This is a genomic window from Rhizobium sp. M10 (assembly GCF_002531955.1).
GTDB classification, from domain to species: domain Bacteria; phylum Pseudomonadota; class Alphaproteobacteria; order Rhizobiales; family Rhizobiaceae; genus Rhizobium; species Rhizobium etli_C.
Map to the genome: position 1 here is coordinate 227,310 of NZ_NWTA01000002.1, position 225,293 is coordinate 452,602.

General features: G+C 61.4%; 209 protein-coding genes, 1 tRNA gene and 5 pseudogenes (2 of these 215 cut by a window edge). 99 read left to right on the top strand and 116 right to left on the bottom strand.

Annotated elements, in window-relative coordinates:
• Positions 1-627: the 3' end of an HlyD family type I secretion periplasmic adaptor subunit gene (locus tag CO671_RS02840; protein ID WP_097605050.1), read on the top strand. It extends 714 nt beyond the left edge of the window; the window shows 627 of its 1,341 coding nt (coding positions 715-1,341); its start codon lies beyond the left edge, outside the window; the stop codon is at positions 625-627.
• Between the two features lie 133 nt (positions 628-760).
• On the top strand, positions 761-1,456 hold the full coding sequence (locus tag CO671_RS02845; protein WP_097604239.1) for an SGNH/GDSL hydrolase family protein: 696 nt from the start codon (positions 761-763) through the stop codon (positions 1,454-1,456).
• A 39-nt stretch (positions 1,457-1,495) separates the two neighbouring features.
• Here CO671_RS02845 and CO671_RS02850 read toward each other — a convergent pair whose 3' ends face one another.
• The gene (locus CO671_RS02850) at positions 1,496-1,972 is read right to left on the bottom strand and encodes a glycosyltransferase (protein ID WP_010030047.1); all 477 of its coding nucleotides are present in this window, start codon (positions 1,970-1,972) and stop codon (positions 1,496-1,498) included.
• Positions 1,969-2,430 (bottom strand): glucuronosyltransferase, encoded by a 462-nt coding sequence (locus tag CO671_RS02855; protein WP_097604240.1) that lies wholly within the window; start codon positions 2,428-2,430, stop codon positions 1,969-1,971. Before CO671_RS02855 ends, CO671_RS02850 begins: the two co-directional genes overlap by 4 nt.
• Positions 2,431-2,641: 211 nt before the next feature.
• Here CO671_RS02855 and CO671_RS02860 point away from each other — a divergent pair, with 211 nt between their 5' ends.
• A complete protein-coding gene (locus tag CO671_RS02860; protein WP_170964916.1) occupies positions 2,642-4,738 on the top strand; it encodes an acyltransferase family protein in 2,097 nt (698 codons plus the stop codon).
• 429 nt (positions 4,739-5,167) lie between these two features.
• Here the strand turns inward: CO671_RS02860 and CO671_RS02865 are convergent, their stop codons facing one another.
• The 11 genes from CO671_RS02865 to CO671_RS02915 all read right to left on the bottom strand — a co-directional run bounded on the left by CO671_RS02865 (position 5,168) and on the right by CO671_RS02915 (position 16,762).
• Complete coding sequence (locus CO671_RS02865) at positions 5,168-6,508, bottom strand: O-antigen ligase family protein (RefSeq protein WP_097604242.1); 1,341 nt, start codon at positions 6,506-6,508, stop codon at positions 5,168-5,170.
• Positions 6,509-6,532: 24 nt separating this feature from the next.
• A complete protein-coding gene (locus tag CO671_RS02870) occupies positions 6,533-7,516 on the bottom strand; it encodes a glycosyltransferase (protein WP_097604243.1) in 984 nt (327 codons plus the stop codon).
• Positions 7,513-8,397, bottom strand: coding sequence for a glycosyltransferase family 2 protein (locus CO671_RS02875; RefSeq protein WP_097604244.1), 885 nt, complete (start codon positions 8,395-8,397; stop codon positions 7,513-7,515). The genes CO671_RS02870 and CO671_RS02875 overlap by 4 nt, the downstream gene beginning before the upstream one ends.
• A gap of 126 nt (positions 8,398-8,523) precedes the next feature.
• The gene (locus CO671_RS02880) at positions 8,524-9,468 is read right to left on the bottom strand and encodes a glycosyltransferase family A protein (RefSeq protein WP_097604245.1); all 945 of its coding nucleotides are present in this window, start codon (positions 9,466-9,468) and stop codon (positions 8,524-8,526) included.
• Positions 9,469-9,549: 81 nt separating this feature from the next.
• Positions 9,550-10,371, bottom strand: coding sequence for a galactosyl transferase (locus tag CO671_RS02885; protein WP_097604246.1), 822 nt, complete (start codon positions 10,369-10,371; stop codon positions 9,550-9,552).
• A 12-nt stretch (positions 10,372-10,383) separates the two neighbouring features.
• A complete protein-coding gene (locus tag CO671_RS02890) occupies positions 10,384-11,415 on the bottom strand; it encodes a polysaccharide pyruvyl transferase family protein (RefSeq protein WP_097604247.1) in 1,032 nt (343 codons plus the stop codon).
• Between the two features lie 31 nt (positions 11,416-11,446).
• Positions 11,447-12,949, bottom strand: a complete 1,503-nt coding sequence (locus CO671_RS02895; protein WP_097604248.1) for a lipopolysaccharide biosynthesis protein — start codon at positions 12,947-12,949, stop codon at positions 11,447-11,449.
• Positions 12,950-13,100: 151 nt separating this feature from the next.
• Positions 13,101-14,003 carry an exopolysaccharide glucosyl ketal-pyruvate-transferase gene (pssM, locus tag CO671_RS02900; RefSeq protein WP_097604249.1) on the bottom strand — a complete coding sequence of 301 codons (903 nt, stop codon included), beginning with the start codon at positions 14,001-14,003 and terminating at the stop codon, positions 13,101-13,103.
• A complete protein-coding gene (locus CO671_RS02905) occupies positions 14,000-14,506 on the bottom strand; it encodes an acyltransferase (RefSeq protein ID WP_097604250.1) in 507 nt (168 codons plus the stop codon). Before CO671_RS02905 ends, pssM begins: the two co-directional genes overlap by 4 nt.
• Positions 14,506-15,657 (bottom strand): glycosyltransferase, encoded by a 1,152-nt coding sequence (locus CO671_RS02910; protein ID WP_097604251.1) that lies wholly within the window; start codon positions 15,655-15,657, stop codon positions 14,506-14,508. Before CO671_RS02910 ends, CO671_RS02905 begins: the two co-directional genes overlap by 1 nt.
• Before the next feature lie 31 nt (positions 15,658-15,688).
• Complete coding sequence (locus CO671_RS02915; RefSeq protein WP_097604252.1) at positions 15,689-16,762, bottom strand: endo-1,4-beta-xylanase; 1,074 nt, start codon at positions 16,760-16,762, stop codon at positions 15,689-15,691.
• Between the two features lie 204 nt (positions 16,763-16,966).
• Here CO671_RS02915 and CO671_RS02920 point away from each other — a divergent pair, with 204 nt between their 5' ends.
• Entirely contained in the window at positions 16,967-17,341 is a 375-nt protein-coding gene (locus CO671_RS02920) for a hypothetical protein (RefSeq protein WP_010033696.1), read from the top strand.
• Positions 17,342-17,388: 47 nt separating this feature from the next.
• Here the strand turns inward: CO671_RS02920 and CO671_RS02925 are convergent, their stop codons facing one another.
• A complete protein-coding gene (locus tag CO671_RS02925) occupies positions 17,389-18,237 on the bottom strand; it encodes a DUF6030 family protein (RefSeq protein WP_097605051.1) in 849 nt (282 codons plus the stop codon).
• A gap of 520 nt (positions 18,238-18,757) precedes the next feature.
• On the opposite strand from CO671_RS02925, the gene CO671_RS02930 reads away from it, so the two are divergent.
• From CO671_RS02930 to CO671_RS02975, 8 genes are all read left to right on the top strand, one after another.
• Positions 18,758-19,390, top strand: coding sequence for a class I SAM-dependent methyltransferase (locus CO671_RS02930; RefSeq protein WP_097604253.1), 633 nt, complete (start codon positions 18,758-18,760; stop codon positions 19,388-19,390).
• 230 nt (positions 19,391-19,620) lie between these two features.
• Positions 19,621-20,046 carry a helix-turn-helix transcriptional regulator gene (locus CO671_RS02935; protein WP_010029858.1) on the top strand — a complete coding sequence of 142 codons (426 nt, stop codon included), beginning with the start codon at positions 19,621-19,623 and terminating at the stop codon, positions 20,044-20,046.
• A gap of 9 nt (positions 20,047-20,055) precedes the next feature.
• Entirely contained in the window at positions 20,056-21,900 is a 1,845-nt protein-coding gene (locus CO671_RS02940) for a peptide antibiotic resistance protein (protein WP_097604254.1), read from the top strand.
• 21 nt (positions 21,901-21,921) lie between these two features.
• Positions 21,922-22,134, top strand: coding sequence for a hypothetical protein (locus CO671_RS02945; RefSeq protein WP_010030628.1), 213 nt, complete (start codon positions 21,922-21,924; stop codon positions 22,132-22,134).
• A 42-nt stretch (positions 22,135-22,176) separates the two neighbouring features.
• Positions 22,177-23,352 carry a YcaO-like family protein gene (locus CO671_RS02950; protein WP_097604255.1) on the top strand — a complete coding sequence of 392 codons (1,176 nt, stop codon included), beginning with the start codon at positions 22,177-22,179 and terminating at the stop codon, positions 23,350-23,352.
• On the top strand, positions 23,349-24,056 hold the full coding sequence (locus tag CO671_RS02955) for a TfuA-like protein (protein WP_097604256.1): 708 nt from the start codon (positions 23,349-23,351) through the stop codon (positions 24,054-24,056). The genes CO671_RS02950 and CO671_RS02955 overlap by 4 nt, the downstream gene beginning before the upstream one ends.
• A 102-nt stretch (positions 24,057-24,158) precedes the next feature.
• Entirely contained in the window at positions 24,159-24,407 is a 249-nt protein-coding gene (locus CO671_RS02960; RefSeq protein WP_097604257.1) for a hypothetical protein, read from the top strand.
• Positions 24,408-24,927: 520 nt separating this feature from the next.
• Complete coding sequence (locus CO671_RS02975) at positions 24,928-25,416, top strand: hypothetical protein (protein ID WP_245424941.1); 489 nt, start codon at positions 24,928-24,930, stop codon at positions 25,414-25,416.
• 357 nt (positions 25,417-25,773) lie between these two features.
• On the opposite strand, the gene CO671_RS02980 is transcribed toward CO671_RS02975, so the two are convergent.
• From CO671_RS02980 to ampC, 8 genes are all read right to left on the bottom strand, one after another.
• Entirely contained in the window at positions 25,774-25,980 is a 207-nt protein-coding gene (locus tag CO671_RS02980) for a hypothetical protein (RefSeq protein WP_003542083.1), read from the bottom strand.
• Positions 25,981-27,169: 1,189 nt separating this feature from the next.
• Positions 27,170-28,288, bottom strand: coding sequence for a glycosyltransferase family A protein (locus CO671_RS02985; protein WP_097604259.1), 1,119 nt, complete (start codon positions 28,286-28,288; stop codon positions 27,170-27,172).
• Positions 28,285-30,036 carry an ABC transporter ATP-binding protein gene (locus tag CO671_RS02990; RefSeq protein ID WP_097604260.1) on the bottom strand — a complete coding sequence of 584 codons (1,752 nt, stop codon included), beginning with the start codon at positions 30,034-30,036 and terminating at the stop codon, positions 28,285-28,287. The genes CO671_RS02985 and CO671_RS02990 overlap by 4 nt, the downstream gene beginning before the upstream one ends.
• Positions 30,029-31,111: a glycosyltransferase family 2 protein gene (locus CO671_RS02995; protein WP_097604261.1), complete on the bottom strand. Its 1,083-nt coding sequence runs from the start codon at positions 31,109-31,111 to the stop codon at positions 30,029-30,031. The genes CO671_RS02990 and CO671_RS02995 overlap by 8 nt, the downstream gene beginning before the upstream one ends.
• Complete coding sequence (locus tag CO671_RS03000; RefSeq protein WP_097604262.1) at positions 31,108-34,107, bottom strand: trifunctional glycosyltransferase/class I SAM-dependent methyltransferase/polysaccharide deacetylase; 3,000 nt, start codon at positions 34,105-34,107, stop codon at positions 31,108-31,110. The genes CO671_RS02995 and CO671_RS03000 overlap by 4 nt, the downstream gene beginning before the upstream one ends.
• Entirely contained in the window at positions 34,101-35,279 is a 1,179-nt protein-coding gene (locus CO671_RS03005) for a glycosyltransferase (protein WP_097604263.1), read from the bottom strand. Before CO671_RS03005 ends, CO671_RS03000 begins: the two co-directional genes overlap by 7 nt.
• Before the next feature lie 85 nt (positions 35,280-35,364).
• Complete coding sequence (locus CO671_RS03010) at positions 35,365-36,318, bottom strand: NAD-dependent epimerase/dehydratase family protein (RefSeq protein WP_097604264.1); 954 nt, start codon at positions 36,316-36,318, stop codon at positions 35,365-35,367.
• A gap of 384 nt (positions 36,319-36,702) precedes the next feature.
• Positions 36,703-37,863, bottom strand: coding sequence for a class C beta-lactamase (ampC, locus tag CO671_RS03015; RefSeq protein WP_170964917.1), 1,161 nt, complete (start codon positions 37,861-37,863; stop codon positions 36,703-36,705).
• A gap of 123 nt (positions 37,864-37,986) precedes the next feature.
• Between ampC and CO671_RS03020 the strand changes: the two genes are divergently transcribed.
• Complete coding sequence (locus CO671_RS03020) at positions 37,987-38,856, top strand: LysR family transcriptional regulator (RefSeq protein ID WP_097604265.1); 870 nt, start codon at positions 37,987-37,989, stop codon at positions 38,854-38,856.
• A 39-nt stretch (positions 38,857-38,895) separates the two neighbouring features.
• On the opposite strand, the gene CO671_RS03025 is transcribed toward CO671_RS03020, so the two are convergent.
• Together CO671_RS03025 and CO671_RS03030 are read right to left on the bottom strand one after the other, a co-directional pair.
• On the bottom strand, positions 38,896-39,888 hold the full coding sequence (locus CO671_RS03025) for a sugar-binding protein (protein ID WP_097604266.1): 993 nt from the start codon (positions 39,886-39,888) through the stop codon (positions 38,896-38,898).
• Positions 39,889-39,932: 44 nt separating this feature from the next.
• On the bottom strand, positions 39,933-40,913 hold the full coding sequence (locus CO671_RS03030) for an NAD(P)-dependent oxidoreductase (RefSeq protein ID WP_097604267.1): 981 nt from the start codon (positions 40,911-40,913) through the stop codon (positions 39,933-39,935).
• Positions 40,914-40,992: 79 nt separating this feature from the next.
• Here CO671_RS03030 and CO671_RS03035 point away from each other — a divergent pair, with 79 nt between their 5' ends.
• The 4 genes from CO671_RS03035 (at position 40,993) to CO671_RS03050 (ending at position 44,296) form a co-directional block, all read left to right on the top strand.
• Entirely contained in the window at positions 40,993-41,913 is a 921-nt protein-coding gene (locus CO671_RS03035) for an ATP-binding cassette domain-containing protein (RefSeq protein ID WP_097604268.1), read from the top strand.
• A 41-nt stretch (positions 41,914-41,954) separates the two neighbouring features.
• The gene (locus tag CO671_RS03040) at positions 41,955-42,953 is read left to right on the top strand and encodes an ABC transporter permease (protein WP_097604269.1); all 999 of its coding nucleotides are present in this window, start codon (positions 41,955-41,957) and stop codon (positions 42,951-42,953) included.
• 172 nt (positions 42,954-43,125) lie between these two features.
• On the top strand, positions 43,126-43,575 hold the full coding sequence (locus tag CO671_RS03045; protein ID WP_245424942.1) for a hypothetical protein: 450 nt from the start codon (positions 43,126-43,128) through the stop codon (positions 43,573-43,575).
• A 178-nt stretch (positions 43,576-43,753) separates the two neighbouring features.
• Positions 43,754-44,296 (top strand): GNAT family N-acetyltransferase, encoded by a 543-nt coding sequence (locus CO671_RS03050; RefSeq protein ID WP_097604271.1) that lies wholly within the window; start codon positions 43,754-43,756, stop codon positions 44,294-44,296.
• Positions 44,297-44,358: 62 nt separating this feature from the next.
• On the opposite strand, the gene CO671_RS03055 is transcribed toward CO671_RS03050, so the two are convergent.
• From CO671_RS03055 to CO671_RS03070, 4 genes are all read right to left on the bottom strand, one after another.
• Positions 44,359-44,685, bottom strand: a complete 327-nt coding sequence (locus CO671_RS03055; protein WP_097604272.1) for a GYD domain-containing protein — start codon at positions 44,683-44,685, stop codon at positions 44,359-44,361.
• A gap of 193 nt (positions 44,686-44,878) precedes the next feature.
• Positions 44,879-45,466: a TlpA disulfide reductase family protein gene (locus CO671_RS03060; RefSeq protein WP_097604273.1), complete on the bottom strand. Its 588-nt coding sequence runs from the start codon at positions 45,464-45,466 to the stop codon at positions 44,879-44,881.
• Entirely contained in the window at positions 45,459-45,878 is a 420-nt protein-coding gene (locus CO671_RS03065) for a hypothetical protein (RefSeq protein WP_141514445.1), read from the bottom strand. The genes CO671_RS03060 and CO671_RS03065 overlap by 8 nt, the downstream gene beginning before the upstream one ends.
• Before the next feature lie 56 nt (positions 45,879-45,934).
• Positions 45,935-46,348 carry a DoxX family protein gene (locus tag CO671_RS03070; RefSeq protein WP_245423805.1) on the bottom strand — a complete coding sequence of 138 codons (414 nt, stop codon included), beginning with the start codon at positions 46,346-46,348 and terminating at the stop codon, positions 45,935-45,937.
• Positions 46,349-46,438: 90 nt separating this feature from the next.
• Between CO671_RS03070 and CO671_RS03075 the strand changes: the two genes are divergently transcribed.
• From CO671_RS03075 to CO671_RS03085, 3 genes are all read left to right on the top strand, one after another.
• Entirely contained in the window at positions 46,439-47,338 is a 900-nt protein-coding gene (locus CO671_RS03075; RefSeq protein ID WP_097604276.1) for a LysR family transcriptional regulator, read from the top strand.
• Positions 47,339-47,566: 228 nt separating this feature from the next.
• The gene (locus CO671_RS03080; RefSeq protein WP_170964918.1) at positions 47,567-48,100 is read left to right on the top strand and encodes a DUF2314 domain-containing protein; all 534 of its coding nucleotides are present in this window, start codon (positions 47,567-47,569) and stop codon (positions 48,098-48,100) included.
• A gap of 134 nt (positions 48,101-48,234) precedes the next feature.
• Positions 48,235-48,441: a hypothetical protein gene (locus tag CO671_RS03085; RefSeq protein ID WP_097604277.1), complete on the top strand. Its 207-nt coding sequence runs from the start codon at positions 48,235-48,237 to the stop codon at positions 48,439-48,441.
• Here the strand turns inward: CO671_RS03085 and CO671_RS03090 are convergent.
• Positions 48,419-49,774 carry a DUF882 domain-containing protein gene (locus tag CO671_RS03090; RefSeq protein ID WP_097605054.1) on the bottom strand — a complete coding sequence of 452 codons (1,356 nt, stop codon included), beginning with the start codon at positions 49,772-49,774 and terminating at the stop codon, positions 48,419-48,421. The two genes, CO671_RS03085 and CO671_RS03090, sit on opposite strands and share 23 nt — an antisense overlap.
• 540 nt (positions 49,775-50,314) lie before the next feature.
• Between CO671_RS03090 and CO671_RS03095 the strand changes: the two genes are divergently transcribed.
• Positions 50,315-50,842 (top strand): YHS domain-containing (seleno)protein, encoded by a 528-nt coding sequence (locus CO671_RS03095; RefSeq protein WP_245424943.1) that lies wholly within the window; start codon positions 50,315-50,317, stop codon positions 50,840-50,842.
• Here CO671_RS03095 and CO671_RS03100 read toward each other — a convergent pair.
• Positions 50,839-52,752, bottom strand: coding sequence for an adenylate/guanylate cyclase domain-containing protein (locus CO671_RS03100; RefSeq protein WP_097604278.1), 1,914 nt, complete (start codon positions 52,750-52,752; stop codon positions 50,839-50,841). The two genes, CO671_RS03095 and CO671_RS03100, sit on opposite strands and share 4 nt — an antisense overlap.
• An 868-nt stretch (positions 52,753-53,620) precedes the next feature.
• On the opposite strand from CO671_RS03100, the gene CO671_RS03110 reads away from it, so the two are divergent.
• Together CO671_RS03110 and CO671_RS34100 are read left to right on the top strand one after the other, a co-directional pair.
• Entirely contained in the window at positions 53,621-54,979 is a 1,359-nt protein-coding gene (locus tag CO671_RS03110; protein WP_245424944.1) for a phosphatase PAP2 family protein, read from the top strand.
• A 1,524-nt stretch (positions 54,980-56,503) separates the two neighbouring features.
• Positions 56,504-56,593 (top strand): annotated as a pseudogene (locus CO671_RS34100) (SAM domain-containing protein); the annotation flags it as partial.
• A 190-nt stretch (positions 56,594-56,783) separates the two neighbouring features.
• On the opposite strand, the gene CO671_RS03130 reads toward CO671_RS34100, so the two are convergent.
• From CO671_RS03130 to xylF, 4 genes are all read right to left on the bottom strand, one after another.
• Positions 56,784-56,860 (bottom strand) — tRNA-Arg (locus tag CO671_RS03130).
• A 200-nt stretch (positions 56,861-57,060) separates the two neighbouring features.
• On the bottom strand, positions 57,061-57,843 hold the full coding sequence (locus tag CO671_RS03135) for an ATP-binding cassette domain-containing protein (RefSeq protein WP_097604281.1): 783 nt from the start codon (positions 57,841-57,843) through the stop codon (positions 57,061-57,063).
• A gap of 14 nt (positions 57,844-57,857) precedes the next feature.
• A complete protein-coding gene (locus CO671_RS03140) occupies positions 57,858-59,171 on the bottom strand; it encodes a sugar ABC transporter permease (RefSeq protein ID WP_097604282.1) in 1,314 nt (437 codons plus the stop codon).
• A 260-nt stretch (positions 59,172-59,431) separates the two neighbouring features.
• Positions 59,432-60,472, bottom strand: a complete 1,041-nt coding sequence (gene xylF / locus CO671_RS03145) for a D-xylose ABC transporter substrate-binding protein (protein ID WP_097604284.1) — start codon at positions 60,470-60,472, stop codon at positions 59,432-59,434.
• Between the two features lie 228 nt (positions 60,473-60,700).
• Here xylF and CO671_RS03150 point away from each other — a divergent pair, with 228 nt between their 5' ends.
• Entirely contained in the window at positions 60,701-61,924 is a 1,224-nt protein-coding gene (locus CO671_RS03150) for an ROK family protein (protein WP_097604287.1), read from the top strand.
• A 331-nt stretch (positions 61,925-62,255) separates the two neighbouring features.
• Here CO671_RS03150 and iolG read toward each other — a convergent pair whose 3' ends face one another.
• Positions 62,256-63,248, bottom strand: a complete 993-nt coding sequence (iolG, locus tag CO671_RS03155; protein ID WP_097604290.1) for an inositol 2-dehydrogenase — start codon at positions 63,246-63,248, stop codon at positions 62,256-62,258.
• Positions 63,249-63,447: 199 nt separating this feature from the next.
• On the opposite strand from iolG, the gene CO671_RS03160 reads away from it, so the two are divergent.
• Positions 63,448-63,732, top strand: a complete 285-nt coding sequence (locus CO671_RS03160) for a hypothetical protein (protein ID WP_097604293.1) — start codon at positions 63,448-63,450, stop codon at positions 63,730-63,732.
• Here CO671_RS03160 and CO671_RS03165 read toward each other — a convergent pair whose 3' ends face one another.
• Both CO671_RS03165 and CO671_RS03170 read right to left on the bottom strand, forming a co-directional pair.
• On the bottom strand, positions 63,733-64,203 hold the full coding sequence (locus tag CO671_RS03165) for a hypothetical protein (RefSeq protein ID WP_097604295.1): 471 nt from the start codon (positions 64,201-64,203) through the stop codon (positions 63,733-63,735).
• A 151-nt stretch (positions 64,204-64,354) separates the two neighbouring features.
• Positions 64,355-65,359, bottom strand: a complete 1,005-nt coding sequence (locus CO671_RS03170; protein WP_097604298.1) for a LysR family transcriptional regulator — start codon at positions 65,357-65,359, stop codon at positions 64,355-64,357.
• A 270-nt stretch (positions 65,360-65,629) separates the two neighbouring features.
• On the opposite strand from CO671_RS03170, the gene chvE reads away from it, so the two are divergent.
• The 6 genes from chvE (at position 65,630) to araD (ending at position 73,951) form a co-directional block, all read left to right on the top strand.
• Positions 65,630-66,694 (top strand): multiple monosaccharide ABC transporter substrate-binding protein, encoded by a 1,065-nt coding sequence (chvE, locus tag CO671_RS03175; protein WP_097604301.1) that lies wholly within the window; start codon positions 65,630-65,632, stop codon positions 66,692-66,694.
• Positions 66,695-66,792: 98 nt separating this feature from the next.
• Positions 66,793-68,331: a multiple monosaccharide ABC transporter ATP-binding protein gene (gene mmsA, locus CO671_RS03180; protein WP_038690642.1), complete on the top strand. Its 1,539-nt coding sequence runs from the start codon at positions 66,793-66,795 to the stop codon at positions 68,329-68,331.
• The gene (gene mmsB, locus CO671_RS03185; RefSeq protein ID WP_097604303.1) at positions 68,328-69,533 is read left to right on the top strand and encodes a multiple monosaccharide ABC transporter permease; all 1,206 of its coding nucleotides are present in this window, start codon (positions 68,328-68,330) and stop codon (positions 69,531-69,533) included. The genes mmsA and mmsB overlap by 4 nt, the downstream gene beginning before the upstream one ends.
• A 117-nt stretch (positions 69,534-69,650) precedes the next feature.
• Positions 69,651-70,646: an AraD1 family protein gene (gene araD1 / locus CO671_RS03190; RefSeq protein ID WP_097605057.1), complete on the top strand. Its 996-nt coding sequence runs from the start codon at positions 69,651-69,653 to the stop codon at positions 70,644-70,646.
• Positions 70,647-70,715: 69 nt separating this feature from the next.
• Positions 70,716-72,149, top strand: coding sequence for an aldehyde dehydrogenase family protein (locus CO671_RS03195; protein ID WP_038690636.1), 1,434 nt, complete (start codon positions 70,716-70,718; stop codon positions 72,147-72,149).
• Positions 72,150-72,211: 62 nt separating this feature from the next.
• Positions 72,212-73,951 carry an L-arabinonate dehydratase gene (gene araD / locus CO671_RS03200; protein ID WP_097604306.1) on the top strand — a complete coding sequence of 580 codons (1,740 nt, stop codon included), beginning with the start codon at positions 72,212-72,214 and terminating at the stop codon, positions 73,949-73,951.
• Positions 73,952-74,353: 402 nt separating this feature from the next.
• On the opposite strand, the gene CO671_RS03205 is transcribed toward araD, so the two are convergent.
• The 3 genes from CO671_RS03205 to CO671_RS03215 are packed head-to-tail and all read right to left on the bottom strand — an operon-like array spanning position 74,354 to position 77,541.
• A complete protein-coding gene (locus CO671_RS03205; RefSeq protein WP_097604308.1) occupies positions 74,354-75,178 on the bottom strand; it encodes a transglutaminase family protein in 825 nt (274 codons plus the stop codon).
• Positions 75,179-75,190: 12 nt separating this feature from the next.
• Positions 75,191-76,132: an alpha-E domain-containing protein gene (locus tag CO671_RS03210; RefSeq protein WP_097604311.1), complete on the bottom strand. Its 942-nt coding sequence runs from the start codon at positions 76,130-76,132 to the stop codon at positions 75,191-75,193.
• Entirely contained in the window at positions 76,132-77,541 is a 1,410-nt protein-coding gene (locus tag CO671_RS03215; RefSeq protein ID WP_097604314.1) for a circularly permuted type 2 ATP-grasp protein, read from the bottom strand. The genes CO671_RS03210 and CO671_RS03215 overlap by 1 nt, the downstream gene beginning before the upstream one ends.
• Positions 77,542-78,076: 535 nt before the next feature.
• Between CO671_RS03215 and CO671_RS03225 the strand changes: the two genes are divergently transcribed.
• Positions 78,077-78,979 carry a DMT family transporter gene (locus CO671_RS03225; protein ID WP_097604320.1) on the top strand — a complete coding sequence of 301 codons (903 nt, stop codon included), beginning with the start codon at positions 78,077-78,079 and terminating at the stop codon, positions 78,977-78,979.
• 52 nt (positions 78,980-79,031) lie between these two features.
• Here CO671_RS03225 and CO671_RS03230 read toward each other — a convergent pair whose 3' ends face one another.
• The 3 genes and pseudogenes from CO671_RS03230 to CO671_RS03240 all read right to left on the bottom strand — a co-directional run bounded on the left by CO671_RS03230 (position 79,032) and on the right by CO671_RS03240 (position 82,462).
• Entirely contained in the window at positions 79,032-80,720 is a 1,689-nt protein-coding gene (locus CO671_RS03230) for a DEAD/DEAH box helicase (RefSeq protein ID WP_097604323.1), read from the bottom strand.
• A 246-nt stretch (positions 80,721-80,966) separates the two neighbouring features.
• Positions 80,967-82,081 (bottom strand): annotated as a pseudogene (locus tag CO671_RS03235) (DNA alkylation repair protein).
• 72 nt (positions 82,082-82,153) lie between these two features.
• Entirely contained in the window at positions 82,154-82,462 is a 309-nt protein-coding gene (locus CO671_RS03240; protein WP_096762280.1) for a hypothetical protein, read from the bottom strand.
• 336 nt (positions 82,463-82,798) lie between these two features.
• Between CO671_RS03240 and CO671_RS03245 the strand changes: the two genes are divergently transcribed.
• Positions 82,799-86,206 carry a response regulator gene (locus CO671_RS03245; RefSeq protein ID WP_097604326.1) on the top strand — a complete coding sequence of 1,136 codons (3,408 nt, stop codon included), beginning with the start codon at positions 82,799-82,801 and terminating at the stop codon, positions 86,204-86,206.
• Positions 86,207-86,232: 26 nt separating this feature from the next.
• Here CO671_RS03245 and mnmD read toward each other — a convergent pair whose 3' ends face one another.
• A complete protein-coding gene (mnmD, locus tag CO671_RS03250; RefSeq protein WP_097604329.1) occupies positions 86,233-86,961 on the bottom strand; it encodes a tRNA (5-methylaminomethyl-2-thiouridine)(34)-methyltransferase MnmD in 729 nt (242 codons plus the stop codon).
• On the opposite strand from mnmD, the gene CO671_RS03255 reads away from it, so the two are divergent.
• The 8 genes from CO671_RS03255 to CO671_RS03290 all read left to right on the top strand — a co-directional run bounded on the left by CO671_RS03255 (position 86,960) and on the right by CO671_RS03290 (position 92,455).
• Positions 86,960-88,138, top strand: coding sequence for an FAD-binding oxidoreductase (locus CO671_RS03255; RefSeq protein ID WP_097604331.1), 1,179 nt, complete (start codon positions 86,960-86,962; stop codon positions 88,136-88,138). The genes mnmD and CO671_RS03255 overlap by 2 nt on opposite strands.
• A 114-nt stretch (positions 88,139-88,252) precedes the next feature.
• Positions 88,253-88,960 carry a DUF1045 domain-containing protein gene (locus tag CO671_RS03260; protein WP_097604333.1) on the top strand — a complete coding sequence of 236 codons (708 nt, stop codon included), beginning with the start codon at positions 88,253-88,255 and terminating at the stop codon, positions 88,958-88,960.
• A 112-nt stretch (positions 88,961-89,072) separates the two neighbouring features.
• A complete protein-coding gene (gene puuE / locus CO671_RS03265) occupies positions 89,073-89,996 on the top strand; it encodes an allantoinase PuuE (protein WP_097604336.1) in 924 nt (307 codons plus the stop codon).
• On the top strand, positions 89,996-90,496 hold the full coding sequence (uraD, locus tag CO671_RS03270; RefSeq protein ID WP_097604338.1) for a 2-oxo-4-hydroxy-4-carboxy-5-ureidoimidazoline decarboxylase: 501 nt from the start codon (positions 89,996-89,998) through the stop codon (positions 90,494-90,496). Before puuE ends, uraD begins: the two co-directional genes overlap by 1 nt.
• Complete coding sequence (locus CO671_RS03275; RefSeq protein ID WP_010027740.1) at positions 90,493-90,855, top strand: HepT-like ribonuclease domain-containing protein; 363 nt, start codon at positions 90,493-90,495, stop codon at positions 90,853-90,855. Before uraD ends, CO671_RS03275 begins: the two co-directional genes overlap by 4 nt.
• Positions 90,856-90,860: 5 nt before the next feature.
• Entirely contained in the window at positions 90,861-91,361 is a 501-nt protein-coding gene (locus CO671_RS03280; RefSeq protein WP_097605058.1) for an ureidoglycolate lyase, read from the top strand.
• Positions 91,358-91,714: a hydroxyisourate hydrolase gene (uraH, locus tag CO671_RS03285; RefSeq protein ID WP_097604341.1), complete on the top strand. Its 357-nt coding sequence runs from the start codon at positions 91,358-91,360 to the stop codon at positions 91,712-91,714. Before CO671_RS03280 ends, uraH begins: the two co-directional genes overlap by 4 nt.
• Positions 91,715-92,455, top strand: coding sequence for a metallophosphoesterase family protein (locus tag CO671_RS03290; RefSeq protein ID WP_097604344.1), 741 nt, complete (start codon positions 91,715-91,717; stop codon positions 92,453-92,455).
• A 25-nt stretch (positions 92,456-92,480) separates the two neighbouring features.
• On the opposite strand, the gene CO671_RS03295 is transcribed toward CO671_RS03290, so the two are convergent.
• From CO671_RS03295 to CO671_RS03310, 4 genes are all read right to left on the bottom strand, one after another.
• Complete coding sequence (locus tag CO671_RS03295; RefSeq protein ID WP_097604346.1) at positions 92,481-94,202, bottom strand: flotillin domain-containing protein; 1,722 nt, start codon at positions 94,200-94,202, stop codon at positions 92,481-92,483.
• Positions 94,199-94,846, bottom strand: coding sequence for an OB-fold-containig protein (locus tag CO671_RS03300; protein WP_097604348.1), 648 nt, complete (start codon positions 94,844-94,846; stop codon positions 94,199-94,201). The genes CO671_RS03295 and CO671_RS03300 overlap by 4 nt, the downstream gene beginning before the upstream one ends.
• Positions 94,847-94,851: 5 nt before the next feature.
• Positions 94,852-95,991: a PspA/IM30 family protein gene (locus CO671_RS03305; RefSeq protein WP_170964919.1), complete on the bottom strand. Its 1,140-nt coding sequence runs from the start codon at positions 95,989-95,991 to the stop codon at positions 94,852-94,854.
• Positions 95,992-96,173: 182 nt separating this feature from the next.
• A complete protein-coding gene (locus CO671_RS03310) occupies positions 96,174-96,785 on the bottom strand; it encodes a CDP-alcohol phosphatidyltransferase family protein (RefSeq protein ID WP_097604354.1) in 612 nt (203 codons plus the stop codon).
• A gap of 199 nt (positions 96,786-96,984) precedes the next feature.
• Between CO671_RS03310 and CO671_RS03315 the strand changes: the two genes are divergently transcribed.
• Genes CO671_RS03315 through CO671_RS03325 form a run of 3 tightly spaced genes read left to right on the top strand, consistent with a single transcriptional unit; the run spans position 96,985 to position 100,546 of the window.
• Complete coding sequence (locus tag CO671_RS03315) at positions 96,985-98,769, top strand: bifunctional alpha/beta hydrolase/class I SAM-dependent methyltransferase (RefSeq protein ID WP_097604356.1); 1,785 nt, start codon at positions 96,985-96,987, stop codon at positions 98,767-98,769.
• Positions 98,770-98,780: 11 nt separating this feature from the next.
• Positions 98,781-100,109 carry a phosphatase PAP2/dual specificity phosphatase family protein gene (locus CO671_RS03320; RefSeq protein WP_097604360.1) on the top strand — a complete coding sequence of 443 codons (1,329 nt, stop codon included), beginning with the start codon at positions 98,781-98,783 and terminating at the stop codon, positions 100,107-100,109.
• Positions 100,106-100,546 (top strand): hypothetical protein, encoded by a 441-nt coding sequence (locus tag CO671_RS03325; RefSeq protein WP_097604362.1) that lies wholly within the window; start codon positions 100,106-100,108, stop codon positions 100,544-100,546. The genes CO671_RS03320 and CO671_RS03325 overlap by 4 nt, the downstream gene beginning before the upstream one ends.
• Positions 100,547-100,595: 49 nt before the next feature.
• Here the strand turns inward: CO671_RS03325 and CO671_RS03330 are convergent, their stop codons facing one another.
• The 5 genes from CO671_RS03330 to CO671_RS03350 all read right to left on the bottom strand — a co-directional run bounded on the left by CO671_RS03330 (position 100,596) and on the right by CO671_RS03350 (position 105,120).
• Positions 100,596-101,762 carry an alpha-hydroxy acid oxidase gene (locus CO671_RS03330; protein ID WP_097604366.1) on the bottom strand — a complete coding sequence of 389 codons (1,167 nt, stop codon included), beginning with the start codon at positions 101,760-101,762 and terminating at the stop codon, positions 100,596-100,598.
• Between the two features lie 78 nt (positions 101,763-101,840).
• Entirely contained in the window at positions 101,841-102,218 is a 378-nt protein-coding gene (locus CO671_RS03335; RefSeq protein ID WP_097604369.1) for a helix-turn-helix domain-containing protein, read from the bottom strand.
• Positions 102,211-102,531 (bottom strand): type II toxin-antitoxin system HigB family toxin, encoded by a 321-nt coding sequence (locus CO671_RS03340; RefSeq protein ID WP_097604372.1) that lies wholly within the window; start codon positions 102,529-102,531, stop codon positions 102,211-102,213. Before CO671_RS03340 ends, CO671_RS03335 begins: the two co-directional genes overlap by 8 nt.
• Before the next feature lie 43 nt (positions 102,532-102,574).
• Positions 102,575-103,885 carry a guanine deaminase gene (gene guaD / locus CO671_RS03345; RefSeq protein WP_097604375.1) on the bottom strand — a complete coding sequence of 437 codons (1,311 nt, stop codon included), beginning with the start codon at positions 103,883-103,885 and terminating at the stop codon, positions 102,575-102,577.
• Positions 103,882-105,120, bottom strand: a complete 1,239-nt coding sequence (locus CO671_RS03350) for a urate hydroxylase PuuD (protein ID WP_097604377.1) — start codon at positions 105,118-105,120, stop codon at positions 103,882-103,884. The genes guaD and CO671_RS03350 overlap by 4 nt, the downstream gene beginning before the upstream one ends.
• 125 nt (positions 105,121-105,245) lie before the next feature.
• Between CO671_RS03350 and CO671_RS03355 the strand changes: the two genes are divergently transcribed.
• Positions 105,246-105,932 carry a Type 1 glutamine amidotransferase-like domain-containing protein gene (locus tag CO671_RS03355; RefSeq protein ID WP_097604379.1) on the top strand — a complete coding sequence of 229 codons (687 nt, stop codon included), beginning with the start codon at positions 105,246-105,248 and terminating at the stop codon, positions 105,930-105,932.
• A 161-nt stretch (positions 105,933-106,093) separates the two neighbouring features.
• The gene (locus CO671_RS03360) at positions 106,094-106,426 is read left to right on the top strand and encodes a hypothetical protein (RefSeq protein WP_097578447.1); all 333 of its coding nucleotides are present in this window, start codon (positions 106,094-106,096) and stop codon (positions 106,424-106,426) included.
• A gap of 20 nt (positions 106,427-106,446) precedes the next feature.
• Here the strand turns inward: CO671_RS03360 and CO671_RS03365 are convergent, their stop codons facing one another.
• Positions 106,447-107,343 carry a LysR substrate-binding domain-containing protein gene (locus CO671_RS03365; protein ID WP_010031130.1) on the bottom strand — a complete coding sequence of 299 codons (897 nt, stop codon included), beginning with the start codon at positions 107,341-107,343 and terminating at the stop codon, positions 106,447-106,449.
• Between the two features lie 101 nt (positions 107,344-107,444).
• Between CO671_RS03365 and CO671_RS03370 the strand changes: the two genes are divergently transcribed.
• Positions 107,445-107,639, top strand: coding sequence for a hypothetical protein (locus tag CO671_RS03370; protein ID WP_010031132.1), 195 nt, complete (start codon positions 107,445-107,447; stop codon positions 107,637-107,639).
• On the opposite strand, the gene xdhC is transcribed toward CO671_RS03370, so the two are convergent.
• From xdhC to CO671_RS03390, 4 genes are all read right to left on the bottom strand, one after another.
• Positions 107,615-108,427, bottom strand: a complete 813-nt coding sequence (gene xdhC / locus CO671_RS03375) for a xanthine dehydrogenase accessory protein XdhC (protein WP_097604380.1) — start codon at positions 108,425-108,427, stop codon at positions 107,615-107,617. The two genes, CO671_RS03370 and xdhC, sit on opposite strands and share 25 nt — an antisense overlap.
• A gap of 279 nt (positions 108,428-108,706) precedes the next feature.
• Positions 108,707-111,046 (bottom strand): xanthine dehydrogenase molybdopterin binding subunit, encoded by a 2,340-nt coding sequence (gene xdhB, locus CO671_RS03380; protein WP_097604384.1) that lies wholly within the window; start codon positions 111,044-111,046, stop codon positions 108,707-108,709.
• A 214-nt stretch (positions 111,047-111,260) separates the two neighbouring features.
• Positions 111,261-112,727 carry a xanthine dehydrogenase small subunit gene (xdhA, locus tag CO671_RS03385; RefSeq protein WP_097604388.1) on the bottom strand — a complete coding sequence of 489 codons (1,467 nt, stop codon included), beginning with the start codon at positions 112,725-112,727 and terminating at the stop codon, positions 111,261-111,263.
• Positions 112,728-112,755: 28 nt separating this feature from the next.
• Complete coding sequence (locus CO671_RS03390) at positions 112,756-113,532, bottom strand: 3-hydroxybutyrate dehydrogenase (protein ID WP_097604391.1); 777 nt, start codon at positions 113,530-113,532, stop codon at positions 112,756-112,758.
• A 156-nt stretch (positions 113,533-113,688) separates the two neighbouring features.
• Here CO671_RS03390 and glpK point away from each other — a divergent pair, with 156 nt between their 5' ends.
• The 7 genes from glpK to map all read left to right on the top strand — a co-directional run bounded on the left by glpK (position 113,689) and on the right by map (position 120,227).
• Positions 113,689-115,182, top strand: a complete 1,494-nt coding sequence (glpK, locus tag CO671_RS03395; protein ID WP_097604395.1) for a glycerol kinase GlpK — start codon at positions 113,689-113,691, stop codon at positions 115,180-115,182.
• 141 nt (positions 115,183-115,323) lie between these two features.
• Positions 115,324-115,698, top strand: coding sequence for a YciI family protein (locus tag CO671_RS03400; RefSeq protein ID WP_064684422.1), 375 nt, complete (start codon positions 115,324-115,326; stop codon positions 115,696-115,698).
• A complete protein-coding gene (locus CO671_RS03405) occupies positions 115,695-116,954 on the top strand; it encodes an RNA polymerase sigma factor (protein ID WP_097604399.1) in 1,260 nt (419 codons plus the stop codon). Before CO671_RS03400 ends, CO671_RS03405 begins: the two co-directional genes overlap by 4 nt.
• A gap of 95 nt (positions 116,955-117,049) precedes the next feature.
• Positions 117,050-117,517 (top strand): SRPBCC family protein, encoded by a 468-nt coding sequence (locus CO671_RS03410; protein WP_097604404.1) that lies wholly within the window; start codon positions 117,050-117,052, stop codon positions 117,515-117,517.
• 197 nt (positions 117,518-117,714) lie between these two features.
• Entirely contained in the window at positions 117,715-117,987 is a 273-nt protein-coding gene (locus tag CO671_RS03415; protein ID WP_245424947.1) for a GIY-YIG nuclease family protein, read from the top strand.
• Positions 117,988-118,367: 380 nt separating this feature from the next.
• Positions 118,368-119,429: an LLM class flavin-dependent oxidoreductase gene (locus CO671_RS03420; protein ID WP_097605059.1), complete on the top strand. Its 1,062-nt coding sequence runs from the start codon at positions 118,368-118,370 to the stop codon at positions 119,427-119,429.
• 39 nt (positions 119,430-119,468) lie between these two features.
• The gene (map, locus tag CO671_RS03425) at positions 119,469-120,227 is read left to right on the top strand and encodes a type I methionyl aminopeptidase (RefSeq protein ID WP_010030330.1); all 759 of its coding nucleotides are present in this window, start codon (positions 119,469-119,471) and stop codon (positions 120,225-120,227) included.
• Between the two features lie 211 nt (positions 120,228-120,438).
• Here the strand turns inward: map and CO671_RS03435 are convergent, their stop codons facing one another.
• Positions 120,439-121,011, bottom strand: coding sequence for a PadR family transcriptional regulator (locus tag CO671_RS03435; RefSeq protein ID WP_097604410.1), 573 nt, complete (start codon positions 121,009-121,011; stop codon positions 120,439-120,441).
• Positions 121,012-121,145: 134 nt separating this feature from the next.
• On the opposite strand from CO671_RS03435, the gene CO671_RS03440 reads away from it, so the two are divergent.
• Together CO671_RS03440 and sbmA are read left to right on the top strand one after the other, a co-directional pair.
• Positions 121,146-122,360: an MFS transporter gene (locus tag CO671_RS03440; RefSeq protein WP_097604415.1), complete on the top strand. Its 1,215-nt coding sequence runs from the start codon at positions 121,146-121,148 to the stop codon at positions 122,358-122,360.
• Positions 122,361-122,485: 125 nt separating this feature from the next.
• Positions 122,486-123,751: a peptide antibiotic transporter SbmA gene (sbmA, locus tag CO671_RS03445; protein ID WP_097604417.1), complete on the top strand. Its 1,266-nt coding sequence runs from the start codon at positions 122,486-122,488 to the stop codon at positions 123,749-123,751.
• A 199-nt stretch (positions 123,752-123,950) separates the two neighbouring features.
• Here sbmA and CO671_RS03450 read toward each other — a convergent pair whose 3' ends face one another.
• Positions 123,951-124,940: a polysaccharide deacetylase gene (locus CO671_RS03450; protein WP_097604420.1), complete on the bottom strand. Its 990-nt coding sequence runs from the start codon at positions 124,938-124,940 to the stop codon at positions 123,951-123,953.
• Between the two features lie 121 nt (positions 124,941-125,061).
• Here CO671_RS03450 and CO671_RS03455 point away from each other — a divergent pair, with 121 nt between their 5' ends.
• The 3 genes from CO671_RS03455 to der all read left to right on the top strand — a co-directional run bounded on the left by CO671_RS03455 (position 125,062) and on the right by der (position 127,871).
• Positions 125,062-125,646 (top strand): NnrU family protein, encoded by a 585-nt coding sequence (locus tag CO671_RS03455; protein ID WP_097604425.1) that lies wholly within the window; start codon positions 125,062-125,064, stop codon positions 125,644-125,646.
• A gap of 103 nt (positions 125,647-125,749) precedes the next feature.
• On the top strand, positions 125,750-126,433 hold the full coding sequence (locus CO671_RS03460) for a tetratricopeptide repeat protein (protein WP_097604429.1): 684 nt from the start codon (positions 125,750-125,752) through the stop codon (positions 126,431-126,433).
• A 16-nt stretch (positions 126,434-126,449) separates the two neighbouring features.
• Complete coding sequence (der, locus tag CO671_RS03465; protein ID WP_097604433.1) at positions 126,450-127,871, top strand: ribosome biogenesis GTPase Der; 1,422 nt, start codon at positions 126,450-126,452, stop codon at positions 127,869-127,871.
• A 240-nt stretch (positions 127,872-128,111) separates the two neighbouring features.
• Here the strand turns inward: der and CO671_RS03475 are convergent, their stop codons facing one another.
• Positions 128,112-128,549, bottom strand: a complete 438-nt coding sequence (locus tag CO671_RS03475; RefSeq protein ID WP_097604437.1) for a MarR family transcriptional regulator — start codon at positions 128,547-128,549, stop codon at positions 128,112-128,114.
• Positions 128,550-128,710: 161 nt separating this feature from the next.
• Here CO671_RS03475 and CO671_RS03485 point away from each other — a divergent pair, with 161 nt between their 5' ends.
• Complete coding sequence (locus tag CO671_RS03485) at positions 128,711-129,724, top strand: alpha/beta hydrolase (RefSeq protein WP_097604441.1); 1,014 nt, start codon at positions 128,711-128,713, stop codon at positions 129,722-129,724.
• A gap of 94 nt (positions 129,725-129,818) precedes the next feature.
• Here CO671_RS03485 and CO671_RS03490 read toward each other — a convergent pair whose 3' ends face one another.
• Positions 129,819-131,000, bottom strand: a complete 1,182-nt coding sequence (locus CO671_RS03490) for a glycosyltransferase family 1 protein (RefSeq protein ID WP_097604444.1) — start codon at positions 130,998-131,000, stop codon at positions 129,819-129,821.
• 239 nt (positions 131,001-131,239) lie between these two features.
• The gene (locus CO671_RS03495; protein WP_064684407.1) at positions 131,240-132,280 is read right to left on the bottom strand and encodes a glutamine synthetase beta-grasp domain-containing protein; all 1,041 of its coding nucleotides are present in this window, start codon (positions 132,278-132,280) and stop codon (positions 131,240-131,242) included.
• 406 nt (positions 132,281-132,686) lie between these two features.
• Here CO671_RS03495 and gstI point away from each other — a divergent pair, with 406 nt between their 5' ends.
• Positions 132,687-132,878: a glutamine synthetase translation inhibitor GstI gene (gstI, locus tag CO671_RS03500; RefSeq protein WP_097604448.1), complete on the top strand. Its 192-nt coding sequence runs from the start codon at positions 132,687-132,689 to the stop codon at positions 132,876-132,878.
• An 84-nt stretch (positions 132,879-132,962) separates the two neighbouring features.
• Here gstI and CO671_RS03505 read toward each other — a convergent pair whose 3' ends face one another.
• The 7 genes from CO671_RS03505 to CO671_RS03535 form a co-directional block, all read right to left on the bottom strand.
• On the bottom strand, positions 132,963-133,886 hold the full coding sequence (locus tag CO671_RS03505; RefSeq protein WP_097604452.1) for a sugar kinase: 924 nt from the start codon (positions 133,884-133,886) through the stop codon (positions 132,963-132,965).
• A 185-nt stretch (positions 133,887-134,071) separates the two neighbouring features.
• Positions 134,072-134,413, bottom strand: a complete 342-nt coding sequence (locus CO671_RS03510; RefSeq protein WP_097604455.1) for a hypothetical protein — start codon at positions 134,411-134,413, stop codon at positions 134,072-134,074.
• 159 nt (positions 134,414-134,572) lie between these two features.
• Positions 134,573-135,559: an oligopeptide/dipeptide ABC transporter ATP-binding protein gene (locus tag CO671_RS03515; protein WP_097604457.1), complete on the bottom strand. Its 987-nt coding sequence runs from the start codon at positions 135,557-135,559 to the stop codon at positions 134,573-134,575.
• Entirely contained in the window at positions 135,552-136,559 is a 1,008-nt protein-coding gene (locus CO671_RS03520) for an ABC transporter ATP-binding protein (RefSeq protein ID WP_097604461.1), read from the bottom strand. Before CO671_RS03520 ends, CO671_RS03515 begins: the two co-directional genes overlap by 8 nt.
• Before the next feature lie 2 nt (positions 136,560-136,561).
• On the bottom strand, positions 136,562-137,479 hold the full coding sequence (locus CO671_RS03525) for an ABC transporter permease subunit (RefSeq protein ID WP_097604465.1): 918 nt from the start codon (positions 137,477-137,479) through the stop codon (positions 136,562-136,564).
• Positions 137,476-138,399 (bottom strand): ABC transporter permease subunit, encoded by a 924-nt coding sequence (locus tag CO671_RS03530; protein WP_097604469.1) that lies wholly within the window; start codon positions 138,397-138,399, stop codon positions 137,476-137,478. The genes CO671_RS03525 and CO671_RS03530 overlap by 4 nt, the downstream gene beginning before the upstream one ends.
• Before the next feature lie 48 nt (positions 138,400-138,447).
• Positions 138,448-140,028, bottom strand: coding sequence for a peptide ABC transporter substrate-binding protein (locus CO671_RS03535; protein ID WP_097604472.1), 1,581 nt, complete (start codon positions 140,026-140,028; stop codon positions 138,448-138,450).
• A 285-nt stretch (positions 140,029-140,313) separates the two neighbouring features.
• On the opposite strand from CO671_RS03535, the gene CO671_RS03540 reads away from it, so the two are divergent.
• Positions 140,314-141,960 (top strand): alpha-glucosidase family protein, encoded by a 1,647-nt coding sequence (locus CO671_RS03540; protein ID WP_097604475.1) that lies wholly within the window; start codon positions 140,314-140,316, stop codon positions 141,958-141,960.
• 4 nt (positions 141,961-141,964) lie between these two features.
• Here the strand turns inward: CO671_RS03540 and CO671_RS03545 are convergent, their stop codons facing one another.
• Genes CO671_RS03545 through ade form a run of 3 tightly spaced genes read right to left on the bottom strand, consistent with a single transcriptional unit; the run spans position 141,965 to position 144,172 of the window.
• Complete coding sequence (locus CO671_RS03545) at positions 141,965-142,219, bottom strand: hypothetical protein (protein WP_097604478.1); 255 nt, start codon at positions 142,217-142,219, stop codon at positions 141,965-141,967.
• On the bottom strand, positions 142,216-142,416 hold the full coding sequence (locus CO671_RS03550) for a hypothetical protein (protein ID WP_097604481.1): 201 nt from the start codon (positions 142,414-142,416) through the stop codon (positions 142,216-142,218). The genes CO671_RS03545 and CO671_RS03550 overlap by 4 nt, the downstream gene beginning before the upstream one ends.
• 58 nt (positions 142,417-142,474) lie before the next feature.
• Positions 142,475-144,172 (bottom strand): adenine deaminase, encoded by a 1,698-nt coding sequence (gene ade / locus CO671_RS03555; protein ID WP_097604484.1) that lies wholly within the window; start codon positions 144,170-144,172, stop codon positions 142,475-142,477.
• Between the two features lie 148 nt (positions 144,173-144,320).
• On the opposite strand from ade, the gene CO671_RS33235 reads away from it, so the two are divergent.
• Positions 144,321-144,605: a hypothetical protein gene (locus tag CO671_RS33235; protein ID WP_141514332.1), complete on the top strand. Its 285-nt coding sequence runs from the start codon at positions 144,321-144,323 to the stop codon at positions 144,603-144,605.
• 73 nt (positions 144,606-144,678) lie between these two features.
• Here the strand turns inward: CO671_RS33235 and CO671_RS03560 are convergent, their stop codons facing one another.
• Positions 144,679-145,782 (bottom strand): branched-chain amino acid ABC transporter substrate-binding protein, encoded by a 1,104-nt coding sequence (locus tag CO671_RS03560; protein ID WP_097604486.1) that lies wholly within the window; start codon positions 145,780-145,782, stop codon positions 144,679-144,681.
• A gap of 465 nt (positions 145,783-146,247) precedes the next feature.
• Here CO671_RS03560 and CO671_RS03565 point away from each other — a divergent pair, with 465 nt between their 5' ends.
• Positions 146,248-147,162, top strand: a complete 915-nt coding sequence (locus CO671_RS03565) for an HD-GYP domain-containing protein (protein ID WP_097604489.1) — start codon at positions 146,248-146,250, stop codon at positions 147,160-147,162.
• A gap of 75 nt (positions 147,163-147,237) precedes the next feature.
• Here the strand turns inward: CO671_RS03565 and CO671_RS03570 are convergent, their stop codons facing one another.
• From CO671_RS03570 to CO671_RS03595, 6 genes are all read right to left on the bottom strand, one after another.
• Positions 147,238-148,563, bottom strand: coding sequence for an aspartate aminotransferase family protein (locus CO671_RS03570; RefSeq protein WP_097604492.1), 1,326 nt, complete (start codon positions 148,561-148,563; stop codon positions 147,238-147,240).
• A 270-nt stretch (positions 148,564-148,833) separates the two neighbouring features.
• Complete coding sequence (locus tag CO671_RS03575) at positions 148,834-149,151, bottom strand: metalloregulator ArsR/SmtB family transcription factor (protein ID WP_064684394.1); 318 nt, start codon at positions 149,149-149,151, stop codon at positions 148,834-148,836.
• A gap of 106 nt (positions 149,152-149,257) precedes the next feature.
• Positions 149,258-150,007: a pyridoxamine 5'-phosphate oxidase family protein gene (locus CO671_RS03580; protein WP_097604495.1), complete on the bottom strand. Its 750-nt coding sequence runs from the start codon at positions 150,005-150,007 to the stop codon at positions 149,258-149,260.
• Between the two features lie 31 nt (positions 150,008-150,038).
• Positions 150,039-151,091: a choline ABC transporter ATP-binding protein gene (gene choV / locus CO671_RS03585; RefSeq protein ID WP_097604497.1), complete on the bottom strand. Its 1,053-nt coding sequence runs from the start codon at positions 151,089-151,091 to the stop codon at positions 150,039-150,041.
• Entirely contained in the window at positions 151,088-151,933 is an 846-nt protein-coding gene (gene choW, locus CO671_RS03590; protein WP_064684391.1) for a choline ABC transporter permease subunit, read from the bottom strand. Before choW ends, choV begins: the two co-directional genes overlap by 4 nt.
• 75 nt (positions 151,934-152,008) lie before the next feature.
• Positions 152,009-152,965 carry a choline ABC transporter substrate-binding protein gene (locus tag CO671_RS03595; RefSeq protein WP_097604499.1) on the bottom strand — a complete coding sequence of 319 codons (957 nt, stop codon included), beginning with the start codon at positions 152,963-152,965 and terminating at the stop codon, positions 152,009-152,011.
• Positions 152,966-153,201: 236 nt separating this feature from the next.
• Between CO671_RS03595 and CO671_RS03600 the strand changes: the two genes are divergently transcribed.
• From CO671_RS03600 to CO671_RS03615, 4 genes are all read left to right on the top strand, one after another.
• Positions 153,202-153,804 (top strand): thymidine kinase, encoded by a 603-nt coding sequence (locus tag CO671_RS03600; protein WP_010030170.1) that lies wholly within the window; start codon positions 153,202-153,204, stop codon positions 153,802-153,804.
• Positions 153,805-153,875: 71 nt separating this feature from the next.
• A complete protein-coding gene (locus CO671_RS03605; protein WP_097604502.1) occupies positions 153,876-154,949 on the top strand; it encodes a hypothetical protein in 1,074 nt (357 codons plus the stop codon).
• Between the two features lie 232 nt (positions 154,950-155,181).
• Complete coding sequence (locus tag CO671_RS03610; protein ID WP_097604504.1) at positions 155,182-156,312, top strand: DUF2333 family protein; 1,131 nt, start codon at positions 155,182-155,184, stop codon at positions 156,310-156,312.
• A gap of 223 nt (positions 156,313-156,535) precedes the next feature.
• Entirely contained in the window at positions 156,536-157,828 is a 1,293-nt protein-coding gene (locus CO671_RS03615; RefSeq protein WP_097604507.1) for a DUF4010 domain-containing protein, read from the top strand.
• A gap of 207 nt (positions 157,829-158,035) precedes the next feature.
• On the opposite strand, the gene CO671_RS03620 is transcribed toward CO671_RS03615, so the two are convergent.
• The gene (locus tag CO671_RS03620; RefSeq protein WP_097604510.1) at positions 158,036-158,497 is read right to left on the bottom strand and encodes a PAS domain-containing protein; all 462 of its coding nucleotides are present in this window, start codon (positions 158,495-158,497) and stop codon (positions 158,036-158,038) included.
• Positions 158,498-158,543: 46 nt separating this feature from the next.
• Entirely contained in the window at positions 158,544-159,269 is a 726-nt protein-coding gene (locus tag CO671_RS03625) for a LuxR family transcriptional regulator (protein ID WP_097604513.1), read from the bottom strand.
• Between the two features lie 333 nt (positions 159,270-159,602).
• Here CO671_RS03625 and CO671_RS03630 point away from each other — a divergent pair, with 333 nt between their 5' ends.
• Positions 159,603-161,270, top strand: a complete 1,668-nt coding sequence (locus CO671_RS03630; protein ID WP_097604516.1) for a hypothetical protein — start codon at positions 159,603-159,605, stop codon at positions 161,268-161,270.
• A 166-nt stretch (positions 161,271-161,436) separates the two neighbouring features.
• Positions 161,437-163,116: a formate--tetrahydrofolate ligase gene (locus CO671_RS03635; protein WP_097604519.1), complete on the top strand. Its 1,680-nt coding sequence runs from the start codon at positions 161,437-161,439 to the stop codon at positions 163,114-163,116.
• Here CO671_RS03635 and CO671_RS03640 read toward each other — a convergent pair.
• Both CO671_RS03640 and CO671_RS03645 read right to left on the bottom strand, forming a co-directional pair.
• Positions 163,095-163,358 carry a hypothetical protein gene (locus CO671_RS03640; protein ID WP_097604521.1) on the bottom strand — a complete coding sequence of 88 codons (264 nt, stop codon included), beginning with the start codon at positions 163,356-163,358 and terminating at the stop codon, positions 163,095-163,097. The genes CO671_RS03635 and CO671_RS03640 overlap by 22 nt on opposite strands.
• Positions 163,359-163,556: 198 nt before the next feature.
• A complete protein-coding gene (locus CO671_RS03645; protein ID WP_348627713.1) occupies positions 163,557-164,570 on the bottom strand; it encodes an extensin family protein in 1,014 nt (337 codons plus the stop codon).
• Positions 164,571-164,578: 8 nt separating this feature from the next.
• Between CO671_RS03645 and CO671_RS33630 the strand changes: the two genes are divergently transcribed.
• The 7 genes from CO671_RS33630 to queF all read left to right on the top strand — a co-directional run bounded on the left by CO671_RS33630 (position 164,579) and on the right by queF (position 172,103).
• Positions 164,579-164,734 carry a hypothetical protein gene (locus CO671_RS33630; RefSeq protein WP_170964921.1) on the top strand — a complete coding sequence of 52 codons (156 nt, stop codon included), beginning with the start codon at positions 164,579-164,581 and terminating at the stop codon, positions 164,732-164,734.
• A 101-nt stretch (positions 164,735-164,835) separates the two neighbouring features.
• Positions 164,836-167,061: a TonB-dependent hemoglobin/transferrin/lactoferrin family receptor gene (locus CO671_RS03650; protein WP_245423848.1), complete on the top strand. Its 2,226-nt coding sequence runs from the start codon at positions 164,836-164,838 to the stop codon at positions 167,059-167,061.
• Positions 167,062-167,329: 268 nt separating this feature from the next.
• Positions 167,330-169,519 (top strand): anthranilate synthase, encoded by a 2,190-nt coding sequence (locus CO671_RS03655; RefSeq protein ID WP_097604528.1) that lies wholly within the window; start codon positions 167,330-167,332, stop codon positions 169,517-169,519.
• A 99-nt stretch (positions 169,520-169,618) separates the two neighbouring features.
• On the top strand, positions 169,619-169,858 hold the full coding sequence (locus tag CO671_RS03660; protein ID WP_097605060.1) for a hypothetical protein: 240 nt from the start codon (positions 169,619-169,621) through the stop codon (positions 169,856-169,858).
• A 14-nt stretch (positions 169,859-169,872) separates the two neighbouring features.
• Complete coding sequence (locus CO671_RS03665; RefSeq protein ID WP_097604530.1) at positions 169,873-170,541, top strand: DUF2161 family putative PD-(D/E)XK-type phosphodiesterase; 669 nt, start codon at positions 169,873-169,875, stop codon at positions 170,539-170,541.
• Positions 170,542-170,724: 183 nt separating this feature from the next.
• Positions 170,725-171,639, top strand: coding sequence for a CDF family cation efflux transporter EmfA (gene emfA / locus CO671_RS03670; RefSeq protein ID WP_097604533.1), 915 nt, complete (start codon positions 170,725-170,727; stop codon positions 171,637-171,639).
• The gene (gene queF, locus CO671_RS03675; protein ID WP_064684379.1) at positions 171,639-172,103 is read left to right on the top strand and encodes a preQ(1) synthase; all 465 of its coding nucleotides are present in this window, start codon (positions 171,639-171,641) and stop codon (positions 172,101-172,103) included. Before emfA ends, queF begins: the two co-directional genes overlap by 1 nt.
• A 124-nt stretch (positions 172,104-172,227) precedes the next feature.
• Here queF and CO671_RS03680 read toward each other — a convergent pair whose 3' ends face one another.
• Positions 172,228-173,010: a DUF2076 domain-containing protein gene (locus tag CO671_RS03680; RefSeq protein WP_097604535.1), complete on the bottom strand. Its 783-nt coding sequence runs from the start codon at positions 173,008-173,010 to the stop codon at positions 172,228-172,230.
• A gap of 229 nt (positions 173,011-173,239) precedes the next feature.
• Between CO671_RS03680 and CO671_RS03685 the strand changes: the two genes are divergently transcribed.
• From CO671_RS03685 to leuA, 3 genes and pseudogenes are all read left to right on the top strand, one after another.
• On the top strand, positions 173,240-173,824 hold the full coding sequence (locus tag CO671_RS03685; RefSeq protein ID WP_010029790.1) for an ATP-dependent Clp protease proteolytic subunit: 585 nt from the start codon (positions 173,240-173,242) through the stop codon (positions 173,822-173,824).
• A 138-nt stretch (positions 173,825-173,962) separates the two neighbouring features.
• Positions 173,963-175,184, top strand: a pseudogene (locus tag CO671_RS03690) (benzoate/H(+) symporter BenE family transporter).
• A gap of 394 nt (positions 175,185-175,578) precedes the next feature.
• Entirely contained in the window at positions 175,579-177,303 is a 1,725-nt protein-coding gene (gene leuA / locus CO671_RS03695) for a 2-isopropylmalate synthase (protein ID WP_097604541.1), read from the top strand.
• Between the two features lie 356 nt (positions 177,304-177,659).
• Here leuA and CO671_RS03700 read toward each other — a convergent pair whose 3' ends face one another.
• The 4 genes from CO671_RS03700 to CO671_RS03715 all read right to left on the bottom strand — a co-directional run bounded on the left by CO671_RS03700 (position 177,660) and on the right by CO671_RS03715 (position 180,828).
• Positions 177,660-178,502, bottom strand: coding sequence for an anti-sigma factor (locus CO671_RS03700; RefSeq protein ID WP_097604544.1), 843 nt, complete (start codon positions 178,500-178,502; stop codon positions 177,660-177,662).
• Between the two features lies 1 nt (position 178,503).
• Positions 178,504-179,013, bottom strand: coding sequence for an RNA polymerase sigma factor (locus CO671_RS03705; protein WP_097578546.1), 510 nt, complete (start codon positions 179,011-179,013; stop codon positions 178,504-178,506).
• Positions 179,014-179,199: 186 nt separating this feature from the next.
• Positions 179,200-179,760 carry a hypothetical protein gene (locus CO671_RS03710; protein WP_097604546.1) on the bottom strand — a complete coding sequence of 187 codons (561 nt, stop codon included), beginning with the start codon at positions 179,758-179,760 and terminating at the stop codon, positions 179,200-179,202.
• Between the two features lie 159 nt (positions 179,761-179,919).
• Positions 179,920-180,828 (bottom strand): metallophosphoesterase, encoded by a 909-nt coding sequence (locus CO671_RS03715; protein WP_097604548.1) that lies wholly within the window; start codon positions 180,826-180,828, stop codon positions 179,920-179,922.
• A gap of 70 nt (positions 180,829-180,898) precedes the next feature.
• Between CO671_RS03715 and CO671_RS03720 the strand changes: the two genes are divergently transcribed.
• Complete coding sequence (locus CO671_RS03720; RefSeq protein WP_010030560.1) at positions 180,899-181,378, top strand: NUDIX domain-containing protein; 480 nt, start codon at positions 180,899-180,901, stop codon at positions 181,376-181,378.
• A 42-nt stretch (positions 181,379-181,420) separates the two neighbouring features.
• Here CO671_RS03720 and CO671_RS03725 read toward each other — a convergent pair whose 3' ends face one another.
• Positions 181,421-182,428 (bottom strand): glutathione S-transferase family protein, encoded by a 1,008-nt coding sequence (locus CO671_RS03725; protein ID WP_097605061.1) that lies wholly within the window; start codon positions 182,426-182,428, stop codon positions 181,421-181,423.
• 264 nt (positions 182,429-182,692) lie between these two features.
• Here CO671_RS03725 and CO671_RS03730 point away from each other — a divergent pair, with 264 nt between their 5' ends.
• Positions 182,693-183,256 (top strand): N-acetyltransferase, encoded by a 564-nt coding sequence (locus tag CO671_RS03730; protein WP_097605062.1) that lies wholly within the window; start codon positions 182,693-182,695, stop codon positions 183,254-183,256.
• Between the two features lies 1 nt (position 183,257).
• Here the strand turns inward: CO671_RS03730 and CO671_RS34105 are convergent.
• The 5 genes and pseudogenes from CO671_RS34105 to CO671_RS03755 form a co-directional block, all read right to left on the bottom strand.
• A pseudogene (locus CO671_RS34105) lies at positions 183,258-183,350 on the bottom strand (GNAT family N-acetyltransferase); the annotation flags it as partial.
• Positions 183,344-185,416, bottom strand: a complete 2,073-nt coding sequence (locus tag CO671_RS03740; RefSeq protein WP_097604550.1) for a hypothetical protein — start codon at positions 185,414-185,416, stop codon at positions 183,344-183,346. The gene CO671_RS03740 and the pseudogene CO671_RS34105, both read right to left, overlap by 7 nt.
• Position 185,417: 1 nt before the next feature.
• On the bottom strand, positions 185,418-188,234 hold the full coding sequence (locus tag CO671_RS03745; protein WP_097604553.1) for a DUF4159 domain-containing protein: 2,817 nt from the start codon (positions 188,232-188,234) through the stop codon (positions 185,418-185,420).
• A complete protein-coding gene (locus tag CO671_RS03750; protein WP_097604556.1) occupies positions 188,231-189,151 on the bottom strand; it encodes a DUF58 domain-containing protein in 921 nt (306 codons plus the stop codon). Before CO671_RS03750 ends, CO671_RS03745 begins: the two co-directional genes overlap by 4 nt.
• 13 nt (positions 189,152-189,164) lie before the next feature.
• Positions 189,165-190,175 carry a MoxR family ATPase gene (locus tag CO671_RS03755; protein WP_097604558.1) on the bottom strand — a complete coding sequence of 337 codons (1,011 nt, stop codon included), beginning with the start codon at positions 190,173-190,175 and terminating at the stop codon, positions 189,165-189,167.
• Positions 190,176-190,333: 158 nt separating this feature from the next.
• Between CO671_RS03755 and CO671_RS03760 the strand changes: the two genes are divergently transcribed.
• The 3 genes from CO671_RS03760 to CO671_RS03770 are packed head-to-tail and all read left to right on the top strand — an operon-like array spanning position 190,334 to position 192,878.
• Positions 190,334-190,957: a DUF1285 domain-containing protein gene (locus CO671_RS03760; RefSeq protein ID WP_010029293.1), complete on the top strand. Its 624-nt coding sequence runs from the start codon at positions 190,334-190,336 to the stop codon at positions 190,955-190,957.
• Positions 190,954-191,604: a CoA pyrophosphatase gene (locus CO671_RS03765; protein ID WP_010029294.1), complete on the top strand. Its 651-nt coding sequence runs from the start codon at positions 190,954-190,956 to the stop codon at positions 191,602-191,604. Before CO671_RS03760 ends, CO671_RS03765 begins: the two co-directional genes overlap by 4 nt.
• Positions 191,601-192,878, top strand: a complete 1,278-nt coding sequence (locus CO671_RS03770) for a CCA tRNA nucleotidyltransferase (protein ID WP_097604561.1) — start codon at positions 191,601-191,603, stop codon at positions 192,876-192,878. The genes CO671_RS03765 and CO671_RS03770 overlap by 4 nt, the downstream gene beginning before the upstream one ends.
• A 71-nt stretch (positions 192,879-192,949) precedes the next feature.
• On the opposite strand, the gene CO671_RS03775 is transcribed toward CO671_RS03770, so the two are convergent.
• The 3 genes from CO671_RS03775 to hemF all read right to left on the bottom strand — a co-directional run bounded on the left by CO671_RS03775 (position 192,950) and on the right by hemF (position 194,527).
• Complete coding sequence (locus tag CO671_RS03775) at positions 192,950-193,135, bottom strand: DUF1059 domain-containing protein (RefSeq protein ID WP_010029983.1); 186 nt, start codon at positions 193,133-193,135, stop codon at positions 192,950-192,952.
• Positions 193,136-193,248: 113 nt separating this feature from the next.
• Entirely contained in the window at positions 193,249-193,512 is a 264-nt protein-coding gene (locus CO671_RS03780) for a hypothetical protein (RefSeq protein WP_097604564.1), read from the bottom strand.
• 103 nt (positions 193,513-193,615) lie between these two features.
• Entirely contained in the window at positions 193,616-194,527 is a 912-nt protein-coding gene (gene hemF, locus CO671_RS03785) for an oxygen-dependent coproporphyrinogen oxidase (RefSeq protein ID WP_097604566.1), read from the bottom strand.
• Positions 194,528-194,703: 176 nt separating this feature from the next.
• Between hemF and CO671_RS03790 the strand changes: the two genes are divergently transcribed.
• A complete protein-coding gene (locus CO671_RS03790) occupies positions 194,704-194,964 on the top strand; it encodes a hypothetical protein (protein WP_010029910.1) in 261 nt (86 codons plus the stop codon).
• Between the two features lie 3 nt (positions 194,965-194,967).
• Here the strand turns inward: CO671_RS03790 and CO671_RS03795 are convergent, their stop codons facing one another.
• Both CO671_RS03795 and CO671_RS03800 read right to left on the bottom strand, forming a co-directional pair.
• A complete protein-coding gene (locus tag CO671_RS03795; protein WP_097604569.1) occupies positions 194,968-196,614 on the bottom strand; it encodes a Na/Pi cotransporter family protein in 1,647 nt (548 codons plus the stop codon).
• A 196-nt stretch (positions 196,615-196,810) separates the two neighbouring features.
• Entirely contained in the window at positions 196,811-197,272 is a 462-nt protein-coding gene (locus CO671_RS03800; RefSeq protein ID WP_097605063.1) for a tRNA (cytidine(34)-2'-O)-methyltransferase, read from the bottom strand.
• A gap of 387 nt (positions 197,273-197,659) precedes the next feature.
• On the opposite strand from CO671_RS03800, the gene CO671_RS03805 reads away from it, so the two are divergent.
• From CO671_RS03805 to CO671_RS03815, 3 genes are all read left to right on the top strand, one after another.
• Positions 197,660-199,516, top strand: coding sequence for an ABC transporter ATP-binding protein (locus CO671_RS03805; protein WP_097604571.1), 1,857 nt, complete (start codon positions 197,660-197,662; stop codon positions 199,514-199,516).
• 99 nt (positions 199,517-199,615) lie between these two features.
• Positions 199,616-199,885: a type II toxin-antitoxin system ParD family antitoxin gene (locus tag CO671_RS03810; protein ID WP_097604574.1), complete on the top strand. Its 270-nt coding sequence runs from the start codon at positions 199,616-199,618 to the stop codon at positions 199,883-199,885.
• Positions 199,882-200,196, top strand: coding sequence for a type II toxin-antitoxin system RelE/ParE family toxin (locus CO671_RS03815; RefSeq protein ID WP_097604576.1), 315 nt, complete (start codon positions 199,882-199,884; stop codon positions 200,194-200,196). The genes CO671_RS03810 and CO671_RS03815 overlap by 4 nt, the downstream gene beginning before the upstream one ends.
• Before the next feature lie 36 nt (positions 200,197-200,232).
• Here the strand turns inward: CO671_RS03815 and CO671_RS03820 are convergent, their stop codons facing one another.
• Positions 200,233-200,463: a CopG family transcriptional regulator gene (locus tag CO671_RS03820; RefSeq protein ID WP_097578977.1), complete on the bottom strand. Its 231-nt coding sequence runs from the start codon at positions 200,461-200,463 to the stop codon at positions 200,233-200,235.
• A 161-nt stretch (positions 200,464-200,624) separates the two neighbouring features.
• Between CO671_RS03820 and CO671_RS03825 the strand changes: the two genes are divergently transcribed.
• Entirely contained in the window at positions 200,625-202,538 is a 1,914-nt protein-coding gene (locus tag CO671_RS03825; RefSeq protein WP_097604579.1) for an ABC transporter ATP-binding protein, read from the top strand.
• Here the strand turns inward: CO671_RS03825 and CO671_RS03830 are convergent.
• Positions 202,494-203,426, bottom strand: a complete 933-nt coding sequence (locus CO671_RS03830; protein WP_097604582.1) for an endonuclease/exonuclease/phosphatase family protein — start codon at positions 203,424-203,426, stop codon at positions 202,494-202,496. The genes CO671_RS03825 and CO671_RS03830 overlap by 45 nt on opposite strands.
• Positions 203,427-203,712: 286 nt before the next feature.
• Between CO671_RS03830 and petA the strand changes: the two genes are divergently transcribed.
• The 4 genes from petA (at position 203,713) to CO671_RS03850 (ending at position 207,299) form a co-directional block, all read left to right on the top strand.
• Positions 203,713-204,291, top strand: a complete 579-nt coding sequence (petA, locus tag CO671_RS03835) for a ubiquinol-cytochrome c reductase iron-sulfur subunit (protein ID WP_010030308.1) — start codon at positions 203,713-203,715, stop codon at positions 204,289-204,291.
• A 14-nt stretch (positions 204,292-204,305) separates the two neighbouring features.
• On the top strand, positions 204,306-205,586 hold the full coding sequence (locus CO671_RS03840) for a cytochrome b N-terminal domain-containing protein (protein ID WP_097578575.1): 1,281 nt from the start codon (positions 204,306-204,308) through the stop codon (positions 205,584-205,586).
• 25 nt (positions 205,587-205,611) lie between these two features.
• On the top strand, positions 205,612-206,493 hold the full coding sequence (locus tag CO671_RS03845) for a cytochrome c1 (RefSeq protein WP_097604585.1): 882 nt from the start codon (positions 205,612-205,614) through the stop codon (positions 206,491-206,493).
• 263 nt (positions 206,494-206,756) lie between these two features.
• Positions 206,757-207,299 carry an adenine phosphoribosyltransferase gene (locus CO671_RS03850; RefSeq protein WP_097578578.1) on the top strand — a complete coding sequence of 181 codons (543 nt, stop codon included), beginning with the start codon at positions 206,757-206,759 and terminating at the stop codon, positions 207,297-207,299.
• A 23-nt stretch (positions 207,300-207,322) separates the two neighbouring features.
• Here CO671_RS03850 and CO671_RS03855 read toward each other — a convergent pair whose 3' ends face one another.
• Complete coding sequence (locus tag CO671_RS03855; protein ID WP_097604587.1) at positions 207,323-207,790, bottom strand: MaoC family dehydratase; 468 nt, start codon at positions 207,788-207,790, stop codon at positions 207,323-207,325.
• Positions 207,787-208,275 carry a MaoC family dehydratase gene (locus tag CO671_RS03860; RefSeq protein WP_097604589.1) on the bottom strand — a complete coding sequence of 163 codons (489 nt, stop codon included), beginning with the start codon at positions 208,273-208,275 and terminating at the stop codon, positions 207,787-207,789. Before CO671_RS03860 ends, CO671_RS03855 begins: the two co-directional genes overlap by 4 nt.
• A gap of 194 nt (positions 208,276-208,469) precedes the next feature.
• Here CO671_RS03860 and CO671_RS03865 point away from each other — a divergent pair, with 194 nt between their 5' ends.
• Positions 208,470-209,549 carry a hypothetical protein gene (locus CO671_RS03865; RefSeq protein ID WP_097604592.1) on the top strand — a complete coding sequence of 360 codons (1,080 nt, stop codon included), beginning with the start codon at positions 208,470-208,472 and terminating at the stop codon, positions 209,547-209,549.
• 19 nt (positions 209,550-209,568) lie between these two features.
• Here CO671_RS03865 and ychF read toward each other — a convergent pair whose 3' ends face one another.
• Positions 209,569-210,672: a redox-regulated ATPase YchF gene (gene ychF, locus CO671_RS03870; protein WP_010031314.1), complete on the bottom strand. Its 1,104-nt coding sequence runs from the start codon at positions 210,670-210,672 to the stop codon at positions 209,569-209,571.
• 153 nt (positions 210,673-210,825) lie between these two features.
• On the opposite strand from ychF, the gene CO671_RS03875 reads away from it, so the two are divergent.
• The 3 genes from CO671_RS03875 to clpS all read left to right on the top strand — a co-directional run bounded on the left by CO671_RS03875 (position 210,826) and on the right by clpS (position 211,894).
• Entirely contained in the window at positions 210,826-211,104 is a 279-nt protein-coding gene (locus tag CO671_RS03875; RefSeq protein ID WP_097605064.1) for an AbrB/MazE/SpoVT family DNA-binding domain-containing protein, read from the top strand.
• Complete coding sequence (locus tag CO671_RS03880; RefSeq protein WP_097604594.1) at positions 211,094-211,492, top strand: type II toxin-antitoxin system VapC family toxin; 399 nt, start codon at positions 211,094-211,096, stop codon at positions 211,490-211,492. The genes CO671_RS03875 and CO671_RS03880 overlap by 11 nt, the downstream gene beginning before the upstream one ends.
• 90 nt (positions 211,493-211,582) lie before the next feature.
• Entirely contained in the window at positions 211,583-211,894 is a 312-nt protein-coding gene (gene clpS, locus CO671_RS03885; protein ID WP_004680128.1) for an ATP-dependent Clp protease adapter ClpS, read from the top strand.
• A gap of 6 nt (positions 211,895-211,900) precedes the next feature.
• On the opposite strand, the gene CO671_RS03890 is transcribed toward clpS, so the two are convergent.
• The 5 genes and pseudogenes from CO671_RS03890 to CO671_RS03910 form a co-directional block, all read right to left on the bottom strand.
• Positions 211,901-212,362, bottom strand: a complete 462-nt coding sequence (locus tag CO671_RS03890) for a GNAT family N-acetyltransferase (RefSeq protein WP_097604597.1) — start codon at positions 212,360-212,362, stop codon at positions 211,901-211,903.
• Entirely contained in the window at positions 212,359-213,090 is a 732-nt protein-coding gene (gene pth, locus CO671_RS03895) for an aminoacyl-tRNA hydrolase (protein ID WP_097604600.1), read from the bottom strand. Before pth ends, CO671_RS03890 begins: the two co-directional genes overlap by 4 nt.
• 77 nt (positions 213,091-213,167) lie before the next feature.
• On the bottom strand, positions 213,168-213,881 hold the full coding sequence (locus CO671_RS03900) for a transporter substrate-binding domain-containing protein (RefSeq protein ID WP_097604603.1): 714 nt from the start codon (positions 213,879-213,881) through the stop codon (positions 213,168-213,170).
• Positions 213,882-213,905: 24 nt separating this feature from the next.
• Positions 213,906-216,258 (bottom strand): annotated as a pseudogene (locus CO671_RS03905) (EAL domain-containing protein).
• A gap of 235 nt (positions 216,259-216,493) precedes the next feature.
• Positions 216,494-217,102, bottom strand: coding sequence for a 50S ribosomal protein L25/general stress protein Ctc (locus CO671_RS03910; protein ID WP_097604606.1), 609 nt, complete (start codon positions 217,100-217,102; stop codon positions 216,494-216,496).
• 407 nt (positions 217,103-217,509) lie between these two features.
• Between CO671_RS03910 and CO671_RS03915 the strand changes: the two genes are divergently transcribed.
• Positions 217,510-219,060, top strand: coding sequence for a hypothetical protein (locus tag CO671_RS03915; RefSeq protein WP_097604609.1), 1,551 nt, complete (start codon positions 217,510-217,512; stop codon positions 219,058-219,060).
• Between the two features lie 375 nt (positions 219,061-219,435).
• On the opposite strand, the gene CO671_RS03925 is transcribed toward CO671_RS03915, so the two are convergent.
• The 6 genes from CO671_RS03925 to lgt form a co-directional block, all read right to left on the bottom strand.
• Positions 219,436-220,368, bottom strand: a complete 933-nt coding sequence (locus tag CO671_RS03925) for a ribose-phosphate pyrophosphokinase (RefSeq protein ID WP_010035373.1) — start codon at positions 220,366-220,368, stop codon at positions 219,436-219,438.
• A 105-nt stretch (positions 220,369-220,473) separates the two neighbouring features.
• The gene (locus CO671_RS03930; RefSeq protein WP_097604614.1) at positions 220,474-221,292 is read right to left on the bottom strand and encodes a hypothetical protein; all 819 of its coding nucleotides are present in this window, start codon (positions 221,290-221,292) and stop codon (positions 220,474-220,476) included.
• 102 nt (positions 221,293-221,394) lie between these two features.
• Entirely contained in the window at positions 221,395-222,546 is a 1,152-nt protein-coding gene (locus CO671_RS03935; RefSeq protein ID WP_010035367.1) for a Xaa-Pro peptidase family protein, read from the bottom strand.
• A gap of 5 nt (positions 222,547-222,551) precedes the next feature.
• Positions 222,552-223,346, bottom strand: a complete 795-nt coding sequence (pgeF, locus tag CO671_RS03940; RefSeq protein ID WP_097604617.1) for a peptidoglycan editing factor PgeF — start codon at positions 223,344-223,346, stop codon at positions 222,552-222,554.
• Positions 223,347-223,456: 110 nt separating this feature from the next.
• The gene (locus tag CO671_RS03945; protein ID WP_097604619.1) at positions 223,457-224,557 is read right to left on the bottom strand and encodes a class I SAM-dependent methyltransferase; all 1,101 of its coding nucleotides are present in this window, start codon (positions 224,555-224,557) and stop codon (positions 223,457-223,459) included.
• Between the two features lie 17 nt (positions 224,558-224,574).
• Positions 224,575-225,293, bottom strand: the 3' portion of a protein-coding gene (lgt, locus tag CO671_RS03950) for a prolipoprotein diacylglyceryl transferase (RefSeq protein ID WP_097604621.1). It continues 130 nt past the right edge of the window; 719 of the gene's 849 nt are visible here — the last part of the coding sequence; its start codon lies beyond the right edge, outside the window; its stop codon occupies positions 224,575-224,577.

Consider the following 225,293-nt stretch of genomic DNA (forward strand, 5'->3'; position numbering starts at 1 on the left):
GAAATCGCCGCAAAGGCGGAGGCCGAGGGCAAGGCGATCGAAATCGATCGCCAGTCGATCCAGCTGGACGAGGATCGTCGTTCGGAGATTGCCAAGGAACTGACCGATGTCGAGGCGAAGATAGCCGAAAATGAAGAGCGCCGTGAAACCGCGCTCGATCAGCTCCGCCGCCTCGATATCACCGCGCCATTGAGCGGCAGGGTCCACGAACTTGCCGTTCATACGGTCAACGGCGTCATTGAGCCGGGCCAGACGCTGATGCTCGTCGTTCCCGAAAACGACGATCTGACCGTCCAGGCGAAGGTCGCCACCCGCGATATCGACCAGCTCCATGTCGGGCAATCCGTCGATGTGCGTTTCAGCGCCTTTGATCAGCGTACGACGCCCGACGTGCGGGCGGTGATCACCTCGATTGCACCTGATATCGTCAAGGATGAGCGCACGGGGATCAGCTACTATCCGCTGCGCGTCAAGCCGGAGGCGCAAAGCATCGCGAAGCTGAAGTCGATCAAGCTCTATCCCGGCATGCCGGCCGAGGTCTTTATCAAGATTGCCGACCGTACCGTCATCTCCTATCTCACCAAGCCGCTGACCGATCAGATGCAGCACGTCTTTCGTGAGGAATGATCGGCGGCTTCTGCGCGCCGCTGCTGCATATCGCAGCCTCTGAGGTCAGCTTTGCCCATCCGGCTGGGGGCAAAGCTTGCCTTGCGCCATGCTGGCGGGTGACGGATAGCGCCCGCCGCGATATGGTCCCTTCATGATATGTTTGCGGCTTTGGCAAGGGGTGCCGGTGGAGAGACGACTGGCATGGGCGCTGGTTCTGTTTTTGGCCGGCCTCGTCATGGTTTCAACGACGGGGAAGAGTAATGCCGACAACCTTCCGCCTGTGAAAATCGTGGCTTTCGGAACATCGCTGACAGCGCGCGGGGGATGGCAGGCCGGACTTGAGGCAAAGCTTGCCGCCTGCCTGCAGAGACCCGTCAGGGTCGAGAGCGTCGCCAAGAGCGGCGAGACGTCGGCCTGGGCCTTGACCCAGCTGGACCGCGTCGTTGCCGAGAAGCCGGATATCATCCTGATCGAGCTCTACGCCAATGACGCAACCGTGCACCGGTTCGTGTCGCTGGCGCAAAGCCGAAGGAATATCGGCGAGATCCTCGAACAGTTGCATCGGCGCCTGCCGCGGGCACGGATCATCCTCATGGCAATGAATCCGTTTTCGGGACTGCGGGGGCTGATCCGTCCCTTCGTCGGCAGTTATATCTCGGCCCATCAGGCGGAGGCACGGAAGCGCGGTGTGGAGTTCGTCGATCACCGGCCCGGCTGGGAGCGCCTGAACCCGGATGAACTGGCGGCCGCAATTCCCGACGGCGCGCATCCGCGGCCCGAAATTGCCGCCAGGATTATCGTGCCCGAACTCGTCGGACACATCGCCGGCCGCGATTGCGGAGACTGAATCTCCGCCTTCTCGAGAGGGTTGCGGCCGGTCGCGGGCTCAGCCGGCCGCGAGATAGCCCTTCAAATAGTTGACCAGCGACGCCCGGCCCGCATCGGACGGATCGTCATGAGAGGGACTGCTGAGGTCCTGAAGGAGATAATCCTTGAGCTCGTCATCGTCATGCGCGACATAGATGCCCGGCCGGTCGATGAGCTGGCTGACGGTCGCAAGCTGATGATCGTTTCGGTGCTCGCCAAGGGCTGCCTTGCGGGGAACGAGAATGATCGGTTTGCCGAAACGTTTCGCCGTGAGCACGGTGCCGATGCCCGCGTGAGAAACGATCACGCTCGCTTCGCGAAAGACCCTGTCGAAGTCGGCAGGTTCGATATTCTTGATCCATTTCATGTTTTCAGGCGTGTAGGTGCCCTTGCCGATCTGCGCCAGAACCGGCCGGGTCAATTCTTTGGCGAAGGCGTCGACCGCCTTGACGAGGCGATCGAACGGCAGCTGCGTTCCGACGGTGACCAGGATCAAAGGACAGCTCCTGCGTAATGCGGGCCGTCCGGCCGCGACAGATGTTGCCATTGCGTCAGCCAGAGCGTCGCGATATGGCCGGCCAGTTTTCCCGAAAGGGACAGCTTCTCGACATTGGCGACGCTATCGATCCAGATCGTGCGCTTGCCCATGAGCCTGCCGGCCAATAGGCAGAACAAGCCCGGGGCTGCTCCCGTGGACAGGACGACGTCGGGTTTCAGCTTGAATACAATGTAGAATGCGCTGAAAAAGCACTTGATCGACATAATGATCGAGTCGCGGCTGCAGTCAGGCAAAACCAAGCCATTGCTGATCTCGTATTTTTTCAAGAGACCGGGAATGGTGGTGGCAAAAAAAACCTCGCTGCCTTCGAAGGCGGCTCGCATCGCCATCATCTGTTCCCAGTGCCCACCTCCGGACGAAGCGGCAAGAATTTTCCGTCGTTTTCCGTCAGTCATATCAGTCCATCCTCGCAATATTTTACGGTACGCGCTGCTATGGGGATCTCAGCATAGTTAGATGTCACGCCGTTGCGAATCGTTCACATTTTGTGAACCATGCACTAGAGAAAATTTGCTATTGCAATGCATCATTTTTGAATGCAATGCAATGTGGCTCGACCAACACGTCCCCGCGAGTGACAGTGTATCGCCTCGAAAGGACAAACAGATGCACAACAATCCCGTACGTGCTTACCGTCCCGATATAGATGGTCTTCGCTCGGTCGCCGTCGTTTCCGTTGTGCTATTCCATGCCGGTCTGAGCTCATTTACGGGCGGATTCGTTGGCGTCGATATTTTCTTCGTCATTTCGGGATATCTCATTACAGGGCATATTTATGGCGACATTCTAAAATCGGAATTCAAATTCACAAGATTCTACGCCCGACGAGCCCGGCGGATATTGCCGGCCTTGTTCTTCGTATTGGGCGTCTCTTTTTTGATCGGTTTTTTGCTTCTGTCTCCTGGCGAATTCAGGAAATTTTCGCACAGTGCCATTGCGGCCATGTTGGGCGCCTCCAACATCTATTATTGGCTTTCCAGCAATTACTTCTCGCCGGCATCCGATCAGCTGCCGATGCTGATGACCTGGAGCCTCGGCGTGGAAGAACAGTTTTACATGGTTTTTCCGTGGATCATTTTGTTCCTGAACCGCTACGTCAAGCGGGTCATCCTTCCGGCAATCGCAACGCTTGTCGTACTTTCCTTCATATTTTCTGTCGTAGCTCTAAAGATCAATCCGGCTTTCACCTTCTACCTGCTTCCGACCCGCGCATGGGAACTGGGAATTGGTGGCATCCTCGCTGTCATGGAGACAAAGGGGATGCGTCTCGATCGAGGGAGAAGCGCGGTCGTCAATGCCATTGCTTTGATCGGCGCGATGTTGATTGTCGTGCCGATCTGCGTCTACAACGATTCCACACCTTTTCCCGGTGCTGCGGCGCTTTTGCCGGTTCTCGGGTCGGCGCTGCTGATTGCGACCCCAAGCTCGATCGTTGCTTTTGCGCTCGGTTCGCGGCCACTCGTTTTTATCGGCCTTGTCTCATACTCCTGGTATCTTTGGCATTGGCCGCTTTTGAGCTTCGCTAGCGTCGCGTCTGTCTGGCCGTTGCAGCAATCGAATGCTTTAGTCATCGTTGGGATCTCATTTATCCTGGCGGTTCTGACGTATTATCTCGTGGAGAAGCCGTTTCGACGCCCGGGTGTTTCCGATGACCGGACACTTTGGCGCTATGCAACCGCCCTGGCAGTTTTCGCTCTTCCTTTCGCGCTGAGCGCGCTGCTGGCCGGTATCCCGCAGAGATTTAACCCCCAGGTCGCGAAGATTGAAGAGATCGCCGGCGATCGTGAAGCGTGCCTGGTATCCTATGGCGCAACCTCCCCACTCATGGGTCGCAACTGCGAACGTTCAGGCAACGGCGAGCCTGCGATAGCCTTGATTGGCGACAGCCATGCGGCCGCACTTGCGCCCGGATTGAGAGCCGTCGCGCAAGAGCGGGGCTACCAGCTTTACGTCTTTACCAAATCATCCTGCCCGCCATTGACCGACGCCACGCGCTATATGCCCAACCACCCGCGCCATGCGGCGGAATGCTCGACCTATAATGCCAAGGTGATGGATTTGCTGCGTGAAAACGACGCGATCAAGAAAGTTATCCTGGCCGGATACTGGTCTGCTCCGATGCGTGAAGCAGAGAGCGGCTCCCGCTACATTCTGCCAGGCGCCGATGGCGCGGAGCAGGCCGAAAATAAAAATGGGCCGACCTTAGAGTCGGCACTTGCGTCGCAGGTCGCGCAATTGCGGGCAATGAATAAGGATGTCGTCCTTCTGCAAGACGTTCCATTGTTCAACTTTAACCCTGTTCGTGCGGTGCTGCAGCGTGCGATACCCTTCAGGTCGGCGTTTGGAGGATGGCTCGACGGTGATCGCGATTTGACACCGTACGATGCCCCGATGAATGCCGTCGCAAATTTCAAGGATCCAGTCAGGGATATCATCACCCGCGTCGCGGAGAAATCACCGCCTGGCGTCGTCCTGATCGACCCTTTCGACGCGCTTTGCCCGCGAGCTCGATGCAGTTTTTCCACTGTCGACGGAGCGCCGTTGTTCATAGACAATCAGCATCTATCGACTCTCGGTTCGGAAGTTGCTGCCCGGGCGGTCCTTCCGGTGGAGGATGAGGAGAAGATGAGGACGACGTCTTTTTCCGATAAGCAGTCTCGGCTGACTGGTGTTGTGAAAGACACTGATACGCCGGTGCGTTGAGCGGAATAATGCCGATCGCGCGTTTGAATGTACCCATTTTTCCGGAATTTGGGCCGCTGAGTTCGCCTACGCTTCCCGCATGAACAATGGGCGGCACTCACGTCGTCACATCCCGCAACGGATCCTTCCAGGGGCGATTCGATAGGTGTCCCTGTCATCGATGACCTCCGAAAAATTGGAGGCCATGGATTGAAGGTCGAAGAACAGCGAGCTTATGGTGCGCGAGAGCATGATGCCGAAGAGTGTGCACGACGGGCGACTCCGAAAGATCGCGGCGCGCTTTAAGCAGCAACAACCTTAGCTTTGAGCCTGGTCGATTTCAGGTGGCGCCCCACAGGCTTTTCGACGGACAGGTAAATCAGAGAGCTCTAACTTTAATTTGAAACAGAATGATTTTAGGCTGCCTCGTCTATCATTCGTTCTAGACTTCTATCCGCTGGGTGCGTTCGTCGATGAACCACCGCTCTTCAATCTGCTTATCGGAAGGGAGACAACGAGGTAAGGCCAAAGAATAACCGGTGCCAGCATCATTCCCGCCTCCGTCATTGAGCCAACCACGATCAGAAGAATGATTGCAACTTCTTTGGAGTGCGTGGCGCGAAGTTCCGTGGAACGTTGAATCGTCACGAGACGGCCAACCAGACGCTGAAGAACAAAAGCTGTCCAGGCAATCATTCCCGGAACCCCGATGTTGAGGGCAAGTTCCAAGTATGTGTTATGGGTGGAGCGCGCATCGAAGGTCAACTCGACATATTGCTCCATAACTTCCGGTTGACGGAAAACAGCGAAACCGTACCCAAGAAGAGGGCGGTCATATACCAGCGGCATCAGCTGTTCCCAAATATTGGTGCGCCCGGAAAAGGTAAGATCTTTTCCGAACGCGTCTGCAATCATCTGGGCAACGCCAAGATAGGCAAATGATGCTGCAGCCCCAATGAAGAGGCAGAAGAAGAAAACAATGAAAGAGCGCGCCAGCGAGTTTCTCACGGTTTGCATCATACGCGAGCCCATCAACGTGGCCACGCCGATGGCAACCATAACCACTGCCGTCGAAGATTTGGAAACAACGATGAGGAGGAGGGTAAACAGCAACGCCGCCCAGCGCAGGAGTTGGCTATAGCGCAGTGGTCCCTTCGGCATTCCTACCGAGAGCATGGTTATGAAACTGACGGCACAAAACTGACCGAGGCCGTTCTTGTGGTAGAACAGGCCCTTTACCATGCCGGCGTAGGATCCTGCCATGACAGCATATCTTGGAAGGGCAATGGTATACAGAACGTTCGCAAAGGCGGCGAAAATGCCAAAAGTCGCCAGAAGCCGGAAGGTTTCAACGCTGCCGTATCGATGTCTGTAAAGCAATGGCGGGATTGTCAGAACGGCCACAGCGGCAATGCCGCGTATGGATGCGCCAAAGCTAATCGAGACCGCAAGAGAAAGAAATGAAATTACAGCAACGGCGACAACCAGAATCGGTACCCTGCGAAAATAAGAAAGGAAACGATTTGGCTCCAGCACGAAGTAAAGACCGATCAGCGGAATGAGGCTGTACAGCATCATTTTCTGCGGAAACGGATCAACGGCTGCATCTTCATTGAAGTTTGTGGGATAGCCGTACCACATTCCGGTTGTCCGCAAGAGTGTCAGATAGAACATTCCCGTGAGGAGCACGCGGACGAGCGTTTCTTTTCTGATGCCGCGACGTGGCCGCGGGCGGACGGCTGGCCGAACGCTGATATCCTTGTCCGAAACGTAAGAATGGCCGAAACTCATCGGAGGGCACTCCCGCAAGCAGTATCAGAGGGCGGCATCGGGCCTGTATTCCTGGTATGCATGTCCTAGGATCCCGTTGACCATGCCGGCGCCGCGCAGAACATGGGTGAGCGCGCGCATGCCCCAATAGGGTGAAACCAGGATTGCCGGCAGCATGGCCAGTCCGAGTATCACTCTCGTCGCACCATAGGCCGCGCGATAGAGCCGGCGCTTGAGGTTGCCATGCAGGACTTCGCTGACAGCGAAGGTATTGCCGAGCCGGTATTGCCGCTGCAGCACCCACTTCCAGGTCATGCGGCTGGCCGGAACGATATCATAGACGAGTGCCTTGTCAGCCCAGAAAACCTTCATGCCGCGGCGAATAGCCTGATTGAAGAAGAGATAGTCCGTGCCGCCGGTGAAGCGCATCTTCTCTTCGAAGCGCAGGTTCCATGAGCGGATGAGTTGATAATCGAACATGACATTGTTCGAGGCCGCATAAGAAATACGCTGGCCATCCTTGTTCTTCTTGCGCTCGAAAACCCTAGCTTTGATGAAATATTCCGGCGGACTGTCGGGATAGACCGGCTGGACGGGACCGTAGACACAATCAGCGCCGTTTCTCTCCCGTGTCTCCAGCATCGCGTCCAGCCAACCATCGATCGGCCATTCGTCATCGTCGAGAAAGCAGAAGAGCTCGGTGCCGGCAGGGGCTGAATCCAAGGCACGGTTGCGCGCGAAGGGTATGCCCTGGTTCGGTTCGACGACATAAATCAGATCGTAGGCGTCTGTCCCGCCGAAGCCCTCGACCATTGTTCTTGCACTGCCGGCGGCATCATTGTCGACGATCACCATGGTGAGATGATAGGGGCGAGCCGGATGCTTTGTCTGGCGTGTCATCACGTCGAGCAGTTTGGCAATCCCGTCCAGACGCCGATAGGTCAGTACGCCGACGGCAATGCGCAACGGCGACGCGTTCGGTTGATCGGCGCCGGCAGATGAATGCTGAGAAATGTTTTGCTGGTTCATGACTGTCCTCTGCGCAGCATATTTCCCAAACGCTTGCGCGCTGCCATCAAAGCCACTTCGGTTGCGGCATCATCGCCGAACGGACCGCCGGCCAGGATGTTGCGAGCTTCGCTCCTCAGTTTCAAGAGCGATGTCGCTTCGGCAATGCCACCGGCTACGAGGCTCTTGCCGAGCGCATGCAGCCCGTCATAGCGGCGCGCCAGTTCCAATCCGGTCGCGATCATGATCCGCGGGCGCAGTGTTTTTGCCCTGCTCGTTCCCGTATAGCGGTTCGACGCATGGATGCGCTGAAAGGTCAGCGGTGTTTCGACGATGGCGCCGCGGCCGAGATAGGCGGCGGCAAACTTGATATAATTGTCGCTGAGGACGACATCTTTCGCGACAGACATTGGCAGGATCTGGGACAACAGGTTGCGGCGGAAGCTCAAGCCTGATGTCGGGACGGGAAGCGATGGAAAGCCGCCTTTGCGCAACGTTTCTCGCTTGTCGAACAGCGTCACTCGCAGTTGGGCGGGAGGCGGATCGCCTTCAGTGGTCGTCACGCGGTCGAAGCACCAATCGATCTCGTTGCGGTCATAGATCTCGGCGATGCGCGAAAGTTTGCCGGGCAGAAACGCATCATCGGCATCGAGGAGAAAGAGGATATCACCACTTGCGGCCGCAAAACCCGCGTTGAAGCTCGAAGCCTGGCCGCCGTTTTCCTTCAAGACGGTCAGGATTCGCTCGCCATAGGAGCTGAGAATCTCTCTGGAATCATCGGTGGAACCATCGTCGACCACAATTACCTCGAAATCGGGATAGGCCTGCGACAGAACGCTGTCGATGCATGCGCACAGGAACTGACCATAATTGAAATTGTTGATGAGCACCGAGAGTTTCAAACTACCGTCTCCTACAGCGCCGCGCGTCTTTTCAGATGCGCAAAAGGTGCCGTAACACTTTGAGTTGCTGCACAGTTTTATTCCCAATCGGTTCCGATTTAAGGAATTATGCAGTAGGCTAATCGATCATCTTGCCAGCGTCTGAGGCGCATATCGACGAATTCCGGCGCGATAGCCACGCATGTAGTAATATTTCCAGATTGCCCAGAAACGTTTCTTCGATTGCGGCAGGAGATAAAGCATCGCGGCCCGGAAGGCCCATTGCGCGCTTTCGATCCAGGTCGGAAGCGGAACTCCGCTTAACCTTACCCCTCCAGGAACCTCATCGGGAAAGAGCGCCGGCATGCCGTAGCCAAGCCGCTCGCCTCTCTTCTGGACCCAATCCTCCGTGACGCTCGATGCCGGAATCCAATGGTGAACCACGGCCTCGGCGCATCGATAGGATTTGGCGCCATTTGCCGCCAGGCGAATGATGATTTCCGCATCTTCACCCATGGCGAATATTTTTCCGGGAAGAGGACCGATATCTTCGCGATAGCGCACGCTTGTTCCAAGCAGTTCTCGCCGAATGATCGTATTCGGGCCCCAGACTTTTGTCGGGTCGCACGGCCCGCTTTGCGTTTCATCGACGATCGCAAAGGTGGAACCCATGGGAATCCACTCGATAAAAGGGTCTTTTGGCTCCTTTTCCCAATCGGGGACGATTCTGCCGCCGAAGACGCCATAACCCGGATGGGCAGCGGCGCAATCGACGATCGCTTTCAGCCAGTTGGGTTCGGCGCGAACATCGTCATCCGTAAAGACGACGAGATCTCCCTTCACCCGATCCAAAGCCAAGTTCAGCGCGCCCGACTTTCCCGGCTTGCGCTGCTGCAGGATGGTGATGGGAAGCTTGTCGCTATAGGATTTCAAAAGATCAAACGTGCCGTCATTGCTGTTGTTGTCGACGGCAATCAATTCCCACCGATCACGGGGCAGCTCTTGGCACACCAAGGAATCCAAAGTGTGGCGCAGACGGCGGCTGGCGCCATTGTAGGATGAAAAGAGCACGCTGACGAAGAGATCCGACATCATTTGCCAACCCTTTTGGTGAAGTCGAAAGAGAAAAGCATCATGTTTTGGCTGCCTATGCGATATTGGACGGATCGGTCTCTATGCGGGATTCGACCGCGTCCGGCCGAAGAATTCGCGTCGATAACCGTTGCCGAGAACCCTCAGCTTGCGAAAATTGCGCAACAACCGGCGCGGCTTAAGGAGTACGCCGCGATTGAGGAAATATTGCCGCATCAGGCTCGGCGCCCGGCTATGCGATCCGCCATGGGCGACACGGTAGACCGCGCCCCGGAAAGGAAGCTTGGTCAGCGGCGCGCCGCGTTGGGCAAGAATATCCGCAATGCGGACATGGCTGCCCAGCATCGCCTTGATCCAGTCGAGCGACGCGTCTTCAAACCGCTGCGGCAGTTCATAGAGATCGGCGCGAATGATCAGGGAGGTGCCGCAGAGATGGCTGAAATCGTCATGGCCGAGCAGAAAATTGCCGCCGTCATCCCAGATGTAGCCGTTGTCGATTGTCCATCCGTTGGCGTTCCGGTTTTCCGATACGTATTGAACGATCCGGGAACTGACGAAATCGTCGTCATCGACAATCATGAAAAAGCGGCTGTCTGCGGCATTCAGCATACCGCTCAGCACGCGCCGACCCTTGTCGGCACGGAAGGCATCGAGGAAGTCCTCCTTGCTGCCCTTTCCGAGTTCGTGCATGTCGTTTGGCGGAAACGTCACGCGGACGGCGGAGAATTTCTCCGGCAGATCAGGCAGGTCGGCCCCCTCGTTTGCGACGATGATGCCGCGCCAGTCTCCATTGGTCTGGTTGGAGATGGAGGCCACGGTCTGGCTGAGATTGGCCTTCAGCTTGCTCCAATCGCGGGAATTGTCCTGATGTCGGACCGGGATGATGAAGGTAACGAGTGGCATCGAATAACCCCCTTAAGCCCGCAAGCTCACAGCTTCTTTTTCGTCGACACGCCCCTTGGCCGCCTGTTGACGCGCCCACTCGATCCCGTCTTCGAGCGAGGTTGCCTTGTATGAAAGATCCGTTCCGCCGGAGAAAGCATTCATAAAGCGGCGAATCTTTCCATAACTATTGTCCAGCACCGCATGCGGGCGGCCGAGCAGCAGCGAGCAGATATGGACGTGCAGACGGTCGGTGACGATTGCGCGGGCACGCGAAATCTGACTGATGCCGCGTTCGAATCGGTTGTGGGCAGCCGCGTCCAGCCTGCGCAATGCAACTTCGCTGGGCTTCAATGCGAGATAGGCGGAAGCTACGCCAAGCTTCTTGGAGATATTCACCTTCCGCTTGGACTCCGTGATCCAGTCTTCCACAGGAATATCGGAAGGTATCTTGCGATCGGTGCCGCCAACCCGTTCCGCATCTTCCCTCAGCATGGCGAGGACGGGAATTTGCGTCGCCCTTTCCGGAAGCGCGCCGATGGCGAAAGCCATATCGGGGCATAGCCGCACCGTGCAGTCGAAATGTTTCTCGGAAAATTCCTTCGATTCTTCGTCGCGCACGAGCAGTACGAAATTCTTGTGGCGCCCGATTGCCCGTTTGGACTGTTCGATACGCTCAGGCGAGCTGTAGTGGATCGACTGCGGGAACTGGACGATCTGCCGATCGGGGAAGCGCTCCATAATCGCTTCACGGAAATCCTGATGGGCAACCCAGATATCGCCGAAATTGCCGCCGCCGTGTATGAAGATCGGGCCCGTGGGCACGCGCCTTTTCAGTTCGTCGGCGGAGAAGTCGTACAGCCTGGAAACATAGTCCGGGCGCTTGCCGAAGCGATTTTTGAGATAGGCCATCTCACCCAGCCAGATCGCCGAGTCGCCACAATTGCGGATGTCGGGGAAGTCGAGAATCGCGAGCGGCTCGTCGCGCGAGACATAGTCCTTCAGGCAATCATGGATCATGCCATTGAGTTTTGCGATCAGCTCAGATCTGGATAGGCTGGTCATTCTGCCTCACTTGTTAAGGTTCGTTTTAGCTTTAAGCCGACTTGGGAACGGCAATACGTTTGGCTTTTGACAGGAACTTGACGACGATACGCTGAACTTCGGTTTCCGGGCCATTTGGCTTCTTCATCGCGAGCCAAAGGACAAAGCTGGAACCGATATAGATGATGCCGCCCGTGATGACGAGGATGGCGAGATATAGGGCCAAGTGCAGCTTCTCGGTGGGCATGCTGAATATATGCGACAATCCCCAGACGCCCGCGGCCATCAAGGCGACGCTGGCAAGCGCGCGGAAATTAGCCCCCAGTTGCTGGAAGAACGGCAGGTTGATCAGGCGCTTGACGAGAAGCATGTTGACCACGGTGGAAATCAGGCCCGTCAGCACGCGCGCATAAACCACGCCTGTAAGTCCGCCAATCATGAGACCGGCGATGATGATGGGAACGCGAACCACCAGCATCTGCGTGTCGCGGATGAACAGCATCTTGGTATGGCCCTTGGCCATTCCGAGCGGCTGGACGAGCGAACCGAGGGTCTGCAAGGCGAAGACGGATGCGAGCGCCTGAACGATGAAGATCGCGGGCACCCACTTCTCTCCGAGGGCAAGCCGCATCATCGGATCGGCGACGACAGCCATGCCGATACCGGCTGGAAGCGCCACGGCCGCCAACAGCGCCTGCGCACGCTGATAGGCCGCGACAAGCCGGACCGGATCGTTGCGGACCTTGGAAAAGCCCGGATAGATCGTCTGGTTCAGCGGCGCCGTCGCCTCGCGCGTCGGCAGCGTCGAAAGCGTGTTGCCGACCGTGTAATGGCCGAGCTGTGTGGCGCCGAGCATCTTGCCGATCAGCAGATATTCGATCCGCCAGTTCAGCGTGTTGACGATCTGTCCGGCCGTCAGCCACACCGAGAAGGAGAACAATTCCCGTGCATGCCGGAAGGTTATGCGCGGCCAGAAGGGCAGGACCGTATAGGATACGATGATGTTGGTCACCTGATAGGCGAGGGTGCCGATCACGAGAGCCCAATAGCTCTGATAGATGGCGGCAATCGCCACCGTCACGACGAAGCCGACCAGCTTTTGCGAGACGTTGAGGACGAATTCCTGCCAGAAGATCAGATCGCGCTGGAGCATGACGCGGCGCGGATTAGCAAGACCGCTCAAGAGCAGGCTGAAGCTCAGGGCAAGCATGACGCTCGTCAGGCGCGGTTCGTTATAAAACTCGGCGATCGGGTAGGACGAGGCGGCAAACAACAGCGCGAGAATCGCGCTTCTCGTCACGCTCAACGTCCAGACCGCGCTGAAGTGCGTTTCGCTCGGTGACTCGTGGCGGATAAGCGCCTGGTTGAGCGAGAGTTCGGTGACCGAACTCAAGATGACCTGGATCGTCGTGGCGATGGCGACGAGACCAAAATCTGCCGGCACGAGATACCAGGCGAGCACGAAGGTGCTGAGTGCCGAAAGCCCGTTGACGATGGCGCGGGACAGACTGAGCCACATGCTGCCTTGAATCAATCGGTCGGTAACGCTGCTCATGGGCGAACGGCTCCTGAGGTCTGGGATATTGACCATCTAAGCGGACTGCACGCCCATCCGGAGTGCTGCTCTCCCTTGCGGGAGCAGAGGGTGTTGATGGTGTCGGAAAGCATCATGCCTTCTTGCCTCGTCAGGAACCGGGTTTGCGACATCATAGGGCGCTTGCCGTTTTCTTCGAAAAATCGTGCTTCAGCCGGTCCAGCTCGACCAGCATTTTCTCGTGCGCTCTTACGATCGCCTCATCGGAGCTGAGCTGCCCCGGCTTTTCTGCTACCCGCTGCAGCGTCTTGACGGTCGAGCCGAAGACATAGTTGCCGGTCAGCTGCCGGATGCGGCGATGACGGAACGTGATGTTCTTCAACAGAGATGTGTTCTTCCGGACCAGCGACGCGCCTGCTTCGACGAGGTTCGACGGGCCGATCGGATCGAAGTCGATCTCCAGGTCGAGCGCACTCGCCCAGTCATACCATTTGGCGCGATTGCCCGGTGCGATCGGCCGGATCGCCCGCCAGGGAACGCGCAACGCATCGGATATGATGCAGCCATGCATCGCCTCGGAGACGACTTTATGCGAGGCACTGATTTCGGTCAGAACCTTTTCCACAGACCAGCGCGGATCGATATAATGGATGCCCGCAAGATCGCAGACCTTGTCCCAGCTGCCATACATAGCGCTTTCGTAATGCGGCATGAAGGAGACCGGATAGCGCTTCTCGATGCTTTTCGCATCCCAGCAGCTGCGCGTCAGAATGCCTGAATCGCCCATGGCATAGCTCGGATCGATGCCGAGGACCTCGGCGGTCTTCTTTCCGCGCACGAAATAGAACGTCCAGTTGCCGTCGACTTTCGGCGGGTTGGTATAGCCGCCATAGCCCGAACCGAAGACGATCTTCTGCATGTTCGGATCGAAATTGTCGTAGAGGATCGAACCGATCCCGAGAAAGAGCTGGCCTTCGTCGTCGTCGAAGAATCCGGGCAGCAGACGCTCCCAGAGCCAATGGTTCAGTTCGTCGCCAAAATTCTCGTGTTTCCCGCGGTAGGCAAACATCTTCATCGTGCTTCTCCAGTCGGCAAGTGCGTGACGATCTGCGAAACCGTCTCGTCTTCGCGCTCCATGCGTCCGTAACGCGAAATGATTTTGATGTCGCTGCGGATTATCTTGGCCGGGTTGCCGGCGACGAGCGAGCGCGGCGGCACGCTCTTGGTCACCACCGAGCCGGAGCCGATGACGCATTCATCGCCGATCTCGACGCCGGGCAGGATGATGCTGCGGGCGCCGATGAAGCAGCGTTTGCCGATCCTCGTGTGCAGATAGAGACCCCGCGTCAGATCGTGGGTCAGGATCGCGGCTTCGAAGGCGACATAGGTTTCCGCGCCGATATGCAATCCTTTCGGGTTGGTCTTATCGAACCGCACGCTGAGCGAAAAGCTTGCCGTCGGATCGATGTCCATTCCCCAGAATTTCGTATAATAGAGCCACTTGGCCCTGACGATTCCGTTCCGCAGCGGCCGAAATACGTTCAGTCCCCACTTCGGCTTCTTTCCTGTCTGCACCATCAAGTCCGACCCCGGCTGGAAAATTCGTCTAGCACGGAACTGTAATAGTCCTCGAGCATCCCCGTTTGGCGACGTATGTCGAAGCGCTCGGCCACCAGAAGCGGTGCCCGCGCGCTGAAGGCTGTCCACAGGGCCTGATCGTTGAGCAGCCTTCCGACCGCTTCCGCCATTCCCGCGACATCCCGCTCCTCCACGAGATAGCCAGTTTTCCCCTCCTCGATCGCTTCGCCTACGCCTCCCGAGCGGAATGCGACGACCGGAGTGCCGACGGCCTCGGCCTCGAGATTGGCGAGGCCGAACGCTTCTGCGTGACCATTGTCGAGGGTCACGCTGCCGTGGAGATAAAGCTCTGCACTGGCCAGCAGATCCCTTATCTCAGTCTGCGACAGATTTTCATGGATCGTGACGCTTGGCAAGGAACGACGCGCCAGCGCCTCGATTTCCTCTTTCAGCGGTCCCTGACCCACCATGACGAATTCGACCGGTGTGCCGGTCGCCGCCACGCGCGACAGCGCGTCGATCATGAAGCGGTGGCCCTTATAGTCGACGAAACGGGCGATGGAAACCACCAGTCCCTTTTTTCGGGGGCGGGGCTCCATTTTGAAGAGATCGAGATCGATGCCGATGTGGTGGCGATAGACGCGGTCGGCACGGAAGCCGAGCGCCAGCAGCCGGTCGCGAATGAAATCGGAAACGGCGATGTTCCAGCTGTTCCAGCCGGCCATTTCGCTGCGGCCCTTGGCGAAGAAGCGCACCTGATTGAAGCCGCCCGGTTTTTTCGGATCGCCGCGATAGGTGGCGTCGAATCCGTGAAACGTCGTCACGAGCGGCTTGCCGGCGGCCCGCGCTAAGGGCCCGATGACATAGCCGTTCTTGCCGAAATGCGCGTGAACGAGGTCGGCCTGGCCGATCGCGGGAAAGAGGAAAGGCAGGCCGATCTGCGGAATTTTCAACAGAAGTTCACCGGCCCGCGCGATCGGCGACCGGCGGATGTCGTGAACCGGAACAGTGGATTTTTTGGTGTGGGCCGAGGAAATTCGCGTGCCGGCAAGAATTTCAGCCTCGAACGAACGAAACGCTATCGCCTGATTGAGAACAAATGCCTGGCTGGCAGGCAGAAATTTTTCCACATAAATAACTGCCTTTTTCATGAATCTGTCGATGTCTCCGTTGTCTTGTGCATCACATCGCCTCTATTGCCTGCCTGATGCCATCAGCTGAACTGCGCGGCGCGTTGTTTTCATCGTAAAGATTAATGCGCTTCGTGCAGGCTCCATCGGCATCGGTCCCCGTTTCATCGGGCTCGCCGTATTTTTCCGACATGCCCCATACGGTGACGCCTTGCAAGTCGCCGCGTTCGGCCGCCACGGTGATCACGTCGCGGAAAATATCGGCGTACGCGGCCTGCGTGAAGCCTTGGTCGTGCTTCAGGAAGTGGCAGGACGCATCGAGTTCGGTGATATAGACACCAATACCCATCTCCTTCAGAGCCGCGCAGAATCGCCCCATTCCCTCCGGATCTATCCGGTCGAGGCCCGGGCGGATATGCGCCTGCAGCCCCACCGCGTTGATCGGCGTCTTCCTGGCGACGAGATCCTCGACGATTTTGAGAATGTGCACGCGCTTCTGTTCGAAGATGGCGGATTTTTTCTCAAGATGCGTTTCGTTGAGAACCAGCGTCGCACCCGGATCGGCCTCATGCGCCATATCGAAGCTCATGCGAATATAATCGTCGCCGAGAAGGCGTCGGAAAACACAATTCCGCAGGTCGGGCGCATCATATTCCAACGGCTCGTTCACCACATCCCAGGCATCGATCGACCCCTTATAGCGAGCGACAACCTGTTTTATATGACGGTTCATGACCGTCCGAAGCGCTTGCGCGTCGGTGATCTCAGATACCCAGTCCGGGACGCGATACCAAATCAGCGTATGCCCATAAACCCTCATGTTGTTTTTTTGCGCGAATGCAACCATCTTGTCGGCGCCCGCGAAGGAGAAGATGCCGGGGCTCTTTTCCGTCGCTTTCCACTTCAATTCGTTGCGCGGCGTTATCGAATTGACGTTCTCGACATAGAGTTCGCGGGCGCCCGGATCGCCGATATTTTTCAGGTCGATTGCCGATCCGAACCGGAACGATTTGCTGTCGGCAAGCGCGCGCAGCCCGGCTTCCGCCGGCACCCTGGCCAGGACCGCGCCCGCCTGGACACAAGACAGCGCGAGCGGAAGCGAAGCGAGGAACCCTCTTCTGTTCATTCGATCCCTCGCTGTGGGCTTTTCTCATGTCCGCGACCGAACTTGCGGCTGCCGGGTCGGCTTGCGGCGGTTCCGTCCCGAGTTGCGTTTGCTTTGGTGGAGTAATGCAACCTCAAATATACTTTCCCAGGAGCGAATACTGTGAGTATCCGCTAGACTTTTCAGCCTGTGCCAAGATATAGATCTTCCCGGAGGACGCTCGTGATGGAAGATTGGTTCAGCTACGTGATGAGCGTTTTCCATATGGCATTTCAAAATGCCGTTTTTTTTATGGCGACCCTTCGAAACGCTCTCGCTGTTCTCGATGACCTGTGGTTCGCAGCCGTCGTTTCCGGGGTCTTCGGCGTGTTCGTCATCCTCCTGGCAGCGCTCGTGGGGATGTCCCGGCGGCTGGGTCGATCGGCGGATGCCATTCGCCTGCTGAACAACGACCTTGCCCAGGTCACGCAGGATCTGCATGTCGAGCGTGTGTGGCGCCTGGCCGGCGGTGACGGCAGCGAACGACCGAGCGGGGACAGTTTGAAAGAGCTATACAAAATTCTGGCCCGGCATCACGACGATGCAAGCCGCATGGCCTGATAGGCCGGTTCATGGCGTGCCGCGTCCGCGGCTGCTCATTCCCGATTTTATTGCCTTGATGCCGGCGCCGGTTGCGCGGGGTCGGTCCCGATCATCGGCTCCGGCGATGGAAGCCAGGTTCTGTCGGAAAAGTAGTTTCTCGTTCTCTTCTGGGGTCCCGAGGCCGCATCCAGCGAGAGCGTAAAATTGTAACGATCCGGATTAAGCACCTCGCGGCTGAAGGTGATGCTGGCGCCGAAGCCGTCTTCCTTGATGTCCCGCAGATTCTTGATTGCGTTCAACGCCTCATGAAAGTCCAGCCATTGCGGTTGGCTCAGCATGACCTCGAAAATCCGCAGGATGTTCGGGTCGAGCTGGCCATATTGGTCAGTCTCGGGATTGACGATCTTCACGCGCATGTTGTTGATCGTGCCGGCAGCGTCGCCGCGAACAATGACGAAGATGGAACTGGGAAGCTGATCCTTTTCACGTTTGCCGCTGTGTTCGAAAAAGCATTCGAAGGTATTGGCGTTGAAGCTCGCTGCCGCCCATTCGCTGGTTTCAATGCCGGCGTTGCGCAGGGCCGCGCACATTGCGGCTCCTGAAACGCGCCACGTCCGGAGAAAGGTTGATGCGGTCTGCGCCACAGGCGGTTCGGTGGCATGCAAGGGCAGCGTGACGGAGACCGGGGGCGCCGGGCGGGGAAGCGCCTTTGGCGGCGGCGGCTTGACCTCATATGAAAAGAGACCGAAGCCGAAATAGCGATCGATCGTTCTCAAGTGCTTCATGTCGTTGGAAAGAAGCACAGTTCCCATGATGAGCGAGAGGGAAACCGTCAGCAGCAACCAGAAGACCACGGGAATCCGCGGTTTTCCCACTGGCCGTTTCACATATGCGGGCGACGAATTCTCGGGCAAGCTCATCTTCTCCGATACGCGAGAAGGGTTTCGATCGGGTAGTCTTGATCCAGCAGTATACATCCATCCGTTAAATATCTTTGGCTTGCGTTCGGCATTCTGACCCGTTGGGCGTGTCATCGGCAGGAAGCGCGCGCTTCCTATTTTGGCAGAAGCGTTTTGAGCTCCCTGGACTTGATACTCTCCTATGCGCCGACCCTGCGGCAACGGCGAAGATCGCGGATGATCCATGGCCGTGACTGGCAAGCGGGTCGCCGCAGTCTGGTTTGCTCCTCAGCCTCTGCGGGTTCTTCTTGCTGTTGTTGGCGGCATTTTAGAATCGCCGGATCCGATTCAATTTCAGTGCGTACAGTCATCTGTTGATGCTGCCATCTTTGTCTTATCTTCGCGCAAAGGTTAAATTTCTTATTACAAAACTACAGGTTATATTCTTGGTCTACATCCTGTTTTGCCGGGTTTTACCCAATTTTCGACGTATTTTTCTATAGGGTCTGCCGCGCACTTGCAGAAGGAGAAGGATATGTCCGTCGAACTGGACGCGACCACCTATATCCACGCCAAACCGACAACCGCGCATTCCTACATCCTGCCAGCTGTACTTGGAGTGCTGGAGGGCCATTTTGCCGGTACGGCGAAGGCCGATGTCTTCGATCTGGGCTGCGGCACGGGCGGGGCGGCCGCAGCTCTTGCGAAAAAGGGATATCGCGTCGTCGGCGTCGATCCTTCAAGCGATGGCATCGCCAAGGCCAATGTCAATTACCCCGGGCTGCCGCTGAGTGTCGGTTCGGCCTATGACGAGCTTTCCGGGGAATACGGCACCTTCGACGCTGTGATCAGCCTGGAGGTGGTCGAGCATGTCTATGATCCCAAGGCATTCACCTCGACGATGTATGATCTGGTCAAGCCTGGCGGCATCGCCGTGGTATCGACGCCCTATCACGGCTATCTGAAGAATGTCGCCCTGGCGGCGCTTGGGAAGATGGATGATCACTTCATGCCGCTGAGGGATCATGGACATATCAAGTTCTGGTCGAGAAACACCCTGAGCACGCTGCTGCTCGATGCCGGTTTCCGCAGTATTCGTTTCGAATATGTCGGAAGGATACCTGCTCTTGCCAAGTCGATGATCGCCGTGGCTGAAAAGCCTCTTTAGGGAGACAGGGCTGCGGGGCCGATTTCGACAATCCGTCCCCGCTCTGACTTTCTTGATAAGGAACTCCTTATATATATGTGTCATGGTACGCGCCTGCGGTAATCCACAGGTTGTTTCCACTGTGCGCGGCGCTGAAAAAAATCCTTACAAAATATTTACTTTTAGTTGCATTTTTGCTCAAATTCTCCATTATACAGCGGGCGTGCTGATAAAGCGGGAGACTTATTCACATGAAGGCCAAATCGCCGAATTCCATCGACGTCTATGTTGGCAACCGCGTGAGAGTTCGGCGAAAGACGCTCGGGATGACCCAGCATGGTTTGGCTGAACTTCTGGGCATTACCTTTCAACAGATTCAGAAATACGAAAAAGGTACGAATCGCATCGGCGCCAGCCGTCTTCAGCGCATTTCCGAGATTCTTCGCGTGCCTGTCGGCTTTTTCTTCGAGAACGGCGGTTCCGGACCGATCGAAGGTGAGACGAGCGAGTTGAACAAATTCCTGTCGTCGAAGGAAGGACTGGCGCTCAACAAGGCGTTTATCGCCATTGAGGATCCGAATATCAGGCAAAAACTGGTGGCGCTGGCCAGAAGCCTGGCGGTTTCGGGCTTGCCCGACATCGACAGCGAGCTGCAGGACCCGGTCGTGCACAACTGAGGATGGATCGTGCTTCATCTGCAGACATTTGGCGATCTGCGGTTGACCGAGACGAATGGCGAGCTGGTTCGCTATCCGATCAAAGGTCTGTTGATGATGGCCCATATCTATGCCGGGGCGAGCCCTGAGCTCAGCCGCTATGAACTGGCACAGTTTCTATGGAGCGACGTCGAGCCGGAATTGGCGCGGCTCAACCTGCGCAAAATGCTGTCCCGCATCCGCGAGATGGACAGCGGGCGCGCCGAGATAGCCTTCGATTTCACGGCCACGACGGTTCGGCTCAACATGCAGGCGGTTTCCAGCGATCTGGATGTCTTTCGGGCAGGCGGTGCACCGCTGGATCGGCTGCAGGCGATCGCGGAATTGGCCCAGCGCGGTTTCATCGGAAATATCAAGCCGGCGACAAAGCCGATAGATGCGTGGATCAGGGCGCAGCGGGACGCCCAGGCGCTGCAATTACGCCAGGCATTGCTGGAGGCGCTGCCCGAGGTGCAGAAGCCCGGCGCGGCGCGCATCATTTCGAGCGCCGCCCTGCAAATCCTCGAGCGGGATCCGAATGACGAGCAGGTGAGGGCGCTGCTGCACCAGATATCCCGCGGCTCGTCGCTTTCCGAGAGATTGGCAAATGGCGACGGCCATCCAAGAGTGGAGTTGAAGCGCTCCGAGCCTGGCGGCCAGCCGGCCGACATCGAAAGCATATCGGCGCCGCCGCTGATCCTGCCTCGTCTGGTGTTGCTTCCCCCGACAGCCAAGCATGCCGATGCCGGACTTGCCCTTGCCACCGCCCTGATCGAAGACGTCACCATAGAACTGTGCGCACTTCGAAACATTTCCATCGTCGCGCCGCATACGGCCGGCCAGATCCGCCGCGACTCCGAGAAGGCGGCGGTAGTCGCACGGCACTCGATCGCCTATCTTCTGGACACTCGACTCTCGGAAGAGGGGTTGTTCGCGCAGCTGATCTACTTTCCTACGGATGAGATCATCTGGGCCAACCGCTTTGCGATGACGCGCGCTACATTGCCGCGCCACAGGCGGGTGATCGCCCAGCAGTTGACCGAGTCGGTGGCCCGCGAGCTGGCTGAAAACGAGGAGGAGCGGTTACGTTTCGAAGCCAATCCTGGGGCCTATCACGCTTACCTCGTCGGCTCGAGCTTGATGAGCAAGCTGACCTTGCCGCATATCCGCCGGGCACGGAAGGCGTTCAAGCAGTCGCTGTCGCATAAGGCGGATTTCTCCGCCTCATTTACCGGACTGGCGAGAACCTTCACCAGTGAATGGCTCGTGACGGCGCAGGGAAACAACGAGCTGCTGCATCTGGCAGAGCAGAATGCGCTTCGGGCGATCGAGCGGGATCCGGCGTCGGCGGCGGGCCATCGCGAGCTTGGCGTCACCAAACTCTATCTCGGCGATGTCGATGCCAGTGTCGCCTCACTTCATCTGGCGGAGGAGCTCAGCCCGCATTTTGCCGACGTCATCTACAGCCATGCCGACACGCTCGTGCATGCATCCCGCCCCAGCGATGCGCTCGCCAAGATCAGAAAAGCGATTTCGCTCAATCCGATCGCGCCTGACGCCTATCTCTGGTGTGCCGCGGGAGCGAGCTTCTTTCTGGAACAGTATGAGGAGGCCATCGCCTATGTCGAGGCGATGAAAGACAAAGCGCCGGCCCATCGCATCGCCGCGGCCAGTTGCGCAATGATCGGCGATCGAAAACGGGCGCTCTTCCATCGTCAGCGTGCTGAAAGCATCAACCCGGTTTTCGACGTCGAGAAGTGGCTCGCCATCGTTCCGTTCAAGGAGCATTGGCAAAAAGAGCTGTATCGGGAGGGCCTGTTGAAGGCCGGTTTTTAACAATAACTTAGGGGCATTTACATGGCGAAAGTTGTCATTATAGGAATACCGGGCGAGGCTGGTCTTTGGCTCGCCGATCTCAACGCGGGCACGGTTACGCCGCTCAATCCGACGGGGGATTTGGCGACTGCGAGCAGCCTTCGCAAAGCCGGTGGTACATTCGTGAAGGGCGTCGATTTGGCTGTCGCCGTTTCGTCGGCGCAGGTCGCTCTTTCCGGTCACGTCGACGGCTGAGCCGGCATTCTGACGGACCAGTCCATATATTCCGATAGGATCATTTCGCCGCGGGAAACCCTTTCCCGCGTCGAGCCCTTGTTGGCCAGATTCGGGGTTACCAGGGTGGCGCGACATACCGGGCTCGACGACATCGGGGTCCCCGTCTGGTGTGCATATACCCCGAATTCGCGATCAATCGTGATTGCTCAGGGGAAAGGCCTGACCGATGTCGATGCCAAAGTGTCCACGGTCATGGAAGCCCTGGAACGGGCCGTTGCCGGCGAACCGTTCGTCGATCGGCTCCGCAGCAGCGCGTCCGGCCTGCGGGCGATGGGGCACAAGATCGACACGCTGGACTGCCTGATCGCCATCCATAAACCCGACCTCGGGCCGGACGAGGAGACGGATTGGGTGGCCGGCATCGATATTCTCACCGGCAGGAAGATTTATATCCCCTTTGAAGCGGTGGTGCTCGACCGTACGCGCGATGCCCGATACTGGATGTCATCAGACGGCCTGGCCTCGGGAAACAACCTCGAGGAGGCGATTTTTCACGGTGTGCTCGAGCGGATCGAGCGGGACGCGCATGTGCTGTGGCAAGTCAGCGCGGAAGCGGATCGTTATGCCGGCTGCGTCGATCCCCGCGGTTTCCAGGATGGCGCCTTGGGCCGGTTGATCGACAAGATCGAAGCGTCGCGATTGACGCTCAGGCTCTTCGATATCACCAGCGACCTCGCCATTCCCTGCTTCACCGCCATGCTGGGCCCTGGGGACTGCGTTCCGGATCCGCGGCATCGCCGCGGCGGCAGGGACATCCGCCTTGTCGAGGTGACAGGCGGCACGGGGGCCCATCCGTCTCCCGTGCGCGCGGCCATTCGGGCGGTAACGGAAGCCGTGCAATCGCGGCTCACCTATATCAGCGGAGCCAGGGACGACATTTCTCCGGCCACGTTTACAAGATCCTTGCCGCCGCTGATGCGGCGAGCCTTCGACGCGGTTCCCGGATCGCCGGGCCCAGCGCCGCAACATCGGCCACGGAATCTCACGCAGATGCTGCAGCATGTTCTGGAGGCTTTGCGGACAAAAGGGATCGGCTCGGTCATCGCCGTGCGCCTCAGCGAGGACACGCTTCCCTTCAGCGTCGTCAAGGTCGTTATTCCCGCGCTCGAAAATCCGGAAGGGGAGCGTGCCCGGCGGTTGGGAACACGGGCGCTGGCGAGGGCGATCGGCTTTTGAAGATCATTTTCGCAGGTCCCAGTCTTCCCGACGCAGCCGCGCTTGCCGGCGAGGCGATACGTGTCCTGCCGCCTGCGACGCAGGGGGATGTTCTGGCTGTGGCGGAACAGGGTGCCAATGTCATCGGCCTGATCGACGGTGGCTTCGAATATGCCGCGCCGGTCTGGCATAAGGAAATTCTCCGCGCGCTCTCGCTTGGCGTGACGGTGCTGGGGGCGGCAAGCATGGGCGCGCTGCGGGCTGCAGAATGCCATCCGTTCGGCATGATCGGGATCGGCCGCATTTTCGAAGACTACCGGTCGGGCCGGCTGGTCGATGATGCCGCCGTCGCGCTCGTGCACGCGCCGAGCGCGCTCGGCAGCAAACCGTTGACGGTGCCGCTGGTCAATGTCAGCGCCACGCTCGATGCCATGGAACGGAATGAATTGCTTCCAGGAGGCGTGCGCCGGGAGCTTGAAAATGCCGCCAGCGCGATCTTTTTCAAGAGGCGGACGTGGCGGGCGATCATCGAGCAATGCGCGGGCATAGCCGCGCGGGACCGTCCGAAACTATTTTCGGCCCTTGTCGCGCATTCCGTCGATCAAAAACGCATCGATGCGCTGGAGTTATTGAAAGCCGTGCAGGCAGCCGCAGATATCCGCGTGAATGCCGATTTGTCCTGGAAACTGCACGAGGCCGCATTTCCTACACGGCCTGCATTGTGAATCGAATGCAGCAATCGTCACCGGGAGTTGTGTCACGCTTTTTTCACGGGCTTGGCCACGCCAGCCCGCGTATTGTTCCTTCAATTCGTTGGAGAAATGGGCATGGGCGTGACATCGGCTGCTAAGATAGATGCTGACCTCAGGGCGGAAGAGGCTCTGGACGAACTGGTCGCACTGGCGCGAATGATCGCCTATGCGCGACAGGTCGCTCAGGATGTCAAACTGCCCTTCGCGACGAATTGCCTCGATCTTGCTCTCGAGGCGGTGAAGCAGGAAGTCGGGGAGGGGCTGACCAGGGATCTGGCTGAATTGAGCTCCCCGGTCCCGCAAGTGAGCGTACAGAGGCATTAGTCTGGCTTTCGGAGCTCTCGAAGGGCTAGAGCCTTTCCTGGTCAAATTGAAGCATTCTGCCGGAGCAGGTTTTCGTCAGGGCAGAGGCGATTGGCGAAGGGCATACCTCATGGTACGTCCGAGCCGATCGCCTCTGATCCTGGCTAGAGATGCCCGGCCCACCGGCCGCACCGCTTCGCTATGGCGAAGCGATCAGTGCGTCCGGCGATTTTCAGTCTTGCAGATTTGCCTGGCAAATCTGCGGGAGGGTTGGCTGAAACGGGCCGGCTGCTCGACCGGCCGGCTTGGCCGTAGAGCTGGGCTACGACGCGCGCCGGCCGGTCGACCATCCGACTCCGTTTGAGCCAACAGAATGATTCAATCTAATCAGGAAAGGCTCTAGGTCGGCCGCCAACCCACCGCGACCGAAGTTGCGCAAATCGCAGGGGATTGACTCATCTCCGAGCAAGGCTACGGTCTTCTCTTCCGGGGGAGAGGGTGCCGCGTGAAATTCAGCTGCTTTGTGCGAGGCGGGAAAAACATGCCACGATCTCTTCCTGCGATCGCCGCTCTTCTCGCTCTGATCCCGGCCGCCGGCCATGCCAGCGAGGCGCGGGGAAAATCGACGCCTCCTGCTGCGAAGGGCTGTGTGGAAGTCAGTGGAACGGCCTTGAGCGGAATGACCGGAGGCCCAGCCTATTCGGCAGCCGAGCTCAAATGCGGCGCAAGGCTCTTGCTGGTGCTGCAGCGCCAGACCGGCAGGGATGGAAACCTTCCCGTCTGGAGCACGGTCGATCAGGTGACGATTGTCAAGCCCAGCCCCCGCCACGAACTTCTGCAACCGGTCTATTGCTCGTCGAGCCGGTTTCCTCAGGACTTCGTCTTCGCGCTCGGCAGGATGGTGGAGCAGCCGGATGGCTCCCATCGATCGGAGAACGTCGTCAAAGCCTGGAGGGTCGATATCAAGCGCGAAAGACTGCCCGCGATTCCCGTCGATGGTCTGCATTGCGCGCTGGACCCGGCCGATTGATGGGACGACAACACCGTTGGCGAAAAATCGCCCCTACTCTCCGCCCACATCCTTAGGCGCCCTGGAGGGGCTTCGGAGGGTTGAGGCCGGCCACTGGTGTCTCTGCGACAATGGATGAGTGCTGCCGGGATAGGAGCAGCGCAAGCGATCTGTTCGGAAATCGATTTGATTGTAGCTTGGGAGAAGGAGTGGGGCTTGGGCTGCCGCTTGTTCGGGCTGTATTCGATACCCGGGCACAATAGACACTCAAAACGTACGGTAAACGGTTTCGTTGACGTTGTCTCCGGGCGGGGAGACGGCGGCGAGTTTGGTCTCAGTGGTCGTCTGATGATCGGCCGGGCCGGCCGATCCCTGATCTCAATGGGTCAAATTGCGCTTCTGGGCCAGCAGTAAAATGTAATCGTCGGCAATGTCCGCGATGGCCATTGCGACTTCCGCCGGATCGCACCCCTCGACCTTCGTGTTTGCAATGAACTGATAAACCGCCTTCTCGATCTGCTTCCGGCAGATCATCACGCGTTCATCGTAACCAAATTCCGGAATCTGCGATGCTATATCACTCATCAGGTCGGCTCCTCACTACTTGCAGTGACCATGACACAAATTATAAGTTGAGCAAGCAAATGCTTTATGAACGGTTAATTCAATGACGCGGTGCGACCATTTCGACACAGATTTGGTCAGTCAAAAGCCATTTCGGTGTGTTGAATTGAGTGAAGTCTTTCGCGCAGGCGGATTGACCGTTCATGCCGGGAGTCGCTCGACGACAGTGGGTGCCTCTGAGCCTGCGGCTCTTTGGTCTCGGGCCGCCTGGCGGATTTGAAGTGACCGGTCGAAGGCATTGCCAATGCCGGTCTATCCGCAGCGGGATGACCTGCCATAATCCTTTGATTTGTCAAGATGTTAAACCTCCGTTCGCCTTCACGATCGTCATTCTCCGAAGTTGAATTGTGTTGCGCATTGTCGATGCCGGCTCATGCCGGGATTGTCGGATTTGGTCCTAGCTGCTCCTTCCCAAGTGTTGCCTGGCCGCGCCTTTGCCACGAAGGAAGGAGGGAAAGAATGTGAGGATGTCTTATGTTTTTTCGACAAGAATGTAAGGCGGCGCCGTTGAGCGGCATGTGCAATAACTTTGGATAATAAATAAGATAAAATTAAAATTTTATCAAAAGGTAAAAATATATATTTCAGATAATGGTTGTATTTAAGGGTTGATTTTGTGATGACTGAACTGTTTATGGTTAATATCGGCAAGATGTGCTTATTTCAATAATAAAGATGAGCTCGTCTATCACTTTATAATAATGACATTATCTCTATGGGGCGAATTTGCTATCCGGTAATTTCGTCGCCAAGCCGAAGCACTTGGCGTTGAGCGCGAGCCGGGTCATTGCTTGTGGATATACAGATTTTTGAGCAAGGCCATCGCAACAGGGAATATCGCTGTCGGCGCAGCGCTTCTTTATCCGATGCAGCGATCATAACGGCTGCCCCGCGGCAACCTGTTCCTCGAAAAGTTGAGGACCCGCCGGGGTGGTTGACGGGTCCTCTGGTAGGATTTCTTGCACAGTGCGTAGCTATGATTGCGCTTAAGCTTGATATTGTCACAGCTTATTATCGGAAGATTATAGTTTACCACAGCTTTGTCATTTTCGCGACGATAAATATTCTGCGCCGTGTTCGATTTGTACTGAATAATTAAGAAATAGTTGACAACGGAGCGGAGGTGCCGGCCTTCAGAACCGGAAATGCTCTATCTCTTCGAGGTCGCAGCGCAATCTCCGTCGCAACGGTCGATCTCCGACAAGCGCCGGAACAAGGCCTTCGTTCGGAAACGTGACCATCCGCCAACCAGGGGGATAACAGGGTCTATTTCCTCGAATTTTTTGAATTTCTTCTGCTTGTGCCGCCAGAGCGGCCGGGCTTTCGACAACGCCCTGTTTGCGGCTCTGGCGGCTTTTGAAAAGATCAGCTTGATGATGACGCTGGCAGCAAGCAATGGACTATGACGATAGACGTGCTTGAGCGAGGCTGCGGCGCTGTACCAATCTTTCAAAGCCGCAAATTTTGAGAATGCATAGAGGTGGGCCGAGGCGCGGGCGCAGCTGACGACGAAAGCGGGAAGCTGCGGATTGCGGGCGACGCATCGCTCATAGACGGCCAGAAGCGATCGCGCCATTCGGGATCTGTCGGCAGACATGGCCGCGGCATGAACGCGATAGCCCACCAGGCCGAGTGGCACCGCCTCGATCTTGAAATGCTCGGCCGTACGGAGTTCGAAATCGAAGTCTTCGCATCCTCCGATTCCCTGATTGGCATAGCTCGGATCGTAGCCGCCGATCTTGTCTATGACGGCACGGCGCACCATGAAGCCGCTGCCATTGCCGACGAAGCGGAAGACGAGATGGCGGATGAGAATGGACTCCCGGGCGCTGAGCGACGAGCCGGACCGCGTGCAATATCCCTCGGAATCGACCATACGGTGAAGGGCATAGACCGCACCCCAGGCCTCGGGCAGGGGATGGAGCGCCGACAGCATTCTTTCGACATATGTCGGATGCCAGAGGTCGTCCGCATCCAGGAAGGCGAGATAACCGGCCCTCGATGCTGCGATCCCGGTATTGCGCGCCGCGGCGACGCCGCGGTTTTCCGTCGACAGAAGCCGGATCCTCGGATCGGCGGCGGCGAAGCGGCGGCAGATGGAGGCCGTCTCGTCGGTCGAGCCGTCGTCGACGACAATGATCTCCAGCGCCTTGTGGGTCTGATCGATGACGGACTGAAGCGTCTCGGCGATATAGTCTCTGGCATTGTAGGCGGGGATCACGACTGCCACCAAAATTTCCGACGTGGTCGACATCTCCATCGCCGTCACCCGAGTTTGGATGCGAGTGTTGGCGGGCGTAGATCGATCTGGTTCTTCATCATCCTGGCGACCGCAGGGCGATGGCTGACGACGATCAGCGTTCGACCGGCATCCTCCTTGATTGCCGAAAACACCCGCATTTCGGTATTTTCGTCGAGCGCGCTCGTGGCTTCGTCCAGGAGCAGGATCTGCGGCCGGCCGGCCAGCGCGCGCGCCAGGCCGATGCGCTGGCGCTGTCCGCCTGAAAGCCGCACCGCCTCGTCGCCCAGCCATTCGTCGAAACCTTCCGGCAGATTTTCGATGAATTCCGTGGCGCAGACGACATCGGCGGCCCACCTGACGTCCTCATCGGAGATATCGCGACGGAAGCGGATGTTGTCGAAAACCGTGCCCTCCATCAGTTCGACATCCTGGCCCGAGACCGAGAGCAGGTGCAGCCAGCTCGCGCGGTCGACATCGGCGAGGTCCCTGCCGTCGATCGTGATCCGGCCTCGCGTCGGCCGGGTGAGATCGAGGATCATGTTCAGGATTGTCGTTTTGCCGGAGCCGCTTGGTCCGGTCAGAGCCGTCGTTTCGCCTGCCTTGATCGAAAAGTTGAGGTTTTGAACGGCCGGGGCATTCGCCTGCTCATAGGTGAAGGAGACGTCGTGGAAGACGATGGCTTCCGCCAGGCGGGGGACCGGCACGCCTTGCGCCGCCTGCTTGGCGTCGTCCTTTTCGGAAAGCAGCGCCAGGACGTTCTGCAGCGACGCTTCCATCTCGTAAAGGCGCAGGATCTGGGAGTCGAATCCCTTGATGTGCGGCTGGAGTCTGTAAAGAAGGATGGTGGCCGAAAGCGCTGCCTTGAAATCCACCGGCAGGAATTCCGAGGACAGGATGATCGTCAGGATGACCCCGAAGGTCAGGATTTCGCTCAACAGCGAGGTCGCCGCCCCCATCCAGTCCGAGTGGCGCCAGGTCCGGCCGACTTCGCTGGATAGTGTCGCGAAGAGCTGCTGGTGGCGCTGCTCGAGGCCGAAGCTTTTGACCGCCTTCAACGTCTGCAGCGTGGTCCAGCTCAGCTGCGTCAAGGCTTCGACGGCGGCCAGCGCCGAAGCGCCGAGACGCCGATAGGCGCCGGCAAAGAACCCCAAGGCGAAGTTATGGACGAAGCCGAAGACAAGCCCGAGCAAGGCGATCGGCCAGGCCATGACAAGCATGCCGATGCCGAAGATGACGATCGTGCCGAAATTGACTCCGAGACGCACCAGGCTCGCATGGGCCGAGGATACCGCATAGGCTTCGGTGGCGATCACATTGATCAGATCGCTGCGCTCATAGTGCTGAAAGCGCTGGAACGGGATGGTCAGGATCTTGGCGTAGAGACGGTCGCGCATGCGATCGCTGATCTTGTGGTTGATCGCGCTGGTGATCAGCGAGTTGATGAATCCGAGAAGAATGCGCAGCAGGATGGAGGCGATGAGGATACCGATCAGCACCGGTTTGGAAAGACTGAGGTCGACGCCGCCGAAAATCGCCGGAAGCCCGGCAACGGCGGAGCCGGAACCTGTGCCCTGCTGGCCGAGAATAAAGACCAGGCTCACCAGAAAAGTGATGCCGACCATCTCCGAAAATCCGGTGAGAATGCCGAGGATGATCATCACCGTCATCTTCAGCCGCAACGCCGGCACGAGCTGCAGAAGCTCGCGGTAGCGGGCCGCGATGACCATGTTGTAGGCGCCGGCCGGCCGGGAGGCGGATGTGCGAAATCTATTCATTGTCGGCCATCCGCGACGATGTCGGGCTGAGCACGCCGCCGAGCGGTATGAAACGATCGCTGAACAGCGTGCCCGCCTGCGGAACGGCCGCACCGGCAAAGCCGGTCTTCGATCGGGCCGAAGGCTTTCGCAGGAGCTGTTTTGCAATGCGCACGCCATGGCGTTTTGCCAGGCGAAAGCTCTGCCGCAGGCTATGGACGATCAACTGCGGGCCATATTGTCCCGCCATCATCGGCGCCAGCTTCCTGAGCTGGGCGTAATCGCGGTTTGCAAGGGCCTTGTTGAAATACCAGTGCGTCGTGTTGAATTTGGCGGTCTCGATATCACGCCGCAGATGCGGGTAGCGGTCGATCATCGGTGCCATCACCAGGGCGTGGGATTTCAGCATCCGATGCGCGTTGCTCGACATGTTTCCCCGGGTAAAGCGATAACCGGTGAGGAAATCGGGAACCAGCGCAAAGGGCAGGCTCTCGGCCAAGGCCAGATAGAGCTTTAGATCCTCGCAGCCCTCGGCGCCGCTGTCGCGCAGCCCGGCGTCGTAACCGCCGCAGCGCAGAACCTCGGCGCGCGGCATCAGCGGCGTGCTGCCATTGCCGATGAAGTTTTCCCGCAGCAGCGGTTCGAAGATGTTGCCTTCATGCAGGACCGGGCGTGAATGGCCGAAAATGACGCCGTTTTCGTCGATCGCCGCATACCAGTTGTAGGCGATGCCATGGCCGCCGGGAAATTTTCGCAGCGACTGCAGCTGGCGCTCGATCTTCTCGGGATGCCATATGTCGTCGGCATCGATAGGCGCCACATAGGCGCCCCGCGCCTCGCCGATGCCGTGGTTGCGGGCGCGGGCAACGCCGCCATTGGCCTGCCGGAGGATCCGGACACGCCGATCGATAAGGCTATAGTCGCCCGCAAGCGCGAAGGTGCCGTCCCGCGATCCGTCGTCGACCACAAGGATTTCGAGCTTGTCGTAGGATTGGTTCGAGACGCTTTGCAGCGTTTCGAGAAGCGTCTTTTCGGCGTTGTAGGCCGGGATGACGACGGTGATCAGAGGGGTCGCTGCGGTGGTGATGATTGTCATCCGATAAAGGCTCCGGGCAGGCCCATCAATGCGGGGAAGGCTTCAAGCGGCCGGTCGCCGCGGACTTCGAGGCGCGGCAGGCCGAAGACATTGTCGGAAAAGGCGGCTGTCGCGGCGCGTGTGGTGAAGCCGATCGTATAGCCGGCAAGGGAAAGAATGTCCGGCACCCTGAAGTCGGTGGCGCCGTAGGGCAGCGCGATCGAGACCACGGAGCCGCCGAGCCGGCTTTCCAGCGCATGGCGCGACCCCAGGGCTTCGGCGAGCAAGGCATCATTTTCCATCGCGCTCGCCGGTGTGTGAGAGGCGAGATGGGAGCCGAAGCTGATGCCTTTCTGCTGCAGTTCCAGAATATCCGGCCACGCCATCAGCGCCGCCGGCTCGCCATGGGCACAATCCCAGTCCGAGCGGCCGCCGACCTTGTCGGTGACGACGAAGACGTCGGCGCTGAAATCATTCTCGGCCAGGATCGGGAAGGCGTTGGCACGGAAATCCAGATAGGCGTCGTCGAAGGTCAGCATGACGGGCCGGCCCTGGATCGGCTTGCCGCTGCGCAAAAGATTGGCGAGGGTTGGCGCCGTGACGGCGTAATAGCCATGCCGGCGCAGGAATTGCATCTGCTTGCGGAACATCTCCGGCGGCGTGCGGAAGCGCCGCAGCGCGGCGGGGCCATCCTCGGCGATCCGGTGATACATCAGGATGGGGACCGAGGTCGTCACCTCGGTTGCCCATGCCGCCTCGCGCGCGACGCCCGCCGGTCCTGAGATGATGTGCTTTGCCACATCGACGTCCATCGGCGTTCCATGCGTCTCGACCCGCAGGACGGGATCGGCCACGGCCGCTTTGCGGAAGCGGTGGATGGCGTAAAGCGCGGTGTCGATCGTCTCTTCGAGGGCAAGCCCGGCCTGTTCGGCCAGAACCCGTCTGATCGTCCCGACCCCGAAAGGATGGCCCCAATCGAAACCGGTTCGGCCGGGCTCGTCCTGGCGCAGATGCGCATGGGCGGTGATCAGACAGCCCCCCGGCTTCAGCGCCGCCGCCATCTTGCTGCAGACGCCCGCAAGCGTCTCCTCGTCCTTCAGGTAATAAAGCACTTCCGAGCAGAGGATGAGATCCTGATCGGGGGGAAGCTCTTGTCTGACGAAGTCGAGAACCCGGAGCTCGACATTGGAGAAGTCGCGGCAGCGTTTGGCCGCCCGGTCGATCGCCCGCTGCGAAATATCGGTGGCCGTCACCCGGCGGACCTCTCGCGCCAGCTTCTCGGTGAAGATCCCCTCGGCGCAGGCAAGTTCCAGGACCGTTTCGGTCCCTTGCGGGATCAGGCTCAATGTCTGCGCATATTTGACCTGCTCGTAGACCGAGAGGTAATTCCACGGATCCGGGCGTTCGAAAATCTGCTCCCAATAGTCTTCTGCCGACTGAGCTTGGGGAGCCCGCTTTTCCTTCTGTGGCGCCGCGGCGGCTGCACGTCGTGCCGGCGGCCGGCCGCCTTCGAGATCGCGCAGGATGTCGGACAGGCGGGCGTCATTATCCTGCCTGTCGCCTGGCGCCCGGGCAAGGACGGCATTGTGGCCGGTCCGCGCCAGAAGCCTGTCGAGCCGTCCGCGCCGCCGTCCGCTGCGGAGGATGAGGCCGCCGAAGGTGCGGTAGCCGCGCAGTGCCTCCCTTGTCCAGGCAGCCGCATAGGCGAGGGTGGGCTGCCGCTCGAGATGTTCTCCCGCCTGCATCTCCTGCAGGATCAGCCGGATCTGCGCCCGGATCGACAGATCACCCCAGAGCGGCCCGACGAAGGTGCCGACATGCTCGTCGCCGGAAAAGCCGTGCATGATCAGCGTATCGGCCTGCTCGGCCCGGGCGATCCTGGAAAGGGTGCCGAGCTCGACGCTCACCACCTGGATCGTGCCGAGGGTGAAGGATCGCCGAAGGTTGCCGGCGGAGAGCTGCCAGGCGGCGGCTTCGAGGATCTTGCGGCCGGTGCCGGGCAGGGAATGCCGCTGGATCAGCTGGACGAGCAGACGGAAAGTCGGCCACCATTGTTCCGGCGCATCGATGAGATCGTCGGCCCGGTCGGGCAGGAGGCCGGTCTGCAGGCCATGCAGGATCACGCCGGCGAAGAAGCTCTCATAGCCTGCGGCATCCGGCATGTCCGGCAGCAGGGCGGCGAGGGTCGCTATATCCAGGCTCGGATCGTGTTTGGCCGCGATGACCCAGACGAGCATGCGCAGCCGACTGACGGCGGGCGTGATCCAGCCGGTCTCCGGACCCTCGGCCGGCAAGCCGTGCTGCCGGCGCAGCGCCTCGGCCTTCGTCGTCACGCAAATGGCGTCACGCACCAATTTCGTCGGATCACCGGAAAGCGAGCCCGGCTTCATGCGATAGAAGGCCAGGCAGGCGTCGACACGGCGAAATTCTGCGCCTGCAAAGGCCATGCGCAGCCAGAGATCCCACTCCTCGCAGGTCTGCAGGCTCTCATCCATGCCGACGACCCGCTCGAAAAGGCTTTTGGGAAAGACCACTGTATGAATGGCGAGCGCACAGAAGGACGAGAATTCGCGCCTGGCGGCATCGCCGGCGAGCAGGGGCGCCTGTTCCACCGGCATCGGCCGGCCGTCCGGGGCGACCCGGCGGTAGGAGCAATAGGCAATGGCGGGCGGCGAGCTATCTTCGGCCATCGGCAGCATGGTTTCGATGAAGGTCGGGTCCAGCCAGTCGTCGGCATCGAGCATGCAAAGCAGGGGGGCGGCGGCGAGCCGGGCGGCATGGTTTCTGGCCGCCGCAGCGCCGGCATTGGCCTGGCGGGCGGTGACGATGCGGCTGTCGGCTGCGGCAATCGCCTCAAGCAGCTCCCAGGTGCGATCGCTCGAACCGTCGTCGACCACCACCGCCTGCCAGTTCGATTTCGTCTGCCGCTGCAGGCTGGCAAGCGCTTCGGCAAGCGTGTCCTCGGCGTTATAAGCAGGAATGAGGAAGGAAATGTCCGGCGCCACAGCTGTCACCATGCGCGCATCTTCCAGCGGCGCAGAACGTAGAGCGCGCCGTTGACGCTGCCGAGCATCTCTTGCTTCAGGAAGAAATCGTGCGAGGTGGCGCCCTTGCGCAGGCGTTTGCGCAGCCTGCCGGCAAAATATTTCGGGAAAGAGATGAGGATGCGCCGGAGGTTGCCGCCGTTGCCGGTGTTCTGATACTGCACCAGCAGGGCGGCGATATGGCCGCTCATATATTGCTGGATCTGCCTGGCGAGCCCCTGCATATCCTTGCGATGAAAGTGCCAGGAAACCGCGGTCGGCTCGTAGCGGCAGACATGGCCGTGATGCAGCAGCCGGTTCCAATATTCGGAGTCGCCCGAGCAGCCGGCCGCGCCCATATCGAGGCGGACGTCGAACAGGCCGATCTCGTCGAACACCTTGCGGCGGAAGGCCTGGCTTGCGCCGGCGCCGATCGTCCAGACCGGCGCGCCGTAGCGCTTGTGGCTGTCGTAGAAATCCCGGCCGAAATCCTGCCTGATGTAACCGCGGCCGAAACCCCAGTGCTTTTCGAAGATGAACTGCGCCGGCGTTGCGAGTTCTCCGGGCAGGATCAGCCCGGTGACGCAGCCGATCTCCGGCCGGTCGAACGCCTTCATCAGGTTCTCCAGCCATTGCTGGTGGAGAACGACGTCGTCATCGGTAAAGGCGACGAATTCGGTTTTCGCCGCGCCGATGGCGGCATTGCGGGCAAAATCCAGCCCGACCCGGTCTTCGCGGACATAGGTGGCGCCCGCGTCTTCGACGACGCGGCGGGTTGCATCGCCTGAAGACGCATTGTCGACCACGATGATCTCGGCCGGCTTCAGCGACTGTTCGGGGATCGAGGCCAGGCACCGGCGCAGCTCTTCCGGCCGGTCCTTGGTGCAGATCAGAATGCTGACGTCGCGATTTTGCAGCGCTGTCTGCGCCACCTGGCGCGCATGCGCGAGCGTCTCCGGCCGCACGACACGTCCGGCAAGCTCGGCCGCGGCCTCGGCCCCATCGACATAGGCCTGTCCGACGGGCAGGCCGTCGGCGAGAAAAATCACGAGCCCGGGCGATATCGGCGCCGCGCCGGCATCCGGCTGATGCGAGGCGAGATCGAGATAGTGAATCGGTACGGGAAAATTGACAGTCGCCAGATCGGACGGAATGATTTCCTGCATCGTTACTCTCTCAACGCACAACGAGCACAGGCAGGCACAAAGCCGGGCCCGGAATGCGGGAAGGGCCTTGAAACCCGCGCGGCTATTACGCCGCGCCCACCTTTATCTTTTCTCTGAACCAGTCGAGCGTCATCGCCACGCCCTGTTCGTAGCTGACCTTGCACGACCACTCGGGCATGACGGCGTAGGCTCTCGTCAGGTCCGGCCGCCTGTTGGTGGGATCCTGCGGCGGCGATGGCTCGAAGACGATCGGCACGCCGCCGACCAGCTTGGAAACATATTTCGCGACTTCGAGAACGGTGATCTCGCGGTCGTTGCCGATATTCAGAGGCCCCTTGTAGTCGGTCTCGTTGATCCAGAAATAGCGCGCGAAACCGTCGACGATGTCATCGACATAGCCCCAGCTGCGCGACTGCTTGCCGTCGCCGAACACGGTGATCGGGCGGCCCGCAAGCGCCTGGGTGACGAAGTTGGAGACGGCGCGGCCGTCGTCGGGCCGGGTGCGGGGACCATAAATATTGAAGGGGCGGATGACTTTGACGTTCAGCCCCTTGGTGCGCTGCATCTCGAACAACAGCGCTTCGGTGCATCTCTTGCTCTCGTCATAGGACGAGCGCGGCCCGGTACAGTCGACCTGGCCCTTGTAGGATTCCGGCTGCGGCGACACCAGCGGGTCTCCGTAGATTTCCGAGGAGGAGGTGTAACCGAAACGCCCGCCCTTCTTCAACAGGTCGAGAAGCCGGAAGGCGCCGAGCAGGTTGGCCGAGATCGTCCTCTTCGGTTCCTTCATGTACCAGGGCGGTGATGCCGGCGAGGCGAGATGGTAGATCTCGTCGAATTTTTCCGATGTCTGCAGGGTCTCGACGTCCGATTTCACGAAGTGAAAACGCGGATCCCTGATGTGCGAAATATTCTCGAAAAGTCCTGTCCAGAGATTATCAACAACGACGAGCTTCTGAACGTCATTCCTAAGCAAAAGCCGATCGCATAGATGCGAACCGATGAACCCTGCTCCGCCAGATATCAATACGCTTTTCACTGGATTGCGCCCTCTTGACTTGAAGGAAGGTGATTATTCATTAGCATCACCTGTAAGAACTGGCAATTACCTCGAAGAATTCTGAAAAATACTCGCCTATTAATCTTAATTGTTAATCCGCATTACCCTGAGTAGTATTAATCCTATTCGGGGACAGGGCGGCGACCCAGGGTTTGTACGTGCTGCCGCGCCCCTCGATTTTCGCAGTGTATTTCGCAAGATTGTGGCCCTGTTGCGTCGCAGCATGTTCGTCACCGGCAAATTCTCTATCACACGGACGAAGGCGCGCATCGGGCTAAAGTCCGACTCTTAATCGGACAGCGCATCGGTTCGGACGCAGGATCCGGCAGTCAGCCTCTCCCGCGTCCGTGACGATGTTTTCGATCAATCGGCCGCAAGCGCCGTCAATACCCGGTAGGCCGCGGCAACCCGATCCTCGTTGGGGTAGTTTTTGTTGGCCAGGATGACGATGCCGACGCGCTCGGTGGGAATGAAGGCGACATAGGCGCCGAAGCCGTTGGTCGAGCCGGTCTTGTTGATCCAGACATCGTGACGCGGCTTCATCGGCGGCTGCAGCGCAGCGACCGGGATGGTCTTCAGCATCGCCGCCGAATTGCCCTCGAGCAGACTCTGCAGGGTGACGGGATAGGCATATTGCTCCCAGATCAGGTCCTGGATCATCGCCCCGACGCCGAAATATCCGGTGTGGGTCTTGTCGATCGCCTGCTGCAGTTTTCCGTCGAGCTTCGCCAGGCCCATATTTGCGCCGACGAAGCGGATCATGTCGCCGGCGGTGGATCTGACGCCATAGGCCTCGGCGGAAAGCAGACCCGGCGTCAGCCGTGCCGGCTCGCCGCTGCGCTTATAGCCCTGGGCGTAATCGCCCTGCCGCGACTTCGGCACGTTGATGAAAGTGCTGCTCAATCCGAGCCCGGGAAACAGCCTGCCTTCCATCAATTCCGCGAAATCGCCGCGCATGGCTTTCGCCGTGATGAAGCCGAGCATGCCGATGCTCGGATTGGCATAGCTGCGTTGGGTTCCGGCGGCGTAGGAGGGGTGCCAGGCCGCAAGATATTCCATCAGCTGGCCTTCGCTTTTGATCTCGTCGGGCACCTGCAGCGGAAAACCGCCGGCCGTATGGGTGGCGAGATCGATCAGCGCGACATCGCCGAACGGCCGTCCCTTCATCGCGGGAAGATGTTTGGCCACCGGGTCGGACAAAGAGAGGTCTCCTGTCGCTTCGGCGTAGGAGGCGAGCGTCGCGGTGAAGGTTTTGCTGATCGAGCCCAGTTCGAAGAGTGTGGCCGGCGCCACCGGTCTGCCGGTCTCCTTCGATTCGACGCCATAGGTGAAGATGTGATCCCGGCCGTCGACGGTGATGCCGACGGCCACCCCCGGAATGGCGTATTTTTCCATGATCGGCTTGATCGCCGCATCCGCGATCGCTCTCACTTCAGCCTCGTCGGCGGCAGAGGCGCTTGCGCAAGCGCATGCCGTGAGCAACACGGCCGATAAAAATTTTATGCCAAGGTTTTTCACAATCATCCTCCAAATCGCCAGGGCGGTCGCCATAAGCGCAAAATGCGCCCGAGGAGGCGTTTAGCGGCCCTGTTTTCTAAGGACAAACGATGATATCTCGCAACAGCTGCAAGAAATTCTAGGGCTTAGATGGTTCGCCAATTCCTCCCCCTGAACGGCCTCAGAGCCTTCGAAGCCTCGGCACGGCATCTGAGCTTTACCCGCGCCGCAATCGAGCTCTGCGTCACCCAGGCAGCCGTCAGCCAGCAGGTCAAGGGGCTGGAAAAGCGGCTGGGGGTCGCACTGTTCCAGCGTCTGCCCCGCGGCCTGAAAATCACCGCGGAAGGCGAGGCGCTGCTGCCGACGGTGTCCGCCTCCTTCGACCAGATGGCGACGACGCTCGACCGGATCGAAGCCGGGCAGGTGCGCGAATTGCTGTTCCTCGGCGTTGTCGGCACTTTCGCCGTCGGCTGGCTCCTGCCGCGCCTTGCGGATTTCCAGCGCCGGCATCCCTTCATCGACGTCCGGGTTTCCACCAACAACAACCGCGTCGATCCCGCCGCCGAGGGGCTCGACTTTGCCATCCGCTTCGGCAGCGGCTCATGGCACGGGACGGAGGCGCAGCGCCTGTCCGAAGCGCCGCTCTCGGCGCTTTGCATTCCCAAACTGGCGGAGGATCTGCGGTCGCCGGCTGATCTCGCCGGCGTAACGCTGCTGCGCAGCTACCGCACGGATGAATGGAGCACCTGGTTTGCGGCCGCCGGCGTTCCGCCGGCCGACCAAGTAAATGCCGGCATCGTCTTCGATTCCTCCGTCGCCATGATGGAGGCCGCCCTCCAGGGGCTCGGCGTGGCGCTGGCGCCGCCCTCGATGTTCTCCAGGCACCTCTCGTCAGGCGCGATCGTCCAGCCCTTCGCCACCACCATATCGCTCGGCAGCTACTGGCTGACGCGCCTGCAGTCACGGCCGGTCACCCCGGCCATGCACGCCTTTTCCGATTGGCTCTTTGCGCAAGCGTGATGTCGGGAGCGTCCGCTCGGGCGGACGCTCCCAGCCGCATCACTTCTGAATGCAGGTATCCACCGTATCCTTGGTGCACTCGTCAAGCCCGGTGAAGACAGGATCGTCGACCTTCTTTCCCGCGATCAGGTCCATCATCACGGTCGGTGCCTTGTAGCCCATTTCGAACGGCCGCTGGCCGACCAGGGCGGTCACCAGCCCTTCCTTGGCGATCGCCACTTCGTCGCCGATCGTGTCGGCGGCGCCGATGACGAACTCGTTCTTGGCGATCTTGTCGGCCATCGGCTTGAACAGGTCGCGATAGGGCTGCGGGGCGCCGAACAGCGGCCAGCCGCCCATGATGCCGAAGGCGTCGAGATCGGGATTGGCGGCGAGGATGTCGGTCATCGCCTGCACGCCCTTGGCGCCGTCGTCATTGGTAAAGACCGGGCAGCCGGCCACCTCCGTCCAGCCGCCTTCACCCTTCAGCGCCGCAAGCCCCTTCTGGCCGCTCAGCGTATCGCGCATGCCCTGGGCGCGGCGCAGGATGTTGTCGGCGCCGGGATTGCCTTCGATGGTGCAGATCTTGCCGCCGTCCGGCTTGGCCTTCTTGATATATTCGCCGATCTTGGCGCCCATCAGATAGTTGTCGGTGCCGAGATAGGTCTTGCGCAGAGCGGAATCCTCGGCCGCCAGATCGGCATCGAGCGTCATGACGGGAACGCTCGGATTGGCCGTCTTCAGCGTCTGGGCGATCAGCTTGGCGTTCGACGGCGAAATCGCGATGGCGGCCGTATCGGCCTTACCCAGCATATCCTGGACGATCTGCGCTTCGCCGGCCTCGTCGGAGGTCGATGCCGGGCCGGTATAGAAGCATTCATATTCGGCCGAGGCGTTTTCCTTGTTCCACTTCTGGCAACCCTGGTTGATCGCCTCGAAGAACGGGTTGTCGAGGCCCTTGACGACGATGACCAGCTGCTTCTTGGCGGCCAGGGCCTGTCCGGCCGTCAGCGCCAACACGGCCGCAGCTGCAAGCAATAATGCCTTCCTCATAGCTTCCTCCCTTTGAAAGGCGGACATGATTGCCCGCCGCTTGATCAGCCGGGATACCAGACGATGCGAGGCTCCTCCCTTGACCGCTGGTATTCCCAGGCCGAATTGATAAGCTTTTCGAGATCGTAGACCGGGCGCCAGTCCAGCAGGTATTTCGCCTTGCTGTTGTCCATCCAGTTGGAATGAAACTGGCTTGCGATGTCGACGCAGCCGAGCCCGCGCGTGCGGGCGAGGTAAGCGGCGACTTCCCCATAATCGACGGGACGATCCATCGCGATATTGAAGAGTTCTCCCTTGGCGCGCGGATTGTCGATCGCCGCCAGGATCGCTGAAACGAGATCGTCGACATGCACGAAATTGCGCTTCAGCGGTCGCCCGTCGGCATCGCGCAGCAGCGGCACCGTGCCCTCGCGGGCGTAGCGCTCGGCCTCGGGCGGCGGAACAAGCGTCTTCCAGTTCGGCCCGCCGAAGACATCGTCGCCGAAGGACAGCGAATATTTGAAATCGTCCTTCTCCATGATCCAGGGTGCGCGCAAGCAGCAGGTATTGATGCCGTATTGGATGGCGAACTGCTCGAGCATCACCTCTTCCAGCACCTTGGAGAGCGCGTAGCAGCCGGGATAGGCGCGATGCGGCGCCTTTTCGGTCACCGGCCCGTCATGGCGGTAGAAGAAATGGCCGATGCCGGCATCGCCGCCGCTCAGGATGAACTGCTCAGCCGTCGAGCTGGTGCGGAAGGCTTCGAGCAGCCAGAACAGCCCCTTGACCGTCACATCCATGACGTCGGCGGAGGTTTCCTTGCAGGTGGCGAGGTGCAGCACATGGGTGACGCCCTGCATCGCCGCCGCCGCGACAGCGCGATCGGCGATCGAACCCCTGACCACACTCAAACGGTCGGTCTCATCGAGCGCGCGATTGTGACAAAGCGCGCGGATCTGTGCATTGGAAAATCTCGGCTCGTCAAGCAGCCCAGTTATGAAGCGCCGCCCGACCTTGCCCGTAGCCCCGGTGACAAGGATCAGCATGCTCTCTCTCCCAGCAACAGCTAATATCCGCCCGTTTCCGGCGTCAATCTGTATTTATCGTACAAAATAGATTTTTGTGATGAGGGGCCGTTTTAGCGGACATTTGATTGACGATTCCTGGTGCTTTTGCATTAATGAACATAATCGCTTTTCCGGGAGGAGATCGGTCGAGCGAGATCGCAGGCGTCTCACTGGCAGCCGGGTATCGGCAGCCGGCGGCGAAGGCAGGCCTGCAGCTTGCGGGGAGGGTGGTCGGCTGGCAGCGGTTCTCGAACTCACCAATATCTCAAAGCATTTCGGCGCCATCCAGGCGGTCAACGACGTGTCGTTTACGCTCGAAGCCGGCCAGGTCGTCGGCCTGATGGGCGATAACGGCGCGGGCAAGAGCACGCTGGTCAAGATGATCGCCGGCAATTTCCGCCCGAGCGAAGGCACGATGCGCCTCGAGGGCAAGGAGATCGTCATGCACCGCCCGGTCGAGGCGCGCCAGCACGGCATCGAGATCGTCCATCAGGATCTGGCGCTCTGCAACAATCTGACGGCGGCCGCCAATGTCTTCCTCGGCCGCGAGCTCCGGCGCGGCATCGGCCCCCTGAAGGTCCTCGATTACAAGACGATGTACCGCCGCGCCGGCGAGATCTTCAAGGAGCTGAAATCGGAAACCCGCCCGCGCGATCTCGTCAAGCAGATGTCGGGCGGCCAGCGGCAGGCGGTGGCGATCGCCCGCACCATGCTGTCGGAGGCGAAGATCGTGCTGATGGACGAGCCGACCGCGGCCATTTCGGTGCGCCAGGTGGCCGAGGTCCTCAACCTGATCCGTGAGCTGCGCGACCGCGGCATTGCGGTCGTCCTGATCAGCCACCGCATGCCCGACGTTTTTACCGTCGCCGACCGGGTCATCGTCATGCGCCGCGGCCGGAAGGTCGCCGACAAAACGATCGCCGCAAGTTCGCCGGAGGAAGTGACGGGTCTGATAACCGGCGCCATCGAGCAGGTCTGATCGGCAGAGCTCGGTTAACGCGACAGAAAAGAAGGTCAACGATGGCAGTTACCCTCGACCAGACGATTGCACAGAAACAGCGAAGCCGGCTGTCGGAGTTCGTCGGCAGCCAGACCTTCTGGGTGCTCATCGCCGTCATTCTCGCCTGCCTCTTCCTCTCCGTCGCCACCGATTCCTTCGCCACGGCGAAGAACCTCTACAACATCACCCGCAACGTCACCTTCGTCGCCATCATCGCGCTCGGCATGACGCTCGTCATCATCACCGGCGGCATCGATCTGTCGGTCGGCTCGGTGCTCTGCCTCTGCAGCATGGTGCTGGCGGTCACCATGCATGCCGGCTACGGCATCGAGATCGGTATCGCGGCGGCCATCGGCACGGCGCTCGTGGTCGGCGCCTTCAACGGCGTGATGATCGCCTATCTCGATTTTCCGCCTTTCGTCGTTACCCTCGGCATGCTGTCGGTGGCGCGCAGCCTCGCGATGGTCGCCTCCAACAACACCGTCGTCTTCCAGTTCGGCCCCGATCACGACAAGCTGTTGGCGCTCGGCGGCGGCGCCTGGTTTCTCGGCATCGCCAATCCTGTTCTCTACATGGTCATCCTGGCGCTCTTGACCGGCTTCGTGCTGCGCTGGACGCGCTTCGGCCGCTATATCTTCGCGATCGGCGGCAATGAACATGCCGCCACGCTGACCGGCGTTCCCGTACGCAGCATCAAGGTCGCCGTCTATATGATCTCGGCGCTCTCGGCCGGCATTGCCGGCATCGTCCAGACCGGCTGGCTCGGCGCCGTCACCACCAATATCGGCGCCGGCATGGAACTCCAGGTCATTGCCGCCGCCGTCATCGGCGGCGCCAATCTGGCCGGCGGCATCGGCACCGCCTTCGGCGCACTGGTCGGGGCGGCGCTGATCGAGGTGATCCGCAACAGCCTCGGCCTGCTTGGCATCAACGCCTTCTGGCAGGGGACATTTATCGGCGGCGCGATCGTGCTGGCGGTGCTGTTTGATCGGATCCGGAATTTGAGGCAGAGCGAGTAGGCTTGCGCGAAACGGCAGCGGCGCTCGGCTTCTGTCAAGCGAGCCATGAGGTTGCCACGACCGTCGCTGACGGACCAGATGAACCGCGGTTGCGCATTTTTCCTTGTCGTTTCATAGTGCGGCGATGAAATCGGCAGAGCTATTTTACAGTCGTGAATTTCCGGAAACACCAATGAGCTGGTGGGCCGGAGCGCGACTAAACGGATGGATACCGGAAACGACACGTAGTGGGCAGATTAAGCGCCCGCGACGTATCGTGCATTCTTTTGCGTCCCAACGAAAGCTATGGTGTCTGCTGGCGGTTCATTTTGATGGCGTCGATTTGATCTTTGCCACTCCGTTGGAACTGGATCAGTTCCTTGCCGTCATGTCCCAAAATCCGCTGCCTTCGGGTTGGGCGCTCGTTCCCGGCAACTTGCTGGGCCGTCCCAACAAACATTGGCTGTCGCGGCTGCCAAAGAAAGCCAAAAGCTGGAAATTTCGGCAGTCGATTTGCAAATTTCTACTTCAGGCTGGCACCGTGGGGGAATTCAGGGAGTTTTATGCACGAGAGCCCTTGAAGCTGCAGTTTGATGGCGTGATCAACAACTATTATGATGCCTGGAAGCGACCGGGCGCTTGAAAGCATGGGCCATGTTTAAGGTAGCGTGCGTCTGAGCTTTTTGCGCGGCCCCGGCCGCAGGATCGCACTTCAATTCAAACCTCCCGCTTGTTATAATGACCAAAGGCGCGGCTGCCCCCATAGATGCAAGACGTGCCGCAGACTGGCCAACCGGGCTGCCAAGTCAAGGCCGGCGAAAATGGAACAAGAGCTACTCACGCATCGACTGGCCAGCCATAGTGATCTGGCCGACCTCAAATTGTTGATGGATGCGGCAATCTCAGAGAACCAGAAACCCTTTCTGACGCCCGAACAGATTTCGTCGAGCCGAGCCTTCATGGGACTCGATAGCCAGTTGATCGAGGACGGCACCTATTTTGTTGTCGAGATCGGCGGCGTCTTGGCGGGCTGTGGCGGGTGGAGCCGACGAGCAACGCTGTATGGCGGAGATCGCACTCCCGGCCGCGATGCTGCTCTGCTCGATCCTGCTCACGACGCGGCGCGCATAAGGGCGATGTACACGCACCCGAACTTTACTCGGCGCGGCGTGGGGCGGCGGATCATGGCTCTCTGCGAGGAGGCGGCGCGCAATGAAGGCTTTCGTAATATCGAATTGATGGCCACCCTATCAGGTGAACCGCTCTATCTTGTTTGCGGTTATCAAGCCATCGAGCGAGTGGAAGACAGCCGCGGCGGTGCAAATGTGCCTCTCATAAGAATGAGAAAGCCGCTCGAGGCATAGGATTGCCCCAACTCCCAAGCCTTGCCGGGTCGATGAACTCTCAGCCTGGTATTGTGCTGCGCCTACGCTCCCGGCGGGCGATACCGGATCGACTTCGCCTTTTCCAAGGCTCGGATCGTGTCCTCGACGTCGAGGAGGACAGTGGTCTCAATCGATCTGAGCGCGCCTCCCGCGCCGATCGCAAGCGTGACAGCCGCCATCGACACATTGTCGGGCGCCTCCCACAAATTCCACCCGTCATGCTCGCCGAAAGCGTACCAGAACCCGTGCAGCTTTCCGCCCACGGATTCAATGTAGCTCCGTGCCGCCTCCCGGCGATCCTCGGGCTTTTCGATCATGCGCGCCCAGGTCTCGGGCGTGTAGCTGAAACGCGTGAGATACATGGCCATGGTTTGCCTCCTCCGCCAGAGCGATACAGTAAACGCTCAAGCCGAGAGGAATGCCAGTCACTCGATGGGCGTATTGGGCTCTCCTTGCAAGCCGCCACAATATGCGCTCGCTTCGATATCACTTCGGTGATTGGCAGCATGGTTGTGCGCGCCGCGCCTGAGACATCGTCCAGTGAGCGCGGCCGCCTGCCGACTATTGATAATATCGAAGCAGCCGGATTGCTGCCTCGCTTGTCCAATCGGCGCTCCCGGTGATGTAGCCGGCGATCGTCGCGTCGGGCCGCACCAGATAGGTTGTCGGCATGCCGAGGGCCGATGACAGGTTCCCGTGTATGGGGGCGGGCCCCGCAACCTCTCCCAACGGATCCAGAAACGTCGGCAGATCGTCGACACCGAGTTCGCGCATAAACTGAGCTACGATTTCGCGGTCAAGTTTGTCGGTGCTGATAGTCAGGATCCTCACGGTCTTTCCGGATCGGCGGTGCAACGCGGCGAGGCTGCGCAAATCCTCGCGGCAATTTGCACACCACGTCGCCCATATGCTTATCAGCGTGACCGCATCTGAGCGGGGTTCCAGAACCCCTACCGCGCCATCGGCCTTCCTAAGACGAACGGGGCTGAGCTTGCGGGCTGGCTCGATCATGGTGAACTGACTGCGGGCGGTCTCGAAGACGGGAGGCGCGTCGAACGTCCGTGACAATGCTGACGGCGCATGTCCGATCGCCGTCAGCAGACCCATGCCCAACCGCAACATCGATCGTCGCGTCACAGTGTCAGGCATGGATATAACACCATCCAGCTTCCTGCAGTTCTATCAGGCGGACAACTCCGTACGGCACGACGGTCGTACCCTCGACGAGTTGCAGTTCATGCCCCTCCCGCTGCTCGGCGATGCTCTTGGAGGAGCCGCAGATGGTCAGAGATATTTCGGGTACGGCCTGCCGCAACATCGTCAAAGCATCCAGCAGGGGAGACTTGTCCTGCCGGAATAGCGCGATGCCCGAGGCGTTCGCCAGGATCTCTATGGCAAAAGGCTCGTTCTTCTCGGAGTAGGACCGTGACACGTTCAGAGAACCGCTGATCGCGTGGCGCATCACGGCTTCGTCTGCACTGTCGACCTGGAACACAACGCGATGTCGATGAACCTCTGAGGCGCCTGATGATGTGGATGCGGCTGCGGCGGTGACAATCACGCCCGCGCCCCCGGACACCAGACGACGCCTTGTTATGGATCGCAATCCGGAGGGCATCAGGATCGCTTCCCCAGGGAGGTGAGGCGCGTGAACTGATCGCGGTGCAATACGGTGATGGTCGCGGTCACAATAAGAAGCAGGACCGCTCCGCCAGGATTATTGTGCAGGACAAAGAGATGCGCCACTGTCGCGCAGACCATTGTCAGGGAAAGCAGCAGCGCACCGAAGGCCGTCAGCCCGGGCGCGAGCAGCCCCACGCATCCGATGAGTTCCACCGTCGCGGTGACATAGCGGAAGCCTTGGCCCAGGCCAATCTGCTCGAACATGTCGATACTCATTTGGGCGCCGGATAGCTTCGCAGCGGCGGCGGCGGCGAATGCTGCCGCGGCAGCGATCCGTAGCGTCCAGGACAGGCCTGATCGGGTTTTGGAAGGTTTCGGTATCATCCGAGATGCGACTTGGGCCGGCATTGGCTTCTCCTTTGAAAGATGTGCCAAATTAAATCCTTCCGAATTATCGGAAAAGCCTATATTTTAAGATAGAAACAATCGGAAATTCTAATGATAGACAATCTGTCGCTCGACCAGATCCGCACCTTCATCGCCGCGGCGGATGCCGGCAGCTTTTCTGCCGCGGCGAAGGAATTAGGCCGCTCACAATCGGTCGTGAGCCAGACGTTGGCAAACCTCGAAGGGCAGTTGGGTATCGTTCTGTTCGACCGCTCAACGCGCAAGCCCAAATTGACGCTTCAGGGGAACGTCCTGCTGTCGGACGCTCGGTTGATTGCGGAGAAGATTGACTCCCTGAAGGCGCGGGCGAGGGATCTTTCCGAAGGGCTTGAGGCGGAACTATCCGTCGTGGTCGACGTGATGTTTCCTCAGTCGCTTCTGACAGACGCTATCGCCTGCTTTAGCCGAGAATTTCCAAGCGTATCCCTGCGGCTCGGCGTCGAAGCCCTGGGAGCGGTCGTCGCTCCGATACTCGCTGGAACGTCCGCGATGGGGATCGTCGGAACGTTTCCGGCGCTTCCCGCAGGGCTGGCAGCCGAGCGGCTGCTCGGCGTACCCATGCAGATCTACGTCGCGCCCAGCCACCCGCTGGCGTCGAGGCAAAGCCTTATTCCCAAGACTCTGCTTCAAGCACATCTCCAGCTGGTGTTGACCGATCGTTCCGAACTTTCGAGCGGACGGGAGTTCGGTGTCGTCGCGGCCAAGACATGGAGGCTCGCCGATCTGGGTGCCAAACACGCCTTCATCCGGGAGGGGCTCGGCTGGGGAAGCCTTCCTCGGCATCTGGCTCAGGACGATGTGGAGCGCGGACGGCTCGTTGCGCTCGAGATCGAAGATTATCCGATAACGCCATTCGTAATGCCGATGTTCGCAGCCTACCGCATGAGCGCCCCTCCCGGTCCGGCCGGGCAATGGCTCATCCGACGGCTGAAGGAAACCGAAGCCGGATGAATGAACGCCCACGGCGTAAGGCAAAAATCGGAGACGTGCGATTGTCGAAGAAGCGATGCCCACGGTGGTCGCTTGCAATGGATCACCTTCAAGAACCGATCCCAACCCAGATCGACTGGCCGATGCCACATTCGGCGAAACCAGCATCCAATTCCAAACCAAATATTGAAGATCAACCTGAGATAGCTATGTTGCGTCGTATAGTCACAACAATTTAAGGCCTATCGAATGTTGCGCAGTGTCATTTCACTCCTCTCAATGCTTGTGCTCTCCATTCCGGTCATTCCCGCCGAACACGCGCTGGCCCAAGACAATCCAAACGTCCAGCTGATTGCGCCCGGCGATCCGGCCATGGCCAAGGCCCATGAGAAATCGATAGGGGAGTTGGACGGCTTTCTCGAGAAACTCCGCAACCCACCGGCGGGAACCGAAAATTACAGCCTCAAGCTTGGTTTCAAGGACAAGGACAAGAGCGTGGTCCTGACCACGGACCAGATGGCGCCGGATGTGGAATTCATGTGGGTCTACCAGATCGAGGCGTCAGGTGACCATTTCACCGCTCTTCTGGGCGATAGGCCGGAATACATCCACAACATCAAGCAAGGGGACCGCGTCGCGTTCGAGAAGTCTGATATTTTCGACTGGCTCTATGTCGAGAATGGGAAAATCAAGGGCAACTATACTGCCTGCCCGCTGCTGTTGGCCGGTCCGAAAGAACAGTTGGACCAATATCGCGAAATCTACGGCATTGTCTGCGACTGACCGCACGCCGGCTGGACGAGGCAAAAGAAAGCCCCGCCGAAACGGGGCAATCAGGGGAAAGGACGGGATCGCGCAGGAAGGAAGAGCGGACGGACCCAAAATGGGGCCACCTTTGCGATCCCACGGCTATAACGATGAGCGATCCGCCAGGTTCCGGTACGCTATCAGACGAAGCGAGGGGCATCGACGGCCACGACCTCACCCGAACAAAACTGGCCGCCCGCCGCCATCTTCTCGAAGCCATCTGCCTGCCGGCTGGCGAGGTGACATTCGAACGTTTTTTGTCGCGGGCGCAGCGCATTAACCTGACGAATGCGGTCAACCCTCCGGGGGCGATGTAAACCGGCCGGCATCGAACGGGCCTCTGCCTGCGACCGGGGTAACATCCTCAGCTGACGTCGTAACACTCGCCTCACGATGAACCGTGCGGGGCGAGACACGAGGCGTGCTCAATCCCATCGCTTCGCCGGGAGAATGCAGCGCCCATTTCATCAGCGCCGCGTCGGACGTCGATCCGAGGAAATTCGCTTCTTCCCACGACGCGGTCATGGGCAGAGAGGCGATCATAGCAGCGCCCGGCCTGGCGGTCTCCGCTGCAGCAAGGCGGGGATGGAAGCGGGCGTGGGCCGGCAATGCCGTGGCCGGTCTCCCCGGAAGTGCGGCAATCGGGCCGATCGAGGCGGTCTTGAGTTCGTGGTCCGCGCCCGCGTCATGCGCAAGCGCAGGCGGGCGCATCGCCGGTATCGGAATCGGCAAGGATGAAACATCCGGAGCGGCGTCTTCGTCATCCCGCTCGCCCGCGCCGGTCTGCAGCGCGAGCGCATTCAACGCCCGGCTTTTCGGCGTCGGCAGAAGCGCCGTTACGAGCTTGCCGTTGGTGGCGTCGCCGCCCGGCGGGGTCGATGCTCCCGCGTCTTCGTCGTCGCCAGCGGTGCTGGCGATCTCTATCGAGGTGGAACTGACGCGCTTCCGGTAGTTCGCAACCGCCTGATTATATCCCGGCAGCGGCCGGCCATCGGCCGGAAGATGCATCGTCTTCCCATTCGGGAAGATCCGGGCAAGTTCCTGCCGCGACATGCGGGGCCAGGCCCTGACATTGCCGACATCGAGATGGACGAAGGGCGATCCCGAGGTCGGATAATATCCGACACCGCCGACCTGCATCTGCATGGCAATCGCGCGCAAGGTCGTAAGCTTCACGCCGGGAACATAGAAGTCCATCGCCTTGCCCAGCATGTGCTGGCTCTTCTTGGCGACACCAGTGCTGCGCGAACGGTTGCGGAGCATGTTGTTGGTGGTAGGGGAGCGATAGGCCGAAACGACGTGGATATAGTCCTTGCCGCCGCTGCGCTTGTACACCTCCCAGACCAGGTCGAGCAGCCGCGGATCCATCCGGGTCGGCTCGTTCCTTCGCCAGTCGCGCAGAAACCGATTGATCTGGGCAAGGCCTTTGGGATCGAACTTTCCATCCCGCTTATAGGTGATCGTCGCCTTCTCGCCCGTATGGGTAAAGAACAGCTTCAGGGCGCGATCCTCAGCCGAGGCCAATGATGCGGAACCGACAAGCGCGGGGAGCGCAAACAGAGCCGGCAGAATGGTCTGCGCTGCGATGCGTTTTGCACGCGACAGGAGCGTGGCAATTCCGCCTGACAATCCTTGCAATGAATACTTCAACGCCAACAACCCGTCCTAAACCAAACACGCGACGACGGGCGGGAACTCCGCATCCATCACGCTCAGTAAGCCAGCTTATGGTCAACAAATTGCTAATGAGCGGATGCGAAGGTCGGTGAGTTGCGATGCGGGTGGTCTGCGGCGTAAATCCCGACTCGATGATGTGCGTGGCAACTATGCGCCAGTTGCGGTTATGACAGTCATGGCAGGTGGCTGCTATCCTGCCGTCGAAAGTAAGGGCTCTATCCATTAAGCTACACCGTCGCTTTAGGACCGAACAATCCTGTTGTATTTTGCTTCGACACCGGATTGTTGACCAACTTTGAGCCAATTTTCGAAAAGTAGATCGACCCTTGCGGCTGCGGATTTTTTGACCAAGTTCGACAGCCAAAGCCAACGTCTCAGTTTCATGCTGCTCGGACTCTTCACGCCATTCTTCTAGCGTTATACGGCTCATTTGACTTGCCCACGCGATAAAGGGGCCGTGCTAAGCGTGTTGCGGCCGAGCGCTACATGAGCCATAATTAGTGCCCGAACGGAATGACGCAGACGGCTTCGTTTGCTGCGGGGCTGTTCGCGGCCCGGGAAGGGCAAATCAGGGAATTCGCCATGCACAATGTCTCTCGGCGAAATGCAATTCACCTCGTACTGGCGATCGCAGCCGCCCTGTTTGCGACCTCGATGCCCTCTTTTGCCACGGAAGCGGTTCCGCTGGCGATCAAGGGTTATGACCCGGTCGCCTATTTCACCATCGGAAGCCCCACGCGCGGGCTGCCGGAGATCGAGTACGAATGGGACGAGCACCGCTACCTCTTCGCGAGCGCCGAGCATCGCGAGCTTTTCAAGGCCGATCCTGTTCGCTACGCGCCGCAGTTCGGAAATTTTTGTGCGATGGCGCTGGCCATGGGCGAGCTCGACGAAGCCAACCCGGAGAACTGGCTGATCAGCGACGGCAGGCTATATATTTTCGGCAAGCCGGCCCCGATGGGACCCGCGCTCTTCCGGGAGGATCTTGCTGCGAACATCGCGAAGGCCAACCAGCACCGCGCGCTACTTCAAGGACATTAGCGGTTCATTCTCTCGGCCGGTGGCAGGTCAGCTGTGACGGGGTAGAGGCGGGCCTTGCGGAATCCGTCGCGCAGATGTTCGAGATCGCCAGAGTTTAGAAACTTGGTTCCGAACTCCTGCGGGTCGAAGGTTGGGTCGATGCGGCGTATCATCGTCACGACACGCGCAGCGTCCTCCGCTCGGTTGTGTTGTGCATAGGCGGCCGCCAGTAGAATACGGCTGAAGTTCGCGCCTGCGGTTGTTCGAAGATTAAGTTCCGCCTGTTCGATCGCCGCGTCGTAACGCCGTTTCAGATAGTAGGCCAGGCTCAGCGCAAAGCGATCGATCGCATTGAGATCGGGGTCGATACGCTGCGCCTGCTCCAAGGCCTCGATCGCCCCATCCGTCCGTCCCAGCCACAACAGGATGGTGCCGCGCCCGGCAAGGCCGTGGGCATCGTTCGGATTGATCGTAATGGCGCGCTCGAGCTCCGCCTCTGCCTGGTTGTATCTCTGATGAAAGAGGTGGATGTGGCCGAGAATGATACGCGCGCGCACTTCGGAATCATCAAGTCTCAGCGCCTTGATTGCCAGTTCCTCGGCACGGCTCAGGAAGGCGGTTGGCGATTCCGCCCAGCCCATCGAGCTTGCGATGTGATAGGTTTCGGCAAGTGCCGCATAGGCGGCAGCGTAGTTCGGGTCAAGCTCGATGGCGCGTCTGAGCATGGCGCGCGCCTCCACATTGTTTGCGTGCGTCGGGCGCTGCAATGCCGGCCTGGCGCGCAGCACGTAATCATAGGCTGCGAGATTTTCGGTTGGCTTTGCGAACACCCGATTTTGTTCGATCTGCGTCAAGCGAATCGCGAGGACTCTGACAATGTGAGTGACAATGTTGTCCTGCAGCGCAAACACGTCCGCCAGCGCCTCGTCGAAGCGCGCAGACCAAAGCACTCGTCCCTGCCTTGTGTCGACGAGTTGCGCGATGACCCGCACACGGTCGCCAGTCTGGCGGACGCTGCCTTCGACCAGATAGCTGACGGCGAGACCGCGGCCGATCTCCTCCGGGCTTGCGGGCGTTCCCTTGTAGGGGAGGACAGCGTTCCACGACATCACGGTCAGCGCGGAGAACCGACCGAGTGCGTTGATGATATCCTGCGTCAATCCATCCGCGAAATGCTCACGAGCCGACTCGTCGCTGTTGTTCAGGAACGGGAGAATGGCGATCGCGGGTTTCGTGCCGACTTCAGCACTTTTTGTGAATTGATCGCCAGAGCGCAGAATGCTGAGAAATTTCCACTCAGGGCCAAGACCGGTCCACAGCGCGCCTACAATAAGCAAACTCATCAGAGCTAGAGCGGCGAACAATCCCCGGCGCCAGCCGGCGAGCGCCGGAGCGGCCGTGGCGTCGAGCCGCACACGAAAGGTGCGCACCGGCCGAGCGATGTTCTTGAGTTTCTGTTCGCCGATATCCTCAAAGGCAATGTCGAGCTTGCCTTGCGCGTCTTCCTGCACGCGGCCCGAGACGCAGATGCCGCCGGGCTCCGCGAGCCCCTCCAAGCGAGCCGCCACGTTGACGCCATCCCCGAAAATGTCGTCACCCTCGATGATGATGTCGCCGACATTGATGCCGACGCGGAACTCGATCCGTTGTCCTGCCGGCACCGCGACATTGCGTTCCGCCATGCCGCGCTGGATCTCGACGGCGCAGCGAACGGCCTCGACCACACTCGCGAACTCGACCAGCATCCCATCGCCGGTGGTCTTGACAATCCGCCCGCGGTGTTCGTTGATCTTTCGGTCGACCAGAGCACGCCGATGCGCCTTCAGTTGGGCGAGCGTACCTTCCTCGTCGTTGCCCATCAGCCGGCTGTAGCCGGAGATGTCGGCCGCTAGAATGGCCGTAAGTCGCCGCTCTACATGCTCGGTTGACAATCCAACTCTCCCCCGTGCGCTTCGGCCACCTGTTTCCGATAGCTCTGGGCTAAGCCCCAAGGTGCCCCCAATCGAAGGCGAGCGTCTCGCCCACCGCTGGGGCGGTGGACCGCGAACGCTATGACCTGCTCGGCCACACCCTCACCGATCTTTTGGCCCGCAACCACATCGGAGCGAAAATGGACGCCGGCCCACATGCGCGCGTCGGCCGCCTGCTTGGCCGTCACGCTCCATCAGCGCGGAGTAGCCCACCACATCGGCAGCAAGAACGGCAGCAAGCTTGCGATTCCCGACGGCGTTCTTTAAGACCACTTATGCCCGAGGAATGCACCGTAGCAGAAGTCGGAGGCATTGTATTGCCGCAAGGCCCTTTGCTGTGCATGCACCGGAAGGTCTGGAATGGGTCAAAACCGGACGTCGCGCTACACGATTTTGGAATGTACATCCCGATTGGCGCGCCGGAGAGGATGAAAGTTGGCACCTTAGCGCCAATAGGACCCGCATTTGACGTTCAATGTAAAAGGTTGGCACTCAGTGCATCGCTCGTACAACACCGAGCCGATGCTGTTTCACACTGTCCGCGGTCGACCATTCCCGGTTGACCGTAGCTCAACCAGGCGTCGCTGATGCCACTGGCAGCCTCGAAAAATGACCGCGGCGAATAAGACTATAAAGTACTTCCGAAATAGCGATCGACCGAAATTTGCCTCTTCGACCGAGATGCGGCGCATAACAGCCATTCGGCTTAGAATATCACAACGCTGCCGTGCTCTAACTTGATCCTTTTATTGAACAGCGCCTCGCTGTATAATTAGACTTTGCTAAAATGAACATAGAAGGGCAGCGGGGCAACGTATGGGAGGCTCACATGCTTAGCGGTTTTGGCAAGGCCTGCGCGGTAATCCTTTTTTCAGGGAACTGTGCTTTCGCCCAATCGGATTTGATAGAACCAGAGGCTGGAACGTGGAAGACGTGGGTAATCACGTCTGGCGAGGACTTCCGAGTCCCACCGCCGCCCGACGCCTCCGCCGCAGCAGCCGAACTGGCACAGATGCGGGATCTCTTGGCGCAAAAGGATCCGGCTGCCGCCGACAAAATCACCTTTTGGGACGCCGGCTCGCCTGGGTACCGATGGATCGATCTGGTCAACAATCGCCTTCTCGAAAACCAGCAGATTCCAAATGCGCACCGCGTCTACACCTATTTGACGATGGCGATGTACGACGCCACTATCGCTGCGTGGGACGCGAAGTACTTCTACAATCGGCCGCGCCCGAGCGAGGCGGATGCGACACTGCCGACTGCGCTGCCTACGCCCCGCAGTCCCTCCTATCCATCTGAACACGCAGCAGCCGCCGGAGCCGCCGCGACCGTTCTTTCTTATTTCTTTCCCGAAGAGACATCGTCGTTCAAGGCAATGGCAGAAGAAGCGGCACAGTCGCGTGTGCTTGCCGGTGTGCAGTTCCCAAGCGATTCTTCCGCCGGTCTGGAGTTGGGGCGGAGGGTCGCAGAGCAGGTGATTGCGCGGGCAAAGGCCGATGGCTCCGATGCAGCGTGGACCGGCACTGTTCCGACCGGGCCGTGCATGTGGGTCGGGAGCAAACCCGCCAATGTAACCATGCCAAACTGGAAGCCGATCGTGCTGGCAGCAGCCGATGAATTCAGGCCGCCGGCGCCACCCGACTGCCAGTCCCCAGCTGTAAAGGCCGAGACGGATGCAATCCGACAGTTTGAACGAAAATTCCCTAATAACTATAAAGCGTTCTACTGGCAAAGCCCATCCGGCCTGTTCACCGACTGGTATGACTATGCCAGCAAGTGGATGTTCGAGGACAAGACGGATACGAACCCGCCGCGCGCCGCGCGGGCTTACGCGATGCTCGCAACGGTCTATTACGACGCCTACATTGCAAGCAACGACGGGAAGTACGCCTATTGGTATCTGCGGCCCAACATGCTTGACGCGAGCATCACTCCCCTGTTCGCGGTGCCAGCCCATCCCAGTTATCCGTCGAACCACTCCACGCTTTCAACTGCCCGATGCGAGGTCCTGGCGTACCTGTTTCCCGGCCATGCGGAGTTCGTCCGCGCGGTTGGCAAAGAGGCGGGCGATTCCCGCGTCTGGGCTGGTATCCACTATGAAATGGACAACCAGGCGGGTGCCGCACTTGGCAAAGCGGTGGCGGCGAAATTCATCGAGCGGGCAAAAACGGACGGGGCGGACTAGCGGAGGAAGCAGGCAGGATACGATCTCGACCGTTTGCAAATAGTACCTCTCGCAGTTGGTCGAGCATTTCTTTTGCACCGACGAGATCGCGAGTATCGAGACCCCGCGGCGCATCAGCATAAACAGGTGTGAGCGAGCCGCGAGCCGCTCGGTCGTTCCCATGGTCGTGAATTTGCCGCGCGGCGCCGCGCGGCTCGCGAACACACCGAAAGTCCGGAAATTGGCGCAAAGCTGCCTACCGCAACGCTGCCCGCGGCCTCTGCAATAGCAATGTCCGCTTTTGGCGAATGGACGGGGCTGCAGGAATGACTGCCATGCGGCGCAAAGCCGCTATCGCTGCGGTGCCCAGTTTTGTTCTGGAGTGGTGGTGAGGCCCGTCGCCTGACTTCGAACGACAGGCGAGCGGTCCTTAGCAGGCAGACATGTTCGGGTACTTTCCGGACGATCGCGGCGAGCAGGCCTAGTCGGTCCGAAAGATCCGCCAACTCAACTGTATAATCCGGACTATCTAGTCATATTACTTAAGAGCTAATTGATTGATTGTTGCATGTATTTTAGTATTCAAAATCCGAAAAATATAGTCCGTCTCCTGTTCCAAGCTGCGGTCGCAAAGCGGTTCGCTATGGGGAGCGGCTCTCCAATGGGAGATTGCGAGGCATAGCTAGCCGTGGGAGCGGTAGCCTGCCTCCTCTGATCAGAATCGAGACATCCCTTTTAGCGTCCGCCGGAGACGGCATCGAGGATTTGCAGCGGTTGGCGACCTACGCCAGAGAGGGAGCCAGCACAGCCGAAAAGGCACCCTCTGGCGTTCCTGAGTCAATGACTCTCATCAAGGAGTATGACCATGTCCAGACTTATACTTCCGGTTCTCACCGCGCTAGCGCTTCTATTCGCTGGGCTTGTGCCGACGTTAGCAGCTAGCAGCAACTCACGGGACGAAACCACAACCATGGGTGAAAGCGGTAAGCCGCCGCCGAACGACAACGCTGGAAGCAGCGGTGGCACCAAGGATACCTCAACGAATAAGGGCAATCCCGACAACACCAACTGCAACGACTGCGGTTCGAGTGGGCCGGGCAACAAATGAGATATCTAGACAACACTAGGTCGGCTGCGTTCTAAGATATAGGCAAAGTCAGCCGTGTCCAGCCAACCAGTGCCACGTCTGCCTCAAGATTCGTAGTGTCGCGCCGGCGGAGGAAGGCGCGACGCTGCAGGCTTGTTACAGCGCCTTGCCGCCTCGGGCCCCCAGTTCGGCCAGGGCTGCCAACGGCTTCATCGTCGATGGCGCACGCATCCGGCGATCCGACGAAACTGCCCCTTCAGGCGATCAAAGGTGGGCTAGGCGTCGACACGGCGGTGTACCACGGTCTTCGCGGGCAAGACACGATTGAGCCGCCGATGTCGCTGATGAGTTCCGGAGGCGCAAGCGGAATGAACGTCGATGAGACGATTGAGGATTGACTCCGTCAACTCGGTCTCTGCCAGTATGCTGAGGCCTTCGTCAAGAATGACGTTGATCTTCGAGCGCTCCCTCATATCGCGGAATCCGACCCCCAGGAGCTCGGTGTCTCGCTTGGCCACCGGAAGATTATTCTAGCTGCTATCAATTGACTTGCGCAGTCACGCCTGGCCGAACAGCCTCCTGCTTCAGCCGCTTCCGAAACCACGCCCGAAGCTGCGTCTCAGCGTGCTCTTCCGCGATCTGGTCGGGATCAACAGCGCTGTCAGCGCAGCTCGATCCTGAAAGCTTGGTGGCACATATGCCAAGCCATTTCGCTATCATGGCAAGCGTGAGAAGAAGTGGCGCACCCGACAGGATTCGAACCTGTGACCTTTGGAATCGGAATCCAACACTCTATCCAGCTGAGCTACGGGTGCATGCCTGAGGCGGTTTGAATCGCCTGCCGATGGGTGGTTCTTAGCCTAGCTTGCGGCCGGCTTCAATCGCGAAATTCCCAGAAATACCGATGCTTGCGGTTTTGCAGGGTGTTTTTATTCGTCAGCTGTGGGGGCTGACATAAAAACTCCGCCGGCCTTGCGGGCGGCGGAGCGGTTGTTGGGCGATGAGCTTAAAGCGCTCAGATCTGCATGGCGCCGGGGCCGGGGATGGCTTTCGGCGGCACCTTGCCGAGGATGATCATGCCCAGCACCTCGTCCTTGGTCACATCCTCGGTGCGGGCGTGGCCCACCACCTGGCCGTTCTTCATCACCGAGACGCGGTCGGCGAGGTCGAAGACGTCGTGGATGTCGTGGCTGATGAGGAAGATGCCAATACCTTCCTTCTTCAGCTGCTTGATCAGCTCGCCCACCTGCGCCGTCTCCTGGGGGCCGAGCGCTGCCGTCGGCTCGTCCATGATCAGGATGCGGGCGTTGAAGAGGATCGCGCGGGCGATCGCCACCGATTGCCGCTGGCCGCCCGAAAGCGCCTTCACCGGCTCCTTGAAGCGCTTGAAGTTGGGGTTGAGCCGCCCCATCACTTCGCGCGCCGAGGCCTCCATCGCCACGTCGTCGAGCGTGCCCCAGCGGGTCTTCAGCTCGCGGCCGAGATAGAGGTTGGCGGCGGCGTCGACATTGTCGGCCACGGCAAGCGTCTGGTAGATCGTCTCGATCCCGTATTTCTTGGCATCGCGCGGATTGCGGATGTCGGCCGGCTCGCCGTTGATCAGGATCTCGCCCGAGTCGCGCTTGTAGGCGCCGGAGAGGATCTTGATCAGCGTTGATTTGCCGGCGCCGTTATGGCCGAGAAGGGCGACCACTTCGCCGGGGTAGAGATCGACCGAGGCATTGTCCACGGCGTGGATGCCGCCGAAGGAGATCGAGATGTTTTTCAGTTCCACGAGGGGAGTGCGTTGATCAGCCATGTCTGGGGCTCCTCTCACTTGGCACGGGCGCGATAGACGGTGTCGAGCCAGACCGCCACGACAAGGACGGTGCCGACGACGACGCTCTGCAGCGGGGTGTCGACATGCGCGAGCACCATGCCCGATTGCAGCGACTGCATGACCAGCGCGCCGAGCATGGCGCCGGCGATCGTGCCGGTGCCGCCCGCCAGCGACGTTCCGCCGATCACGGCGGCGGCGATGGTGTAGAGCTCGTCGAGCGTGCCCTGCGAGTTCGTCGCCGCATTGAGGCGGGCGGTGGAAATCGCCGCTGCAATGGCCGCGAGGACGCCCATCAGCGCGAAGATGCGCACCGTCACCCAGCGGGTCTTGATGCCGGCGAGCTCGGCCGCCTCGGGGTTGCCGCCGATCGCGAAGACATAGCGGCCGAAGCGCAGGCGGGTGGCGATGAAGGTCATGATGATGCCGACGATGATGGCGATCAGCACCGGCACGGCGATGCCGTAGGGAATATCCAGGCCGGTTTCCGGCCAGGGGATATTGTTGGTCTCGGCATATTTCTTGGCGATGTTGATCGGCCAGTAATAGCTGTTGGCGATCGAGACGGCGCCGAGGATCAGCACGCAGCTCAAGGTGGCGAGGAAATATTCCGCCCAGATCGGCCGGCGCGGAAAGCCGAAGCGGCGGCGCTGACGGCGTGAGCCGATGATGCTGGCGATGACGAAGAGGCAGGCGGCGATGCCGACGATCCAGCTCCAGGTGGCGCCGATCGAGCCCTCCGCGCCGCCGCCCATGATGCGGAAAGTCTGGTCCATGGGGGCAACCGTCTGGCCGCTGGTGACGAGCCAGGTCGCGCCGCGCCAGACCAGCAGGCCACCGAGGGTGACGATGAAGGAGGGAACGTTCAGGAAGGCGATGATCATGCCCTGGAAGGTGCCGATCAGGCCGCCGGCGATCAGGCCGACGATCAGGGTGATCACCCAGGTGAAGGGGCTGTCGAAGCCGATATACTCAGGCAGGATCTTCGCCTGGGTCACGCCCATGATCATGCCGCAGAGGCCGAGCACGGAGCCGACCGAAAGGTCGATGTTGCGGGTGACGATGATCAGCACCATGCCCGTCGTCATGATCGCGATGTCGGTCGTCTGGACCGAGAGGTTCCAGAGATTGCGCGGCGTCAGGAACAGGCCACCGGTGATGATGTGGAAACCGATCCAGATGATGACGAGTGCGCCGATCATGCCGAGCAGGCGTGTGTCGATTTCGGTGGCGCGGAAGAAGCGGGTCACCGGATTGGCTTCCGCCGTTCGCGGCCCGCTTGATGTGGTGGATTTTACCATTTCGGCCATGGGTTTGCCGTTCCCCCATTGTGTTTGGACGGGTGCGCCGGCGTGCCCGAAACGGTCGGCGGCGTCATCGTCCGTTCTTCAACTGACCATCGTGATGCTTCCGGAAACCGTGGCGTGGCGTCGCGACACCCTTCCGGCAGGGAATGCAAGTCCGCGATGGCGCGGCGGGGCGGAGGAACTGCATCCTTGGAGTTCGCATCCGCATCCGGCGCCGCAACGGTCTTTCCGCTGCGGCGCCGGCAGTTCAATCTCGAGCTTTCTTACTTGCAGGCGGCGACCGTGTCGGACTTCACGCCCTGGCAGGCTTCAGCCTTGGAGATCCAGCCGGCGTCGATGACGACGTTCAGATTGTCCTTGGTGATGGCGAGCGGCTTCAGGAAAACCGACTGCATTTCCACGCCCTTCGGCCCGCCCTTGAAGGCCTGTGCGCCGTCGATCTTGCTCATGTCCTTGCCGCCGGCGAGGTCGAGAGCGATTTCGGCTGCGCGCTTGCCGAGTTCGCGGCTGTCCTTCCAGACGGAAACCGTCTGCGTGCCGAGAGCGATGCGGTTCAGCGCCGCCTTGTCACCGTCCTGGCCGGAAACCGGAACGGAGCCGGCGAGGCCCTGGGCGTCGAGCGCTGCGATCGCGCCGCCGGCCGTGCCGTCGTTGGAGGCGACGACGGCGTCAACCTTGTTGTTGTTGGCGGTCAGGAACTGCTCCATGTTGCGCTGGGCGTTCTCCGGCAGCCAGCCGTCCGTATAGGCCTCGCCGACATTCTTGATCTTGCCGGCATCGATCGCTGCCTTCAGCACTTCCTGCTGGCCCGAGAACAGGAAGTCGGCATTCGGGTCGGAGGACGAGCCCTTGATGAAGACATAGTTGCCTTCCGGCTTCGCCTTGAAGACGCCTTCGGCCTGCAGGCGGCCGACTTCCTTGTTGTCGAAGGTGATGTAGAAGGCGGCCGGGTTTTCGATCAGGCGGTCGTAGCCGACAACCGGAATGCCTTCGGCGGCGGCCTTTTCGATCGCCGGGCCGATGGCGTCGGAATCCTGGGCGAGAATGATCAGCGCGTTGGCGCCCTGCGAAATCAGCGATTCGACGTCGGTCAGCTGCTTGGCGGCAGAAGACTGCGCGTCAGCGGAAATATACTTGGCGCCCTTGGCTTCGAGAGCCTTCTTGATCGCGGCTTCGTCCGTCTTCCAGCGCTCTTCCTGGAAATTCGACCAGGAAACGCCGACGACGAGATCGGCAGCCATGGCGGCGGTGTGCACGGAAACGAGAATGGCAGCGCCCGCCATCAATTTCAAAATAGACTTCATAATGTCCTCCCGAGTGAGTTGCGACCGGCCCAGCCCATGCTTCCTCCGGCCACCGCGATACACCTGTCGAGGAAAGTTCGGATTATTTTCTCGACAGTCGAGAAATTTGATGTCAGAGATTTTTTCAACTGTCAACACTGCACTACCGGCTTAATTCGCTTGCGCAACGGCGGTCGGACATGCAGTGGAAACCACGGGTGGAGCAAGCAGGAGGAGAGGGCGGCATTCATGCTGACCAAGTCGAGCACGGAGCTGGTCCGGCAGAGAAACAGCGTGCTCGTGCTGTCCGTGCTGCGCCGTCACGGCGCGCTCGCCCATACCGAAATTTCCGATTTCACCGGGCTGTCCTCGGCCACCATCTCGGCGATCACAGCCGATCTGGAACGCGCCCAGATCATCGAAAAATCCGAGCAGCAGGCGGCAAGCGGCCGCGGCCGGCCGCGCGTGCTGCTCCGGCAGCGGCGCGATTGCGGCTATCTCATCGTCGTCATCATCTCCTCGGATGCGGTGCAATATTCGCTGGTGGATTATGCCGGCAAGCTGATCGACCGCTTCAGCGAAGAGCGCTCGCATGATCCCTCAGGGGCTGGCCGCTTCGTGGAGGGCGTGCGCGCCGGCCTTTTGCGCATCCTCGATCGCTCCCGGATTACCCAGGAAAAAGTGCTGCTGATCTCGATCAGCAGCAAGGGCCTGGTCGATTCCACCGAGCCGGTGCTCGTCTGGTCGCCGATCTTCGGCAGCGACCAGATCGATTTCGAATCGGCGCTGCGGCCGGATTGGCAGGCCAAGGTCATCCTCGATAACGAGACGCTGCTGGTCGCCGCCGCACTCGGCGCGCGCGAGGAGATCGTCAAGGGCGCCGATTTCCGCTCGCTCGCCGCCCTTTCCCTCGGCCACAGCATCGGCCTCGGCATCGTCCGGCGGGGAGGGCAGACCGGGCAGGAGGTCTCGGCGCCGAATTTCGGCCACATGCTGCATATGGCGGGTGGCGGCCTCTGTCGCTGCGGCACCCGCGGCTGTATCGAAGCCTATGCCGGATTCTACGCCATCCTGCGCAGCGCCTTTGAAGTGCCGCTCGATACGATCCCCGCCAAATTCGTGCCCGTCGCCGAACTCGACAAGATCGCCGCCAAGGCCCGCCAGGGCCACCGCACCTCCGCCTTCGCCTTCCGCCAGGCGGGGCTTGCCCTCGGTAACGGCCTGTCGCGCATGCTCAGCCTCACCGAACGCATGCCCATCGCCATCACCGGCCCCGGCACGCGCTATTACGACCTGCTGCGCCAGGGCATCGAAGAGGGCCTCGGCCAGTCGCATATCGTGCGCATGGAAGGCATGCCGGAAATCCGCATCGTCCCCGAAGAACCCATCCTGGTCTTCGAAGGCCACCTCAACCGGGCGCTGTCGGTGATCGACCAGGATATTGTAGTCTCAGGCGTGCAGGGCGGGGAGTAGTGGTTCCCCCTTCGCCCCAGCGGGGAGAAGGTGCCCGAAGGGCGGATGAGGGGGCCACAACCGCCGACAGAGATTTCTTTAAGTCTCTGTCATAATACTGTTTTAGGCCTTGGAGCAGCTGGTAGCTTGGACCGGCCAGCCTTGTGTCCGCGGCCCCCTCATCCGACCCTTCGGGCCACCTTCTCCCCGCAGGGGCGAAGGGGACAGGCACCGTCTCACTCACCCTTTTCCCGGTGAGGAGGGGCCTTTTTGAGCTTAGCCCAATCAAACGCAAAACGGCCGGGCGTGTGCCCGGCCATCTCATGCATGACTGGCGGTCGGGAGAGGGCCGTCAGCCAACCTTGATCAGTTTGCCTTCCTTGACCGACTGCACCGCGGCGTCGGCAAGCGCCAGCGCTGCGAGACCGTCGGCGCCGGAGGGCGAGATCTTCGTGCCCTTTTCGATTGCGGCGATGAAGGCGGCGATTTCGTTGGCGTAGGCTTCGGTGTAGCGGGTCATGAAGAAGTCATGCAGCGGCGGGCGGGTGTAGCCGTCGCCGTTGGCGACTTCGATCGAGACCGGGCGCTGGTTTTCGGCCGCGGCCATGCCCTTGGCGCCGTGCACTTCGATGCGCTGGTCGTAGCCATAGGTGGCGCGGCGGGAGTTGGAGATGACGGCCTGCTTGCCGGAGGCGGTCTGCAGGATCACCGAGACGCTGTCATAGTCGCCGGCTTCGCCGATCGCCTTGTCGACCAACACGGCGGCGGTCGCCAGCACCGAGACCGGCTCTTCGCCGAGCAGGAAGCGGGCCATGTCGAAATCGTGGATCGTCATGTCGCGGAAGATGCCGCCCGAGCGCTTGATATAGTCGACCGGCGGGGCGCCGGGATCGCGCGAGGTGATCGTGACCATCTCGACATCGCCGATCTTGCCGTCGTCGATCACCTTGCGCACCGCCATGAAATGCGGATCGAAGCGGCGGTTGAAGCCGACCATCAGCTTGGCGCCGGTTTCTTCCACCACCTTGATGCAGGCCTTGACGCGGGCGACATCGAGGTCGATCGGCTTTTCGCAGAAGATCGCCTTGCCGGCGCGTGCGAAGCGCTCGATCAGGTCGGCATGGGTGTCCGTCGGCGTGCAGATGACGACGGCGTCAATATCTTTGGCGGCCTCGATCGCCTCGATGGTGCGGACCTCGCAGCCATAGGCCGAGGCGATGGCTTCGGCCGCTTGCGGAAAGGCGTCCGCGACCGCGACCAGAGTCGCATTGGCGTCGCCGCTGACGGCCTTGGCGTGAACCTTGCCGATGCGGCCGGCGCCGAGAAGACCAAATCTCACTGTCATAGGAACCTCCCTTGAATTCGGAACAAATAAACCGAATTACCCAAAATCTGGAATTTTCATTCCATCTTCTCTGCGTCGCGTCAAGCCCGCGGCTCTTTCACATTTGCAAGATTCAAACTAAAGACAAGCGCGACACCTGACCACAATGGGTGCGACACATGCCGGGGGCATGTGTGACATATTGGACTGTGGGGCACAGATGCAACTGATCGATCCGAACCATCCGGCATACCGGCGCCTCTGGGTGCGGATTGCCATCGTGGCCGTCTGCTTCGGCTGGGCTGCGGTCGAGATCATCGGCGGGGATCCCTTCTGGGCCGTCATCTCGGCCGGGGCGGGCGCCTATGCGTATTATATGCTGTTCTGGAGCTTCAATCCGCAGCCCGAGGTCGCGGAGCCCGCAGCCGTGCCTGACGCTGACGACGACGAAAAGGCCGCGGCGCCAGCTGCGGACAAGCCGTCGAAGGACGGGCAGGCGGAATAATCAGCGCAATCGCCTGAGCGCCTCGTCGATCAGGAGATTGGCCAGCATCATCCGCTTCGTCGCATTGTCGCGGAAGGGCAGGGCGACGCCGTCGGGATGATTGGCGCGTGCGAAGGCGCGGCGCTTCTCTCCGAGCGTCAGCGGCGTATCGACCGCCGAGATCGCCAGTTCGGCGGCAACCTCTTGCGGGGCCGTGCGGGTAAGGTGATCCGGCATCACAGGCGCGGGTGGAAGCAGAGGCCCCGGTTTTTCCACGGGCCCGGCTGCGGCTTCGTGTTCCAGATTGTCGAAATAGGCTTCGCCGATCCGCTGTGAGGCGGCCGAGACACCCTCCATGACATCGAAGGCGAAGCCGGTGCCGAGGCCCGCCACACGGTGGGCGGCCGACGCTTCGGCGTCGTCTTCCACCGTATCGTCCTGCGCCTTCAGCCGCTCGAGCACTGATTGAAATACCGACTGTCCGAACAGCATCCCGCTTCCTTGAAGAGCATTCCGGCGTCTGCGATCGGCCGACGTGCTCTATTTTTTCACGCAATTTCCGGACGCAAAAAACCGCTGCGCATTTGCCGAAATTGCTCCGGCGCACATTAAGACCGGCGAAGATGGCGCCGGGCTTGCGGACCTATCCCGCCTGCTTCAAGCTTTCCTCGAGGATTATGTCGTAGAGCAGTCGTGCGCTCGGTGGCAGCGCCCGTTCGCTTGCCGCGATCAGGCTGTAGGGCTTGACGTTGATGTCGAAATCGATCGGCAGCACGCGCACGTCGGAGGCCTTGGCGCCTTGGCTGGCGAGGAAATGGGCGACATCGACGGCGACGGGGGCGATCGCATCGGTTTCGCAGACGATGGCGCAGGTCAGCAGCAGCGAGGAGGTGTTGACGATATTTTCCGGCAGCGCCACGCCGCGCGCCAGGAAAATGTCCTCGATCGTGCGGCGCAACAGCGTGCCCGGCGGCTGAAACACCCAGTCGTAATCCCTGACGTCGGCAAGACTGCTCACCTTGTGCTTTAAAAGCGGATGGCTCTTGCGCACGATCAGGCAGGCGCGTTCGATGCCGATCTCCTTGACCTCGAACAGGCGCGGATTGAGATCGTCGGGAATGCGGCCGATGATGAAGTCGTGGCGGGCGGCGAGCAGCTCGCGGGCGAGCACGTTGCTGGTCTCCACCTGGATGTTGATCTCGATGCCGGGATAGGCCTTGCGCACCCTGTTGATCGCCGGCACGACGAGGCTCATGGCCGGCGCCGTCACCGCGCCGATGAAGACCGAGCCGCCCTTGCCGCTCTTCAATTCGCCGATCTCGCGGCTCGCTTCGCGCAGCTCCAGCAGGATCTTCCTGGCACGTCTCGCAAGGGCCGCGCCGAAGGTCGTCAGCACCACGCCGCGGGCCACCCGCTCGTAGAGCTGAGTCTTGGTGATTGATTCCATTTCGGACAGCATGCGCGATGCGGCGGGCTGCGAAATGTTGAGGACTTCCGCAGCTGCGGAAATCTGTCCGCTATCTTCGATTGCGACGATCATGCGCAGGTGATTCAGCTTAAGTCCTGCCCGTAAAAGGCTGTCATCGCCGAAACTGTCGCTGTGGATATCGACGTGATCCATCGAAATGGGCTCTGAAACGATCGTCATGGTTGCAGCCTCCCACTGCGCTCCATCAAAAGTAATACTTTTTAACGATATACCAAAATTGTTATGCACATTACCACTTATTCTATTTGACAGTTATAGGAATCCATACCAGTTTGCCGCCGTGTGCTGGTTGGCACTCAACACGTGTGAGATCGTGGAGGAGACCTACTTCGTTTCTCACCATCTGAAGTAACTATCCAATACGGAACCTGCCACAGTTTCGGGGCGGGCGATTTTTCGTCCGCTGCTCTATTAACAAGGGAGAGAGAAATGAAATCCATTATCTCATTGATGGCTGCGGCTGCCTTCGGCGTCGCTTCGTTCGTTATGCCTGCTATGGCGCAGGACAAGGGGCTCGTCGGCATCGCGATGCCGACGAAGTCCTCCGCTCGCTGGATCGACGACGGCAACAACATCGTCAAGCAGCTCGAGGCCGCCGGCTACAAGACCGACCTGCAGTATGCTGACGACGATATTCCGAACCAGCTGTCGCAGATCGAAAACATGGTCACCAAGGGTGCCAAGGTTCTCGTCATCGCTTCGATCGACGGTACGACGCTTTCCGACGTTCTCCAGAAGGCTCACGACGCCGGCATCAAGGTCATCGCTTATGACCGCCTGATCCGCGACTCGGCCAACGTCGACTACTACGCCACCTTCGACAACTTCCAGGTCGGCGTTCTGCAGGCGACCTCCATCGTTGACGCCCTCGGCCTCAAGGATGGCAAGGGCCCGTTCAACATCGAACTCTTCGGCGGTTCGCCGGACGACAACAACGCCTTCTTCTTCTATGATGGCGCAATGTCGGTCCTGCAGCCCTACATCGATAGCGGCAAGCTCGTCGTGAAGTCCGGCCAGACCGGCATGGACAAGGTCGGCACCCTGCGTTGGGATGCGGCTACGGCCCAGGCCCGCATGGACAACCTGCTCTCGGCCAACTACACCGACGCCAAGGTCGATGCCGTCCTGTCTCCCTATGACGGTCTCTCGATCGGCATCATCTCCTCGCTGAAGGGCGTCGGCTACGGTTCGGCTGACCAGCCGCTCCCGATCGTTTCCGGTCAGGACGCCGAAGTCCCGTCGGTCAAGTCGATCATCGCTGGCGAACAGCACTCGACGGTCTTCAAGGACACCCGCGAACTCGCCAAGGTCACTGTTGCCATGGTCGATGCCGTCATGTCCGGCAAGGAGCCCGAGGTCAACGACACGAAGACCTACGACAACGGCGTCAAGATCGTTCCGTCCTATCTGCTGAAGCCGGTTTCGGTCGACAAGACCAACTACAAGCAGATCCTGGTCGACGGCGGTTACTACACCGAAGACAAGCTGAAGTAAGTTAAACACGAGGCCGGAGCCCGCGTGCTTGCGGGTTCCGGCCTTCGATTTTATGATCGCCAAGCCGCTCGGCGGCTCAAGGCGCTGGAACTTTGACTATGGACAATACCATCCTCGAAATGCGGAGCATCACCAAGACGTTCCCGGGCGTCAAGGCGCTGGAGAACGTGAACCTCAAGGTTCGCCAGGGTGAGATCCACGCATTGGTGGGCGAAAACGGGGCCGGCAAATCGACCCTGATGAAAGTGCTATCGGGCGTCTATCCGACAGGAAGCTATGAAGGCGACATCGTCTATGAAGGCGAGACGCGTCACTTCAAGGTCCTGAAGGATTCCGAAGAAATCGGCATCGTCATCATTCACCAGGAACTGGCGCTCGTGCCATTGCTGTCGATCGGCGAAAACATCTTCCTCGGCAACGAGAACGCCAAGAAGGGCGTCATCAGCTGGGAAGAGACGTATAACCGCACGAAGCAGCTGCTGCAGAAGGTGGGCCTGCGCGAATCCCCGAATACGCTGGTAACCGATATCGGCGTCGGCAAGCAGCAGCTCGTCGAGATCGCCAAGGCGCTGTCCAAGAGCGTGAAGCTGCTCATCCTCGACGAGCCCACAGCCTCGCTCAACGAGAAGGACTCCGACGCGCTGCTCAATCTCCTGATCGAGTTCCGCAATCAGGGCATCACCTCGATCATCATTTCCCACAAGCTGAACGAGATTCGCAAGGTCGCCGACCAGATCACGGTCCTGCGCGACGGCATGACCGTCAAGACGCTCGACTGTCACGCCGACGAGATCAGCGAAGACATCATCATCAAGAACATGGTGGGCCGCGACCTTGCCGACCGTTATCCGCCGCGCTCCGTGCCGATCGGCGAGACGATCTTCGAGGTGAAGAACTGGAACGCCTATCACCAGCATCACCGCGACCGCCAGGTGCTGCACAACATAAACGTCAACGTGCGCAAGGGCGAGGTCGTCGGCATTGCCGGCCTGATGGGCGCGGGCCGCACCGAATTCGCCATGAGCGTCTTCGGCAAGTCCTACGGGCACAAGATCAGCGGCGAGGTCTTCGTCGACGGCAAGGCCGTCGATGTCAGTACCGTGCGGAAGGCGATCGATGCAGGTCTTGCCTATGTCACCGAGGACCGCAAACAGCTCGGCCTCGTGCTCAACGACACGATCCTGCACAATACGACGCTCGCCAATCTCGACGGAATTTCGAAGAACAGCGTCATCGACGACATCACGGAGATGAAGGTTGCGACCGATTACCGGTCGAAGCTGCGCATTCGCTCGCACGGCATCTTCCAGGAAACGGTCAATCTTTCCGGCGGCAACCAGCAAAAGGTGGTGTTGTCGAAGTGGCTGTTTTCCGATCCCGAGATTTTGATCCTCGACGAGCCTACCCGAGGCATCGACGTTGGCGCAAAGTACGAAATTTATACTATCATCAACCAGCTTGCCGCCGATGGAAAGGGCGTTCTGATGATCTCATCGGAAATGCCCGAACTGCTTGGCACTTGTGACCGCATCTACGTGATGAACGAAGGACGCATCGTCGCCGAACTGCCGAAGGGAGAAGCAAGCCAGGAAACCATCATGCGCGCTATCATGCGCTCAGGGGAGAAGAGACAATGACTCCGGTCAACCCAGCAACCGAGGAAAGCAACGTCGTTTCTGTTGCCGACTACATCCGCGGCAACATTCGTGAATACGGCATGCTCATCGCGCTCGTCGCGATCATGGTATTCTTCCAGTTCTACACCGGCGGTATTCTCTTCAAGCCGGTCAACCTGACGAACCTCGTCCTGCAGAATTCGTTCATCGTCATCATGGCGCTCGGCATGCTGCTCGTCATCGTGGCTGGGCATATCGACCTGTCGGTCGGTTCGATCGTCGCCTTCGTCGGCGCGCTCGCGGCAATCTTCACCGTGACATGGGGCATGAATTTCTGGGTCGCCGGCCTGATTTGTCTGATCGTCGGCGGCATTATCGGCGCTGCGCAGGGCTATTTCATCGCCTATCACCGCATCCCGTCCTTCATCGTGACGCTCGCAGGCATGCTCGTCTTCCGCGGCCTGACGCTGACGGTGCTGGCCGGCAAGAACATCGGCCCGTTCCCGAAGGAATTCCAGGTCATCAGCACCGGCTTCCTGCCGGGCGACATGATCGACATCTTCGGCACGCCCGTCCAGTCGACCTCGCTGATCCTGACCGTCATCCTGCCGGTCATCCTCTTCTACCTCGCCTGGCGCCGCCGCAAGGTGAACGAAAGCCATGGCATCGATGTCGAGCCGCTGGGCTTCTTCATTGGCCAGAACCTGGTCGTTTCGGGCGCCATTTGGTGGCTCGGCTATCAATTGTCCAGCTACAGGGGCCTGCCGAACGTTCTCGTCGTCATGCTGGTGCTGATCGCGATCTACGCCTTCGTCACCAAGCGCACGACGATCGGCCGCCGCATCTATGCCATGGGCGGCAATGAAAAGGCGACCAAGCTTTCGGGCATCAACACGCAGCGCCTCAGCTTCTACACCTTCGTCAACATGGGCGTGCTTGCGGGCCTTGCCGGCATGATCGTCGCGCTTCGCCTGAACTCGGCAACGCCGAAGGCCGGCGTCGGCTTCGAGCTTGACGTGATCGCGGCCTGCTTCATCGGCGGCGCCTCGGCTTCCGGCGGCGTCGGCAAGATCACCGGCGCAGTCATCGGTGCATTCATCATGGGCGTCATGAACAACGGCATGTCGATCGTCGGCCTCGGCATCGACTTCCAGCAGATGGTCAAGGGTGCGGTGCTTCTCGCCGCCGTGTTCTTCGACGTCTACAACAAGAACAAGGGCTGAGCGCCGACAGGCGCCAGCCCCGGCATTCGCAGTCGTATGAAAGATGGATTCCGGCTCCTGATGGGGCCGGACAGGCGGAGCTTTTCTGTCTTCGCGGAAACGAGAAGGATCAAAGTCGTGCTTATTTCCCAGATCAAGGGTGCCAACGGAGAGATCGTCGTCGCCGTGCGCGAGCAGGGCGGCGCGGCGAGATCGGTCAACAATGCCGGCAGCGTCTATCAGCTGGCGATGGAAGCCGCCGACGGCGGCAAGTCGCTGGCCGCGGTCATCGAGGCGCATGGCTTCGGCGATGCCGTCGATCTCGAGAAAGCCTATGCGGAAGGCCGCTTCCTGCCGCCGATCACCCATCCGGACGCCGCCCATCTGCATCTGACCGGCACCGGCCTTACCCATCTCGGTTCAGCCGCCACCCGCGATTCGATGCACAAGAAAACCACCGAGGCGGCCGAGGAAACGCTGACCGACTCGATGAAGATGTTCAAGATGGGTCTCGAGAACGGCAAGCCGAAAGCCGGCGAAAAGGGCGTGCAGCCCGAATGGTTCTACAAGGGCAACGGCCATGGCACTGCCGCCCCCGGTGCGCCGCTCGTCTCGCCCTCCTTCGCGCTCGACGGTGGCGAAGAGCCTGAAATGGCCGGCATTTACGTCATCGCCAAAGACGGCTCGCCCTTCCGCATCGGCTTTGCGTTGTCGAACGAATTTTCCGATCACGTGACCGAGCGGATCAACTATCTCTTCCTTGCCCATTCGAAGCTGCGCCCGGCAAGCTTCGGCCCTGAGATCCGCATCGGCGCAGCACCGGAGGATATTCGCGGCACCTCGCGCATCAAGCGCGGCGACAAGGTGATCTTCGAAAAGCCCTTCCTGTCAGGCGAGGCGAACATGTCGCACACCTTCGCCAATCTGGAATATCACCATTTCAAATATGGCCTCTTCCGGGTTCCGGGCGACGTCCATGTCCATATGTTCGGAACGGCGACACTTTCCTTTGCTGACGGCATCAAGACGGAAGAGGGCGACCTCTTCGAGATTGAAGTCGCCGAATTCGGCCTGCCGCTGCGCAATCCGCTGAAGGTAGCGGCCGAGGAAGAGATTTCCGTCAAGCAGCTCTGATATTCGAGGCCAGGCCCGCGTCCGCGGCCGGCCGTTGTTTGTAAACGGTGAAGGAGGCTTGTTGAGCCCATGACCATTTATCAAAACCTGATCGCCGGCGAATGGGTCGGCACGAACGCGACGAAGAACATCAATCCGTCCGACACCAACGAAGTCGTCGGTCTCTATGCCGACGGCAGCGCCGAAGACACCAAGAATGCCATCGCCGCTGCCAAGGCCGCCTTTCCGGCCTGGTCGCGCTCGGGCATCTGGGAACGCCATGTCATCCTGAAGAAGACCGGCGACGAGATCATGGCGCGCAAGGACGAGCTCGGCGCGCTGCTCGCCCGCGAAGAAGGCAAGACCCTGCCGGAAGCCACCGGCGAAGTCATCCGCGCCTCGCAGATTTTCGAATTCTTTGCAGGCGAAGCGCTGCGGCTCGCCGGCGAGGTCATCCCGTCGGTGCGTCCGAACATCGGCGTCGAGATCACCCGCGAAGCGCTCGGCGTCATCGGCATCATCACGCCGTGGAATTTCCCGATCGCCATCCCCGCCTGGAAGATCGCCCCGGCGCTCTGCTACGGCAACACCATCGTCTTCAAGCCGGCCGAATTGGTGCCCGCCTGTTCCTGGGCGATCGTCGACATCCTCAACCGCGCCGGCCTGCCGAAGGGCGTGCTGAACCTCGTCATGGGCAAGGGCTCGGTCGTCGGCCAGGCCATGCTGGAAAGCCCTGATGTCGCCGGCATCACCTTCACCGGCTCCACCGGCACCGGCCGGCGCGTTGCCGCCGCCTCCATCGAGCATAACCGCAAGTTCCAGCTGGAAATGGGCGGCAAGAACCCGATGGTCGTGCTCGACGACGCCGATCTCTCCGTCGCCGTCGAAGCCGCCGCCAATTCCGGCTTCTTCTCGACCGGCCAGCGCTGCACCGCTTCGTCGCGCCTGATCGTCACCGAAGGCATTCACGACAAGTTCGTCGCGGCCTTGACCGAGAAGCTGAAGACGCTGGTCGTCGACAACGCGCTGAAGGCCGGCACGCATATCGGCCCCGTCGTCGACGAGCGGCAGCTGAAGACCGACACCGATTATATCGAGATCGGCAAAAAGGAAGGCGCCAAACTCGCTTTCGGCGGCGAAGTGATTTCCCGCGAAACGCCCGGCTTCTACCTGCAGCCGACACTGTTTACCGAAGCGACCAACCAGATGCGCATCTCGCGCGAGGAGATCTTCGGACCTGTCGTTTCGGTGATCCGGGTCAAGGACTATGACGAGGCCCTGGCGACGGCCAACGACACGCCGTTCGGGCTTTCGGCCGGCATCGCCACGACCAGCCTGAAACATGCAACGCATTTCAAGCGCAATGCCGAGGCCGGCATGGTCATGGTCAACCTGCCGACGGCAGGCGTCGATTTCCACGTGCCGTTCGGCGGCCGCAAGGGTTCGTCCTACGGTCCGCGCGAGCAGGGCAAGTATGCGAGCGAATTCTTTACCGTGGTCAAGACGGCCTACACCCTGGCTTGAGACATATCCGATGACCCGGGCCGTACGAGGCGGCCCGGCAATTCACCTGAAGGACAGAGACGATGAAAAAGAAAGCGGAATGGCCGCGCAGGCTGAGGTCGCAGGAATGGTACGGCGGCACGAGCCGCGACGTGATCTATCACCGCGGCTGGCTTAAGAACCAGGGATACCCGCACGACCTGTTCGACGGCCGGCCGGTGATCGGCATCCTCAACACCTGGTCGGATATGACCCCGTGCAACGGTCATTTGAGGGAGCTCGCCGAGAAGGTGAAGGCGGGCGTCTGGGAGGCCGGCGGTTTCCCGCTCGAGGTGCCGGTATTCTCGGCTTCGGAAAACACCTTCCGCCCGACCGCGATGATGTACCGCAACCTCGCCGCGCTCGCGGTGGAAGAGGCGATCCGCGGCCAGCCGATGGATGGCTGCGTGCTGCTCGTCGGCTGCGACAAGACCACGCCCTCGCTGCTGATGGGCGCGGCCTCCGTCGACCTGCCGTCGATCGTCGTCACCGGCGGGCCGATGCTGAACGGCTATTTCCGCGGTGAACGCGTCGGCTCCGGCACGCATCTGTGGAAGTTTTCCGAAATGGTGAAGGCCGGCGAGATGACGCAGGCCGAGTTCCTCGAGGCGGAAGCCTCGATGAGCCGCTCTTCGGGCACCTGCAACACGATGGGCACCGCTTCCACCATGGCTTCCATGGCCGAGGCGCTCGGCATGGCACTGTCAGGCAATGCCGCGATCCCGGGCGTCGATTCCCGCCGCAAGGTGATGGCGCAGCTGACCGGCCGCCGCATCGTGCAGATGGTCAAGGACGATCTGAAGCCTTCCGAGATCATGACGAAGCAGGCTTTCGAAAATGCCATCCGCACCAATGCGGCGATCGGCGGATCGACCAACGCCGTCATCCACCTGCTCGCCATCGCCGGCCGTGTCGGTATCGATCTGACGCTTGATGATTGGGACCGTTGCGGCCGCGACGTTCCGACCATCGTCAACCTGATGCCGTCGGGCAAGTACCTGATGGAAGAGTTCTTCTATGCCGGCGGCCTGCCTGTCGTGCTGAAGCGCCTCGGAGAAGCCGGCCTCCTGCACAAGGACGCGCTGACGGTCTCCGGCGAAACCGTCTGGGACGAGGTCAAGGACGTCGTCAACTGGAACGAAGACGTCATCCTGCCGGCCGAAAAAGCGCTGACCTCGTCGGGCGGCATCGTCGTGCTGCGCGGCAATCTCGCGCCGAAGGGCGCCGTGTTGAAGCCTTCGGCCGCCTCGCCGCATCTCCTGGTCCATAAGGGCAGGGCTGTTGTCTTCGAGGATATCGACGACTACAAGGCCAAGATCAACGACGACAATCTCGACATCGACGAGACCTGCGTCATGGTCATGAAGAATTGCGGGCCGAAGGGCTATCCCGGCATGGCCGAAGTCGGCAATATGGGGCTGCCGCCGAAGGTGCTGAAGAAAGGCATCCTCGACATGGTGCGCATCTCCGACGCCCGCATGTCTGGCACGGCCTACGGCACCGTCGTGCTGCACACCTCGCCGGAAGCGGCGGTCGGCGGGCCGCTTGCGGTCGTCAAGACCGGCGACATGATCGAGCTCGACGTGCCGAACCGTCGCCTGCATCTCGACATTTCCGATGAGGAGCTGGCGCGGCGGCTTGCCGAATGGCAGCCGAACCACGATCTGCCGACATCGGGCTATGCCTTCCTGCATCAGCAGCATGTCGAAGGCGCCGATACCGGCGCCGACCTAGACTTCCTCAAGGGATGTCGCGGAAATGCTGTCGGCAAGGACAGCCACTGAGCAGTGACGCATCCGAAATTGGATCGTTGAAAAGGCGGGGTGAAAGTCCCGCCTTTGGCTGATTGCGAAGCGCGAAGCTATTCCGTCATCATGCTCGCGGGGGCGAGAGTACGTGCTGCGAGAGCGTGCGAAGGACGGAGAGGCTGCGGCAAATCTCTTCTCCCCTCGGGGAGAAGGTGCCGGCAGGCGGATGAGGGGGCTACACGGCGTGCCTTTTCCACAAGCCGTTCCGCCAAGCCGACGGCAATGCCTACCCTAGACGTAGATTAACCAGTGCTGTCGAAGTACGTATAGGCGTTCTTGAAAGACCAGCGCCGGCGGCCCCCTCATCCGCCCTACGGGCACCTTTTCCCCGAGGGGAGAAGGGAGAAACGAGAGGCCGCGTTCTGTCCTTCGGAGCCCTCAGCTCTGGCTTTGGCTTTGCATCTGTCCCCCGTTCTCGACCTTGACGGTCACCGACAGGGTTTCGCCCGGCGTGCCGATGCGCATGCCGGAGATCGGCGCGGCGTCGCGGTAGCAGAGGCCGGAGGCGATCCTGACGTAACGGGCATCCGGGCAGATCTCGTTGGCGGGATCGAAGCCGACCCAGCCAAGGCCGGGAATATGGGCCTCGGCCCAGGCATGGGTCGCCGCCTGTTCGACCTTCTCTTCCATCATCAGATAGCCCGAGACATAACGGGCTGGCACCTGCAGGGCGCGGGCGGCGGAAACGAAGATATGCGCATGGTCCTGGCAGACGCCGCTCTTCTTCTCCAGCGCCTGTTCGGCCGTCGTCGCGGCGTTGCTGGTGCCGGGCTTGTAGTCGACAGTCTCATGGATTACCGCCATCAGCGCATGCATGCGGGCAAGCTCGTTGTCGCCGTCGACGCTCTTGACGAGTTCCTTGATGAGCTTGCCGCCCTTGGTCAGCGGCGTCTCGCGCAGGAAGAGCCAAAGCGGGCAGAAGCCGGTGTGCGGGCCGGTGACGCCGTTATTGTCCGCCGTCTCGACCTCGCCCTCGGCCAAGATGCGCGTCACGTGCTGCGCGCCTTCCAGCGAGACCAGATTGACGTGGTTGCCGTACTGGTCGTCATACTCCACCTCGGGCGTGGCGCCCTCGACGTTCAACGACCATCCGAGCACCTTCTGAGCAGCGGTTGTCGGCGGCGTCAGTCTGAGGCGCTGCAGCGAGAACTGCGCCGGTTCGTCGTAGCGGTATTCGGTGAGGTGGCTGATCTTCAGTCTCATGGTCTGATCCGCTTAAACGTAGAACCGGTAGCCGTCGGAAATCTCCGCGCCGAGCTGGTTGTTGCGCGAGACGAAATCCTCCAGGAATTCGTGCAGGCCCTGATCCATGATGTCGCGGATCGCCCGGGTCTGCAGCGTGGTACGAATCGCGTCGGCGGTGTCGTGGGCAGGCAGCCGCGCCTCGTAATCCTGGGCGAGATAGCCGAGATTGCTGACGATCTTTTCGTAGCAATAGGCAAGCGAACGCGGCATCTGGACGTTCAGCGTCAGGAAGTCGGCAATGTTCATCGCCCGGTATTCGCCGTCATAGGCCCAGCTATAGGCGCGGTGGGCGGAGACCGAGCGCAGGATCGATTCCCACTGCACGTTGTCGAGCGAGGAGCCGACGGCCGAGACCGAAGGCAGCAGCACGTAATATTTCACGTCGAGAATGCGGCTGGTATTATCGGCCCGCTCGATGAAGGTGCCGATGCGGGCGAAATTATAAAGCTCGTTGCGCAGCGTCGAGCCATGGAAGGCGCCGCGGATGAGGCCGGCGCGGCGCTTGATGACGTCGATCACCTCAGGCAGGTCGGCGGCCTTCACGCGCTTTTCAAGCAGCGCCTTCAGCTCGATCCAGCATTCGTTGGTCGCTTCCCAGGTCTCGCGCGTCAGCGCGGTGCGCACCATGCGGGCATTGTTGCGGCCGGATTCGATGCAGGACATGACGCTCGACGGATTGGCGCGATCGCGCAGGAGATAGTCGATCGCTTCGGCGTTGGTCAGCTTGGCGTGGCCCTCGTCATAGGCCTCGCGCACGCCGGCGCTTTGCAGCACGCCATCCCAGTTGTCGTCGCCGGCGCTGCTGCGGGTCAGCGACATGCGCAGCCCGGCATCGACGAGGCGGGCGATATTTTCGGCGCGCTCGATGTAACGGAACATCCAATAGAGGCCGTTTGCGGTTCTTCCGAGCATCAGTCCTCCAATACCCAGGTGTCTTTGGTGCCGCCGCCCTGGCTGGAATTGACCACCAGAGAGCCCTGCTTCAGCGCCACGCGGGTGAGGCCGCCCGGAATGATCTGAACCTTGTCCGAGACGAGCACATAGGGGCGCAGATCGACATGGCGCGGCGCGATCCCCTTGTTGACCAGGATCGGCACGGTGGAGAGCGAGAGCGTCGGCTGGGCGATGTAGTTGTTCGGCTTGGCCTTCAGTTTTTCGGCGAAATCGGCACGCTCTTTCTTCGACGCCGTCGGGCCGACCAGCATGCCGTAGCCACCGGAGCCGTGGACTTCCTTGACGACCAGCTCTTCCAGGTGCTCCAGCACGTATTTCAGGCTTGATGCTTCCGAGCAGCGCCAGGTCGGCACGTTTTCGAGCAGCGCCTTGCTGCCGGTGTAGAATTCGACGATCTCCGGCATGTAGGAATAGATCGCCTTGTCGTCGCAAATGCCGGTGCCGGGCGCGTTGGCAATGGTGATGTTGCCGGAGCGGTAGACGTCCATGATGCCGGGGATGCCGAGCGCGGAATCGGCTCGGAAGGTCAGCGGATCGAGGAAGTCGTCGTCGACGCGGCGGTAGAGCACGTCGATCGCCTCGTAGCCGCGGGTCGTGCGCATTTTCACCTTGCCGTCGATGACGCGCAGATCAGAGCCCTCGACCAGTTCGACGCCCATCATGTCGGCAAGGAAGGAATGCTCGTAATAGGCCGAATTATAGATGCCCGGGGTCAGCACCGCGACGCGCGGCTTGCCGGTGCAGCCGGGAGGCGCGAGCGAGGCGAGGCTCTGGCGCAGCAGATAGGGATAGTCTTCGACACGCTGCACCTTGTTCTCATGGAAGAGTTCCGGGAACATCTGCATCATGGTTTCCCGGTTTTCCAGCATGTAGCTGACGCCGGAAGGGGTGCGGGCATTGTCCTCCAGCACGTAGAACTGGTCCTCGCCGGTGCGCACGATATCGGTGCCGACGATATGGGTGTAGACGCCGCCGGGCGGGCGGAAGCCGATCATCTCGGACAGGAAGGCGACATTGTTCTCGATCAGCTCGCGCGGAACGCGGCCGGCACGAATGATTTCCTGCTTATGGTAGATATCGTCGAGGAAGGCGTTGAGGGCGATCACCCGCTGCTCGATGCCCTGGGCGAGCTTGCGCCATTCACGGGCGGAGATGATGCGGGGAATGATATCGAAGGGGATGAGCTTTTCGGAACTGTCGGCATGGCCGTAGACCGCGAAGGTGATGCCGGTCTTCCGGAAGATGTTTTCCGCATCGCGGGACTTGGCAATCAGATGCGACCGGTCTTGGCTATTGTACCACTCGAAATATTTTTCATAAGGCGGGCGAGGATTTTCGTCCCCGGTAATCATTTCATCAAATGCCAAAGGTGCGGCTCCCCTTTTTTGTTCATTTGAATACAACGCAAATTGCAATGCAAGAACCATGCGCAGTTCGGGGAAAAGATTTTGCGTTGCGGGAAAGATGCGGATTTCCGGGCATTTGAGGTGATGCCGCAAATGGTGGGGATGGTTATTCCGTAAAGACTGCTCAAAATGTGAGCAGGTGATGGTTTTTCGCTCGGCCGGTATGTGGAGGCGCGGCCTTTCCACACACTTCTCATTCCTGTGCCCGTCACAGGAATCCAGCCGACGCGCGTCCGCGCCGTGAATGACTCGAGTCTCGATTGAAGAGAGTCTCCCGCGCCCAAGGACTTGGGCGCGCTGGATCCCTGTGACGAGCATATGGATGAGGGTGGATGGGGTGCGTCGGCGATCCTTCGTGACCGTCGCATAGCGTCGGATTGCAGACGCTAACTCCAACCATCAGCCAAATTTCAAATAAGCATCAACGCTTCGCCTTTGACTGCGACCGTCGGCTGCAGCTATCAGCATGGCGAACTCTTTTCCGCTGAGCAGCCCCATGTCCCTCGACCGCTTCGCCCCCGCCGTTTTCGTCCTGCTCTGGTCCACGGGGTGGGTGGTGGCGAAATATGCGGCGCTGCATTCCGAGCCTTTCACCTTCCTTTCGATACGTTACGCGCTGTCGGCCTTGGCGTTCCTCGCCTTTTGCCTGGCGACCGGGGCGCAATGGCCGAAAAGCCGGGCGACGGCGCTGCGGGCCGTTTATTCCGGTTTCTTCCTGCACGGGTTTTATCTCGCCGGCCTCTGGTGGGCGATTGCCAATGGCGTGCCGGCCGGCATATCGGGCATCATCGCGGCGCTGCAGCCGTTGTTGACGGCGATGGCGGCTCCGTTTCTCGTCGGCGAACGGTTGCAGCAGACGCAGAAGCTCGGCCTTATCTTCGGCTTCATCGGCATTGCCATTGCCATTTCGCCGAAACTCCTCGATCCGGCGAGCGTCGATCTCACGCATGCGGCCCTGCCGCTGGCGATCAACCTTATCGCCATGGGGGCCGTCACCTACGGCACGCTCTACCAGAAGAAGCACCTGCAATCCGGCGATCTCAGGTCGATCGCGACGCTGCAATATGTCGGGGCATTGATTCTCACCCTGCCGCTTTCGCTGATCTTCGAGCATCAGCAATTCGACGGCACCGCGCAGGCCTTTGCCGCGCTGATCTGGTCGGTCTTCGGACTGTCGATGGGTGGCGTCGGGCTGCTGCTATATCTGATCCGCCGGGGGCAGGTCTCCCGCGCCGCCTCGCTGATCTATCTGATGCCGCCAGCCGTCGCGTTCGAAGCCTTCATCGCCTTCGGGGAACCGCTGACCGTGCCGTTGATTCTCGGCACAGTGATCGTGGTCGTCGGCGTCTATCTGACCAACCGCAAGGCGGTCGAACGCCGCAGGCCGGTGGAAGCATAAATAGCAAAAGGCCGGGTTTCCCCGGCCTTTCCACGTTTCAATCGATCGATGATCAGGCGCGTTCGCGGCGCTGGCCGCCATTGCGGGAGCCGGAGCCGCCGCGGCGGTTGCCGCCATTGCCCTCGCGGCGCGGTTCGCCGCCCTGGGCCTGGTGCTGGCCGCGGTCTTCGCCGTGCTTTCGGGCCGGGCGACCGTGCGTGTGACGGTTATTGCCGCGGTGATGACCGCTCGGCTCGCCATTGGCATGGGCGCCATGGGCGGGACGCTGCGGCTTTGCCGAGGGGCGGAAGTCGGAGGTCGAGGCCAGATCATTGTCGGGGCCGAGGTCCGGGGCCGCTTCGCCGCGGCGCTGGCCGCGGAAATCCTCGTTGCGGCCTGTGCGTTCGGGACGCGGGCGGCGTTCCTGGCGGCTGCCGCGATGCTCCGAGCGGTTCTGATCGCCACGGCCTTCGCCGCGACCCTGGCCTTCGCGACCTTGACCTTCGCGACCCTGGCCGCCACCGCGGTTGCGGTTGTTGCCATTGCCGTTGCCGCGGCGGGGGCCGCTATTGCTGATATTGGCCGGCGGTTCGCCGCTTGCGACTGCGATGTCGATGCCCATCAGGCGCTCGATATCACGCAGCAGCTTGGCTTCGTCGGGGGCGCAGAAGGCAATCGCGATGCCGTCGCGGCCGGCGCGCGCCGTGCGGCCGATGCGATGGACATAGGCGTCGGGCACCTCAGGCAGGTCGTAGTTGTAGACGTGGCTGACGGCAGGAATGTCGATGCCACGGGCGGCAACGTCGGTGGCGATCAACGTCTTGATGCTGCCGTCACGGAAGGCCTTCAGCGCCCGCTCGCGCTGGCCCTGGCTCTTGTTGCCGTGGATCGAGGCGACGGAATAGCCGATATTGTCGAGGTGCTTCATCAGCTTCTCCGCACCGTGCTTGGTGCGCAGGAAGACGATGGCGCGGCCGTCGGGATTTTCGGTCAGCGACTTGCGCAGCAGCTCGGTCTTGTCGTTCTTGCCGGCGACGAAATGGACATACTGCTCGACCTTGTCGGCAGCCTTGCCCGGAGGCGTAACCTCGACCTTGACGGGATCGACGAGATATTCGCCGGCGAGATCGGCGATCGCCTTCGGCATGGTGGCCGAAAACAGCATGGTCTGGCGCTTCTTCGGCACCAGCTTGGCGATCTTGCGCAGATCGTGCACGAAGCCGAGGTCGAGCATCTGGTCGGCTTCATCAAGCACGAGATAGCGCACCGTGGTCAGGGTGATGGCGCGACGATTGACGAGATCGAGCAGGCGGCCCGGCGTTGCGACCAGAACATCGGTGCCTTTTTCCAGCTGAAGCTGCTGCTTGTTGATGGAGACGCCGCCGACGACGACATTGATGCGCAGCGGCGATTTGCGGATGAACTTCTTCAGGTTGTCGGCGATCTGGTTCACCAGCTCGCGGGTCGGCGCCAGGATCAGCGTCCGCGTCGTGCGGTTGTCGGGTCGACGCTCGTCGGCAAGCAGCTTTTCGATCAGCGGCAGGCCGAAGGCGGCGGTCTTGCCGGTGCCGGTCTGGGCAAGACCGATCAGGTCTCGGCCCTGGAGGAGGAGGGGGATGGCCTGTTCCTGGATCGGCGTCGGCGTTTCGATGCCGAGCTGGAACAAGGTGGCGACGATCGGCTTGGAGACACCAAGCGATTCAAAATTAGTCAAGGCATAACCTTTCGGGGCGCCACAACGACTATGGCCGGAACGCACCATGCGATCCGGTTTCATTCTGGCGTCAAGAACCCCGCGTGAAGTGGGAACTTGTGAGTTGGAAAAAGCTTTCCAGCGCTTCTGGCCGCTCTTGGGAGTGCGGCGCTCTATCGAAATGCGCTTTTGTCCCTTCTTCCTGCGTTTCGTATTTTTGAGCAGGGGCACGCTCACGCGGCGGCCGGAAGGGTGAAAGCTGAGCCGCATTTGGGCTAGTTCGCGCGGAAAGTCAAGTGCGGTGCACAAAAAGCCTCAGCCCGACTCGAGAGGCGGCATTCGCAGGACGAAGCTCTCGGATGCGCTCTCAGTGCCGTTGACGAGGACGGCGATGCGATGTTCGCCAGGGTAATAGCGCCGCGTCGTGATCGGCCGCATGGCGTGGCGGCGCTCGATTAGGTGGCTTTGCCCGGGCGCGAGCATGATCGTCTTGCACTTGAAGACCTTGGGCGAGAGCGAACCGTCGGCTTTCACGTGATGGATGGCGTAGTCGATCATCAACGATTGCGCGGTGTCGCCGGTATTCGTCAGACGGATTTCGAAATCCAGCCCTTTGCCGAACATCACCTCGCCGTTCAGAAGGCGCAGCTGGCATGCGAGCGACGCCGCCGCGCCGAAGCCGAAATTGGCGAGTGCCTGCACATGGCCGTTCTTCAGGAGCGAGCGCGAGGCGTGTTTCAAGAGCCGGCGGCGCTCGGACGAGGCGCCCTCGATATGGCCGGCGATGAGGGCGGCAACCAGATCCGGATGATCCTTGGCGATGTCGTTCAGACTGTTGGCGACCGAGCGGCGGACATAATCCTCCGGATCATCCATCAGCGCGGTCAGGATCGGCAGGATCGGCGCCGGGTTCTTGACGAGCTGCGGCAGGCGCATGGCCCAGGGCAGGCGCGGCCGCGTTCCCTCACTCGCCAGCCGGCGCACATGCTGGTCGGGATCGCCGACCCAGCCGGAAATGATGGCAAGCGCCCGCTGCTGGTCGCGATGGATGAAGGGACGGATACCGTATTCGGCGGTAAAATACGGTGTCAGGGCCTTGAGGAGATCGAGGCCGAGCTCGAAATGATGGGGCCGCGTGCGGCGATGAACTGGTTGACCGGCAGCAGCATCCAGCCGGTGAGGCCGGGCCTGCCCGATGCAGGCAGGCTCGCCCTCAGGATGGCGGCGGCCTTCGTAAAATCATCGGGAAGCGTGGCGAACAACGCATCGCGGATCAGCGTCGAGCGCTCCATCAGCTCCAGCGCCCCGAGGCCATCTGCCGCCAGCGCCACGAAACGGCCCCTGTCGAAGGAGGGCGCATTGGCGGCGATGCAATCGGCCATGTCGGCGACCAGCGCCTCATGCAGCAGATTCTTGAGCGGTTCCGGCATGCTGATCCTCCCTCGATCTGAGGATTGGCCCGGCGCCGCCGGGAGGTCAAGCGGCGCCGGATGCGGCTTGCCCTATTCCGGGCAGACCTTGACGCGATAGGGTTCGCCCCAGCGATCATGCCGCCATTCGATATGGCAATAGGACGGCCGGTAATAACTCCGGTAGACGGGGTAAGGGCGATAGACGGGATAGGCCGGATAAACGGGGTAGGCGGGGCGGGCGGCCTCGGACAGCAGCGCGCCGCCGACGACGCCGGCGGCAAGGCCACCCCAGAAGGCATCGCGTGGACGGGCATCGGCGGTGGTGGCGGTGGCGAGCGAGGCGCCGGCAAGGGTCAGCGCGATCAGGCCCGTCGCCATGGTCTTATGAAGAACGGACATGTTAACTTCCTTATCTAGACTGGCTTCTATAAAGCCGTGTTCAGACTCCGCCCCGATCGCGGCGGCGCGATGGCTGCGCAAGCGCTTGCCGCATTAAATTTTCGTCATGATTTCAACGGCCCGTGACATGGCAGCCCGTTGTTCAAGGCGGCAGATTGCCGACTGCGCCCCGGTCCTTTCAGTCTCGTGCCGCCCGGGGGGCAATCCGGGGATGTTTGGCTCGGTGAAGCGGCCCTAAAAATCCGCTGCTGAAATATATGGTTAAAACCTTGTTAAAAGCCTTGGCGTTATAGTCTTTGTCGTTGATATTTCATTTATTGCGGGAGCGACAATTTCTTGAAATCAGCCGGGGACATATTGGAGTTGGCTTGCCGCCGGATCGCTGATCTGGATACCCCGGCCTATGTCAAGAACAGCGAGCTGCGCTATGTCGCCGTCAACGAGGCCTATGCCCGTTTTCTCGGCTGCGAGATCTCCGATTTCATCGGCAGGCGCAGCCGCGAACTCTTCGACCGTCCCGAAGAGGAGGAGCGTGAGGACAAGGAACGTCGCGCGCTGGTGTTCGGCACCGAGGAAAACGCCATCTGCTTCGACGCGGCGAGCCTCAACCATGAGCGCATTCAGATCGAAAGTTTCTCGCCGTCGCCGGAGCGGATCTACGTGCTCGGCATCTTCGAAGCCCGCGAGCGCCGCGCCGTCGGCAACAAGGGGATCGGCGGCAGCCCTCAGACTGTAAACGATAACGGGATCGCAAGCGACCCTGGCTCAGCCGCCGATCTTGCCCAGGTGCGTGAGGCACTGGAAAAGCTCGATCATCCGATCGGCATCTTCGCCGCGGACGGCCGCCCGCTGGTTGTCAACGCCGCCCATCGCAAGGGCGCACGTCCTGCGCCCGCCGGCGATTCGGCCTGGGGTGACAGCGTCAGCGAACTCGACGCGCTGCGCACCGTGCTGGAAGATCTGCCGGTTGCCGTCTTCGTACGCGACGACAAGCATCGTCTGATCTATGCCAACAAATATTACGAGACCTTCAGCGGCCGCGCCCGCTCCGAATATCTCGGAATGACCGAACACGAGATGTTCGGGCCGGAAGGTGCTGAGCCGATCTACCAGGAAAACCTGCTTGCGCTCAGGGATGGCATTTCGGTGGAGCTCGAGAGCGAGATGCCGAGCAAGGGCGGCCACGTCTATCCCGTCATCTCGCGCGTCAACCGCGTCATCACGGCGGATGGGCGAACCTATGTCGTCGGCTCCTTTTCCGACATCTCGCCGCTCAAGGAGCGCGAGAAGGCGCTGATCGCCTCGCGCAAGCAGGAAGAAGTGCTGCATCGGGATATCGAGAGCATCCTGCGTTCGCTGCCGATCGGCGTGCTGATCCTCGATAACGACCACCGGATTCTCTACGTCAACGACGAATTCTACAGCATCTGGGAGCTGCCGCGCGAGGACCGTTTCGACGGGCGCCCCTTCATCGATGTCATTCGCCGGAACTACGAACTCGGGCGCTACGACGGGACGCGAACGCCGGAAGAGCTCTATGCCTTTCGCAAGCACTTGTTCGAAGCCGAGGAGCCGGAGCCGATCGAGGTCGGCTGGGCGGGCGGCAAATCCGTCATCTTCGACAGCCGGCGCATCTCCAACGACCGCATCCTGCTGACCTATGCCGATATTTCGGCGGTGCGCGAGCGGGAAAAGGAAATTCACGAGACCCGCGCCGCGCTCGAGCGGGTCGGCGAGATGATGCGCGATGCCACGCACGCCATGTCGCAAGGGCTTGCCATCGTCCAGGACGGCATCATCAAGATGTCCAACGAGGCGATGGCCGATATCCTGCAAATCCCGCCCCATTATATCGCGGCCGGCCAGGGCTGGCTCGGCATGTTCGAATTCTGCGCGGCGCGCGGCGATTTTCACGATGCGGCGGCCGAAATCCTGGAGGGCTGGCGCGCCAATATCGCGGCAAGGCAACCGATCTCCACCGTCTTCCATGTCGCCGGCGAGCGTTGGGTGAATATGGATGCGACGGTCAGCACGGGGCAGCATTGGGTGGCGCTGTTTACCGATGTCACCGAGCTCAAGAGCCGTGAGGAGGAATTGCGTGAGCTGCTGTCGCGCGCCGAAGCCGCCGACCGCGCCAAGTCCGAATTCCTCGCCAATATGAGCCATGAGATCCGCACGCCGATGAACGGCGTGCTCGGCATGGCGGAGCTGCTGGCCAAGACCAATCTCGATACGCGCCAGAAAACCTTCATCGACATCATCGTCAAGTCGGGCAATGCGCTGCTGACGATCATCAACGACATTCTCGATTTCTCGAAGATCGATGCCGGACAGATGACGCTGCGCAAGGCGGCTTTCGATATCACCGAAGCGGTGGAGGATGTGGCGACGCTTCTCTCCTCGCATGCCGCCGAGAAGAACATCGAGCTGCTGGTGCGGGCCGCACCCGATCTGCCCGCCGCCGTGATCGGCGATGCCGGCCGCTTCCGCCAGATCGTCACCAATCTCGTCGGCAATGCCGTTAAGTTCACCGAGCGTGGCCATGTCTTCGTCGATGTCGGCTTCGAGACCGTCGCCGGCGGCGAGATCATGGCGAATATCCGGATCGAGGATACGGGTATCGGTATTCCTCAGGAAAAGCTGGAATCGGTGTTCGACAAGTTCTCGCAGGTCGACGCCTCCTCGACCCGGCGGCATGAGGGAACAGGGCTCGGACTTGCGATCACGGCCGGGCTCGTCGACCTCTTCGGCGGATATATCAAGGTCGAGAGCCATTGGGGCAAGGGCTCGGTCTTCACCGTCAAACTGCCCTTTGCGGTGGCGGCCGCCCACCTCGAGCCGAAGCCGCTGCCGATCAACGTGCAGGGTGCGCGCATCCTCGTCATCGACGACAATGAGGTCAACCGGCGCATCCTCACCGAGCAGCTGTCGCTCTGGGGCTTCGACGGCGTCGCTGCCGAAGGCGGCGGCACCGGCCTTGCGATCCTGGAGGCGGCGGCCGATCTCGGTGTTACCGTCGATGCCGTCATACTCGACTATCACATGCCCGACATGAACGGCGCCAATGTCGCCCGCCGGCTGCGCGCCGATCCCCGCTTTGTCGAGCTGCCGATCATTTTCCTGACGTCGATGGATATCTCAGGCACCGAAAAGGAGTTCGCGGCGCTGAACGGCCAGGCGCATCTGATGAAGCCGGCGCGCGCCAACGTGCTGCGTAACACCGTCGTCGAGGTGGTTCGCGCCCGGCGCGTGAAGCAGGCTTCGCAGGCCGAAATCACCCGGTTGCAGGCCGAAACGGCCGTGTCGGCACCGGTGCCTGCGCTGCAGAAGCGGGCGGCTGAATTCGTCGACGTGCTCGTCGCCGAAGACAACGAGGTCAACCAGATCGTCTTCACCCAGATCCTGCAGGGAACGGGGCTCTCCTTCCTTGTTGTCAATAACGGGCAGGAGGCAGTCGCGGCCTGGGAGAGCCACACGCCGCGCATCATCATGATGGATGTCTCGATGCCCGTCATGAACGGCCATGAGGCGACCCGGACGATCCGCGAAAGGGAAAAGGGGCAGGGCCAGCGAGTGCCGATCATCGGCGTCACCGCCCATGCGCTGGAAAGCGACCGGGAGGCTTGCCTCGACGCCGGCATGGACGACTACGTGTCGAAGCCGATCAGCCCGGAGCTGCTGGAAGAAAAGATCCGGCAATGGCTCGGCAAGGACGACCAGCAGCCGGGACGTACGAGCTACTGACCCGAACCGACGAATGCCGACAAGCTCTAGCTGGAAGGCGCCTTCACGCCACAGAGCATTTCCCGCTTGCCGGCGAACCCTTTGCGGCGTTCCACGGCAAAGCCGGCGGCGATGAGATTGCGGCGCACGAAGCCGGCCGCGGCATAGGTGGCGAAGGTGCCGCCGGCGACGGTCTTTTCGCAGACCTCACGCATCAGTTCCTCCGACCACATGTCGCCGTTGCGCGACGGGGCGAAGCCGTCGAGATACCAGGCGTCGAAGCCCGGCTTCGCCGTCATGACGCCGTCGAGTGCGGAACCGCAGACGACGCTGAGCCGCGTCTGATCGTCGAGGTCGAGCGAGACGGTCCCATCAGGCGTTTGCGGCCAGGCCGTTGTCAGCGCGTCGCGCTCGGCATCGATCTCCGGCCAGTGCGAGAGCGCCCGGCCGATCTCTTCGCCGCGCATCGGATGGAGTTCGAAGGAGATGAAATGCAGATGCTGGCCGGCTGCGCGATGCTGCTTCCATTGCCGCCAGGTCTCGGCGAAGTTCAGGCCGGTGCCGAAGCCGAGTTCGCCGATCACGAATGTCTGCCGCCCGCTCCAGCGCTGCGGCAGGCCGTTGCCGGCGAGGAAGACGTGGCCGCATTCCAGCCGGCCATCGGTCTGGCAATAAAAATGATCGCCAAAGGTCGTGGAATAGGGCATATCGCCGTCGCGCCACTCCAGCGGCTGCGGCGCGCCCGCGCCAATCTGATCTGGGTTCACGTCTGTCATGGAAAAAGCCGATAGTCCTGCGCCGGCGTCCGGTCAATCTTCTTGCGACCTGCTGATCGTTGGCGGCGGCATCATGGGCCTCTGGGCGGCCGTCCATGCCGAGCGGCGCGGGATCAGCACCCTTCTTGCCGATGCCGGCAGGCTGGGCAGAGGTGCGAGCGGCGGCCTGCTCGGGGCGCTGATGCCGCATATGCCGGACCGCTGGTCTGAGAAGAAGCAGTTCCAGTTCGATGCGCTGGTCTCACTCGAAGCCGAAATCGCGGCGCTCGAAGCGGCAACCGGGCTTTCCGCCGGCTATAACAGGTCCGGACGGCTGATCCCGCTGCCGAAACCGCATCTCAACCGTATAGCCCGCGGCCATTCCGAGGACGCCGAGCGCCACTGGCGGGCAGGCGAGCGCCGGTTCCACTGGCATGTGCTCGACAGGCCCGATGTAGACGGCTGGGTCGAGGCCTCTGCCGGCGAGAGCGGCTTTGTGCATGATACGCTTGCCGGCCGCGTCGCCCCCCGCTCGCTGATCTCAGTGCTCGTCGCCTTCCTGCAGCAAGCAAAACATGTGCGCATCATGGAAAACGCCGATGTTGCCGATCTCGATCCGGACCGAGGCACGGCCGCGATAGGCAGCAAAACCGTCACCTTCGGCCGCTGCATCCTGGCCGCCGGCCATCGGTCTTTTCCCCTGCTGCAGGATCTGACGCCGGGGCTGAAACAGCCGCTCGGCCAGCCGGTCAAGGGGCAGGCGGCGCTATTGAAGGCGGCGATCGATCCGGCACTGCCGACGATCTTCCTCGACGGTCTCTATGTCGTCGCGCATGAGGGCGGGCATGCGGCGATCGGCAGTACCAGCGAGAACCGCTTCGACGATCCCGTTTCCACCGATGCCCAGCTCGACGCGCTGATCGAGGCGGCGCGCGCCATCGTTCCGATCCTTCGCGACGCGCCGATCGTCGAACGCTGGGCGGGGCTTCGCCCGAAGGCCATCGACCGCGATCCGATGATCGGCCGCCATCCCGACCACCCGCGGCTCATCGCATTGACTGGCGGTTTCAAGGTCAGCTTCGGCCTCGCCCACCGGCTGGCGGAGGCGGCAGTTTGTATCGCAGGCGATACAGATTGCGAATTTTTCCTGCCGGAAAGCTTTGCGATTTCAAGCCATATCGCTGTGGCTTCACGTTAAACGTGAATTAGGTACAGCTGTGTTTCGTTATTCTGTCATGCAAATCACCTATCTGCTTGAGCATCGGCAGCGCCCAATTTCAGCGGCGCTCACTTCCTTGATGGAGGAAATTGCATGCGCTATGCCATTTGCTTCACGCCTCCGGCGAGCGACCCGTTGTCGCTCGTGGCCGCCAATTGGCTCGGTCGAAACGTATTTTCCGGCGATATGCTGGGGCCTCCGGCCGTCCGCGGCCTCGGCATTCACGAGATCGCCTTCCATACCGCCGTGCCGCGGCGCTATGGTTTCCACGGCGTTCTGAAGGCGCCGTTCCATCTGTCCGGCGATATGTCCGAATCGCAACTCCTGCGCGATCTCATGCGTTTTGCCGGGACATTCGCTCCCTTCCAGATTTCACGTCTCGAAATTGCCCGGCTCGGCAGTTTCTACAGCCTGATGCCGAGCGCTCCTTGTGAGCAGATCCAGTATCTGGCTTCGGCGATCGTCCAGGAGTTCGATCGCTACCGCGCGCCGCTGAGCGAAGCCGACATCGAGCGCAGCGATCCGGATGGACTGTCGGCTGCGCAGTTCGCCAATCTGCATCGTTGGGGCAATCCTTATGTCATGGACGAGTTCCGCTTCCATATGCCGGTGACAGGCTCCATCAATGCGATCGACATGCCCCGCATCGAACCGGCGCTGCGAACGATCTTCGAGCCCGTCCTGAAGGAGCCGGTGATGGTTTCGAACGTGGCATTGATGATCGAAGAGGGTTCCGGCGGTCCCTTCCGCGTCCATTCGCTGCATCCCATGGGCAAGGTCAGCGCGCGCAGGATCGCCTGAGTAGCGTTAAGCTAAGTGATTGTGCCGAAAGGATAAATTCTGCCACGCAGTTTCCGTCTCGACATTCCGGCTGCGGATGATACCGTTCCCCGTCTTTTCAGAAGGTGATTTGATGGTGTCTGAGACTTATCCGCGCAATCTCGTCGGCTACGGGCGTCAGACGCCCGATCCGAAATGGCCGGGCGAGGCACGCGTTGCCGTGCAGTTCGTCATCAACTACGAGGAGGGTGGCGAAAGCTCGATCCTCGACGGCGATCCCGCCTCGGAAAACCTGCTGTCGGAGATCGTCGGCGCAGCCGCCTGGCCGGGGCAACGCAATCTCAACATGGAATCGATCTACGAATATGGCTCGCGCGCCGGCTTCTGGCGGCTCTGGCGGATGTTCACCGATCTCAAGGTGCAGGCGACCGTCTACGGCGTGACGCTGGCGATGGCGCGGAACCCCGAGGCCGTCGCCGCCATGAAGGAGGCCGGCTGGGAGATCGCCAGCCATGGCTACCGCTGGCTGGAATACAAGGATTTCCCTGAGGATCTCGAGCGCAAGCATATTCTCGAAGCCGTGCGCCTGCACACCGAACTGACCGGCGAGCGGCCTTACGGCATGTATCAGGGCAAGCCTTCCGACAACACGCTTCGGCTGGTGCAGGAGGAGGGCGGTTTCCTCTATTCCTCCGATTCCTATGCCGACGACCTGCCTTACTGGGTGAAGGGCGTCGACGGGAAACCTTTCCTGATCATTCCCTATACGCTTGAAACCAACGACATGCGTTTTGCCACGGCGCAGGGCTTCAACGCGGGCGATCAGTTCTTCAGCTATCTGAAGGATGCTTTCGACACGCTCTATGAGGAGGGCAAGGCGGGCAGCCCGAAGATGATGTCGGTCGGTCTGCATTGCCGCCTCGTCGGACGGCCCGGCCGGGCGGCGGCGCTGAAGCGCTTCATCGAATATGTGCTGAAGCACGACAAGGTCTGGATTCCGCGCCGCATCGAGATTGCCGAGCATTGGCACCAGCAGCATCAGCCGGACGCGCTCTGATGATATCGCGCGAGGATTTCGTCTCCCGCTTCGGCGGCGTCTTCGAACATTCGCCTTTCATCGCCGAGCGCGCCTATGACAACGGCAGCGTGAAAGAGCCGCTGACGGCATCAGGCGTGCATGCGGCGCTTGCCGCCGTCTTCCGGGCGGCAAGCCGGGAGGAGCGTCTCGGCGTGCTCAGCGCCCATCCGGATCTCGCCGGGCGCCTGGCGATCGCAGGAGAACTCACCGAAGACAGCCGCAAGGAGCAGTCGGGAGCCGGTCTCGACCGGCTGAGCCCGGCCGAGCATGCCCGCTTCAGTGAACTCAATTCGGCCTATGTCGAAAAATTCGGCTTTCCTTTCATCATCGCCGTCAAAGGGCTCGGCAAGGACGACATCCTTTCGGCCTTTGAGAGAAGGATCGGTAATGGCCGGGATGAAGAATTCGCGACCGCAACGGCGCAGGTCGAACGGATCGCACTGCTGCGCCTGACATCGATGTTGCCGGAGGGTGAATGAGCGAGCCGCGTGCTATCGACTATCTCAATGAAATGCAAAAGGCGGCCGCCGAGGCATTGTATTTTGTCGGCGGAATGGATGAGGCGGCCTTCGCCGAGGACAATCTCACTTTCAAGGCCGTTGCCTTCTGCCACTTCACCATCGGCGCGGCTGCATCCCGTCTGCTCGTAACCCATCCGGAATTTGCCACCGAGCATCCCACTTTGCCGTGGACGAAAATCTGCGGCACCGGCAACCGTATCCTCGAAGACGTCTTCGCGCTCGATCCCTCCGACATCTGGGAGGCAACCTATCGCACGCTGCCGGAACTTCTTGTCGAGATCGATGCCATTCGTCACTGGCATGCCGAAGGCGAGTGAAGCCGTTGCCTGAATTTCTCGACATCCGTCCATTGACCAGATCGACCTTCGCCCCTTTCGGCGAGGTGATCGAAGCCGATCCAGCCTCGATGCGGCTGATCAATGGCGGCACAACCGAGCGTTTTCATGCGCTGGCCGCAGCCGAGGCGGCGGGCGAGGGCGGGCGCGTCATCATCAATCTGTTTCGCGGCCAGCCGCGCAGCTTTCCCTATGATGTCGATATGATGGAGCGCCATCCTTTCGGCAGCCAGAGCTTCTCGCCGCTTTCCGGCCGGCCCTTCCTCGTCGTCGTCTCCGAGGACGAGAACGGGCGCCCCGGCCGGCCGCAGGTGTTTCTCGCGCGCGGGGATCAGGGGGTGAATTACCGCCGCAATGTCTGGCATCATCCGCTGATGGCGCTTGGCCAGCCCTCCGATTTCCTGGTCGTCGATCGCGACGGACCAGGCAACAATCTGGAAGAATTCTTCTTCGAAACCCCCTTCGTCATCAAAGAGCCAGCCCCATGACCGGACTGACCACGCATGTTCTCGACACCACCCTCGGCAAGCCGGCCAAGGGCCTCAGGATCGATCTTTTCCAGCTCGAGGGCGAGATCCGCAGGCATCTGAAGACGGTCGCGACCAATGCCGACGGCCGGATCGATGGCGGCCCGATCCTTGCCGGCGAACATTTCCACGTCGGAACCTATGAACTGGTCTTCCATGCCGGGGATTATCTGCGCGCCTGCGGCACGCCGCTGCCGCATCCGGCTTTCCTCGATCTCGTGCCGATCCGCTTCGGCATCGCCGATGTCACGGCGCACTATCATGTGCCGTTGCTGCTTTCGCCCTATGGTTACTCCACCTATCGAGGTAGCTAGATGAGATTTGCCGCGATCGCCGATATCCATGGCAACCATCTGGCGCTCGAGGCAGTGCTGGCCGATATTCGCGCCGAAGGCGTCGAGGAGATCGTCAATCTCGGCGATGTCTTCAGCGGGCCGCTGGAGGCCGGCCGGACGGCGGATCTGCTGATACCACTCAGCCTGACGTCGGTACGCGGCAATCACGACCGCTATCTCACTGAGCGGGATCCGGCTTCCATGCATGCCTCGGATGCCGCCGCCTATCGGCAATTGTCGCCATCCCAGCTCGGCTGGCTGCGCAGCCTGCCATTCGATGCCGTCTATCGCGGCGAGGCCTATCTCTGCCATGCAACGCCGAAAGACGACAATCTCTACTGGCTGGAGTCCGTCTCGCCGGAGGGCATCGTTTTCCCGAAGCCCATCGAAGCGATCGAGGCGTTGGCTGAGGGCATAGACCTGCCGCTGATCCTTTGCGGGCACACGCACATTCCCCGCGCCGTCCGTCTCTCCGACGGCCGGCTGATCGTCAACCCCGGCAGCGTCGGCTGCCCTGCCTATGACGACGATCTACCCTGCTACCACAAGGTCGAAGCCGGCCATCCGCTGGCCGGTTATGCCATTCTGGAAAAGTCGCCTGCGGGATGGACGTGGCAGTTCCGCAGCGTCGCCTATGACAATCTCGCGATGTCGAGGCTGGCGGCGGAAAACCGCCGGCCCGACTGGGCGAGTGCGCTGGCGACCGGCTGGCTGCGGTAGCCGGCCCTTCGCGCGCGATAGCGGATTACTCCTTCGGAGGTGCAGCTGCGATAGCCGCCTGCGCCGGTGCGGCGGGTGCGGCCGGTACGACTGGTGGGGCCGCGGGCTTGGCGCTGTCGAGACTTCCAAGCAGGGATGAGATGGCATTGTCGCCTTCGAAGCCGGCTTCCTTCAACAGCTTGTCGAGGATCGGTTTATTGGCCTGGTAGGCAAGCAGCTGGCCGGCCAGTCCGTCGCCCATGCCGATGCCGTTGTCGCCGTTCGCGCCACCGCGGCCGAGCATGCCGCCGGTGTCGAAAATCCTGATGTCGGAGATCTTTTCGATCGGCTTGACCGCCTCGGCGAGTGCTTCGGGAATGATGCGGATGCGCTCGCGGGTGATCTCGAACTCGATGATGGTCTGGCTGAGCTTGTTGCGGGCTTCATTGAGCAAGGCCTCGCTTTCCGCGGCGGCCTTGCCGGTTTCGAGAACGCCCTTGGCCTTGATGATGGCCGCATCGGCTTCGGCGGTCGCGAGCGTCTTGATGGCTTCCGCCTGATCGATCGCGGCCTGCTTCTCGGCCTCGGCGCCGACGGTCACGGCAGTCGCTTCGGTTTCGGCTTTCTTGCGCGCGTCGATCACGGCGATCTGCTTTTCGCGCTCGGCAATTTCGATCGCCTTGGCCGTGCCGACTTTTTCCTCTGCCGCTATTGCCCGAGCGCGGGCCGTTTCGGCAGTCGCCTTCGCCTCGGATTCTTCACGGCTCTTGTTGGCAACGGCGATGGCGCTCTCCTGGGCGACGATCTGAAGGTCGCGCTTGGCTTCGGTATCGCGCTGCTGGACGGCGCGGGCGGCATCGATGTTTGCGCTTTCGCGAGCCTGCTTGGCGGCCGCCTCGCGTTCGGCGATCGCCTGCTCGGAGGCGATGCGGGCTTCCTCTTCGGCACGTTTTGCCGCCTGCTCCTGCTGGGCGGTTTCGGCGCGCGTCGCGGCGGATTTATTGGCGATGTCGCGTTCCTGGCTGAGCTCGGCCTCCCGCTTCGTCCGCTCGATGGCGAGCGACTGCTGGCGGGCCTCCAGATCCTTCTGCGCAATGGCGACTTCGGTATCGCGGACGATCTCGTTGCGCTCCTTCTTGCGGCCCTCGGTGATGCGCGTCAGCGCCGCCAGACCCTGTGCATCGAAGAAGTTGTTGGCGTTGAAATGCTTGATATCGGTCTGGTCGAGGCGCGTCAGGGATACGGATTCGAGCTCGAGACCGTTCGACTGGAGATCGGCGCCGACGGCTTCCTGCACGGCCTTGACGAAGTCCATGCGCTGCTCCTGCAGCGCGTCGAGATTCATCGTCGCCGCCACCGAGCGAAGGCCGTCGACGAATTTCGCCTCGATCAGGATGCGGAGCGCCTCGGCATCGTTGGTGCGGCTGCCGAGCGTCTGGGCGGCCAGCGCGATCGAGGAGCCGTCGGGCTTTACGCGTACGTAGAATTCGGCGCCGATATCGACGCGCATGCGGTCCTTGGTGATCAGCGCATCGCCTTCGCCGCGGCGGACTTCGAGGCGCAGCGTCTTCAGGTTCACCCTGGCGATCGAGTGGAAGATCGGCAGGACGACGGAGCCGCCGTCGAGCACGACTTTCTGGCCGCCGAGTCCGGTGCGGACATAGGCCTCGTCACGGCTGGAGCGCGTGTAGAGAGAGGCGAGGACAAAGCCGATGCCGAAGATCAGGACGATCGTAATGCCGGCCGGTAGAAGAATGTCGTACATCATGGCTGCTCCCTGAAAGATTGATTGTTTGCACCGATGGGATCCACCAGTGCTGGAATGGCGATAAACACATCTGCCTTGCGATCGACGAGGAGAACCTGCGTGCCGATCTTCAGCGGGTCCTGGCCCTTGGCAGCCTTGGCTCTCAGAACATGCCAGTTCCCGTGCTGGTCCTTGACGCGGACGCGACCAGGCAGTCCCTGATCGAGCGGGCCGAGCGACACTTCTCCGGTCCGGCCGATAAGGGTATCGAGATCGACTGCATAGGTCTCGTCGTGCGGGACGATCCGCGCCACCGTCCGGCTCGATGCCCTGACCATGGGGAAGGTGACCGTCAAGGCGGGAACGACGGCGATAGCGGCGGGCAGTGGGGCCCAGAAAGCGCCGGCGACCGCCTGTACGGCAAAGCCCGCAATGGCGAAGAAGCCGAGCGCCATCATCAGGAGAATGAGCAGGGGAACGCCGCCGACATTGAGCCACGACAAGTAGCCGGCAATGCCGTCATGGCCGTGGAGATCCGGTTTTCCGAGAAGCTCCGTGATCGAAAAACCCATGACCGTCGCGAGCATCTCGATCACGGTCAGGCCGGCAAGCACGGCGGCGGCGATCGCAAAGGGAAGGCATTCAGGAGCGAGAAAAAGTCCCATCGGCGTTACCGGTTATCCGCCTTGAAACGCGCGAGGCGGGCTTCTATCGCCTGCTCGCGGTGCAATCGGTCGAGTTCGTCCAGTTCGGAACTGTGGGCATGTTCGCCTGATGGAACGCCGGTCAGCCGCGAGACCGCCGCGGCGGCGCGGGCGGCGTCCGCGCCCGGCGTCGGTCTGTTGTGGCCGGCGAGAGCCTCTTCGGGATGCCTGGCTATGCTGCGCTTGAAATCGGCAAGACGGGCGTCGGCCTCGCGGCGCGTGGCGAGCACGGCCTGCAGGGCTTTCTGGCCCTCATCCACCTGCTCGCTCGCATCGGCCAGCGCCTTGTCGAGTGCTGCGATCTGGGATTCGAGATCGATCTGACGGGCGACGCCGGCCTTTGCGAGATCGTCGCGCCCGGAGGAGACCGCCAGGCGAATCTTCTCATCGAGCGCATTCATGTCTTCGGCGATTTCATCCTTGCGGCTCTGGATGCGGTATTCCTCGGCGCGCGCCTTGCCGAGATCGGCGCGGGCTTCCTCCGCGGCCGCATCGATTTCGCGGATCGCCTGTTCGATGACCGCGATCTTGTTGACGCCTTCCGCTTTGTCGATCGCCGCATTGGCGATGCCCGCGATCAGGCGACCCATGCGTGAAAGAATGCCTTCATTCGTCATGTTTTCCTCCATCCGAGCGGAATTCGGCGTGACGCCGATGTTAATCTCGTAGCGATCGTGGTCCGCTACAAGGTATGCGGGAAAAATACTCTCCCATCCCCTGGAATAGCCCGCGACATCGAAGGGCACGGCAACGCGTCCGTGCACCGTGGCGATGGTGAGGTCCGAGGGGCCTTTGATGGCGAAGAGCTTGTCATCAAGCGGCAGCTGCAGCGGATCGGGGATGATGCCCCGATTGGCGGCGAAATCGCGCAGGCCGAGCGTCACCAGCCGCGCCGGCAGGCCCGTCTGCTCGCGGACGGTTTCATAGGCAAGCTCATGCAAAACGACCAGATTGGCGCCCGCTTTGTCGTCGATGAGCTCGGTCAGGATGTCGGTCATCCTGCGATAGGCGGCAATGGTGTCGTCCAGCGCTAGGCGGGCCTGGTCGTCAGGCGCCAGCATGTAGCGCAATAGCGATGGATGCGATGTCTTGCTCGTCGGTGCCATGGATAAAAACATAAAGCACCGCTTTTGTGCTTTCAAGAGGAGGTGCGCAAAATATACAACTTTTGTTTGGCTTATCGTCGGAAGAAGGAGGGACTGGAAGATGCAATTCGCAAGAAACAGCGTTCGACAGCCCCCGGATCACATTGCCGATCGACGAACCGCCGGCGGATCGGCTCGGCTTCCTACCGGGCGGCTGCGCGCCCCTCGCGAATACCGGCGCTGATACGGTTGATGATCGTCCATACGAGAAGGAGTGCCACCACTGCCCAAAGCCACGCAGTCCATGCTGCAAACGTGCCGCCAACGGCGACAAAGAGGCCGAGCGCACCGAAAAGCACCGCACGGTCGCTCTTGCCGAGTGGACCGTCGTAACGCCGGCTGGCGCCGACCGTTTGACCCAATACACCGGCAAATTCCGTCAGCACTGACAGGAATATGACAACCATTGCCGGCATCAGGCCGTTCGGATCCAGGAGCGCAAACGGCAAATACAGGGCGATATCCGACACGACATCACCGATCTCGTTGAGATAGGCGCCCAAAATGCTCTTTTGCCCATGTTCGCGCGCGAGCATGCCGTCAATGGCATTGAGACCCATGCGCAGGAGAAACCATGCAGGCACCAGCAGGAACCACTGCGGAAGCGGAACGACACTCAGGAAAAGGCCAAGTGCAACCGAGACGGCCGCGGCAACAGTCGTCACCTGATTAGCCGTGATGCCTCGCGCCGCCAGCGCGCGCACCAGAGGGCGAAGCATATTCTGAAACCGGGACTTCAATTGATAAACAGACATGCTACCTCAGTGGAGTTTCGGGGCATCGGAAAAATCTATCCCAGCTCCGGCGGTGAAGACGTCGTGCTTATGGGGAAGCCGATACTTCATATCGGTTCTCGTATAGGGCTTACATTTGCGACTAGACTTTTGCAATGAATGCAAACCACTGTTCCGCCAATGGTTGCAACCCATCAACCGATCAGAATAGGAGTAGACCGTGCTGCAAGCTGCCGATATCAGGCAACCGTCCTCGACGGCCAGGCCGATGCGTGAATCCGAATTCGTGTCGCATGATGGCACGCGACTGTTTTATCGGACGTGGCCCGCGACCGGTGCTGCACCGAAGGGCGCAATCATTCTTCTACATCGCGGCCACGAGCATAGCGGCCGGGTCGCGCATCTTGCCGCCGAGCTCGGTCTCGATGATTTTGCCTTGTACGCCTGGGACGCACGCGGCCATGGACGTTCACCGGGAGAACGCGGCTATTCGCCATCCTTCGCAGCCTCGGTGCGTGATCTCGATTGCTTCGTCCGCCATGTCAGCGAGACAACCGGGATTGCCGTTGAAAACATCGCCGTCATTGCGCAGAGCGTCGGCGCGGTCCTCGCTACCACCTGGGTGCACGACTATGCGCCGCAGATCCGTGCGCTCGTGCTGGCCTCACCGGCCTTCAGCGTCAAGCTCTACGTGCCTTTTGCGAGGGAAGGCATTGCGCTCTGGGAAAAGCTCAAGGGGACATTCTTCGTCAATTCCTATGTCAAGGCGAAGTTTCTGACGCACGATCCCGAGCGCATCGCCTCCTTTGAAGCCGACCCACTGATCACCCGGCCGATTGCCTCCAATATTCTGTTGCAGCTTTACGAAGCCGCGGCCCGTGTCGTCGATGACGCCCGCGCCATCACCGTTCCGACCCAGCTGCTGATCTCCGGCAGTGACTGGGTGGTGCGACACGCGCCGCAGCATCGGTTCTACGAAAATCTCGGCAGCCGCATCAAGGAGCGGCATGTGCTTGCCGGCTTCTATCATGACACGCTGGGTGAGAGGGACCGTGCGATTGCGCTCGCCGAGGTCCGCCGTTTTATCGATGCACGGTTCGCCGAGCCCCGGGCGCCTGCCGACCTTCGCACCGCCCATGTCCAAGGCTATACCAAGGATGAGGCCGACCGCCTCGCCAGCCCTCTGGACGCCACGTCTCCACGCGGCATCTACTGGGCGCTCAGCCGTCTCAACATCAGGCTCGGCGCATTGGTATCGGACGGCATAAAGACCGGGGTCAAGACCGGTTTCGATTCCGGTTCGACGCTCGATTACGTCTATGAGAACAAGCCGCAGGGGCTCGGTCCCGGCGGGCGGTTGATCGACAAGGTGTTCCTCGAGGCGATCGGCTGGCGCGGCATCAGGCAGCGCAAGCTGCATTTGCAGGAGCTGATCGAGGACGGGCTGCAGCGCCTTAAAGCAGCCGGCCGCAGCACCCATATGCTCGACATAGCGGCTGGCCACGGCCGTTATGTCCTCGATGCGATCGAGGCGGCTGCCGTGCGTCCCGATAGTGTGCGATTGCAGGATTACTCCCCCATCAACGTCGACGCCGGCCGCAACAGCATTGCAGCGCGGGGCCTTAGTGATTTCGTGAGCTTTCGCCAGCAGGATGCCTTTGACGGCGAGGGGCTGGCTGCAATCACGCCGGCTCCGGATCTCGCAATCGTCTCCGGCCTTTACGAGCTTTTCTCCGACAACGGGATGATTTCTACGTCGCTCAACGGGATCGCCCGCGCGATGCAGCCCGGTGGTCTGCTCGTCTACACCAACCAGCCATGGCATCCACAACTGGAGATGATCGCCCGCGCCCTGACCTCCCACCGCGGCGGCCAAGCGTGGGTGATGCGGCGGCGGACGCAAGAAGAAATGGATCAACTGGTCGCCGCGGCCGGTTTCCGCAAGATCGAACAGCGCATCGACCAGTGGGGCATTTTCACCGTCTCGCTGGCGGAAAGAATTTGAGGGCAAAGCCGTTGGGGCAGGCACGTTCTCCTCTTTCCCAATCAGCGCCGGTCCTCAAGCGGGCGGCGCTCTGGCTCGTCTTCCTGGCGCCGTTCTTCTATCTGACCTATGGCGGCGCCAACTGGCTGGCATCGCAACGCGCGCATGTGCCGAACATCGCCTTCGCATGGGAAAGCGCCATTCCGTTCCTGGCGTGGACGATCATTCCGTACTGGTCGATCAACCTGTTCTACGCACTCTGCCTGTTCATCAACACGACGCCGCGCGATGTGGATGTGCTTGCGAGGCGTTATCTGACGATCCAGATAATAGCGGTCGCCTGCTTCATCGCCATTCCGCTCGAAGCAATCTTCGTACGGCCGGCCACCAGCGGCCTGCCCGGTTTCATGTTCGCCGTTCTCGGTGGTTTCGATAAACCGTTCAACCAGGCGCCGTCGCTGCATATCGCGCTGCTGGTGGTGATCTGGGACCATCTGCGCGGCCGGTTGCCGCGCAGGGCGCGGCTTCTCTGGCACGTCTGGTGCTTCCTGATCGGCGCCTCCGTGCTGACGACGTGGCAGCATCACGTCATGGACATACCGACCGGCATGCTGCTCGGTCTGTTTGCCGTCTGGCTTTTTCCGCGCGATGCCGCTTCCCCTCTTGCGAGTTTTATTGTGAGCGGCGATCCAAAGTCGCGCCGTCTTGGCATCTGCTATCTCGGTGGTGCCGCCGCATTTCTCGGCCTTGCAGCGCTCTGCACTCCTCTATCACCCGCGGCACTTCTGTTGCTCTGGCCGGCTGTTGCGCTGGCGATCGTCGCCGTCGGATATTTCGGCGCCGGCCCGCAGATATTCCTGAAACGCGCCGATGGCCGGGCCGCGCTTGCCAGCCGCTGGCTGCTGGCACCCTACCGGCTCGGCGCGACCATCAACGTCTGGCTCTGGACACGCAAAATGCCGGCATCCGTGGTGATCGCTGATGGCGTCCATCTCGGTCGTTTTCCGCGTCGCCGCGAGGCCGACCGTTTTGCCACGGTGATCGACATGACCGGCGAACTTCAGCGCCCGAGCGGGACGCTTGCGCGCTGGTGCAGTTTTCCCGCCCTCGATCTTACAGGCCTCGACAAGATCCAGGCGCGAGCCGCGGCTGATGTCATCGAGGCTGCGCGTCACCAGGGACCGGTCCTCGTCTGCTGCGCGCTCGGTTTCCAGCGGAGCGCCTGCGTCATCGTAAGTTGGCTGGTCATCAGCCGACGTTGCGAAAATCCGACCGAAGCCTTGCAGCTGATCGAACGCGCGGGGCGGCGTGTTTATCTGCCTGTGGAAAGTATCCATGCTGCGAAGGAAGGTGTGCAATGACGCAGTGGAAAACCGCGGCCTCCGCGACGGCGCGAAATCTAGGCCGCAATTCAATGTTCTGCGGGCTGATAGCACTGTTGCCACTGATTGCCGGCCCGATCACCGGGGGATATCGAGGTTTCGCCCCAACGCTCGGCTGGCTCCTGATGCTGGCTTTCTGCGGGATTGTCCTTGCGCTGGCGATCCATCTTCTCTTCGATGCGCTGTTGTTTCGCCTCGCGTCGAGCCATGAGACAGAGGCCGCCGGCCTTGCCGCCGTCGACGACCTGCTATCCCGGATGCAGCTTCGCAAGCCTGACGGGGCACCGCCTGGCCTCGAGAGGCGGATTGCCGGATCGCGCCGCATCGTCTGGCAGCAGCGGTTTGCGCTCGTCCTCTATCTCGTGATTTTCGCGATCCTTCAGCTCAATGCGAGCGGCGGCCAGCCGCCTGGCTGATTGGCATGCCGTTGCGTGTCCGGCAGGTCTTGCCCCGCCATCGGCGCGTTCAGCCGGTGCCGATTTCTTTGTTTGAGCCTTGCCGCGATATGATCGACGCGTTCACGTCGTTGATGTCGCGTTTGCCGCAGAGCGCCATGGTGATGTCCATCTCCTTGCGGAGGATGCCGAGCGCCAGCGTGACGCCCTCCTTGCCCATGGCGCCGAGGCCGTAGAGGAAGGGCCGGCCGATATAGGTGCCCTTCGCGCCGAGTGCTATCGCCTTCAGCACGTCCTGGCCGGAGCGGATGCCGCCGTCGAGATGGATTTCGATGCGGTCGCCGACGGCATCGACGATCGAAGGCAACATGCTGATCGACGAGGGAGCGCCGTCAAGCTGCCGGCCGCCGTGATTGGAGACGACGATCGCATCGGCGCCGGTATCGGCGGCTGCCCTGGCGTCCTCCGGATCAAGGATGCCCTTGATGATCAGCGGGCCGCCCCATTGCTCCTTGATCCAGGCGACGTCGGCCCAGGAGAGCCGCGGATCGAACTGCTCGTGCGTCCATGCGGCGAGCGAGGTGATATTGGAAACGTTCTTGGCATGGCCGATGATATTGCCGAAGGTGCGGCGCTTGGTCTTCAGCATATCCAGGCACCAGAAGGGCCTGCTCGCCATCTGCCAAACATGTTTCGGCGTGAATCTCGGCGGCGCCGACAGGCCGTTACGCAGGTCCTTGTGGCGCTGGCCGAGGATCTGCAGATCGGCCGTCAGCACCAGCGCCGAGCATTTGGTGGCCTTGGCGCGGTTGATCAGGCCGAGGACAAAATCCTTGTCCCGCATGACGTAGAGCTGGAACCAGAAGGGGCGCGTCGTTACCGATGCGACGTCCTCAATCGAGCAGATGCTCATCGTCGACAGCGTGAAAGGAACGCCGAACTCCTCGGCCGCGCGCGCCGCCAGCATTTCGCCATCGGCATGCTGCATGCCGGTCAGGCCGGTCGGCGCCAGGGCCACCGGCATCGACACCTTCTGACCGATCATCGTCGTTTCCAGCGTGCGGTCGGTCATGTCGACCAGCACTCGCTGGCGCAGCTTGATACCGCTGAAATCGCTCTCATTCGCCCGATATGTGGATTCCGTCCAGGCGCCGGAATCCGCGTAGTCGAAAAACATCTTCGGCACGCGGCGCTGGGCTAGCTGTTTCAGATCGGCGATGGTGAGCGGAGTGGCCATGAATTGAACCTTCACATCTGAATGCGGCTATCTCGCGTAACATGAAATCTTGGAGGGCGTTGCGGGAAATCTGCCGTATCAGGCAGCCTTTTGGCCGCGGATCGGTTGAATGAGAATATCCAACGGAATGTCGAGATGTTCGTGCAATCGCCGGATCATATCGAGTGAAAGTGCACGCTTTCTGTTGAGGATTTCCGCGACACGCCCGCGGCTGCCCAGAATTGGTTCCAGATCCTTCCGCGTCAGTCCCTGCTGCTCCATCCGGAAGATGATCGCATCGATCGGATCAGGCAGATCTATCGGATATCGCCCTGCTTCATAGGCGTCGATCAGCGTCGCCAGAATGTCGAGCTTGTCGGCTTCGGGCGAACCGTCTTTCGCTCCCCAGAGCTGCTTCAGCAGCAGGAGCGCGTCTTCGTAATCATCGTCATTGCGGATGGGTTTCAGATCATTCATGTTCCACCGTCGCTGCGTCGATCCTGTCATCGTTGCGATGCGTGCCGATCCATTTGATCCAGACGATCGACCGTTCGAAATCGACGGCAACGATCAGCCTGTAGTCATTTCCCTTGATGTTGAAGACGATACGTTCGGCATTGACGACGCTTGCATGAGCATATCGCTTCTTCATATCGGACATGGATTTCCAGTCCGCCTTGCTGACTTCGTGAAACCACGTATCGAGAGCAGCCTTCAAGGCGGCCTGGCTTTTTTGACCATCCGGGCTTTCGACAAATTGCGTCAGGGTGCGCCGGGCGATCACTCTCATCGTGGCACCATAGCACGCTCCCATTTTGGGAGCAATGGCGGCATCATCGAAGTCCGGCTTTCATAGCCACGCCCGCCACATAGGTTTCGGCGACTGCCCGGTCGTCGCCCATCGTCTGCAAGAGGAAGAGTTCCTCGGGCAAGGTCTTCACCGCTTCCAGCTTCAGCGCCATGGCCGGGGTCGCCGCCGCATCGAGGACGATGAGATCGGCTTCGGTGCCGGGGTCCAGCGTGCCGATCCGGTCGGCCAGCGACAGCGCCTCGGCATTGCCGCGCGTCATCAGGTAATAGCTTTCCAGCGGGTTCAACCGTTCTCCGAGCAATTGCTGGATCTTGTAGGCCTCGTCCATGGTTTTCAGCATCGAATAGCTGGAGCCGCCGCCGATATCGGTTGCCACACCGATGCGCACCGGCTTTTCGCGCCGCGCCAGCGCCTTCAGCGGGAACAGGCCGGAGCCGAGGAAGAGGTTCGACGTCGGGCAGTGGACGGCGACCGAACCCGTCTCGCTCATGACATCGGCTTCGCGCTCGGAGAGGTGGATGGCGTGGCCGAAGAGGCTTTTCGGCCCGAGCAGGCCGTAGCGGGCGTAGATGTCGGTATAGTCGATCGCCTCGGGGTAGAGCTCGCAGGTGAATTTGATTTCGTCGTGGTTTTCCGACAGATGCGTCTGGATATGCAGGTCGGGAAATTCCCGGGCAAGGGCTGCTGTCGCTTCCATCTGCGCCGGCGTCGAGGTGATGGCGAAACGCGGCGTGATGGCGACGTGGTTGCGGCCCTTGCCGTGCCAGTCCGCGATCACCTGGCGGGTCTCGTCATAACCCATCTCGGGCGTGTCGAGCAGGCCCTGCGGCGCGTTGCGGTCCATCATCACCTTGCCGCCGACCATGCGCATGTTGCGCTTCATCGCCTCGGCGAAGAAGGCGTCGGCCGACGCCTTGTGCACGGAGCAATAGGCGACCGCCGTCGTCGTGCCGTGGCGGATCAGCTCGTCGTAGAAATGCGTGGCGATCCTTTGCGCATGCGCGCTTTCGACGAAACGGCATTCCTCGGGAAAGGTATAGGTGTTCAGCCATTCGAGCAGGTTGGCGGCATAGGAGGCAATCACCTGCATCTGCGGAAAATGCAGGTGCATGTCGATGAAGCCGGGCAGGATCAGATGCGGGCGGTGGTCGATCTCGACCAGATCGGCGGCTGCCTTTGCCTTGACGTCGGCATAGGCGCCGGCCGCTGCGATCAGCCCATCTTCGATCAGCAGGCCGCCATCCTCCTCGTAGAGATAGCTCTGGCTGTCGGCCAGACTGAGCGGCGCGCGATGAAAAGACAGCAGGCGGCCGCGCAGGAGTGTTGTCGTCATTGTTTCTTGCCTTCGACTGCGCTTTGGAACCAGGCGACGAGCAGCTTGCGTTCGTCCGGCGTCATATCGGTCACGTTGCCGGGCGGCATGGCATGGCTGCGCCCCGCCTGTATATAGATTTCCCGGGCATAGGCGGCAATTTCCGCGTCGTTTTCGAGCATCACCTCCTTCGGCGGCCGTACGATGCCCTCATAGACAGGCTCGGCGGCGTGGCACATGGAACAGCGCGTCGCGACCAGTTGCTTGACGGCGGGAAAATGCGGATCGCCGGCGAATTGCTGGAAGGCGGGCGCCACCGCCGCAGCGTCCGTTTCGCCGGTCAGCAACTTCGGCACGGTCGAAAGCCACATGATCAGGATGAAAAGGATGACGGTGACGATCCAGGTCCAGGTCGGCCGGCCTTTCCTCGCATGGGTGGTGTTGAACCAGTGGCGAATGGTGACGCCCATCAGGAAGACCAAAGCCGCGATCACCCAGTTGAACGCCGTGCCGAAGGCCAGCGGATAGTGGTTCGACAGCATGAAGAAGATGACGGGCAGCGTCAGGTAGTTGTTGTGCAGCGAACGCTGCTTGGCGACCTGCCCGTATTTCGGATCAGGTGTGCGGCCGGCGATGAGGTCGGCGACGACGATCTTCTGGTTGGGGATGATGATCATGAAGACATTGGCCGACATGATCGTCGCGGTGAAGGCGCCGAGATGCAGGAAGGCGGCGCGGCCGGTGAAAAGCTGCGTGTAACCCCAGGCCATGAAGACGAGCACGACATAGAGCACCGCCATCAGTCCCCAGGTGTTGCGACCGAGCGGCGACTTGCAGAGCAGGTCGTAGACGATCCAGCCGAAGGCGAGCGACGCGAGCGAGATCAGGATCGCCACCGGGGGGCTGATATCGAGCACATGGCGATCGATGAGAAAGAGGTCGGCGCCGCCGTAATAGACGATGCAGAGCATCAGGAAGCCGGATATCCAGGTGAAATAGCTCTCATATTTGAACCAGGTCAGGTGCTCCGGCATTTGCGCGGGCGCCACCAGATATTTCTGGATATGATAGAAGCCGCCGCCATGAACTTGCCATTCCTCGCCATAGGCGCCGGGCGGCAGATGCGGGCGTTTCACCAGTCCGAGATCGAGCGCGATGAAATAGAAGGACGATCCGATCCAGGCGATCGCGGTGACGACATGGAACCAGCGCGCCGCAAAGGCGAGCCATTCCCATGCTATGGCATATTCATACATCGAATTCCCCTAACTTCCTCCGACTCGTGACATTGCGGAAAATTTGGCGGGGAGGGAAGAGGAGATTGAAGAACCGCACAGGACGCCGATTTCGGTAATGGCGGTGAACCCCGGGGAGGAATGGCATGATCACCGCGCTCTACAGCGATCAGCTCATCGCCGAAAATGCGCCGATGGACCGGCGGCTTGCCGCGCTCATCCTCGCACGCGGAAACCGCATCGGCTATATCGCCTCCGCTCCAGAGCCGCAGCGCGAGTTCTTCGATGAAAAACGGCAGTACTATCTCCAATATGGGCTGTCTCTCGATCTCTTCGTCGATCTCGACGCGCTTTCCGGCGACGACGAGATCGGCCGGCTATTTTCCTGCAACGCCATTCATCTGACCGGCGGCCACACCGGCGATTTTCTGAGACGGCTGCGCCAAAGCGGCATGCTGGAGAGGCTGCGCGCATGGGCGCTGGATGACGGCATTCTCGTCGGAACCAGCGCCGGGGCGATTTTGATGACGCCGACGATCGCCGCCGACGCGCTGTTTTCCGGCGGTTCGCCGGATGCCGTGCGGGATGGTGCGGCTCTCGATCTGGTGCCTTTCGAGTTCTTTCCGCATGTGAACGACGATCCCGGCTATCTCCCCTCGCTGTTGCGCTACAGCGAGACGACGGCAAATCGCATTCTCGCATGCAGGGACGGCGAAGGTCTGATCCTCGGCAACGGGCTCGTCGAAGTCTTCGGCGCTCCGCTGATGATTTCCGACGGTTTTGTCGAAGCTGCCGATCGCGGCCGCATCGTCGATCTGCTGTCCTGTGCCTAAAAGCTGCCGAGAAGGTGTGTATTATCTCCGGCTTATACTCGGTCCGTTAATACAGCGGGTCTTGAAACCATGACGATTCGGTTACAGTTATGTTTAAGGCCGCCGGAATGAAATAAGAACAGTGGATCAGCGGCGGCGCATTCATCGACGGAGAAGATGCCATGCGCAGCATTTTGACGTGTGTGATGATTGCATATGCGTCGCTGGCGACGGCTCATGACGCACCCTCGGGGTGGAGTTATGACCCCTATTGTTGCAACGGCGACAGTCATACTGGCGACTGCCAGATGATCCCTTCGAAAAGCGTGGCGGTGACGCCGGGCGGATATCGCGTAACGTTGCTGCCGGGCGACCACCGGCTGGTCACGCATGCGCATGTCTTCCTGCTGCCGATGACCAAGGCGATGCAATCCGGCGACGAGGACTACCATCTCTGTCTTTTTCCGAATGAGGATACGCCGCGCTGCTTCTATGCGCCGGAGATGGGATTCTGAGGCTACCGCGATGCCTGCTTCTAATCCCCGGCCGCCTTCATCTCTTCGAGGATCCAGTTGCGGAAGGCTTTGATCTTCGGAACGTTGCGGCGGTTTTCGGGATAGGCGAGCCAGTAGGCCTTGCCGTCGCTGCGGGTCAGTTCGAAGGGCTGATAGAGGCGGCCGAGCGCGATCTCGGCCGCATAGAAGGCCGGGTTGAGGATGGCGACGCCATGTCCTGACATCGCCGCATCGGCTTCCACCGCCTGGGAGCCGAGCTGGTTGCGCGGGCGGCGGTCGAGATCCGTGTCGGTGACGCCGGCTGCCTCGAACCATTGCTTCCACCAGATGTCGCCGGCGTCGAAGAGATCGAACTTCAGGAGATCACGCGGCTCCTTGATGCCGCCGGCCGATTCCGCCAGCTTCGGGCTCAGCATCGGGGTGAACTCCAGCCCCATCAGCCGGTGCAGCGCCAGCCCCGGCCAGTTGCCGTCGCCCCAGCGGATGCCGACATCGATCTGCTCGCGGGAAAAGTCGATGATATCGGAGGTCGCCTGAAAGCGCACCGCGATCGCCGGATGCTTCAAATGGAAAGAGCCGAGGCGCGGCGCCAGCCATTTCGAGGCGAAGGTGTGGGTCGAGCTGATGGCGAGCGTGCCTTCGACGCTGTCGCGCGCCGTCGCCATCGCGTCGTGCAGCATGGCGAAGGCTTCGGTCACTTTCGGCGCCAGCCGCTCGCCGGTCTCCGTCAGCGCGATCTGGCGGGGACGGCGCAGGAAGAGCGGCTCGCCGACATTCTCCTCCAACAGCTTGATCTGGTAGCTGACGGCCGTCTGCGTCATGCCGAGTTCGTCGCCGGCCTTGGTGAAACTGCCGAGCCGGGCCGCGGCCTCGAAGACGCGCAGCGCATTCAGCGGGAATTGTTTCGAGAGTTTCATGGATAAGTTCTCTTGATGCAGGCAGACGGTCGTTCGATTGGAATTGCAGTATTTTCCGCGGCAAACTGCAACTCATACCATCAAACTGACGAGGTGATGTCATGGATTGCTTTGCTATCGAAGAGAAGCGCTCGCAGCCGAGCATGGGTGTGTTCAAGCGTCTTGCCGGACGGCTGGTCGGCCGTTTCTGCCGGCTGCCCCGCCTCGATCTCGATGCTGCGCCTGACCGCGTCAAGCGCGATCTTGGTTTCCTCGATGGACGCGATCCGTTTTACGAGGACGCCTGCAAGCGATAGGCCGCCAGCGCCGCCAGGATTTCGGCGGCGGTCATTGCGGCGATCACCTCGGGGCGTTTGTCCCTGACCGCCGTGCCGCCGATCGGCAGCGTCAATCGCTCCATCCAGGCGCGTTCGCCGCCTCCGCGGGAAAGCCAGCTTGTCAAGGTGGCGCGTTTGGTCGCCGAACCGATCATGCCGGTATAGGCGAGATCCTCCCTTGCCAGCGCTTCACGGGCGATGAGAAAGTCCAGCGAATGGTCGTGCGTCAGGATGACGACCGCGCCGCCGGCGGCAATATCCTTCACCAGCGCTTCCGGCATCGGCACGAGGCGGGTCTTCGTCGCCGCCGGCAGATTGGCGAGCTCTTCCTGGCGGGTTTCGACCACTGTGACCGACAGCGGCAGCGGCGCAAGGGCAGCTGCCAGCGCACGGCCGACATGGCCGGCGCCGAAGAGAAGCACCTCGGGCAGACGCTCGATTTCGCCGGCACGTGTGGCTTCGACCTCGGCTTTCAACGTCGGCGTCAGTTGGCGGAACCGCAACTGTGTACGCCCACCGCAGCACTGGCCGATTTCGGGGCCGAGCGGGATATCCATGGTGGTTGCGCCGCCGGTTCCCGCCAGCATCTCCCGCGCATTGTGGATCGCCAGGAATTCGAACTGTCCGCCGCCGATCGTGCCCCACAGCGCGGTTGGCGAGACGAGCATGAAGGCCCCAGCCTCGCGCGGGGTGGAGCCCTGTGTCTCGGTGATGTCGACGAGGATGCTGTCGGGGTGGGCGGCGAGGAAGGTGGGGAGGTCGGTCATGGGAGGATGGCCGAGGGGTAAGTGGCTGTGTTACCCCCCTCTGTCCTACCGGACATCTCCCCCACAAGGGGGGAGATCGGCATGAGGCGCGGGCTTCCCAAGACGGGGAAACGACGGCCTAAAACTGGATCTTGATAATCCGCTGTCAGGGCAATATGGGCGAAGGGCCGTCGTCTTGCCGATCTCCCCCCTTGTGGGGGAGATGTCCGGCAGGACAGAGGGGGGTGCCCACTCTGCCTGTTCCGCTCGAACAACAAGCCAGCCGGACGTCTTACCATCCTACACCCGCTTCATCCGCTCCACCGCCATCAGCACCCGTTCCGGCGTCGCCGGGGCGTCGAGCCTGGGGCAGACCTTGTAATCCGCGACGCTCGCGACCGCCATCGACAGCGCTTCCAGCACCGAGATCGCCAGCATGAAAGGTGGTTCGCCGACGGCCTTGGAGCGGCCGATGGTGGCCTCGGCGTTCTCCGACCATTCGGCGAGGCGCACATTGAAGATCTTCGGCCGGTCGGAGGCGAGCGGGATCTTGTAGGTGGATGGCGCATGGGTGCGCAGCCGCCCCTTGTCGTCCCACCAGAGTTCTTCCGTCGTCAGCCAGCCCAGGCCCTGGACGAAGGCGCCCTCGACCTGGCCGAGGTCAATCGCCGGGTTCAGCGAGCGGCCGACATCGTGGACAATGTCGGTGCGGTCGATCAGATATTCGCCGGTCAGCGTATCGATCGAGACCTCTGTGCAGGCGGCGCCATAGGCGAAATAATAGAAGGGCGTGCCGCGGCCGGCCTTGCGGTCCCAATGGATCTTCGGCGTCTTGTAGAAGCCGGCGGCGGACAGCTGGACGCGGGCGAAATAGGCCTGCTTGATGAAGTCGGGGAAGGGGATCTCGCTCTCGCCGACCCGCACGCGGTTCGCCAGGAAGACGATGTCGGATGGCGCCACCTCCCATTTCTCGGCGGCAAAGGCCACCAGCCGTTCCTTGATCTGGCGGGCGGCGTCGTGCGCTGCCATGCCGTTGAGGTCCGAGCCGGAGGAGGCGGCGGTCGCCGAGGTGTTCGGCACCTTGGCGGTCGTCGTCGCGGTGATCTTGACCCTAGAGATATCGACCTGGAAGCTGTCGGCCAGCACCTGCGCCACCTTGGTATAGAGGCCCTGACCCATTTCGGTGCCGCCATGATTGAGGTGGATCGAGCCGTCCTGATAGATATGGACGAGCGCGCCGGCCTGATTGAAGGCGGTCATGGTGAAGGAGATGCCGAATTTCACCGGCGTCAGGGCAATGCCCTTCTTGATATAGCGGCTGTCGCGGTTGAAGCCGATGATGGCATTGCGCCGCGCCCGGTAGTCTGACGTATCCTCCAGTTCGTCGACGACGCGGGCGATGATATTGTCCTCGACCTCCTGATGGTAGGGCGTCAGCGTGCGCCCGGAGCCCGGCTGGCCGTAGAAATTCAGCTTGCGGATATCGAGCGGGTCCTTGCCGAGGGCATAGGCGATCTCCTCGATGATGCGCTCGGCGCCGAGCATGCCCTGCGGCCCGCCAAAGCCGCGGAAGGCGGTGTTGGAGACGGTGTGTGTCTTCAGCGGCTTCGATTGCAGATGCACATGCGGATAGAAATAGCTGGAATCGGCATGGAACAGCGCGCGGTCGGTCACCGGTCCGGAGAGGTCGGAGGAGAAGCCGCAGCGCGCCGCGTAAGTGGCGTCGACCGCGTGAATGCGGCCTTCGGCATCGAAGCCCACTTCGTAATCGACCAGGAAATCATGGCGCTTGCCGGTGGCGCTCATATCCTCGTCGCGGTCCGGGCGGAATTTGACGGCACGGCCGAGCTTCTTGGCGGCGATCGCCGCAAGGGCTGCGAACTGACTGCCCTGCGTCTCCTTGCCGCCGAAGCCGCCGCCCATGCGGCGCACGTTGACGGTGACCGCGTTCGACGGGATATCGAGCACGTGGCCGACAATATGCTGGATTTCGCTCGGATGCTGCGTCGAGGACCAGACGGTGACCTCGTCGTCCTCGCCGGGAATGGCCACGGCGATATGGCCTTCGAGATAGAAATGCTCCTGGCCGCCGATGCGCATCTGCCCCTTCAGCCGCATGGCGGCATTCGGCATTTCCGTTTCCGGCTCGCCGCGCTGGAGCGTCATCGGGGTGATGACCAGCGGGCCGCCATTGGCGAGCGCACCGTCGATATCGTGCCAGTGCGTGAGGTCGCGATAATCGATCTTCGCCAGCCGCGCGGCGCGGCGGGCCGCGTCGCGTGTTTCGGCGATGACGGCAAAGATCGGCTGGCCGTGGAACTGAACCAAGGTTTCAGCGAGCAGCGGCTCGTCATGGCTGCCGTTGGAACTGGTGTCGTTGACGCCGGGCACGTCCTTGCCGGTGAAAACCCAGACCACCCCCGGATAGGCGGCGACCTGGGAAAGGTCGACGCTGAGGATCTCGGCATGCGCCCGGTCGGAGAGACCGAGCGCGCCGTGCAGGAGGCCGGCGGGTTCGGGAATGTCATCGATATAATCGGCGGTTCCGGTGACATGCTTATGCGCTGAGTCATGGCGCAGCGAGCCGTGCATGGGGCCGGAGATGACGACTTTGCGGTCTTCGAAGGTGGACTTGTCCATTAGCGTCTCCCTGTCGAAAAAATGCCCGTCGCAGATGCTCCGGGCGCTCGCGGCTCAGCGCCGCTCGCCCCCCTCATCCGCCCTATCGGGCACCTTCTCCCCGCTGGGGAGAAGAGGGAGTCGAGACTTTGCCGCAAGTCTCTTCTCCCCCGCGGGGAGAAGGTGGCGGCAGCCGGATGAGGGGGTTGGCTTGCGCAAACGTGAGCCGTCTCCATCACGCCACCTCCTCGAACCGCTTCAGCTCCGCCGGCGCGCCGACGGTCTCAAGGTAGAACCGTGTCAGCAGGTTCTTCGCCGTCAGCTGGCGATACTCCGCCGTGGCGCGCCAGTCGGTCAGCGGCTGGTAGTCGGCGTCGAAGGCGGGGCGGGCGGCGTCGATCGAGGCTTCCGTCCACGGCTTGCCGATCAGCGCGGCCTCGACTGACGGCGCGCGTTTCGGCGTCGCCGCCATGCCGCCGAAGGCGATGCGGATGTCGGTGATGGTCTCGGCCTCGTCGAGCGTCAGTAGAAAGGCGCCAAGCACGGCGGTGATGTCCTCGTCACGGCGCTTGGTGATCTTGTAGGCGGCAAAGCGGCTGGCGGCCTTGGGATAGGGCACGAAGACGCTTTCGACGAATTCGCCGGGTCTGCGATCCTGTTTGCCATAGGCGATGAAGAAATCCTCGAGCGGCATTCGGCGCTGCCCTTGCAGGGAACGCAGGGTCAGAGTCGCGCCGAGGGCGATCAGCGGCGGGGGACTGTCGCCGATCGGCGAACCGTTGGCGATATTGCCGCCGATCGTGCCCATGTTGCGCACCTGCTCGCCGCCGATGCGGTCTATCAGCCGCCCGAGCGCTGGGATCTTGCTGGAAATCGCCTCGAAGGCCCTGCTGTAGCTGACGCCGGCGCCGATGGTGACGCCATCATCGCTTTCCGTCACCGACTGCAATTCGCTCAGATGATTGATGAAAACGACCGGGCTCAGCCGGCGCATCTGCTTCGTCACCCAGAGACCGACATCGGTCGCGCCGGCAATGACGGTCGCGTCGGGTTCCTCAGAGAGGACTTCCGCCAGCGCCTGGAGCGAAGCCGGAACGATCAGCCGGTCTTCGCCGCTGGCAATCCGGATGGTGCCGCTCGCCTGCATGGCCCAGAGCCGCGCGACGATCTCCGAGCGTGTCCGCTGCAGTGGGTCGAAGAGCGCGCTCGGCCGCTGCAGGCTGACCTGCTCGGCGGCTTTGACGATCGGCTCGTAGCCGGTGCAGCGACAGAGATTGCCTTGCAGCGCCTTTTCGATCTCGCGGCGGCCGGGTTTTTCCTTCGTCAGCCACAGCCCGTAGAGCGACATGACGAAGCCCGGGGTGCAGAAGCCGCACTGCGAGCCATGACAGTCGACCAGCGCCTGCTGCACCGGATGCAGGGCGCCGTCCCGGCCGGCCAGATGCTCGACCGTCACCACGTGCGTGGCATGCAGTGAGCCCATGAAACGGATGCAGGCATTGACCGATTCGTAAGCGAGCTTGCCGTCGGCCAGCCGCCCGACGAGCACGGTGCAGGCGCCGCAGTCACCTTCGGCGCATCCTTCCTTGGTGCCCGTCAGCCGCCGCTTCATCCTGAGAAAATCGAGAAGTGTCTCTGTCGGCCCGACATTGGCGAGCGCGATATCTTCGCCGTTCAGGATGAAGCGGATGCTGTCGTTCATGATGTTCCCGGTTGTTTTTTCCAAATGGTTAAGCCGCCGTCCAGCCACCGTCAATCGAGATATGCGTTCCGGTCACCTGCCGGGCGGCGTCGCTGGCGAGGTAGAGCGACAGGGCGCCGATCTCTTCGGCCTTGACGAATTCACGGGTCGGCTGCGCCTTGAGGATGACCTCGCTCTTCACCTGCTCCTCGGTCATGCCGCGGGCCCTGGCGGTATCCGGTATCTGCTTTTCGACCAGCGGCGTCAGCACATAGCCGGGGCAGATGGCGTTCACCGTCACGCCGAATTCGGCAAGCTCCAGGGCGGCCGTCTTCGTCAGGCCTAATATACCATGTTTTGCCGCGACATAGGCGGATTTGAAGGGGGAGGCGACGAGCCCGTGGGCCGAGGCGATATTGATGATGCGGCCATGCTTTCTCGCCTTCATCAGCGGGATGGCGGCGCGCATGGTGTGAAAGGAGCTCGACAGATTGATGGCGATAATCTGATCCCACTTCTCGATTGGGAAATCCTCGATCTTCTCGACATGCTGGATGCCGGCATTGTTGACCAGGACATCGACGCTGCCGAAGCTCTTCGCCGCCGTTTCGATCAGGTCGGCGATCTCGGCGGGCTTGGTCATGTCGGCCGGATGATAGATCGCCCGTCCCTTCGACACCGATTCAAGCCGTTCGACGATCGCCTTGATTTCATCGGCATTTCCGAAACCATTGATGACGACATTGTCGCCGGTTTCGGCAAAGGCGGTGGCGATCGCCAGGCCGATGCCGCTGGTGGAGCCGGTGACGATGACTGATCTGCTCATGCTGTTTTCTCCTGACATCGCGATGCTGCGTTGCAACGTTATGGCGAGGTTATGCCCAAAGCCGGCAGGCTGGCAATTCCGCTTTATTCGCTTTTCTCGCCCGCATCCGTGTCCTATTGATTTGCCTCGACAATCGACATGCCTCGGGAGGATTTAATGAGCGGATATGTTCTGGCGATCGATCAGGGAACGACGTCGACACGGGCGATCGTCTTCGATGGCGACATGCATGTCGCCGGCAAGGGCCAGAAGGAATTCACCCAGATCTATCCGCGCTCCGGCTGGGTCGAGCACGATCCCGAGGAGATCTGGGACTCGGTCGTCTCCACCGTCAACATGGCGTTGCGCGACGCCGGGATTACGGCGAGGGATGTTGCTGCGCTCGGCATCACCAATCAGCGCGAGACGGTCGTCGTCTGGGAGCGCGAGACCGGCCGGCCGATCCAGAATGCCATCGTCTGGCAGGACCGGCGCACCGCGAGCTATTGCGATAATCTGAAACGGCAGGATCTCGAGCGGCTGTTCACCAGGAAGACCGGCCTGCTCCTCGACCCCTATTTTTCCGGCACGAAGCTTTCCTGGATGCTCGCCAACGTGAAGGGCGCGCGTGCACGTGCCGCCAGGGGCGATCTCTGCTTCGGTACGATCGACACTTTCCTGATCTGGCGGCTGACCGGCGGCAAGAGCTTCGTCACCGACGCCACCAATGCCTCCCGCACGTTGATGTACAATATCGGCGAAAACGCCTGGGACGAAGATTTGCTCGAGATTCTCAGAGTGCCGGCCGCCATGCTGCCTGACGTCAAGGATTGCTCCGCCGATTTCGGCACGGTCGATCCTGAGATCTTCGGCGCAGCGATCCCGATCCTCGGTGTTGCCGGCGACCAGCAGGCGGCCACCATCGGCCAGGCCTGCTTTGCAGCGGGCATGATGAAATCGACCTACGGCACCGGCTGTTTCGCGCTGCTCAACACCGGCGCCGATATGGTGCGCTCGAAAAACCGGCTGCTGACCACCATCGCCTATCGTCTGGACGGCGAGACGACCTATGCGCTCGAGGGTTCGATCTTCATCGCCGGGGCGGCGGTGCAATGGCTGCGGGACGGGCTCGGGATCATCGGCAGCGCCGCCGAGACCAATGCGCTTGCCGAGAAGGCCGATCCGACGCAGGACATCTATCTCGTGCCCGCCTTCACCGGCTTGGGCGCACCGCACTGGGATGCCAAGGCGCGGGGTGCGATCTTCGGACTGACACGCAACAGCGGTCCGGCGGAACTTTCGAGAGCGGCCCTTGAAGCTGTCTGCTACCAGACTCGCGATCTCCTCGATGCCATGAAGAAGGACTGGAAGAATGCCGGCGACGACACGGTGCTGCGCGTCGATGGCGGCATGGTGGCCTCCGACTGGACGATGCAACGGCTCGCCGATCTGCTCGATGCCCCGGTCGACCGCCCGGTCATTCTCGAAACGACCGCACTCGGTGCGGCCTGGCTCGCCGGCAGCCGGGCAGGGGTCTGGCCGGACCGGGATGGCTTTTCGGCAAGGTGGAAACGCGACCGGCGCTTCGAGCCCGACATGGATGACAAGGTGCGGGCGGCCAAGCTCAAGGGCTGGAAGAGCGCGGTCCGGCGGACGCTGAGCGAGGGGTGAAGCGCGATCGGAACCGCACCATAGCGTTGCCTGTTTCGGCGAGTGGGGCCTGGCTTTCAGCGACTTTTTCTTGATAATTTTTTGATGCGGCCTGTCGGCTAAGCGGTTACTCCTTCGTCATTCGGAAAGAGGAGTGACCCGATGCTTTATGCAATCCTTTGTTACGCTCACGAGGAAACCGTCTTCGCCTGGACCCAGGAGGAAGAGGCTGCCGTCATGGAGAAGCTTTACGCCGTGCAGGAGCCGCTGGCGAAAGCCGGTAAGCTCGGCCCCGTCGGGCGGCTGATGCCGACGACGGCTGCGACCACCGTGCGCAAAGGCAAGGACGAGCCCTTGGTCATCGACGGGCCCTTTGCGGAAACGAAAGAGGCGCTTCTCGGCTTCTATGTGGTTGACTTCGAAACCCTCGACGAGGCGGTCGCCTTCTCGAAGCAGCTTTCATCCGTCAATCCGGGTTCCACCTCTTACGAAATTCGGCCTTTCTACGTCTTCAGGCCGGGAGATGCTGCATCATGACCGATATTGCCTGGATCGACCTTGCTCTTGCCTCGGCCCGCCCGAAGGCGCTTGGCGCGCTGCTGCGCTATTTCCGCGATCTCGACACGGCGGAAGAGGCGTTTCAGGAGGCATGTCTGAGGGCGATCCGGACATGGCCGGAGAAAGGACCGCCGCGCGATCCGACAGCCTGGCTTATCTTCGTCGGCCGCAACAGCGGTATCGATGCGGTGCGCAAGCGGACGAAACTCCAGGCCCTGCCGGACGAGGAGGTCATTTCCGATACCGAGGATGCCGAAAGCGATATCGCCGATCGGCTGGACGAGTCCAATTATCGCGACGACATTCTGCGGCTTCTCTTCATCTGCTGCCATCCGGATCTGCCGGCCACCCAGCAGATCGCGCTGGCGCTGCGCATCGTGTCCGGCCTTTCGGTGACGCAGATCGCGCGCGCTTTCCTGGTATCGGAAAGCGCCATGGAGCAGCGCATCACCCGGGCGAAGGCGCGTGTCGCCAAGGCAGGCGTGCCTTTCGAAACGCCGAGCCCCGAGGAGAGGGCTGAACGTCTCTCGATCGTCAGCACGATGATCTATCTCATCTTCAACGAGGGCTACAGCCAGGCCGACCCCAAGCATGAGGCGGCCGCCTTCAGCGACGAGGCGATCCGGCTGGCGCGGCTGATGCTGCATATTTTCCCGGCGGAACCGGAGCTGATGGGGCTGCTTGCGCTTATGCTCCTGCAAATCTCGCGCCGGCCGGCGCGCTTCAGCGCCGAGGGCGAAATCGTGCTGCTTGAAGATCAGGACCGCTCGCTTTGGAGCCAACCCTTCATCAACGAAGCCCTGGCGCTGCTCGACAAGGCGCTGCGGCACCGCCGGCCCGGGCCGTATCAGCTTCAGGCGGCCATTGCCGCCATCCATTCCCGCGCGAAACGTGCCGAGGATACCGACTGGGTCGAGATCGATCTCCTTTACCGCGCGCTGGAGCGTGTGCAGCCTTCGCCTGTCGTGACCCTTAACCGCGCCGTCGTCGTTTCCAAGCTGCACGGGCCGCAGCAGGCGCTCGATCTCATCGATCCGCTCGGCGAGAAGCTCGGCGGCTATTTCTACTATCACGGTCTGCGGGGCGGGCTGCTGAAGCAGCTTGGCTTGACCTGCCAGGCGCGCGAGGCCTTCGACCATGCCATCGCGCTTGCCCATTCGGCGGCGGAAGCGGCCCATATCCGCCGGCAGATCGACAAGATGCAGGAAGAGCCCACGCAGCCGATCGCAAATTAAATCAAGATTGGCGCGCTGTCGGGACGGCGAAGTTTGATACGTCCTTGTAACAACCTGACAGGAAACAGGTTTCACTCAAATGGAGAGATGTCGAAATGACCGCAAGCACGCAACATGAACTCACCCTGGTTCGCGAATTCGACGCCCCGCGCGAGAAGATCTACAAGGCATGGACCGATCTCGACCTGCTGAAGCAGTGGTTCGTACCGCGCCCCTGGGGTGTCGCGGAAGCGACGCTCGACGTTCGCCCCGGCGGTTCCAATGTCATCGTCATGCAGGATCCCGGGGGCAATCAGTATCCGAACCGCGGCGTTTATCTCGAGATCGTCGAGAACGAGAAGATCGTCTTCACCGACGCCTATACCAGCGCCTGGGTGCCTGCCGAAAAACCTTTCTTCACCGGCGTCATCCTGCTCGAAGATCTCGGCAATGGCCGCACGAAGTATACGGCCAAGGCGCTGCACTGGCGCGCCGAGGACAAGGAAGAGCACGAGAAGATGGGATTCCACGAGGGATGGGGCAAGGCTGCCGATCAGCTGGCGGAACTGCTGGCGAAGATGTGAAGCGTTGAGGGCGGCGCGGTGGAGGCCCGCGCCGTCCTCATGCTTCACGTGCGGCGTGAGGTGGCTTGGAAGATGATTCCACTGAGGCTTGGAAGTCGTTGAATTTTAGCTTGGAATTGGGATTCGGGTGGCCAGGTGTTGCTGTCGACGCGGGGTGTTACCTGTGCCAATCTACCGGCATGAAGGGTTAGGTCTACATCCTCGCATCCGCGCGCAGTGGCACGCTCTATACCGGCGTGACGCGTGACCTTGCAGGTCGGCTATATGAGCATCAGAACGAACTGACGCCAGGCTTTACGTCGAAGTTTGGCGTAAAGACATTGGTGTGGTTCGAGGAGCATGATTTGCTGACGACTGCGATTACGCGGGAGAAGACGATCAAGAAATGGCCGCGGCAGTGGAAGCTCAATTTGATCGAGCGGGAGAATCCTGAATGGGAGGATATTTCGTTTCATCTGCTGGGTCTGTGAAGAGATGAGTCTCCCGTCGCGCGGACGCGCGACTGCTGGATTCCTGTGACAGGCACAGGAATGAGGTGTGTGAGGAGGCGCCTGCGCTCACCAACCGCTTTTTCCTAGAGCCGACCATTGTGCTTTTTCAGGCGAGCCAACAATCGTTGCTGCTCCCTGCTGTCGAGGAGTTTGAGTAAAAGCGTTCCCTCATGCTCCCTCATTCCTGTGCCTGTCACAGGAATCCAGCAGCGCCGTGTCTACGGCGCAAGGACTCTTTATCACGCTGCCATAAGCCCCGCACCACTATCGAAATTCTCGAACATTCCCTTCAAGAGTTTGTATTTGCGCTTGCTCTCCACGATCCTTATCTCCAGGCAGAACATAACGGGATGCAGACGATGGAACTCGGCCTTTATACCTTTGCGGATGTCAATCCCAATCCCTCGCGCAGCAAGGGAGCGGAGGGGGCCGAGCGGCTGAAGCATCTGATCGAGGAGATCGAGCTTGCCGATCAGGTCGGGCTCGACGTCTTCGGACTCGGCGAGCATCACCGGCCGGATTATGCGGCGTCGGCTCCGGCCGTCGCGCTGGCTGCGGCGGCCGTCAAGACCAGGAATATCCGGCTGACCAGCGCCGTCACCGTGCTTTCCTCGGATGATCCCGTGCGAGTCTTCCAGCAGTTTGCGACGCTTGATCTCATTTCCAACGGCCGGGCCGAAATCATGGCAGGGCGTGGCTCTTTCATCGAGTCCTTCCCGCTGTTCGGCTACAATCTCGAGGATTACGACCAGCTTTTCGAGGAGAAGCTCGATCTGCTCCTGGCGCTGCGCGACAGCGAGACGGTGGAATGGGAGGGCGAGCTTCGCGCGCCGATCCGCGGGCGCGGCGTCTACCCGAGGCCGCTGCAGGATCCGCTGCCGTTGTGGGTCGCGGTCGGTGGCACGCCGCAGTCGGTGGCGCGCGCCGGCGCGCTCGGACTGCCGGTTGCGCTCGCCATCATCGGCGGCGAGCCGCGCCGTTTCGCGCCGCTTTTCGATCTTTACCGCGAGGCGGCGCGGCGCGCAGGGCAGGATCAGGCCAAGCTGAAGACCAGCATCAATGTTCACGGCTTCATCGCCGATACGACCGAGGCCGCCGCCGAGCAGTTTTACGGGCCGCAGGCGGAAGTGATGAACCGCATCGGTCGCGAGCGCGGCTGGGGACCGACCAGCCGGGCGCATTTCGATCTGTCGCGTGGGCCGAACGGCGCGCTCTTCGTCGGCGATCCGGAGGTCGTCGCGGACAAGATCGTCGCCCATCACGCGCTTTTCAGGAACGACCGCTTCCTGCTGCAGATGGCGATCGGCCTGATGCCGCATGCTGAGATCATGCGCGGCATCGAGCTCTACGGGACGAAAGTCGCCCCGATCGTCAGAAAGGCATTGACTGAAAGGGGCGAAGGGGCGAAAGCCACGGCTTGAGGCGGCCGCGCCGCGCCCGCGCAAGGCCGGAAGAGACGAATGGTTATCGCAAACGACGATGAACTGACAAAGCTCAAGGAGATCGGCCGGATCTGCGCCAACGCCATCCAGGTGATGGCGGCAGCGATGGAACCGGGCATGACGACGCTGGAGCTCGATCGGATCGGCCGCAAGGTGCTTGAGGATTCCGGCGCGCGCTCGGCGCCGGAGTTCTGCTACCAGTTTCCGGGTGCCACCTGCATCAGCGTCAATGAGGAAATCGCCCACGGCATTCCCGGGCCACGTGTCATCCAGGCCGGCGATCTGATCAATATCGACGTCTCGGCTGAGAAGGACGGCTTCTTCGCCGATACCGGTGCTTCCTTCGCAGTGCCGCCGGTCAAGCCGAAGATCGAACGGCTCTGCCGCGACGGCAGGCGGGCGCTCTGGGTCGGGCTCAACCAAGTGAAATCGGGTGAGCCGCTGGCAAAGATCGGCACCGCCGTCGGCGCTTTCGCCCAGAAGAACCGCTATACGCTGGTTGCCAATCTGGCGAGCCACGGCGTCGGCCGTTCGCTGCACGAGGAACCAGCCGAGCTCTCCACCTGGCCCGATCCTTCGGAAAAGCGTGTCATGACGGACGGTCTCGTCTTTACGGTCGAGCCGTTCCTTTCGCTCGGCGCGACCTGGGCCGAGGGCGGCGACGATGCCTGGACGCTCTATGCCGATCCGAAGGCGCCGACCGTGCAATATGAACACACGGTGGTTGCGACGCGGAACGGACCGGTGATTTTGACTTTGCCGGACGGGCGGGCATAGGGCGACGGCTCAACGCTCTCCCTCATTCCTGTGCTCGTCACAGGAATCCAGCCACCGCGCGTCTGCGCGGTGAATGACTCCATAGGATATCGAGGAGAGTCTCCCGCGCCCAGGGACCTGGGCGCACTGGATCCCTGTGACGAGCACAGGGATGAGGAGGGGAGGTTGGCTCATCCATCAACTCACCCAGCTTGGCGGCCAATCTTCGCGCTCACCCCCGCGTTTCCGGCCTGCCGCCCTGCAGGATCTCCGTCGCAGCGCGTTCCAATATCCCGGCGATGCGGGCGGCCTCGGTTTTCGACCAGGGATAACGCATCCTGAGGGCCGAGCGCAGCAGCATGCGGGCGGCGCGGATATCGCCGCCGTCCTGCATGAAGTCGCCGTCATCGCTGTCGGCGCCGTGGCGATCGGTTTCGAAAACACGCTTCACATAGGCCATCTTCTCGCCGATGCGTTCGAGCTTGGCGAGCGTGTGGAGGATCATGTCGCGGTTTTCCTCGACGCGGCGGCGGCCGGCCTCGGTGATGCGGTAGAGCTTCTTGGTGCCCTCGTTCTCCACTTCGGCAAGACCGGTTTCCTCGAGATAGGTGAGTGCGGGATAGATGACGCCGGGGCTCGGCACATAGAAGCCGCCGGAACGCTCCTCCAGCAGCTTGATCAATTCGTAACCGTGGCGCGGCTGCTCGGCGAGCAGGGCCAGGATGACGAGCTGCAGATCGCCCGCCGCGAATTTGCGCCCCATGCGAAACGCTTCACCGAACATGCCGCCTTTAAAACCTCTCATGGCTTTTCCTTTCGCTAGATGTATCGTTGGCTATGTCGTAAAACATATATCGTAAGATACTCGTTTTCAAGTCGAGCCGGGATTTTTTCGACCTTTCCGGAAATTGATCGACCGATCAGAAATAGTCGTTTGCGATGCCGGTGTTGCGGCGCGATAAGCACTGCATGCTTTCCCGCCCGCCTTGCTCCCAGCCGAACCTCGTTGCCACCGCCGCTGCCGGCGCCGTTGCCATGGCGGCGGCCATGGGCTTCGGGCGCTTCTCCTATACGCCGATCCTGCCCGGGATGATGAGCAGCGTGCCGCTTTCGGCAGCGGATGCCGGCTTCATCGCTTCGGCCAATTTCGTCGGTTATCTCGTCGGCGCCGTGCTTGCGGCCTATGGCTGGGCGGCGGGGCGCGAGCGGCTCGTGGCACTCTCGGCGCTGCTTGCCACCGTAATCCTGCTCGCGGCCATGGCCGCCACCGATTCCGTCGCGGTCTTCGCCGTCATCCGCTTCCTGGCCGGCCTCGCCAGCGCCTTTGCGATGGTCTTCACCTCGTCGATCGTGCTCAGCCACGGGGCGGCGGCCGGCAACGACCATGTGCAGGCGGCGCATTTCGGTGGGCCCGGGGCGGGGATCGCGCTGTCCTCGGTGATGGTGCTGTTGATTGGCCTCGGCTTTCACGACGGGCCGGGCGGCTGGCGCGCCGATTGGATCGGCGGGGCAATCTATTGTGCGATAAGCTTGGTCGTCGTCTACCTTCTGCTGCCGTCGGCGCCGGCGCAAACGGCTGAGGCGGGCAAGGAGCCGGCGCTCAACTGGAGCCGGCCGATGGTGCTGGTAACCCTGTCCTACGGCCTGTTCGGCTTCGGCTATGTCATCACCGCGACCTTCCTCGTCACCATCGCCCGCCTGTCGGCAACGGGAGCTTTCGTTGAATTCCTCTGCTGGTTCATCGCCGGTCTGACGGCGGCCGTGGCGCTGTTTGCCTGGAGGCCGCTGGTGAGGTCCCTCGGGCTCGGCGGTGTCTATATCGCGGCGCTTCTGGTCGAGGCGGCCGGCGTGCTGGCGACCGTGGCGCTGCCGCCCTCGGTCGCACCGCTGATCGGCGGCGCACTGTTCGGCGCGACGTTCCTCGCGATCACGGCTTATGGGCTGCAGATCGGCCGCAAGCTTTCACCCGAGAGCCCGAGGCGAATTCTGGCGATGATGACGGCCGCCTTCGGTCTCGGCCAGATCGTCGGGCCTGTTGTTGCCGGCTGGATCGCTGAACGCTCAGGCAGTTTCACCGTGCCGACGGTGATCGCAGCCGGCGCACTCCTGGTCTGCGCCGCCCTGGTGATGCCCGTGATCAAGAAAGTCGCCTAACCGGTTACATCTCCGTAACAATCGGCCGAACCCATTGCTGCTTCCTTCGAACTGCCTTAGTTTCCGGCACAATCAGTGTTCCAAGACACTCCCGAGACTCCCAGTTCAGGAAAGCAAAGCCCCCCGTGTTTCATTCGTTTTTTCCCCAGCCGAAACCTTTCTTCATTTCGCTTGTCGTGTGGACACTGATTTCAATATTCGGCTGGTATTTTGTCGCTGAGGGCCTCGGCGCGTCGCTCGGCTTTGTGCCGGTTCCGGAAGAGCAGCAGCCGATCGATCTTTCTTTCTTCCTGCTGCCCGAAAATATCTGGTTCTACAGCTACTTCTTTCTCTCGGCGGTGATCTTCTGCGGCGCATGGCATCTGAGGGCGCTGCACCATCCCTGGAAGCTATGGTCGATCTGGGGTTCGGCGCTTATCATTTTCGTCACCTATTTCGGCGTCCAGATCACGGTCGTGATCAACAACTGGCGCCGGCCCTTCGGCGATCTTCTCCAGAACGCCTTGTCGAAGCAGCCGGGCATTTCCGTCGACAATTTTTACAGCCTGATGTGGGTCTTCTGTCAGATCGCATTCCTCAGCATGTTCGTGTCGATCATGACCGACTTCTTTACGAGCCACTACATCTTCCGCTGGCGCGCTGCGATGAACGACTTCTACATGTCGAAGTGGGAAAAGCTGCGTCACATCGAGGGCGCCTCGCAGCGCGTTCAGGAAGACACGATGCGTTTTTCGAGCACCCTCGAAGGTCTCGGCATTAGCCTGATCAACTCGGTGATGACCCTCGTAGTCTTCCTTCCGATCCTTCTGACGCTCTCGCATTACGTGACTGAACTGCCGGTCATCGGGCCGCTGGCGAATTCACTCTTCTGGCTGGCGCTCTTCTGGTCGGCATTCGGCACGCTGCTTCTGGCGGTCGCCGGTATCAAGCTGCCGGGCCTGAACTTCCGCAATCAGCGCGTCGAAGCCGCCTATCGCAAGGAACTCGTCTATGGCGAGGATCATGCCGAGCGGGCTCAGCCGTTGACGGTCAGGGAGCTCTTCAACAACGTTCGGCGGAACTATTTCCGCATGTATTTCCACTACATGTATTTTAACGTCGCCCGCTATTTCTACATTCAGGCAGACGCGCTCTTCGTGGTCTTCATGCTGGTCCCGACGATCGTTGCAGGCACGATCACCTATGGTATCTTCCAGCAGATCTCGACCGCCTTCGGCCAGGTCAGCAACTCGTTCCAGTATCTGGTCAACTCCTGGACGACGATCATCGAACTGCTCTCCATCCACAAGCGCCTCAAGGCCTTCGAGGCTGCTATCGACGACGAGCCGCTGCCGGCGATCGACCAGCATTATCTGGAGCGCGAAGCTGGCGTTGTTCATGTTGATGGCTGATGGGTGAGGCTGGACGGGTGGGGTCGTGGCTTTAAGGCCCGCTGTGCCGTGCGGCCCCCTCATCCGCCCTGACGGGCACCTTCTCCCCGCCGGGGAGAAGGGGGAACCGCGACCTCGCCACTGCTTCCTCTTGGAGAAGGTGGCCCGAAGGGTCGGATGAGGGGGCCGCACGGTACACCGTCCCGGTAATATAAACGCGTCACAACCCCGACGTCTGCTGCAGCTTGCCGCGGGCTTCGATCATCGGGATCGCTTCGGAATAACTGACGCAGGCGACATCGGCCCGATGGCAGACGTCGCTGACCAGGCGGTCCAGCGCCCGCCAGTAGGCGCCGCCGTTCATTTCGACGAAATGGAAGCCGAGCTGGAGGGGGATGCGGCTGCCGTTGTACTGGCGATCGAAGGCCTGGGAGAAGGCTGAATAGGCGCGCTGCTCGAAGGCGACGCTGTCTGCGGAATCTTCCTCGCCCCTCGAGTGGCGGACGAAGAGATTGTAGTCCATGCCGATGATCGGCTTTTCGCTCGGGCCTTCGGGGATCAGCGGCAGGCCGAAGCGGATGATGCCGTCTTCTTCGACCGGCATGGCCGGGCCTTTGGTGACGAGGCTTGCATCGTAAGTGAAGCCCGCCTTCTTTTCGGCGGCGATCATATCGGCGCCCGCGGTTGCCGAGAGATAGGGGGCGCGAAAGCCCTTGATGCCATGATCGACAAGGTCCTGCCAGCCGGCCGGCTCGTCGAGGCCGACGCTCTTCCAGGCATTCTTCAGCGTCGCGTGGAAGGTGGCGTATTCGGCTGACCAGTCGGCCTCGCTCCAGAGGCGGCCGTCGAAATGACCGCAGGCATGGCTCGAGATGTCGTGGCCTTCGAGATGGGCATGCCAGATATTGCCGAGGCGTTCGCGGATTTCGTCGTCGCTCTGGGCGAAGCCGACATTGGATTTTCCGCGTTTCTGATGCGGCGCCTGGTAGGCCTTCTTCGCCGCCTCGTTCATCAGGAAGGTGCAGGAGAGGAAATAGGTGAAGTGGGCGCCGTTCTTGGCGGCCATCTCGCGGCTTTTCAGCCAGAGCGCGTTATCATGGGCGCCGTCGAAGGAAATGATGACCAGCTGCTTCGGCCGGTCGGCCCCCTCTGCCGTGACAGGAAGAAGGAACGAGGCAGCCAAACAGGCGGAGAGGAAAGGACGAGACATGGGCACCGCGACAATTTGTTCGCGGTTTCCCTCTAATAGAATTGCGGCGAAGCTACGGTCCGGCTGGCATTTTTTCACGCCAGGCTCTAAGCCATGACAAACGGCACGGAAGGGACCCGCAATGACTTTGCTTATCATCGGCATCATACTTTTCCTCGGCGTGCATCTGGTGCGGGTGGTCGCTCCCGGCTTTCGCCAGTCGATGATCGCAAGCCTCGGCGAGAAGGGCTGGCGGGCCGCCTATTCGATCGCGAGTCTCGCCACGCTGATCCTCTTGATCTACGGCTTCGGACAGGCGCGCGCGGTGACCGGTGTGCTCTACAATCCGCCGGTCTGGATGGCGCATATCTCGATCACGCTGATGCTGATCGCGATGATCTGTCTGGTCGCCTCGCTGCTGCCGGCCGGACACATCGCCACCAAGACGAAACATCCGATGGTATTGTCGGTGAAGATCTGGGCGCTGGCGCATCTGCTCGCCAACGGCGAGACGTCTTCGGTGCTGCTGTTTGCCGCTTTCCTCGCCTGGGGTGTCATCCTGCGCATCTCGCTGAAACGGCGGCAGCGGGCGGGCGAGATCACGCTGCGCCCCTTCGTCTCGGCGAAATACGATCTCTATGCCGTCGTCATCGGCATCGTTGCCTGGGCGCTGATCATCTGGAAGCTGCACGAATGGTTGATCGGCGTTTCACCGCTGGTCGTGTAACGAATCTTTCATATCCCCCTTACAACCGCGGCAAAATGCGGTAGAAGGCCCGGCAATGTGCGTAGCGCACAGCCTATGGGTATTGCCGCGGCCGGAGACGAGAATGGCATTCAACGACGACAGCTTCATCCGTGAAGTCAATGAGGAATTGCGGTCCGACCAGATGAAGGGCGCCTGGCGCCGGTTCGGCCGCTATATCATCGTCGCTGCCATCCTGATCGTCGTCGGCACCGCCGGCAAGGTTCTCTACGACTACTGGGACGATAGCCGTTCCTCGGGCGCCGGCGACCAGTTCCTGGCGGCGATGAAGCTTGCCGACGAGAACAAGAACGATGAGGCGCTGGCCGCGCTCGACAAGCTGGAGAAGGAAGGGCATGGCGCCTATCCGGTGCTGGCGCGCATGCGGGCTGCGACCGTCCAGGCCCAAAAGGGCGACGCCGCCGCGGCGATCACCGCCTTCAACGAGATCGGCAAAGACAACGGCATTCCCGCTGCCGTGCGCGATGCCGCCAGAATGCGTGCGGGCTGGCTGCTGATCGAGAACGGCTCCTATGAACAGGTTTCGGCCGCGATCGAGGAAATGGCCGTGCCCGGCAACGCCTTCCGCCATTCGGCGCGCGAGGCACTCGGTCTGGCCGCCTACAAGGCCGGCAACATGGCGCAGGCGCGGCAATGGTTCCAGTCGATTGTCGATGACGCCGAAAGCCCGCGTCCTGTTGCCAATCGCGGCCAGATGATGCTTGATCTCATTACCGCATCCGGCAAGGCGCCCGCCGCGCAGGGCTGAGTTTTAAGGAAAAAGAATGAGTTTCACGGTCGCCATCGTCGGTCGTCCGAATGTCGGCAAGTCGACGCTTTTCAACCGCCTGGTGGGCAAGAAGCTTGCGCTCGTCGACGATACGCCCGGCGTGACGCGTGACCGCCGGCCGGGTGATGCGCGGCTGATGGGCCTGACCTTTACGATTATCGACACGGCCGGTCTGGAAGAGGCGGACGAGGAAAGTCTGCAGGGCCGGATGCGCGCCCAGACGGAAGCGGCGATCGACGAGGCCGATCTTTCGCTTTTCGTCGTCGATGCCAAGAACGGGCTGACGCCGGTCGATACCGCTCTTGCCGAAATGCTGCGCCGACGCGGCAAGCCGGTGGTGCTCGTCGCCAATAAATCCGAAGCGCGCGGCTCCGACAGCGGCTTCTACGACGCCTATACGCTGGGTCTTGGCGAGCCGACGCCGATTTCGGCCGAGCACGGGCAGGGCATGCTCGACCTGCGCGACGCGATCGTCGAGGCGATCGGCAAGGACCGTGCCTATGCCAAGGACGATGTCGCGGTTACCGATGTCGACATTCCGCCGGACGAAAACGAGGCCGACGGCGAGGACGAAGAGCCGATCTATGACGACACCAAGCCGCTCAGGGTGGCGATCGTCGGCCGGCCGAATGCGGGCAAGTCGACGCTGATCAACCGTTTCCTCGGCGAGGACCGGCTGTTGACCGGGCCGGAGGCCGGCATCACCCGGGACTCCATCTCGGTCGAATGGGATTGGCGCGGCCGCACCATCAAGATGTTCGACACCGCAGGCATGCGCCGCAAGGCGCGGGTAACCGAGAAGCTGGAAAAACTTTCGGTCGCCGATGCGCTGCGCGCCATCCGCTTCGCCGAGACGGTCGTCATCGTTTTCGACGCGACGATCCCCTTCGAGAAGCAGGACCTGCAGATCGTCGATCTCGTGCTGCGCGAGGGGCGCGCCGCCGTTCTCGCCTTCAACAAATGGGACATGATCGAGGACCGGCAGGCGGTGCTTGCCGACCTGCGCGAAAAGACCGACCGGCTGCTGCCGCAGGCGCGCGGCATCCGCGCCGTGCCGATCTCCGGCCAGACCGGCTGGGGGCTGGACAAGCTGATGCAGTCGATCATCGATACCGACAGGGTCTGGAACAAGCGTATCTCGACGGCACGGCTCAACCGCTGGCTGGAAACGCAGCAGATCCAGCATCCGCCACCGGCCGTCTCCGGCCGGCGCATCAAGCTGAAATACATGACCCAGGTCAAGGCACGCCCGCCGGCCTTCATGATCTCCTGCACCCGCTCCGACGCGCTGCCGGAATCCTATACGCGCTATCTGATCAACGGGTTGCGTGCCGATTTCGACATGCCGAGCGTGCCGATCCGCATCCATTTCCGTTCGCCTGATAATCCGTACGAATCGAAGAAGAAGCGGACGTAGAGGCTGGGCGCCAGTTGGTGCTTGCGGGAATATCCGGTCGCGTTGTGGCGCGGGATACCCCCTCTGCCCTGCCGGGCATCTCCCCCACAGGTGGGGAGATCGGATGGGCGGACCCGCTCGTTCCAACATCAATTGTCTGGTGGGATTCCATCCGCGAGTCGATCTCCCTCCTTGTGGGGGAGATGCCCGGCAGGGCAGAGGGGGGTGCCTCAGGCACGACCTATCTCGGTTGTGGTGAATCTAAGCTATGCTCTTAGTCAGCGCTTCACGCAGCGCCACGATCTCGGCCTGGAGCCGAGTAAGATCCCCAGCGTCAAGGCCGCTCGCTTCCGCGATGCAGCCGGGAATGCCGATCGCCTTTTCCTTCAGGCGAATGCCTGCTTCGCTTAAGCGGATGACGACGACGCGTTCGTCCGTGCTGCTGCGCTCGCGGCTGATATAGCCGGCGCTTTCCAGGCGTTTCAGCAGTGGTGTCAATGTGCTCGATTCCAGGAAGAGTTTCTCGCCGAGGTCGCCGACCGTCTGGCCGTCCTGTTCCCATAGCGCCACCAAGGCAAGATATTGCGGGTAGGTGAGGCCGAGCGTGTCGAGTAGCGGCTTGTAGACGCGGTTCAGCGCGTGGCTTGCCGTGTAGATGGCAAAGCAGATGAAATCGTCGAGCTTCAGCTGATCCTGCATGGGGGCATCTCCAAAACCGAGCGAATTTATATCGCGCGATAAATAATCGGAAGCGATTTTTATGCATGGCTGATATGCGGAAATTTAAATTGTCCAATAAATAATCGTGCGCGATATAAATACGTGTTCGAGACGAACAACGAAACCGAGAGGACAAGACAATGTCGACCATCAAGACCGCAGTTTCCGCAGCAGTACTCCTGGCAACCTCCGCCGTCGGCGCGCTTGCCGATCCGGTCCTCGAGCCGACAACGCAGACGTTCATCGACGGTCTTGCCGGCGGCAAGCCGATCTACACGCTGTCGCCGGCCGATGCCCGTAACGTTCTGTCCGGCGCGCAGAAGGGCGAGGTCAAAAAGCTCGCCGCAAAGGAAGAGGATAAGGTCATCAAAACAGGCCCGACCGGCAGCATCAAGCTGCGCATCGTCCGCCCGGAGCATGCCAAGGGCACGCTGCCGGCCGTTCTCTACTTCCACGGCGGCGGCTGGGTGCTCGGCGATGCGGATACGCATGACCGGCTGGTGCGCGAAATCGCCAATGGCGCCAATGCCGCCGTCGTCTTCGTCGACTATGAACGCTCGCCGGAGGCCCGATACCCCGTGGCCATCGAGCAGGCCTATGCCGCGACCAAATATGTCGCCCAGCATGCCAAGGAATTCAACGTCGACGCCGGCAGGCTCGCGGTCGCGGGCGACAGCGTCGGCGGCAACATGGCGGCGGTGGTGACGCTGCTTGCCAAGGAGCGCGGCGGCCCCGCCATCGACCAGCAGGTGCTGTTCTACCCGGTCACCGACGCCAACTTCGACAATGGTTCCTATAATGAGTTCGCCAATGGCCCCTGGCTGACCAAGGAAGCGATGAAGTGGTTCTGGAACGCCTACCTGCCTGATGAGGCCAAGCGCAAGGAGCCGACGGCTTCGCCGCTGCAGGCATCGCTCGAACAGCTCAACGGCCTGCCGCCGGCCCTTATCATCACCGATGAAAACGACGTGCTGCGCGACGAAGGCGAAGCCTATGGCCGCAAGCTCAGCCAGGCCGGCGTCAAGGTCACCTCGATCCGCTACAACGGTACGATCCACGACTTCGTGCTGCTGAATGCGATTGCCGAAACGCCGGCGGTCCGCAGCGCGATCAAGGTCGCGAACGACACGCTGCGCAGCGCGTTGCACAAGTAAGCTCGATCGGAACTCTTGTTTCCACGCAATTCCCTAGGAAAGTCGCTTCGCGCTTTTCCCGGCAAAACCGCTTCACCCTTTTGCGGGAATGGCTTTAGTCTGCAGACGGCAAAGGCCCGGCGGTTTCGCCGGGCTTTCTGCTTCTTGGAAGCGACTTGGCAAATTGCCAGGCCTTCTTCCATTTCGGCGTGATCACGCCATTGGCGGCGCGGATATTGTTGATGAACTGCGTCGTCGCCGCTTCCCAGGAATATTGCATGGCCAGCGCGCGCGCCTTCTCGCGCGAAGCGGAAAGGGCGGCAAGGCAGGCGGTGCGCAGGTCCGCATCCAGCGCCCCGACCTCGCTATCCTCGCCGATAATATCGAGCGGCCCGGTGACGGGGTAGGCGGCAACCGGCACGCCCGATGCCAGCGCTTCGAGGATGGTGTTGCCAAAGGTGTCGGTGAGCGACGGGAAGACGAAGACGTCGGCTTGAGCATAGGCCTTCGCCAGATCCTCGCCGAATTTCACGCCGGTAAAGTGCACATCGGGATAGCGCTGCTCCAGTTCGGCGCGCGCCGGGCCATCGCCAACGACAACCTTCGAGCCGGGCAGGTCGAGATCGAGAAAGGCCGGCAGGTTCTTTTCCAGCGCGACGCGGCCAACCGTCATGAAGATCGGACGCGGCAGGCCGAAAGGCTCCTTTTCGAGTGGCATGGGATGAAATTGCGTGGCGTCGATACCCCGCGTCCAGGGCATCAAATTCTTGATGCCGCGGGCTGACAGCTCGCGGGCCAGGCTCGGTGTCGCGACCATGCAGCCGGCGCCGCCATTGTGGAACCAGCGTATGAAAGCATAGAGCCAGCTCTGCGGGATCGGCAGGCGGGCCGAAACATATTCGGGAAAGCGGGTGTGATAGCTGGTGGAGAAGGGCATGCCCTTGCGCAGACACCAGCGGCGGGCGGTCAGCCCCAGCGGACCTTCGGTGGCGATGTGCACATAGGTGGGATTATGCTTTTCGATCTCGCGCGCGACGCGGCGGTAACCGGCGATCGACAGGCGGATCTCCGGGTAGGTCGGGCAGGGGATGCTGTTGAAGCGCTCCGGCGTCACCATCGAAACCTCAACGCCCATCTTCGCCAATTCGCGATTGGTGTTCTCGATCGAGCGCACGACGCCGTTGACCTGCGGGTGCCAGGCGTCGGTGACGATCACCAGCCGTTCCGGCAGATTTCCGGCGGCCGCAGCATTGGCCCAGCTCTCGCCGCTATAAGTGTTTGCCGGACGTTGCAGCATGTCGTGATTTCCATCCGCGTTGCAGTGATATGCCAACGCTCAGCCCCATAGCGGGGTTCCGGAACGGCGATTCCCGCCTGCCTATTTTGAGGCATGACCATGATGGAAATATTACAGCCGCATGCCAGCATTTGCAGGGCTTTTGGCGGCCCGATCCCGGCGAATATGTCAGCGGCCGATCGCGAATTTCATGCGGAAGGAATGACGGCGCCGGTCATGGACCGGCGCCGTTTGGGAGGTTAAGCGGCAGCGGAGGCCGAACCTGCAGTCGGAACTTCCGAGATCGTCTTCAGAACCTGCGACGCGATCTGGTAGGGGCAGCCCTGCGAGTTCGGGCGGCGATCTTCCAGATAGCCCTTGTAGTCGTTCTTGACGAAGGAGTGCGGCACGCGGATCGAAGCGCCGCGGTCGGCGACGCCGTAGGAGAACTTGTTCCACGGCGCGGTTTCGTGCTTGCCGGTCAGGCGCTTGTCATTGTCCGGGCCGTAGACGTTGATGTGATCCATCAGGTTCTTTTCGAACTGCGCCATCAGCGCTTCGAAATAGGCCTTGCCGCCGACTTCGCGCATATACTTGGTCGAGAAGTTGCAATGCATGCCCGAACCGTTCCAGTCGGTGTCGCCGAGCGGCTTGCAGTGATACTCGATGTCGATGCCGTATTTTTCGGTCAGGCGCTGCAGCAGGTAGCGTGCCATCCAGATCTGGTCGGCGGCCTTCTTGGAGCCCTTGCCGAAAATCTGGAATTCCCACTGGCCCTTGGCCACTTCGGCATTGATGCCTTCGTGGTTGATGCCGGCAGCCAGGCAAAGGTCGAGATGTTCTTCGACGATTTCGCGGGCGACATCGCCGACGTTCGAATAGCCGACGCCGGTGTAGTAGGGGCCCTGCGGAGCCGGATAGCCCTGCTCGGGGAAGCCGAGCGGACGGCCGTTCTGGTAGAAGAAATATTCCTGCTCGAAGCCGAACCAGGCATCTTCATCGTCAAGGATGGTCGCGCGGGCGTTGCTCGGGTGCGGCGTGACGCCGTCGGGCATCATGACTTCGCACATGACGAGCGCGCCGTTGGTGCGGGCCGGATCGGGATAAATGGCGACGGGCTTCAGCACGCAATCGGAGCTGCGGCCTTCGGCCTGCATGGTCGACGAACCGTCGAAGCCCCAGAGCGGAAGCTGTTCCAGCGTCGGGAATACGTCGAATTCCTTGATCTGCGTCTTGCCACGCAGGTTCGGTACCGGAGTGTACCCATCGAGCCAAATATACTCGAGCTTATATTTTGTCATCGTGACTCTCTCAATGCTACGAAGGTGAGCAAATCCGGAGACGATCTCCGCGCGTAAGCGCATCCAACCGCCAGGGGATGCACCTTTAAAAGCACGTAGCGTGCCAGTTCGGCCGCCTCGACAAGAAAATATGCACATCAGCCGCCCGACACGCATTCTCTGTGACCGAAATGCCCGCTTTCTGCGCGAAAACGGATTTTCGGCTTTGGAACCGGATGAAAATTTCGGCGTTAGCCCGAGGTGATGAAGTGTTGAACAAATAGGCGGACGCTCGCCGCGAAGACAGCATATCGATCAATCACAATATATGCGTGCATATATTTTGTGCAATTTGCATAAACTATGTGCATTGTGCTAAGGTCGCGACGTCGAATGTTGATGCGCCGAACGGAATGGAGGCGATCTTATGCCCACCGGTTTCCATCGTGAATCCGCAACGATCTACCAGTTTCCCGTCAAGCCGGCGCGGACCCCCAGCCGGTTCGAACGCGCCCGACTGATGGAGCGCGAGGCAGCCGAGGTCTGCGACGCGGCGCTCGACAGCTGCTGGTATCATGACGAGGCGGTTCGCGAGTCCGATCGGCCGACGAAGTCCTGATTGCTTGATTCCCACGGCAGGTAACGCCGATACGGCGGGGAGCGCCCGCGCATGGCGTTCGTATGTTGGTCGCCATGCGCGGGCTTAACGCCCGCTCAATCCGAGCTTTTCCTTGGCGACCAAGGCGCCATGCTCACTGACGACGCGGGCTGCGACGCTCGCGGCGAATCGGGCGGCGGCCGGCGCGTCCTGGGTCTCGAGATAGCGCGCGAGAAAGGCGCCGTTGAAACTGTCGCCGGCGCTGGTGGTATCGACCACTGTCTCCACCGTCTCGGCCGGAACGAAGGTCTCGTCGCCGGCGAAATTCAAGCGAACGCCGTCCGCGCCGTTCTTGACGACGACATTGGCAGCGCCAAGGGCGCGATAGCGTTGAATCGTCGCCTCGATGGAATCGTCGCCGAAATGCGCGGCTTCGTCATCGAAGCTCGGCATGACGAGCACGGAAGAGCGGGCGCCTTCGCTGATCGTTGTGTGCATCACGTCGTAACTCGACCAGAGGCGGGGACGGATGTTCGGGTCGAAGACCACGAGCTTGCCGGCCGCCTTGGCGCGGCGGATTTCGGCGAGCAGTGTCGTGGCATCCTCTTGCGGCAGAATGGCCAGGGTGATGCCGGAGAAATAGACGAGGTCGGCGCTTTCTACCGCTTCGCGCAGGCGGTCGGGATCGGCGGCAAGGCTGCGGGCGGCCGAGCTGTCGCGCCAGTAGCTGAAGGAGCGCTCGCCGTTCTTCAGACTGATCATATAGAGGCCGGGCGTCCTGCCCCTGATGCGCCGGATCAGGCTCGTGCCGATGCCTGCCTTGTCGATGAAGGCGACCATCTCGTCCGACATGGCGTCGTCGCCGAGGGCGGTGAAATAATCGACCGACCAGTCGGGGCCAAGGCAGGCGCGGGCATACCAGGCGGTGTTGAAGGTATCGCCGGCAAAGCCTTTGCGCAGCAGGCCGTCACCGGCCTGCGAGAGCTCCACCATGCATTCACCGATCGATAGAAACCGTCTTCCGCTCACCTTGTCCTCCCGGCATGAGCGCCGCTGATCCAACAGGCCGCTCTATCGCTTTGAATTGACGCTTCATCCGCTGATACGCGGAGCCGTGCGGAGTGACAAGCATTGATATCGTAAGCGCCGGTATCGCAGGAAATGAAAAACCCGCCTTCGCGGACGAGGCGAAGGCGGTTACCGGCGCGGGTTGATTATTCGTGGATGGTGTAGCTGCCGAGCTCGCAAAGGTCCTGCGTATCTTCGGTCGTGTCGAGGTCCGAGTTTTCGTCGAATTCGAAGCGCATGTCGTATTTGCAGACGGTGCGGCCGTCGGCGATGGTGATGTTCACGGTCTCGCCCGGATTGAGGACCTTCTCGCCGAAGACGTCTTCTTCCCAGCTATTGACGCCGGTCGGCGAGCTGTAGAAGCGCGTCAGGACGGAATTGGTCCCGTTGGTGAGCTGGAACTTCAGATCTTCGGCACGCGATGGCACGGCTGAGGCGGCGATGATCGCGGCGGCAACCGCGATCAATCCAGAGACTTTCGATTTCATATATGCGTTCCCCTCGCCCATGATTGGGCGGAGAAAGGGATAGCATATCCGCAGCTAAATCTTTGTTATCGGAGACTATAGATTCCGAAGTAAGTCCGTTTTCGGAACACTTCCCCCCAAAGATGGAGGGACGCTGATGTTCTGAAAAGATCGTTCCATTCACGGCCTGTCCATGTGGTAGCAGGCCGCCTTCTGGCCGGGACGAACCTCCTCGGTCGGCGGCATTTCGGTGCGGCAGATGTCGGTCGCCTTCCAGCAACGCGGCGAGAAGACGCAGCCTTTCGGCGGGTTGAGCGGCGAGGGCGGATCGCCCTGCAGGCGGATGCGGGTGCGCAGGCGCGCGAGCTTCGGATCCGGGATCGGTGCGGCCGAAAAGAGCGCCTGTGTATAAGGATGGGCCGGATGGTCGAAGACGGTGGCACAGTCGCCCGATTCCACCACCCTGCCGAGATAGAGCACCAGCACATCGTCGGAGATCAGCCGCACGACGGAGAGGTCGTGGCTGATGAAGATCAGCGTCAGGCCGAACTCCCTGCGCAGCTTGCGTAGAAGCGTGATCACCTGACCCTGGATCGAGACGTCGAGGGCCGAAACCGGCTCGTCGCAGACGATGAGCTTCGGTTTGGTGATGACGGCGCGCGCAATGCCGATGCGCTGCGCCTGGCCGCCGGAAAATTCATGCGGATAGCGATTGATCATCTCCGGGACAAGACCAACGGCACTCATGATCTGGCGGACCCGGTCGGTGCGCTCGGCCTTCGAAAGCTTCGGCTCGAAGACGGTGAGCGGCTCGGCGATGATGTCGCCGACGGTCATGCGCGGGTCGAGCGAGGCGATCGGATCCTGGAAGATGATCTGCATGTCGCGGCGCGCGGCGCGCATCTCCTCTTCACTGAGGTCGAGCAGATTGCGGCCCTGCCAGAGAATGCGGCCCTTCTGCGATTTCAACAACCGCAGGATGGAGCGGCCGAGCGTCGACTTGCCGCAGCCGGATTCGCCGACGATACCGAGCGTGCGGCCTTCGGCGAGATCGAAGCTGACATTGTTGACGGCGGTGAGGAAGACCGGCGGCTTGAAGAGGCCTTTTGCCGGCAGTTCGAATTGGGTCGTCAGGTTTTCGACCCTCAGCAGCGATCGCTCAGCCATGGTTCAGCAACTCCTCACGACGCGGGAACGGGTGGTAACAGGCGGCGCAGTGGCGCGGCGCCAGCGTCTCGAGCGGCGGCGGATGGTCGATGCAATCGTTCTGGACCTGCGAACAGCGCGGCGAGAAATTGCAGCCCTTCGGTAGGTGCTGCAGGTTCGGCGGACGGCCGGGAATGACGACGAGGTCGTCGACATCCTGGTCCGGCCGCGGGATGGAGGCATGCAACGCCGCCGTATAGGGATGGGCCGGATTGTCGAAGAGTTCGTCGACGGGGGCCTCCTCGACGATGCGGCCGGCATACATGACGGCGACGCGGTCGGCGAGGCCTGCGACCACCCCGAGATCGTGGGTGATCATCACCAGCGCCGTGTTCATCTCCGCCGTCAGGTCGTTGAAGAGGTCGAGGATCTGCGCCTGAATCGTGACGTCGAGCGCCGTTGTCGGTTCGTCGGCGATCAGAAGCTTCGGCTTGGTCAGCAGCGCCATGGCAATGACGATGCGCTGGCGCATGCCGCCGGAGAGCTCGTGCGGGTAGAGGTGGAACCGCCGGGTCGGATCGGGAATGCCGACGCGTTTCAGCATATCGAGGGCAGCGTCCGATGCCGCGCGGGCCGTCAGGCCGCGATGAACCTCGAGCTGTTCGGTCAGCTGCCGGGAAATCCTGAGCGACGGGTTCAAGGCGGTCATCGGATCCTGGAAGACCATGGCCATGTCCTTGCCGCGAATCTGATCGAGCTCGCGCGGTTTCAGCGACAGCACGTCCTTGCCTTCGAGCAGCGCCTGGCCCGTCGTGGCGCCGTTCTTGGCCAGCAGGCCCATGATGCCGAGGAAGGTCTGGCTCTTGCCGGAGCCGGATTCGCCGACGATGGCGACGCGCTCGCCGCGCCGGACGGTGAGGTTCATATTCGAGACCGCCTTCACCTCGCCGTCAGGCGTCGCGAAGGTGATCGAGTAGTCGTTGAGTTCGAGCAGGACGTCTTTTTGCGTTTCTTGGGGCATTCTTAGCGATCCTTCGGGTCGAACGCGTCGCGCAGGCCGTCGCCGATGAACAGCAGGCTGAGCAGCAGGGCCACGAGGAAGCCGGCCGGGAAGATCAGCAGCCAGGGCATGCTTTCCATGGCGTCGGTTCCCTCGGCGATCAGCGTCCCGAGCGAGGTCAGTGGTTCCTGCACGCCGAAGCCGAGATAGGACAGGAAGCTTTCGGTGGCGATGATTTCGGGCACGGTCAGCGCCGCGAAAATGACCACCGGGCCGACGAGGTTCGGAATGATGTGCTTGACGATGATCTTGAACGGCCGCTGCCCGGAGGCGCGCGCCGCCTCGATGAACTCGCGATGCTTGATCGACAGCGTCTGGCCGCGCACGATGCGGGCCATTGTCAGCCATTCCAGCGCACCGATTGCGGCAAAGAGCAGATAGACGTTGCGGCCGAAGATCACCATCAGCAGGATGACGAAGAGGATGTAGGGAAGCGCATACATGATATCGACGAAGCGCATCATGATGGCATCCAGCCTGCCGCCGATATAGCCCGAGATCGCGCCGTAAAGCACGCCGATGACGACCGACACGACGGTTGCCGTCAGTGCGACCGCAAGCGAGACGCGGGTGCCGTAGAGGACGCGGGCAAGAAGGTCGCGGCCGTTCGGGTCGGTGCCGAAATAGTGGCCGGTCTCGATCGACGGCGGAATGCGGAAGGCGGCCCAGTCCGGATCCTCATAGTTGAACGGAATGAACCAGGGACCGAGGAAGGCTGCGACGATCAGCAGCGCCAGGACGGCGATCGACAGGACGGCCGCCTTGTTGCGTCCGAGCCGGCGCAGGGCGTCCCTGGTGAGCGAGCGGCCTTCGGGCGCCAGGCCTTCCGCCTCGAGAAGCTCCTGGGCGAGCAGCTCGCGTTTCGCGGGGTTGAGGATCATCGGTTTCTCACTTTCGGATCGAGCCAGGCATAGGCGACGTCGACGAGAAGGTTCAGGAACACGATCAGCACCATGTAGAAGATGACCGTGCCGAGAACCATGCCGTAGTCGCGGTTGAGGGCTGCGTTGACGAAATAGCGGCCGATGCCGGGCAATCCGAAGATGCTTTCGACGACCAGCGAGCCGGTGAGAAGGTAGCTTGCCGCCGGACCCAGATAGGAAACGACGGGCATCATGGCGGGTTTCAGCGCATGGCGCATCACCGTCAGGCGCGGGCCGATGCCCTTGGCCTTGGCGGTGCGGATGAAGTTCTGGTTCATCACCTCGATCATCGAGCCGCGGGTGATGCGTGAGATGCGGCCTGCATGCGGCAAAGCCAGAACGACGATCGGCAGGATCAGATATTTGATCGAGCCGTCACCCCAGCCGCCGACCGGAAACCAGGCGAGGTGAATGCCGAAGATCAATTGCAGGATCGGCGCGATCAGGAAGTTGGGCAATACGACGCCAACCAGGATCAGCGCGCCGAGAATGTAATCCGGCGCCTTGTTCTGGTAGAGCGCCCCAAGACAGCCGACGGCCACGCCGACGATGATGGCGATCAGAAAGGCAGCCGTGCCGATGGTGAAGGTATAGGGCAGACCGATCATGATCTGCTGGGCGACGGTGAAATCCTCGCTGGCGAAGGAGGGGCCGAGATCGCCTCGCAGCAGGTCGCCGACATAGATCAGGTATTGCTGGATCAGCGGCTTATCGAGGTTGTAGTGAATGGCAAGGTTCTTCAGGATCACCGGCGGCAATGGCCTTTCGCCATCGAAGGGGCCGCCGGGAGCAAGGCGCAAAACAAAAAAGCAGGCTGTGACGGCGATCCACAGGACGGGGATCGTCGATAGCAGGCGACGGAGGGCGTATTTGATCATGGTCGTGGGCCGGTCCTTCCCGCGCGGGGCGGGAAGGACCGTTTTCCCTTACTCTTTCATCGACAGCCAGCGCGTGCGGTGGATGTCCTGGATGTTGTCGACGAAGCCTTCGATCTTCGGCGAAACGACATTCTTCGAGACATAATAGTAGATCGGCAGGGCGGCGGATTCATCAAGCGCCAGCTGCTCGGCCTTCTTGAAGATTTCGGCGCGCTTCTTCAGATCGGTCTCCGCGTTGCCCTCTTTGATCATCTTGTCGTAATCGGGATTGGACCAGCGGCCGTAATTCATCTGCACGCCCGTCACCAAGAGGTTCAGGAAGTTGTCCGGATCGTTGTAATCGGCGAGCCAGCCGGCACGGCCGATTTCGACCTGGCCACGCTGCATCTGGTCGTAATGCACCTTGGTTTCGGCATTGACGAGCTCGACATTGACGCCGAGCGGCTTCCACATGGAGGCGATCGCCACCGCGATGCGCTTGTGGTTGTCGTTGGTGTTGTAGCTGAGGACGGCATGGAGCGGCTTGTCCGGACCGAAGCCGGCCTCAGTGAGCAGCTTCTTGGCTTCGGCGACCTTGTCCTTATAAGGCAGGTCCTTCCAGCTGACATAGGCCGGCTCGCCGTAATTGGCGGTGCCCGGCGGAACCCAGGAATAGGCCGGCAATTCGCCGGTGCCGAGGATCTGCGGACCGATCACTTCACGGTTGATCGCCATCGACAGCGCCTGGCGGACGCGCTTGTCGCTGAAGGGCGGCTTCTGCGAGTTGACGACATAATAATAGAGGCCGGAGAAGGGGGCGACGTGTGCCTGGCCCGGCAGGTTTTTCTTCATCCATTCATACTGGTCGGTCGGGAAGTCGGTCATAATGTCGAATTCGCCGGCACGGTAACGTTTCAGTGCGGCTTCCTGGTCCTCCAGCACGAAGAACTTGGCGCCGTCGATCTTCAGGTCCTTGGTGCCGTACCACTGATCGTTCTTAACAGTCGTCACATGCGAGCCCGGAACCCATTCGGTCGGCTTATAGGGACCGTTGGTGACGATGTTGCCGATCTTGACCCAGTCCTGACCCTTGGCCTCGACGACATGCTTGGGCAGCGGATAGGCCGTGTAGTGCATCAGGGCGTTGAGGAAATAAGGCGTCGAGTTTTCGAGCGTGATTTCAAGCGTCTTGTCGTCGATCGCCTTGACGCCGAGCTGGTTGAGATCGGTGATTTCGCCCTTGTTGATCTTTTCGGCGTTCTTGATGGTGAACTGCAGATAGGCATACTCGGCAGCGTTCTTCGGGTCGACGAGGCGCTGGAAGGCGAAGACGAAGTCTCCTGCCGTTACCGGCTGGCCATCGGACCACTTGATGCCGTCGCGAAGCTTGAAGGTGTAGACCTTGCCGTCCGGCGAAATGGTCCAGCTTTCGGCCTGGGCGGGAATCGGATTGTCCTTGGCGTCCTCCGTGACGAGGCCTTCGAAAATGTCGCCGGCAATACGGTTCTCCCAGTCGCCGGAAAGCTTCTGCGGGTCGAGCGACTGCGGATCGCCACCATTGTGGATGTTGAGCGTGGCCGCATGCGCCGAAAACGCCAGCAATGTGCCAAGCATTGCGGAGGCGAGAAATTTTTTCGTGAACTGGTTCATCGTGGGTCCACCTTTCTAGGCTTTGCGCCTTTATTAGACATCTGTTCCCGGTATTTGACCTCTTACGTGCAGGTCAGTGCGCACCTTATCGCAAAGGAATCGCGTTGCAACCCCAAATCCGGAGGCTGGAAACGGGTTGTGGACAAGCCTATATACGTCTCCCCCTTGTCGGATCACGACGACGTCACGCGGGGTGTCCGGCACCTTCACAACGACCTCATCCAGTTGTCTTTTGTTTCGTCCGCTTTAGTGTGGCGAGCGCAAACGAAGCAGGAGATGTAGCCGATGGCATTGCAGGCAGGCGGGAATGCGGATTGGTGGCGCGGCGCGGTAATCTATCAGGTCTATCCGCGCTCGTTTCAAGACACCAACAGTGATGGCCTCGGCGACCTCAAGGGGATCACCCGCCGGCTGCCGCATATTGCCAGCCTCGGCGTCGATGCGATCTGGCTCTCGCCCTTCTTCAAGTCGCCGATGGCCGACATGGGCTATGACGTCTCCGACTATTGCGATGTCGACCCGATCTTCGGCACGCTCGCCGATTTCGACGAGATGATGGCCGAGGCGCACAGGCTCGGCATCAAGGTGGTCATCGACCAGGTGATCTCGCACACATCGGACCGGCATCCCTGGTTCGTCGAGAGCCGGGCGAGCCGGAGCAATTCGAAGGCGGACTGGTATGTCTGGGCCGATCCGAAGCCGGATGGGACGGCGCCGAACAACTGGCTATCGATCTTCGGCGGGCCGGGCTGGGAGTGGGACGGCGTGCGCAGGCAATATTACCAGCATAACTTCCTGACCTCGCAGCCGGACCTCAATTTCCATTGCGAAGAAGTGCAGGATGCGGTGCTGGAGACGGTGAAGTTCTGGCTCGACCGCGGCGTCGACGGCTTCCGGCTGGATACGGTGAACTATTATTTCTGCGACAAGCAGCTGAGAAGCAATCCGCCGCATGAGCCCGACGAGGATGACGCCGGCCTCGATGCGCCAGACAGCAATCCGTACGGCATGCAGAACCACCTCTACGACAAGACGCAGCCGGAAAATGTCGGTTTCCTCAAGCGCTTCCGGGCGCTGCTCGATCAGTACGAGGATCGCACGACTGTCGGCGAGGTCGGCGATGGGGCGCGTTCGCTAAAGACGGTTGGCGCCTATACGAGCGGCGGCGACAAGCTGCACATGTGCTACACATTCGACCTGCTCGGACTGGAGTTCACCGCCGAGCATATTCGCGGTTGCGTCGAGGACTTCCAGAAGGTCGTGACCGACGGCTGGGTCTGCTGGGCTTTTTCCAACCACGATGTCATGCGTCATGTCAGCCGTTTTGCGCTGACGGCGGATGAGCGCCCTGTCATCGCCAAGCTGGCGATCTCGGTGCTTGCGGCGCTGCGCGGTTCGATCTGCCTCTACCAGGGTGAGGAGCTCGGCCTGCCGGAGGCGGAGCTTGCTTTCGAGGATCTGCGCGACCCCTACGGCATCCGCTTCTGGCCGGCGTTCAAGGGCCGCGACGGATGCCGCACGCCGATGCCCTGGGAAGCCGGCAAGGCACATGCCGGCTTCACCTCCGCCGAAAAGAGCTGGCTGCCGGTGCCTTACGAGCAGGCGGCCCTTTCGGTGGATACGCAGGAGGACAGCGACTACTCGGTGCTGCACCACTACCGCAGGACGCTCGCCTTCCGGAAGAGCCACCCGGCGCTGATCGACGGCGAAATGACCTTTGTCGACACCAATCAGGACCTGCTCGCCTTCACCCGCGAAAAGGGCGGGGAAAAACTGCTGTTCGTTTTCAACCTGACGCGCAAGCCGGCGGATTTCCGCCTGCCTGACGGTATCGTGCTCAGGGAGCCGTTGGCCATGCCGGGCTACGAGGCTGTGAACGATGGTGGAACGGTGAAACTTGCGGCGCTGGATGGGTTTTGTGCGCGGGTTTGAGGGGTTACTTTAGAAGCTTGTCGTAATCGGCATGAGAGCCGATCCAAAACCAGATGACGTTGTCGCTATCCCTGACGGCTAAAGCTCTCCAGGATGTGCCAACACGTGCCGACCAGAAGCGCCCGACGCGCTTGAAATGCAGGGATGGATGTCTGGGGTCTTGTTTGAGCAGATCGAAATTTTCGTCGGCCAGCTTCCGTATCTGCTCAGGCAAGCCGTCATAGGCCTCCCAGAAGGAGGGAGTTGCATGGTGTTTCAAAGTGGCCTTGTCTTTCCGGCACGAAAATCGGCCAAGGCCTTCTCCGCGAAATGATCGAGCTTGCCGCTCGCGGCGTCTGTTTCCATCTGCCGATCCCAGCGTTCGGCCTGAAGGGCTTCAAACCAAGCGGAAAAGGCTTCGAACTCATGCTTGTCGAGTTCGGTCACGGATTTTTCAATCTGTTCCAGCTTGGTCATGATTTGCTCCAGCGATATTGCAAAATAGGCGCTGCCGTGGAATTTGCCAACAATACTCTCACCCGATCAGCGCGAACTTGTCCACGTCGACCATGCCGCGGTCGGATATTTTCAGGTGCGGAATGACTGGCAGCGGCAGGAAGGCGAGCTGGAGGAAGGGTTCTTCCAGCGTCGCGCCGAGCGCGAAGGCGGCCTTGCGCAGATGGTGCAGCGTATCGCGGACCTTTTCGTAGGGCTCAAGGCTCATCAGGCCGGCAATGGGTAGGGCGATTTCGCCGGTGACCTTGCCATCCTCCACGACGACAAAGCCGCCCTGGATCTCGCCGAGGCGGTTTGCGGCGCGCGCCATGTCATCCTCGCTGACGCCGACGACGCAGATATTGTGGCTGTCATGGCCGACGGTGGAGGCGATTGCGCCCTTTTTCAGGCCGAAGCCCTGGACGAAGCCGTTGGCGTGGTTGCCGTTCTTGCCGTGGCGCTCGATGACGGCGACCTTGATGATGTCGTTGGCAAGGTCGACTGCCGTCTCGTTGCCTTTGACGGGCAGCCGGTAGCGGCGATGTTCGGTGATGATCTTGCCCGGCATGACGCCGATGACCGATGTCTCGCCCTCCCTGGCCGGCACGCCGAAATGGGCGGCGTTGATCGGCCGGGCCTTGACGCTGTCGAGGCCGATCGGAGCGACCGGCTTGCGCGTGGAAAAGAGCGCATCGGTGACGCGCCGGCCGGCGGAGAAGACCATTTCGGCGCGGCAGTTTTCCAGACTGTCGAGAACCACGAGATCAGCCCGCCAGCCCGGCGCCACGAGACCGCGATCGCTGAGGCCGAAGGCGCGGGCCGCCGAGATCGAGGCGGCGCGGTAGATCGCCAAGGGCTCGACGCCGCTGGCGATCGCGGTGCGGATCATGTGATCGAGATGGCCCTGTTCGGCGATGTCGAGCGGATTGCGGTCGTCGGTGCAGAGCGCGAGATATGGTGAAAGCCGCTCGGTAATGATGGGGATCAGTGCGGCGAGATCCTTCGACACGGAGCCCTCGCGCACGAGGATATGCATGCCCTTGCGGATCTTCTCCAGCGCCTCAGTGGCGGTCGTGCATTCGTGCTCGGTGCGGATGCCGGCTGCGAGATAACCGTTGAGGTCGTTGCCTGATAAAAGCGGCGCATGACCGTCGATATGGCCGCCCTGGAAGGCGTCGAGCTTGGCCATGCAGACGGGATCCTTGTGGATCACGCCGGGGAAATTCATGAACTCGGCGAGGCCGATGACCTTCGGGTGATGGCGGAAGGGCAGGAGACGTTCGATCGGCAGGTCGGCGCCTGCGGTTTCGAGATGGGTCGCCGGCACGCAGGAGGAAAGCTGGACGCGAATGTCCATGATCGTTTCCAGCGCCGATTCCAGAAAGAATTCGATGCCAGCGGTGCCGAGCACATTGGCGATCTCGTGCGGATCGCAGATCGCGGTGGTAACGCCATAGGGCAGGACGCAGCGGTCGAATTCATGCGGCGTGACGAGCGAGGATTCGATGTGCAGATGCGCGTCGATGAATCCCGGAACGACTATTCTGCTCGATATATCGATTTCGGTCTCGCCCTCATAGCTGCCCGAAATGCCGACGATGCGATCGGCGCCGATGGCGATGTCTGATTGGACGAGCTCGCCGGTGACGAGATCGAAGAAGCTGCCGCCCTTTAGCACGATATCGGCCGGCACGCGGCCGACACCCTGGTCGATAAGACGTTCGAGTTTGGTGGTCATGGATTGCTACCTCTTCGACCGTTGTCTGCCGATGATCCGGAGCGTTATCGAAATCCGGAGGTTGTGCCATCCGGTGACTTTCGCTGCGACATTTGCAGTGCTAGTGACGCAAGAATACAGATGTCGGTTTTCAACTCAAGGTGATGATATGAAAGCAATTATTTCGGCAGCCTGCATGGCTGTCCTACTGTTAAGCGGCTGTGTGAACAACTCAGCTGTACTCACGACCGATAAACATGGAAAGGTCAGTCGGATCATTCTCGCGAAGTCGACTGGAAGCGTCGCTTCCGATGAAGACCTTAAGCGCGTCGTGGTCGCCAGTTTCTACGCACGGATTTCAAATCCAAAACCTAGCTGGACTTATCGTCAACCGATGGTGCTTAACAAACACCCGACAGTGGAAAGCTATCTGCGTGACGGGAAGCGGGATTGACAGGCAGCCCATCTCTTAAAATACCGATCGGACGCCGCGGGCGCCCGATCCTGTTTTCCGCAGACCTCGTCGATCACTCAGCAGCGACGATCTTACCGCCTTCCCACTTGTAGAGCGAGAAGCTCTGCGAGGTCAGGTCGCCGGCTTCGCCGTAGGTGACCTTGCCGATGGCGGTCGGGATCTCCTTGCCGTCTTTCAGAGCGGCGGCGACGGCTTCGGCATCCTCGGCGCTGCCGGCCTTCTCGATGCCGGCCTTCAGCACTTCGACGGCGGCATAGGCGTTCAGCGTGAAGGCCTCGGCCGGAATGTTCTTGGCGGCGAGCGCGTCGGCGGCCGTCTTGGAGTCCGGATTCTTGGTGGCGTCGGAGGCGTTGGTGAACAGCGTGCCTCCCGCCGCATCCGTGCCGATCGCCCAGAATTCGGTGTTGGAGAGGCCATCGCCGCCGATGATCATTGCGTTGGCGGAGAGATCATGCAGTTGCCGGGCGAGCAGGCCGCCTTCCGGGTGATAGCCGCCGAAATAGACGATATCGACCTTCTCGGACTTGATGCGGGTGGTGAGCGCGCTGAAATCCTTGTCGCCGGGCGTGATCGCGTCATTGACGACCTCGGTAACGCCGCCGGCGTTCAACGTCGCCTTGAAGGCATCGGCGAGGCCTTTGCCATAGGCGCCCTTGTCGTTGACGATGGCGATGCGCTTGTCCTTGAAGTTCTGCAGCACGTATTTGGCGGCGACTTCCGCCTGCTGGTCGTCGCGACCGCAAGTGCGCAGCACATTAGCGAGGCCGCGCTTGGTCAGGTCGGGGGCGGTCGCCGTCGGGGTGACCATCAGCACGCCGTTTTCAGCCAGCACGTCCGAAACGGGGATCGCGACACCCGATGTCACCGGGCCGACGACGAAGCGGATGCCGTCGCCGACGACCTTGTTGGCGGCGGAAACGCCCTGCTTCGGTTCGCCGGCATCGTCGGCCAGTTCGAGGACGACCTTTTCGCCGAGAATTCCGCCCTTCTTGTTGATCTCGTCGACGGCGGTCTGAGCACCGTTCTTCACCTGATCGCCATAGGCGGCGACCGGGCCGGTCAGCGGCGCGATCAGGCCGATCGTGATATCGGCATGGGCAAGCGGTGCAAAGGCGAGTGACGCGACGAGGGTCGCCGTCAATGTCTTGAGGGTCATTGTCTGTCTCCTTGGATGGGGTCTTCGACCCGCGATGAGGTGCCGCGCCGGCCTTCCCCGATCATTCAACAGCCTTTTCGGGGCCGTGCCAAGGACGATCGGTATCGGCGCGATCAGCGAGCCCGCCGGCCATGTTTGACTCGAGGAAGCTCATGCGAGATTTCTAGGAATTTTGATGAGATTGCGCAAGTTCATAACAAAATGGACGGAAAATACGGTCGATCCGACCGAAAATGCGCTTGAGCGGATCATTTTCTACGTTTTTCAGGGATTTTTCAGGGGGCGAGGTCGCCAAAGGCCAGGGCCGCCGCCGGACGAAACCACCTCCATACGGTTGTCTTTATCTTTCCCATTAACCGTTAGTTTGGCCAATGACATTACGATCCCACCATACCCAAATACGGCAGCATTGAAAAAGAGACGACATAAAGAATTACGTAAACATATCGGGAAACAGAGATCTGGATGCTCAAGCGTATCGATGCCGGTCAGGTGCGGATCGGAATGTTTGTGGAGGCTGTCGAGGGCCTGTGGCAGGATCCGCTTTTGTCCAAGCGCAGATTTTCCCTGCGGCGCGAGGTCGATGCGGCAAAAATTCGTAAATCCGGCACGGCCAGCGTCGTCATCAATACCAGCAAGGGGCTCGACATCAACGGCCTGCCGGGCCGTGACATCGAGGTCGACATCCAGGCGGCGCGCGAAACCGTCCAGAAATCCGTGCAGTTGCTGGAGGAGGCTTTCGGGCGGCTGCGCAATGGCGACGGAATCAGCGTTGATCACCTGACGCCAGTCATTTCTTCCGTCTCCAAATCGATGGATGAGAATCCGTCGGTTTTCCTCAGCGTCACACGCCTGAAATCAAAAGACGAAGTGACCTTCCTGCATTCCATTTCGGTGAGCGCGCTGATGATCCTTTTCAGCCGCCATCTTGCACTCGATGAGCATACGATCCAGATGCTCGGCACCGCGGGTCTGCTGCACGACGTCGGCAAGCTTGAAATTCCGCTTGAAGTCCTCAACAAGGCAGGGCCCCTGGAAAGGGATGAGATCAGCTTGCTCCGGGGCCATCCGGAGAAGGGGCATGCGATCCTGTCGCGGCAGGAGGGCATGCCGGAGATCGTCCTCGACGTTTGCCTCAATCATCACGAGCGCATCGACGGCAAAGGCTATCCGCGCAGCTTGTCCGGCAGCGAGGTGAGCCTTCACTCGCGGATTGCGACGATCTGCGATGTTTACGACGCTATCACTTCAGTGCGGCCGTATAAGGCGCCATGGAGCGCCAGCGAGGCACTGAAATGGATGCTCGGCGCTGAAGGGCATTTCGATCGCCAGCTCTTGAAAAAATTCGCCCTCTGCCTTTCCGTCGCTTCTGTGAGCTGAGTTTCTTGTATCTTCAGACGGAAAGACCCGCGACAGCATTGTCCATCGCGGGTCTTGAGGATCTTCGATCGCCTCTCAGATGTTGTTCTGAAGGATGGTCCTGAGCTTGCCGAAAAGTTCGTCGATATGGTGCTTTTCGATGATCAGCGGCGGGGAGAGCGCGATGATGTCGCCGGTGGTGCGGATCAGAAGTCCGCTCTCATAGGCCTTCAGGAAAGCCGTGAAGGCGCGCTTGGTGGGTTCGCCGGCGATCGGGTCGAGTTCAATTGCGCCGATCAGGCCGGTGTTCCTGATATCGATGACGTTGGGGCAGTCCTTGAGCGAATGCAGCGCGTCGGCCCAATAGTCGGAAAGTTCGGCAGCGCGGGTGAGCAGGCCCTCTTCCTTGTAGGTGTCGAGCGTGGCGAGGGCTGCAGCGGACGCGATCGGGTTGCCGGAATAGGTGTAGCCGTGGAAGAACTCGATCATGTGCTCGGGGCCGTTCATGAAGGCGTCATGAATCTCGGAGGTGACGAACACGGCGCCCATCGGGATGACGCCGTTGGTCAGTCCCTTGGCGGTGGTGATCATGTCGGGCTTGACGTCGTAATATTGCGCGGCGAACGGGGCGCCGAGGCGGCCGAAACCGGTGATGACTTCGTCGAAGATCAGCAGGATGCCGTGCTTGGTGCAGATTTCGCGCAGCTTCTGCAGGTAACCCTTCGGCGGGATGAGGACGCCGGTCGAACCGGCGACTGGCTCGACGATGACAGCAGCGATGGTGGAGGCGTCATGCAGCGTGACGATGCGCTCAAGTTCGCCGGCGATGTCGCCGCCATGCTCAGGCTCGCCGCGGGTGAAGTTATTCTTGCCGGGCTGGTGGGTGTGCGGCATGTGATCGACACCGGTGAGCAGCGTGCCGAACATCTTGCGGTTGGCGACGATGCCGCCGACGGAAATGCCGCCGAAATTGACGCCGTGGTAACCGCGCTCGCGGCCGATCAGGCGGAAGCGTGAACCATTGCCCTTCACGCGGTGATAGGCAAGCGCCACCTTGAGCGCGGTCTCGACGGATTCGGAGCCGGAATTGGTGTAGAGGACGTGGTTCATGCCTTCCGGGGCGATGTCGACCAGACGGTTCGCCAGTTCGAAGGCCTTGGGGTGGCCGAGCTGGAAGGCCGGGGCGTAATCGAGCTCGCCCGCCTGCTCGCGGATCGCCTCGGTGATCTTCGGACGGCAGTGGCCGGCGTTGACGCACCAGAGGCCGGCCGTGCCGTCCAATACCTGACGGCCGTCATGGGTGGTATAGTACATGTCCTTGGCGCCGACGAACAACCGCGGCTCCTTCTTGAACTGGCGATTTGCCGTAAACGGCATCCAGAAGGCGCGAAGATCGTTCGGCGTATTGAGGCGGTTGGACATGCTGTTCTCCTGGCCGTCGACGGCCCGTTCCCGAGGGCTTGTCGCCCGAATTTTTACTGCCCGGTCAAATTATCAGGGCCTCTCAACGCGTCAACGAGAAAAGTCCCGACATGCTTCCGCCCGGAAGAACGCGCCAAAAGACACGACCGGCAAATCGCCAGATTTGCCGGTCGTGCCGTTAAGGTTCACGTGCTGAAATATCGTTGCCGAGGCTTCCGGGAGGATTCCCGAGCGCCACCGGCACGGCTGACGGTCATGTCAGCGCTATCATCAGGCTGCAGATCTGCTTCTGCTCGGAACGAGGTAGATGTCTTCGAGCGTTGCCAGGATCTTCATGACCGGCTCGGACGTGCTTGAGTAATAGATGGTTTGGGCGTCGCGGCGGGTCTTGACCAGCTTCTGCGCGCGCAATTTCGACAGGTGCTGCGAAAGAGCCGACTGGCTGAGGCCGACTTGCGTGGCAAGGACGCCGACGGCGACTTCGCCCTTCACCAGGCTGCACAGGATCAGCAATCTTTTGGGGTTGGCCATGGCTGACAATAGTGCTGCCGCCACATTCGTGTGGTCAGCCAAATCAGGGGTTTCCATATTGTTATCTTCCTAATGCGAAACGTACATCATCTGTATGGGGCAGGCCGTACCGGAGCGGCGGCCAAAACTAGCAACTCGGCTCGAAGATTGTATATACCTAAATTTAAGGTATCGAGTATGCTATTTTAGATATGTTTGAACAAATGTGATCGGAATCGGCAGCGAGAGTTTCGAATTCGTATCGCACCAAAAAGTCCCCGGAAATGATCTCAAAACCCGCCGGATCGACGCCGCAGATGCGCCAAGAAGGTGATTCCGGGGCATTTAAGCGCACCGCAAGGGTTGCCGCCACGTCGGGATGGCGCTCTACTAAATCTCGCACTGTTTCGGCCGCTTTGGCGGCGATCGCCTCGTTTGCCGGCGATTGGATGACGAGGTCACTTCCGTCGAGATGGTAAGCGCGGCCGAAGCCGCCGTTGAGGCTCGCCCGCTCCGGCTTGAGACGGAAGAAGAGGAAGTCGGGAAAATCGATATAAAGTTTTGCCTTGGGATGGCGATCGAGAAAACGCGTGCGGATGCGCTCGTGGAAGCGATGACCAAGCTCGACCGGCTCCGCCACACATTGGGTCGTCAGCCGGCCATGGGCGAGGGGATCGCCCTTGCCCGGCTCGCCGGTGAGCAGTGACGCGCGTGGATCCCTTGCCAGTGCCTTGGTGTGAGCCGAAAGCCTCGAAACGAGGATGACGGGCGTGCCGTCGATATCGGTGGCGAGAAGAACGCGGCTGGCGAAAGGAAAACCGGTCTCGGGATCGAGAACGGCGATCGCCGCGTGCCGGGCGGAGCGCAGCAGCACGCGGGCGAGTTTGCGGGCCTCATCATCGGTTTCGCGTATAGGCGATGGCTGATCTTTCATAACCGCTTTGTGACAAAGCGGCTTGAAAACATCAAGCGTCCTCCTTGCGGCGATGGCGTGTAAGGCCGGCGACGATATCCTGGGCCGTGATGGTGCCGATGACCGTGCCGTTTTCCACGATGCCGATGCTGCCCGGCTGGCGGGCGAGCACGTCGAGGATATCGACAAGCGGGGTGGCGGCGCGGGCCGTGGCGCTGACGCTCATGCCGGCGGCCGTCTGGCCGAGGCCGGGCTGCATGACATCGGCGGCGGTCAGCATGTTGATCGGATTGAGGTTCTGCACGAAATCGGCGACATACTGATCGGCAGGGTTCTTGACGATATCATGCGGGGTTCCGCACTGAATAATGCGGCCGCCCTCCATGATGGCGATGCGGTTGCCGATGCGGAAGGCCTCGTCGAGATCGTGGCTGACGAAAAGTATGGTTTTCTTCAGCCGCCGCTGGAACTCCAGGAGTTCATCCTGCAGGCGGGTGCGGATCAGCGGGTCGAGCGCCGAGAACGGCTCGTCCATCAGCAGGATCGGCGCGCCGGTGGCAAAGGCGCGGGCAAGGCCGACACGCTGCTGCATGCCGCCGGAAAGCTCGTTGACCTTGCGGTCGGCCCATTTCGTCAGGTTGACGAGTTCGAGCTGCTCGCCGACGCGCTGCTTGCGTTCGGCCTCCGGCATGCCGGCAAGTTCTAGGCCGAAGCCGACATTTTCCGCGACTGTGCGCCAGGGCAGCAGCGCGAACTGCTGGAAGACCATGGAGACGGTGTGGGTGCGCAGGCCGCGCAGCGCCTTGGCATTGCATCGGTAAGGGTTGACGGGGCCGGTGGAGGTCGAGACCGAAACGTCGCCGCGCACCACGGGGGCAAGCCCGTTGACGGCGCGCAGCAGCGTCGACTTGCCGGAGCCGGAAAGGCCCATCAGCACGAGGATCTCGCCTTCCTCGATGGTCAGCGAGGCATTGGCGACGCCGAGCACGAGGCCGGTTGCGGCGCCGATTTCGTCACGCGTTTTGCCCTGATCGACCATGGCAAGCGCCGTTTCCGGCCGGTCGCCGAAGATGATGCTGACATTCTTAAAGTCTATCGCTGTCATGCGCCGTCTCCTTCGTCCCCTGCGCGGAATATGCGGTCGAGAATGATCGCCAGGATGACGATGCAGAAACCGGCGTCGAAGCCTTTCGCGATATTGACGGTGTTCAGCGCGCGTACGACAGGCACGCCAAGTCCGGGAGCGCCGACAAGCGCGGCGATAACCACCATCGACAGCGACAGCATGATGGTCTGGGTGAGACCCGCCATGATCTGCGGCGCGGCGAAGGGCAGCTCGACCTTGCGCAGCACCTGCATCGGCCGCGCGCCGAAGGCGACAGCGGCTTCAACGAGGGACGGCGGCGTCGAGATGATGCCGAGGCGCGTCAGCCGGATGGGGGCCGGAATTGCGAAAATGACGGTTGCGATCAGGCCCGGCACCATGCCGAGGCCGAACAGGATCAGCGCCGGGATCAGATAGACGAATGTCGGGATCGTCTGCATGAGATCGAGCACCGGGCGCATCGCGGCATAGACCCAGGGGCGGCGGGCGGCGGCAATGCCGAGCGGAATGCCGATCACCATACAGACGAAGGTGGCGGCGAGCACGAGAGCGAGCGTCTCCGTCGTCTCCTTCCAATAGTCCTGGTTCACGATGAGCAGCAGCCCAAGACAGGTGAAGAGGGCGACCGCGATCGACCGGCGCAGCCAGAAGGCGATGCCGGTGATGGCCGCGATGACGATCAGTGGATGAGGCTTCTGCAGCACGAAGAGCAGGCCGTCTATGGCGCTCGACAGCAGGAATGCCAGCTGGTTGAAGAACCACTCTCCATTCGAGGTCAGCCAGTCCACGAAGGATTTGGCCCCCGGGCCGATGGGAATCTTAAAGTCGGTGATCCAATTCAAGGTGCGCGCCTATCCAAAAAAAATCAACAATCGGACAAAAATGAAACGGGGCGGCAAGCCGCCCCATTCATATCATCAAAGGCCGAGGCCGGTCTTGGCGGCTGCGAGCGCTTCGCCTTGGCCGTCGCGGGTCTTGACGCCGGCGAGCCAGGGCTCGAGGGCCGAGGGGTTGGCCTTCAGCCATGCGGAAGCGGCTGCTTCAGGCTCTTCGCCGTCGTTGAGGATCTTGCTCATGATCTGGTTCTCCATGTCGAGGGAGAACTTCAGGTTCTTCAGCATGGTGCCGACATTGGGGCATTCTTCGAGATAGCCGGCGCGAACGTTGGTGAAGACCTTGGCGCCGCCGAAGTCGGGACCGAAGACGGCATCGCCGCCGCTCAGATAGGTCAGCTTGAAGTTGGTGTTCATCGGATGGGGTTCCCAGCCGAGAAAGACCACCGGCTTGCCTGCCTTGTCGGCGCGGGCGACCTGGGCGAGCATGCCCTGTTCGGAGGATTCGACGACCTCCATACCCTTCATGCCGAAGGTGTCCTTTTCGATCATGTCCATGATCAGGCGGTTGCCGTCATTGCCGGGCTCGATGCCGTAGATCTTGCCGTCGAGATCGTCCTTATGGGCCGCGATGTCCTTGAAGTCCTTGATGCCGAGTTCCGCGCCCTTGGCGTTGGTGGCGAGCGTGTACTTGGCGCCGACGAGGTTCGGGCCGAAGGATTCGACCGACTTGTCGTCGAGATAGGGACGGACGTCCTTTTCCTGGGTTTCCATCCAGTTGCCGAGGAAGACGTCGATGTCCTTGTTCTTCAGCGAGGTATAGGTAACCGGCACCGAGAGAACCTTGACGTCCGTCTGATAGCCGATGCTCTTCAGAACGACGGATGCGGTGGCGGTGGTGGCGGTGATGTCGGTCCAGCCGACGTCCGAGAAGCGCACGCTGGAGCAGCTTTCAGGGTCTGCGGCGAAGGCGGCGGTCGCAACGGAGAGGGCGGCGACGGCGGTTGCGGTGACAAGTTTGAATGTGCTTGTTGTTTTCATTTTAGACTCCCAGTCTTTAGGTCCCCAAGCCAATCACCAATAGCCCAGTTTGACAAGCGACCTCAGTGCGTTTGCGTCGTATCGACGGGTGCGATTGCGACGTCGCCGATTTTTTCGCAGTGTCTCGTTTTCGCGGCTTTCGCCGGTCTTTAGGTGCTGATTCTTGTGATTATCGCGGGCGCGGGGCTTTTCTTTGCGGTTGTGAGCTTTCAATAAGCCGAGCAAGGAGACATCGGATGGCAAAACTCTATTTCAACTATTCGACGATGAACGCCGGCAAGTCGACGCTGCTGCTGCAGGCCTCCTACAATTATCAGGAGCGCGGCATGCGTACGGTGCAGCTGATCGCCGCCTTCGACGAGCGCGCCGGCCGGGGCGTCATCGGCTCGAGGATCGGGCTGGAAGCGAGCGCCATCCCCTTCGAGCCGCACGAAGATCTGTTCCAGCTCATCGCCGGGTTGCGCGGCGAGGGGGCACCCATTTCCTGCGTCTTCGTCGACGAGGCGCATTTCATGACGGCCGTCCATGTCTGGCAGCTTGCCCGTGTCGTCGATCGGCTCGGCATCCCTGTTATGGTCTATGGGCTCCGGACCGACTTCCAGGGCAAACTGTTTCCGGCCTCGCAGGAGTTGTTGGCGATTGCCGACGAGATGCGTGAAGTGCGCACGATCTGCCATTGCGGCCGCAAGGCGACGATGGTGGTGCGGCTCGACGCCGAAGGCAAGGTGCTGCACGAGGGCGCGCAGATCGATGTCGGCGGCAACGAAAAATATGTCTCGCTCTGCCGCAGGCACTGGGACGACGAAATGAACGGGGCCTGGATCGCAGAGCCGGTCTGAAGGAGGAGCCCTGTTTTCTTTGGCGCCATAAGCGACTAGCCTGCGGGCAGGAGATTCCCTGGAGAAATCAGGTGCGCAAAGCCCCGCCATTCGACAGCCGTTATGAAGCCGCCGGCGGCTTCGCCGAAAAGATCGCGGCCGATGGAGCCTATTGCGCAGCCTGCATCCGTGCCTTTGACAGCGACGAAAAACATTCGGCCGATGAGGTCTTCCTCGAACAGAATGTGCGCTTTCAAGACCATATCGCAGATGGCGCCGCGCTGGACGCGCTGCTCGCCGAGCTCGTCCTCTCCCTCGACCGGCTGACGGCGGAAGTGTCGGCAGACCTCGACAGTTTCCGGGGATTGACGATGCGCGAGAAAATGGCCGGCTGGACGTCGCGCCAGCGGATGTGGCGGATGTATACCGAGCGTGTGCGCGAGGCGCCCGTTATCGAGCGGTTGCTCGACCTCTTGGTGAAATCGGACGCGCTTGCGGGGCTGATCACCACACAGCGCGCTGCGCTCATCGAACGCCACAAGGCGGCGGAACACAATCTCGTCAGCATTGTCGAGCACCGCCGCCGGCTGGTCGATTCCATCGATATCGCCCGTCTCAGGATGAAGGAGCTCAACGCCAAGGCGCTGACGACGCAGGGTCGCATCGGCGTCTACGGCAACAGGGCGCATTGGGAGCAGATGGAGGCGGAGCGGCGGGCGCTGAAGGCAGAGGCCGAGCGCATCTCCGCCGAGGAGCACGAGATGCGCGACGACAGCCAGCGGCGCGAGCGCTTCATCAGCCTGTTTCAGGCCTTCGTCGATGCGATGAACGGCCAGATCGCCGCCTGCAACGTGCTTTTGTACAAGCTGATGATCGATGTCGAGGAGCGGCTGATCATCTATCAGGCCCAGGTCGATACCGACAGGCCAGGCATGAAGGTCAGGATCAAGCCGGAGTTCTTTCCCAATATCGCCGCGCCGATCAGTTTGTTCGAGAAGGGCATGCTGGTCGCCCAGGATCTGGAGCGGCGCAAGGGCCGCGCCGATCTCGAAGTCGCGAGACGGCTTCCTGCCTATGCCGAACCATCTTCCGAAGCACCGGGAGCGCCGCTCATCGATACGGCCCGCAGGCCTTTCCGCTTCAGCCTGCCTTTTCTGCGTTCCTGAGCCCGAGGCGCGGCCGCGCTGCTTTCATTCGTAAAAATCGAGAGGCTCGTGTTGTGCTCGGCCCATCGAGCGCATATGTGGATGCAACGGGGGCGCGATGTCCGCCGCATAATTCCTTAAGTCGGAATCGATTTAAGGAATTATGCAGCAACTCAAAGTGCTACAGCGTCCTTAGCGCGTCTGAAAAGACGCGCGGCGCTGTAGTGTTCGCCTCGCCTGACAGGAGACGACGATGCTTGACCGGATAGCCGGTTTCTTCAGGCTGATCGGCCAGACGATCGGCCGCTGGGCCCGCCTGTTTTTCGCCTGGGCCTTCTGGCCCTTTCTCGCCGCGCATGGGTGGTATCAGCGCCGGAGCTGGATGGTCCGCTTGCCGGTCATCGCATTCGTAGCGCTCTTCGTCGTGCTCTACGGCTATTTCTTCTGGCAGACGCAGGTCTGGACGAATTTCAACACCGCTTTCGTCGACCAATACCGGCTTTCCGAACGCAAGGTTCCCGCTGGGCAGGAACTGCCTGTCGCCGAGGCGAGCGGCGCTGCCGCCGCCAAGACCTGCCAGCGCTCGGCCATCGTCGACGTCACGGCCGACCTGACCGATTTCAACGTCAACCAGAACGCATGGATATCCTCCATGCTGCTCTACAAGATGGGCTTCTTCGGTATCGACTGGGATCACACGCCCTTCCTCGATAACAAGGCATCGTTCCAGCGCGGCATCAACCAGGCGGTTCGTCGGACTTCGGCAGAGCTCGTCGATTCGCTCGGGCGCGTGCGCGGCACATCGGGCGTCAACAACGACCTGCAGCGCGCACGCGGCCAGCTACAGTTCGACGAGTACAGCTGGTATTTCGGGCTTCATCCCTTCGGACCGAAGACGCCGACGCCTTCCTTCTACCGCACGGCGATCAGCGACCTGCGCAAGTTCAACACCGATCTTGCTGCCTGCAACGCGATTTTCGACGGTCGCGCCGACAACCTCATGCAATTCATCGACCGCATCGCCAACGATCTCGGCAGCACCTCCGACATCCTGGCCGAGCGGTCGGAACACCACAATCGCGGCTGGTTCGACACCCGTGCCGACGACCGGTTCTGGTTCGCCTATGGCCAGCTCTATGCCTATTACGCCATCCTGACCGCAGCGCAGGCAGACTTCTCCCAGGTCGTGCAGGAACGCAATCTCGGGGCCATCTGGGGCGGCACGACGCGGCAGTTCCAGGCGGCACTGCGCATTCAGCCGGCGATCATCTCGAACGGCCGCGAGGACGGCTGGATCATGCCGAGCCATCTCGCCACCATGGGCTTCTACATTTTGAGGGTGCGCTCGAACCTTGTGGAAATCCGTTCGGTGCTCGACCGGTAGAGCGTGGTGACGATTTAACGTCTTGGATTCCCAAGAGCAAGCAAATCAGATTTCAGCGCATTCACACCCGCTGTGCTGAAGATGTCGGTACCCTATCGGCGGCGGGACTGGTTCCGCGTCAATGTCAATCTCACCCGGCCGTCTTCGCGTTGGGGACAGGCTGCTATGGACAGGTCTCATCACTGGCGGCAATGTGGCTCAGGATTCGATGCAGGGGACCGGCATGGAGAATCTCGAACTTTTCGAACGTTTCGGGCTGGCGATCGCCATCGGCGCCATCGTCGGCGTGGAACGCCACTGGCGTGAACGCGATGAGGAGGAAGGAAAACGCACCGCTGGGCTGCGCACTTTCACGCTTGTCGGTATGTTGGGTGGGCTTGCCGGCTTTATCGAGCAGGCCGTTTCCGCCCCATCAACGCCCTACGGGCTCGTCGTTACCGGCATCCTGATTATCTTTTCGGCCGTCTTCGCGCTCTATCAGTACCGGGAATCGGAGGCATCCGGCAGCTATAGCGTTACGTCTGTCATCGCCGGGATGGCCACTTTTTCGCTCGGGGCATTGGCTGTGCTCGGGAACCTGACCCTTGCAGCCGCGGGCGGTGTAGCGTTGGTGGCGATATTGGCCAGCCGCGAGGTGCTGCACGGCTTCATGAAAACGCTGACCTGGAATGAACTGCGTTCGGCGATTATATTTCTCGCCATGGCCTTCATCGTATTGCCGGCCCTTCCCACAACGCCTATCGGTCCCTTCGGCGGCGTCTCGCCAGCTGAAACCTGGATGCTGGTCATTCTGCTCGCCGGCATTTCCTTCATCGGCTATGTGGCGGTGAAGGTGCTCGGACAAACGCGCGGCGAATTGCTGGCCGGAGCCGTCAGCGGCCTGGTCTCCTCCACAGCTACCGCCATCAACAACGCCCAGCTCAGTGCCGCCGGTCATCCGCCACAGGTGTTGGTCGCCGGAGCGCTTGCTGCCAATGCTGTCTCCTGCCTCAAGGTCGCGCTATTTTCGGCCCTCATCGCCGCGCCGATCGCGTGGCGGATCGGCCCGGCGCTTGTCACCGCCGCCCTCGTCATGGGCGGCATTTCCCTTTTGATCGCCCGCCGCAGTACGGGGGAACAGATATCCCGCAGTTCGCGAAATCCCTTCGAACTTCGGGCAGTGTTGAAAATGGCGCTCCTGCTCGTCGCCGTGGCCTTTCTGGCGCGGGCATCGGCGGCTTGGTTTGGCGAAGCAGGCCTGCTGACCGTTTCGATGCTCTCGGGTATCGCCGATGTCGACGCCATTGCCGTCACCGTTGCCGGCATGCTTGACAGCATCGGCACTGAGCTTGCAGCGGCCGCTCTCGGCGTTGCAGTGATCTCCAACACCGTAGCGAAAAGCGGCTATGCTATGGCATTCGGCACGAGCGCCTTCAGCATACGCTTCCTCTTGGCCAATGCCGGAGCGCTCGCTGCAGGATTCTTCGTTTATCATGCCCTGCCTGCGCTGGTGCAAGCAGCGGGCATAATTCCTTAAGTCGGAATCGATTCAAGGAGAAAATTATGCAGCAATTCAAGATGTTGCAGCGTTCTTAGAGCGGTTCAGCTTTTCATGGAAATGCAGAACCGGTCTATCCTTTTGTTTTACGCAATTCCCGGCAAAAGCGCTTCGCGCTTTGCCTGGAATTGCTCTAGCGTGTCTGAAAAGACGCGCGGCGCTGTAGGTGCTATGCGCTGAGGGCGGTCAGCCAGATATCGTGCCGTCCTCGACGCAGACGACGCGCAGTTTCTCGACGAATTCGTAGGTGACGCCGACGATGCCACCGCCGCTTTCATCGTCACGGAAGCGGCCGACGCCGCGCACCAGTTTGTAGCCACCAAGCCCGTTGTCGACGCGGTAGACGAAATGGAAGCCGCCGCCGTGACGGCTCGCCTCTTTGAAGGTCTGGGCGATCAGGCTGCGATCCTCCTCATGGATGCGCGACATCAGTTCGGTTAGATTGACGGGGCCGTCGCTGTAGGGGAGGGCGAAGATTGCGTGCACATCCTCGCTTGCAAAGAAATGTCCGGTCTCGATGTCGATACGCCAGAAGCCGAAAAGGCGATAGGCAGCGAGCATCTGGACGATTTCGGCATCGGTGATGCCGATGTGGGTGCGGGATTGCTCTGTCTTGTCAATGACGGGCTGTTCAAAGCGAAGAGACACGTTTCCCCCAATTTACGGGATGACGTTCTGACTCTCGTCTGATTGCTCAGTTGATCAGCTTCAATCGAATTGCTTTTGCTACTAATTGGGTGCGGTTGACGCAATCGAGTTTTTTGATCGCGTTCGTCATGTAGGCATTCACTGTATGGTCCGACAGCGTCAGGATCTGGCCGATTTCGATCGAGGTCTTGCCCTGTGCGGTCCAGCGCACGACTTCGAGTTCGCGCGCCGACAGCGCATTGTGGACGCTTTCCTCGTTACGTCTGACGGTATTATATGCGTCGAGGGCGTGGAGGATGATGATCGCCAGCTCGTTGACCTCGCTCTGGCCGAGCGCGGCACGTTCGCCGCAAAACCAGAAGACCAGGCGGCGGCCGTCGACTGCAATGGTCGGCATGGCGACCCCCGCCGGTATCGCATGGTGCAGCATCAGGGCGCGCAGTTCGGCTGGAAAGGCCTGACCATTGACGGCATCGTTGAGGTGCCACGCTAGCGGCACGGCCGACTCCCTCAACCGCAGGCCGAAAGGACAACCACGCATCATGTTGGCGCGGTCGAAGTCGCGGACATAGGCGGCGGGAAGCGAGCTTTCGATCAACAGCGGCTTCAGCAGGATGTCTTCCGGGGAAGGGGCGTGCATCAGCGTCGCATGAGACAATCCGAAGGCCGCGGATACTCTGCCGAGAGCCTGCGCAAACAGGCCGCGCGTTCCTGCGACTGCAAGCTCCGCCGAAAGCAACGACTGTCTTTCAGAGGTGGTCATGTAAGACATTTGTACGCCTCCGGCAGCCCCGATGTTAACGCTATCAAATACAGAAACAGCGGCGGATGCTAGTCCCAATTGCCTTATCTCGCGCCGATTATTCCGAATCGTGAAGAAATAGTCACAGTCGCGCGCGTCTCGGTTGAGTTGTCGCCGGTGCAAGTAGCGTTGTGGTATCTTTGACTTCTCCTGCGGCGGGGCAGCTGTGGATTTCGCCCAAGCCGGGCAGGAAGAGAATCATGCCGGAAGAGGCGGGGGCGGCGCGAGGTGCCGAAATCCGGCTTGCTGCCGCCCGATGCAATTGCTAAGCGTATTCGCATGTATAACTGAGGCGATTTAATCGTGCGCTTTGCAAGCAAATTGCATCTGAAGTATCTGCTTTTTCCGGTATTACTTGTTTTTCTTCTTTTGAGCTTGCCGTTCGGTGCTGCGACCTCGCAGGCTGCCGGACAGAAGCAGCCGGCAGGGCAGCCGCCGATGCGCTTCATCCTCGTTCACCATCCCCTCTGCGTGGAAAACTGTCCGGGATGGATATCGGCAGAGGGACGCATAACCTCCGATACGCCAGCCCAATTTCGAAAAATTCTGAAAAAGATCGGCGGTCGGAAATTGCCGATCGTCTTCCGGTCCGAGGGCGGTGATGTCGAAGCCGCTTATGCGATCGGCCGGATGATCCGCAAAGCCGGTCTGGAAACGGCGGTAGGCGGCACGCGGCTGAAGGATTGCCCGGCTGACGATCTGCGCTGCAATGCCGCCATCGCAAAGGATGGGACCGCGCTTGGCAACACCTATTCGGCCGGTGCTTATTGTTTTTCCGCCTGTCCGCTGGCATTCGCCGGCGGTACGGAGCGGGTCGCCTCGCAATGGGCGTTGATCGGCGTCCACCAGATCACGACAATCTATAACAAGGTGCGGGTCTCCTACCGCATCGAATACAAGATCGTGAACGGCAAGAAGAAGGAAATCTCCCGCAAGGAAGTTGGACGCAAGTCAGCAGGGCAGAGCAGTTCCACCAAGCTCGGCAAGAAGGCCGCCGCGGCCCTGACGGGTTACCTGAAGGAAATGGGCGTCAGCGCCGATTTGATCGGCCTGATGATGAGCGCCACGCCTGACAGCATCAAGATCGTACCGACCGCAGATTCACTCCGTATGGGCCTCATGACCGATATGCTGGCCTACAAAGAATGGCCCGGCATGCCTGCCTGCGGGCCGGATGCGGCGGCCGGGGCTGTCTGCCATGGCCATCCCCCGGTCGAAACGCCCGTAGCCAAGATGCCTGTGCAGGATGCGGCCGCAACCACGGGCGAGAGCCTGCCGAAAACCCGGCCGATGGACTTTCTCCTGATGTACAGTGGCAATTGTCAGGAAGAGTGCATGCAGTGGATTTCTGCGGATGGAGACATCACGCCGGATACGCCGGCTCGGCTGGAAGCGATCCTGAAGACGCTCGGCGGAAGAAAGCTGCCGGTGGTCCTTCAGTCCAATGGCGGGGACATGGGTGGGGCTTTCGCGATGGGGCGGATGATCCGTGCTGCAGGTCTGGAGACCTCCATTGGCAGAACGCAGTTGCCGAATTGTCCAGAGCTGGATCCGCGTTGCAACGCCAGTATCGCCAAAAACGGACCGACCAAAGGCGAGGTCTTTGCCGCCCGTGCCTATTGCCTTTCGACCTGTACTCTTGTCCTGATGAGCGGGACGCCGCGGATTGTCGGCTATTCGTCTATCGGCCTCGTTAGACCCACGACGGCTGAATATACGAAATTCCGCGCCTATTTCGACGAGATGGGCGTCAGTGCCGAGACATACGAGACGGTAATGCCTGCCATATCAACTGAGCGAGGAAGGATCATACTTCCTTCTCAGGCCCTCGAGCTTGGCATCATCGATGGTATCATTCCCTATGATGAAGAGCCTGGATTGCATGTCTGCGGGCCGGAGGCGAAGGAAAGTCTCCGGTGCCCCAGAAAGCCGGAGGCAGAAGCAGGCCCTGTCACAGCCACGGTAAATTGACATCGGGGTGTGAAGGCACGCTGTAGCGGCAATCGTGATGCGCCAGATAAACACCGAGCGTGGCAGCCGCAAGGCGCGGCGCTATTCACACCCTGCCGATATTTCGCTATCCCGATGAAGAGGAAATGTCGGCTCCGCTGCCGCGGAGCTCGGGAGGGGAGCGTCTATGCCGTCAATCAAATCCGACATCGAAATCGCGCGCGCGGCGGCCAAGAAACCGATCTTCGAGATCGGAGCGAAACTCGGCATACCGGCCGATCAGCTCGCTCCTTACGGCCACGACAAGGCCAAGGTCAGCGCCGAGTTCATCGCAGCGCAGGCGGGCAAGAAAGATGGCAAGCTGATCCTCGTCACGGCGATCAACCCGACGCCGGCGGGCGAGGGCAAGACGACCACGACCGTCGGGCTCGGCGACGGGCTGAACCGGATCGGCAAGAAGGCCATCATCTGCATACGCGAGGCTTCTCTCGGTCCCTGCTTCGGCGTCAAGGGCGGAGCGGCAGGCGGCGGTTATGCGCAGGTCGTGCCGATGGAAGACATCAATCTGCATTTCACCGGCGATTTCCATGCGATCACCTCGGCGCATAATCTGCTGGCGGCGATGATCGACAACCACATCTATTGGGGCAACGAAGAGAATATCGACATCCGCCGCATCGCCTGGCGGCGGGTCATGGACATGAACGACAGGGCGCTCAGGAGCATGGTCTCCTCGCTCGGCGGCGTCGCCAACGGCTTCCCGCGCCAAGGCGGGTTCGACATCACCGTCGCCTCCGAGGTGATGGCGATCCTCTGTCTCGCCACCGACCTGAAAGATCTGGAGCGGCGGCTCGGCGATATCATCATCGGCTATCGCTTCGACAGGACGCCGGTGCATGCGCGCGACCTGAAGGCCGACGGCGCAATGGCGGTGCTGCTCAAGGATGCGATGCAGCCGAACCTCGTGCAGACGCTGGAGAACAATCCCGCCTTCGTGCATGGCGGTCCCTTCGCCAACATTGCTCATGGCTGCAATTCGGTGACGGCGACGAAGACGGCGCTGAAGCTTGGCGACTACGTGGTGACGGAAGCAGGTTTCGGGGCGGATCTCGGCGCCGAGAAATTCTTCGACATCAAATGCCGCAAAGCCGGGCTGAGACCGGATGCGGCGGTCATCGTCGCGACCGTCAGGGCGCTGAAGATGAATGGCGGGGTGAAAAAAGAGGAGCTCGGCACGGAGAATGTCGCGGCGCTGAAGAAGGGCTGCGCCAATCTCGGTCGGCACGTCGCCAATGTGCGCCGTTTCGGCGTGCCGGTGGTCGTCGCGATCAACCATTTCGTCTCGGACACCGACGCCGAGATCGCGGCGCTGAAGGAATTCGTCTCGCGGCTCGGCGCCGAGGCGATCCTTTGCCAGCACTGGGCGAAGGGTTCGGCCGGCATCGAGGAACTGGCGCACAAGGTGGTGGAACTGGCCGAATCGGGCCAGGCGAAATTCCAGCCGCTCTATGGTGACGATATTTCGCTGTTCGAGAAGATCGAGATCGTCGCCTCGAAGATCTACCATGCCGGCGAGGTGACGGCCGACAAGGCGGTGCGCGATCAGCTGCAGACATGGGAGGAGCAGGGTTACGGCAAGCTGCCGGTCTGCATGGCGAAGACGCAATATTCCTTCTCCACCGATCCAAACCTGCGCGGCGCGCCGGAAGGACATATCGTTCCCGTGCGCGAGGTGCGGCTTTCGGCCGGCGCCGGTTTCGTCGTCGCCATCACCGGCGAGATCATGACGATGCCCGGCCTGCCGAAATCACCATCGGCGGAGCGGATTTTCCTGAACGACCAGGGTTATATCGAGGGGTTGTTCTGATCGGTTGACAGATTGCCGGCGTACTTCGATAGAACGGCGGTGACCTCCTCATCGGAGGCGAAGTCGCCCTGATCGGCTTCGCAAACGGCGGCTTCGATCTCTGCGAGTTGCCATTCATCCCGTTCGATGAATTCCTCGATCGCCAAGGTCGCTGTCTCTGCTAGTGAAAGCTTTCGCTTTTCGGCAAGGCGATCCAGACGGGAAGCCATTGAATCGTTTATCTGGAAGCTCAACAACATCATGATAGGCACTCCCTGGGTCTTCAAGTGGCAATCCCCTTTGTTTGGCGTCATCCTCGGCCTTGTGCCGAGGATCTGCTGCCTATCGAACGAAGGCTGATGCTCGGGACAAGCCCGAGCATGACGAAAAGAGAGGTTGGCGAACTGCAGCGCTCTATTTCCTGGTCAACTTGATTCAAGCGAGGCTCAGCCACTCACTGATCAATGGCAGTAGCGATAGCCGCCCTTCCTTTCCATCACATCGAGATGGAAATGGGTCTCGTGGGCGGCGTCGCTTTCGGGGTCCAGCACGGTGGTGAAATAGAGGCATCCGGCGGCGCTGACGGTGCGCTGGAAGGCGCCGGTCAGCGTCGGGTCCTCGCGGCGGGAGCGGACGGCGACGTCTTCGCCTTTCTCGAAATGGAAGCTTGCAATGTCGATCGCATTGCCGCGGGCATGCTCGGAGATCTTGCCGGTTTCAGCGCCGTTGCGCAGACGGCACATATAGGACGTTGCCTGGTTGACGGTCGTGAGGCGCCCCTGTTCCGGCAGGGCAGCGGAGGCGGCCGGGATGACGCTGTCTTTCAGCCAGCGGGCGAGGGCGAGCGCCGCCGGACAGCGGATCGTCGCCTCCGGCTTGAGCGCAATGCCGGGCAGGGCTTCGGAGACGATGATCGGTTTGTCGATGCCACAGCCGTTGCCGTCGTCGATGCGCGGCGTGTCCTTGAAGACGACGCCCAAGGCTCGGAGTGCGGCGGTGCATTCTGCGTGTTCGGAGTCGCTTTCGGGTTCGATCGTCAGATGCTGCTCTTCGAGCGTCTGCTCGGCAAGCGGCTTGGTCTCTTCCGCCGGCGTCTGCGGGCCTTTTAGCCCGCCCGGCGGCAACGGCGGGCCTTGCATCGGTTCTGCCGGCTCCGGCTTTGCCTGTTCGGGCTTTGCCGGTTCGGACTTTCCTGGTTCGGTTTGGGGTGCCGCTGGCTGGTCCGGCGCCGGCGTCTCCGGCTTCACATCGGGCTTCGGCTGCGGTGCCGGCACATCCGCCGGCGCGGGTGGTTCAGTCTTGTCGGGAAGCGGAGTAGGACTGGCTGCAGCCCCGGTGTCGGGTCGAGGTTGGGGTAAAGGACCATGCAGGGGCAGGCGGGCGCCAGCAAGAAAGGCGGTAGCGGCGAGAAGGATCGCCAGTATCGAAAGTTTTCTCAACGCATCCGATTCCCTGGTGTCGATAGCGGAAGGGATAACGCATTATGGCGGGTTTCGTTGCAATTGCGCAACGTCGTGGAAGATCATTAAAACTTGAAAATAATATTCAACATAAATTGGTCGATTATGTTGACAATGTTTCTCATGTTTTTTATGCGGCAAAAAGAAGGCGGATTTCTGCTCCGTCTTATCCGCAATAGCCCAGCCAGCCCATCGAGCGTTCGACGCGCCACGACCAGCCAGCCCGGTAATCATCATGAGAGGGTAGGTTATGATCGTCCGGCATTGGCGCTCGGTTCTATTGGTCTGCACGGCAGTTGCAGCTGTTCTTCCTGTTTCGCAGTCTTTCGCGCAGAGCGCTCCGGCCACCACGCCGGAAGCGGCGGCGGATGACAGCACCGTGCTGCAGAAGATCGTCGTCAAAGGCAAACGCGTGGCGCCGGGCAGCGTCGCCGATACGCCGCTGGCGACCGAGGTCACCCAGAAGCAGCTGGAAGAGAAGCAGGTCACCAATTACGACGATATCGGCCGCAGCGTCGATGCGGGCGTGAACTATTCGCGCGCCGATGCGGGCTTCAACCTGCGCGGCCTTTCCGGTGCCCGCATCCTGACGACGATCGACGGCATTCCGATCCCTTACATCTCGAACAGTTCACGCCAGGGCGCTTTTGCGCCTGCCAACGCCAATGGCGGCGGCGACACTTTCGATTTCGATTCGCTGTCTTCGCTCGATATCGTGCGCGGCGCGGATTCGAGCAAGGGCGGCACCGGCGTGCTCGGCGGCGCCATTGTTCTCAACACGCTGGAGCCGGAGGATCTCATTCCTGAAGGCCGTGACTGGGGTGCGATCGTCAAGTCGACCTATGACAGCGAAGACAGGAGCTTTTCCGGCTCGGCTGCCGCTGCCAAGAAGATCGGCGGCATCTCGATCCTGTTCCAGGGCGGCTACCGCAAAGGCCATGAGCGGGCGAACATGGGCAACAATGACGTTTACGGTGCTCTTCGCACCGAGGCGAACCCGGCTGATTTCGACCAAAACAACCTGCTCTTCAAACTGCGCCAGGAGCTGGAAGGCGGTCATCGCATCGGCTTGACGGCGGAACGCTTCCGCCGCGACCTGGAAACCGACCTGCGCCACCTTCAGGGCGGAACCAGCCCTCGCAACTTCATGATCGACAATTATGACGGTCGCGAACAGCGTGACCGCGATCGCGTATCGCTCGACTATGATTATGAAGCGCAGTCGTCCGACGCGTTCTTCAGCAGTGCGCGCGCCACGCTTTATTGGCAGGATTTGAAGAAGGAAGCGGGCAGCGGGGGGCGTACGACCGCCAATGTTGCCTATGGCCGCAACAACGAGGTCGAAAACGAAACCTGGGGCTTCAGCGGCACCGCGACGAAGGATTTCGAATATTCCGGTCTCAGCCACTCCGTTCGCGTCGGCCTTGACGTCGGCGTCTCCAGCTGGAGCCAATATAGCTGGGCGCTTTGCCCCACATCGACAACATGCCCGGCACTGAACAATCAGGCGGAAGTGCCTGACGTCGACAGCCAGAACCTTGGGCTAGTTGTCGAAGACAAGATCGAGATCGGCAATACCGGCTTCACGCTGACGCCCGGCTTCCGCTTCGACTGGTTCAACTACAATCCCTCGACCGGCGGCGGTTTTTCCAACAATACCGGCCTTACCCGTTTCGGCGATCTTCGCGACCGGACGGAGGCCGCCATATCGCCGAAGATCCTTGCGACCTACGACCTGACGCCTGATGTAGAGCTCTATATGCAGCTGGCGGTCGGCTTCCGCGCGCCAACCGTCGACGAACTCTACAGCCGCTTCTACAACCCCACTAGCCGCTACGCCCAGCTCGGCAATCCTGATCTGGAACCGGAAATCGGCCGCGGCATCGAAATCGGCGCCAATTTCGACACCGGCGATTTTACCGGCAGGGTCGCGGCTTTCCACACGCGCTACCAAAACTTCATCGAGACGGTGACAACCACGGACGCAACCGGCTTTACTGAGTTCAATTACACGAACGTGGCAGCGGCGACGATCTCGGGCATTGAAGCCAGCGCCGTCAAGACTTTCAACAATGGCATCAATCTGCATGCTTCGCTTGCCTATGCCTATGGCAGGAATGAAGAAACCACGCAGCGGCTGCGCTCAGTGGCGCCATTCAAGGCAATTGTCGGCGGCGGCTGGAGCAATGAGACCTTCGGCTTCGATCTTTCCTCGACGCTTTCGGCCGGTATGCTGACCGACCACCTCAATACCGTCGGTACGACCCCCGATACGACCTTTGATGCGCCCGGTTATGCCATCGTCGATTTGACCGGCTGGTGGACGCCGGAACAGCTGCCGGGCTTGCGCGTTCAAGCTGGTGTCTACAACATCTTCGACCAGGAGCACTACAACGCGCTCGCCGTGCGCGACGTCAATCTCAACTCGGCGACGGCTTCGCAGCCGCGGGAGTGGTATTCCGAGCCGGGCCGCACATTCAAGGTCTCGCTCACCAAGACCTTCTGAGCCAGGCATGCCTTCAAGGCTGGGGGAAGGGGCGGCTTTCGGGCCGCCCTTTTCATTCGTGCGATCGCCTCTTGCGCGGCGGCTGATCTCAGGCTAACAATTTTCCCATGATCAAGTCTTTGAACATCGCTGTTTGGTGGTGGGCTCGCTGAGGCGGCCTCGACCAATCGTGTCCAAAGACGACGACGAGTGAGCCGCCCGAAACTTCGAGGCGGCTTTTTTGTTTTATCGCCGCCTGTTGTCCGGGCCCCGATAACGGAGTGGAATTATGGTAACGATCCTGCGGGATGATGGTGCGGAAATCTACGAGACCAAGGGCGGGATATCGGTCACGCGGCAGCGGCGGGCGATCCCCTACAGCGACGCGGTCTCCTCCTATGTCGACAAGCTCGATGAGCGCCGCGGCGCGGTGTTCTCGTCGAACTACGAATATCCGGGCCGCTATACGCGCTGGGATACCGCCGTCGTCGATCCGCCGCTCGGCATCTCCTCCTTCGGGCGCGACGTCTGGATCGAAGCCTATAATGAACGCGGCGAGGTGCTTCTCGGCTTCGTGACCGAGCGGCTGCAGACGGTGCCCGACCTTGTGCTCGGCGCTTCCTCCGCCCGCCGCCTCGACCTTTCCGTCAAGACGCCGGACCGGGTATTCACCGAGGAAGAGCGCTCGAAGATGCCGACGGTCTTTACCGTCCTGCGCGCCGTCACCGACCTCTTCTATTCGCAGGCGGATGCGAGCCTCGGGCTCTACGGCGCTTTCGGCTACGACATCGCCTTCCAGTTCGACGCGATCGATCTGAAGCTGAAGCGGCCTTCCGACCAGCGCGACATGGTGCTCTACCTGCCGGACGAGATCCTCGTCGTCGACAATTACGCTGCCAAGGCCTGGATCGACCGCTACGATTTCGAGAAAGGCGGCGTGACGACCGAGGGCAAGGCCGAGCAGATCGCGCCGGAACCCTTCAAGCAGACGGATGCCATTCCGCCGAAGAGCGACCATCGGCCGGGCGAATATGCCGAACTCGTCACCAAGGCGAAGGAAAGTTTCCGCAAGGGTGATCTTTTCGAGGTCGTTCCTGGGCAGAAGTTCATGGAGCGCTGCGAAAGCAAGCCTTCCGATATTTCCAAGCGGCTGAAGGCGATCAATCCGTCGCCCTATTCCTTCTTCATCAATCTCGGCCATCAGGAATATCTGGTCGGCGCCTCGCCCGAGATGTTCGTGCGCGTTTCGGGACGGCGCATCGAGACCTGCCCGATTTCGGGGACGATCAAGCGTGGCGACGATCCGATCGCCGACAGCGAGCAGATCCTGAAGCTTTTGAATTCCAAGAAGGACGAGTCCGAGCTGACCATGTGCTCGGACGTCGACCGCAACGACAAAAGCCGCGTGTGCGAGCCGGGTTCCGTCAAGGTGATCGGCCGCCGGCAGATCGAGATGTATTCGCGCCTCATTCATACCGTCGATCATATCGAGGGGCGGCTGCGCGACGACATGGATGCCTTCGACGGGTTCCTCAGCCACGCCTGGGCGGTGACGGTCACCGGCGCGCCGAAGCTCTGGGCGATGCGCTTCATCGAGAGCCATGAAAAGAGCCCGCGCGCATGGTATGGTGGGGCAATCGGCATGGTCGGCTTTAACGGCGACATGAACACCGGCCTGACGCTGCGCACCGTGCGCATCAAGGACGGCATCGCCGAGGTGCGCGCCGGCGCCACGCTGCTCAACGACTCCATTCCGGAGGAAGAAGAAGCCGAAACCGAATTGAAGGCCTCTGCCATGCTTTCCGCCATCCGAGACGCCAAGACCGGCAATTCCGGCAAGATCCAGCGCGACGTCGCAAGCGTCGGCAAGGGCGTCAGCATCCTGCTCATCGACCATGAGGACAGTTTCGTCCACACGCTCGCCAACTACTTCCGCCAGACGGGTGCGACGGTTTCGACCGTGCGTACGCCGGTGCCGGAGGAGATTTTCGACCGGTTGAATCCGGATCTGGTCGTGCTGTCGCCCGGGCCTGGAACGCCGAAGGATTTCGACTGCAAGGCGACGATCAAGAAGGCGCGGGCCCGCAACCTGCCGATCTTCGGCGTCTGCCTCGGCCTGCAGGCGCTCGCCGAGGCCTATGGCGGGGAACTGCGCCATCTGGCGCTGCCGATGCACGGCAAGCCCTCGCGCATCCGTGTGCTGGAGCCGGGTATCGTCTTCTCCGGCCTCGCCAGGGAGGTGACGGTCGGCCGCTACCACTCGATCTTCGCCGATCCTTCGACGCTGCCGGCTGAGTTCATCATCACGGCAGAGAGCGAGGACGGCACGATCATGGGCATCGAACATGCCAAGGAGCCGATCGCCGCGGTGCAGTTCCATCCTGAATCGATCATGACGCTCGGCGGCGATGCCGGCATGCGGATGATCGAGAATGTCGTGGCGCATCTGGCCCGCAAGGTGAAGACCAAAGCTGCTTGACGGGCCATTCTCTCCGCCCTTCCCGCCAGTGGGAAGGGCGGGTTGACTTTATCGGACAAATCAGAACATTTCCGGAACGATCAACCGGGAATTATCACCGTGGCCCAAGCTGAGAAGTTCATCGTCCTTCCTTATCGCAAGAACCGCGGCAATCTCGTGCCCGGAGAAATGCGGCAGGCATCGAATGCCGTCAGCGCGGAAAAGATTGCCTCGGCGATGGCCGAGCGTTTCGTCGGCGTTGCGGCCTATGCCGTGATCGTCGACGAGGAAACCGGCGACATGAGCTCGCCGCGACTGCTTGCCCGATATGGCGAGATTGCCGATCTCAACGCTGCCTGAGGCGCGATTTTCCGATGGAGACGTCGCTCTACCTGCCGGTGAAAGCGTTCCTGGAAGCGGCCGGTTATGTGGTCAAGGGTGAGGTCGGCGGATGCGATCTCGTCGGGTTGAGCGATGGTGAGCCGCCGGTCGTGGTCATCTGCGAACTCAAGCTCTCCTTCAATCTCGAACTGCTGCTGCAGGCCGTCGACCGGGCGACGATGAGCGACGAAGTCTGGATCGCGGCGCGCGTTTCGGCCAAGGGGCGCGGGCGAGAGGCCGACAAACGCTACCGCGACCTCTGCCGGCGGCTCGGGATAGGCATGCTCGGCGTCTCCGATGGCGGCGAAGTCAGCGTCATCGTCAGTTCCGTCTCGCCGATGCCGCGCACCAATCCGAAGCGGCGCACGCGCCTTGTCAGGGAGCACCAGCGCCGGCGCGGCGATCCCGCTGTCGGCGGTGGCTCGCGCGCGCCGATCATGACCGCCTATCGCCAACAGGCGCTGCTCTGCGCGGCGGCGCTCGACCAGGGCGTGGCGCGGCCGCGGGATATGAAGGCGCTTACACCCAATGCAGGCCGGATCCTGCTCGACAATGTCTACGGATGGTTCGAGCGCAAGGAGAAGGGCGTCTACGCGCTGACGCAGGCCGGGCAGGCCGCTCTCCTGCGCTGGCCGCAGCCTGTCTGCGATCCCGCTCCCTAGAGCTGAAGCCGGATTCGCGTATCCGACGGCAACAGCTGTGAAGGACGCGTCATTCTCTTTGACAAATCCTGAATCATCGCCCATATCACCCTCAACTGGACCGCCTGCGCGACATTCGCGTGGGCGGTTTTGCATTTCAATGGCTTGGACCCTGCAATTCATTCGCAACCGCAGGAGGACGATATGAGCGACCACGGCGATCTTACGGTTCGGAAGCTGGCGATGTGGGGGATTCCGCTTTCGCTCGGCGTCATGGGGCTGAAGATGGTGGCCTGGTGGGTCACCGGATCGGTCGCACTGCTGTCGGACGGGCTTGAATCGACGGTGAATGTCGTTGCCGCCTTCATTGCCTTCTTCGTCATCCGCTATGCGCAGAAACCGGCCGATCACGACCATCCCTTCGGCCATCACAAGGCGGAATATCTGTCCGCCGTCACCGAGGGCGCGTTGATCGTGGTCGCGGCGCTGTTGATCGTCAACGAGGCGATCGGTTATCTCGCCGAACCGCGCATGCTCGATGCGCCGGTACTTGGCCTGGCGATCAATTTCGCGGCCGGCGTCATCAATGCGATCTGGGCGCGGCTGTTGATCCGGACAGGGCGCAAACATCGCTCGGCTGCCCTGGCTGCGGACGGGCAGCATATCATGTCCGACGTGGTCACCTCGATCGGCGTGCTCATCGGCCTGCTGCTGGCGCTGGCGACAGGCTACGCGATCTTCGACCCGGTGCTTGCCATTCTCGTTGCCGTCAACATCCTCTATCAAGGCTGGAAGGTGATCTCGCAATCGATCAGCGGCCTGATGGACCAGGCGGTCGATCCGTTGGAGGAGGAAGCGATCAAGCAGGCGATCGCCACCCATGCGGCGGGCTCGATCGGCGTGCATGATCTGAAGACCAGGCGGGCGGGTACCGTCACCTTCATCGATTTCCACATGGTGGTGCCGGGGACTATGTCCGTGCGGCAGGCGCATGATATATGCGACCGCCTTGAGGATGCCATCAGGACAGTGCATGAGGGCGCCAAAATAGCCATTCATGTGGAGCCGGAGGGCGAAAAGGCCCATGGCATCCGCGTCAAAGTCGTCAAGGAGGCATGATGCCGAATACCGATGTTTCCAGCCTGTCGATGCTGGGCCAGCAGACCGAAACCGCCCATTCGCCGGAGGAGGCAGTGCTTGAAAAAGTGCCGTCCAATCATGCCGGCACCGACTACGTCGTGCGCTTCACCGCGCCTGAGTTCACCTCGCTCTGCCCGATGACCGGACAGCCGGATTTCGCCCATATCGTTATCGATTACATCCCGGGTGAATGGCTGGTGGAATCGAAGTCGCTGAAGCTCTTCCTGCATTCCTTCCGCAACCACGGCGCCTTCCACGAGGACTGCTCGATCTATATCGCCAAGCGCATCGTCGAACTGCTCGATCCCAAATGGCTCCGGATCGGCGCCTACTGGTATCCGCGCGGCGGCATCCCGATCGACGTCTTCTGGCAGACGGGCAAGCCGCCGGAAGGCGTGTGGCTGCCGGAGCAGGGCGTTGCCACCTATCGTGGACGTGGGTGAGCTGCGGTCGGGCGCAGCCCGAGCAATCGATCCAGTGAATCGATTGCAGCAGCGAACGCCCTGAGCTTAAGCGAAGGGCCGGGATACGGTGCGGCAACCGCTGCCCGTCTCCAACCGCCAAGCCTCACACATCCGTGACGTCGTTGCCCGACGAGTCATCGCTGTAATCGGCGCCATCGTCGTAATCGGCCTGCTGCAGATTGCCGTCGTCGTTATTATCGGCAGCATTGTCTGAAGCCTGGCGGGTGTCGTCATTGCCGAAATAATTGTTGATGACGGTTTCCTCGGTGGGCGCGTTGGCGTTGCCGAAAGGATTGGCGCCGAAGGGCGAGCCCCAGCCGAGCGAGGACATATGGTTGCTGAAGATGCCGCTCAGCGAATTGGCAAGCAGCATGCCGCCGGCAACGCCCGCTGCCGTGCCGAGCGCGCCGCGCAGGAAGCTGCCGCCTGCCGATGGCGCATAGGCCTGCTGACTCCAGGGGCCGGTCGGCTGCTGCGGCATCTGGCGAGCGCTGCTGTCGTAGCTGCGGGATTCGTCATAGGCGCGGGAGGGCTGGCCCCAAGGACCGGGATTGGCCGGACTGGACGGAACCGGAGCGGGCTGCTGCGTCTGGGTATTGCCGAAGATCGAGCTCAGGAAGCCGCCGCCCTGTTCGGCCTGGCGGTGTTCGCTCGCGCCGGCTTCCAGCTGGCGGACGTGTTCCTCGAGTTCCTTGATATGGTTGGCGGCCGCCTCCAACCCCTTTTCCTGGACGATCACGGCCTGAGCCAGATAATAGGTGGCGGAGGGCTGTTGCTGCGTCGCCTGGTCGATCAGGGCCTCGGCCTCGCTGTCGCGCGGCGTGGCCGCGGCGGTGCGCACGCGGTCGAACAGGGCGGTCAGCAATTGGCGTTCTTCGGGTGACATGTCTTGTCTCCTGTTATTTCGTACGGCATTGCCGCGTGAGGGGTGAGGTAGGAAGCGATTCAGGCTTTTCAAAGCCTTTCACCGTTACATTTCAGTAAGGCTTGCGGAACGGCGCGCGGCTTCTTAAGGATATCTCCACCGCTTCGGTGCCTTGTGTTTTTCCCGCATTGTTTTAGGCATTGAGTCGCACTATGTGCGAGGAACCCGAATTCATCTCCGAGAGGTTCGAATGAACGACGAAGAACAGGACGACAAGACGAAGGAACTGCCGCTCGGCAAGGAAACGGAGGCGAATCTTTTCAAGTCGCGTTCGATCTTCATCTATGGACCGATCAATCAGGAACTGGCGCAGAAGGTCTGCTCGCAGCTCGTGGCGCTTGCCGCAGCCAGCGACGAGGACATCCGCATCTATGTCAATTCGCCCGGCGGCCACGTCGAATCCGGCGATTCCATCCATGATATGGTCAAGTTCATCAAGCCGAAGGTCTGGATGATCGGCACGGGATGGGTCGCCTCGGCCGGCGCGCTGATCTATGTCGCGGCTCCGAAGGAGCGGCGCATCTGCCTGCCGAACACGCGCTTTCTGCTGCACCAACCCTCGGGCGGTACGCGCGGCATGGCATCCGACATCGAGATCCAGGCACGCGAGATCATCAAGATGAACGAGCGCCTGAACAAGATCATGGCGGCGGCCACCGGCCAGCCGCTCGACAAGATCGCCAAGGATACCGATCGCGACTACTGGCTTTCTGCCGAAGAGGCGAAGGACTATGGCCTCGTTTCGCGGATCGTGACGTCACAGGCCGATATCTGAGTTTTCTCAGCCAAAGCCGTCAAAACGCCCTTGCCTGCAGCAGCAGTCGAGGGCGTTTCTATTTCGCCGGCATGAGATGCGGGTGCTGGACGGAAAGGGCCTAATCCGGGCTTGCGTATACGACGGCCATCATGCTCCATGCGCCATTCCCGCAGCTCGCGAGTCCGGCATGCTCAAAGATTTTTCCGTCCAGGCCCTGTTCATGGGGCTGCTGACCGCCTTCGTCGGTTCCGCCAGCTCCTTTGCCGTCGTCCTCCACGGGCTGCGGGCGGTCGGCGCGACGGAGGCACAGGCGGCCTCCGGGCTGATGGCGTTGTCGATCTCCATGGGCGTCTGCGCGATCGTGCTCAGCGCCGTGACACGATTGCCGATCAGCATCGCCTGGTCGACGCCCGGCGCCGCATTGCTGGCAAGCACCGGGGCGATCGAGGGCGGCTTCGATGCGGCGGTCGGGGCATTCCTGATTTGCGCAGTGCTGATCGTCATCGCCGGGCTGTTCAAGCCGCTTGGCCGCGCGGTCGCCGCCATTCCGGCGCCGCTCGCCAATGCGATGCTCTCCGGCGTGCTGATCGGCCTCTGCTTTGCGCCGGTAAAGGCAATCGGCTTCAATCCGCTGTTCGGCCTGCCGATCGTTCTTGCCTGGATCGTCGTCGGCGCCTTCAAGCGGCTCTGGGCGGTGCCGGCGGCATTGGCAGCCTTCGTGCTGGTTCTGGCCTTCGGCGTCGATATTCCCGATGGTGCGCTCAGTTCGCTCGAACGCTCGCTGGTGCCGGCGGCGGAAATCGTCCGGCCGGTGTTCAACCTTGCCGGTTTCATCTCGATCGCGCTGCCGCTCTTCATCGTCACCATGGCTTCGCAGAACATTCCCGGTATCGCGGTGCTGAAGGTCAACCACTACGACCCGAAGCCCGGCCCGCTCTTCGCCGTCACCGGCTTCTTTTCGCTGCTGTCGGCGCCGTTCGGCGGTCACGCCGTCAATCTGGCGGCAATCACCGCGGCCATGTGCGCCGGGCCGGATGCCCATGCCGATCCGAAACGGCGCTATTGGGCATCGCTGATCGCCGGCGTCGGTTACATCGTCCTCGGGCTGCTTGCCGGCGCGGTGACGGCCTTCGTCGCCCTGGCGCCTCCCGTTCTGATCGAGGCGGTGGCGGGGCTTGCGCTGGTCGGCGCCTTCTCGTCCTCGGCAATGTCGGCCTTCCAGGCGCCGGAATCGCGCGAGGCGGCAGCGATCACCTTTCTCGTCACGGCATCCGGCGTTTCCTTCGGCGGCATTTCCGGCGCTTTCTGGGGCCTGGTCGCGGGCGGGCTGATGCTCGCGCTGTCACAGCTGGTGAAGGCCTGGAGAGACCGAACCTAGCCAGGATAAGGCAAGGCGTCGCATTGCCGGACAAACCAACCCCGGTTCGGGAGCGACCAAAAGCCGGGACGAGGTCTTGCCAGCTCTGCCACTCAAGGTTATAAGCACGGCCATGAAGACCTCTGGCGCCAAGATTTCCGACACCATTGCAAGCGGCCGCATCGCTTTGCGTGACGTGTCGCGCGCCCTGACCTCGCTTCTTCTCCTCGGCCTTACGCGCGGTTGCCGGGTCCTTTGAGGAGCGCCCGGCGGCCGAAAGCCCGCCCGGCATCGCTCCTCGCGACTCACTTTCAAAATTGACGTAACGACCGACGAAGGTCCGCATTTGTTTATCGCCAAGCCCGATGCGATCGGCTAAGAGGCGGAACGAATGCCGGGACGAGGAGACAAGACAATGGACAACACCACCAGCCGATCCTCCGCAGGCGCCAAGGGCATGCCCGATGCCGCGATGAAATACCGGCCCTATCCACAGGTAAGCATTCCTGACCGCACCTGGCCGACGAAAACCATCACCAAGGCGCCGGTCTGGTGCTCGGTCGACCTGCGCGACGGCAACCAGGCGCTCGTCGATCCGATGGGCCACGACCGCAAGGCGCGCATGTTCCATCTGCTGCTGGAGATGGGCTTCAAGGAAATCGAGATCGGTTTCCCCTCGGCCTCGCAGACCGATTTCGACTTCGCCCGCTGGTGCGTCGAGGAGGGCAATGTCCCCGCCGACGTCTCGCTGCAGGTGCTGGTGCAGTGCCGGCCCGAACTGATCACCCGCACCTTCGAAGCGCTGGAAGGGGCAAACCGGCCAATCGTTCATTTCTACAACTCGACCAGCGAGCTGCAGCGCCGCGTCGTCTTCGCCAAGGACGTCCACGGCATCAAGCAGATTGCCGTCGATGCCGCCAAGATGATCACCGATATGGCTACCAAGGCCGGCGGCGGTTATCGTTTCGAATATTCTCCGGAGAGCTTTACCGGCACCGAGCTCGAAGTGGCGCTGGAGATCTGCAACGCCGTCATCGAGGTGGTGAAGCCGACGCCCGACAACAAGCTCATCATCAACCTGCCGTCAACCGTCGAGATGGCGACGCCGAACGTCTATGCCGACCAGATCGAGTGGATGTGCCGCAACCTCGACAACCGCGAGAACCTGATCGTCTCGCTGCATCCGCACAACGACCGCGGCACCGGCATTGCCGCTGCCGAGCTGGCGTTGCTCGCGGGCGCCGACCGCGTCGAAGGCACGCTGTTCGGCAATGGCGAGCGCACCGGCAATGTCGACGTGGTGACCATGGCGCTGAACATGTTCACGCAGGGCGTCGATCCCGGCATCGACTGCTCGAACATCGAGCACATCAAGGAGGTGTTCGAATATTCGAACCAGATGGCGATCAGCGAGCGCCACCCCTATGTCGGCGAGCTGGTCTATACGGCCTTCTCCGGTTCGCATCAGGATGCGATCAACAAGGGCATGAAGGCGGCACAGGTCGCCAACCACCCTGTCTGGGAAGTGCCTTACCTGCCGATCGATCCGCGCGATGTCGGCCGCTCCTACGAGGCGATCATCCGGATCAACTCGCAGTCCGGCAAGGGCGGCATCGCCTATATCCTGCAGCAGGATTATGGGCTCAACCTGCCGCGTAATCTGCAGGTCGAGTTCCGCGAGGACATTCAGCGCATCACCGACGTCGAGGGCAAGGAGCTTCCGTCGAAGCGCATCTACGACCGCTTCATCGAGCGATACGTGACGCAGCCCGAAGCGCGTCTCAAATTCGTCGATCACCACACCTATCCCGATACGGAGCGCAGGGGTCAGCGGATCGTGGCGGCCGAGATATCAGACAATGGCGAGATCAAGCGCATCGAAGGGCGCGGCAACGGTCCGATCGACGGCTTCATCAACGCGCTGTCGCATTATCTCGGCATCGAGATGTCGGTCGAGGATTATTCCGAGCATTCTCTGCAGCACGGCTCGAACGCGGCGGCGATCTCCTACGTCGAGACCTCCTATCCCGGCGGCAAGCTCTTCGGCGCCGGCATCAATACCAACATCGTCGCGGCATCGCTGGAAGCGATCGTCTCGGCGGCCAACCGCGTGCTCGATCTGAAGGCCGGCAAGGCTTGATCAGATAGGCTTCAGGCCGCGATCGCATCGGTGCGGCGCGGCCTGATGAGGAGCTCGGCTACGTTGAGTCTTCGCTGGGCGCTGGCGAAACGCAATGAAAGGCGTGCCGGGCGGCCCGCTCATCCGCCCTGCGGGCACCTTCTCCCCGAGGGGTGAAGAGGAGAGCAAGCTTGTTGCCCTGACTTCCCACTGTAGAGGCTTCAGGAGCGAGACATTGCCGCATGTCTCTTCTCCCCTCGGGGAGAAGGTGCCGGCAGGCGGATGAGGGGGCTGCCAGTGCCGATGGCCACTTTCCATCCTGCCGCTGCCTTTCCGTCGGCGCATCACCGTCGGTAAAAGCGCGTCAATCTTATGTGTCAGATCGCCGTGGCGATCTCCATGGCGAGCTGGCCGAGTGTCGCTTCGGAGGAGGGGCCGGCAAGCACGTAGGAGGTGCCGGCATTGTGCCAGGTGACGAGGCCGATCTCGTCCCTGATCGTCTCCTTGAAGTCGTCGGTTTCCGGCGGTTGCGCGTCCTTGCGGAAGCAGATGGAGATGATGTCGCCGTCGGTGTTGGAATAGACGAGCTGGCCGACAGGGCGGTTGTCGCCGAGAATGACGCGGGCGCCCTGGAAGGTCCAGGCCTTGGCGCTCAGATCCGGCACGCGGAAGGGCACGCCGATCGCGGTCGTCAGCCAGCTGGAGATTTCCTCGGCCTGTGAGGCCGGCACTTCGACGAGGTGACGGGGCTGACGGATCAGCAGGCGCTGATAGGCGGTGACATCGCCCAGCCAGTCGCTCGTATTGGCCGGCGCCGTCGACGAGCTCGTGGTGGCGACCTCGTCGGCATCCGGTCCGATGCCGACGAAATAGCCGAGGCCGCAGCCGAGCACGAAGAGGATGAGGGCGGCAGCCAGCGCCTGCGGGCCGCTCGGCGCCAGCTTCACCTGCGGGCGCGTGGTGCGCTGGGCAATCGGCGTCTTCGGCGGCTGCGTGCTCTTGATCGAGCGGACGAGGGCGAGCGGCACCGGCTCCTTCAGGACGTCGTCGAGGCGGCGGCGTCCGAAATCGGCGCCGTGGCGCAATTTTTCATGCAGCCGGCGCGCATTCTCATCACTTGCCAGGCGCTGCTCCAATTCGTGACGCTGTTCAGGCGAGACTTCGCCATCGAGGAGGGCGGTGAGCTGGGCTTCGAGCGACAATTTCCTGAGATCGAGCAATTCAGTACCTGTGGATCGGGTGGGTGTCGGCAAGCTCGGCGAAATGCAGCCTTGCGGTGGCGAGCTGCGAGGCGACGCTCGCCGCCGGAATGCCCATGATGTCGGCCGCCTGCTGGTAGCTGTGGCCTTCGACGTCGACGAGCAGGAAGATCGAGGAAACGCCGTCCGGCATATCGGCGATCATGCGATGGATGGCGTCGGGATCGACCGCGGCCGAGCGTTCGCGCGCGGCCTCACGAATATCGGTGACATTGCCGCGGGCCGACGCCTTCGGCTTGCGCTTGCGGCTGTCGTCGGCCCATTGCTGACGGGCAAGCGTATACATCCAGCTTTCCAGCCGGCCTTCGCCGCTCCACTGATGACCCCTGGAGATCGCCCGCTGACAGACGGCCTGGACCAGCTCGTCGGCCGCAGTCGTCTCACCCGCGAGCGTGATCGCGAAGCGACGAAGGCGAGGCAGTAGGCCGACGAGATCACGGCGGAGGTCGATGGTCGTTGCGGGCTGACGCATTGTCTATCCAGAAGCACTCACAGTGGTTTCGCGGACGGAGCTTCCGCCATCGGACGCGAATCCGGCCTTATTGTCGTCGGTGATGCATGCGCTTTATGGAACAACTCTCCTCCACTTCGCAAGCATCCGGTCGTTTCCAGTCCCCTTTCCAAGGGAATTTTCATAATCTAGCCCGCAAAGCTTGCGTCAATATGTTCTGTGGCCGTTCAAGCTTTGCAGCAGAGCGCGGTAGGCCCAGGTGCCTTCGCCGCCGCGATCACGGATTTCGACGAGCTGGACGCGGGCGCCCTGGATATCTCCCTGCTCGACCAGCGCCATGCCCATATAGGAGCGGGCGAGAATGTAGTTCTCATCGGCCTGCAGCGCCTTGCGGTAATAGGACATGCCGAGCTCCATGCGGCCGGCTTTCCGGTTGGCATAGCCGAGATAGTTCAGGATGCGAGGGTCGTTTTGATTGCGGGCGAGATTGAGCACGGTGATGGCGTTCTCATATTGGCCGGCATAGGCAAATTCGCGGGCGAAATTGTAGAGGTCGTCGTCGTTGAAGCTGCTCTTCTTCGGGGTGACGCATTCCTTCCTGGTCTTGTCCCAGACCTTGCCGCCGGTGCAGGTCTTGGTCGTCTCGGTCTTCGGCGGCGGGTTGGTGTCGTCGTTGCCGCCGCCGACCGCGAAAGCGGCCGTGGCGATGCCGAAGGCAAAGCCTGCGGCAAGCGAGATTCTGCCAAGGCGATGGAAGGAGAAGGTCATGGGCGGGCTCCGTTCTGAGGCGATGCAGTTGCGCGGATTGTACGCTTACCGCCGAAAATACCAAGAGGGTACGAAACCTCTATGGCAAATGTTGCGACGATGATCCGATGGCTTCGCAAATCGATTCAAGTGCTGGATGAAAGGAGTCCGGATACGTCGCTAAGGCGCGAAAATATCAACGCTTTCCTGAATCACCGCGTCGCCGGCCCGGTTCAGGCTGAAGCGCTCGCCACTCAGTTCCCAGGCACCGGGAGAGCCGTCGATGGAGAAGAGGTTGTAGGCTGCGGCCGGCTTGATGCTGCCCGGTCCCTGCGAGGCCGATGCGATGCCGACGACAGGCACCGGTTGCACCTGGCCGCGCAGCCAGTGCAGGGTATTCAGGTGCGTATGGCCGTGCAATACGAGTTCGGCGCCGCCGGTGGAAATTACGGCGGCGAAGCGGCGGATGCCGATCATCCGCTTGTAAAAGGTCGTGGCGCCGCGGATCGGCGGATGATGGATCATGACGACACGAAAGAGACCGGCTTCGCCGGCCGCGCGCAGCATGTTCACCGTGTCGCGGGCCTGACGGGCGCCGAAGAAACCGGAGGCCGCGAAGGGAGGGGTGGCGACCGCCGTCGAGCAGCCGACGATCGCGATCTTGTCGCGGACGCGCAGATAGGGAAAGATGTGGCGGTCTTCCTGCCATTGCGGCGGGGCGAGATCGCCACGGACGTAGTCGTACCAGGCGCGCATCGATTTCTCATAGGCGCCCGGCACATAGGCGTCGTGATTGCCGGGAACGACCGATGTATCGGCGGGATCGCCGAGCGCGCGCAGCCAGGCGGCGGCGGCGCGGATCTCGATGCCGCTCGCCAGATTGACAAGATCGCCGGTGACGGCCAGATGATCGGCCTGATGGGCGCGGATGTCATCGAGCAGCAGATCGAGCGTGCTGCCGAAAAGGTGCTTGCGCCGATTTCGATGCCAGTTCACAAAGCCCGTTATGCGTTTTGAAAACAGCTCCTGGATGGAAAGACGGGGCAACGGCCCGAGATGGACGTCGGAGATATGCGCGAGCTTGAACATGCTACGAGACATAGACCAGCTTATTGACAAATCAAACACATCCGGCGCGATGAAGAGCTGAAACGGAGCGATGGTGGATAAAGAAAACCGGCCCCTTCATATCAGGGCGGCCCTGCGCCTTCTGCATGTCTATTTCTCTTTCGCCCGGAGCATGACGATGGGTGTCAGAGCCGCCTGCTTTGATGCGGAGGGGCGGATTTTTCTCGTGCGTCACAGCTATGTCGGCGGCTGGCATATGCCGGGCGGCGGGCTGGAACGCAATGAGACGGTCGAGGAAGCGCTGGCCAAGGAGTTGCGCGAGGAGGGCAACCTCAGGATCATCGGCAAGCCGCAGCTGGTCCAGGTCTATTTCAACACCTCGACCACGCGGCGCGACCATGTGGTGTTCTATCGGGTAACCGTCGAGCAGACGGCACCACGTCCGCCAGACTGGGAGATTTCCGACAGCGGCTTCTTTTCGCTCGACAGCCTGCCCGCCGGCACGACCGAGGCGACGCACCGCCGTCTTGCCGAACTTCGCGGCGAACAACAGCCCGACCATCGCTGGTGAGGGCTGCACAGTTTTTTAGGCCGCTGCAAGCAATTTAAAGGCCTACAGCGTTCTCGCGTCTGAAAAGACACGCGGCGCTGTCGCACGTCCATGCGGGCTGTCGAGATCGAGCGCCGGGCCGACGGGAACGATGCCGGTCGGATTGATCGTCTTGTGGCTGCGGTAATAGTGCTGCTTGATGTGCGTGAGGTTCACCGTCTCGGCAATGCCTGGCGTCTGGTAGAGATCTCTTAGGTAACCGGAAAGGTTGCGGTAATCGGCGATGCGGCGGATGTTGCACTTGAAATGGCCGACATAGACGGGGTCGAAACGCACCAGCGTGGTGAACAGGCGCCAATCCGCTTCGGTCAGCCGGTCTCCGAAAAGGTAGCGGCCCTTGCCCAGGCGTTCGTCGAGCATGTCGAGCGTTTCGAACAGCTTGCCGACATTCTCGTCATAGGCGGCCTGGGCTGTGGCAAAGCCTGCCTTGTAGACGCCGTTGTTGACGGTGTCGTAGACGGTGGCGTTCAGAGCATCGATGTCGGCGCGCAGATCCTCCGGATAGAAATCTGCCTTCGACCCGGTTAGCCCGTCAAAGGCGCTGTTGAACATGCGGATGATCTCGGCGGATTCGTTGTTGACGATTGCGCCTGACTTCTTGTCCCAGAGGACGGGCACGGTCACGCGGCCGGAATAGTGTGGATCCGCCTTGACGTAGATCTGCCAGAGTGTCGCCGCGCCGAAGAGGTGATCGCCGGTGGCGCCGTCGCCGATCTTGAACTCCCAGCCGTTCTCGACCATCAGCGGATCGACGACGGAAACCGAAATCAATTCCTCCAGCTTCTTCAGCTTGCGGAAGATCAGCGTGCGGTGCGCCCAGGGACAGGCAAGCGAGACGTAGAGATGGTAACGGCCGGGTTCGGCCTTAAAGCCGCCGCTGCCGGTGGGGCCGGCTGCGCCGTCTGCCGTCACCCAATTGCGGAACTGCGAGGGCTGCCGCTTGAATTCGCCCTTGCTCTCCTTCATGTCGTACCAGACATCATTCCAGACGCCGTCCACCAGCATTCCCATGATCTTCATTCCCTGATTGCATGTCCGAGCCGAAGTTAGCTGAGATAGCGGGGCTTTGCAGGTGGTAAAGGTTGAACAGTGCGTCACGCCGTTCAGGCGCTGCATCATTCAGAGTGCTGCAGCGTCCTTTGCGCGTTCGAAAGGACGTGCGGCGCTGTGGTGTGCATTTTGCGTTGGACGGCGGAAATTTTTCCTGCTATCGGCCTTTTCACGATTTTAGGATCCCTGCGTGATGTTCATTTCCAGAAACCCGCGACGACGCTGATGCTCCCGAACGCCGAAGGCGTGTTCGAGACCCATCAATCTGTCCATCCGGTTTCTGTCATCATGTACAAGCACGATCTCGTCTACCTCACCGAAGACGCGTCCCACGACGCCGCCATCGAACACATCAACGAAGAAGCCTTCGGTCCCGGCCGCTTCACGCGGGCGGCCGCACGCATTCGCGAGCAGGGGCCGCATGATCTTTCGCTTTCCTTCATCTGCGCCGACGACGGCGAGACGATCGCCTCGGTACGCATGACGCCGGTGATGGCCGGCACGGTGAAGGGCCATCTGCTCGGCCCTCTCGCGGTTCGCCCCTCGCACAAAAATATCGGCATCGGCCGGGAGCTGGTGCGGATCGCGGTGGAGGCGGCGCGGCGCAAAGGCTCGGAAGCCGTCATCCTGGTCGGCGATCCGCCCTATTACGGCCCGCTCGGTTTCGAGAAGGTCGCCTATAACGCGCTTACCTTCCCGGGACCGGTCGACCCCGGCCGTGTGCTCGTCGTTCCGATCGCCGAGAATGTGCATGAACGGCTGAAGGGCATAATTGCCTGGCACGGATGACTTATAGTTTTTTCCGGAGGAAGCTGCGCGTGCGGCCTTGCGGAAAATCCTCCAGTTCGCCGAAGACCTCATAACCCAGGCGCAGAATTACCTGCCCTCGCGCCACCACATGGCGCCGAAGGCGAGCAGCAATATGCCGACGCCGGCAAAACCGGCAAAGAGCGGCAGCGTATTGATGCCCTTCAAAACCGTCTCGCTGGTCATGCGGATCATCATGCGGTCATTGTCGGAGACACGGACCTGGCCGCGCACCGGCAGGATCGGCGGCACGGTGATCGCGCCCTTTTCACTGGCGACGCGGGTCACGAGGCCTTTGCTCCTGTCGACGACAGGTTTCAGCACATTTGTCGTCGAGATCATCGCCTTGAATTCCGGCGCGTCGACAGCGCCGATATGGACAAGGGTCGACAGTTTGCCGTTGCGGACTTCGAAGAGGCCGATCTCGTCCATCCGCTTCTCCGCCTTGTAGAGGCCGGGTTCGGATTGGGTGAGCGGCAAGGTTTCGGTCTTGCCGGAGGGGTAGCGCACGGTGGCGTTGCCCGGATTGTCGCCGATCGTCTGGCGCGTGATTTCAAGGGTCCGGCCGGAGGCGCGCGCCGTCAGCGCTTCTTCCTCGAGCGCCGGCTCCTTCATCAGCCAATGGGCGATGCGGCGATAGAGCGAAACGTTCGGACCGCCGCCTTCGAAGCCGCGGGCCCAGAGCCAGCCCTGGTCGGAGAGCAGCATGGCGACGCGGCCCTGGCCGGCGCGGTTCAGCACCAGCAGCGGGTGGTTGTCGGCGCCGAGCATGATCGTCTCGCCCTGCGGCCGCTCGACGTCGACGCTGCGGAACCAGCGCCCCCAATGCGGCGGGTCCTCGCTCGAGCCGTCCAGGCCGCGCGTAACGGGATGCTTGCGGCCCTCCTCGGAGAGGCGGGGGTAGAAGGCCTTCTCGATCATCCGGCCGGTCGGCTCTGCCGGCAGCACGGAGGCGAGCGGCGTCATCGCAATCGATTCCGGGCTTGCATGTTCCGGACCGGCGGCGATCAGCAGCGCTCCGCCGTTCTCCACATATTGGGCGATGTTGTCGTAGTAGAGCATCGGCAGCACATTCGCCCGGTCCTGATAGCGGTCGAAGATGATCAGGTCGAAATCCTTGATCTTGTCGATGAACAGCTCACGTGTCGGGAAAGCGATCAGCGACAGCTCGTTGATCGGCGTGCCATCCTGCTTTTCCGGCGGGCGCAGAATGGTGAAGTGGACGAGATCGACCGAGGCGTCGGATTTCAAGAGGTTCCGCCAGGCGCGTTCGCCGGCATGCGGCTCGCCGGAGACAAGCAGCACGCGCAGATTCTGGCGGATGCCGTCGATGACGTGGACGGCGCGGTTATTGGCCGTGGTGACTTCGCCGGGAAGTGCCGCGACCGAGAATTCGAGCACGTTGCTGCCGCCCCCCGGCACCTTGAAGGAGAAAGGCGTATCCCGGCCGGGTGTCGCCTGCAGGGTGGCGATTTCATCACCGTTGATCTTCACCGTGACGTCGGCTGTGCCGCCGGGACTCGGGCCGTCGTCGAAGACGCGCAGGACGACCTGCTGCTCCTCGTTGACGATGCCGAAGCGCGGCCCCTTGACGACTTCGATGCGGCGATCGAATTCGTTGGCCTTGCCGGTGATGAGGCCATGGATCGGCGCATCGAACCCGAGCGCCTGATTGGCGGCCGGAACATCATGGACTTCGCCGTCGGTCAGCATGATGGCGCCGCCGATGCGCGACGGCGGGACATCGGCGATGTTGGCCGCCATCGCGTCGAACAGGCGCGTCGACGGCACGTCGGAATTGACGTCGCCTTCGACATCGATGAAGCGCGGCTCTATCTGCGGAAAACGGGCGAGCTGGCCCTTCAGGGCCGCCAGCGCATCGTCGGTCATCTTGACCCGGTCGGGCGTCTGCTGGCTCTGGCTCCGGTCGACGAGAACGGGGACGATCGTCGACAGCTGATCCCGGTCCTCCTGCAGCAGCACGGGATTGGCGAGCGCAGTCAGCAGGGCGAGTGCCGCCAGCGTCCTGATCCAGGCGCCGCGGATGCCGCGCCAGATCGCGAAGGCGGCGATGACCGCTCCGACGGCGGCCAGCGCGGCCAGAACCGGCCAAGGCAGAAAAGGTGAAAAGTCAAAGGTCATCTCATTGTCCTAACCGTTCAAGGAGGTCGGGAACATGAACCTGGTCGGTCTTGTAGTTGCCGGTCAGCATATACATCATGATGTTGACGCCGGAACGATAGGCATATTCGCGCTGACCTTCGTCGGAGGGCACGGTCGGCAGAATCGGCACCCCGTTGTCGTCGACCGCCCAGGCGCCGGCGAAATCATTGCCGGTGATCAGGATCGGCGAAACGCCGTCGGCCGTCGCCGCCGATTTTTCCGCCGTTTCACGGCCGCCGCCCTGCCGGGCCTCGATCCAGAGCGGGCTGCCGGCATAACGGCCGGGAAAGCTCGACAGAAGGTAGAAGGATTTCGTCAGCACGTGATCGGATGGCACCGGCTCGAGCGGCGGAATATCGAGATTGGCGAGGATCGCCTGCAGCCTCTGGCCGTTGGCGCTGACATTGCCGCCATTGTCCAAAGCGCTGATCTGGTCGCGCGTATCGAAAAGCACGGTGCCGCCGTTGCGCATATAGGCGTCGATGCGGCTGATCGCCGCCGTCGACGGCATCGGCGCCGTTGCCGAAACCGGCCAGTAGATGATCGGATAGAAGGCGAGTTCGTCCTTGGTGAGGTCGAGGCCAACGGGCGGTGCCGGCTCCAGCGTCGTGCGGAAGGTCAGGAACTGGGTGAGGCCCTCGAGGCCGCGCTCGGATATATTGTCCACCTCCTGTTCGCCGGTGACGACATAGGCGAGGTGGGTGTTGTCGAGCCGCCGCAAGACGAGGTCGTCGCCGGGCTGAGAGTCGTTGGCGTGCAGCGTGCCGGGTTGCAGCAGGAAGCCGGCGCCGAGCGCTATCGCGATCACGCTCATGGTGCGGACAGCGGGGCGCAAGCGCGAGAAGGCGCCGTTCATGAAGAGGACGATCAGGCTGTCGGCCAATAGCAGCAGAAAGGCAGCGAGAAAGAGCGCCGGTTTTGCCGACCAGCTTTCGCCGCCGATCAAGCCTTCGCGCGCAGCTGTCGTCCCTGCCGTGTCGATCGGCTTCAGTTCGGCGTCCTCCGGCAGCACGTTCAAAGCGTTGAAACCATCTTCCGAACCATAAAGCCCGGGCGGATTGTCGAAATTCGCGGTCGGCTCGGTTCCGGCCTTTGACGTGAGCGGCCGCGCCGAACCGGTCTCGGAGACGAGCGTGCCCTTGGCCGTCAGCATGCGGAATGGCGGCAGGGTCTCGGCCACACGCGTATTGCCGCGAACCTCCGACGTCACGCCGCCCGAGCGCGATATCTGGAGGAGATGGCGCAGCATGTCGACAAAGGTGCCCGAAATCGGCAGATCCGACCATGTCGCTTCGGCGGTGACGTGGAACAGCACGATCTGGCCGGATGAGAGCGGCTTCATCGTCACGAGCGGCGTGCCGTCGGCGAGGCTCGCCCAGGTGCGTTCGGCAAGATCGGGGGTGGGTTCGGCAAGCACCTGCCGCTTGACGACGACGTCGGCAGGACGTGCTATGCCCGAGAAAGGCCCGAAATTCGGAAATTCGGCCAGCGACTGCGGTTCGCTCCAGGACAATGTGCCGCCCAGCGCCCGTTCTCCCTGCCGCAGGATGACGGGGATGAGAGGGTCGTCTGCCGGCGCTGCCGCCATGCGCGGGCCGGCGAAGCGCAAGAGCATACCGCCATTCGATATCCAGCGCGTCAGAGGTTCGTAGGTGTCCTCCGGCAGCCGGCCGATATCGGCCATGATGATGATGGAGGGATTGCTGGCGAGAAGTTTCGGTATGGCGACCGAAAGATCGGAATCGCCGGGCTGGATCAGATCCGCATAGGGCTGCAGCGCCCGCTGGATATAATAAAGCGGTGACAGCAGCGGCTGGAACTCATCCCCGCCGGCTCCCGACAGCAGGACGACGCGGCGACGCTTGAATGCGTCGTCGAGAAGATGGACCGCGCCTGCTGTCGCGCCGTTGTCGACGCTGATGCGGGCGAAATCGTTGCGCATCTCGAAAGGAGCGGTGATCGAACTGGTCGCGACGCTTTGCCCGGGGCGGAAGTCCGCCCTGCCGTTGGCGATCGAGCGGCCCTGGCTGTCGACGGCGTTCAGCGCCACGGATGCGGCATGCGAAGCGTTGAGGCGCGTGACCTTGACGGTCATGGCATCAGCCGCGTTGTTGGCCGCGGTGATCGCAATCGTCCGTGCGGCCTCACCCTCGATCAGGCGCAGATCAGCGGGCTGGAGTTCGGCCAGCTGACGTACCGTGGCGTCGTCGGCCTTGGCGGCGGCGCCGTCGGTCAGAAAGGCGAGGGTGCCGGGCTTGATGCCGTTCAGGGCGGAGCGCAGCGCCTGGAAGGCGCGCTCTCGGTCCGGCACCAGCGGCCGCGGTTCGACGGCGCGCAGTTTGTCGCGGGCGGCCGCGGCGGTGCCGGGCACGGCGTCGTTGGTCGGCTCGGCGGTAAAGGCGATCGACACGGGCATGCCGGCGGATTCGGCATCGTCTATCAGCGCGTCGGCGGTCTGGATGCGGCGCTCCCAGTCAGGTGCGGCAGCCCAGCTGTTGTCGACGAAGAGGACGAGCGGGCCGCCCGATGCGAGCGAACTGGTGCGCGGATTGAAGACCGGATCGGCGATCGCGAAGATGATGGTGGCAGCGAGCAGCATGCGCAGCAGCGTCAGCCACCAGGGGCTCTGGGCCGGCGTCTCTTCGCGCTTCAGCACCGATGCGAGGATCTTCAGCGGCGGAAAGATCTCGCTCTTCGGGCGTGGCGGCATCAGTCGCAGCAGCCACCAGATCACCGGCAGGGCGATGAGGGCGCCGAGAATGGCGGGATAGGCGAAAGCGAAGGGAAGGGCGTTCACAGCTGCCCTCCATGCGTCGCCTTGGCCGGCATGCCGGACAGATACATGTGCACCGCGACCAGCGCTTCGGAGGCGAGATGATCGGTGCGGTGGGTCGTGAAGGTCCAGCCGAGATGGCGCAGCGACTGGCCGAGGCTCTCCCTGCGGGCGAGGTAGGCGTTGCGATAGACCTCGCGGATATGTTCGGCGCGACCGGAGATCAGCTTGGCGCCGGTCTCGGGATCGGTGAATTCGGTGCGGCCGCTATAAGGGAAGATTTCCTCGGCGGGGTCTGATATCTCGACCACGTGGCCGCGCAGGCCGCGGCGGGCAAGCGGGCCGAGCCGCTCCATGATCGCCGGCGCGTCGTCGAGGAAATCGCCGATGAGGACGAGGTCGCTCCAGCCGCGGATCATCCCCGTTTCCGGCAGGCCGCCGGTCAGCGGCGCGTGCATGAGCGCGGAGGCGAGGCGTTCTGCGGCAGTGCGGGTTGAGGCGGGTTCCATGATGCCGGGGCAGCCGATGCGTTCGCCGGAGCGGGAGAGGATTTCGGCCAGCGCCAGCATGACGACCAGCGCCCGGCTTTCCTTGGAGGCGCTGCCATAGCTCGACTTGTACATCATCGAAGGCGACATGTCGCACCAGAGCCAGATCGTATGCGCTGCCTCCCATTCGCGCTCGCGCACATAGGTATGGTCGTCGCGCGCGGAACGGCGCCAGTCGATGCGCGACAGGCTCTCACCCTCGGCATAGGGACGGAACTGCCAGAAATTCTCGCCGATGCCGCGCTTGCGGCGGCCATGCCAGCCGGCGATGACAGTGTTGGCGATGCGCTTGGCTTCCACCAGGCAGTCCGGCATCAGGGCGGCCCGCTGCCTGGCGCGGGAAAGGGCATCGCTGCCTGACGTCGGGTTGACGATCTGTCCGATAGATGCCACGCGTCCGGCTTCCTTATCCCTTTGCCTGCTTCACCAGTCCGGCGATGACGTCGCGCACGGACATGCCTTCGGCGCGGGCGGCGAACGTCAGCGCCATGCGGTGCTGGAGAATGGGTTCGGCAAGCGCGTAGACATCGTCGAGAGATGGGGCGAGACGGCCTTGGTAGAGCGCACGGGCGCGCGCGCAGAGCATCATCGCCTGCCCGGCGCGAGGGCCTGGGCCCCAGGCGACGTTCTTGTCGGTCGAAGCATTGCCCTGTCCGGGGCGGGCGGAGCGTACCAGCGCAAGGATGGCGTCGACGACCGTCTCGCTCACCGGCATCTGGCGCACCAGGGTCTGGATTTCGATCAGCCGCTGCGCATCGATGATCGCCTCCGGCCGGGTTTCGCCGAGGCCCGTCGTCTCGAGCAGGATCTGGCGCTCGGCGGCGAGTTCGGGATAGTTGACGTCGACCTGCAGCAGGAAACGGTCGAGCTGGGCTTCGGGCAGGGGATAGGTGCCTTCTTGCTCCAGCGGGTTCTGGGTGGCGAGCACATGGAAGGGCGCCGGCAGGTCATAGCGCTGGCCGGCAATCGTGATATGATATTCCTGCATCGCTTGCAGGAGCGCCGACTGGGTACGCGGCGAGGCGCGGTTGATCTCGTCGGCCATCAAGAGCTGGGCGAAGACCGGGCCCTTGACGAAACGGAAGGAGCGGCGGCCGCTGTCGTCCTGGTCCATGACTTCGGAGCCGAGAATATCGGAAGGCATCAGGTCGGGGGTGAACTGGATGCGGTTGGCGGCAAGGCCGAGCACTTCGCCGAGCGTCGTCACCAGCCTGGTCTTGGCAAGGCCGGGAACGCCGACGAGTAGGGCATGACCGCCGGAGAGCACGGCGAGAATGGTGTTCTCGACGACGCTTTCCTGACCGAAGATCACCTTCGAGACTTCTATGCGGATGGCGGCGATATCGGAGAGCGCCTTCTCGGCGGCGGCGACGATCGCCTTTTCATCGAGGCTGGCTTCGGTCTTCATCATACCCATGGGCATCTCCAACGGCTGAAATCATTCGGCAGCGAATCGGCGGACTTATACATCTGCCTCATACTCGATAGAGTTATGGAGATGCGACGGGCTGACAAGTTCGTTGCGAATGACTATCTCGTGACTTCACTTTGTTAAGGACAAACCGGGACGGAAGAATGGCAACCGAGGAAATCAGCGGACAGGCGGATGCGGCGGGACTTGCCGCGCTGATTTCGCGCGCGTCCGAGGAAAGCAGCGGTAAAAAACGTGGACTTCCGCCGGTCGAGCGGTGGAATCCGCCTTTCTGCGGCGATATCGACATGGAGATCAGGGCCGACGGCACCTGGTTCTACATGGGCACGCCGATCGGCCGGCCGGCCCTGGTGCGGCTGTTTTCGACGGTTTTGCGCAAGGATGAGGATGAGAAGACCTATCTCGTAACTCCTGTGGAAAAGGTCGGGATCAGGGTCGCGGACGCTCCGTTCATCGCCGTGGAGGTGAGCGTGACGGGCGGCAAAGGTCAACAGGTGCTGACATTTCGCACCAATGTCGGCGATGTCGTGGAGGCGGGAGGAGAGCATCGGCTGCGCTTTGCCATTGCGGGCGGCAATGCCGAACTGAAACCCTATCTGCATGTGCGCGGGCGGCTGGAGGCGCTGGTGTCGCGTGCGGTGATGTATGAACTGGTCGCACTCGGCGAGATCCTCGATGTGGAGGGGCGGGCGATGTTTGCGATCCGCTCCGCCGGCGAGGTCTTCCCGGTCATGCCGGCCGACGAACTGGATGCGCTTTCCCGATGAATGATGCGATCACCCAACGTTATCCGCTGTTCTCAGCAGCTGAATTCCGCCGCCGTGCGCTCAATCAGAATGGTGGTCCGGTCGACCATGCCTGGCGCGATCACGGCGACCATGTCCTCAACCCCGACATCGTCGCCGAGGTCGAGACCTTCAAGCTGCGCGATGCCGCCGTGCTCGTGCCCGTCGTCGACGGCGGCGAGGAGGCGCAGGTGATCTTCACCAAGCGCACGGCGACGCTGCGCAAACATTCCGGACAGATCGCCTTTCCCGGCGGCTCGATCGATCCCGCCGATATCTCGCCCGAAATGGCGGCGGTGCGCGAGACGGAAGAGGAGATCGGCCTTGCCGGCTCCTTCGTCGAGACCGTCGGGCGACTGCCGAACTATTTCGCCTCGACGGGCTTCCGCATCACGCCGGTGCTCGGCGTCGTGACGCCGGGCTTCGATTTGACGCTGAACCCGGCGGAGGTAGACGATGTGTTCGAAGTGCCGCTTTCCTTCCTGATGAACCCGGCCAATCACAGCCGCGACAAGCGGGTCATCGACGGCATCGACCGGCATTTCTACCGCATGCCCTATGAAACCAGGATGATCTGGGGCATTACCGCGGGCATCGTCCGCACCCTTTACGAAAGGCTTTATGCATGACCGGCATTGCCGACCAAGCATGGTTTCGCGACCCGGCGCTCGTCCGGATCCTCGCACTTCTGAATGCCGATCATGGGGGCAATGGTGGGGCCGAGGGCGGGGAAGCGCGGGTGGTCGGCGGCGCTGTGCGCAACAGCCTGATGGGCCTGCCGGTCAGCGATATCGACATTGCCACGACGCTGAGACCGGAGGCGGTGATGGAGCGGGCGGCGGCGGCTGGCATCAAGGCGGTGCCGACGGGCCTGCAACATGGCACGGTGACGCTCGTCATCGACGGCAAGCCATTCGAGGTGACGACGCTGCGCACCGACGTCGAGACCGATGGGCGCCGCGCCAAGGTCGCCTTCAGCACCGACTGGAAGGCAGATGCCGAGCGGCGGGACCTGACGATCAATGCGCTCTATGCGGATGCGGAGGGCGAGGTGGTCGATCTCGTCGGCGGGCTGGCAGACATCGAGACGCGCAACATCCGCTTCATCGGCGACGCGGCAACGCGTATTGCCGAGGACCATCTGCGGATCCTGCGGTTCTTCCGTTTCTTTGCCTATTACGGTTCGGGGCGCCCGGATGCCGAAGGGCTGAAGGCCTGTGCGGCGGCGCGTTCGAAGCTGAAGACGCTGTCGGCCGAACGCGTCTGGTCGGAGCTCAGAAAACTGCTTGGCGCCGACGATCCCGGCCGGGCGCTGCTCTGGATGCGGCAGGTGGCGGTGCTGACGGAGATCCTGCCGGAATCGGAACGATGGGGGATCGATGCGATCCCTTCGCTGGTCGCCACCGAAAAGGCGCTCGGCTGGGCGCCCGACCCACTGCTGCGGCTTGCGGCGATCGTGCCGCCCGATGCGGCGCGGCTGGAAGCGCTTGCGGCTCGGCTGAAGCTCTCGAATGCGGAAGCTGCGACTCTCAAGGCCTGGGCGATAACGGCACCGGTCAACGACGAATTGACGTCAGCCGCCTTCGAAAGGCTGCTTTACCGCAATGGCGCGGACGGCATCACGACGCGCCTGAAGCTGGCGCTCGGCGTCGCACGGGGGAAGGCCGAGAGCGATCTCGACGAAATGGCGCGCTCGGCGCGGCTCGGCAAGCTCCTGGATCAGGCCATGACGTGGAAGAAGCCGCAGTTTCCCGTGAATGGCGCAGACGTGATCGCAGCCGGCACCCCATCCGGCCCGCGTGTCGGCGAACTGCTTGCGGTGCTGGAAAACCAGTGGGTGGAGGAGAACTTCGCTTCCGACAGAGCAGCGTTGCTCGCCCGGCTGCAGCAACTTGTGCAATAGGTATACCGCGTCGCGTCCGGGGGACGCGGCGCAACTATCGTGGTTGGTACCAGGACTTGGCCACCGGCCCGTCAGGCGGCGGTCGCCTCGTCGCGGATGCGGGCCTTGATGTTGTCAACCATGTTTTCGCGTATGGTGGTTTCGCCGTGAGCGGTCTTCAGGTGCTCGACGGCGCGACGGACCACTTCCGCGTCATTATCCGCCCGGGTATGCCAGGCGCAGCCGGGAACAAGCGTGCCGCATTCGAAAAGTCGCATGATCTTCTCCTCTGTCTGAAACACAACGGCCATCGCGTTTGCACGCGATTGATGAAATGTGCGTGGGAAGGGAAGGTTCCGGCCGGCATAGGGTGACGACCGGAGAAGGTCTTTCAGTCGGGCATGGCCCAGGCTTTGTAGGTATCCGAGAGATGGCTGGGCGTGTTGCTGTTGGCGGCGTCGTTCTGCAGCTCTTCCGGCGACTTTCCGCCGGCCAGCTGTAGCTTGACCTGCTCGATGAAGCAGGACAACGGCAGATCCGAGCCGCTCTTGGCCCGCAGTTTCTCGGCGATGCGTATCAGGAACTCGGGCGTGTCGACTGCACGGAATGTTTCCTGGACATCCGTGGACGCAGGCGAGCCGCTTTGTGTCGTCATGACAATCCTCCTCCGATTGTTACGCACGTACATATAAAGTTAGGACTCACTGTATTTTTATGAAGGACCCTCGGCTCGAATTTATCGATGAGATCTCACAGTCTCACGGCCAGCGTACGACGGGCGGCAGCGAGGAGAGAATGGATTCGACGTTGCCGCCGGTTTTCAGGCCGAAGATCGTGCCGCGATCATACAGCAGATTGAATTCCACGTATCGGCCGCGGCGGATCAATTGTTCGTCACGATCTGCTTCCGTCCACAGCTTGTTGAAGTTGGAACGGACGATCTTCGGATAGACCATGGCGAAGGCCCGGCCGACATCGCGGGTGAAGGCGAAATCGGCGTCCCAGCCGCCGGACTCCTCGCTCGAATGCAGCCAGTCGTAGAAGATGCCGCCGATGCCGCGCGGCTCGTTGCGATGCTTCAGAAAGAAATAGTCGTCGCACCAGGCCTTGTAGGCATCGTAGTCGGCAACGGCATGATTGCGGCAGGCGATCTCCATGGCCTTGTGGAACAGCTGGCTGTCCTCGTCTTCCTGGGTGCGGCGGCGCGACAGCACCGGCGTCAGATCGGCGCCGCCGCCGAACCAGCGGCTGGTGGTGACCACCATGCGGGTGTTCATATGCACCGCCGGAACGTTGGGATTGACGGGATGGGCGATCAGCGAGATGCCGGAGGCCCAGAAGCGCGGATCGTCCTTGGCGCCGGGTATCTGTGCCCGGAATTCCGGCGAGAATTCGCCGTAGACCGTGGAGGTATGCACGCCGACCTTCTCGAAGACGCGGCCTTCCATCATCGACATCCGGCCACCGCCGCCGGCGCCGTTTTCGCGCGACCAATCCTTGGCGACGAAGCGGCCGGGCTCCTGATCGGAGAGCGGGCCTTCCAACGCGTCTTCAAGCGCCTCGAAGGAGGCACAGATGGTATCGCGCAGCCCTTCGAACCACTTGCGGGCGGCCTCCTTCTTCTCCTCGATATCGTCAGGCAAGCCGATCGGCAGTTCGGGTCTTTCCATTTACGCCTCCAGCGGTCGGCCTCCGCTAGGGAAACGACTCGCTCATTCTTGATTGCGCCTCCGGTTTAGCAGGTGGCGCCGCATCTCGCCAAGCCGGCCGGCGCGGAGATGGGCGGCCAAGATTCGACTCGCAAATCAAGTATTTCGATACTACCTTTTCCGAAGAGGTAGGTTTGATGGCAAAAATTCCAGGACCTCCGTCCTTCGACGGTCTGAAGCGCAGAATGGCGAAACACCGGGCGGAAAATCCGACCGCCAAGAGAGACCATTTCGTGCGTCAGACATATTGCCTCGGCTTGATCGACGCGCGCGCCAAGGCGCGCGAATGGTTCGACGAATATCCGAAAGCGGCCTACTGGACCGAGGTGGAGAGCTGGCGCCAGCTCGATGGCGACCGGATCGAATTCACCATGCGCCGCCTGCCTTCGGCCGATTGACCCTCACTCCGCCGCCGGCCGCACGCGGCTTTCGATCAGCAATCCGCTTTCATCCATGATCGGATGCGCCACCGAGACGATATGGGCGTTGATCCGCTTCAGATCGCGCAGCATGTCGAGATGCAGCGAGCTCGTCTGCAGACTGTCGGCGCGACCGTCGCGCAGGCGTTCGAGATGATGTTCAGCCGACTGCTTTTCCATCCGGCGCACCTCGACCTTCGTCTCCATCATCCGACGCGCGAGATTGAAATCGCGGGTGACGAAGATGGTCTGGGCGACACGCAGATTGTCGATCGTCAGGTCGAACAGCTTCGTTAATTCCTGATGGCCGTCCTCGGAAAATTTCAGGCCGAGCGAAATCTTCTTCGCCACCTGTTCCGCCAGGCCCTTCTCGATGATGTCGCCCATATGTTCGAGATTGATCGCATAATCGATGACGACGATCGAGCGCCGGGCGTTTTCGTCGCTGAGGCCTTCGCGGCCGAGCTTGGAGAGATAAACCTTTACCGCCTGCTGAAGCCGGTCGACGCGCTCCTCGAGGGCGTCGATTTCGGCGAGCTTTGAGGCATCGTTGTGCTCCAGGGCTTCCGACACTCGGATGAGCATGCGCTCGATCAGGTCGCCGATCCCCAGCACCTCACGGGTGGCGCTGGCAAGGGCGATGATGGGCGTCGAAAGTTCCTGCGCGTCCAGATATTTCGGGGCGCCATCGGGTTCCGGCTGATCCGGCACCAGCCGGGCCATCAGGGTGGCGAGCGGCCGGGAGAAAGGCCAGGCCAGCGCGGCCAGCAGAAGATTGAAGGCCAGATGTGCGTCGACCGGCAGCTTGGCCGGGCCGAAGGGCAACATCTGGATGAGGTCGGCGCCATAGCCGGCCAGTGGCAAGGCGATCAGGCAGCCGAGTGTCCGGACGGTCAGATTGCCAATTGTCACACGCCGCGCTGAAGCCGGGCCGCCCAATGTCGCTACGACAGGCGGGATTGCGCCGCCGAGATTGGCGCCGAGCACCAGCACGATGACGAGTTCGGCAGAGATAAGCCCGGCCGAGGCGAGCGACAGGATGAGTACCACGACGGCCAGGCTTGACGAGGAAAGGAAGGCAAGGGCGGCCGAAAACAGCAGCGCTACGGGCAGGGCGCCGTTCAGCAGGCCGATGAATGCGGCAAGGGCGGGTGAGGTCCGCATCGGTTCCGTTGCAAGGCCGAGGAGATGCAGGGACAGCAGCATCAGCCCAATGCCAATCAGCGCTGCGCCACCGCCCTGACGGGCGCTGGAGCGGCCGCGGTAGAGCGCAATGCCGGTCAGGATTAGAAGCGGGGAGAGCCATTCAATCCCCGTGGCGACGATCCAGGCAGTGATGGCGGTGCCGACATTGGCGCCGAGCAGGACGATCTGCGCCATGCGCGGCCTGATCAGATCACGCTCGACGAAGGAGGCGGTCATCAACGCCGTTGCCGTGGAGCTCTGCAGAGCGACGGTCGCGACCAGGCCTGACACGAAGGACCGAAAGCCGCCGCGCGTGCCGGTCGCAAGTCCCGTTCTGAGCCGGGCGCCGAAGGCCCTGGATACGCCGTCCTTGACCTGCGCGAGGCCGAACAGCAGCAAAGCGACGGCGCCGAACAGGTTGATCATGATGACCGTGGAATCCATTTTCTTGTTTTTATTCTTCCTTCATCTGTTGGCGAGACCCAGGCCCGAGTGATGCCTCTCCAAGCTATTGAAATCGCAGCCGTCATGCGACATTTTTGATTGCCCGGCTAATAAATATAGGCCAATCTGGCGGATTGGCAATGTCAATTTCCGACACATTCCGGGGCTTCGGCCATTCCGCGAAGGCCGCTGTCGCTCAAGCCCAGACGGTCTGGCGCATCGCTTCGCCGACGATCATCGCGGCCGAGACGGCGACGTTGATCGAGCGCTGGCCTTCGACCATCGGGATCAGGATACGGGCATCGGCCCTTTCATGCACATGGTCCGGGACGCCGGCGCTTTCCCGGCCGAGAAGCAGAATATCGTCTGAACGGAAGGTGAAGTCGGTGTAGCGATCCGCCGCCTTGGTTGAAGCGAGGATCAGGCGGCGGCCGGTCGTGGCGCGCCACGCTTCGAAGCGATCCCAACTGACATGGCGGGTCAGCGCGGCGGCGGCGATATAATCCATTCCCGATCTTTTCAGGTTGCGATCGGAAACGTCGAAGCCGGCGGGTTCTATCAGATCGACCGCGAAGCCGAGGCAGGCGGCAAGACGCAGGATCGTGCCGGTATTGCCGGGAATATCCGGCTGGTAGAGTGCCAGTCTGAGGTCGGTCATCATGCGCCGTTTGTTTCGTCGGGATGCGAGACACCTAAAGCAACCGGCATTTTGCCGCAACAGGGCGCATTTTGGCCCGGAAACGTTCAATTTACGCCATTATGGGGCTGGAAATTTCGCGATTTTCGCGTTATCCATGCACCGTCTTCAATCGCCAGCAGGGAGGGCCGACATGAATATTTTGCTCATTATGCGCTTTCCCGCCGTGATGCCGATCAAGGCGACATGGCGCCGTTAGCGCGTATTTCTTCCTGAAATCCCCCTTTTGATCCATTGTGCGGCTGTTTCAGCCTCGCCCCTTGAACGTTCGGTTCCCATATGTGCTTGCAGTGCGCTCAGGTGGCGCGAAGCCGGGAGCCGAGACGCTGATTGTTTCGGAGCAATTTCATGTTTGGCTGGTTCGAACAGCGACTCAATCCCTTTCCGAGCGAGGAGCCTGTCGCTCCGCCCAAAGGCCTTTTTGCCTTTTGCTGGCATTACAGCAAGCCGGCAGCACCTTGGCTCGGCCTGATGGCGTTGCTGACGGCGTCGATCGCTGTCGGCGAAGTGGCGCTCTTCCAGTTTCTCGGCGACATCGTCGACTGGCTGACCAATGCCGACCGCGCCACCTTCCTGCAGGCGGAGGGCCACAAGCTGTTCTGGATGGCGGTGCTGGTGCTGGTCGGCTTGCCGCTGGCGGCCGGCCTCGATTCCCTCATCATGCACCAGATGCTGCTCGGCAATTATCCGATGAGCGCCCGCTGGCAGATGCACCGCTTCCTGCTGCGCCACAGCATGATGTTCTTCGCCAACGAGTTTGCCGGGCGCGTCGCGACAAAGGTGATGCAGACCTCGCTTGCCGTGCGCGAAACGGTGATGAAGATTCTCGACGTCTTCGTCTACGTCGTCAGCTATTTCCTGACGATGATCATCGTGATTGCGGCCGCCGACTGGCGGCTGATGATCCCGATCCTCGTCTGGCTCGCCGTCTATGTCAGCATCGTCTCTTATTTCGTGCCGCAGCTTCGCAAGATAGCGGCGCAACAGGCGGATGCACGCTCGATGATGACGGGACGCGTGGTCGACAGCTACACGAACATCGCCACCGTCAAGCTGTTTTCGCATGCGGGCCGTGAGGAGGTCTATGCCAAGGAGGGCATGGACGAGTTCCTGCAGACCGTGCACAGGCAGATGCGCAAGGTGACGCTGTTCCACATCAGCGTCTACCTGAACAACTGCGTCGCGCTCTTCGTCGTCTCCAGCCTGTCGATCTGGTTCTGGCTGAACGGGGCGATCTCGGTCGGCGCGATCGCCATCGCCATCGGTCTTGCCATGCGCGTCAACGGCATGTCGCAATGGATCATGTGGGAAGTTTCGGCGCTGTTCGAGAATATCGGCACGGTCTATGACGGCATGGAGATGATGAGCAAACAACACGACATCGTCGACAAGCCGGGCGCGCCTTCGATGACGGCGAAGAAGGGGGCGATCCACTACGAGCGCATCCGCTTCCATTACGGCAAGAGCAAGGGCGTCATCGACAACCTGTCGCTCGACATCAAGGCGGGCGAGAAGGTCGGTCTCGTCGGGCGCTCCGGCGCCGGCAAGACGACGCTGATGAACCTGCTGTTGCGCTTCTACGATCTGGAGGGCGGTCGCATCACTATCGACGGCCAGGATATATCAGGCGTCTCGCAGGAAAGCCTGCGCTCGCTGATCGGGGTGGTGACGCAGGATACCTCGCTGCTGCATCGCTCGATCCGCGACAACATCGCCTATGGCCGGCCGGAGGCGACGGACTCCGAAGTGATCGAGGCTGCCAAACGCGCCAATGCCTGGGAGTTCATCGAAGGGCTTGTCGACATGCAGGGGCGCCAGGGGCTCGACGCGCAGGTCGGCGAACGCGGTGTCAAATTGTCCGGCGGCCAGCGGCAGCGCATCGCGATCGCCCGGGTCTTCCTGAAGGACGCGCCGATCCTGGTGCTCGACGAGGCGACCTCGGCGCTCGATTCGGAAGTCGAGGCGGCGATCCAGGAAAACCTCTTCGCTCTGATGGAGGGCAAGACGGTGATCGCGATCGCTCACCGGCTGTCGACGCTGACGGAAATGGACCGGCTGATCGTGCTCGACAAGGGCCGGATCATCGAGGCCGGCTCGCATGCCGAACTGATCGAGAGCGGCGGCGTCTACGCCGACCTCTGGAACCGCCAGTCCGGCGGCTTCCTCTCCGATCACACCGAGGAAGCGGAAGAGGCGGCGGAATAACGATCGGCCCTTCCCGCAAAAGCGGGGAGGGCTTCGTAACAGTTGAGAACAGTTAAGAACCTATGGTACATTTCCTGATCTCAGCTGGGAATTTTGTTTATGGCGACCGTGACGATCTCATTGCCTGACAGCCTCAAGGCTTTTGTCGAAAGCCAGATGGCCAGCAAGGGCTATGGCAATGTCAGTGAATATTTCCGGGGCCTCGTTCGGGATGCGCAGGAGCGCGAAAACGAGGCCCGCCTCGAGGCTTTGCTGCTTGAGGGCCTCGCATCGGGTGATGCGGTTGAAGCAACGCCCGCATTCTGGAGTGACCTGAGAAAAGAAGCCGCACAGTTGTTGGCAGCGCGGAGCAAGAAGAAGTCGCCATGAAGCTTGCCGTCAAACCGGCAGCTCGAGACGACATGCTGTTGCAGCTCTCCTATCTTGCGGAGCATGGCGGAGAGCAACTCGGTCTGCGTTTTCTGCAGGCCGCCGAGCAGTCTTTCGTGCGTCTTCTCGAATATCCGAATTCCGGCACGCCCAAGGCATTCGGCAATTCAAGACTGGCAGGCATAAGATCGTGGCCCGTTCCGGGTTTCGAGGATATTCGCGCTTATTATACTGTAGAAAATGAATTGGTTACGATCTTGCGCGTTCTGCACGGCCGGCGAGATATTGTCGCTATTCTCGGCGAGAATTGATGCCCACTGGCGACGATACCGCGCTTGCCCTCCGTTTCAAAGGCTGTCGGCCCAGTCGATCACCCGGTCGTGTTCGACGACGACGATGGTGTTGGCGGCCGCGAGCGTGCGCAGCGTGGCGATGCGGCGGCGTTCCTCGCTGTCGAGCCATGTGGTGATGGCTTCGGCGACGATCACGTCGCGCGGCAGTGCCAAGTCGGCGGCCAGGGCATCCAACCTTGCTGCGAGCGGAAGCGGAATATGCGCATCGAGCATTTTCGTTTCCATGGCCTTCCCTCCGTTGAAGCGCGATCCTATCGTCAGATTGTGACCGATCGGCGGGCAATCAATGGCGATGCCGCCGATGTTACCGATCATTACAAAAATATAAGATTGCGTCCGCTTTTCATTCCCTTTGCCGCTCCCCACAATCCGCCTATATCGCTTCCATGTTCCTGCGACCCATCTTCCGCCTGTTCGAGACCTGGATCGATCCGTTCCGCCCGCGCGCCAACCTTCAGCCGCCGCAGACAACGCTCGGCTTCATCTGGTTCTATATCGGCCAGACGAGGATGCCGTTCATCGCCATGCTCATACTCGGCGGCGCATCGGCGGCAATCGAAGCCGCACTTTTCTGGTTCGTCGGACGCCTCGTCGATATTCTCGCCAGCATTACGCCCGGCGCCGGCTGGAGCGGTCTTCTTGCGGCCCATGGCGGCGAGCTGTTCGGCATGCTCGCTCTCATCGGGCTCGTGCGCTTCGTCGTCGCCTTTCTGATTGCCCTCGTCGATCAGCAGGTGATCACGCCGGGCTTCTACAATCTAGCACGTTGGCAATCTTATCTCCACGTCTCAAGACAATCATTGTCCTTCTTCCAGAGCGATTTCTCCGGACGCATCGTCACCAAGGTCTGGTCAGCCGGCCAGGCAACCGGCGATCTCGTGACCTCGCTGATGGAAAGCGTCTGGTTCGTCGGAATTTACGCCGTGACGACGCTTGTGCTCGTCGCCCGGCTGGATTTTTCGCTCGCCGCCGTCGTGCTGTTCTGGCTCGGCGCCTTCAGCCTGCTTGCCCGTCACTTCGTCCCGCGGATCCGCCATCATTCCCGCGAGACGGCGGAAGCCGGATCGATGCTGAACGGCCGGATGGTCGACTCCTATAGCAATATGCAGACGCTGAAGCTGTTTGCCCGCGACGAAGAGAGCGACCGCTACATGCGCCAGGGTTTCGATATCTATCAGGATACGGTGCTGCGCTTCACGCGATTCATCACCGGCGTCAGGGCCTCGATGGCGTTGCTTTCCGGCCTGATGATCGTGACGATGGCCGGCTTGAGCGTCGATCTCTGGCTGCGCGGCCTGGTCAGCGCCGGCGCGGTGGCATTCTCGCTGGCGCTGGTGCTCCGGCTGAATTTCCTGCTCGGGCGGCTGATGACGCAGTTCAACGGCATCATGCGCAATCTCGGCACCATCCAGAATGCCGCCGAGCTGATCTCCCAGCCGCTCGGGCTTGTCGATCGCGCCGATGCGAAGAGCCTGGTGATCCGCCGGCCCGGCATTCGTTTCGACAATGTTTCCTTCCGCTACGGCAAGGGGCAGGAGCCGGTCGTCGACAATTTCTCGCTGACCATCCGCCCCGGCGAGAAGGTCGGGATCGTCGGCCGTTCGGGCGCTGGAAAATCGACGCTGATGAACCTGCTGCTGCGCCTCTACGACCTCCAAGAGGGTCGCATCCTCATCGACGGCCAGGATATATCGGCCGTGACGCAGGAATCGCTCCGGACGCAGATCGGCGTCGTCAGCCAGGATACGTCGCTGCTGCATCGTTCGGTGCGCGACAATATCCTGTTCGGCCGGCCGGATGCCGGCGAGGAGCGGCTGGTCGAGGCGGCCCGGCGCGCTGAAGCCATCGACTTCATCGTCCGCCTGCAGGATCAGCAGGGCCGCAGAGGCTTCGACGCGCATGTCGGCGAGCGCGGCGTCAAATTGTCGGGCGGCCAGCGGCAGCGCATTGCCATTGCCCGGGTGATGCTGAAGGACGCTCCGATTCTGGTTCTCGACGAAGCGACGTCGGCGCTCGATTCGGAAGTGGAGGAAGCGATCCAGTCCAATCTCCATCGGATCATGGAGGGCAAGACCGTGCTTGCGATCGCCCACCGGCTGTCGACGATCGCTGCGCTCGACCGGCTGATCGTCGTCGATCGCGGCCGGATCATTGAGGAGGGCAGCCACGATGAACTGCTTCGCCAAGGCGGGCTCTATGCCGAACTCTGGGCGCGCCAGTCCGGCGGCTTCCTCGCGGCGGACGAGGATCTCGGCTCAGGGGGCGATGGCGAATTCCGCCATGAGGCCAAAATGATTTGATCCGTAGCTGTCGGCGATGCGGCGGACCGATTTCAGCCGCAGGGGCGCCCTCGCAAAGACGTGGTCGATCGGAATGCCGAAGGCGCCGGCGGCGATCGGCCAGGTTGCGGGTTCCAGCGACACGGTGGCGAAGCCTTCTCTGCGCAAAAGGTCCTGTACGCCCGGCGTCAGGATAGAGGAGTTGAAATCGCCGGCCAGCACCAGCGGTCCCGGCAGGGTGGGGGCGATCGCGGCGAGATCCTCGAGCTCCAGACCGTAGAACTCGTCATAATAGGGTTTGGTCAGATGCGCGGTCAGGAAATTGACTTTGCGACCGTCGAAATCAACCGTCGAGATCGTCAGCCGGTTGCGCCACAGCAGGCCGAGACTGCGGATGCGCGGCTCGATGAGCGGGCGCTTCGACAGGACCAGCGTATCGCATTCCTGCATGCCGATGCCGCAGCCGACATAATAGGGATAGGTTTTCAGAAGCCGCGGCAGTTCCGACAGAACCGGCTCGGCCTCGAGGATGTTGACGACATCGGCGCCTGAGGCAATCGCCATGTCGGCGATCGCGGCACCGTTTGCGAAATTATCGTTTTCGATATTGAAGGACATCAGCCGGAAAAGAACCGGGCGGTTTCCATCGACGGCGGGCTGGACAAATTCACGGGTCATCACGATGCCATGGACGGCAAGAGCCAGTGATATGCCGAGCGTCAGCAGGCCGTACCAATGGCGCTTGACAAGCAGGGCCGCGAGGGAGGCGAGCGCCGCGGCCGCTGCCAGATGGAGCTGGAAGCTGAAAAAGAAGGAAAGCAGATAAAAATCGGTGACATACCGCAATGAGACGATGGCCAGCACCAGGGTCGTGAGGACGCTGAATACGCAAAAAATCGTGTCTCTCATCCGCTTCGGTCCGGCTCGCTGGCGTGATTGCGACTGCGCCTATCACGGCGGCTTTTTTGTTGCAATGCAGCATGCCGGCAAGCTCGTATTTGACTTAAAAAATTCATCCGAAATTTCCCGCGACATTGTGCCCTCATCCCCTTGTCAAGGCTGGACATAATTTGCGATCAAGCTTAGAACGCGCCGGATTGCCGGGGAATCTATGGCCGAATTGTGTCCAGAGGGATTCGTTGGTAGAGGGGGCAGGGCGGAATTCCGCGATAATTGCGCAGAGGATGGTTAAGCCGTGAGCGAACACGAAACGACAAGCGGGGCTTCGACAGAGCCCACTCGCCGTGATTTCCTTTATCTCACCACCGGTATGGCTGGCGCTGTCGGCGCCGCTGCGGTTGCGTGGCCGTTCATCGATCAGATGCGCCCGGACGCCTCGACGCTGGCGCTGGCTTCCATCGAAGTCGATGTCGCAAGCCTCGAGCCCGGCATGTCTTTGACGGTGAAATGGCGCGGCAAGCCGATCTTCATCCGCAACCGCACGCCGGAAGAAGTAAAAGCCGCAGCCGATGTTCCGCTCGGCGATCTCAAGGATCCGGTGGCCCGCAACGCAAACCTTCCTGCCGACGCTCAGGCAACAGGCGTCGACCGCTCTGGCGGCGAAGGCAAGGAAAACTGGATCGTCATGGTCGGTACCTGCACCCATCTCGGTTGCGTTCCGCTCGGCCAGGCCGGCGAATACAATGGTTGGTTCTGTCCCTGCCATGGCTCGGTCTACGATACGGCCGGCCGCATCCGGAAGGGTCCTGCGCCCGAGAACCTGGCGATTCCGACCTTTTCATTTGTGTCCGATACCAAAATCAAGATCGGTTGAGGGGAGACTGATTCATGAGTGGCCATTCCAGCTACGAACCATCAACCGGCTTCGAAAAATGGGTCGATGCGCGCCTGCCGCTGCCGCGCATGGTCTATGACAGCTTCGTGGCATATCCGGTTCCGAGAAACCTGAACTATGCCTATACGTTCGGCGCCATGCTCTCCGTCATGCTGGTCGTGCAGATCCTGACGGGCATCGTGCTCGCCATGCATTACACCGCCGACACCGCGATCGCCTTCAATTCCGTTGAAAAGATCATGCGCGACGTCAACCACGGCTGGCTGCTGCGCTACCTGCATGCCAACGGCGCATCCTTCTTCTTCGTCGCCGTCTACCTGCATATCGCCCGCGGCCTCTATTACGGTTCCTACAAGGCGCCGCGCGAAATCCTCTGGATCCTCGGCGTGGTCATCTACCTGCTGATGATGGCGACCGGCTTCATGGGCTACGTCCTGCCCTGGGGCCAGATGTCCTTCTGGGGCGCGACCGTCATCACCGGCTTCTTCTCGGCCTTCCCGATGATCGGTGAATCGCTCCAGCAGTTCCTGCTCGGCGGCTTTGCCGTCGAACAGCCGACGCTGAACCGCTTCTTCTCGCTGCACTACCTGCTGCCCTTCATGATCGCCGGCGTCGTCGTCCTGCACATCTGGGCGCTGCACGTCACCGGCCAGACGAACCCGACGGGTGTCGAGGTCAAAACCAAGACCGATACCGTGCGCTTCACGCCCTATGCGACGATGAAGGATGCGCTCGGCGTTTCGGTCTTCCTGCTGGTCTATGCCTATTTCGTCTTCTACATGCCGAACTTCCTCGGCCATGCCGACAACTACATCCCGGCCGACCCGTTGAAGACGCCGGCGCACATCGTTCCGGAATGGTACTTCCTGCCGTTCTACGCGATGCTGCGTTCGATCACCTTCAACATCGGCCCGATCGACTCCAAGCTCGGCGGCGTGCTGGTGATGTTCGGCGCGATCATCGTGCTGTTCTTCCTGCCCTGGCTCGATACGTCGAAGGTTCGCTCGGCGGTCTACCGTCCCTGGTACAAGCTGTTCTTCTGGCTGTTTGTGATCAACGCGATCATCCTCGGCTGGCTCGGCTCACAGCCGGCGGAAGGCAGCTTCGTGATCGTTTCGCAGATCTGCACGCTCCTCTACTTCGCCTTCTTCCTGGTTGCCATGCCGGTGCTCGGCCTCGTCGAGACGCCGCGCCGCATACCGAACTCGATCACCGAAGCGGTGCTCGAGAAGCGCAACAAGACAGCTGCCGCCAGTGCAGCGGCCAATGCGTAAGCGCGCGACGGAAGGGAACAGAAACATGAAAACGCTTGTTGCAAGCATTCTCTCGCTCGCTGTCGTTGCCGGTCTCAGCGGCGCGGCTCTGGCCGAGGAGGCGCCCGCCAACGGTGCGGCTCCGGCCCATCACGCGGAAGGTGAGACGCCGCATTATCCGCTGAAGCATCCGAAGGAGGAGGAATGGTCTTTCGCCGGTCCCTTCGGCCATTACGACAAGGGCCAGCTCCAGCGTGGCCTCAAGGTCTACACGGAAGTCTGTGCAGCCTGTCATTCGATGACGCTCGTGCCTTTCCGCACGCTTGGCGAACTCGGCTATTCCGAAGCACAGGTGAAGGCTTTCGCTGCGAATTATGAGGTTCAGGACGGTCCTGACGCGAGCGGCGAGATGTTTACCCGCAAGGCCGTGCCTTCCGATTACTTCCCGTCGCCTTTCCCGAATGCCGAAGCCGCGGCCGCTTCCAACAATGGCGCGGCTCCGCCCGATTTCTCGCTGATCGCCAAGGCCCGCGCCGTCACCCGCGGCTTTCCGCAGTTCGTTGTCGACATCTTCACGCAGTATCAGGAAAGCGGCCCCGACTATATCTATTCGTTGCTGACCGGCTATGAAGAGCCGCCGGCGGGTTTCCAGGTGCCGCAGGGTGGACATTACAACCCTTACTTCAATGCTGCCGCCGTCCTCGCCATGCCGAAGCCGCTCTCCGATGGCCAGGTCACCTATGACGACGGCGCACCGGCGACCGTCGACCAGTATGCCAAGGACGTCACCGCTTTCCTGATGTGGGCCGCCGAGCCGCATCTGGAGGAGCGCAAGCGCACCGGCTTCATGGTGATGATCTTCCTGGCGATCTTCAGCGTGCTGATCTACCTCACGAAGCGCTCGGTCTACGCCAACAAGGAGCATTGAGCCTTCCTTGTCCGAATTCGAAAGGCGGCTCACGGGCCGCCTTTTTTGTTGCCGGCGATTCCATTGGCTCGCTGACGCATCATCTCCGAAAGCCGCTTGTGCGCCCAGCGTCATGCGTCTCAGCGACGCCACGTCCTTTCTGACGCGCAAAGGGCGCGTAGCGCCTTGAACTGCCGGATAATTTTATCCCTAAATCGATTTCGATTTGAGGAATTATGCAGTAGGGTGCGGCCGTTTCATGCCCTCGCAGATATGGACTTTCCATGGACAATACGACGTCGGAGCTCGCAGCCAGCATCCGCTCCATCCCCGACTATCCGAAGCCCGGAATCATTTTCCGTGACATCACCACGCTGCTCGGCAATCCCCGCGCCTTCCGCAGGGCGGTCGATGAGCTCGTGCAGCCCTATGCGGGAACGAAGATCGACAAGATCGCCGGCATGGAGGCGCGCGGTTTCATTCTCGGCGGCGCTGTGGCGCATCAGCTTTCCTCGGGCTTCGTGCCGATCCGGAAGAAGGGCAAGCTGCCGCATGACACCGTTCGTATCGCCTACAGCCTGGAATATGGCGTGGACGAGATGGAGATGCATCGCGATGCGATCGAGCCCGGCGAAAAGGTGATCCTGGTCGACGATCTGATCGCCACCGGCGGCACGGCTGTCGGGGCTACGAAGCTGCTGCGTCAGATCGGCGCGGAGGTGGTCGGCGCCTGCTTCGTCATTGATCTGCCCGATCTCGGCGGCCGCCGGAAACTGGAGGAACTCGGCGTCAGCGTGCACACGCTGGTCGAATTTTCCGGACACTGAGCCCGCCCTCGCTGCTGGCGGCCTCAGTCGTACTCGAGGACGCCGCTTTCGAAGCGCATGACGGGATCGCCGTTCTGATTGACGCCTTCGCAGAGGATGGTGTTGAGGTGCCAGCCCGGCCGCGACGCGAGCGGCCGGCTGGAGAGGAGGGCGACGGAGTAGGTCACGACGTCGCCTGGGAAGATCGGCCGCAGCCACTGCAGTTTCTGGAAACCCGGCGAAGGGCCGAGGTTCGGTGCCGCCAGCCCTCTCTGCGCGAGGGCGACGCTCTGACGTTTCCAGAAGGCGAGGAAGGTGCGCATCCAGGCGGCGGTGGTGTGCCAGCCCGAAGCGCACAGTCCACCGAACAGGGTTTCTTTGGCGGCTTCCTTGTCGACGTGAAAACGCTGCGGATCGTAGCGCGTCGCGAAGTGGATGATGTTTTCCTCGGTGAAGATGTAGCTGCCGATCTCGGCCTTTTCGCCGACGGCGTAAAGTTCGGACATTCTCATGCTGTACTCTCCGGACTCATGCTGATGCCTGGGGCAGGGCGCATGCGGATCATGACCGAGTTCTCCGAGAGACAAACGAGTTCGCCGCGCTGATTTTCCACTTCGTGGCGGAACTTGGCAATGCCGATGCCGGGGCGCGAGCGCATCGGCCGGGCTTCAAGCACGGTCGAGTGACCCTGCAGCGTGTCGCCTGAAAGCACCGGCTTTCGCCATTCCATCAGATCGATGCCGGGCGCACCCTCGCAGAGCGCGTTCAGGATGTAGCTGTCGGCCATCATGCGCATCAGCATCGCGGACGTATGCCAGCCGGAGGCGGCAAGACCGCCGAGAATGCTGGCGCGGCCGGCAGCCTCGTCGAGATGCATCGGCTGCGGATCGAATTCGCTGGCGAATTCGACGATTTCCCCGGCGCTCACCAGCTTCGGGCCGAGGGGAAAGCGGCGACCGGGCTCAAAATCCTCGAAGGAAAGCTTTTCTGCCGACATTCGCTCCTCCGTCATATGCAGCGCCTAGAACAGGATGATTTTAGGTCGAATCGGCCTAAAAATCTGAATCCTGTTCTACATTAAAGAGTTAGAGCATGATGTCGCCCGAAAACCGTTCACACTTTTCGGCATCATGCTCTAGTGCTTACAATAGCATCCGCGCGGGCTCAATGATTCCGGGGAGATAAACCGGCATGACGGAACTGAAGTCGATACTCGACGAGGCGGCGCGCCAGGGGCTGATTTCGCCGGAGGCGGGCGGGCGGCTTCTGCCTTTCCTGACTGAGCGCGGCGTGGCGGTTGTCGGGCCGCAGCCGACAGCCGCCGACGGACCGGCTTGGTCGGACACGGAGACGCCGCGTTTCGTGCGCGGGTTTCACGACGTGCTGATCACCATCGGCGTCGTCGTGGCGCTCGGCGGCCTCTGGGGGCTTTCTGCACTTTATGCCGTGCTGCCCGCGATCATCGTCCTTTCGGAAATCCTGGTGCGCCGCCAGCGGCTCGCTCTGCCGGCCGTCAGCCTGGCGATCGCGCTGTTCTGCTGGACCTGCCTGCTGATGTCGCGATTCTTCCCGCCGTGGACACCGACCGCTACATCCTTCGGAGCGGAGGCGACGCAGTTCGTCGCCGGTTTCCCGATCATTCTCGGCGCCTATTATGCCCGCTACCGCGTACCGCTTTCGCTGGCGCTCTCTATCATGTCGGTGCTTGCCTTCGTCCTCACCCTGCTTTTGCGCGTGATACAGTGGGCAAGCGGCAATCCGGCATTTTTCCTCGATCATCCCATCGTGCTGGCGCAGGTTGCCCTCGTCTGCGCGCTCGGACTGTTTGCGATGGCGCTTTATTTCGATCTCGGCGACCGGCTGCGTCGGACGACGCGTTCGGATATTGCCTTCTGGCTGCACCTCGGTGCCGCGCCGGCACTGCTCTACAGCACCGTTTCCCTGCTGTCTTTCGGGGCAGACGTCCGCATCTTCGATGTCGCGAGTATGTCGTCGCGGACACCTGTCGTCGTCGCGACAGTTGCGGCGCTGATGTTGATCGGTCTCATCATCGACCGGCGCGCCTTCGTGACTTCAGGGCTGCTGTCGCTCGGCGTCGCGATCTTCAGCGTCTTCCGGCAGGGGAGCGCCACGGTCGACACCTATATCTTCACGACGCTGATTATTGTCGGAGCGATCGTATTGATCATCGGCACCGGCTGGATGCCGCTTCGGCGGCTGGTGCTCAAGGCGCTGCCGCCGGCCATCGCAAACAGGCTGCCGCCGGGTTAAGGCGGCAGCGCTCTTTTATTTAGGTGTTGAAGCGGAAGTGGATGACGTCGCCGTCCTGGACGACGTATTCCTTGCCTTCGTCGCGCGCCTTGCCGGCATCCTTGGCACCGACTTCGCCGTTGAATTTGATGTAGTCGTCATAGGCGATGGTGTTGGCGCGAATGAAGCCGCGCTCGAAATCCGAATGGATGACGCCGGCGGCCTGCGGCGCCTTGGTGCCGCGCTCGATCGTCCAGGCGCGCGTTTCCTTCGGGCCGACGGTGAAATAGGTGATGAGGTGGAGCAGCTTGTAGCCGGCGCGGATCAGCCGGTCGAGGCCGGCCTCGTCAAGGTCGAGGGCGGAAAGGAATTCCTTGGCCTCATCCTCGGGAAGCTGGGCGACCTCAGCCTCGATCGCCGCCGAGATGACGACGGTTTCGGCACCCTGTTCCCGGGCCATGGCGGCGACGGCCTCGGTGAATTCATTGCCGGTCGAAGCCTCGGCCTCGGCGACGTTGCAGACATAGAGCACCGGATGCGACGTCAGCAAGTTGAGGCCCTTGAGGATGGCGATCTCCTCGGCATCGAGCGTCGACAGCAGCGTGCGCACCGGCTTGCCCTCGTTGAGCAGCTTCAGCGACGCTTCCATGATCGGCAGCATCGCCATCGACTCCTTGTCCTTGCCGGTGGCGCGCTTGCGCGTCTGCTCGGTGCGGCGTTCCAGGCTTTCGAGGTCGGCGAGCATCAGCTCGGTCTCGATCGTCTCGGCATCGGCGACGGGATTGATGCGGCCTTCCACGTGGGTAATGTCGCTGTCTTCGAAGCAGCGCAGCACATGCACGATCGCGTCGACTTCGCGGATATTGGCGAGGAACTGGTTGCCGAGGCCTTCACCTTTCGAGGCGCCGCGCACCAGGCCGGCGATATCGACGAAGGAGATGCGGGTCGGGATCAATTCCTTGGACTTGGCGATGTCGGCAAGCTTGCGCATGCGCGGATCAGGTACGGCGACTTCGCCGGTATTCGGCTCGATGGTGCAGAAGGGATAATTCGCCGCCTGTGCCGCCGCCGTCTTGGTGAGCGCGTTGAAGAGGGTCGATTTGCCGACGTTCGGCAGACCGACGATGCCGCATTTGAAGCCCATGGCTTGATCCATATCTATTGGTAACTTTGCCCTGCCTATGCGGGAATGGTCGGCTCGGGTCAAGGGTTCGCGGTATGAATTGAAAAAGCAATGGCGCCCGGCTTGAAGGTAAGGCGATTTAGCCTTACCTTCAGAAAAAAGGACATATCGAACATGGCGACCCTGACAGTGACGGCAAAGGGGCAAGTCACCCTGAAAAAGGAGGTGCTTCAGCACCTCGGGATCAGGCCCGGCGACAAGATCGATGTCGATCTCCTGCCTGGTGGCAAAGTCGAGGTCGCTGCGGTAAAAACACCGCCGGCCGCCGGCTCGATCGAAAGCTTCTTCGGAAGCCTCAGGAACAACGAGAATATCCATGCGACGCTCGAGGAGATCGACGAGGCCATAAGAGCAGGCTGGGCAGGCGAGGTCGGCAGCGGCGATGATCGTTGATACGAATGTGCTTGTGCGGGCGGCCGTGGACGACGACCCGAAGCAAACGGAACGTGCAAGGATATTGATGCGCGAGGCCGAAAGGCTGTTCGTTTCCAGCCTGACATTTTGCGAGTTCGCCTGGGTCGTCGGCCGGATTTATCGCAAGAGCGCCTCCGAGATATCAGCGACCATCCGGCTGCTGATATCGGACAGGAAGGTCGTCTACGACAGAGCAGCTATCGAGGCTGGGTTGTCCTTCCTCGATGCCGGCGGGGATTTCGCCGATGGCGTCATCGTCTTCGAAGGCCGCAGGCTTGGCGGCGAAATATTCGCGACCTTCGACAGAAAGGCCGCCGCGATCGTCGAAAGTGCCGGGCGGGCTTGCTTGCTGCTATCGGCGGAGTGATATCCGTCATTGAACTGCCGTACCGGGGGTGCAATATATTACCGCGGATATTTTTCTGCTTTCTCATGTCATCAACCGGTAGAATTTCCGATGAGTGACAACGACGTTGCCCTGAAACCGAAGACCAAGGTGAAGCCGAAGCTGGACAAGCCGAAGCTCTACAAGGTCATCCTCGTCAACGACGATTATACGCCGCGCGAATTCGTCATCGTGATCCTGAAGGTTGTCTTCCGCATGAGCGAGGAGACCGGCTATCGGGTGATGATGACGGCGCACAAGCTCGGTTCCTGCGTGGTCGTGGTCTGCGCCAAGGACATTGCCGAGACCAAGGCCAAGGAGGGCATCGATCTTGCCAAGGAGATGGGCTTTCCGTTGATGTTCACGACCGAGCCCGAGGAATAGCCGGGCTCAGGCTCGGCGGATCTGATAGCCGGTCTTGTCCTGGATGAAGCCGCAATTCTCGTAGAAGCGAAGCGTCGCAGGATTTTTGGAGCCGGTCAGCAGCATCACCTTGTAACAGCCGGCCTTCCAGGCTTGCTCTACCGCATGGCCGATGACGGCGCCGGCATAACCCTGACGACGGTGGTCGGCGTGGGTGACGACGTTTTCGATGAGCGCATAGGAGGCGCCGCCCCGCGTCAGGTTCGGCACGACGATCTGCGTGGCGGTGGCGGCGGCGACATCGCCGGCAAAGGCAATGAAGACGGTCATGCCGGGATGGGCGAGGATGGCGGAGAAGCGCTCTTCTGCCATGGCCGTGTCAAGAACGGGATCTGTCGGGTTCAAATGGCGGTAGAGGACGGCCAGTCCCGGAAGATCGCCGGCAGTTGCGGGGCGGATGGCGAAATCATGGTCCGGCACCGGCCTCATTCCCCCTTATTGCCGAACATCTTCTTCAGCATCTCGGCCATCGGCCCGGTGGCGGGGAGTTTCGGCTGATTGCTGCTGCGGGCCTGGCGGATATGCGACTGGCCGGCCGGCTTCTTTTCGCCATCCTTGCTTTCTCGGCGCGGTTTTTCCTCCTCGGCCTGGCCGCCGAGCGCCAGCGCGATCTTGTTCATCAGCTGCGAATCCTCGTTCCGCACCAGCATCTCGGCATTGTCGGCGAGCGTGTCGAGCAGCGGTTCCAGCCAGTCCCTGTCGGCCTTGGCGAAATCGCCGAGCACATGGTTCTGCACCATTTCCTTGACGCCGGGATGGCCGATGCCGAGGCGCAGGCGCCGGTATTCCTTGCCGCAATGGGCGTCCAGCGACCTGATGCCGTTGTGGCCGCCATGGCCGCCGCCGGTCTTCAGCCGCGCCTTGCCAGCGGGAAGGTCGAGCTCGTCATAGATTGCGACAAGGTCGGCGGGCTGGAGCTTGTAAAAGCGCATCGCCTCGCCGACGGCCTCGCCGGAGAGGTTCATATAGGTCTGGGGCTTGATCAGCAGCACCTTCTCGCCGGCGAGTTCGCCTTCGGCGATCTCGCCCCTGAACTTTTTCGACCAGGGCGAAAAGCTGTGGCGCCGATGGATGGCGTCAACGGCCATGAAGCCGATATTGTGACGGTTGCCGGCGTATTTGGCGCCGGGATTGCCGAGACCCGCGATGATCAGCATGGCCTGTCTTCCTCGCTTAAGCTTTCCCGCTGTTCACCACCCGGAAAACCGCGCAATGTCAAGCGGAAAGGGCAGCATCAGTCCGACAGGTTCATGCCGTATTTCAGGAAGATCTTTTTCTGGTCGCCATCGGCGATCAGCTTGTCGAGCGCGGCCTGCATCTTGGCGCGCAGATCGTCCGGAAAGCTCTTTTCGCAGGCAATGCCCATCGGCTGGGCCGAGAGCACCGTCACCATCTCCACCGGCTGATCGGCCTTCAGCTTGTCGAAATAGAGTTCGGAGATCGGCATCATGTCGATGCGGCCGCTCAGCAGCTTGCGCAGCGTCGCGTTGAAGTCGCTGGCAACATCGAGCTTGGTGAAGCCCTTCTCCTTCAGGATCGTCTCGGTGTAATCCTCCCGCTGCGTGCCGATCGTATATTTCTTCGCCTGGTCCAGATTGCCGGCGGTGACGCCCGAGCCCTTGCGGGTGATCAGGATATTGCGATCGATCAGTAGCGGCTCGATCCATTTGAACAGCGGGTCGCGGGCGCTGTTGTGGGCGGTGGCGAAAACGCAGGTCATCGGCGCCGTGCGGGCGAGGCCGAAAGCGCGCGCCCAGGGCAAGACCTCGATCGTGTAGCCGACGCCGATCGCGGCCATCACCTTTTCGACCTGCTCGACAGTCGCGCCCTTGATCTCCTTGCCTTCGCGATAGTTGAAGGGGGCGTAATCCTCGGTCGTGAAATTGATTGTCTGCGCATGGGCGGCGCAGGGCAGCGCCAGGCATGCGAGAAGCAGGAGCTTTTTCATCGGATCATCTCCTTCGTTCTTCGTTTACGAGGCGCGCGCGACGGCCGATTGGGGGGGCCATCAGTTCCTCGATGAGCTTGGCTGCGTGCTGCGGGCGATGGAAGAGGTAGCCCTGGCCATAGTCCAGCCCCATCTGGTGGAGCGTGCGGCATTCCTCTTCGGTCTCGATGCCCTCGGCGATGACGGTGCAATTCATTTTGTGGGACAGCGTGGTGATGCCTTCGATCAGCATGCGGCTCTTCTGGCGGACGTCATCGTCGCCGTCGTTGATCGCGCGGGTGAAGGACTGGTCGATCTTGATGATATCGACAGGGAAGCGGTTGAGGTAGCTGAGCGACGAATAGCCGGTGCCGAAATCGTCGAGCGCGATGCGGCAGCCGAAGCGGCGAAGCTCCGTGACGATCATGCGGATCTCAGGGTTGTCGTGCATCAGCACGGCTTCGGTGATTTCGACGACGATGCGCTCGGGGCGGATGCCGTGGCGACCGACAATGGCGGCAAGCCGGGCCGGCAGAGCCGGCTCGAACTGCAGCGGCGAGAAATTGATGGCGAGATAGGTATCCTGCATGCCGGATATGCGGGAAATCTTGGCGAGATGGGCGATCGCCCTTTCCATGATGACATTGCCGACGCGGACGATTTTTCCTGTCTCCTCGGCGACGCTGATGATCTCGGCCGGCGGCATCAAGCCCTTCTGCGGATGGTTGAGGCGCATCAGCGCTTCAAAACCGGCAATACCGCGGCCGTTCAAGTTGACGATCGGCTGCAGGAAGGCCTCGAACCAGTTCTCGGCAAGTCCGGCTTCGATATTGGCCTCGATTTCGGCGCGGCTGCGGGCGCGGTCGAGCATGGCGTTGTCGAAGAGTTGCGCGCCATTCTTGCCGTCGCGTTTCTTGGCATACATCGCCATGTCGGATTTCTGCAGCAGTTCGGATGCGGCCGCGGCATGATGCGGGTAGATGGCGATGCCGATCGAAGCGCTCAGATGCATGTCCGGGGCAAATGGCGTTTCGAAGATCGAGGCAATCTGCTCGCACATCGCCTTGGCGCGCTTTTCGGCGTCCTTCGCCGGCAGCAGGATGGCGAATTCGTCGCCGCCGAGACGAGCCGCCTCGTCGGAGGGAGCAAGATGGGTCTTCAGGCGGTCAACCAGCTCGATCAGTGCCTTGTCGCCGGCGGCATGGCCCATATTGTCGTTGATCCACTTGAAGCGGTCGAGATCGACGAAGAGGCAGGCGAGTTCCTGGCCGGCGGCGTCTGCCGCGGCGATCTTGCTGTCGAGCACGGCTTCGAACCCCTGGCGGTTGAGAAGCCCGGTCAGGTGATCGGTGATTGCCTGGCGATGGTTGCGGTCCTCGGAAGCCTTGAGCTCGGTCACATCGGTCATGACCGACAGCGAGAGACGATCGTGAGCGCCGGCGCCGGCTTCCGATTCCATGATAAGGACGTCCATGGTGCGGCCGTCCAGGCAGACGAACTTGACGGTAACCGCCATACCGCTTTCGGCCCGGCGGCGCTTGACGAACTTGTCGCGGGTATTTGCCGTGACGAGATCGGCGAAGTTGCGGCCGATGACGGCGGCGCGATCATAGCCGGTGGCTAGCAGCCAATAGTCGCTGACGGCAGTAATGCGGTCTTCCTCGTCGAGCGAGAAGAGCATGGCGGGGGTGAGATTGTAGATATCGGTGGCGCGGCGATGGGCGAGCTTCAGCTCCTTCTCCTCGCTTTCGAGCTTGGTCTGCATCTCGTTGAAGCTGCGGGCAAGCCGTCCCATCTCGTCGTTCGACTGCCAGTCGACGTGATGGCGGGAGCCGAGCTGGCGGGTCGCCTCGATCGCCGCCGTCAGCCGCATCAGCGGCTGGATGACGAAGAAGCGGTTGCCGATCAGCGCGGTGCCGAAAACGGTCAAAACCGCGAAGATGAAGATCGAAATGAAGACGACCTCTTCCTGCTTCAGGCCGGAAAACAGGCCGAGGGCGGGATAGTAGACGCTGATGCTGCCGAGATTCTTCGGGCCATCGATGGTGTTGTAGATGATGGCGCGCGACACCTGCACGAGCTTGCCGTCGAAGGAGCGCGGAATGGTGGACTGGCTGACGTCGAGCTGGCCTGACTGGTCGCGCACTTCGACCTTGACGATGGCGCCCTGGGAAACGACCGTCGCGCTGATCTGGGTGACGCTTTCTTCATCGAGGTCCCAGAGGGGCTTTGCCAGCGCCTGGGCATTGGCGACAAGAAGAACCGAGATATGGTCGCGTATTTCCTTGTCGGCTCGCTCCGAGGAAAGAAAAAGAAAGAGAACAAAGAGAGGAGCGACAAAAACAAGCAGCGCTCCGCAAACAATCCCAAAAAACCTGTTCTCAACGGAATTGTTCATGGTTCCGTCTACTCCCCCAGACCGGCCATATTTGCTGTCGCGCCTTCGGGCCGGCTTCTTCACAGCTGACGGGGCATGCTTTCACGAATATATTAAATTTGCAGAAACGGAGGTCTTTCCGGGCAATGAAAAGCCCGCTTTCCCAGTGAACTGGCTCCTGAAAGTTGGACGACAACCTTTCAGGGGCCACTTCACGGGAAAGCGGGCCGTATGCTTTACAACTTGGTCGAAGCGATCAGGCTTCGGCTTCGCCTTCAGCGGCGGTCTCGTCGACGCCGGCAGCCGGGGCAATGATGGTCGCGATCGTGAAGTCGCGGTCGATGACCGGGGTCACGCCCTTCGGCAGGGTGAGTTCCGAAATATGGATGCTGTCGCCGATCTTCTTGCCGCTGAGGTCAACGTTGAAGAATTCCGGGATCGCGTCGGCCGGGCAATGAACTTCGACTTCGTGGCGAACGATGTTCAGAACGCCGCCGACCTTGAGCCCCTGGGACTTCTCTTCATTGATGAAGTGAACGGGGATTTCGACGCTCACCTGGGTGTTGCCGGAGACGCGCAGGAAGTCGACATGCATCGTGAAATCGCGGACCGGATCGAGCTGGTAGTCCTTCGGCAGAACCTTGTACTTCTTGCCGTCGACTTCGATCGTTGCCACGGTGGTCATGAAACCACCGGCATGAATGCGCTTCGTCACCTCATTGGTGTTGAGAGCGATGGCAATGGGGGCCTGCTTGTCACCATAGATGACAGCGGGGATCAAACCGTTGCGGCGAAGTTCACGGGCGGACCCCTTACCAACCCGTTCGCGCGCCTCGGCCTTGAGCTCGTAAGTTTCCTGGCTCATGGCTATTCCTTTCGAGGTTATTTGGAGAGTTCGTCGGCGGGCAAAAGCCTTGTTCCGTCGAACCGGAGGCGGGTTTCCCCATCCTCATCCGCGTTGCCTCCAAGGGTGTCTACACGGACCGGTGGCCTATATTATAAGTCGCTCGGAAACGCAAGTTGCGGATTCAGGCTGTTTTCGAGGGTATAGACGGTCCGCCAAACCGAGGCCATGCCTTGCATCGTAGCGGTCGTCGGGCACCGAGCGGCAAGCCCTACGAGGTGTCCGAGAGCCGAACTTCGTCTTTGCGCCGAAATGAGCGGCCGGAAGCGCAACAAAATCACCGTTCCCCGTTACGGCCTAGGTTGACATCTCAGGGCTTCCCCTCTTTGGATGCCGCATTCAAAAAGCGGCTGAGGAGAAATTTGACTATGCGTCCCAAACTTGTCACGGCAACGAGCTTGCTGGCACTTTGCCTTGTCACCACCGCCCAGGGTGTCGAGATCAACCAGAACGGCGCCAATACGCTCAGAGATAATCTGACGAAGCTGCTTCCCGAGGATCTGGCAAAGAGCGGCTTGATCGCTGTCAAGCCGGCGGGCACACGCTACGAGGTCATCTACGATCTGGCGAAGCTGCTTTCCAAAGCCGATCCGTCGAAATTCGCCATCAAGGGACTGACACCGTTCTCGACATTCGTCACCCCCCTCGACAGCGGGCTCTGGAATATCGAAGGCGACAACAAGTTCGAGGTCTCAGGCCATTTCAAAGGTCCCGACCAAAAGCCGACGGATTTCTCCTACTCCATCGCTTCGCTTGTCTATACCGGCGTCTTCGATCCCGCGATCAGCTATTTGCGCTCCGGCACCTCCACGGCCAAGGACATCAAGCTCACCAGCAAGTCTGAGACCGAGGAAGTCATTGCCAGCTTCGCCAGCATGGATCAGAAGCTGAGTTCGACGGACAGCGCGGGCGGCAACGGACGCATTGACCTCGTGGGAAGCGGCTCGGCTTCGAATTTCATCGAGCGGGTTTCCGGCGCGCAAATGCCGCCTGTCGAAATCCGTGCCGATTCGATCGACGTCGAGGCCAAGGTGAATGGCCTGCCGGCCAAGCAGATCCGCGAGATAATCTTCTTCATTCTCGATCATGCCGACGAGAAGGAGTTGAGCCCCGAAAACAGCGCCAAGGTGAAGGGAATCCTCAAGGAAGCCTTTCCGCTTCTTGCCTCGTTCAGCGAGACGATCGGAGTTAGCAATCTGACCGTCAGCACCCAGGTGGGCAATGGCGGCGTCAAGCAGTTCGGCTATAACGTGGCCATGGACGGGCCGAGCGACGCCATGCGTTTCGGCTTCGGTATGAACGCGCAAGACATCAGCCTCGACACCCCGCTGATGCCGCCGAACTATTCGGCTTTCATGCCGACCAGCTTCGATCTGCAGCTCGCCGTTCCGAATCTGGACTTCGCCAGCCTTGGCGACGCCTTGATGGCGGTGGATTTCAAGGATGAAGCGCCGGAAAAGAGCGGCGAGGAAATGGCGAAGAAGCTCTTCCGTGACGGCCGGCTCGCCGTCGAATTTCCGAAGATCAGCGCCAAGTCGGGTGTCTATGACGTCGACATGACGGGCAAGATCGAAGGTCGCGTCGATACCGAGAAGGATTATTCGATGGAGGCGACGATCCTTGCCCGGGATCTCGACAAGACGATCGCCGCGGTTCAGGAACTCGCCAAGACCGATCCCGATCTCAACCAGGTTTCCTTCGGCATCATGATGGTGAAGGGTTTCGCCAAGACCGATGCGGACGGACGCTCGCGCTGGGACATCAGCATCAGCCGCGACGGCGCGATCGCCGTCAACGGACAGGTGGTCAAGGAAGCGGACGGTCTGGATCAAGATCAAGATCAGGGGCTGGAGCCAGACCAGGAGCAGGAACCGGATCAGGGCCAGGACGCGGTGCCTGCGCCGCCGCAGCAGCCTTGAGCGTTATCAATCGGGATAGGAAAGAAAAGAGGCCGGCCTTGTGCCGGCCTCAGCTTTTTGACCACAAAAAAGCCGGCACAAAGTCGGCCTCAGACTGCCGACAAAATCAGCAAACCCCTCTTTCGTCATGTTCGGGCTTGTCCCGAACATCTGCCGTCGGTCGATAGGGCAGCAGATCCTCGGCACAAGGCCGAGGAGGACGCCGAGTAGAGAACGGAATTGCGCCTTACGTGACAAGCTTCGCCAGACGATCGGAACGACGGTTTATTCTGGGCTTTCGTTTCCAGCAATTCATGCTGCTCGGTGAGCATGCGTGGTAATAGCCTGGTCCATCTGATGCAGAAATTGAAAGAGCCGGTCGAATGCCGGCTCATTTCAGTCGAACAGGCTGGAGACGGATTCTTCCTGGCTCGTACGGCTGATGGCTTCGCCGATCAGCGGGGCGGTCGTCACGACGCGGATATTATGGGCGGACTGCACGGCCGTCGTCGGCTGGATCGAGTCGGTGATGACAAGTTCGCGCAGCTTAGACGAGGTGACACGGGTGACGGCGCCGCCCGACAGCACGCCGTGGGTGATATAAGCGGTGACGCTGGAGGCGCCCTTGGCGAGCAGCGCATCGGCCGCATTGCAGAGCGTGCCGCCGGAATCGACGATATCGTCGATCAGCAGGCAGTCCTTGCCGGTGACGTCGCCGATGATGTTCATGACTTCGGATTCACCCGGCCGGTCGCGACGCTTGTCGACGATCGACAGAAGACAGTCCAGCCGCTTGGCGAGCGCGCGGGCGCGAACGACGCCGCCGACGTCAGGCGAGACGACCATGACGTTGCTGAGGTCATAGTGGCTCTTGATGTCGCGCGTCAGGACCGGCAGCGCGTAAAGATTGTCTGTCGGGATATCGAAGAAGCCCTGGATCTGACCGGCGTGGAGATCGAGCGTCATGACGCGGTCGGCGCCAGCTTCAGTGATCAGGTTCGAGACGAGCTTGGCCGAGATCGGTGTACGGCCGGAGGCGCGGCGGTCCTGGCGGGCATAGCCGAAATAGGGAAGGACGGCCGTGATGCGGCGGGCTGACGAACGACGCATGGCGTCGATCATGATCAGCAGTTCCATCAAATGGTCGTTGGCAGGATAGGACGTGGGCTGCACGAGGAAAACGTCCTCGCCGCGAACGTTTTCCTGGATTTCCACGAAGATTTCCTGATCGGCAAACCTTCGGACACTGGCTTTCCCCAAGGGAACGTTGAGATAGTTGCAGATCGCTTCGGCGAGTTGCCGGTTCGAATTGCCTGCGAAAACCTTCATGTTGGTCCGCCTGTTATGCGCTGATAGCCGCGCTTTTTAGTCAGCTTCCCCGTGAATGCAAGGGCAAAGGCGCCACAGGCTTTGATATTTGCAAAAAGTTTGTGACTAACCGCCCTGTGCCTGCCGCCAGGAGGTGAATTCCGCCATGGTTTTCGAGGCGATCTGCTGCATCACCGAAGCCGGAACGCCCGCCCAGGGATCGGTCGCGGCCGTCGGCACGCTTTCCTGCCCCTGAATGCGGTGCAGGCGGGCGCCGCCGCTGTCGAGAATGTCCCAGACATAGACCACGGTGACCTTGCCGTCGTCGCTGAAGGCGGAGAGATAGCCTTTGAGGATGTAGTCGCTGCTCGCATCGTTCGAGCTCTTGATGGAAAGGCCGTGCGCCCGCGCCTCGGCGCCGAGCTGGCGCGAAAGCGGCGTGACGGCCTGCACCGGCGCGCCGATGATCGGCAGGAAGCGCACGGTATTGCCGCGGGCGGAAGAGGCGCCGGGCGTGAGGGCGGCGGTCTGTTGCGGCTGTGCGTCGAGCGTCTGGCCGGACTGTGCCTGAGACCCGGCACCGGCGGCCGCCGGCGGCAGCGCCTGTCCCTCGATCGGGGCGGAGGCGGCGGGCGAGGTGCTGTTCCTCGACAGGGCGTCGGCCTGTTCCTGCATCGTTGTCGGCGGGGCGCCGCTGCCCGGCCGATAGGTTCCCTGCGATTGATTATAGGCCGGATGATAGCCATTCGGCTGCGAGCCTGCGGCGAAAACCGGTTGACGTGTGCCCGCCAAACCTTCGGCCTCACGCTGGGTCACCGGGCTTGACGGCGCGCCTCCGGAGGATTCGCCGATGCCGACCTGCGGCGTCAGCGCGTCGGTGGTATTGCAGGCGGTGAGCAGGGCCATGACGAACAGGAGCGTGGGCACAGTCGCAGCTCGCGTCATCCCGTGATCCGTCCTTCCCACAATCGCATCAGCCCGCCCGAATTTATGCGGGCGGGGATGGTCGTCTGTCAATTCCGGATTCTCATCCGTCAATCCCGGGCTTCAAAGGCCGATAAAATCGAGCGGATGACGAGACAGTGCGCGCGGCGCATCCGCCGTCGTCAGATAGGTCTGTCCGAGCGTCATCGCGGTTCCCGTATCGGAATCGGCAATGATCATGTGCACGAAGAGCGACATGTTCGGCTCGATCGGCTGCGGATTGCCGACATGGAACATCTGATGCTCCATCCAGGAGGGCGAGAAGCGGGCGCCGAGCGAATAACCGCAGGCATTCAGCCGGTGGCGGGCGAGGCCGCGCTCGTCGATGATCCTGGCATGCATATCGAAGACGTCGCCGAAGGTGTGGCCGGGCTTCAGCACGGTCTCGATCGCTTCGATGGTTTCGCGGCAGGCATTGTAGAGCTCGCGATGGCGTTGCAGCGGCTCGCCGATGACGATCGTGCGCATCATGGCGGCATGATAATGCGCGTAGGCGCCGGCCCATTCGAGCGTCAGCTGGTCATTGGCGTCGAGCTTGCGGCGGCCGGCCTTGTAGCGGCAGAGCAGCGCGTCGGCCGCCGAGCCGATGATGAACTCGTTGGCGGGATAGTCGCCGCCGCCGGAAAAAATCGCTCCCTGCATGGCGGCGAGGATGTCGGCCTCGTCGGCGCCTGGTTTCGTCAGCCGGATCGCGGCGTCGAGCGCGTCGTCGGCGAGGTCTGCAGCCCGTTCGACATAGGCGACCTCGGTCGGGCTCTTGATCAGGCGAAGACGGCTGACGAGATAGGAGGCGTCGACGATCTGGCCGAAGGTGGTCAACTGCGCGTCGAGCAGGCGGGCGACGCGGCCGGTCATGCCGTGCGTATCATATTCGACGCCGATGCGGGCGCCGAGCAGATCCATCTCGACCAACAGGTTCTTCAGGTCGAGCGTCGGATCGGCATTGACCCTGTCGACCCAGATATGGATGTCCTCAAGGATCGATGTGTGCTTGGCCTGGCGAAGATCGGCCGAGCGGGTGATCAGGGCCATGGTGCCGTCGCTCTTGACGATGAGCGTCTGGAAGAAGCAGTAGCCGAAGGTGTCGTAGCCGGTCAGCCAGTACATGCTTTCCTGGGCGAAGAGCAGCAGGGCGTCGAGCTTTTCTTCCTTCATCTTCTCGGTGAGGCGCGCAAGTCGGCTTGCGAACTCGGCCTTTTCGAAGTGCAGTGCCATTCTGCTCAAGTCTCCCTGATTGATATCGCTGAAATCTGGCGGCCGTAGTCCGGCTCCTTGCGATGTGTCGTCCGGCGATAGGAAAAGAAGCGCTCGCTGTCCGGATAGGTGCAGAGGCCGAGGCCTTCGGCCCGAACGCCGGCCCGGGTCAGCCTGTCGATGGTCAGTGCCGGCAGATCGAACATAGCGTGGCCCGGCGTTGCCGAAGGCATGAAGAAGCGCTCGTAACCGGGATTTTCGGCGATGAAGCGATCGACGAATTCCGGTCCGACTTCGTAACTCTCCTGGCTGATCGAGGGGCCGAGGCAGGCCAGTATACTGCCGCGGTCGGCACCCAGGGCTTCCATGGCTGCGACAGTGTTTTCGAGCACGCCGGTCAGCGCACCCTTCCAGCCGGCATGGGCGGCGCCGATGACGCGATTTTCGGGATCGACAAAGAGGATGGGGCCGCAATCGGCGGCCAGCACGCCAAGCACAATGCCGGGGACTGCCGTCACCATCGCATCGGCATCGGGGCGAGCGCCGTCATAGTCGGCGCCGATCGTCACGACATCGGGAGAATGCACCTGATGAACGGTTGCCAGCCGCTCGATCGGCAGATCGAACCAGGCGGCGACGCGGCGGCGGTTTTCCATCACCTTGCCACGCTCGTCGCTGGAGCCGAGGCCGACATTGAGACCGCGATAGATCCCTTCGGAAACACCGCCGGCGCGGGTGAAATAACCGTGGCGGATGGCGGCGCCGGCCGCTTCGTTCAGCAGCGCGCTTTCGATCGGTGCGGGAGAGGCCGCGTCCTGCATCTGTGATTCCGGGCTTTTCGAGAGGTTTGTTATTGTCCCGAGCGCATCGCATCGGCGGCGCGCTTCAAGTTGCTGTTCGCGGGGATGTTGGCTCAGCCGCGTGCGCCCTGTCAATCCACCGGACGAAAGGGCATGAGATCGACGGCCGGGTGCGAGACGGCCATGACCTTGAAGAGTTCGCCCATCCGGCCTTCACCGGCGCCGGCAAGCCTGTCGACCGCCGTCTGGATGACCTGCTGGGTCTGTGGTTCGCGGTCGCGCCCGAGAGCGGCGGCACGCGCGAGAATGCCGAGGCCGGTCAGAAAGTCGCCCTGGTGCAGGGCGCCGTTCAGATGCAGGCCTGATGTCAGCGCCGTTTCGGCGAGCTGCTGGAAATCGACATGGCTCGTCAGATCGGCTTCGCCGGGATGGGCAAGCGGCGGGTCGAATTCATGCATGCGCACCGCCTGCAGCGTATCGCCGAAACCGGTGACGAGATGGCCGTAGTCGATGACCAGCGCCGTGCCGCTGAAGGCGCGAAGCCGCTCGCAGATCGCCATCATCACCGCCTGGCGGGCAGGGGAAATCTCGAAGAGCGTGCCGAGTGGCAGGTTCTGCACCGGTTCGGGAAGCAGCGCGGGATCGAGGCCGGCGACACCGGCTGCGAAGGTCAGCTCGCCGTCGGCGTCGAGCCCGACCATGCGCTCGCGGAAGCCTGTCTGCGTGCGGACAAACTGGCGGATCGGGATCGCGTCGAACAATTCATTGGCGGCGATCAGGGTGAAGCCGGGCGGGACTTCGTCGAAGCCGTCGTGCCAGGCGATTCTCTCGCCATAGGCTTCGAGCGTCTGGCTCTGGACGTCGCGCAGACGCTCGCTGGTTTCGACAAGATGCACGCTCATGGTGTCGAAAAGCGGCGGGGCGATGCGAGCGATGACGCGCAGCATGTCCGCCATCATCGTACCGCGGCCGGGTCCGATCTCGACGAGGCGCACATCCGCCGGCGTGCCGTGGCGCTGCCAGGCATGGACGATGAAGACGCCGATCATTTCGCCGAAGATCTGGCTGACCTCCGGCGCGGTGACGAAGTCGCCGGAACGGCCGAAGGGCTCGCGGGTGCGGTAATAGCCATGTTCGGGATCGGCGAGGCAGAGCGAGAAATAATCGGTGACGCTGATCGGGCCGTTGGCCTGGATGATCGCCTTGATCTTTTCGCCGAGAGCGGTGTTCATGTCGTTTATCCGCCGTGTCAGAGCTGCAGCGCAGCCTGGCGACGGGCGCGCAGCATCGCCCAGAGGCCGAGCAGGATCATCGGCGAGGAGAGAACCATGCCCATGGTCAGCCAGGTGGTGCCGAGGAGGTAGCCGAGCTGGGCGTCGGGCTCGCGGAAGAATTCGACGAAGATGCGCGACAGCGCATAGCCGCAGACGAAGACGCCGGTGACGAAGCCGGGGCTTTTCAGCGCGCGCATGCCGTAGACGAGGGCGGCCAGAACCAGAAGCAGGACGATGCCTTCGAGGCCGGCCTCGTAGAGCTGGCTCGGGTGACGGGCGAACGGACCGCCGGTCGGGAAGACCACGGCCCAGGGCACGTCGGTCAACCGGCCCCAGAGTTCGCCATTGATGAAATTGGCGATGCGGCCGAAGAACAGTCCGAAGGGAACGACCGTGGCGACGATGTCGAACAGGCTCCAGATCGGAATGGCGTGGCGGCGGGCAAAGAGGATCATGGCGATCGTCGTGCCGGCCAGGCCGCCATGGAACGACATGCCGCCGTTCCAGATCTGAACTGCACGCACGGGATCATGCAGGACGGCTGCGAGATCATAGAAGAAAATATAGCCGAGGCGACCGCCGAGGACGACGCCGAGGGCTGCCCAGACGATGAAATCGTCGAGCTGCACCCTTGATATCGGCGACGCGTTGCCGGGCCAGAGACTGTCGTTGGCGGCGATGCGGCGGGCATAGG

Excerpts from the sequence above, each read along its gene's own strand:
- CO671_RS02845 (WP_097604239.1), top strand. The coding sequence starts at position 761 with ATGATATGTTTGCGGCTTTGGCAAGGGGTGCCGGTGGAGAGACGACTG.
- CO671_RS02855 (WP_097604240.1), bottom strand. The coding sequence starts at position 2,430 with ATGACTGACGGAAAACGACGGAAAATTCTTGCCGCTTCGTCCGGAGGT.
- CO671_RS02860 (WP_170964916.1), top strand. The coding sequence starts at position 2,642 with ATGCACAACAATCCCGTACGTGCTTACCGTCCCGATATAGATGGTCTT.
- CO671_RS02865 (WP_097604242.1), bottom strand. The coding sequence starts at position 6,508 with ATGAGTTTCGGCCATTCTTACGTTTCGGACAAGGATATCAGCGTTCGG.
- CO671_RS02870 (WP_097604243.1), bottom strand. The coding sequence starts at position 7,516 with ATGAACCAGCAAAACATTTCTCAGCATTCATCTGCCGGCGCCGATCAA.
- CO671_RS02880 (WP_097604245.1), bottom strand. The coding sequence starts at position 9,468 with ATGTCGGATCTCTTCGTCAGCGTGCTCTTTTCATCCTACAATGGCGCC.
- CO671_RS02885 (WP_097604246.1), bottom strand. The coding sequence starts at position 10,371 with ATGCCACTCGTTACCTTCATCATCCCGGTCCGACATCAGGACAATTCC.
- CO671_RS02890 (WP_097604247.1), bottom strand. The coding sequence starts at position 11,415 with ATGACCAGCCTATCCAGATCTGAGCTGATCGCAAAACTCAATGGCATG.
- CO671_RS02895 (WP_097604248.1), bottom strand. The coding sequence starts at position 12,949 with ATGAGCAGCGTTACCGACCGATTGATTCAAGGCAGCATGTGGCTCAGT.
- pssM (WP_097604249.1), bottom strand. The coding sequence starts at position 14,003 with ATGAAGATGTTTGCCTACCGCGGGAAACACGAGAATTTTGGCGACGAA.
- CO671_RS02905 (WP_097604250.1), bottom strand. The coding sequence starts at position 14,506 with ATGGTGCAGACAGGAAAGAAGCCGAAGTGGGGACTGAACGTATTTCGG.
- CO671_RS02910 (WP_097604251.1), bottom strand. The coding sequence starts at position 15,657 with ATGAAAAAGGCAGTTATTTATGTGGAAAAATTTCTGCCTGCCAGCCAG.
- CO671_RS02915 (WP_097604252.1), bottom strand. The coding sequence starts at position 16,762 with ATGAACAGAAGAGGGTTCCTCGCTTCGCTTCCGCTCGCGCTGTCTTGT.
- CO671_RS02920 (WP_010033696.1), top strand. The coding sequence starts at position 16,967 with ATGGAAGATTGGTTCAGCTACGTGATGAGCGTTTTCCATATGGCATTT.
- CO671_RS02930 (WP_097604253.1), top strand. The coding sequence starts at position 18,758 with ATGTCCGTCGAACTGGACGCGACCACCTATATCCACGCCAAACCGACA.
- CO671_RS02935 (WP_010029858.1), top strand. The coding sequence starts at position 19,621 with ATGAAGGCCAAATCGCCGAATTCCATCGACGTCTATGTTGGCAACCGC.
- CO671_RS02945 (WP_010030628.1), top strand. The coding sequence starts at position 21,922 with ATGGCGAAAGTTGTCATTATAGGAATACCGGGCGAGGCTGGTCTTTGG.
- CO671_RS02960 (WP_097604257.1), top strand. The coding sequence starts at position 24,159 with ATGGGCGTGACATCGGCTGCTAAGATAGATGCTGACCTCAGGGCGGAA.
- CO671_RS02975 (WP_245424941.1), top strand. The coding sequence starts at position 24,928 with ATGCCACGATCTCTTCCTGCGATCGCCGCTCTTCTCGCTCTGATCCCG.
- CO671_RS02980 (WP_003542083.1), bottom strand. The coding sequence starts at position 25,980 with ATGAGTGATATAGCATCGCAGATTCCGGAATTTGGTTACGATGAACGC.
- CO671_RS02990 (WP_097604260.1), bottom strand. The coding sequence starts at position 30,036 with ATGAATAGATTTCGCACATCCGCCTCCCGGCCGGCCGGCGCCTACAAC.
- CO671_RS02995 (WP_097604261.1), bottom strand. The coding sequence starts at position 31,111 with ATGACAATCATCACCACCGCAGCGACCCCTCTGATCACCGTCGTCATC.
- CO671_RS03000 (WP_097604262.1), bottom strand. The coding sequence starts at position 34,107 with ATGGTGACAGCTGTGGCGCCGGACATTTCCTTCCTCATTCCTGCTTAT.
- CO671_RS03005 (WP_097604263.1), bottom strand. The coding sequence starts at position 35,279 with ATGCAGGAAATCATTCCGTCCGATCTGGCGACTGTCAATTTTCCCGTA.
- ampC (WP_170964917.1), bottom strand. The coding sequence starts at position 37,863 with ATGATTGTGAAAAACCTTGGCATAAAATTTTTATCGGCCGTGTTGCTC.
- CO671_RS03020 (WP_097604265.1), top strand. The coding sequence starts at position 37,987 with ATGGTTCGCCAATTCCTCCCCCTGAACGGCCTCAGAGCCTTCGAAGCC.
- CO671_RS03025 (WP_097604266.1), bottom strand. The coding sequence starts at position 39,888 with ATGAGGAAGGCATTATTGCTTGCAGCTGCGGCCGTGTTGGCGCTGACG.
- CO671_RS03030 (WP_097604267.1), bottom strand. The coding sequence starts at position 40,913 with ATGCTGATCCTTGTCACCGGGGCTACGGGCAAGGTCGGGCGGCGCTTC.
- CO671_RS03035 (WP_097604268.1), top strand. The coding sequence starts at position 40,993 with ATGAGGGGCCGTTTTAGCGGACATTTGATTGACGATTCCTGGTGCTTT.
- CO671_RS03040 (WP_097604269.1), top strand. The coding sequence starts at position 41,955 with ATGGCAGTTACCCTCGACCAGACGATTGCACAGAAACAGCGAAGCCGG.
- CO671_RS03045 (WP_245424942.1), top strand. The coding sequence starts at position 43,126 with ATGAGCTGGTGGGCCGGAGCGCGACTAAACGGATGGATACCGGAAACG.
- CO671_RS03050 (WP_097604271.1), top strand. The coding sequence starts at position 43,754 with ATGGAACAAGAGCTACTCACGCATCGACTGGCCAGCCATAGTGATCTG.
- CO671_RS03055 (WP_097604272.1), bottom strand. The coding sequence starts at position 44,685 with ATGGCCATGTATCTCACGCGTTTCAGCTACACGCCCGAGACCTGGGCG.
- CO671_RS03060 (WP_097604273.1), bottom strand. The coding sequence starts at position 45,466 with ATGCCTGACACTGTGACGCGACGATCGATGTTGCGGTTGGGCATGGGT.
- CO671_RS03070 (WP_245423805.1), bottom strand. The coding sequence starts at position 46,348 with ATGCCGGCCCAAGTCGCATCTCGGATGATACCGAAACCTTCCAAAACC.
- CO671_RS03075 (WP_097604276.1), top strand. The coding sequence starts at position 46,439 with ATGATAGACAATCTGTCGCTCGACCAGATCCGCACCTTCATCGCCGCG.
- CO671_RS03080 (WP_170964918.1), top strand. The coding sequence starts at position 47,567 with ATGTTGCGCAGTGTCATTTCACTCCTCTCAATGCTTGTGCTCTCCATT.
- CO671_RS03085 (WP_097604277.1), top strand. The coding sequence starts at position 48,235 with ATGAGCGATCCGCCAGGTTCCGGTACGCTATCAGACGAAGCGAGGGGC.
- CO671_RS03095 (WP_245424943.1), top strand. The coding sequence starts at position 50,315 with ATGACGCAGACGGCTTCGTTTGCTGCGGGGCTGTTCGCGGCCCGGGAA.
- CO671_RS03110 (WP_245424944.1), top strand. The coding sequence starts at position 53,621 with ATGCTTAGCGGTTTTGGCAAGGCCTGCGCGGTAATCCTTTTTTCAGGG.
- CO671_RS03135 (WP_097604281.1), bottom strand. The coding sequence starts at position 57,843 with ATGGCTGATCAACGCACTCCCCTCGTGGAACTGAAAAACATCTCGATC.
- CO671_RS03140 (WP_097604282.1), bottom strand. The coding sequence starts at position 59,171 with ATGGCCGAAATGGTAAAATCCACCACATCAAGCGGGCCGCGAACGGCG.
- xylF (WP_097604284.1), bottom strand. The coding sequence starts at position 60,472 with ATGAAGTCTATTTTGAAATTGATGGCGGGCGCTGCCATTCTCGTTTCC.
- CO671_RS03150 (WP_097604287.1), top strand. The coding sequence starts at position 60,701 with ATGCTGACCAAGTCGAGCACGGAGCTGGTCCGGCAGAGAAACAGCGTG.
- iolG (WP_097604290.1), bottom strand. The coding sequence starts at position 63,248 with ATGACAGTGAGATTTGGTCTTCTCGGCGCCGGCCGCATCGGCAAGGTT.
- CO671_RS03160 (WP_097604293.1), top strand. The coding sequence starts at position 63,448 with ATGCAACTGATCGATCCGAACCATCCGGCATACCGGCGCCTCTGGGTG.
- CO671_RS03165 (WP_097604295.1), bottom strand. The coding sequence starts at position 64,203 with ATGCTGTTCGGACAGTCGGTATTTCAATCAGTGCTCGAGCGGCTGAAG.
- CO671_RS03170 (WP_097604298.1), bottom strand. The coding sequence starts at position 65,359 with ATGACGATCGTTTCAGAGCCCATTTCGATGGATCACGTCGATATCCAC.
- chvE (WP_097604301.1), top strand. The coding sequence starts at position 65,630 with ATGAAATCCATTATCTCATTGATGGCTGCGGCTGCCTTCGGCGTCGCT.
- mmsA (WP_038690642.1), top strand. The coding sequence starts at position 66,793 with ATGGACAATACCATCCTCGAAATGCGGAGCATCACCAAGACGTTCCCG.
- mmsB (WP_097604303.1), top strand. The coding sequence starts at position 68,328 with ATGACTCCGGTCAACCCAGCAACCGAGGAAAGCAACGTCGTTTCTGTT.
- CO671_RS03195 (WP_038690636.1), top strand. The coding sequence starts at position 70,716 with ATGACCATTTATCAAAACCTGATCGCCGGCGAATGGGTCGGCACGAAC.
- araD (WP_097604306.1), top strand. The coding sequence starts at position 72,212 with ATGAAAAAGAAAGCGGAATGGCCGCGCAGGCTGAGGTCGCAGGAATGG.
- CO671_RS03205 (WP_097604308.1), bottom strand. The coding sequence starts at position 75,178 with ATGAGACTGAAGATCAGCCACCTCACCGAATACCGCTACGACGAACCG.
- CO671_RS03210 (WP_097604311.1), bottom strand. The coding sequence starts at position 76,132 with ATGCTCGGAAGAACCGCAAACGGCCTCTATTGGATGTTCCGTTACATC.
- CO671_RS03225 (WP_097604320.1), top strand. The coding sequence starts at position 78,077 with ATGTCCCTCGACCGCTTCGCCCCCGCCGTTTTCGTCCTGCTCTGGTCC.
- CO671_RS03230 (WP_097604323.1), bottom strand. The coding sequence starts at position 80,720 with ATGGTGCGTTCCGGCCATAGTCGTTGTGGCGCCCCGAAAGGTTATGCC.
- CO671_RS03240 (WP_096762280.1), bottom strand. The coding sequence starts at position 82,462 with ATGTCCGTTCTTCATAAGACCATGGCGACGGGCCTGATCGCGCTGACC.
- CO671_RS03255 (WP_097604331.1), top strand. The coding sequence starts at position 86,960 with ATGGAAAAAGCCGATAGTCCTGCGCCGGCGTCCGGTCAATCTTCTTGC.
- mnmD (WP_097604329.1), bottom strand. The coding sequence starts at position 86,961 with ATGACAGACGTGAACCCAGATCAGATTGGCGCGGGCGCGCCGCAGCCG.
- CO671_RS03260 (WP_097604333.1), top strand. The coding sequence starts at position 88,253 with ATGCGCTATGCCATTTGCTTCACGCCTCCGGCGAGCGACCCGTTGTCG.
- puuE (WP_097604336.1), top strand. The coding sequence starts at position 89,073 with ATGGTGTCTGAGACTTATCCGCGCAATCTCGTCGGCTACGGGCGTCAG.
- uraD (WP_097604338.1), top strand. The coding sequence starts at position 89,996 with ATGATATCGCGCGAGGATTTCGTCTCCCGCTTCGGCGGCGTCTTCGAA.
- CO671_RS03275 (WP_010027740.1), top strand. The coding sequence starts at position 90,493 with ATGAGCGAGCCGCGTGCTATCGACTATCTCAATGAAATGCAAAAGGCG.
- uraH (WP_097604341.1), top strand. The coding sequence starts at position 91,358 with ATGACCGGACTGACCACGCATGTTCTCGACACCACCCTCGGCAAGCCG.
- CO671_RS03290 (WP_097604344.1), top strand. The coding sequence starts at position 91,715 with ATGAGATTTGCCGCGATCGCCGATATCCATGGCAACCATCTGGCGCTC.
- CO671_RS03295 (WP_097604346.1), bottom strand. The coding sequence starts at position 94,202 with ATGATGTACGACATTCTTCTACCGGCCGGCATTACGATCGTCCTGATC.
- CO671_RS03300 (WP_097604348.1), bottom strand. The coding sequence starts at position 94,846 with ATGGGACTTTTTCTCGCTCCTGAATGCCTTCCCTTTGCGATCGCCGCC.
- CO671_RS03305 (WP_170964919.1), bottom strand. The coding sequence starts at position 95,991 with ATGGCACCGACGAGCAAGACATCGCATCCATCGCTATTGCGCTACATG.
- CO671_RS03310 (WP_097604354.1), bottom strand. The coding sequence starts at position 96,785 with ATGTCTGTTTATCAATTGAAGTCCCGGTTTCAGAATATGCTTCGCCCT.
- CO671_RS03325 (WP_097604362.1), top strand. The coding sequence starts at position 100,106 with ATGACGCAGTGGAAAACCGCGGCCTCCGCGACGGCGCGAAATCTAGGC.
- CO671_RS03330 (WP_097604366.1), bottom strand. The coding sequence starts at position 101,762 with ATGGCCACTCCGCTCACCATCGCCGATCTGAAACAGCTAGCCCAGCGC.
- CO671_RS03335 (WP_097604369.1), bottom strand. The coding sequence starts at position 102,218 with ATGAATGATCTGAAACCCATCCGCAATGACGATGATTACGAAGACGCG.
- CO671_RS03340 (WP_097604372.1), bottom strand. The coding sequence starts at position 102,531 with ATGAGAGTGATCGCCCGGCGCACCCTGACGCAATTTGTCGAAAGCCCG.
- guaD (WP_097604375.1), bottom strand. The coding sequence starts at position 103,885 with ATGACGACAACACTCCTGCGCGGCCGCCTGCTGTCTTTTCATCGCGCG.
- CO671_RS03350 (WP_097604377.1), bottom strand. The coding sequence starts at position 105,120 with ATGTATGAATATGCCATAGCATGGGAATGGCTCGCCTTTGCGGCGCGC.
- CO671_RS03355 (WP_097604379.1), top strand. The coding sequence starts at position 105,246 with ATGATCACCGCGCTCTACAGCGATCAGCTCATCGCCGAAAATGCGCCG.
- CO671_RS03360 (WP_097578447.1), top strand. The coding sequence starts at position 106,094 with ATGCGCAGCATTTTGACGTGTGTGATGATTGCATATGCGTCGCTGGCG.
- CO671_RS03365 (WP_010031130.1), bottom strand. The coding sequence starts at position 107,343 with ATGAAACTCTCGAAACAATTCCCGCTGAATGCGCTGCGCGTCTTCGAG.
- CO671_RS03370 (WP_010031132.1), top strand. The coding sequence starts at position 107,445 with ATGGATTGCTTTGCTATCGAAGAGAAGCGCTCGCAGCCGAGCATGGGT.
- xdhC (WP_097604380.1), bottom strand. The coding sequence starts at position 108,427 with ATGACCGACCTCCCCACCTTCCTCGCCGCCCACCCCGACAGCATCCTC.
- xdhB (WP_097604384.1), bottom strand. The coding sequence starts at position 111,046 with ATGGACAAGTCCACCTTCGAAGACCGCAAAGTCGTCATCTCCGGCCCC.
- xdhA (WP_097604388.1), bottom strand. The coding sequence starts at position 112,727 with ATGAACGACAGCATCCGCTTCATCCTGAACGGCGAAGATATCGCGCTC.
- CO671_RS03390 (WP_097604391.1), bottom strand. The coding sequence starts at position 113,532 with ATGAGCAGATCAGTCATCGTCACCGGCTCCACCAGCGGCATCGGCCTG.
- glpK (WP_097604395.1), top strand. The coding sequence starts at position 113,689 with ATGAGCGGATATGTTCTGGCGATCGATCAGGGAACGACGTCGACACGG.
- CO671_RS03400 (WP_064684422.1), top strand. The coding sequence starts at position 115,324 with ATGCTTTATGCAATCCTTTGTTACGCTCACGAGGAAACCGTCTTCGCC.
- CO671_RS03405 (WP_097604399.1), top strand. The coding sequence starts at position 115,695 with ATGACCGATATTGCCTGGATCGACCTTGCTCTTGCCTCGGCCCGCCCG.
- CO671_RS03410 (WP_097604404.1), top strand. The coding sequence starts at position 117,050 with ATGACCGCAAGCACGCAACATGAACTCACCCTGGTTCGCGAATTCGAC.
- CO671_RS03420 (WP_097605059.1), top strand. The coding sequence starts at position 118,368 with ATGGAACTCGGCCTTTATACCTTTGCGGATGTCAATCCCAATCCCTCG.
- map (WP_010030330.1), top strand. The coding sequence starts at position 119,469 with ATGGTTATCGCAAACGACGATGAACTGACAAAGCTCAAGGAGATCGGC.
- CO671_RS03435 (WP_097604410.1), bottom strand. The coding sequence starts at position 121,011 with ATGAGAGGTTTTAAAGGCGGCATGTTCGGTGAAGCGTTTCGCATGGGG.
- CO671_RS03440 (WP_097604415.1), top strand. The coding sequence starts at position 121,146 with ATGCCGGTGTTGCGGCGCGATAAGCACTGCATGCTTTCCCGCCCGCCT.
- CO671_RS03450 (WP_097604420.1), bottom strand. The coding sequence starts at position 124,940 with ATGTCTCGTCCTTTCCTCTCCGCCTGTTTGGCTGCCTCGTTCCTTCTT.
- CO671_RS03455 (WP_097604425.1), top strand. The coding sequence starts at position 125,062 with ATGACTTTGCTTATCATCGGCATCATACTTTTCCTCGGCGTGCATCTG.
- CO671_RS03460 (WP_097604429.1), top strand. The coding sequence starts at position 125,750 with ATGGCATTCAACGACGACAGCTTCATCCGTGAAGTCAATGAGGAATTG.
- der (WP_097604433.1), top strand. The coding sequence starts at position 126,450 with ATGAGTTTCACGGTCGCCATCGTCGGTCGTCCGAATGTCGGCAAGTCG.
- CO671_RS03475 (WP_097604437.1), bottom strand. The coding sequence starts at position 128,549 with ATGCAGGATCAGCTGAAGCTCGACGATTTCATCTGCTTTGCCATCTAC.
- CO671_RS03485 (WP_097604441.1), top strand. The coding sequence starts at position 128,711 with ATGTCGACCATCAAGACCGCAGTTTCCGCAGCAGTACTCCTGGCAACC.
- CO671_RS03490 (WP_097604444.1), bottom strand. The coding sequence starts at position 131,000 with ATGCTGCAACGTCCGGCAAACACTTATAGCGGCGAGAGCTGGGCCAAT.
- CO671_RS03495 (WP_064684407.1), bottom strand. The coding sequence starts at position 132,280 with ATGACAAAATATAAGCTCGAGTATATTTGGCTCGATGGGTACACTCCG.
- gstI (WP_097604448.1), top strand. The coding sequence starts at position 132,687 with ATGCCCACCGGTTTCCATCGTGAATCCGCAACGATCTACCAGTTTCCC.
- CO671_RS03510 (WP_097604455.1), bottom strand. The coding sequence starts at position 134,413 with ATGAAATCGAAAGTCTCTGGATTGATCGCGGTTGCCGCCGCGATCATC.
- CO671_RS03515 (WP_097604457.1), bottom strand. The coding sequence starts at position 135,559 with ATGGCTGAGCGATCGCTGCTGAGGGTCGAAAACCTGACGACCCAATTC.
- CO671_RS03520 (WP_097604461.1), bottom strand. The coding sequence starts at position 136,559 with ATGCCCCAAGAAACGCAAAAAGACGTCCTGCTCGAACTCAACGACTAC.
- CO671_RS03525 (WP_097604465.1), bottom strand. The coding sequence starts at position 137,479 with ATGATCCTCAACCCCGCGAAACGCGAGCTGCTCGCCCAGGAGCTTCTC.
- CO671_RS03530 (WP_097604469.1), bottom strand. The coding sequence starts at position 138,399 with ATGATCAAATACGCCCTCCGTCGCCTGCTATCGACGATCCCCGTCCTG.
- CO671_RS03535 (WP_097604472.1), bottom strand. The coding sequence starts at position 140,028 with ATGAACCAGTTCACGAAAAAATTTCTCGCCTCCGCAATGCTTGGCACA.
- CO671_RS03540 (WP_097604475.1), top strand. The coding sequence starts at position 140,314 with ATGGCATTGCAGGCAGGCGGGAATGCGGATTGGTGGCGCGGCGCGGTA.
- CO671_RS03550 (WP_097604481.1), bottom strand. The coding sequence starts at position 142,416 with ATGACCAAGCTGGAACAGATTGAAAAATCCGTGACCGAACTCGACAAG.
- ade (WP_097604484.1), bottom strand. The coding sequence starts at position 144,172 with ATGACCACCAAACTCGAACGTCTTATCGACCAGGGTGTCGGCCGCGTG.
- CO671_RS33235 (WP_141514332.1), top strand. The coding sequence starts at position 144,321 with ATGAAAGCAATTATTTCGGCAGCCTGCATGGCTGTCCTACTGTTAAGC.
- CO671_RS03560 (WP_097604486.1), bottom strand. The coding sequence starts at position 145,782 with ATGACCCTCAAGACATTGACGGCGACCCTCGTCGCGTCACTCGCCTTT.
- CO671_RS03565 (WP_097604489.1), top strand. The coding sequence starts at position 146,248 with ATGCTCAAGCGTATCGATGCCGGTCAGGTGCGGATCGGAATGTTTGTG.
- CO671_RS03570 (WP_097604492.1), bottom strand. The coding sequence starts at position 148,563 with ATGTCCAACCGCCTCAATACGCCGAACGATCTTCGCGCCTTCTGGATG.
- CO671_RS03575 (WP_064684394.1), bottom strand. The coding sequence starts at position 149,151 with ATGGAAACCCCTGATTTGGCTGACCACACGAATGTGGCGGCAGCACTA.
- CO671_RS03580 (WP_097604495.1), bottom strand. The coding sequence starts at position 150,007 with ATGAAAGATCAGCCATCGCCTATACGCGAAACCGATGATGAGGCCCGC.
- choV (WP_097604497.1), bottom strand. The coding sequence starts at position 151,091 with ATGACAGCGATAGACTTTAAGAATGTCAGCATCATCTTCGGCGACCGG.
- CO671_RS03595 (WP_097604499.1), bottom strand. The coding sequence starts at position 152,965 with ATGAAAACAACAAGCACATTCAAACTTGTCACCGCAACCGCCGTCGCC.
- CO671_RS03600 (WP_010030170.1), top strand. The coding sequence starts at position 153,202 with ATGGCAAAACTCTATTTCAACTATTCGACGATGAACGCCGGCAAGTCG.
- CO671_RS03610 (WP_097604504.1), top strand. The coding sequence starts at position 155,182 with ATGCTTGACCGGATAGCCGGTTTCTTCAGGCTGATCGGCCAGACGATC.
- CO671_RS03615 (WP_097604507.1), top strand. The coding sequence starts at position 156,536 with ATGGAGAATCTCGAACTTTTCGAACGTTTCGGGCTGGCGATCGCCATC.
- CO671_RS03625 (WP_097604513.1), bottom strand. The coding sequence starts at position 159,269 with ATGTCTTACATGACCACCTCTGAAAGACAGTCGTTGCTTTCGGCGGAG.
- CO671_RS03635 (WP_097604519.1), top strand. The coding sequence starts at position 161,437 with ATGCCGTCAATCAAATCCGACATCGAAATCGCGCGCGCGGCGGCCAAG.
- CO671_RS03640 (WP_097604521.1), bottom strand. The coding sequence starts at position 163,358 with ATGATGTTGTTGAGCTTCCAGATAAACGATTCAATGGCTTCCCGTCTG.
- CO671_RS33630 (WP_170964921.1), top strand. The coding sequence starts at position 164,579 with ATGGCGGGTTTCGTTGCAATTGCGCAACGTCGTGGAAGATCATTAAAA.
- CO671_RS03655 (WP_097604528.1), top strand. The coding sequence starts at position 167,330 with ATGGTAACGATCCTGCGGGATGATGGTGCGGAAATCTACGAGACCAAG.
- CO671_RS03665 (WP_097604530.1), top strand. The coding sequence starts at position 169,873 with ATGGAGACGTCGCTCTACCTGCCGGTGAAAGCGTTCCTGGAAGCGGCC.
- emfA (WP_097604533.1), top strand. The coding sequence starts at position 170,725 with ATGAGCGACCACGGCGATCTTACGGTTCGGAAGCTGGCGATGTGGGGG.
- queF (WP_064684379.1), top strand. The coding sequence starts at position 171,639 with ATGCCGAATACCGATGTTTCCAGCCTGTCGATGCTGGGCCAGCAGACC.
- CO671_RS03680 (WP_097604535.1), bottom strand. The coding sequence starts at position 173,010 with ATGTCACCCGAAGAACGCCAATTGCTGACCGCCCTGTTCGACCGCGTG.
- CO671_RS03685 (WP_010029790.1), top strand. The coding sequence starts at position 173,240 with ATGAACGACGAAGAACAGGACGACAAGACGAAGGAACTGCCGCTCGGC.
- leuA (WP_097604541.1), top strand. The coding sequence starts at position 175,579 with ATGGACAACACCACCAGCCGATCCTCCGCAGGCGCCAAGGGCATGCCC.
- CO671_RS03705 (WP_097578546.1), bottom strand. The coding sequence starts at position 179,013 with ATGCGTCAGCCCGCAACGACCATCGACCTCCGCCGTGATCTCGTCGGC.
- CO671_RS03710 (WP_097604546.1), bottom strand. The coding sequence starts at position 179,760 with ATGACCTTCTCCTTCCATCGCCTTGGCAGAATCTCGCTTGCCGCAGGC.
- CO671_RS03715 (WP_097604548.1), bottom strand. The coding sequence starts at position 180,828 with ATGTTCAAGCTCGCGCATATCTCCGACGTCCATCTCGGGCCGTTGCCC.
- CO671_RS03720 (WP_010030560.1), top strand. The coding sequence starts at position 180,899 with ATGGTGGATAAAGAAAACCGGCCCCTTCATATCAGGGCGGCCCTGCGC.
- CO671_RS03725 (WP_097605061.1), bottom strand. The coding sequence starts at position 182,428 with ATGGGAATGCTGGTGGACGGCGTCTGGAATGATGTCTGGTACGACATG.
- CO671_RS03730 (WP_097605062.1), top strand. The coding sequence starts at position 182,693 with ATGCTCCCGAACGCCGAAGGCGTGTTCGAGACCCATCAATCTGTCCAT.
- CO671_RS03740 (WP_097604550.1), bottom strand. The coding sequence starts at position 185,416 with ATGACCTTTGACTTTTCACCTTTTCTGCCTTGGCCGGTTCTGGCCGCG.
- CO671_RS03755 (WP_097604558.1), bottom strand. The coding sequence starts at position 190,175 with ATGGGTATGATGAAGACCGAAGCCAGCCTCGATGAAAAGGCGATCGTC.
- CO671_RS03760 (WP_010029293.1), top strand. The coding sequence starts at position 190,334 with ATGGCAACCGAGGAAATCAGCGGACAGGCGGATGCGGCGGGACTTGCC.
- CO671_RS03765 (WP_010029294.1), top strand. The coding sequence starts at position 190,954 with ATGAATGATGCGATCACCCAACGTTATCCGCTGTTCTCAGCAGCTGAA.
- CO671_RS03770 (WP_097604561.1), top strand. The coding sequence starts at position 191,601 with ATGACCGGCATTGCCGACCAAGCATGGTTTCGCGACCCGGCGCTCGTC.
- CO671_RS03775 (WP_010029983.1), bottom strand. The coding sequence starts at position 193,135 with ATGCGACTTTTCGAATGCGGCACGCTTGTTCCCGGCTGCGCCTGGCAT.
- CO671_RS03780 (WP_097604564.1), bottom strand. The coding sequence starts at position 193,512 with ATGACGACACAAAGCGGCTCGCCTGCGTCCACGGATGTCCAGGAAACA.
- hemF (WP_097604566.1), bottom strand. The coding sequence starts at position 194,527 with ATGGAAAGACCCGAACTGCCGATCGGCTTGCCTGACGATATCGAGGAG.
- CO671_RS03790 (WP_010029910.1), top strand. The coding sequence starts at position 194,704 with ATGGCAAAAATTCCAGGACCTCCGTCCTTCGACGGTCTGAAGCGCAGA.
- CO671_RS03795 (WP_097604569.1), bottom strand. The coding sequence starts at position 196,614 with ATGGATTCCACGGTCATCATGATCAACCTGTTCGGCGCCGTCGCTTTG.
- CO671_RS03800 (WP_097605063.1), bottom strand. The coding sequence starts at position 197,272 with ATGACCGACCTCAGACTGGCACTCTACCAGCCGGATATTCCCGGCAAT.
- CO671_RS03805 (WP_097604571.1), top strand. The coding sequence starts at position 197,660 with ATGTTTGGCTGGTTCGAACAGCGACTCAATCCCTTTCCGAGCGAGGAG.
- CO671_RS03810 (WP_097604574.1), top strand. The coding sequence starts at position 199,616 with ATGGCGACCGTGACGATCTCATTGCCTGACAGCCTCAAGGCTTTTGTC.
- CO671_RS03815 (WP_097604576.1), top strand. The coding sequence starts at position 199,882 with ATGAAGCTTGCCGTCAAACCGGCAGCTCGAGACGACATGCTGTTGCAG.
- CO671_RS03820 (WP_097578977.1), bottom strand. The coding sequence starts at position 200,463 with ATGGAAACGAAAATGCTCGATGCGCATATTCCGCTTCCGCTCGCAGCA.
- CO671_RS03825 (WP_097604579.1), top strand. The coding sequence starts at position 200,625 with ATGTTCCTGCGACCCATCTTCCGCCTGTTCGAGACCTGGATCGATCCG.
- CO671_RS03830 (WP_097604582.1), bottom strand. The coding sequence starts at position 203,426 with ATGAGAGACACGATTTTTTGCGTATTCAGCGTCCTCACGACCCTGGTG.
- CO671_RS03840 (WP_097578575.1), top strand. The coding sequence starts at position 204,306 with ATGAGTGGCCATTCCAGCTACGAACCATCAACCGGCTTCGAAAAATGG.
- CO671_RS03845 (WP_097604585.1), top strand. The coding sequence starts at position 205,612 with ATGAAAACGCTTGTTGCAAGCATTCTCTCGCTCGCTGTCGTTGCCGGT.
- CO671_RS03850 (WP_097578578.1), top strand. The coding sequence starts at position 206,757 with ATGGACAATACGACGTCGGAGCTCGCAGCCAGCATCCGCTCCATCCCC.
- CO671_RS03855 (WP_097604587.1), bottom strand. The coding sequence starts at position 207,790 with ATGAGAATGTCCGAACTTTACGCCGTCGGCGAAAAGGCCGAGATCGGC.
- CO671_RS03860 (WP_097604589.1), bottom strand. The coding sequence starts at position 208,275 with ATGTCGGCAGAAAAGCTTTCCTTCGAGGATTTTGAGCCCGGTCGCCGC.
- CO671_RS03865 (WP_097604592.1), top strand. The coding sequence starts at position 208,470 with ATGACGGAACTGAAGTCGATACTCGACGAGGCGGCGCGCCAGGGGCTG.
- ychF (WP_010031314.1), bottom strand. The coding sequence starts at position 210,672 with ATGGGCTTCAAATGCGGCATCGTCGGTCTGCCGAACGTCGGCAAATCG.
- CO671_RS03875 (WP_097605064.1), top strand. The coding sequence starts at position 210,826 with ATGGCGACCCTGACAGTGACGGCAAAGGGGCAAGTCACCCTGAAAAAG.
- CO671_RS03880 (WP_097604594.1), top strand. The coding sequence starts at position 211,094 with ATGATCGTTGATACGAATGTGCTTGTGCGGGCGGCCGTGGACGACGAC.
- clpS (WP_004680128.1), top strand. The coding sequence starts at position 211,583 with ATGAGTGACAACGACGTTGCCCTGAAACCGAAGACCAAGGTGAAGCCG.
- CO671_RS03890 (WP_097604597.1), bottom strand. The coding sequence starts at position 212,362 with ATGAGGCCGGTGCCGGACCATGATTTCGCCATCCGCCCCGCAACTGCC.
- pth (WP_097604600.1), bottom strand. The coding sequence starts at position 213,090 with ATGCTGATCATCGCGGGTCTCGGCAATCCCGGCGCCAAATACGCCGGC.
- CO671_RS03900 (WP_097604603.1), bottom strand. The coding sequence starts at position 213,881 with ATGAAAAAGCTCCTGCTTCTCGCATGCCTGGCGCTGCCCTGCGCCGCC.
- CO671_RS03910 (WP_097604606.1), bottom strand. The coding sequence starts at position 217,102 with ATGAGCCAGGAAACTTACGAGCTCAAGGCCGAGGCGCGCGAACGGGTT.
- CO671_RS03915 (WP_097604609.1), top strand. The coding sequence starts at position 217,510 with ATGCGTCCCAAACTTGTCACGGCAACGAGCTTGCTGGCACTTTGCCTT.
- CO671_RS03925 (WP_010035373.1), bottom strand. The coding sequence starts at position 220,368 with ATGAAGGTTTTCGCAGGCAATTCGAACCGGCAACTCGCCGAAGCGATC.
- CO671_RS03930 (WP_097604614.1), bottom strand. The coding sequence starts at position 221,292 with ATGACGCGAGCTGCGACTGTGCCCACGCTCCTGTTCGTCATGGCCCTG.
- CO671_RS03935 (WP_010035367.1), bottom strand. The coding sequence starts at position 222,546 with ATGGCACTGCACTTCGAAAAGGCCGAGTTCGCAAGCCGACTTGCGCGC.
- pgeF (WP_097604617.1), bottom strand. The coding sequence starts at position 223,346 with ATGCAGGACGCGGCCTCTCCCGCACCGATCGAAAGCGCGCTGCTGAAC.
- CO671_RS03945 (WP_097604619.1), bottom strand. The coding sequence starts at position 224,557 with ATGAACACCGCTCTCGGCGAAAAGATCAAGGCGATCATCCAGGCCAAC.